Here is a 221245-nt window from a genome sequence, read left to right as displayed (position 1 = left end):
TAGCTCAGCATGTCCTGGCTGGGCGCGTCGCCGTTCTCGGCGCCGAGCCGGTAGCGCCAGGCCGCCTCGACGTCGTCCTGCTCCACGCCCTCGCCGCGGAAATACAGGGACGCGAGGTTGCGCTGCGCCACGGGGTCGCGCGCCTCGGCGGCGAGGCCGATCCAGCGGTGCGCGAGCGCATAGTCGCGCTCGACGCCGAGCCCTTCCGCGAAGCAGGCGCCGATGTTGTTGCGGGCGCGGGCGTGGCCCTTGCGGGCCAGCGGCTCCCAGATGGCGAGCGCGCCCCCGTAGTCGCCCGCGGAGGCCAGGGCTCCGGCGCGGTCCATGGCGGCGGCCGGGTCTTCGGCTTTGCGCCCGAGCAGGCGGTCAAGGAACGGCATGGGGATGCGGCAGGTCCTGCAGGGTGGCGATGAAACCGGCCTCGTCCTCGAGGCAGCGGAGGTCGAGCACGAGCGCGCCCTCGCTGACGCGGCCGATCACCGGGCGGGGCAGGGCGCGCAGCGCGGCGGCGAGCCGGCCGAGCGCGTCGCCGCCCGCCCGCACGAATAGGCCGGCGCTCGGGATGGTGTCGACCGGCAGCGCGCCCGAGCCGATCTGCGAGCGGCAGTCGCCGACGCTCACGTCGAAGCCGGGCAGGGCGGCGGCGGCGGCGGGCCGCACGCGCTCGGCGAGGGCGCGGATCTCGGCGGCCGGGCGGGCGAGCAGGCGCAGCGTCGGCAGCGTCCGGTCGAGCCGGTCGGGGTCGCGGTAAAGCTTCAGCGTGGCTTCGAGGGCGGCGAGGCGCATCTTGTCGACCCGCAGCGCGCGCTTCATCGGGTTGCGGTTGACGCGGGCCACCGCCTCGGCACGGCCGACCACGAATCCCACCTGCGGGCCGCCGAGCAGCTTGTCGCCCGAGAAGGTGACGAGGTCGGCGCCGTCCGCGACGGCCTCGCGCACGGTGGGCTCCTTTTTCAGCCCCCAGCGCGACAGGTCGACCAGCGTGCCGGAGCCGAGGTCGTTGCAGAAGGCCACGCCGGCGGCGCGAGCGAGGCCGGCGAGTTCCGGCGCCTCCACCTCCTTGGTGTAGCCCTCGATGCGGTAGTTCGAGGTGTGGACCTTCATCACGAGGCCCGTGTCGGGGCCGAAGCCGGCGACGTAGTCCTTGGGATGCGTGCGGTTGGTGGTGCCGACCTCGCGTAAGGTGGCTCCGGCCTGCGTCATCAGCTCGGGGATGCGGAACGAGCCGCCGATCTCGACGAGCTCGCCGCGCGACACCACGGCCTCGCGGCCCGCCGCGAAGGTGTTGATGACGAGCAGCACCGCGGCGGCGTTGTTGTTCACCACCGTGCCGTCTTCGGCCCCCGTCACCTCGCGCAGGAGGGCGCGGACGTGATCGTCGCGCTCGCCGCGGCGGCCGGTATCGAGGTCGTATTCCAGCGCCACGGCATGGCCCGCGGCCTCGGCGGCGGCCGTGAGCGCGGTCTCGGCCAGGAGCGCGCGGCCGAGGTTGGTGTGCAGCACCGTGCCGGTGAGGTTGAACAGCGGGCGCAGGCTCGAGCGGTCCCGCGCCGCGAGCCGGCGTCCGGCCTCGGCCGCGACGGCCTCGCGGGAGATCTCGGCGTCGGCGCCGGAGCGCAGCGCCGTCCGCGCCTCCGCCACCGCGGCCCGGATCGCCTCGGCGGCCTCGGCGCGGCCGAAGCGCGTGACCAGCGCCGCGCCGCCCGCGTGGCGCATCACGTCGTCGACCCCCGGCAGATCGCGCAGGCGGGACGCGGGGCTGGCCGACATGCCGTCAGTAGCCCAGCAGGAACGGGTCGTAGGCGCCGCGCTTGTAGCGCGTGCCCTGCATCAGCATGTCGAGGGCGAGGCTGCCGACGTCGTCCGCGACGGCCTCGACCAGCGTGTCCTTCTGGCCCTGCAGGATCTTCACGTAGCGGCCGCAGCTGTCGCAGGTTTCGGCCTTCACGGTGTCGGTGCCGCCTTCCACGCCCATGTAGGTGATGCCCTCGGTGGAGTCGCACAGCGTGCACTTCACCCGCACGACGTTCCACATGGTGGCGCAGAGCGCGCAGGTGCAGTAGCGCGCGCCCTCGGCGTTCTGCCAGCCCACGATCGTGGAGGACACGGGCGGGCCGCCGCAGCACGGGCAGGCGCCGGTGCCGACCGGCACGAGCGACTTCGGATCGAGCGTCGCCGCCAGCCGCGCGAGGTGGACCTGCAGGGCCGCCGCCGCGTAGGCGTGTTCGGCGAGGCCGGCCTCGGGCCGCTCGCCGGCCAGCACGGTGCGGGCGCAGGTGTCGCGCAGCGCCCGGTCGGCCGTGATGCGCCCCAGGGCGGCGCGGGCCTCGTCGGGCTGCTCGATCCGGCCGGCGGCGTCGAACAGCGCTTCGAAGGTCGCGTCGAAGGCGGCATCGGGGGCGAGCGCCGCGCGGTCGAGCGGCGGCATGGCGTGGTCTCGCGCGCGGGCCAGCGCCTCGGCGTCCGGCGGCTCCACGGGCGGCAGCGCGGCGACGATGGAGGCCTGTGCGTCGGCGATGCCGGCCAGGAACAGCAGGAAGGGCTTGAGGTCGCTGTGGTCCGCGTAGGCGCGCAGGCGCAGGCTGCGCTTCAGGAACACGGCCTCGGGCTCCGGCAGGCGCGCGAAGGGCGGGACGACGACGCCGCCGATGGCGGTGGGATCGGCCTCGATGGTTCTCGGGTCGGACATGGCCGTGATCTATGTCACCCACCCCGGACTGCAAAGCGCCGCCGCGCCGTCCGGCGGCAAAAAGCCGGCCCCGCGCCGGACCCTCGCGGGGCCGTGCCCGCCAGCGTCACACGCAGAGCCGCCGCCGATCCGGTCGAAACTTCGGCAGGCCACAACCGTTGGAAGTGGGCAACGGGACGGGAGGGCACGAGATGAGCACGGGTGACGGGTCGATGACGTTCGACTGGATCTTCTTCGCCATCGTGGCGCTGCCGATGGCCTTCGCGGCCTGGGAACTCTACAAGACGCCCAAGGGGCTCTGAAGACGAACGCAGTGATCGGGCGGCCTGGGTCCGCCCGTCGATCGGCTTTCCGACGACCTCCGATGCCGAAACGGAAAGGGGCCGCACGCTCACGCGTGCGGCCCTTTCCGTTTCGCCGAGGCGAAGCCTCAGAGCCCGAGGTGCTTCGCCGCCTTCGTGCTCTCCACGGCGTTGGCCCGGGCCGGGCCCTTGCGGCGCAGGCCGGTGAGCTGCTTCAGCCACTTGCGATGGTGGCGGTAGGCCCAGCCGGCGGTCACGTTGCCCCGCGTCATCGCCCGCATCGTGCCCTGGATCCAGATCGACGCGTAGACGTGCGTGATCCAGATCAGGATGATGACGATGGCCGCCGCGGCGTGGAGCAGCGCCGCCCAGCGCTGCGTCTCGATCGCGGTGTAGACGGAGAAATACTCCTGCCAGATCACGATGCCGGTGGCGATCAGCACCAGGATCAGCGCCGACATGCCCCAGAACACGATCTTCTGGCCGGCGTTGTACTTGCCCATCTCGGGCAGGCGCTCCTCGTTGCCCGCCACCACGTCCTTGAAGCGCACCAGCCAGGTCACGTCGTCCCTGTTGGGCAGGTTGGCGCGCCACAGCTGGGCGAAGAAGACGTAGAAGGACACGAACAGCAGCACGCCGATCCACGGGTGGATCCAGCGCGTCGTCTGCCCGCCGCCGAAGATGTTGGTCAGGAAGAACAGGTAGGGGCTGTAGAGGGCGAGCCCCGACAGCGCCAGCGCGATCAGGCTGAAGGCCACGACCCAGTGGTTCAAGCGCGCCAGCGGGCCGTAGCGCTTGACCGTGGTGGGCGTGCCCTCGAGGCCGGGGGTGATCTCATCCCCCGGCTGCACCATGGTGCGGTGCTCGACCCCCCGGTCGGGGTCGAGCTTGTGCGTGTCGCGGAGGGCTTCGCTCATGCATCCTCCTTGGTGAGGGCCTCGCCCTCCTCCTCGTCGTGCTTCGTGACCTTGTTCTGGCCGGCGAAGACGGCGTGGGCCACGCTGGCGACGGCGGCGAAGCCGATCGCCGCGAGGCCGGCGAACTTGCCCGCGCCCTTCCAGGCCTGCACCAGGCTGGAGATCTTGGGGTCCTTGGGCAGGTTGCTGTAGGCGGTCGGGTCGTTGGCGTGCTGGAGCACGTACATGACGTGCGTGCCCCCGACGCCCGGCGGGTCGTAGAGCCCGGCGTTCTTGTAGCCGCGCGCGTTGAGGTCCTTCACGCGGTCAGCGGCCTCGGCCTTCATCTCGTCCTTGGTGCCGAACGAGATGGCGTGGGTCGGGCAGGCCTTGGCGCAGGCCGGGCCCTGGCCCACCGCCACGCGGTCGGAGCACAGCGTGCACTTGTACGCCTTGTGGTCCGTCTGCGAGATGCGCGGGATGTTGAAGGGGCAGCCCTTCACGCAGTAGCCGCAGCCGATGCAGTTGTCGTGGACGAAGTCCACGATGCCGTTCGAATACTGCACGATGGCGCCGGGGGCCGGGCACGCCTTGAGGCAGCCCGGGTCGGAGCAGTGCATGCAGCCGTCCTTGCGGATCAGCCACTCGAGCTTGTCCGTCTCCGGGTTGGTCCATTCGTTGAACCGCATCAGAGTGAACATGTTCGGCGTGAGATCGTGGGGGTTCATGTAGGTCCCCTGGAACGTCTCCATCTCGGGATGGGTGTCGTTCCACTCGATGCACGCCGACTGGCAGGCCTTGCAGCCGATGCACTTCGAGATGTCGATCAGCTTGGCGACTTCGGTCAGCCTCCGCGCCGGCTCCGGCACGGAGGAGGCCGACCTCTTGATGAGGTCGGCGTCGGAGAAGCCCGGGACGGGCTGCCCGATGGGAGCGTTAGGCATGAACATGGTCTAGCTCCCCTTACGCGATGGCCGGAGGCGTGGTCGGCTCGATGTTGACCAGGAAGGCCTTGAACTCGGGCGTGTCCGAGTTCGCGTCGCCGACCACGGGCGTGAGGGAGTTCGGCCCCCAACCCTTGATGGCCGCGCCCATGAAGCCCCAGTGCAGCGGGATGCCGACCACGTGGACCGTCTTGCCGTCGCACACGAGCGGCTGGATGCGCTTCGTGACGTAGGCCTTGGCCTTCACCTCGCCGCGCTTGGACCACACGCGGACCCAGCCGGCGTCCTGGATGCCCTTCTCGGCCGCGAGCTCGTGGCCGATCTCCACGAAGAACTCGGGCTGGAGCACCGAGTTCACCCGGTTGTGCTTGGTCCAGTAGTGGAAGTGCTCCGTCAGCCGGTACGAGGTCGCCGCGTAGGGGAACTCGTCCGAGTTGCCGAAGGAGGCCACGTCCGCCTGGAACACGCGCGACACGGGGTTGCCGCGGATCGCCGGGTTGATGACGTTTTTGACCGGCGACTCGAAGGGCTCGTAGTGGATCGGGAACGGCCCGTCGCGGAGCAGCGCGCGGGTGAAGATGCGCGCCGTCCCTTCCTGGTTCAGGATGAACGGCTGCACCGTGCCGGGCTTGGCGTCCGGCGCGATGTCCGGCACGTCCACGCCGGCCCACTTGGTCCCGTTCCACTCGATCAGCTTGCGGCTCGGATCCCACGGCTTGCCCTGCATGTCGCAGGAGGCCGCGTTGTAGAGCACGCGGCGGTTGACCGGCCACGCGAACGTCCAGTTGAGGAACGTCCCCATGTTGCCCGGGTCCGCGTTGTCGCGGCGGGCCATGTTGTTGCCGTTCTCGTTCCACTGGCCGGAATAGATCCAGCAGCCCGAGGAGGTCGTGCCGTCGTTCTTGAGCTGGCTGAAGTTCAGCAGCAGCTTGCCCTTGCCGACCGTGAGCTTGGTCGGGTCCTTGGGGTCGAACTGGTCCGCGAGCGCGTAGCCGTTGACCTCCTTGGCGAGCTCCGCGGGCGAAGGCTCCTCGGGGTCCGCGTAGTCCCAGGTCAGGTTGAGGATCGGGTCCGGGAAGGCCCCGCCCTCGGCCTGGTAGAGCTTCTTCACGCGCAGGAAGATCTGCGCCATGATCCAGGTGTCGTGCTTGCACTCGCCGGGCGCCGTGCCGCCGGCCCAGTGCCACTGCAGCCAGCGCCCCGAGTTGGCGAGCGAGCCCTCCTCCTCGGCGAACAGCGTCGTCGGGAGCTGGAACACCTCGGTCTTGATCTCGGCCGACTTGACGTCGTTGTAGACGCCGAAGTTCTTCCAGAAGTTGGACGTCTCGGTGTCGAGCGGGTCCATCGTCACGAGGAACTTCAGCTTCGACAGGCAGGCCGTCGTCTTCGCCCGGTTCGGGATCGACAGGATCGGGTTGAAGCCCTGGCAGAAGTAGCCGTTGACCTTGCTCTCCTGCATCAGCTCGAACATGCGCAGGATGTCGTAGGCCGGCACGTCGAGCTTGGGCAGGTAGTCGAACGCCCAGTCGTTGTCCTTCGTGGCGTGGTCGCCCCACATGCTCTTCTGGAACGACACGAAGAACTTGTCGTAGTTCTTCCAGTAGCTGGTCTGGTCCTGGCGCAGCGGCTTGTACTGGCGCGTGGCCATGTAGTCGCCGATCGTCTTCTCCTTCTCGGTCGGGATCGAGAGGTATCCCGGGATCAGGTTGGACATCAGGCCGAGGTCGGTCAGACCCTGGATGTTGGAATGGCCGCGCAGGGCGTTCATGCCGCCGCCCGCGATGCCGATGTTGCCCAGCAGCAGCTGCAGCATCGCCATGGTGCGGATGTTCTGCGCGCCCTTGGAGTGCTGCGTCCAGCCGAGCGCGTACATCGACGTCATCGCCTTGTCGGGCGCGGACGTGGCCGCGATCATCTCGCAGATGTGGAGGAACTTGTCCTTCGGCGTGCCGCAGATGCGCTCGACGAGCTCGGGCGTGTATTGCTCGACGTGGCCCTTGAGGAGCTGCCACACCGTGCGCGGGTTCTCTAGCGACATGTCCTGCTGGACGAAGCCGTCCGGCCCGAGCTGGTAGTCCCAGGTGGAGCGGTCGTAGTCCCGCCGCATCTCGTCGTAGCCGGTGAACAGGCCGTCCTTGTAGGCGAAGCCGTCCTTAATCAGGTACGAGATGTTGGTGTAGTTCTTGGCGTATTCCCACTGGATCTTGTCGTTGGCGATGCAGTAGCGGATCACGCCGAGCAGGAAGGCGATGTCGGTGCCCTGGCGGATCGGGGCGTAATAGTCCGAGACCGCGGCCGTGCGCGTGTAGCGCGGGTCGACGACGATCAGCTTGGCGCCGCGGTGGGCCTTGGCCTCGACCAGCCACTTGAAGCCGCACGGATGCGCTTCGGCCGCGTTGCCGCCCATCACGATCGCGAGATCGGTGTTCTTGATATCAGTCCACGGCTGCGTCATCGCGCCACGGCCAAACGTCGGGCCCAAACTGGACACCGTCGGGCCGTGTCAGACACGCGCCTGGTTGTCGAACCCCAGGATGCCCATCGAGCGGACGGCCTTGTAGGTCAGGAAGGCCGTCTCGTTCGTGGTGGCGGAAGCGCCGAGGAATCCCACCGTGGTCCAGCGGTTGACCGCCGTGCCGTCCTTGTTCTTCGCGATGAAGTTGGCGTCGCGGTCGTCCTTCATCAGGCGCGCGATGCGGTCGAGGGCGTAGTCCCAGCTGACCTCGGTCCACGCGTCCGAGCCGGGCTTGCGCACGCGGGGGACGGTGATGCGGGTCTTCGAGGTGACGAAGTCGTGGAGCGCCGCACCCTTCGGGCACAGCGTGCCGCGGTTCGTCGGGTGGTCGATGTCACCCTCGATGTGGGTGATCTCGGCGCGCTCCCCCTTCTTCAGGTCGCCCTTGGAATACATGATGATCCCGCAGGCCACCGAGCAGTAGGGGCAGGTGTTGCGGGTTTCCGTGGTGTTGGCGAGCTTGTAGGGCCTGATGGCCGCGGCCTGCGCCGCTTCGACGCCGGCGAACCCGAAGGCCCCCAGCGAAGTCCCCGCCGCACCCACGCCCGCCATCTTCAGAAAGTGGCGCCGTGAGAGCTCCATGTTCATGAATGCCCTCCCTTCATCCTTCGTCGCGTCATGCACGCTCGGGTGAGATGGATCTCGCTTAGAACGATTACGATTGTCACAACCATGCGACATCGGCGCGCGCAAGCCTGAAATGATAGGATCGGCGTGGGGCGCCGCGCGTTCGACGTCAAGCGACGCGCGGCGATGCAATCAACCTTCTGATTTGTCCGACAGATATTCTGCGACGAGTTGCCGGAACCGGGTGCGCCCGAAGCTCGGGAAGTGCCCGCCGTGCACGATGCGCGGGTCGAGGTCCGCGGCGAGCCGCTCCAGGGTCCGGCGGTAGGTCGCGACGTCGGAATCCGGGCAGGTGTCGACCAGCGGCCCGTCGTAGACCGCGTCCTGCGCGAAGAGCGTGCCGGTGCGCTCCTCCCACAGCGCGAGGTGACCGCGCGAATGGCCGGGCGTGTGCAGCACCACGAGGACGCGGTCGCCGAGATCGATGCGATCGCCTTCGCCGACGAGCCGCGTCGCCGGGGCCGGGCGGATGCGGTGGCGCCCGGCATCCCAGCCCGCGGGCCTGCGCGTGAAGGCTTCGGCGTCGCGGCTGCCGTCGGCGTACTTGCCGAAGAGCGTGTGCTCCGGGTCCGGGTCGGCCAGCACGGCGGCCTCGGCCGGGTGGGCCAGTCGCTCGTCCTCCGGGCCGTCGAACTCGTGCGCCGCGCCGATGTGGTCCCAGTGGGTGTGGCTGACGAGCAGCGTCACCGGCCGGCCCCGCAGGGCCGTCACGCGGGCCCGCAGCGGCACGTGGCCGAGGCCGGCGTCGATCAGGAGGTCGCGGTCGCGCCCGCGCACGAGCCACATGTGGCCGCGGAAGAAGGGCGGCATCCAGGGCTCGTGGATCAGGGTGACGCCGTCGGCGAAGGGCAGGAGCTCGTACCAGTCGGCCGCCGCGACCTCATGCGCGTCCCGCATGGCACACTCCGGAGATTGTGAAGGGATCGTATACAGCGCCATGCAGATTCGTTCGAGCTGCACTGCACCCTGTCATGTTGCGGTGCACCATGGGCCGCTCTAGGTTCCGGTCATCGGCATCAAGACCGATCCGGGAGGTTTGATCCATCAACCCGTTTGAGGGAAATCGAACCATGTTCAACAAACTCTTCGCCCTGGCGCAGGATCGCCTCGACAAGAACCGCCGCTACCGCCAGCTCATCGCCGAGATCAACGGCCTGACCAACGCCGAGCTCGTCGAGATGGGGGCTTTCCAGTCCGACCTCTACGCCGCCGCTCACAAGCAGGTCTACGGCGCCTGACATCGAGCCCGCCCGGCACCGTGCCGGGGCGGGCCTGACGGGGTCGCCGCGCGCGCGACCCGAACAGCGAAGGGCCGCGGCACCGCAGGGTGTCGCGGCCCTTCTCGGTTTCCGGCCTTGAGCCGCGCGGGCGCGGCCCCACCTTCGCACGCGGCGGGGGGAGACGGCATGGCGGGACGGGGCTGGAGGATCGAGGACGCGCCGCGGCTCGACGGGCGGCGCGCCGTGGTCACCGGCGCTTCGGGCGGCCTCGGCTTCGAGACCGCGCTGGGCCTGGCCCGCCGCGGCGCCGCCGTGGTGCTGGCCGCCCGCGACCCCGGCAGGGCCGAGGCGGCCCGCCGCCGCATCGCCGGCGCTGTGCCGGGCGCCGACGTCGGCTTCGCCCGGCTCGACCTCGCCGACCTCGCCTCGGTGGCCGCCTTCGCGGCGGGCGTCGTCGCCTCCGGCCCGCTCGACGTCCTGGTCTGCAACGCCGGCGTGATGGCTTTCCCGACCCGCCGCACCACGCGCGACGGCTTCGAGGAGCAGTTCGGCACCAACTACCTCGGCCATTTCGCCCTCGCGGCGCGCCTGATGCCGGCGCTGACCGGGGCGGGAGGAGCCGCGCGCGTCGTCAGCGTCGCCAGCCTCGCCCACGTCCAGGGGCGCATCGACCTCGACGACCTGCAGGGCGCGACGCGCTACGACCCCTGGACGGCCTACCGGCAGAGCAAGCTCGCCATGCTGATCTTCGCGCGCGAGCTGCAGCGGCGGGCCGACGCGGCCGACTGGCCGCTCCGCGCTGTGGCGGCGCATCCCGGCTGGGCCGTCACTGACATCATCTCCAACGGGCCGGGGCAGGGGCGCGGCGGCCTCAAGCCCGCGATGATGAACCTCGCCTTCCGCCTGCTCGGCCAATCCGCGGCGGACGGCGCCCTCCCGATCCTGTATGCAGCGACCGCGCCCGAGGCGGAGCCCGGCGGCTATTACGGCCCGACGGGGCGGGGCGAGCGGACGGGCCCGGTCGGTCCCTCGCGCGTCATGCCGCAGGCGCGGGACGCGGGCGTCGCGCGGGCGCTGTGGGACGCGTCCGAGCGGCTCACGGGCGTGAGGTTCGAGACGGAGGTGGGAGCATGACGCGGATCGCGGTCCTGGCAGCGGGCGCCATGGGGGCCGGCATGGGCCTCCGCCTGAGGGAGCACGGCGCGACCGTGCTCACCAACCTCGACGGCCGCGGCGCCGCGAGCCGCGCCCGCGCCGCCGAGGCCGGCATGGCGGACGTTCCGCTCGACGAGATCGCCGGCGCCGATCTCGTCCTGTCGATCGTGCCGCCCGGCTCGGCGGTGGAACTCGCCGAGCGCCTCGCGCCGGCGCTGCGGGCCGGCGCGGCCAAGCCCGTCTTCGTCGACCTCAACGCCGTCGCGCCCGCCACCGTCGAGCGGGTGCGCGCCGCGCTGGACGGCACGGGCTGCGCCGTGGTCGACGGCTGCATCATCGGGGCTCCGCCGAAGGCCCGCATGACGGGGCAGAGCAAGAGCCCGGCCGTCTACGTCAGCGGCGACCCCGACGGGCTCACGGCGCCTCTGGCCCGCCACGGCATCGACCTCTGGCCGATGGAGGCGGGGTTCGGCGCGGCCTCGGCGCTGAAGCTCGTCTACGCCATGTGCACCAAGGGCGTCACCGCGCTCGCGGCCGGCATGTTCCTCGCCGCCGAGCGCGAGGGCGCCGGCGACGCGCTGCGGGCCGAGCTCGCGCGCAGCCAGCCGGAGCTGGTGGAGCGCTTCGGCAAGGCCATGCCGGACATGCTGCCCAAGGCCTACCGCTGGGTGGCCGAGATGCGCGAGATCGCGATCCTCCTCGGCCCCGACGACCCGACCGCGGCCATGCTGGAGGGCGCCGCGCGGGTCTACGAGCGGCTCGCCGCCGACGGGCAGGGGTCGGGCGAGCTCGGCCGCGCGCTGCTCGGCGCGTCCGCGCCGCGCTGAGGCCGGCTCCGGCTCCGCCCGCCTAGCGCGGCCGGGCGACGCCCTCGGCGTCGTCGCCCTCCACGGTCCGGCCGTAGCCGCGCCGCCGCATGCGGGCGATGACGCGCTCGATCTCCTCGTCGGCCAGCACGGGAGGCTCGCCGAGCGCCAGCGCGCCGAGGTAGAGCCGCGCCAGCGCCTCGACCTCGACGGCCAGCGCCAGGGCGGCGGCCGGCGTGGGCCCGAGCGCGATCATGCCGTGCTGGCCGAGCAGGCAGGCGCGGCGCCCCTCCAGCGCCGCCACGGCGTGGTCCGACAGCGCCTGGCTGCCGAAGGTGGCGTAGGGCGCGCAGCGGATCGTGGGGCCGCCCGCCAGCGCCACCATGTAGTGGAAGGCCGGGATCGGGCGGTGGTGGCAGGCCAGCGTGGTGGCGTGGGGCGAGTGGCAGTGCAGCACGCTGTCGACGTCCGGCCGGGTGGCGAGGATGTCGGCGTGGAAGCGCCATTCCGAGGAGGGCCGCCGCGGCCCCTCGTAGGTGCCGTCGAACCCCATCGGCACGATGTCGCCGGGCTCCATGGCGTCGTAGGGCAGGGAGGTCGGGGTCACGAGGAAGCCCGCTCCGGTTCGCGCCGACAGGTTGCCCGAGGTGCCCTGGTTGAGGCCGGTCGCGTTCATGCGGCGGCACGCGTCCACCATGTCGCGCCGCAGGTCCCCGTCGTCCATCTCGCGCTCCCCGCCGTCCCGCCCTCGGGCGTGTCCGCACCGTGGCACGGGCGGGGAGGAGGCGTCGAGCGAGGCGCGCGCGCCGGGCCGCCTCAGGCGCGGGCGCCCGTCAGCCGGTCCCAGTTGCCGTGGGCGTAGGCTTCGCGGCCGGCGTGGTCCAGCGGAGAAGCGTGGAGGAAGCGGCGGACCCCGCCGGGGCGGTACTGGTAGGGGAAGTCGGTCGAGAACAGCAGGCGCTCGGGGCCGACGATGTCGAGGCAGCGCTGCAGGTAGGCGTCGTTCCACAGGCCGCTGCCGGTGACGTAGAGGTTGTGGCGGGCGTAGTCGGCGAGGGGGCGCCGCAGCGCGAGCGCGCGGGCGAACACGGCCGCGGTCCGCTCGAGGTAGAACAGCACCACCTCGCCCCAGTGGCCCAGGATGACCTGCAGGTCGGGCAGCTCGTCGAACACCCCCGCGGCCGCCAGGCGGACCCATTCCAGCCCGGCCTCGTAGTGCCAGCCGAGCCCGAAGGCGGCGAGCGCGAGGTCGGCCGTCCCGCCGATCCCCGCATACAGGGACTCGCGCACGGCGGGCGAGGGCGTCTGCGGGTGGATGAGGATGGGCACCTTCAGCTCCGCCGCGGCCGCGAGCAGCGGGCGAAGCTCGGGGTGGTCGAGGTGCCGCTCCCGCGTCCGGCCGCACAGCAGCGCGCCCCTCAGGCCGAGGTCGCGGACGGCGCGCTCCAGCTCGCGCGGCGCGGCGCGCGGGTCCGGCGTGGGGAGGGCGGCGAAGCCCTGGAAGCGGTCGGGGCGGCGCGCGCAGGCCTCCGCCACGCGGTCGTTGACACGGCGCGCCATCGCGACGGCGGGGCCGGGCTCCAGGTTGTGCAGGCCGGGCGTGGTGAGGGACAGCACCTGGACGTCCACGCCCTGCTCGTCCATCAGCGCGAGGCGGCCCTCGCCGAGGTCCGCCAGCCGGGCGCCGTTCTCCCCGCCGTCCGCGATGGCGGAGACGGGGTCGTGCGGGGGCGGAGCGGCGGCCCAGGCGTCCCGCACCTCGGCGGGCAGGAAGTGCTCTTCGACGGCGATCAGGCGCATCGGCCGGCTCCGGTGGAGAGGCGTCCCTCCGGCACCGCCCCCGGGGCGGCCCCGTCGGGCGGCGGCGCCCCGGGTCGGACAGCCCCGGCCTGCGCCAGGTCCCCCACGGCCTCCGCCATGGCGGGGTCGATCCATCGCTCCGACCAGTCGGGCGAGGCCGCGATCGGCCCGCAGCGGCAGTGGCGGTCGTCCGTCCAGCCCGGATAGTCCATCGCGGGATACACGCAGCAGCCCGCCACCGGCACGCCACCCTCGCGCGCCGCCGCCAGCTCCACCCCCACGCCGCGCAGCCAGTCCGGCCCCTCGTCGGCCTCGGCCCCCGTCTCGGTGACCACGATCGGCCGCCCGTAGCGGGCGTGGACCTCGTGGAGGATGCGGCGCAGCGGCCGGTGGCCCGCCATGCCGGGGCGCAGGCGCGGGCCGCCGTGGACCCACTGGTTGTCGGGATAGAAGTTGACCCCCACAACGTCGAGCAGGTCCGGCGCGCCGCCGAGGTCGGGCTCGCGCCGGCCCGCGATCATGTCCCAACCCTCGAACATCGACAGACGGTGCCGCTCCGCGATCTCGCGGTCGGCCTCGCCCCCCGCCGCGATGTGGATCACGGGGTCGGCGTGGACCAGGCGCGCGCGGGGATCGACCTCGCGCAGCGCGCGGGACGCCGCGACGCACAGGCGCACCAGCCGGCGCTTCCAGTCCGCCCCCCGTCCCCGCGCGCAGGGCGCGAAGTGGCCGCGCTCGCCGCCCGCATAGGCCCAATAGCTGATCTCGTTGACGGGGCACCAGAGCGGCACCCCGTCGCCTTCCTCGCGCAGGAGCCGCGCGGCCGCGCGGGCGAAGGCGGCGAAGCGGCCGGGCAGGGCGGGCGACCAGGGGTCGGCCCCGTCGGGCAGGCCGAAGTGGCACAGGTCCCAGATCACCTCGACGCCCGCCTCCGCGGCGGCCCGCACCTGCGGCAGCACGCTGGACCAGTCGTAGCGCCCGGGCTCGCGTTCGATCAGGTGCCAGCGGAAGCCGTCGCGCGCCGTGCGGACGCCGGTCGCGGCGAGCAGGCGGTAGTCGAGAACTGCGGCCGCGTCGTGCCGGCTGCCCGCCACGGCGTCGACCCGCCGCCCCGTGTCGAGCACCATGGTGGCGCCCTCGAAGCCGCCCATGGCGAAGGAGCGCAGGGCCAAGGCCGCGCGCGATGTCCCGGTCTCCGCGCCGTCCCGCTCCATGCCGGCCTTCCCGTCCCCGTCGCGCCGATGGCCGGACCCCGGCGCTCCGGCGGCGACGCCGCGACGCGGTGCGACCGGGTCCGACGCCGCCCCGCCGCATGTAACGCCCGGCCGCGGCCGCGGTTCGCTCCCGGCGCCGCTCGCCCGTGCGGGGCGCCGGCCATCCCCCGTGCCGCGGCGCGCGGTCGCTTCAGCCGTCCTTAACGTTTGCCGTGCAGCGTCGCGGACCTCAACCCGGAGCCTGCCGGGTTGCCACCGGGGGGACCCCGGTGCAGGCCCGTCATCAGGCGCGCCCCTTCGCGCCGGCCCGCGCCGACCTGAAAGGCTCCGGCATGTCCGACGCTCGCCCGATCCCGCCGACCGCCGACGCGCTGACCGAGCGCGCGCGCCGCTTCGCCGTGGACCTGATGGAGCACCTGGTGGTGCCGACCTTCGTGCTCGACACGCAGCACCGCGTGATGATCTGGAACCGGGCCTGCGAGCGCCTCACCGGCCTCGCGGCGGCCGAGGTGGTGGGCACGAGCGACCATTGGATGGCGTTCTACGCCGAGAAGCGGCCCTGCCTCGCCGACCTCGTCGCGGCGAGCCGCTTCGACCAGATCGGCGACTTCTACCACGACGTCAGCAAGGTGGGGATGAGCGACCACGGCGTGGCGGTGGAAACCTGGGTCGACCTGCGCGGCGCCGGCCGGCGCGCCTACCTGGCGATCGACGCCGGCCCGATCTACGACGACGCCGGCACCCTCGTCGCGGTGGTGGAAACGCTGCGCGACATCACCATGCAGCGGCAGGCTCAGGACGCGCTGGCCGCCCTGGCGGCCCGCGACGGGCTGACCGGCCTCGCCAACCGCCGCAGCTTCGACCAGTCGCTCGACATCGAGGCGAAGCGCAGCGCCCGCGCCGGCACGCCGCTGGCGCTGCTGATGGTGGACGTGGACGGCTTCAAGCTGTTCAACGACACCTACGGCCACGGCGGGGGCGACGACTGCCTGCGGCGGGTGGCGCTGGCCATCGCCGGCACGGTGCGCCGCGCCGGGGACGTGGCCGCGCGCTACGGCGGGGAAGAGTTCGCCGTGATCCTGCCGGGCACCGGGGCCGAGGGCGGCGCCGCCATCGCGGAGCGCATCAGGGCGGCCGTGGCGGGTCTGCAGATCCCGCATCGCGCGGCGCCGGTCGGGACCAGCGTCACCGTCAGCGTGGGCGGCGCCGCGGGCGCGGGCTGCCCGGGCCCGGACCTGCTCGCCGCCGCCGACGCGGCGCTGTACCGCGCCAAGCGCGGCGGGCGCGACCGCGCCGTGATGGGCGAGGTGCCGGGCTTCGTCGGCCCGGCCCGGCGCCCCTCCGCGCTGCGCGACTGCGCTTAGGTCCATGCCGGCGAACGCCGTCCCCATGGTGGCGCTCGACGCCAACACGCTCGACCCCGACGGCTCGCCGCGCGACGCGCTGGTCGAGCGCCTCTTCGCCCTGGCGGCGGCGGGCCGGCTGCGGCTCTTCGTGCCGGCCGGCGTGCTGGCCGAGATGCGCGACCCCGGCGCGCCGCGGGCCGTGCGGGCCGCGGCCCTCGCTCTGCCGGCGCCCCCGCGCCCCGCGGCGCCCACGGCGCGGCAGCACATCGACCGCATCCGCGTGCGGGCGATCATGCGGGGCGACGGCCGGCCCGGCAAGCACGACGCCGACGCCTCGCACCTGTCGGAGGCCGCGGAGGCGGGCTGCGACGCCTTCCTGACGCGCGACGGCAAGGTGCTGCGCCGGCGCGACGTGCTGCGACAGGCCCTGCCGCCCGGCCTGCGCATCGCCACGCTGGAGGAGTTCATGGCCGGGACGGCGCGCGCGGAGGGCTGAGCGGGGCTTCCCGGCCCGGCGCGGGCGCCCTATGCTGTTTCCGTTTCGTTCCGCAGATCCCGTCGCGCCATGACGATCCCGTCCCGCCCGTCCGATTCGGCCTCCGCCTTTCCGGACGCGGCGGGCGAGCCCGCGCCCCGCAAGATCATCCACGTCGACATGGACGCCTTCTACGCGTCCGTGGAGCAGCGCGACGACCCGGGCCTCCGCGGGCGGCCCGTGGCGGTGGGGGGCTCGCGCCAGCGCGGCGTGGTGGCCGCGGCGAGCTACGAGGCGCGGCGCTTCGGCGTCCGCTCGGCCATGTCGTCGATGGCGGCCGTGCGGCGGTGCCCCGACCTCGTCTTCGTGCCGCCCCGCTTCGAGGTCTACAAGGCGGTGTCGCGCCAGATCCGGGCCGCCTTCGCCGAGCATACGGCGCTGATCGAGCCCCTGTCGCTCGACGAGGCCTACCTCGACGTCACGGAGGCGGCGGCGTCGGGCTCGGCGACGCTCATCGCGCGCGCCATCCGGGCCCGCATCCTGCGCGACACCGGGCTCACCGCCTCGGCGGGGGTGAGCTACAACAAGTTCCTGGCCAAGCTCGCCTCCGACCACCGCAAGCCCGACGGGCTGACCGTGATCCCGCCGGGGCAGGGGGCGGCCTTCGTGGCGGGCCTCGACATCGGCCGCTTCCACGGCATCGGGCCGGTGACGGCGGCGCGCATGAAGGGGCTCGGCATCCTCACCGGGGCCGACCTCAGGGCGCGCCCGGCCGAGGAACTCGACGCGCTGTTCGGCAAGAGCGGCCGCTACTATTACTGGGCGGCGCGCGGCGTCGACCACCGCCCGGTGCGGCCCGACCGGGTGCGCAAGTCGAGCGGCTCGGAGCACACCTTCTCCGAGGACCTGACCACCGAGGCGGACCTGGTGGCGGGGCTCGCGCCCGCCGTCGACGCCGTGTGGCGCCACTGCGAGAGCACGGGCGTGCTGGGCCGCACCGTGACGCTGAAGGTGAAATACGCCGACTTCCGCCAGATCACCCGCAGCCGCACGGGCGCGGCGCCGGTGGCGAGCCGCGACGCGCTCGACGCCGTCGGGCGCGACCTGCTGCGCGGGGTGATGCCGCTGCGCGCCGGCGTGCGGCTGCTCGGCCTGGCGCTGTCGGGCTTCGACGGCGCGACCGGCGGCGCCGACGAGCGGCAGATGGCGCTGCCGCTGTGACGGCGGGGCCATGGCCTTTCTCGACCGTGCCGGCGGTGCGCTGGCAGAAGGCGGCGTCGCCGGTCACCACCGCGCCGGCGAGCGGCAGATTTTCGAGCGGGGCCTGGGCCGCGGCGATCTCGCCCCCGTCCGGCGGCACCCGCGGCCGGCCCACCACGCCTCCGCCGCGGCTTTCACGGACGGCGGGTTCACGGGCCACCTGTCCTCGCGGACATGCCGGCCGCAACTCGCGCAGAAGCGTGCCCGAAGGTCCGCCCCCCTCCGAAGAACCTTCCATTTCCAATCGATGCCTGCTCCGACGAGGGTCAGCCCTCTGGCGCGCCGACCACGGCGGCGAGCAGGCCGGGGAAGGCCGCGTCGACGGAGGCGCGGCACAGGGCGTTGAGGTGCGTGGTCCCCTGCGCGCGGGTTTCCACCAGACCGGCCTCGCGCAGCACGCGGAAGTGGTGCGACATGGTGGACTTTGGGCGCCCGCCGTCGAGCGCCGCGCAGGAGCATTCCCCGTCGCGGGCGAGCCTGCGGACGACCTCGAGCCGCACGGGGTCGCCGAGCGCGTGGAGCACGCGGTCGAGCCGCAGCCTGGCGCCCGAAGGCGGCGTCACCCGTCCCGTCACCGCCGCCTCCCCTTGTCTTCGTTCGAAGAATGTCGAACTAAGCGCCGTGTTCCCCGCGACGAGGTTCCCGATGCCGCGCCTGTTCGATCCCTATAAGCTGAAGTCCGCCACGCTGCGCAACCGCATCGCGGTCTCGCCCATGTGCCAGTACATGGCGGAGGACGGCGTCCCCGGCGACTGGCACCGCGCCCACTATGCCTCGCTGGCGCGCGGCGGCGCGGGCCTCGTCGTGATCGAGGCCACGGCGGTGGCGCCGGAAGGGCGCATCACCTGGGGCGACCTCGGCCTGTGGAACGACGCCCAGGCGGCGGCGCTGCGGCCGATCGTGGACTCCATCCACGCGGCCGGCGCCGTGTCGGGCATCCAGATCGCCCACGCGGGCCGCAAGGCTTCGGCCAACCGCCCCTGGGAGGGCGACGACCACATCGCCGAGGGCGAGGAGAACGCCTGGGCCACCATCGCGCCCTCGCCGGTGGCCTTCGGCGGCGGGCTCGGCCGCGTGCCGCGCGAGATGACGCAGGGCGACATCGCCCGCGTGCGCGCCGACACGGTGGCGGCCGTGGAGCGCGCCCGCGACCTCGGCATCGGCTGGCTGGAGCTCCACATGGCGCACGGCTACCTCGCGCAGAACTTCTTCTCGCCGCACTCCAACAAGCGCACCGACGGGTACGGCGGCTCGGCCGAGAACCGCGCCCGCTACCTGTTCGAGCTGCTGGTCGCGGTGCGAAAGGTGTGGCCGGAGGACCGCCCGCTGACGGTGCGCCTCGGCGTGACCGACTTCGACGGCAACGACGCCATGCTGGAGGAATCGATCGCCCTCCTCAGGCGCATGAAGGCCGAGGGGCTCGACTTCGTGGATGTGTCGATCGGCTTCAACACGCCGGACGCCCAGATCCCCTGGGGGCCGAACTTCATGGCCGACACGGCGGCCCGCGTGCTGCGCGAGACCGGCCTGCCCGGCACCACGAGCTGGTTCATCTCCAAGCCCGAGGAAGCCGACGCCCTGGTGCAGGCCGGCAAGGTCGACCTCGTGATGCTGGCGCGCCCGCTGCTCGCCGACCCGCACTGGCCCTACGCGGCCGCGAAGAGCCTCGGCGTCGAGAACGCCGCCTGGGCGACGCTGCCGGCGCCCTACGCGCACTGGCTCGCGCGGTATCGCTGACGCCGCCGCGGGGCGCGGCTCACCGGCCGCGCCCCGCCTTGCCACGGCGCCGCGGGGGCGCCATGCTCTCCCCATGACCCCGATGATCGACGCCTCCACGGCCGGCGTGCTCGCGGCGCTGAACGAGCGCTCGCGCGAGATCTTTCGGCGCATCGTCGACGGCTACCTGCGCACGGGCGAGCCCGTGGGGTCGCGCCAGCTGTCGCGCCTCCTGCCGATGACGCTGTCGCCGGCCTCGGTCCGCAACGTCATGCAGGACCTGGAGGAGCTGGGCCTCGTCTACGCGCCCCACACCAGCGCCGGGCGCCTGCCGACCCAGATGGGGCTGCGCTTCTTCGTCGACGCGCTCCTGGAGATCGGCGACGTCGCCGAGGCCGAGCGCCGCCGCATCGAGGCGGACCTGCGCGCCGCCTCGAAGGACCGCACGCTGGAGAACGCGCTCGTCGAGGCGACGAGCCTCCTGTCGGGGCTGACGCGCGGCGCCGGCGTCGTCGTCACCAGCAAGGACAACGCGCGCCTCAAGCACATCGAGTTCGTGCGGCTGGAGCCCGAGCGGGCGCTGGCGATCCTCGTGGCGGAGGACGGCTCGGTCGAGAACCGCGTGGTGCTGACGCCGCCGGGGCTGCCGCCCTCGGCCCTGGTCGAGGCCGGCAACTACCTCAACGCCCGCATCCGCGGCCGCACGCTGGGCGAGGCCCGCGCCGAGATCGAGGCCGAGCGCTCGGCCGCGCAGGGCGAGCTCGACCAGCTCACGGCGCGGCTCGTCGACGCCGGGCTCGCGGGCTGGGCGGGCCTCGGAGGCGAGCGCCAGCTCATCGTGCGCGGCCAGGCGAACCTGCTCGACGACCTCACCGCGCTGGGCGACCTCGAGCGCATCCGCCTGCTCTTCGCCGACCTCGAAACCAAGACCGACGTGATCGACCTCCTCAACCGGGCCGAGACGGGCGAGGGCGTCCGCATCTTCATCGGCGCGGAGAACAAGCTGTTCTCGCTGTCGGGCTCCTCCATGGTGGCGGCGCCGTTCCGCGACGGGCAGCAGCGCATCGTCGGCGTGCTCGGCATCATCGGCCCGACCCGGCTCAACTACGCCCGCGTGGTGCCCATGGTGGACTATACGGCCCAGGTCATCTCTGGGTTGGTAAGAGGGCCCTACGGCTGACGGGCGCCTCGCGGAACAGCAGGGCGACGAGCAGCGCCAGCGCGGCGAGCGCCACGGCCGCGGGGGCGGGCTGGACGCGCCGCACCGGCTCCAGCACGGCGCCGGGCGCGCTGACGACCCAGATCAGCAGGGTCAGCGCCGCGTTGGCGCCGAACACCCACCACGCGCCCCGTCGCCAGACGCGATGCAGCAGCACCGCCGCGATCACGAAGAGCCCCGCCACGATGCTGTAGCTGCCGTGCACCGTCACGGTGCCGTGGCCGAACTCCAGGGTCGCGAAACACAGGCAGGACAGCGCCGTCAGCGCCGTCAGGGCCACGAAGCCGCGGTCGAGCACGGTCCTCGCGACGCGGGGGACGGCGAGCAGGAGCAGCAGCGGCCAGGCGAGATCGAACAGGCCGAGGGCGCGGAACACGTGCACGGTCTGGTCCACCCTGAGCGCGGTGCCGAGGGACACGAGGTCGTAGCGCAGCTTGCTCGGCGTGATGGCCCAGGTGTCGTCGCCGTCGACCAGCGGCACGCGCAGCCGCTCGTCGCGCAGGCCGGCGGCGAGGCGCCCCACCAGCGCGTCGAGGTCGCGATCGCCCCACAGCAGCTCCAGGTTCTCGATCCGGCCCTCGATCCAGGCGGCCGGGGTCAGTTTGGAATAGGATTCCCGGAAGGCGTCGAGGAGCGGCCCCTTGGCGGCGTAGTCCGCGCCCGTGAGGTGCATGCGGATCAGGCGCCCGTCGTTGGGGTCGACGAAGCGGCCGTAGGCCGACCAGGGCGCGAGGAGGCACAGCACGGCGCCCGCGGCCAGCAGCGCGCCGCGCAGGTCCAGCAGGCGCGAGGCCGCCACCAGGAAGGCGAGCGGGATCACCGCGAAGGCGACCGCGCCGTGCGACAGCAGCGCGAGCCCGGTGCCGAGGCCGAGGAGCAGCGCTTCGCCGCGCCCGGCGCGGCGGCGCGCCAGCAGGGCGGGCCCGAGCGCCGCGCAGCCGACGAACAGGAAGGCCGCGGCCAGCAGCTTCGGCCAGGCGTAGACGGATTCGTAGTAGCTGAAGCCCGACAGCGCGAAGGCCAGGGTGGCGAAGCGCGCCTCGCCCCGGCCGAAGCCGAGCGCGCGGCACAGGAGCCAGGTGCTTCCGACCGCGAGGGCCTGCAGCGCCGTGCCGAGCGCCCGGTAGGCCAGCTCCGGGTCGACCGCCCGCCACAGCGGCGAGAACAGCAGCACGAAGCCGGCCTGGAGCGGCGGCCGGTCGGAGAAGTACCAGCCGAACGCGTCCGGCCCGGTGCGCGACGGCAGGCGGTGGAACACGGTCTCGGCGAAGAGCAGCGGGATGCGGTCGTCGTAGGGCATGGTCCGTTCGAAGGCGAGGCTCGCCTGGAGGTCGCCCGAAAAACCCTTCACGCCGAGGTGCGCCACGGCGAGGTAGAGCAGCCCCGCGCTCAGCGACAGCGCGGGCGCGAGGAGGTCGCCGGCGCGGAGGTGGCGCCGGTGGAGGGCGAGGCTCGACGCCGCCAGGGCGGCGACGAGCCCGCAGGCGGCGTAGCCGGGCCGCCAGCCCGGCAGGAAGGCGTAGAAGGTGGCGTAGCCGGCGAGCGCGGCGGCGCAGAAGCCCCAGAGCGCCGGCGCCGGGCCGTCGGCGCCGATGCGCCGCGCCGCGGCCGCGCCGGCGGCGAAGAGGGCGAGGAGGCCGGCGCCCTGCACCGCATAGGCGAGCAGCACGGCGGCGAAGTCGGGCGTCACGGTCGCGGGCGTCCAGCGCGGTCAGGCCGCCAAGGCTTCGGCGACGGCGGCCACGCGGTCGCGGACCTCGCGCGGCAGCGGCAGCACCGGCCGGGGCGGCTCGGCGCGGCAGATCCCCAGCGCCTCCGCGGCCGCGTAGGCGGTGCGCAGGCTGGTGTGCGCCCGGAACAGGTCCCACAGCGGGCGCATGGCGGCGTCGAGGCGGCGCGCCTCCGCGGCGTCGCCGGCCCGCGCGGCGCGCGCTATGGCGAGGCAGCGCGCCGGGAACAGGCCGGCCGCGACGCCGTGCCAGGCGTCAGCCCCCGCCAGCAGGCCCTCCGTGGCGTGCCAGTCGACGCTGTAGCCGACCGAGAAGCCGTCCGGCACGGCGGCGCGCAGCGCGGCGAGGTTCGCCGCCACGCCGTCCGGGGCCGGCGCGCCGGTCTTCACCGCCACGACGCCGTCGATCCGGGCGACGCGGCCGACGAGGCCCGGCGTGAAGGCGAAGTGGGTGGTCGCCGGGTTGTCGTAGACCGCGAGCGGTAGGCCTGAGCGCGCCACGGCGCGGAAGTGCTCGAACACCTCGTCGTCCGTGAGCGGCGTGTAGGACACGGGCGCGAGCAGCCCGGCCGCGGCGCCGGCCGCCCGCGCGTCCTCGGCGAGGCGGGTCGCCTCGTCGGTGCGCAGGGCTCCGACGCCGACCAGCACCGGCACGCGGGCGCCGGCCTCCGCCAGCGCGGCGTCGAGCGCGCGGCGGCGCTCGTCGCGCGACAGGTAGGGATAGGAGCCGGTCGAGCCGAGCAGGCCGACGGCGTCGACCCCCGCCGCGGCGAGCGGCGCGACGAGGCGGCGCAGGGCCGCGAGGTCGACTCGGCCGTCCGGCCCGCTCGGCGTGATGGGATAGGCGATCAGACCTTGGATCGGCGGCATCTCGGGGTCCCGGCGCACGAGGGCCGGGACGGGTTAGCAGATCGCCGCCGCCCCGTCAGGCCGGCGTGGCGCGCGGCCGGCCGCGGCCGAGCCTGCCGTGGCTCGGCCGCAGCATGATTGTGCCGGGGCCGGTTTCTAGCGTCTCGGCGTGGTGGCGCGCCTTCTCCTCGGCCTCCCGCGTGCGGCCGACGCGGCTCAGCGCCACGAACGGGTAGGCGACCGTCAGCGCGAAATCGAGGTTCTCGAAGTTGGCCGTGGTGACGGAGGGCAGGAACCAGCGCAGCCCGTCGCTGCCGAGCAGCAGGGTGACGTGGTAGCAGGTCCACAGCCCGGCGAGGAAGCGCATGTCGCGCCGCAGCTTCTTGAAGTGCACATTGTCGGCCTCGGCCTGCTCCCGGAAGATCCGCCCGACGCCCAGCGCGAGCACGATCGAGAAGCCGAAGAAGACGACGTAGAGCAGCGTCTTGATGACCGGGTCCCACGCGAAGGCGTAGAGCGCGGCCGACACCGTCATGCCCGTGCAGGGACCGACCAGCTTGAGCCACTCGCGGTCCCGCTCGGCGCTGTCGGTCAGCGCGATGGACAGAACGGCGAAGAGCGTGATCGGCACCACGACGATCCAGTCGAGGTAGCGGACGAGGTAGAAGTCGCGCAGCAGCGTCGGGTCGTCCGCGACGGGCAGATAGACCCAGCCGTGGCCCGAAGCGAGCAGGCAGTAGGCCGCGCCGCAGATCACGGGGCCGGCGGCGACCACCCGCGCGGTCCGGGTCGGCACGGCGGGGCGCCGCAGCCAGACGACGAAGAGCAGCATGAGAACGCCGAGCCACTGGTCGGCCGTGGATCGGGTGAGCCAGAACATCATGGGCATGGGGGAGCCTCGCGCGGAAGCCGTCGGGGCGCGCCGGCCCGGCGCGTGCCGATGGATCCCACCCGCGGCTTCTGTCGAAGTTCCGTCGCGATCCCGTGATCGGGGTGTATCGGGGCGCGATCGCGACGCGGCGTCGAGAGAACGAGGGGTTGCGCCGCCCCGCGATGCGGCGATGTGTCCCCCGACCGGATGGCCCGGCACCGCCCGCCTCGCCTTCGCCGCCGAGCCGTGCCATGAGCGCGCGGCGCTCCCGGAGAGTCCTTGCATGCCGATGCCGTCCCGCCGCACGCTCCTGCCGCTGCTCGGCGCGGCGCTGGGCATCCTGGTGATCCTCGGCGCGCTGGTGGTGCAGCACGCCGGCGCGCCGGGGCCGGCCGCGAGCGGCATCGGCGGCCCCTTCGCGCTGGTCGACGGCGACGGCCGGCCGGTGACGGAGGCGAGCTTCGCCGGCGAGCCCACGCTGGTGTTCTTCGGCTACACGCACTGCCCGGACGTGTGCCCGACCACGCTCGACGCCATCTCGCAGACGCTCACGGCGCTCGGGCCCGACAAGCGCGTGCGGGCCCTCTTCGTCACGCTCGACCCCGAGCGCGACACGCCCGCGGTGATGAAGGACTACCTGTCGAGCTTCGATCCGCGCATCGTCGGGCTGACGGGCAGCCAGGCAGCGGTGGACAAGATCGCGCACGAGTACCGCGTCTACGCCAAGAAGGTGCCGACGGGCGACGGCGGCTACAGCGTCGACCACACGGGCGTGGTCTACCTGATGGACGGGCGCGGCAACTTCGTCGAGTCGTTCAATCCCGACCTCGAGGACCCCAAGAAGGCCGCGGAGGCGCTGAGCAAGGTGAGCTGAGGGCGGGGATCGCGGCCACGCGCTGCGCCGTCATCCCGGGCGGAGCGCAGCGACGACCCGGGAACCAGTCGGTCCGACCGGGTCCGACCTGGCGAGGTCGAGCGCGGCCGCACCGCTGGATCCCGGATCAAGTCCGGGATGACAGATTTGAGAGCGCGAAGGCGGCGCCGGGACCGGACCATCAATACGGGCTGACCGGGAAATACTTCAGCCACAGGTCGCCGTAGGTGCCGTTCTGCGCGAGGCGCCACAGGGCGTAGTCGAGGGCGACGCGCAGGGGCTCGCGCCCGCGCTTCACCGCGATGCCGGCGCCCTCGCCGAAGAAGCGCGTCTCCGTGAACGGGCCGCCCGCGAAGGCGCAGCAGGCCGAGCCGGCCGGCCCGTTGAGCCAGCCCGCGAAGGCGATGCCGTCCCCGAAGGCGAGGTCGACCTTGCCCCCCGCCACTGCGGCGCGCAGCTCGGCCGCCGAGCCGAAGGGCACGAGCGTCGCGGCGGGGAAGAAGGCCTTGAGATAGGCCTCGTGGGCCGTGCCGGCCTGCACGCCGATCCGCTTGCCCGCCACCGTCTCGGGCAGCACGTCGCCGGCATGGGCCGCGAGCGGCGCCACGAAGCGGGCCGGGGTGCGGTAGTAGGGCGAGGTGAAGTCGACGGCGGCGAGGCTCGCCGGCGCGATGGCGATGGAAGCCACGGCGGCGTCGCCGGCCCCCGCGGCGATGGCGGGCAGGATCGTGTCCCACCGCCGCGCCTGGACCGTGCAGGCGACCTTGAGCTCGTCGCAGAGCGCGCGCGCGAGGTCGACGTCGAAGCCGGCCGGCGTGCCGTCGGGCAGGGTGAAGGCGAAGGGCGGGTCGTCCTGGCCCGTCACGATGAGGAGGGGCTTCAGCGCCGCGGGGTCGGGCTTCGGGGGCGGCGAGGCCGGGTCCCACAGGCTCGGCACGAACACCTCCGGCCCCGGCGCGGCCCGCGCGGGGAGCGCCAGGAACAGGGCCGAGAGGAGGAGGGCCGGGAAGCGGCGAGATGCGTGCAAGGCGGGGAACCCGGAGCGGGGGGAGGGCGGTTCCCCGCGCCTTACACGCGGAATGCGGCGGCGTCAGGCCGCGGCGGGCAGCGGCGCGGGGTCGAGCGCCGCGATCAGCTCGGCCTTTACCACCTCCGCCCGGTCGTTCGGCACCTGGCAGGTGCCGGCCGCGCGGTGGCCGCCGCCGCCGTAGCCGAGGCAGACCGCGCCGACGTCGACGGGCGAGCCGCGGTCGAGGATCGACTTGCCCACCGCGAAGACGGTGTTCTGCTTCTTCAAGCCCCACATGACGTGGGCCGAGATGTCGCACTGCGGGAACAGCGCGTAGACCGTGAAGCGGTTGCCGGCGTAGATCGTGTCCTCGCCGCGCAGGTCGATCAGGGCGAGCTTGCCGTGCACGGCCGTGCAGCGGCGCAGCTGTTCGACGAAGAGGTCGCGGTGCGCCTCGTACAGGTCGACGCGCTCCTTCACGTCCGGCAGGGCCAGCACCTCGTCGACCGACAGGTCGCGGCAGCTCTCGATAAGCCGCATCATCAGCTCGTAGTTGGAGATGCGGAAGTCGCGGAAGCGCCCGAGGCCGGTGCGCGAGTCCATGAGGTAGTTCATCAGCACCCAGCCGGTCGGGTGCAGGATCTCGTCGCGGCTGAACTGCGCCGAATCCGCCTTGTCGACGGCGGCCATCAGCTCGGCGGAGATGCGCGGGAAGGCGGCCGCGCCGCCGTAGTAATCGTAGACCACGCGGGCCGCCGAGGGGGCGGCGGGGTCGATGACGTGGTTGGGATAGTCGCGCCCGCCGCGCCGCGTCACCTCGCTCGAATGGTGGTCGAAGGCGAGGTGGCAGCCCGGCACGTATGGCAGGTTGGTGACGATGTCGCGGTCCGTGATCGGCACGGCGCCGTCCTGCATGTCCTTCGGGTGGACGAACTTGACCTCGTCGATGAGATCGAGCTCGCGCAGCAGCATGCCGCAGACGAGGCCGTCGAAGTCGCTGCGGGTGACGAGGCGGTATTTCGGGCTGGCCATGAGGGGCGGCTCACACGTCCTGTTGCGTGCGGCCACCATGGCATCGGCAGGGTTGATCGAAGGTTGGCCCGCGGCGGCCGGCTCGAAGCGTGGTGAAGGCGGCGTTGTCGCCCCGGCGCCCTCAGCGTCCCGGGCGCCGCATCCCCCGGCCGAGCACGGCCGCACCCAGCGCCGCCGTGACGATCCCGATGAGCAGCCACCGCCTCTGGCCCGTCATGAAGCTGCCGCCCACCAGGCCGGCGCCCTGCAGGATCCACAGCAGCCCGACGAGCAGCAGCGCGATCCCGAGCCCCCTCACGGCGTGCGGCGCCGTCCCGCGCGGATCTCCGCCCCCTTGCGCTTGACCTCCTCCTGGGCGAGGCGCGCCGCCCGCAGGCGCTCGGTGCGCTCGCGCAGCTCCCGCTCGGCGCGCGCCGCCTCGGTCTCGGCCATGTCGGCCGGCTTCTTGAAGCGTGCCTCGGCCCTGGCCCGCGCGGCTTCGATGTCCTGCGCCATGATGATCTCGGTTTCCTCGGAGGCGCCCGTCAGCGGGCGAGTTGCAGCAACGGCAGGGCCGTGATCAGCAGCAGCGTGGCCGCCACGGCGAACATCAGCCGCTTCTCTTCCCGGTAGGCGTCGATGGCCCAGAGAAGCGGGATTATGCAGGACGCCGCCTCGCCGAACAGGAGCGGGATCCGGTGGGCGTAGGCGAGCAGGCAGACGACGAGGCTGACGCCCAGCACCGCCAACCGCACCCTGCGATAGGTTTGCCGCTCCAACCGTCTCTCCAGCTCCGGGCCGTCCGCCTTCGTGCGGTCCACGGCCCCGCCGCGGGGCATCGGCAGGGCCGTGGTGCCGCCCGTGCGCCCCGTCCGGGCGGCGTTTCCGCACCCCATCACGGCTGAGGCTTCCCGGCAAGGCCACCGCTCACCGGGGCCCCTCGATCGTCAGCCGCCGCCGCACGAGGCTGCGCCGCCCGGTGACGGTGCAGCCCTCGGTCTCAAGCACGTCGTAATACAGGTCCGGCGCCCGCCCCGTGCGGTCGAAGTTGCGCGACGGCGAGGCGGGGTCGAGGACCACCGGGTAGCTCACCAGCGGGCCGCCGGCCCGGCAGGCGTCGTCGTAGAGCGTCGGGCCCGCGAGCAGGAGCCGCGGCGCGCTCCAGTGCAGGAGGTCCGGCGAGGTGGCGTAATAAAAGCCGGACAGCGGGAAGGCGCCCGCGTCCGCCTTGGCCTGGAACGCGGCCAGCCAGAGCCCGCCGGGCTCGACCCGCACGATCGAGCCGACCGGCGCCGGGAAGGGCGCGACGACCGCGCAGGGCGCGGGATGCGGCGCTCCGCGGTAGGGGTCGGCGTAGGCGACCGTGAAGCCGCGCCCGTCCCAGGCGCGCCAGGAGCGCGGGTCGGCCGGCGTGGCCGAGCGGAACAGGCACACGCCCGCCTGCTGATCGGCTCCCGTTCCGGGAGCGAGCCCGCGCTCCGGCGCCAGCCCGGCGACGCCCGCATTCCCGCTCCAGCCGGTGGTCGAGGCCATGAAATATTCGTAGCGCCCGTCCGCCACGATGTTGGACGGGTTGAAGAAGCCGCGGTGGCGGCCCTGGTCGTGGTCCTGCCGGAACGGCGCCGAGGCCACCACGGCGGGGGGGCGCGCGAAGTCGGCGCCGCCGTCGGTCGAGCGCGCCTCCAGCACGGTGTTGAACCAGCACTGCATATAGGCCGGAAACCGGCAGCGGCCGGGGTGCTCGTTGGCCTGATACTCGTGGTGGATCAGGGCCGACACGGTCCGCCCGTCCGCCGTCCAGGTCGCGGCGATCCAGCTCCGGTCGTCGTAGGCCGCCGGGTCGGCGTCGCCGTGCGACGCGTAGACGACGTGGCAGTCGATCTTGAGGTGCGCGAAGTCGGGGCCCTTGAGGGCCCGGTTGTCGTAGTGGAGGCCGAACAGCGTCACGCCGCCCCCGGCGTCGCGGAAAGCGCGCACGGGCGCGTCCGGCACGTCGTCGGGCGTGCAGCCGTCGGCCGGCGCGGCATAGACGGTCTCGGGCGCGCCGGGGGCGAGCGCCACGCGCAGCCGCGGCGCCTCCTGGGCGAGGGCCGGCACGGCCGCCAGAAGCGCGAGGAGCAGGGCGATGAGGCGGCGCACCGGGTCCCCCTCAGCGCGCGCGGGGGTGGGCGGCGCGGTAGGCCTCGACCAGCCGGGCCGAATCGACCGCGGTGTAGACCTGCGTGGTCGACAGCGAGGCGTGGCCGAGCAGCTCCTGGATGGTGCGCAGGTCGCCGCCGGCCCCGAGCAGGTGCGTCGCGAAGGAGTGGCGCAGCGCGTGCGGCGTCGCCGAGGCGGGCAGGCCGAGGCCGCCGCGCAGCCGCTCGACCGCGAGCTGGATGATGCGGGGCGACAGCGGGCCGCCGCGCACGCCGAGGAACAGCGGCCCGGCGCCGGGCAGGGGATGCGGGCAGAGCGCGATGTAGCGCTCGACCGCGCGGCGCACCGGCTCGATCACCGGCACCATGCGGGTCTTGCGGCCCTTGCCGGTGACCGTCAGGGCGTCCTGACCGCCGGTCGGCGCCTCGGCGCGGGTGAGGCCGAGCGCTTCGCCGATGCGCAGGCCCGCGCCGTAGAGCAGCGCCAGCACCGCGGCGTCGCGCGCCAGCACCCAGGGGGCGCGCTCCTCGTCGGCCCGCGTGGCGGGGTCGGCCATGTCGATCGCGGCCGGCGCCGGCACGGGCTTCGGCAGGCGCCGCGCCACCTTGGGGGAGCGCACCGCGTCGAACACCGCGGCGCGGCCGAGCCCTTCGCGCTCGACGTGGCGCGCGAAGGAGCGCAGCCCCGCGAGGTTGCGCGCGAGCGACCGGCTCTCGACGCCGTCCGCGCGCCGCCGCGCCATGAAGGCGCGCAGGTCCGAGGGCGTCAGCGCCGCGAGCGCCGCGAGGTCGGCGGGCTCGCCTTGGTGGTGGGCCAGGAACAGCAGGAACTGGCGCAGGTCGCGCCCGTAGGCCTCGACCGTCTCCTCCGACAGGCGCCGCTCGCCGCGCAGCCGCCCGAGCCAGGCCACGGCCTGCGCGGCGAGGTCGGCGCCCGCGGGGGCCGCGAAGACGGCCGGGGCTTCGGGGGCGGGGGCGACGAGGTCGAACATGGGCGCATCCTGGGCTGTCCCGCTTAAGGCCGGGTTGCGGGCGGCCGTGCCCCGGACCGGCGGCCCGAAGCTCGCCCGGCCGATCCGGCCGGCGCGGCCCTCCGCCCCCGCCCCCCCGGAGAGGGGCGAGATCCCCGGCATCGGCGTCGCCCGCCTCCGCCCGGTTTCCCGTTCGGAGGTCCTCTCGCGCGTTCAGGCCGGCGAGCCGGGCGCGGGGAGGCGGACCTCGTAGTCCCGCATGCCGGGCCCCGCACCCTGCACGCCGAGGGTGCCCGCCTTCCCGAGGGCGAGGATGCGGGCGAACAGGACGTCGTCGCCGATGCCGCGTCCCGGCTCGTCGGCGTCGGAGGCGAGGTGGTCGAGGGTCCGGGCGACCAGCGCGATGACCGGCTCCCAGCCCGGGGTGGCCTGGCCGGTCAGGGCGGGGTCGAAGTGCGTCAGCGGCGCCGAGACCAGGCGGCCGCCGCGCATGACGCGAAGCGGCGCGTTCTCCCGCCGCAACCGCGACCACGCCGCCGAGGCCGCCTCGCTCTCCTCGCGCGAGAACGGGCGACGCCTCGCGTGAAGGCCAGACGCGACGATCTCATCGGGGCGGAGCTGTCCGAGGGACCGGACCGACGATGAGCCGGAGGCGGAGACGCCCGTCCCTGTCACATCGACGACGTCGAAGGGCCGGCCGGACATGCGGGAGGCGAACGCGAGGAAGCTGGCATGCTCGGCGGCGTCGGAAAGGCAAACCCAGTAGACCGGGTGGACGCCGGGCGATGTGGCCTGGACCCAAGGCGCCTCGGGCTCGTGCCAGCCGCGATCCGGGTCGTCGTCACGTAGGTTCGCCTCGGCCCAGGCCCGGCGGGCGGGCGGCTCCGGCGGATCGATGGGGCCGACGTTCAGGACGTGGCACAAGGCGACGACTGCCGCCTTTTCCCCCTGCGACCGCAGGGCCTCGCGCAGGCTCTCCGATCTGCTCACCCCCCAAACAACGTGGACGACCTCCGGGCTTCCGCTCATGCCATTCCCCGCTCGACGGAGCTGAGCGCCCACTTCTCGGCGCGCCGCAGATCGAGACCCACGATGGTGCCGAGACGATGGCGGCCACGCCGCACGGTCCGCTCGCGGCGTGCCCAGCCCGGACCGGCGGGAGAGACGTCGGACCGGAACGGCGGCGAGCGGACATCCGCTTAAGTTTAACTAAATCTTATCGCGATCACCGCCATGGATGTCCGTGAGCGGACGAGCCGGGCCCGCTCCTCCGGGGGCAACAGTCGACATGGTCGCTTCGCAGGCCGACACCGAGGTCCAGCCGTCGTACCCTCGGCGCCTCATCCGGGATCTGACGATCACGCGGATCGACCGGAGCGGCGGGCGCCTCAAGATCATCGCCCTCGCCTTCGTGTGCGTCTTCGGCCTGATCGACGGCAAGCTCGCCAAGTTCGGCCTGTCCAAGGAGGCGCCGGCCAGCCTCAAGGCCGCGGCCGCGGACGCGGTTTCGGGCGCGCGGCCGGAGCTGCTCGACCGCAACGGCGGCGTGCTGGCCCAGGACATCAGGACCATGTCGGTCTTCGCCGAGCCGAAGCGCCTGATCGACAAGGACGAGGCGGTCGAGCTGCTGTCCGCCGTGCTGCCCGACATCGACGCGACGGACCTCAGGAAGCGCCTCGGCTCGAAGAAGGGCTTCGTGTGGGTCAAGCGCGGGGTCACCGACAAGCAGCAGGCTGAGGTGTTCCGCCTGGGGCTCCCCGGCGTCGGCTTCATCCCCGAGAACAAGCGCATCTACCCGAACGGGCCCGTCGGCGCCCACGTGCTCGGCTTCACCAACACCGACAACCAGGGCATCGCCGGCATCGAGAAGTGGGTCGACAACCAGGGGCTCGGCGACCTCAAGGGCGCCGGCTTCGACGTCACCCCGCAGGACCTGAAGCCGATCGCGCTGTCGCTCGACGCCAAGGCCACCTACGCGGTGCGCGACGAGCTCCTGAAGGGGATGGAGCGTTTCCACCCGCAGGCGGCGTCGGGCGCCATCATGGACGTCAACACGGGCGAGATGATCGCCTACGTGTCGCTGCCCGACTATGACCCCAACAACCCGGTCGACGCGCTGAAGCCCGACCACATCAACCGGCTCAACGTCGGCACCTACGAGATGGGCTCGACCTTCAAGGCCATCTCGATCGCCATGGCGCTCCAGCTGAACAAGGTGACGCTGAAGAGCACGATCGACACGAGCGGCAACCTCCGCTACGGGCGCGCCACGATCCACGACTACGAGAAGATCAACCGGCCGCAGACGGTGCCGGAGGTGTTCATCCACTCGTCCAACATCGGCACCGCCAAGATGGTGATGATGGTGGGCGTGGAAGGGCACCAGGCCTTCCTGCGCAAGATGGGCGAGCTGACGCGCCTGCAGACCGAGCTGCCCGAGACCGCCATGCCGCAGCTGCCGCCGCACTGGGGCATGCTGAACTCCATGACGATCGCCTTCGGCCAGGGCCTCAACGTCACGCCGTTGCAGGCCATGATGGCCGTGGGGGCGCTCGCCAACGGCGGCTACCTCATCACCCCGACCTTCCTCAAGCGCGACGGCGACGCCCGCGACGAGGCGCACCGCGTGGTCCGCCCGGACGTGTCGGAGGACCTGCGATACCTGATGAGGCTCAACGCGACGCTCGGCTCGGCCAAGAAGGCCAACATCCCCGGCTATTTCGCGGGCGGCAAGACCGGCACGGCCGACAAGCTGATCAACGGCCACTACGCCAAAGACCGGGTCAACACGACCTTCATGTCGGTGGTGCCGGCCGACAAACCCAAGTACCTGTTCTTCGTCATGATGGAGGACCCGAAGGCCGCCGAGGGCACCTACGGGTTCCACACCGCCGCCTGGAACTCGGGCGACGTGTGCGGCAAGATCATGGAGCGCGTGGCGCCGCTGCTGAACCTGCCGCCGAGCCTCGACCTGCCCACCGACCCGTTCCCGGCCGTGGCCAGGCTCGGCATCGGCATGGACACCGTGCTGCGATGAACCATCGCACGGCCGATGAGGCGGCCGAGGCCGGGCCGTAGACCCGGGGGCCGTCGCCTGCCCGGCCGCCCACGGCCGCCGGGCCGGCTGCCTTGACGGTGCCGGCCCGGCTGCCCAGAACCCCCACGGGTTCGGGAGTGCTGCGATGGGCGACACGGTGGACGTGCTGGTGGCGGGCGGCGGCATCGCGGGGTTGGCCTTCGCGGCCGCGCTGCGCCGCGCGGCGCCGATGGCCCGCGTCGCGGTGGCGGATCCGTCCTTCGCCGCCCCGGCCGAAGGGCGCCGCACCCTGCGGGCCGTCGCGGTGGCGGCGGGATCGTGCCGCTTCCTCGACGCGCTCGGCGCCTGGGAGGCCGTGGCGGGCGCCGCCCAGCCGATGGTCGAGATGGTGATCACGGATTCGCGCGACAGCGACGCGCCGCGCCCCGTGTTCCTCGACTTCGACGGCGAGGCCGAGCCGGACGAGCCCTTCGCCCACATGGTGTTCCAGGACGACCTGCGCGCGTCCCTGCTCGCGGCGGCCCGGGACGCCGGCGTGGAGCTGCGGCCCGGACGGGTCACCGGGTTCGCTCGCGAGGGCGCGGCCGCGCTGTCGGCCGACGTCGGGGGCGCGACGGCGCGCGCGCGCCTGCTGGTGGCGGCCGACGGGGGCCGCTCGCGGCTGCGCGAGGCGGCCGGCATCGGCACCGTGGGCTGGGACTATCCCCAGTCCGGCATCGTGGCGACGCTCGCCCACGAGATCCCGCACGACGGCCGCGCCACCCAGCACTTCCTGCCCGGCGGGCCGCTGGCGATCCTGCCGATGCGCGCCGCCGACGGCTCGGAGCGGCGCTTCTCGCTGGTGTGGTCGGCGCCGCACGCCGAGGCCGCGCGGCTCGTGGCGCTGCCGCCCGAGGCCTTCGTCGCGGAGCTGGAGGAGCGGATCGGCTACGGCTACGGCGCGCTGACGCTGGAAGACCGGCCGGCCGCCTATCCGCTGCGGCTCACCCTGCCGCGCGGGCTCGTGGCGGAGCGCTTCGCGCTGCTCGGCGACGCGGCGCGCACCATCCACCCGCTGGCCGGGCAGGGGCTGAACCTCGGGCTGCGCGACGCCGCCGCGCTGGCGGAGCGCGTCGCCGAGCCGCTCGGCCTCGGCCTCGACCCGGCCGACCCCGAAGCCCTCGCGGGCTACGAGCGCGCCCGGCGCTTCGACGCCGTGCTGATGGCGGGGGCGACGGACGGGCTGAACCGGCTGTTCTCCAACGACAGCGTGCCGGCGCGCGCCCTGCGCGACTTCGGCATGGGCCTCGTCGACCGGGTGCCGGCGCTGAAGCGGTTCTTCATCCGCGACGCGTCCGGCCTGTCGGGGGCGACGCCGGAGCGGTTTCGGCGGTGACGGAGATGCTCGAACTCCTCCACGGCGGACCGCTCATCTCCCCCGGCGCGACCCGGAGACGGCCGCTCATCGGGGGTGACCTCTCACGCCCCTCATCCTGAGCCGGGCGCGGAGCGCCCGTGTCGAAGGACGCAGGAGCGATCCGTCGCTGCGCGGAGGGCGCCTGCGTCCTTCGACACGGCCCTGCGGGCCGGCTCAGGACGAGGTCGGGAGGATAGAGTTCGCCGCTTTCCCTCAGCCCAACCCCAAAACCTTGCCGACATCGGCGCGGGTGGGGGGCTGGGCGCCCTGGCGGGTGCAGGTGATGGCCGAGCAGGCGACGGCGAAGAGCAGCCAGCGCGCCACCTCGGCCTCGGAGGGCTCGCGGCCGCTCCCGCCGAGCGCGCCGTCGCCCGCCATGGCGGCCAGCAGCCCCGCCATGAAGCTGTCGCCGGCCCCCACCGTGTCCACCACGTCGATCGTGGGGGCGGGCTGCACGAGGCGCTCGCCGCGGAAATGCGCCTCCGCGCCCGAGCCCCCGCGCGTCATGACGACGAGCTTCGGGCCCAGGCCGGCCCAGCGCGCGGCGGCCTCGGAGGGCGGCGTGCCGGGATACAGCCAGTCGAAGTCCTCCTCGCTGGCCTTGACGACCGTCGACAGCGCCACGCGCGCCTCGACCATCGGCAGCGTTTCGGCGCGGGGCGGCACCACGAAGGGGCGGATGTTGGGGTCGTAGCTGGTCGTGGCCCGCCCGGCGGCGCGCCGCAGCGCGTCGAGCGCCGCCTCGCCCAGCGCGCCGTCGGTCGCCATGAAGGAGCCGATGTGGAGGTGGATCGCGCGATCCGTCCAGTCGTCGGCGAGCGGCGAGGGGCCGTCATAGGCGGTCGCGCCGAGGTAGAAGGAGTAGCGCGAGCCCGTGGCCGCGGTGCCGCGCGTTACGAAGGCCAGGGGCGAGGGGCGCGGGTCCACCAGCGAGAAGCCGGCGTCCACGTTGGAGGCGCCGAGCTCCGCCAGCAGCGCTTCGCCCATGGCGTCGCTCGACAGCCGGCTCGCGTAGCCGGTCGGCACGCCGAGCCGGCCGAGCCCGATGGCGGTGTTGAAGCCCGAGCCGCCCAGCACCGCCTCGTAGGTGGTGTCCTCCTTCGGGATCAGGTCGACGAGGGCTTCCCCCGACACGAGAACGAGTCCGTCGCTGCCCATCGATCCTCCCCCAGGCTCTTGTCAGGCTGAACACATCTCACAACACGCCGCGGCCCGCCAAGTGCCGCATGCGGGCTCTTTCCGTCAGGCCGGGGACGGGGGGACCTGCCGCGCGTCAGGCCGCTTCGCCGTCCAGGGCGGCGGGGGCGGCGGGCGGCGCTCCCGCGGTCCTCGCCGGCGCGAACCACCGGCCGAGCGCGGCTGCCAGCCCCTCCGTGCCGCCCGCCTCGCCGGCCCAGGCCGCGCAGCCGTCGGGCCGCACCAGCACCGACGGCCCGGCGTCGACCCGCACGCATCGGAGCCGCGGAACCCCGGCGGCGAGCGCCGAGGCCTCGCCCCCGCGCGAGGCGTCGAGCAGCACGCCCGCGCCGTCCTGCATGAGGCCGTAGAGCGTGTCCCCGTCCGGGCCGAGCGGCCGGTCCCCGACGAGGCGCCCGACCAGATCGTGCGAGGAGCCGAGGTCGTAGCGGTTCGACAGGCCGCGCATCATCTCGCCGAAGCGGCGGTTGACCTCGTCCATCTCCAGGAGCCCCGCCAGCACGTCCCGCAGCGCGCCCGACTGCGGGTCCGGCCGCAGCAGCGCCGCCTGGGCGAGGGTGTTGGCCAGCACCGCCTCGGCCACGGGCCGCCGCTCGGCCGTGTAGCTGTCGAGCAGCGCGCCCGGCCCGTCGCCGCGCAGCACGGCGGCGAGCTTCCAACCGAGGTTGGCGGCGTCGCCGAGGCCGAGGCTCAGGCCCTGGCCGCCGAAGGGCGAGTGGACGTGGGCGGCGTCGCCGGCGAGGAGCACCTGGCCGCGCCGGTAGGTGTCGGCGAGCCGCGTGTTGTCGGCCCAGCGGTTGGCCTGGTCCATCGCGGTCACGCGGACGTCGGCGCCGCTGACGCGCCGCAGCACGGACTCGAGCTCCTCGCGCGTGACCGGCGCGTCCCGGTCCGCGGGCGGGCCGCCGAAGTCCAGCATGAAGAACCGGCGCGGGAACGGGCCGCGGCCGAAGACGCCGTGCGGGGTGCGGTGCCAGCCGCGGGGCAGGGCGCCCACGGGGTCGTCGATGTCGGCCACGGCCTGGAACATCGTCATCGTCGGCGGCGTGCCCGGGAAGGCGAAGCCGCCCATCTTGCGCACGGCGCTGCGCCCGCCGTCGCAGCCGACGAGGTACGAGCAGCGGACCGCGCCGGCGCCCCCGGGCGAGGTCCATTCAACGTCGACGCCGTCCGCGCGCTCGGCGAAGCCGGTGACCTCGCAGCCGCGGCGCAGGTCGATCCCGAGCGCCCGGGCGCGGTCCCCCAGCATGGATTCGAGGCCCTGCTGGGGGATGGCGCGCATGCGCCGCTCGGGCTCGCTCGACGGGTCCTCGCGGATGAACAGGAACGCGAAGTGGCCCACGAACTTCGGCGCGCGCGGCCCGGCCCCGGCGCCCCGCCAGGACAGGTCCATGGTGGCGAGGCTGCGCGCCTCCTCGGCCGCCATGGCGTCGGCGAGGCCGCGCCGCCCCAGCGCCTCGGCGCCGAGCGGCCCGACCCCGAGGGCCTTGATGCGCGGGCTCGGCGCGTCGAGGCGCTCCAGCACCAGCACCTCGGCGCCGCCGAGCGCCAGTTCGACGGCGAGCAGGAGCCCGACCGGCCCTGCACCCACCACGACGACATCCACCTTCTTCATGGATCGGATCCAAAAATATACTCAGTATGATTGAAGGTGTGCTAACACGTCCGGCATGTCAACGCCGCCCGACCGCCGGTCCCGCAAGCGCCTCGCCACGCGGCAGGGCATCTCCGACACGGCGACGCGCCTGTTCTTCGAGCGCGGCTTCGACGCCGTCACGGTGGACGAGATCGCGGCCGCGGCCGACGTCGGGCGGATGACGGTGTTCAACCATTTCCCCCGGAAGGAGGACCTGTTCTTCGACCGCGACGAGGAGGGCCGCGCGGTGCTGCGGGACGTCCTGCGGCGGCGCGACCCCGGCGTGTCGCCGCTCGAAACGCTGCGCCGGCTCGCGCACCGGCTCGTGGCCGAGGACAGGCCCTACGTCAGCTTCTCGGCCGGGAGCCTGAGATACGTCGAGGCCGTCGGGGACAGCGAGGCCCTCAAGGCCCGCGCGCGGGCGATCCGCGACGAGCTCGCGGGCGAGGTGGCGGCGGGTCTGGCCGCCTGCGCCGGGCGCGCGGCCGACGACCCGGACGCCCGCCTCGCCGCGGCCCTGCTGCTCGCGGCCTGGACGGCCGCCTTCGTCGAGGCCCACCGGGTCTACCGGCAGGGGCGGGACGCGGGAGCCGCGAGGGCCGCCCTCCTCGCCGTGATCGACAGGGGGGCCCGCGGCCTCGAAGCCGCGATGGCCGGCACACCCTATGCATGATCCCGCGGCCCGGGAGCGGGGCCGGCGTCCGCGTCCCGGAGGGGGCGGGCGGAGGCCGTCCCGCGCCGGTCGAAGGCGGGCTTCACGCCCGGAACGGGGGCGCTTCCCATGCATCGCGCAAGTCGAGGGCGGGACGGACCTGTAACGCCGCCGTTACAACTCTGGTCCTGGCTGCGCTGCATTGACAGCCGCGGCGAGACACCTGCATGTTGTGCGGTGCGTTGCAGCATGGCGCCTGCCGCCGCCTCGGAGATCCGCCGGTGACATCTGTTTTCGGAGCACCGACGGGTTCGGCTCGGCCGCGCCGGACCGCGCCCGCGAGCCGGGGCTGAGGTGACGGCGGCACGGGCCGAGGCGGGCCCGCTCACCCTCGTCGGCATCCCGGTGATCCGGTGGATGTTCGGTCTGCGGGTCTGGACCGCCATGATGCTGGCCCTCTACGTGGCGTTCTGGCTGGAGCTCGACGGCGCCTCGTCGGCGGGGACCTGCGTCGGGATCCTGGCCCTGCCGACCCGCGGTCAGGCGTCCGAGAAGGCCTTCTATCGCTCGATCGCCACCGTGGTCGGCGTCACGGCGTCGATCGCGATCACGGGCCTGTTCTCCCAGGCGCGCGACCTGTTCGTCGTCGCCTTCGCGGGGTGGCTCGGCCTGTGCGTCTACGGGGCCGCCTTCCTCGACGGCAACAAGGCCTATTGCTGCGTCCTGTCGGGCTACACGGTGGCGATCGTGTCCGTGTTTCAGCTCGACTCGCCGCAGGACGTCTGGTCGAGCGGCATCAACCGCGGCGCCGCGATCGCGGTCGGCATCGCCGCCATCACGCTGATCAACGACATCTTCGCGGCGCCGGACGTGCTCCCGAAGGTCCTGAACGGCGTCGGCGCCGCGCGCCGCAAGGCGCTCGACCTCGGCCGCGCCGCGCTGTCGGGCCGCGCCGTGGACGACGCGGACGCCCTTGACGTGTTCAAGGCCGTCTCGGCGCTGCATCCGCAGGTGTCGGCGATGGAAACCGAGTCGTCCTTCGGCCGCTACCGCGCCGCCGCGGCCCGGAGCACCATCGTGGCGGCGGTCGAGGAGGCGGTGGCGGCCCGCGCGCTCGCCCGCCACCTGGAGGATGCCTCGCCGATCGACGGGGCGGCGGACGACCTCGGGGCCGCCTCCGCCGCGGAAGCCCTGCGCCGGCGCTGCGACGCGGCCGGCCTGCGGTCGTCCCCCGCCCGCGCCGCGCTGCCGTTCCTGATCGCCGGCGCGCTCGCCGAGGCGGACCGGCTCGCCTGCGCGGGCCTCGCCGACCTCGCCTCCGACCGCCGGCCGGAGCGCGAACCTCGCCTTCCCCTGTTCCGATCGCGCCGGCTCGCGGCGCGCAAGGGCGTCCGCGTCGCGGTCGCGGTCGCGCTGTCGGCCGTGCCGCTCGTCTACAGCTCCTGGCCGCAGACCTACGTCGTCTTCGCGTTCCTCGGCATATTGGGGGCGCTCGGCTCCACCACGCCGAACATCCAGAGCTTCGCGTCCGGCGCCATGGTGGCCCTGCCCATCGGCATGGCGCTCGCGGGCTTGACGGAATTCGTCGTGCTCGACGGCGCCGACGCCTTTCCGCAACTCGCCATCGCCATGGCGCCGCCGATCATCGGCGCCGGCCTGCTCGTGTCGAGCCCCAACCCCAAGCTCGCCGGCATGGGCTCCCTCCTGCTGATCTTCACGCCGGTGTTCCTGTCCCCGGCCAACCCGCAGAAGTACGATCCGCTGTCGTTCCTGGTGCAGTGCCTGCTCGTGATGACGGCCGTCGCCATGCTCAAGATCTGGCTGGCGATCATCCCGCCCGCGGGCGATGCGCTGCGCCGCCGGTGGCTGATCCGCTCGGCCGGCGACGACCTCCGCGCCGCGGCGGCGGGCCGCGGCCGGCGGCTCACCCCCGGCGAGGCCGCCTACCGCGCGGCGGACCGCATCGGGCAGGTGGCGGCGCTCGGGTCCGCGGGCGACCCCGCGCGCGGCGCCGCGCTCGCCGACGCCTTCGCGCTGGCCGAGACGGAAGGCGCCCTGCGCCGCGCCCGCGCCCGCCTCGCCGACCTCCGCGCCCGGCCGGACGGGAGCGCGCCGGCCCGCGCCGGCCTGGCGGCCCTGTCGGCGCTCGACAGGGAAGCCCTGCGGCGGGCGGCGCCGGAGCTCGAAGCGCAGCCGGCCGGCCTGCGCGCCGCCGCCGCCATGCTCCACCTCGTCGATCTCCTCGACGCCCACCGCGCCGCCCTCGACCGGCTCGTGCCGGGGCTGGTGCGGACATGACGGGCTACGGCGAGTTCGTCGTCGGCGGCGTGCTGATGGCGCCCTTCGTCGCCTATGCGGCGGGGGCGCTCGCGATCGTCCTGACGCTCCGCCCCGTGCTGCGCCGCGTCGCCTTCGACCGCGCCTTCGCGAACCCGCCCCTGGCGAACCTGTGCCTCTACGTGCTGGTGCTGGCCGCCCTCATCGTGCTGTTCTGACCGGAGCCCGGCATGGACGACCGCCCCTCCACGCTTCAGACATCGGCCGGAACGCCGGCGCCGCGCGCCGTGCTGGACGTCTCGTCGCCGAAGGGCAGGTCCCGTCCCGGCGGCGGGGACGCGGCCGGGCGGGAAGGCTCGACGGAGGCCGAGGCCCGCGCGCCCGCCCCGACGCGCGAAGCCGATCCGTCGCCACCCGCCCCGCGCGAGGCGGCTCCGCGGCGGCCCCATCTCCTCCTGCGGATGTCGGCGCGGGCGCTCAAGCTCCTCGCCACCGCCCTGATCCTCGCTGCGGCGGCCGTCGCGGCCCTGCTGATCTGGAACTACTACGTCACCTCGCCGTGGACGCGGGACGGGCGCGTGCGCGTGCAGGTGGCCAACGTGGCGCCGCAGGTGTCGGGTCAGATCACCGAGATCCGCATCATCGACAACCAGTTCGTCCACAAGGGCGACGTGCTCTACGTGATCGACCCGTTCGACTTCAAGGTTTCGCTGCAGACCGCCCGGGCGACCGTGAAGCAGCGGGCGGCCGACCTCCAGGTCAAGCGCGTGCAGGCCGAGCGCCGCCAGCACCTCAGCAACCTCGCCACGACGCCCGAGGAGCAGCAGCAGTATGTCGGCAACGCCACCCAGGCGGAGGGCGCCTTCGAGGCCGCCCAGGCCGAGGAGGCCCAGGCCGAGATCAACCTCAAGCGCACGGAGGTGACGAGCCCGGTCAACGGCTTCGTCACCAACCTCCAGATGCGCGTCGGCGACTTCGCCCACGAGGGCACCAGCGACCTGTCGGTGATCGACGCGGACAGCTTCTGGGTCGACGGCTATTTCGAGGAGACCAAGATGGCCCGCGTGTGCGTGGGCGACGCCGCGCAGGCCGCGCTCATGGGCTACGCCCAGCCGCTGCTCGGCCACGTGCAGAGCGTGACGCGCGGCATCAGCGTGTCGGACGCGGCGTCGAGCACGCAGGGGTTGCCCAACGTCGACGCCGTCTACACCTGGGTGAGGCTCGCGCAGCGCGTGCCGGTGCGCATGAAGATCGACCACGTGCCGCCGGGCGTGCCGCTGGTGTCGGGCATGACCGCCACCGTGTCGGTGCGCGCCGCCGCGGCGCCCCCGCCGGGCCCGTGGTGGCGGGCCAAGCTCGACGGCGCGGCGGCGAGCCTGCGCGACCTCGTCGACCGGCCGGCCCCCCGGACCGACTGCGTGCCGGCCGTCGGCGATCTCGACGGGCGCACCGTGACGCTGCCGACCCCCGAGCCGAGCCCGCCCCGCCGCGCCGACCAGATCAACCCCGGCCTGACGCCCGGCATGACGGACCCGCCCCGGCCGCGGTGAGGGGCGGTCAACCCCTCACCTCTGCGAGGGCCTGCCCGACGCTGGGACCGCAGCCCGGCCGTCTCCGCCCGCAGCGGTCGTCGAGCCTCGATCGACGAGCGCGTCGAGCCACGCAACCGACGGTCCCGGATGTGTTGACGGCTGAGAAGACGCGTCCCATCCTCGGACACTCACGCGCGGGAGCCGGCACCATGGCGACGAACAGGAACGCCTCGACTGCATCGAGGCTGTCGAAGATCCCTGCGAGCGGCAAGGGCCGGGCTACGGAGAGGTCGTGCAAGTCTTCCGACCTCGCCCAGAGCAAGACTGCCAAGGTCGGAAGGGCGCTGTCGTCGGCCAGCAAGGCCGTCGGGGCTTTCGGAAACAAGAATGCCGGGGAGTGACCGCGAGGTCTTCGATCTCTTCCGGTCGAACGGCACTGCCGCTCTTGAGGTCAGATACCTGGCCTATGCGCTTTTCACCTTCGAGAAGAGCGAGTGGGCCGACCACTTCGCAAAAAGAAACGGCAGACCTCCGGCTCAGGCCGACGTCGACGACTGGATCGCGAACCTCAGCGACCATCGCTTCGAGGATCTGCGTCGCCAAGCCGTCGACCTCTTCGACATCGCTGCGCGCAACTATCTCCGGGAAGAGATGGAGGCGGCCGACGAGCGGGCGCTCGGTTCCGCGATCGTGGCGCAGGTGAGGAACGCGGGATCGTTCTGGAAGCAACTCGGCTTGGCGCTCGCCACGGCCATCGTCGCTCCGATCCTGCTCGGCGGCGTCATCCTCGGCGCCAAATATTACAGCTCGCTCCCGACGCCGGCCGACATCGCCGCGAAGGGGGAGCCGGCGGCTTCGCCCGCCGAACGGAAGCCAAGCGGGCACCCGCCGTCAGCCCCGCCTTGACAGGCGCCCCCCGCCCCGGTCCTCATCGCTCCGGGGAGCCGAAAAGCCTGACATAAGCTCAGCGGCCCCGAAACGATCCACGACGGGGGGACGCGACGTGACCATGGCGCTGGGCAGGCCGGATCAGGCCGCGATGGACGATGCCGTGCGGCACCTCGTCAGCCACTACAACCCCAAGGGCAACCGGGTCGGATGGCTGATGCTGTCCTCGATCCTGGTCGAAGCCTGGGACCTCTACTCCATCGCCTTCGTGCTGGTCTTCATCAAGGACCAGTACCACCCGGACCCGTTCCTGCTCGGCCTCGCCGCCGCGGCCACGCAGGGCGGCGCGCTGGTGGGGGCGCTCGCCGGCGGCTGGCTCGCCGACAAGGTCGGGCGGCGCATCATGTTCCTCGCCACCATGATCCTGTTCATCGTGCTCGCGGTGGCCCAGGCCTTCGTCACCAGCGTCGAGTGGCTCGTGGTGGTGCGGCTGCTGCTCGGCGTGCCGCTCGGCTCCGACATCTCCAACGGCTACACCTACATCATGGAGTCCATGCCCAAGGGCGTGCGCGAGGTGATGGGCAACCGCTGGCAGTTCATGTTCGCGGTCGGCGAGGTGCTGACGCTCGCGGTGATCGCCGTGTTCCTGCTGGCCGGGCTCGACCACGAACTGCTGTGGCGGGTGACGCTGGGCCTCGGCGCGGTGCCGGCGCTGGTGATCCTGCTGATGCGCCACGACCTGCCCGAGACGGCCGTCTGGCTGATCCGCCACGGCCGCTTCCGCGAAGCCAAGCGGACCACCCGCGCCATGTACGCCGACGACCTGCCCATGCTGCCCGACCGCGACGTCGACGTGCCGAAGCCGCGCCCGACCGCCTTCCTGGCCGACCTGCGCCGCGACCCCATCCGCTGGCGCGCCACGCTCTTCGGCTGGATCGCCTGCTTCGCGCAGGGGTCGGAATTCGCGACCTTCGGATTCTACCTGCCGGTGCTGTTCACCATGGTTGGCGTGTCCGGCGTGCTGGGCAACAACCTCGTGCTGATGGCGCTCTATAGCCTCGCCGCCGTGTCGGGCTGGGTCGGGCCGCTGCTCACCCCCAAGATCGGCCATCGCGGCATCTCGATCTGGGGCTTCTCGATCGTGCTCGTGTCGCTGGTCGTGGCCGCCTGGGCCATCTGGGCGGGCCACAGCGCCGTGCTGCCCTTCGCCGCCGCCGCCATGCTGTGGGGCCACTACTGGGACGCGTCGAACTGCATGACGATCCCGACCATGGTGGCGCGGCCCGAATACCGCGGCACGGCCAGCGGCTTCGCCTACATGTTCGTGAAGCTGCCCTCGTTCCTGTCGATCTTCCTGTTCCCGCCGCTGTTCACCGCCGTGGGGCAGGCCGCCGCGACGCTGTTCGTCTGCATCTTCCCGCTCTGCGGACTGCTGGCGGCGATCTTCGTGCTGCCGGAGGTCTACGGCTACGACGGGGACTGACCGGCATCTCGCGCGGCCGGCCCGGGCCGGACCGGCTGCGCGGCAGACCTGGACGGATGGCGATCATGACGGAGCCATGGTCCGCACGGCCTCGATGAGTTCCTCGGCGGCCCGCACCGCCCACGTCGCCTCGGACAGGGAGGGCGGGTCGAGCATGTAGTCCGCCGAACTCCGTAGCCGGCCCGTCCTGTTGATCGCGCGCCCGTACTCGCCGGCGAGGCGCTCCGTGCCGACCATCTTCTGCCCGAAGAAGGACAGGAGACCGGAATGCGTCTTGATCGCCGCCGTCTGTTCACCGAAACCCGCACCGTAGAGCGCGGCATGCGCGGCGTTGAACATCGCATAATAGGCACGGTTGCATGCCCCTTCGGCGTCTCCGATCGCCAGCATGTTGCGGGCGCTCGCGAGGGTGCGCGCCGCCTTCGCGAGATAGGCCGCAGCGTAGTCGGGGTCGCTCACAGGCGGATGCCGTCGCGGCGAATGTCGCGGACGAGATACCGCGTCAGCCCGCTCTCGGCGTCGTCGAACTCCCCCTCCCAGAGCGGCGTCGCCTCGACCAGGACGTCGAGGTCCATCATCACGTCGAAGGCGACGTCCGCCATGTCGAGGACGGCCGCGCCGCGGTCATCCGTCTCGCCGCGGAGCACCACGGCGACATCGGCATCGCTGTCCGGACGATGGGTGCCGCGGGCGCGGCTGCCGAACAGGTAGGCCTCGCGCACGGGATAGCGCTCGCCGACCAACGCGAGGAAGCGTCGCGCCGCCCGCAGCGTCATGTCATCGACGGGCGGCGCGGAGGCGATCGGGGCAGGCTGCGCCGTCATCGGTGTCGTTCCCTCGTCGACGAGGCGGAGACTATCACCGACGGGCGCCGGGGCCCATCACATGTTGGGGTAGTTGGGTCCGCCGCCGCCCTCGGGCGGGATCCAGGTGATGTTCTGCGACGGGTCCTTGATGTCGCAGGTCTTGCAGTGCACGCAGTTCCCGGCGTTGATCTGAAACCGCGGCTCGCTCTTCTTCGCCTCGTCGCCGTACACCACCTCGTAGACGCCCGCCGGGCAGTAGAGCCGCGCCGGCTCGCCGTAGAGCGGCAGGTTGCGCGCGATCGGGAGCGACGGGTCCGCCAGCACGAGGTGGGCCGGCTGGTTCTCCTCGTGGTTCGTGCCCGACAGGTAGACCGAGGACAGCTTGTCGAAGGAGAGCACCCCGTCCGGCTTCGGGTAGGCGATCGGCTTCACCTCGTCGAGCCGCTTCAGCGTGGCGTGGTCCGGCTTGCCGTGGGAGAGCGTGCCGAAGGGCGAGCCGCCGAACAGCTGCTGGCACCACATGTCGAGGCCGCCGAGCGCCACGCCCGGCATGGTCCCGAAGCGCGACCACAGCGGCTTCACGTTGCGCACCCGGCGCAGGTCCGTGCCGATCGCCGAGGACCGCCACGCCGCCTCGTAGGAGCCGAGCTCGTCGTTGGCCCGGCCGGCGTCGAGCGCCTCAACGGCGTGCTCGGCCGCCATCATGCCGCTCAGGATCGCGTTGTGCGAGCCCTTGATGCGCGGCACGTTGACGAAGCCCGCCGCGCAGCCCACCAGCGCGCCGCCCGGGAAGCTGAGCTTCGGCACCGACTGCCAGCCCCCTTCCGTGATGGCGCGCGCCCCGTAGGCGATGCGCCGCCCGCCCTTCAGCGTGTCGGCCATCATCGGATGCGTCTTGAAGCGCTGGAACTCGTCGAAGGGCGACAGCGTCGGGTTCTCGTAGTTGAGGTGGACCACGAAGCCCACGCTCACGAGGTTGTCCTCCATCCCGTACATGAAGGAGCCGCCGCCCGTGCGGTTGCCGAGCGGCCAGCCGAAGGAATGCTGCACGAGCCCGGCCCTGTGCGTCTCGGCCGGCACCTCCCACAGCTCCTTGAGGCCGATGCCGTATTTCTGGGGATCGCGCCCCGCGTCGAGCGCGAAGCGGCGGATCAGCGTCTTGGCGAGCGAGCCGCGGGCGCCCTCGGCCACCAGCACGTATTTGGCGCGCAGCTCCATGCCGCGCGTGTAGCCGTCCGTCACGGCGCCGTCCCGGCCGACGCCCATGTCGCCCGACGCGACGCCCACCACCTCGCCTCGGCTGCCGTAGAGCACCTCGACGGCCGCGAAGCCGGGGTAGATGTCGACGCCGAGCGCCTCGGCCCGGCGGCCGAGGTAGCGGGCCACGTTGGCGAGCGAGCCCACGAAGTTGCCGTGGTTGCTCATCAGCTTGGGCATCAGGGCGTTGGGCAGCCGCAGGCCGCCCGCCGGCCCGAGGACGTAGAAGCGGTCGTCGCTGACCTCGACCGTGAGCGGGCGGTCGTCGTGGGTCCGCCAGTCGGGGAGGAGCGCGTCGAGGCCGGCGGGGTCGACCACGACGCCGGACAGCACGTGGCTGCCGACCTCGGCGCCTTTCTCCAGCACCACGACGGCGAGGTCGGGCCGGAGCTGCTTCAGGCGGATGGCGCTGGCGAGGCCCGCGGGCCCGGCGCCCACCACCACCATGTCGAACTCCATCGCCTCGCGCGCCGGCGCCTCGAAGCCGCCCGCCGCGCCGTCGCCCTGCGCCATGATCGTCACGTCCCCTGCTCGCCCGCTGACAGGGGTTCATCTAGTGACGGGCGACCGGGCGTGCAAATGCGGCACCTGCGACCGGCGGGTCGCGACGGGGCCCCGACGTCACGGCGTCCCGGCGGCCTTCCGCAGCGCGGCGAGCACGAAGGCGTCCCGCGTCTGCTTGTGCTGCTCCGCCGCTTCCGTGATCCGGGAATACAGGTCGGTCGGCACCGGGACGTCCACGATGATGTCCTCCACCGTGCCGTGCGCCGGCGCGTAGACGACCTGGACGAGGTGGGACGCGAAGCGCTGGACGAGGCCGTCCTTGTCGGCGTCGGTGAGCTTCGGCACGGCGGCGACGACCGGGCAATAGGCGGCGACGACGTGGTCGACCACTTCGCCGTTCGGCATGCCCTCCGCCTTCATGGCGGCGATGTCGGCCTTGAGGGCGGGGTCGGCGCGGGGATCGTCGTAGGGCTTGAGGCTCTGCCCGAGGTCGCCCGGCAGCGGCTTCGTCGCGGCCGGGGCCGCGACGGGGCATTCGAAGGCCGCGTGGGCGAGGCCGGGCGCCATCACGGCGCCCGGCAGGACCGCGCAGGCCAGGGCGAGCGCGGCTCGGCGAGGGGAAAGGCCCATGCGTCTCGGTCTCCGTCGGCGGTTCGACGCATCAAACGTCGAGGCGGCCGCCTTGTTTCGCCGCGCCCGCCGCGTCGGCCGCGGCCTTCAACGCCGTACCAAACCGTCCTAAGAGGGAGGATGACCCTCGACGCCGCCGCCCGCGACGAACTCGAAGCGCTGCTGCGCTGGTACGTCGACATGGGCGTCGATATCGCGGTGGACGCCGAGCCGCACGACCGTTTCGCCGAGGCCGCGGCGGCGGCCGCCGCCCCGAAGCCGGAAGCCTCGGCCGAGGCGCCGCGCCGCGCGCCGGCCGGCCTCGCCGCGCCGGGGCTGCCGGGGCTGGCCGCGCCGCCGCTCGTCGGGGGCGCCGCGGCGCTGTCGGCGGAGCTCGCGGCGCGCTCGGCCCGCGAGGCGGCCGCCGAAGCGCGCGACCTCGACGAGCTGAAGGCCGTGCTCGAAGCCTTCGAGGGCTGCAGCCTCAAGGGCACGGCCACGCGCCTCGCCTTCTCGGACGGCGAGCCGTCGGGCCGCGTCATGGCCGTGGGGGAAGCGCCGGGCGCCGAGGAGGATCGCCAGGGCCGGCCCTTCTCGGGCCGGTCGGGCCAGCTGCTCGACCGCATGCTGAAGGCCATCGGGCTCGACCGGTCGGCCGTCTACGTCGCCAACGTCGTGCCCTGGCGCCCGCCGGGCAACCGCACGCCGACCCCGCAGGAGGTGGCGATCTGCCGGCCCTTCATCGCGCGGCAGATCGAGCTGGCGGACCCGGATTTCCTGCTCTGCCTCGGCGGGCCGGCGGCGCAGAGCCTGCTCGGCGCCAAGGAGGGCATCATGCGGCTGCGCGGCCGCTGGCACGACTACGACACCGGGCGCCGCACCGTGCGCGCCCTGCCGATGCTCCACCCGGCCTACCTGCTGCGCACCCCGGCCCACAAGAAGCTCGCCTGGGCGGACCTGCGCACCCTGCGCAAGGCGCTCGACGCTTCCGCTTGATCGGCCGCGCCCGATCCCGTCAAACAGGGGAGGCGGGTCAGGGGGCGGCATGGCGGGGCAGGCGATACCGGAGGGCACGCGCGAAACGTTGCTGTTTCTCGGCACGGCGGGCATCGCGGTGCCGCTGTTCCACCGCCTGCGCGTGTCGCCCGTGCTGGGCTTCCTCATCGCCGGCGTGGCGCTCGGGCCCTACGGCCTCGGGTGGCTGGCCCGGATCGTGCCGGCGCTGTCGGCCCTGTCGATCGGCGAGGACAGCCCCCTCGACGGCATCGCCGAGTTCGGCGTCGTGTTCCTCCTGTTCATGGTGGGGCTGGAGCTCAGCTTCGAGCGCCTGTCGCGGCTCCGGCGCCTGGTGTTCGGCCTCGGCGCGCTGCAGCTCCTGCTTTCGGCCGCCGTCGTCGTCGCCCCCGCGGTGATGCTCGGCCTGTCGGCCCCCGCCGCGGTCGTGCTGGGGCTGGCGCTGGCGCTGTCCTCCACCGCCGTGACCGTGCCGGTGCTGGCCGAGCGCAAGCACCTGAACTCCTCCGCGGGCCGCACCGTCTTCTCCGTGCTGCTGTTCCAGGACCTCGCGGTGGCGCCGCTGCTGTTCACCGTGACGGCGCTGTCGGCGCCGCGCGAGGGCGGCCTCGGCGTGGCGCTGCTGTTCACGCTCGGCCCCGCCGTCCTGGCGCTGGCGCTGATCGTGTTCCTCGGCCGGCTGGTGCTGCGCCCGCTGTTCCACGTCGTGGCGGCGACGAAGTCGACCGAGCTGTTCATGGCGGCCTGCCTGCTCGTCGTCATCGGCACCGGCGCCGTCGCTGTGGCCGGGGGCCTGTCCATGTCGCTCGGCGCCTTCCTGGCCGGGCTGCTGCTCGCGGAGACCGAGTTCCGCCGCGAGATCGAGGTGACGATCGAGCCCTTCAAGGGCCTGCTGCTCGGGCTGTTCTTCGTGTCGATCGGCGTGCGGCTCGACCTCGGCGCCATCGCGGCGCGGCCGGATGTCATCGCGGCGCTCGTGCTCGGCGTGGTGGCCCTCAAGGCGCTCGTCGTCTACGGGCTCGCGCGGGCCTTCCGGCTGCCGCGCGGCGTGGCGGGCGAGGTGGCGCTGCTCCTGGGGCCCGCGGGCGAGTTCGCCTTCGTGCTGGTGGCGCAGGCCGCCGCGGCCGGCCTGCTGCCGGGCGAGGTCGCCCACGTCACCGTGGTCGCCGTGACCCTCACCATGATGCTGATCCCGGCCCTCGCCCGCCTCGGCCAGCGGCTCGGGCGGCGGCCCGCGGCCGTGCCGGTCCCCTCCGAGCCGCCGCCCGACGACGGGGAAGCGCGCGTCATCATCGTGGGCTACGGCCGCGTGGGGCGGCTCGTCGGCGAGATGGTGGCGCTGCACGGCCTGCCGTTCATCGCGGTGGACGGCGACCCGCGGCTCGTGCGGCGCGAGCGCGACGCCGGGGTCCCGGTCTATTACGGCGACGCCACGCGCCACGACTTCCTGGAGAAGTGCGGGCTCGGCGCGGCCCGCGGGCTCGTGGTGACGCTCAACGACCCCCGCGTCGCCGAGGAGGTGGTGGAGGCCGCGCGGGCGGGGCGGGCCGACCTCACCATCGTGGCCCGCGCGCGGGACGCCGAGCAGGCCCGCCGCCTCTACGACCTCGGCGCCACCGACGCCGTGCCCGAGACCATCGAGGCGAGCCTGCAGCTCAGCGAGGCGGCGCTCGTCGACATGGGGGTGGCGGCCGGCTACGTGATCGCCTCCGTGCACGAGAAGCGCGACGAGTTCCGCAAGCTGCTGAACGAGCCGCGCCCCGACGGCCGCGAGCGGCGCGCGATCCGGCGCCCGCTCAAACGCTCGTGATCCGGGATCGGAGGGCCCCCGGCCCTCCGCGGGGCACGGGGCGGATCCCCGGACCTTCGGATATCAGTTTGCCGGGGCGCCGCAGGCCGCGCGCCTCCGGACACCCGCGTCGAGGCCCCATCGTCCATGATCACGCTCTACGACCCCGCGGCCTCGGCCCGCGAGATCCCGCCCGCCGCGACGCCGCTCGCGCTGGGCGACGACACGCTGTGGATCGACCTGATCGACCCCTCGGACGCCGAGGACGACCGCGTCGAGCGGGCCACGGGCTTCATCCTGCCGCGCCCGCACCAGCTCGCCGAGATCGAGCCGTCGAGCCGCCTCGTCGCGGAGGATGGCGTGCTGATGATGTCGACGCCCGTGCTCTACCGCGAGGAGGGCCTGCTGCACACGACGCCCGTGGGCTTCGTGCTCGGCCCCGACCGCCTCGTGACGGTGCGGGCCCACACGCTGAAGAGCTTCTCGGACTACGTGGCGGGCCGGCAGGGCGCGGCCCCGCTCGACGGGCCGGTGGACGCGCTGCTCGGCCTGCTCGACGGGATCATCGCCCGCATGGCGGACGGCATGGAGGCGGTGGGGGCCGACCTCGACGCGGTGTCGAAGCGGATCTTCAACATCGCCCAGCGCGACGGGCGGCAGAAGCCGATCCGCATCGAGCGCCGCCTGCGGGAAACCCTGCAGGTGATCGGGCGCAGCGGCGACACCACCTCGCACGCCCGCGACAGCCTGCTCGGCCTGTCGCGCCTCCTCGTCTTCCTGGCCAACAAGGGCGGCGACCGCATCGGCCAGGACCACCGCGAGCGGATCGAGATCCTGCGCCAGGACGTGGCGGCGCTCGGCGACTACGAGACGCGCCTGACCGACAAGGTGCAGTTCCTGCTCGACTCCACGCTGGGCTTCATCAACATCGAGCAGAACCGCACCTTCAAGCTGCTGACGATCATCTCCGTGGTCGGCATCCCGCCGACCTTCGTGGTGGGGCTCTACGGCATGAACTTCAAGAACATGCCGGAATACGACTGGGCCTACGGCTACCAGTGGGGGCTGTTCCTCGTGGTGCTCAGCATCGTGGTGCCGATGGTGTGGCTCCGGGTGAAGGGCTGGTTCTGATCAGGGCCGCGCGAGGCCGCGCAGCAGCGGCGTGCCCCGGTAGACATCGGCGACCGTGCAGCGCCGTCCGAGCCGGATCGAAGGCGTCGAGAGCATCGCACAGGAGGCGCTCGACGTTGCCGGCGATGCGGGCATGGTTGACGGATGTCGGCGTCATCATCACCGGCACCCCGTCGATCAGTTCCCAGCCTTCCCCGTCCGGCCGCGTCGTCTGGAAGGCGCGGAAGTCCTCGACCGGCATCCAGGACCGGCCGGGTTCGGCTCCCTTCGCGAGCGACATGGCGATGCTCCGCACTGGCAGGTGTGGCGAGCCTGTCGGTTCCCCGACGCCCGTCAAAGCGCTCCCGAGAACGCCGCCTATCCCAGCCGCGCCAGCGTTTCGGGATCGGGGATGCCGCTGAAGCAGCGGTCGAGCGCCGCCCGATACAGGGCGTCGTCCGGCGCGGCGCGCCCGAACAGCGTCATCGACGAGCGGAACTTGACGTCGTCGGGCGAGCCCAGGATCGCCGTGATGCCGCGCCCCTCGACGGCCAGCACGAGGCCGGTGCAGCGCCGCAGCCGCTCGCCGAGCACCGGATGCGCCAGATAGGCCCGCGCCTCGTCGAGCGAGCGGATCGCGTAGCGCTGCGCCATGGCGCTGAAGCCGAGGCCCGCGACCTGCGGGAACACGAACCACATCCAGTGGCTGCGCTTGCGCCCCGCCTCCAGCTCCGCCAGCACGGCGTCGAAGACCGGGGCCTGCGCGGCGATGAAACGCTGCAGGTCGTGGGGGTCGTCCATGGCGCGCCTCGCTCCTCGGCTGCGCCTCCAATGCCCGGCCCGGCGCCCGCGTTGCGCCGGGCCATCCCGATGCGCGCCGCACCGGCCCGAAGGTTCCACCGGGTCGGCATCCGCTTCGAGCCGCTCATGGCCGCGACGCTGACCCCGCAGCTTGTGTGTGACAAGCTGCGGGGGGTTGCTTAGACGGGACACCCCGCCGCCGCACCGCCCGGACCCCGATGACTCCGCCCCTCCCCACGCTCGACCGCTTCCGCCGCATCGTCGTCAAGGTGGGCTCGTCGCTCGTGGTGGACGCCGCCGCCGGCACGCCCAAGCGCGCCTGGCTGGAGGCGCTCGGCGACGACATCGCGGGGCTGCACCGCGCCGGGGCGGACGTGGCGGTCGTGTCGTCGGGCGCGGTGGCGCTCGGGCAGCGCGTGCTGAAGCTGCCCCCGGGTGCGCTGAAGCTCGACGACAGCCAGGCCGCCGCCGCGGTCGGCCAGATCGCGCTGGCGCGCATCTGGGCCGAGGTGCTGGGCGCGCGCGGCATCACGGCCGGGCAGGTGCTGGTGACGCCGGGCGACACGGAGGAGCGCCGCCGCTACCTCAACGCCCGCGCCACGATGGAGCGGCTGTTCGGGCTCCGCGCCGTGCCGGTCATCAACGAGAACGACACGGTGGCGACGAGCGAGATCCGCTACGGCGACAACGACCGCCTGGCGGCCCGCGTCGCCACCATGGCGTCGGCCGACCTCCTGGTCCTGCTCAGCGATATCGACGGCCTCTACACGGCGCCCCCGGCGCAGGACCCGTCCGCGACGCTGATCCCCGTGGTCGAGCGGATTGACGCGTCCATCGAGGCCATGGCGGGCGGCGCGGCCTCGATCTATTCGCGCGGCGGCATGCGCACCAAGGTCGAGGCCGCCAAGATCGCCACGGCCGGGGGCACCCACATGGTGATCGCGGACGGCCGCGTGTTCCAGCCGCTCGCCCGCATCCGCGAGGGCGGGCGCTGCACCTGGTTCACCACGGCGTCGAATCCCCGCGCCGCCCGCAAGGTGTGGATCGGCGGCACGCTGGAGCCGCGCGGCGCGCTCATCATCGACGAGGGTGCCGCGCGGGCGCTCGGGCAGGGGGCGAGCCTGCTGCCCGCGGGCGTGGTCGCGGTGACGGGCGAGTTCGCGCGCGGCGACTGCCTGCGCATCCTCGATCCCCACGGCAGCGAGCTCGGCCGCGGGCTGTCGGCCTTCGACAGCGCCAACGCCCTGCTGCTCGTCGGCCGCAACAGCCGCGACATCGAGGGGCTGACCGGCGCCACCGGCCGCGCCGCGATGATCCACCGGGACGACATGGCGCTCCGGGGGGAGTAGGATCCGCGGCAGATTCGAACCGTCACTGAGCCGAACCTATCAATTCGGAGGTGTTCTATGCATCCTCAAAGCTCTGCCAGTCGGCTCGTGAAACGAAAGCGTAGACCAGCCGAATCGAACTCTATGCTGTCGATCGACCACAATGCGATGTATCCCAGGCGCCTGAAGCCGAGTGGTCCGCCATCTTGCTCAGTTACCGCGTCATCGGTTAAGACGGCCGCTTTCCTCTGACGAAGGAATGCGACAAGTTCTTCGCTCTTTCTGTCGCCGGGTCGGAGTTCGGGATCGTCATAACGGCCACCTCGGAACCAGTGCTTATGAACGCAGGGGTATATTTCGCCATCGACTTCGGCGAGCCATGACCCCCGCCGCCCAGTTGCCCTCGCGCGTCGCACCATGGCGCATCTCTCCCGTGTATCCGCTTCTCGCCGCTGAATGCCTGCACGGATCGGCGCGTGCTATCCCTCCAGCACGCGCACCGGCGCGCCTCGCCGCCACGCCGCGATGCACTCCACCATCTGCGGGAAGGCGGCCTCGTAGGTGGCGCGGCTGACGTAGCCGATGTGGGGCGTCGCCAGCACGGTCGGCATGGTGCGCAGCGGGTGGTGCTCGGGCAGCGGCTCGGTGTCGAACACGTCGAGCCCCGCGCCGGCGAGGCGCCCGGCCCGCAGCGCCTCGACCAGCGCCGCCTCGTCGACGATCGGCCCGCGCGACGTGTTGACGAGGTAGGCGGTGGGCTTCATCAGCCCGAGCTCGCGCGCGCCGACGAGCCCGCGCGTGCGCTCGCCGAGCTTGAGGTGCACGGTCAGAACGTCGGCCTCGCGGAACAGCGCGTCCTTCTCGACGCGCTCGACGCCGACCGCCGCGGCGTCCTCGGCCCTGAGGTTCTGGCTCCAGGCGACGCACCGCATGCCGAAGACGCGGCCGAACTCGGCGACGCGCCGGCCGATCTTGCCGAGGCCGAGGATGCCCAGCGTCCTGCCCTTCACGTCGGTGCCGAGCCCGACCTGCCAGCCGCCGGCCGCGACCGAGGCGGCCTGCCGGGCGATGCCGCGCGTCACCCCGAGCACGAGGCCCCAGGCGAGGGCCGGCGTGGCGTCCGGCTCGCCGCCCGCCGTGCCGCAGACCGGCACGCCGCGCGCCGCGCAGGCCGCGACGTCGATCGCCGCGTTCCAGAGCCCCATCGTGACGACGAGCTTCAGGCGGGGCAGGGCGGCCAGGAGCTCCGCGCCGAGCGGCGTGCGCTCGCGCGTCAGCACGAGGATGTCGAAGGGCGCGAGGCGCGCCGCGAGCCCCGCCGGGTCGGACTCGTGGTCGTGGAAGAACGTTGTCTCAGTGCCGGCGAGGCTGTCCCAGTCGGCGAAGCCGCGGGCCACGCCCTGGTAGTCGTCGAGGACGGCGATGCGGAGCGGGGCGGATCCATCTGTCATGCGTCACCGGAAGGTCGCGGGAGCGCGGCGTCGGAATGCGCCGGCCGGCGGGTCAACGCCGACGGGCCACGCGGGGATCGAAGGCCGGGAAACGCCGAACCCGGGAGCGCGGATTTCGCGAAGCCTTTCCGAAGCTTGAGCGGCCCGCGCCGTGGCGAAAAAGCGCCGAAAAAAGGCTTGTGCGCCGCGGCGCTTTTCCTTATCTCTCCCCTTGCCCAAATCGCACGTGCCTGTGGTCGTGTGTCGGTTGGCGGGGTTCGGACAAGAGGCCGATAAACCGTCAGTTCCAACCGGCAGCCGGAGGCGAACCGGCGAACCCCGTCTCAAACGGGGGACGCGACTTAAAGCAACGACGGACCGGGCTTTTTCGTCTCTGTCGGCCCTCCAAAGGCCGGCGTACCGAAGAGGCTTGTCTTTCTTGCCGGGCGTGCGGAGGGAACCCTTCCTTCCAATCGATGGCTCTTCACGAAGCGGCAGACGCCGCGGCGCGCGGAGCTGACGGCGCAGCATCAGATCGGCGCGTCGCCGGCCCGCATCCGCGGGCCGACGGCCGGGCCGGTCGCGGTCGGCCACGTCCTCTCGACGCCTCGCGTTCTCCACCGCGCGAGCGATCGACGACCTGTCCCCGCACCCTTTCCAGTCAGTTCCGGCGCCCCGCGGCGCCAAAAGGGATGCCGCCATGACCGACCGTATCGTCGACTTCCTCCGCCGCCGCACCGAAGACGGGCCCTGCATGGTGCTCGACCTCGACGTCGTGCGCGACAACTACAATTCCTTCGCCAAGGCCCTGCCGGACACGCGCGTCTTCTACGCCGTGAAGGCCAACCCGGCCCCCGAGGTGCTGTCCCTCCTGGCCGGGCTCGGCTCCTGCTTCGACACCGCCTCCGTGGTCGAGATCGAGCAGGTGCTGGCCGCGGGCGCCGCGCCCGAGCGCATCTCCTTCGGCAACACCATCAAGAAGGAGCGCGACATCGCCCGCGCCCACGCCCATGGCGTGTCGCTCTTCGCGGTGGACTGCGAGGCCGAGGTCGAGAAGGTCGCCCGCGCGGCGCCGGGCGCCAAGGTGTTCTGCCGCATCCTGTGCGACGGCTCGGGCGCCGAGTGGCCCCTGTCGCGCAAGTTCGGCTGCGCGCCCGACATGGCCGGCCGCGTGCTGGAGCACGCCCACCGCCTCGGCCTCGTCGCCTACGGCCTGTCGTTCCACGTCGGCTCGCAGCAGCGCAACCCGCGCATGTGGGACGGCGCGCTGGCGGCCTCGGCGGCCATCTTCAAGGACCTCGCCGAGCGCGGCATCGCCCTGCAGATGGTCAACCTCGGCGGCGGCTTCCCGACCAAGTACCTGAAGAGCGTCCCCGCCGTGCGCCAGTACGGCAAGGCCATCTTCGAGGCGCTGCGCAAGCACTTCGGCAACCGCATCCCCGAGACCATCATCGAGCCCGGCCGCGGCATGGTGGGCAACGCCGGGATGATCGAGGCCGAGGTGGTGCTCGTCTCGAAGAAGTCCGACGAGGACCGCATGCGCTGGGTCTACCTCGACATCGGCAAGTTCAACGGCCTCGCCGAGACCATGGACGAGATGATCCGCTACCCCATCCGCACCGAGTTCGACGGCGACGCCACCGAGCCCTGCATCATCGCCGGGCCGACCTGCGACTCCGTGGACGTGCTCTACGAGCGCGAGCCCTACGAGCTGCCGGTGTCGCTGGCGATCGGCTCCAAGGTGCTGATCGAGGGCACCGGCGCCTACACCACGACCTATTCGGCCGTGGGCTTCAACGGCTTCCCCCCGCTGAAGTCATACGTGATCTGACGTCCCGCCCGGCGGAGCGCCGGGCCGGAACCGATCGCCCCGTCCGCCGTTCCGTCGGCGGCCGGCCCCGAGCCTGTCGCAGGCTCGGATTCCTGAGTCGGCACATGTCAGCAGCAGCATGACATGCGCTGGTCCGCGTCGATCGAGGGCTCGCCCCATGATGTCTCGCACCCTTCCCGCCCTGGCCGCCGCCGGGCTCGCTGCCCTGCGCCCCGCCGCCTTTCGCCTGCGCGACGAGCGCGCCGGCGACGTCGCGGCGCGCGAAGCCCTCCTCGACGCGAGCTTCGGCCCGGCCCGCTTCGCCAAGACCTGCGAGCGACTGCGCGAGGGGCGCCGCCCGGCCGAGGGACTGAGCCTCGTCGCCGTCGACGGCGGCACGGTCGTCGCCACGCTGCGCTTCTGGCACGTCGAATGCGGCAGCCGCCCCGCGCTCATGCTGGGGCCGCTGGCGGTCGCGGCGAGCCACCGCTCGGCCGGCATCGGCGGCGCGCTGATCGCCCACGGGCTGCGGCGGGCCGGAAGGCTCGGCCACGGCGGCGTGATGCTGGTCGGCGACGCGCCCTATTACGCGCGCTTCGGCTTCAGCCGCGCGCCGGTCGAGCGGCTCGTGCTGCCGGGCCCGGTCGACCTCGCCCGCTTCCTCGGCCTGGAACTGCGGCCCGGCGGGCTCGCCGGCGCGCGGGGCCGGGTGGTCGCCACGGGCCTGATCGTCGGCGAGCGCCGAAGCGGGGAGCCCCTCCGCCGGGCGGCGTAGCGCGGTCCGTCCTCCCTGCTGCCCGGAAGCGGCGTCCTTGCGGGCCCGTCGCGCCGGGCGTAGCCTCCTTCAACCGTGAGTCCCGTTTCGGCGAGCGCCGTCGAGGGACGCGGGGAGGCCCGCCATGCTGACACGATCCGCCCTCGTCCTCGGCCTCCTGCTGGCCGGCTCGTCCGGTGCCGCCCGCGCCGACGACGCGTCGCGCCTGAAGCTCGCGCGCGAGATCGTGGTCGTCACCCACACGGTCGACAACACGCGCAAGCTGATGCCGACCTTCATGGGCCAGATGCGCGACATGCTGGTGAAGATGGACCCGACCCACACGAAGGACATCGACACCATCCTCCAGCGCTCGGGCCAGAAGCTCGACGATCAGTTGTCGAGCTTCGCCGACCTCGCCGCGGAGGTCTACGCCCGCGAGTTCTCCGAGGAGGACCTCCAGGCCGTGCTGGCCTTCGACCGGTCGCCCGCGGGGCAGCACCTGATCGACAAGCAGCCGGAGATCACCCAGGCGATGGCGAAGGTCGGCCAGCAGTGGGGCCAGATGGTCGCCCAGCAGGTCATCGCCGACTACCAGAAGGAGAAGGCCGCGGAGGTCCCCACGCCCAAGCTCTGAGGGCGCGCCATGTGACGGTCCGCACGGCTTGACCGTGACGGCCCCCTTCGGTCTATGGCGGCGGCGATACCGCAGCGCACCCGAGGAGTTTCCATGGCCGATCACCCGGTCCACGCCCGTTTCGACGGGCCCATCGTGATGATCGGCTTCGGCTCGATCGGCCGGGGCACGTTGCCCCTGCTGGAGCGCCATATCGCCCACGACCGCGCCAAGTTCACCGTCATCGCCCCCGACGACGCCGACCGGCGCCTCCTCGACGAGCGCGGGATCCGCTTCGAGCACCTCGCCATCACCCGCGACAACTACCGCGACGTGCTGACCCCGCTGCTGACCGCGAACGGCGAGCGCGGCCTCGTCGTCAACCTGTCGGTCGACACTTCCTCGGTCGACCTGATCGACCTCTGCAAGGACATCGGCGCGCTCTACGTCGACACGGTGGTCGAGCCCTGGCCGGGCTTCTACACGGACACGAGCCTGTCCGTGTCGCAGCGCTCCAACTACGCGCTGCGCGAAACGCTGATGGACCTGCGCCGCCGCCGCCCGGGCGGCCCCACCGCGGTCTCGACCTGCGGCGCCAATCCCGGCATGGTGTCGTGGTTCGTCAAGCAGGCCCTGCTGAACGTCGCGAAGGACACCGGGCACGACGCGCCCGAGCCCACCACCCGCGAGGGCTGGGGCCGGCTCGCGCAGAGCCTCGGCGTCAAGGGCATCCACATCGCCGAGCGCGACACCCAGCGCGCCAAGACGCCCAAGGCCATGGGCACCTTCGTCAACACCTGGTCGGTCGAGGGCTTCGTGTCGGAAGGGCTGCAGCCGGCCGAGCTCGGCTGGGGCACGCACGAGAAGAAGCTGCCCGAGGAGGGCCGCCACCACGACTTCGGGCCCGGCTGCGCCATCTACCTCATGCGACCCGGCGCCGGCACCCGCGTGCGCTCCTGGACGCCCACCGCCGGCCCGCAGCACGCCTTCCTGGTGACCCACAACGAGTCGATCTCGATCGCCGACTATTTGACCGTGACGGAAGGCGGGAAGGCCGTCTACCGCCCGACCTGCCACTACGCCTACCACCCGGCCGACGACGCCGTGCTGTCGCTGCACGAGATGGCCGGCGACGCGTGGCAGCGCCAGGAGCACATCCACATCCTGAACGAGGACGAGATCGTCGACGGCATCGACGAACTCGGCGTGCTGCTCTACGGCCACGGCAAGAACGCCTACTGGTACGGCTCGCAGCTCTCAATCGAGGAAACGCGCCGCATCGCCCCCTACCAGAACGCCACGGGCCTGCAGGTCACCTCCGCGGTGCTGGCCGGCGTCGTCTGGGCGATCGAGAACCCCGAGGCCGGCATCGTCGAGGCCGACGAGATGGACTTCCGCCGCTGCCTCGAGGTGCAGACGCCCTATCTCGGCCCCGTGGTCGGCGCCTACACGGACTGGACGCCGGCGGACGGGCGCGGCGTGCTGTTCCCCGAGGAGGTGGACCGCGACGACCCGTGGCAGTTCACCAACGTCATCGTGCGCTGACGACCATTTGAAGGGCCGCCCCATGAGCCGCGTCACCCTCTACCACGCGCCGCAGACCCGCTCCTCCGGCGCCCTGGTGCTGGTGGAGGAACTCGCGGCGGACGTCGACGTTGTGGTGCTCGACCTGAAGGCCGGCGAGAACCGCGCGCCGGACTTCCTGGCCGTGAACCCGCTCGGCAAGGTCCCGGCGCTGCTCGACGGCGACGCGCTCGTCACCGAGCAGGTCGCGGTGTTCCTGTTCCTCGCCGACCGCTTCCCGGAGCGGGGCTTGGCGCCCGCGGTCGGCGATCCGCTGCGCGGCCCCTACCTGCGCTGGATGAGCTTCTACGGCTCCTCCTTCGAGCCGGCCTGCGTCGACCGCTTCATGAAGCGGGAGCCGGGCCCGGCCGCCATGTCGCCCTACGGCGACTACGGCACGGTGGTGAAGGCGGTGACGGACCAGCTCGCCCGCGGCCCCTGGATGCTGGGCGAGCGCTTCACGGTGCTCGACGTGCTGTGGGGCGGCGCGCTCGGCTGGATGACGATGTTCGGCATCGTCGAGGCGACCCCCGTCGTCGCCGCCTACGTCGAGCGCGTGGCGTCCCGCCCGGCGAGCCGCAAGGTGCGGGAGGGGGATGCCGCGCTCGCCGCCGCGCAGGCGGCGAAGCGGGGCGGGGCGTCCCCGGCCTGAGGCGTCGCCCCTCCGTCCGTGCTAGAAGGGCGCGCGGTCGGCGGGGATCGCGCGGGACGGCGCCATGGCGATGACGATGACGGGCGAGGTCGCTCTGCCGGTGGACCGGCCTACGGTCTGGGCCAAGCTGAACGATCCGGTCACCTTGAAGAACTGCGTCGGCCTGATCGAGTCGATGGAGCAGACGGGCGACGACAGCTTCGCCTTCCTGGTGCGGGCGAAGATCGGCCCGCTGGCGATCGCGTTCCGCGGCCGGATCGTGCTGACCGACGTCGTGCCGCTGCTGTCCTACCGCATCAACGCGCAGGGCGAGGGCGGCTTCGCCGGCCACGCCGGGGGCCACGCTGACGTGGTGCTGACCGACCTGCCGGGCGGCACGCTGCTCGCCTACGCGGTGGAGCTCGACCTCGGCGGCCGGCTCGCCCGCATGGGCGCCCGCGTCATGGACGGCGTCGCCCAGCGGGCGGCCGACCGATTCTTCGCCGGCTTCACGCGCGAATGCCTCCGGTAGCCGGTGGAATGGAGGCGCGGGCGTCCGTCCGTGATCGGCTCGTCGGCGAGCCGAGTGGGGAAGCGGCCCCGGCCACGCCAAGCTCGAACAGCATCCGGGCCGACCTCCCGCCGCGGCCGGATCAGCGCAGTCCGACAGGCTGCGCCTCGCATGAGCCTCTTCGGCGTGGTCGTCCCGCACCGCGGGGCGGAGCCGGCGCCGATTCATCCGCCCTCCTCACCGGAGATGGCGGGCGCGATATCGCAACGGCAGCATGTCTGAAGCGGCTTCGAAGAAGATCTGGTCGCAGATTCCCAATGGATCAGCGATCGAACTGGCAGAATGACGGACGTATTGTCTGATGTAAACGTTCGTGCGGGGGCAGTCTTCATCCCACGCCGGATCGATTGCCCTCTGTGGGCCGCATGACGGCGAATTAATCTGACGCGACCGCGACATTCCGCCGGTCCCGCCCTACAAGGTTGGAACCATTCCAGGTTCCACCCGCCCCCATCATGACGTTTCGATGACGATCGACCCCTCACTCCCGGACCTTCTGCTCCGCCTCGCCCTCTCGCTGGCCGCCGCGGCCCTGATCGGCCGCGAGCGCGGCGCCAACGGCCATTCCGCCGGCCTGCGCACCACCATGCTGGTGGCCCTGGCGGCGTCGCTCGCCACCGCCCTGTCCGGCGTGCTCCTGTCGACGCACGGCAAGGTCGAGGGCGACTTCTCCACCATGGACGTCATGCGCCTGCCGCTCGGCATCCTCACGGGCGTGGGCTTCCTCGGCGCCGGGGCGATCCTCAAGCGCGGCAAGCTCGTCAAGGGACTCACCACGGCGGCGACGCTCTGGGCCGTGACGGTGATCGGCATCGTGTTCGGCACCGGCGAATACGCGCTCGGGCTGACGGCGACCGCCCTGTGCTTCGGCTCGCTCTACGGCCTCAAGTTCGTCGAGGTCCGCCTGACGCAGCAGCACGACGGCACGCTCACGCTCGTCACGGCCGGCCGCGACCTGCCCGGCGCCTGGCGCGACGTCCTCGGCGGGACGCGGTGCAGAGCCCAGCTGCTCCGGCAGGGCTTCGACGCCGAGACCTCCAGACTGACCTCGGCCTACAAGCTGAGCTGGGAGGGTGCCGCGGACGCGGAGCCGCCGACCGAGCTGCTGCGCGGCGCGACCGCTCTCGAGGGCATCCTGTCGGTCGATCTCCAGATGGAGGAGGCCAGCAGCTGAGGCCACCCGAGCGGGGGGCGAGTCCTCGCCGGACCGCGTCCGGCCACGACCGGACCGTCGTGGCGGGTCCGCATCCCCGGGGCGTTTCCGGAGCGACGGGCGACACCGTCCCGACGTCGCGCTTCAGGCGCCGGCCTCGGGTGGATCGTGCCAGCGGCGCAGGCGTCGACGCCGCTGGCACGATCCACCCCGAGGCCGGGGATCGCGGACGGGGGTGGCGCGACGCCCCGCTTCCTCTATGAGGGGTGGCGCGGGGCTGAAACCCGCTCGCATCCCGGCCGCGATCCATGTTCACGCCCCAGACGTCACCGGATTTCCAGCCCCGTCCCGCCGCCCCGCTCGCCCCCGCGGCGCCCGGCCTCGTGCCGGGCCGCTCCTGCGAGACCTGCACGGTCTGCTGCAAGGCCTTCGCGATCCCCGAGGTCGACAAGGGGCCGGGCCAGTGGTGCCGCCACGTCGTGCAGGCGCGCGGCTGCGGCATCCACGCGGAGCGGCCGCAGACCTGCCGCCTGTTCTTCTGCCACTGGATGCGCAACGGCGCGCTCGGGCCCGAATGGCGGCCGGACCGCGCCAAGTTCGTCATGTACACCGAGATGGAGGGGCGCCGCCTCGTCGTGGCGCCCGACGTCGGCGCGCCTGGCTCCTGGCGGCGCGCGCCCTATTACGCGCAGATGAAGCGCTGGGCGGCGCTCGGCGCCCCGCGCAACAACCAGCTCATCGTGTTCAACGGCGACCGCGCCACCGCGGTGCTGCCCGACCGCGACCACGAGATCGGCCTCGTCAACGTCGGCGACAGCATCGTCTACCGGGTCGCGGGCAGCCGCATCGAGGTCGAGCACCGCCGCCGTTCCTGAGGGAGAGCGCGGCCCTCGTTGACGATGCCCGCGCCGGCTCCGATCTGAGGACGGCAAGCGTCCCCTCCGAAAGGCACTTCCATGCTGGCCACCGACGACGACATCCTGGCGAGCGCCGAGTCCTGGCGGCGCGCGGGCCGCGGCGTGGCGCTCGCCACCGTGGTCGAGACCTGGGGCTCGGCGCCCCGCCCCGTCGGCAGCCACCTCGTCGTGGACCGGGACGGCAACTTCCTCGGCTCCGTGTCGGGCGGCTGCGTCGAGGGCGAGGTCGTGACGGAGGCCCTGGACGTCATCGCGGACGGCGCCCCGCGCACGCTGGAGTTCGGCGTCGCCGACGAGACGGCGTGGCGCGTCGGCCTGTCGTGCGGCGGCAGGATCCGGGTCTACGTCGAGCGGGTCGACTGATGCGTCTCGATCTCCTCTCGGACCTCAATGCCGAGCGCGCGGCGCGCCGCGCCGCCGTGGTGGTGACCGACCTCGCCACGGGCGCGCAGCGCCTCGTGCGCGCCGGCGACATCGCCTCCGACCCCCTGGCCGAGCCGATCGCGGACGCGCTGCGCTCCGGCCGGAGCGGAACCGTCGCGGCGGAGGCCGGCCCGGCCTTCCTGTCCGTGGCTGTGCCGCCCGTGCGGCTCGTGGTGATCGGCGCCGTGCACGTCAGCCAGGCATTGGCCCCCATGGCGAAGCTCGCCGGCCTCGACGTGACGATCGTCGACCCCCGCACCGCCTTCGCCACGCCCGAGCGCTTCCCCGACGTCGCCCTGCTGGCCGAATGGCCAGACGCCGCGCTCACGCGCCTCGGGCTCGACCGCTTCACCGCGGTCGCGGCCCTGACCCACGACCCCAAGATCGACGACCCCGGGCTCGACGCGGCGCTGCGGGCGGGATGCTTCTACGTCGGCGCGCTGGGCTCGCGGAAGACCCATGCCGCGCGGGTGGCCCGGCTCCTCGCGGCCGGCCACGATGAAGAGACCGTCGCCCGCATCCGCGCGCCGATCGGCCTCGACATCGGGGCGGTGTCGCCGGCCGAGATCGCCGTCTCGGTCCTGGGCGAGGTCGTGGGCGCGCTGCGCCGCAAGCCCACCCGCGCCGAGAAGGCCGGCGCCGCGGCACCGGCCGCGGCCCCGTGAGGTTCGGCCCCGTCCCGGTCGCCGAGGCCGCGGGCGCGGTCGCGGCCCACGGCGTCCAGGCGCAGGCCGAGGGCGGCGAGGCCGTCGTGGTCAGGAAGGGCGACACCGTGTCGGCCGCGCAGGCCGCCGCCCTGGCGCGGGCCGGCGTGCGCGCGGTCGTGGTGGCGCGGCTCGAACCCGGCGACGTGGGCGAGAACGCCGCCGCGCGCCGCCTCGCCGAGGCCGTGGCCGGGCCGGGCCTGTGGATCGAGCGCGCCTTCACGGGCCGCGCCAACCTGTTCGCCGCCGCGGCCGGCATGCTGCTGGTGGACGCCGAGGCGGTCGAGCGCGTCAACGCCGTGGACGAGCGGCTGACGCTGGCGACCCTGCCGCCGTTCCGCGCCGTCGCCGAGAACGAGATGGTCGGCACCGTCAAGGTCATCCCCTTCGCGGTCGAGGGCGACGTGCTCGGCCGCGCGGTCGACGCGGTCGGGGCGCCGGCGCTGCGGGTGGCCCCCTACCGGGCCCGGCGCGTCGGCGTGGTTTCGACGCTGCTGCCGGGGCTGAAGCCCTCCGTGGTCGCCAAGACGCTGCGCGTGCTGGAGGACCGGCTCCAGCCCACGGGCTCCTCGGTCGCCGCGGAGGAGCGCGTGCCGCACGAGGCCGCGGCGGTGGCCGGCGCGCTCCAGCGCATGGCGCCGGACCACGACCTCCTGATCGTCTACGGCGCCTCCGCCATCGCGGACCGGCGCGACGTGATCCCGGCCGGGGTGGAGCGCGCGGGCGGCATCGTCGACCACCTCGGCATGCCGGTCGACCCCGGCAACCTCCTGATGATGGGCCGCATCGGCGACGTGCCGGTGCTGGGCGCGCCGGGCTGCGCCCGCAGCCCCAAGGAGAACGGCTTCGACTGGGTGCTGCAGCGCCTGCTCGCCGACGTGCCGGTGACGGGGGCGGACATCCGCCGCCTCGGCGCCGGCGGCCTGTTGATGGAGATCGTGTCGCGCCCGCAGCCGCGCGACGGCGCGCCGAGGGGCGGGCCGGCGGAGGACGGGCCGTGAAGGCCGCGGCCGTGATCCTCGCCGCCGGCACGGCCAGCCGCTACCGCGCCGCCGACCCGACGGTGGCGACAAAGCTGGTCGCACGGCACGGCGGCGTGCCGCTGGTGCGCCGCGTCGCCGAGGCGGCGCTCGCCAGCCGGGCTCGTCCCGTCGTGGTCGTCACGGGCCACGCCGCGGCCGAGGTCCGCGCGGCGCTCGACGGCTGCGCCGTGGGCTTCGTCCACAACGCCGACTATGGGACCGGCCTCGCCTCCTCGCTGCGCGCCGGCCTCGCGGCGCTGCCGGCCGACGCCGCGGGCGCGCTGGTGCTGCTCGGCGACATGCCGGACGTGACGGCGCCGCTGCTCGACCGGCTGATCGGGAGTTTCGAGGCCGGCCGCGACGCCGAGGCCGCCGTGCCGGTGCACGGGGGCCGCCGCGGCAACCCGGCGCTGCTCGGCCGCGCGCTCTTCGCCCCCGCCCTGGCGCTCACCGGCGACGAGGGCGCCCGGCGGCTGCTCGGCCGCGCGCGGGTGGTCGAGGTGGGAATCGACGACGACGGCGTGCTGCTCGACGTCGACGACCCGGCGTCGCTGCTGGCCATCGCGGGGCGCGGGACGTGACCGACGACCGCCCGCGCTGCGCCTGGCCCGGCCACGACCCGCTCTACCGCGCCTACCACGACGCGGAATGGGGCGTGCCGGAGCTCGACGGCCGCGCGCTGTGGGAGAAGCTGATGCTCGACGGCTTCCAGGCCGGCCTCAGCTGGATCACCATCCTGCGCAAGCGCGAGGCTTTCCGCCGCGCCTTCCGGGACTTCGACCCGGAGCGCGTCGCGCGCTTCGGGGAGGGCGACGTGGCGGCGCTGCTCGGCGATCCCGGCATCGTCCGCTCGCGCGCCAAGATCGAGGCCACGGTCGGCAACGCCCGCGCCTACCTCGCCATGCGCGACCGCGGCGAGGACTTCTCGCGCTTCTGCTGGGAGGCGGTGGGCGGCGCCGTGCGGCAGAACGCGTGGCGGGCCGGCGAGGTGCCGACCGAGACGGCGGAGTCGCGTGCCCTGTCGAAGGCCCTGAAGGCGCGGGGCTTCAAGTTCGTCGGGCCGGTGATCGTCTACGCCTGGATGGAGGCCGTGGGCCTCGTCAACGACCACCTCGTCACCTGCTTCCGCCACGGCGAGCTGGGCGGCGAACCGCCGCCCTGAGGCGCCGCGGGCCCTTTCCGCCCGAGCCCGTTCCGTGGTTTGGTGTTCGCCGGCGGCGCGGGGAAAGCGGTCCCCGCGCGAAGGAGCGGGCATGTCGAACACGAATTTCCCCGACAGCGCGGTCGTCTACATCCTCGACGACATGCCGGGCGAGGGCGAGTTCCAGGGCACGGGCGTCATCATCGGCCCGCACACCATCCTGACGGCCGCCCATCTCGTCTACGACGCCGACACGGGCGCCACCGCCGACGCCATCAGCCTCTACCCGGGCTTCACGCCGGACACGACGACCTACAACCCCGTCGGCGCCCTCGGCGGCCTCCAATCCATCCACACGATCAAGGTGCAGGACGGCGGGGGGGAACTGTCCCGCGAAGCGTCGCAGTCCGATTTCGCGATCATCGACACCTCGGCCGACCTGTCCGCCTACGGGTCCTTCGCGCTCGATCCGGGCTTCACCTCCGGCGACGTCGTGGTGAAGGGCTACCCGGCGTCCAACGACGGGCACTTGAGCGGGGCCGGCGGCGTCGTGGGCCAGGACGGCTCGCTGTCCCTCATCGGCACAGCGGCGCTCCCGCTGTCGCCCGGCTACAGCGGCGGCCCGCTCTACGACACGGTGGAGCGGAACGGAGCCGTGCTGAACGCCGTGGTCGGCACCGTGTCGACGGGCGACGACGCGATGAAGCTCAACAGGGCCAAGGTCGCCCTGATCCGCCACTGGATCGCCTCCGACCAGTCCCTCTACGCCGGTGGCCAGGACGCGCCGAAGGGGCTGGTGCCGCAGATCGACGGCACGGTGGGCGACACCGTCGACGCGGCGGCCGTGATGGCGCCGTCGGCCTCGTCCGTCCTGGCCGCCGCGCTCGCGCCGACCTCCGCCGGCCTCGCCGCGGCCCACCTCCCGGCCGGGCACCACACCGGCCACCCCGCCGTGCCGGGCGGCTTCCTCGACCTCGTGAACGCCCTGCAGATGCCCGCCGGCGGCGAGGCGTTCCCGGCGGGGCCGACGGCGGGCGGCGGCCTGGCCGGGCTCGCGAGGCCGCATCACGGGCACCACGGCCACGGCAGGATCACGGGCGACGCCTGACCGCCGCGCCCGGCCCCGCCTACCGCTCGTCCCCGAGCCCGATCCCGAGCCCGCTCCGCGCCTTGACGGCGCGGTAGTAGCTCCACAGCAGCCGCGCCGCGACGGCGCGGTAGGGCCGCCACCGGTCCGCGATGCGGGCCAGCGCGGCGGCGTCCGGCCGCGCGTCGAGCCCCATCGCCAGCCGCGCCGCCTCCTCGAGCGCGATGTCGCCCGGCGGCCAGGCGTCGGCGTGGCCGAGGCAGGACAGGAGGTAGAGCTGCGCCGTCCAGGGCCCGACGCCGCGCAGCGCGGTGAGCCGCGCGGCAGCGGCCTCGGCGGGCAGCGCCGACAGGCCGTCGAGATGGAGGCGCCCGTCCAGCACCGCCGCGGCCGCGGCGCGCAGCGTCAGCACCTTGCCGGCCGACAGGCCTGCGGCCCGCAGCGTGCCGTCGTCGGCCGCCGCCAGCGCGGAAGCGTCGAGCGGGGCGAGCGCCGCGCGCAGCCGCCCGAAGATCGCCGCCGCGCTGGCGGTGGACACCTGCTGCGACACCACCAGGGCGCAGAGCCCCTCGAAGCCCGGCGCCCGGCGGCGCAGCGGCGGCCGCCCCCCGACGGCGATGAGCCGCGCGACCAGCGCCGGGTCCCGCTCGCCGAGGGCCGCGATGGCGCGGTCGAGGTCCGCCTCGGTGTCGATCGGCGAAACCCCGGCGCCGTCCGGCGTGTTTCCCCCGCGACCGGGGACCCGCGCTGCGGCGGGCCGGCACGGCGACGGAAGGGTGGCGGGCGTGACGGATCCTGACGGCGGGCGCGAGATGCCCCGCGTGTTCCGCTTCGCGCCCTCGCCCAACGGCCTGCTCCACCTCGGCCACGCCTTGTCGGCGCTCATCAACCGCGACGCCGCGGCCGCGGCCGGCGGCACGGTCCTGCTGCGGCTGGAGGATATCGACCGCGAGCGCTGCCGGGAAGCCTATGCGGCCGCCATCGTGGACGACCTCGGCTGGCTCGGCGTGGTCTGGCCCGAGCCGCCGCGGCGCCAGTCCGACCATTTCCCGCTCTACCGCGCGGCGCTCGACCGGCTCGCAGCGCGCGGCCTCGTCTACCCCTGCTTCTGCACGCGCGGCGCCGTGCTGGCGGCCAGCGCCGCCAAGGCTGCGGCCGAAGGGGCGCCCCGGCCCGTCGACCCCGACGGCGCGCCGGTCTACCCCGGCACCTGCCGCCACCTGCCGGCGGCCGAGCGGGCGCGGCGCCTCGCCGAGGGGTGGCCGGCGGCGCTGCGCCTCGACGTGGCGCGGGCGCTCGCCGAGGACCCGGCGCCGCTCCGCTGGCGCGAATGCGGGGCGGGGGGAGGGGAGGACCAGCCTTCGCGCGACGTCTCCGCCGACCCGGCCGCGTGGGGCGACGCCCTCCTGGCCCGGCGCGAGACGCCGACGAGCTACCACCTGTCCGTCGTGGTCGACGACGCCGCGCAGGGCGTCACCGACGTGGTGCGCGGGCTTGACCTGTTCCACGCGACGTCGCTGCACAGGCTGCTGCAGCGCCTGCTCGGCCTTCCCGCGCCGCGCTACCACCACCACCGCCTGGTCCTCGACGCCGGGGGCGACAAGCTGTCGAAGAGCCGGGGCGCGCCCTCGCTGCGCGACCTCAGGGCGGAGGGTCTGTCCCCCGCCGACGTCCGGCGGCGCGTGGGCCTGCCGGTGTGATCCGCTCCGCCCCCCACCGCGAGCCGGGGCTCCCGGACGACCTGCGTGTGGTGAGGGTCGACCTCGACTTCGACGCCCCGCCGTCCGACCCGCTGTTCGACGTCCTGTCCGACGACGAGCGGGACGCCGCGGCGCGCTTCCACCGCCGCGCCGACGCCGTGCGCTCCGGGGCGACGCGCTCGGTGCTGCGGCGGGAACTCGGCGCCGAGCTCGGCGTGGCGCCGGCGGTGCTCCGCTTCGTCCGGACCGAGCGGGGCCGCCCCGCGCTCGACGTCGCGGGGACGCCGCCGCTCGACTTCAACGTCGCGCACGGCGGCGACCACGCCCTCGTGGCCTGGTCGCGGCTCCGGCGCGTCGGCGTCGACGTCGAGCCCATCAGGCCGGAGTGGGACTGGCGGCCGCTGGCCCGCACCGTGCTGGGCGCGGAGGACGCCCGCCGCATCGGGAGCGCGCCGGAGCCGGAGCGGGCCGCGCTGTTCCTCGCCGTCTGGACCGCCAAGGAGGCGCTGCTCAAGGCCGACGGGCGCGGCATCGCGGCGGGCCTCGATGGATTTTCGGTGCTGTCGGACGAGGGCAGGCCTCCGCGCGTCGGCGGCGTCACGGTTCTGGCGGGGGAGCTACGGCGCTTCGAGGCCCGATGGCTGCGCGGCATCCCGGGCCATGCCGCCTGCGTGGCGTGGTCGGCGAGCGCGGGACTCGACTGACGTCGAGGCACATTCCGATGACTTTTGCGACATCCGCTCGGTCGCACCCGGTCGGCCTCCTCCACCGCGCTTCGCGCGGTCCCCCTCCTCCGCAGGCGGAGGAGGGGAACCAGCCGAAGGCTGGTGGAGGCGGCGGCGGGGCGCTACCGCGCAGATCTGTTCCGAGCCGATCACCCCAGATGATCGAGGAGAAGGGTCACCCCCGCCACGCCATCCCGCTCATCGCGCCCGCGAAGGGCTTCGGTATCGGCGCCGCCAGGTCGCCGCGCTTGCTCGTGGACAGGCCGAGGCCCACCAGCGCCTCGACGAAGCGCACCGCGATGCCGACGCCGTCGATCACCGGCACGCCGAGCTCGCGCTGCAGGTCGGCGGCGAGATCCGCCATGCCGGCGCAGCCGAGCACGATGGCGCCCGAGCCGTCCTCGTCGAGCGCGCGGCGGCACTCGTCGAGGATGCGGCCCCGCGCGTCCGACGCCGGGTCGTCGAGCTCCAGCACGGCGAGTTCCGTGGCCCGCACGCGCCGGCAGTGGCCGTCCATGCCGTAGGCGCGCAGGAGGTGCTCGGCGATGATCCGGGTGCGGCCGAGCGTGGTGACGATGCTGAAGCCCGTGGACAGGAAGCTCGCCGCGTGCATGGCGGCTTCGGCGATGCCGAGCACGGGGCCGCGCGCGGCCTCGCGGGCGGCGAGGAGACCGGGGTCGCCGAAGCAGGCCACCACGTAGCCGTCGCAGCCTTGGAGCTCGCCCGCGCGGATCTCCTCCAGGAGGCCGATCACGCTCACCGCCTCGTCGTAGTGGCCCTCGATCGAGGCCGGGCCGGAGGGCGATGTGGCGGCCACGATCACCGTGCCCGGCGAGGCCGCCGCCCGCGCCGCCGCGGCGATCCCCGCCGTCATGGTTTCCGTGCTGTTGGGGTTGATGACCTTGATGCGCATGGCGATGGACCCCGATCGGCGGCAGGGCGTTTGTGGCCCGGGTGTGGCACGTGTGGCTCAGCCCGCACGTCGCCGCAAGCGGTGGGCTGGACGGGTTCAGAGCCGGTTCAGGGCGCCGAGGGCTCCATGCGGCCGCACGTCGTCCTCCGGTGGTCGGGGGACGGGCGGCCGGAACGACACGATTGTCGACGAGAGGGAAACGACCATGAGGAAGATGATCGCCGGCTGTATCCTGCTGGCCCTGGGCACCACGGGCGCCGTGGCTCAGACGGCGGCTCCCGCTGCTCCGGCCCCCGCGGCTCCGGCCGCCGCGCCCTCGCCCACCGGCCCGGCCGCGACCGCCCCGTCGCCGACCGGCCCCGCCGCCACGATGCAAAAGCCCATGGCTCCGAAGCCGATGATGGCCAAGCCGATGGCGAAGAAGCCCATGATGCGCCGCAGCGCCATGATGCATAAGCCGATGATGCACCATCGCACCATGGCCCGGCACCACGGGATGATGATGCGCCGCCACGCCGCGATGATGAAGCGGTCCCGCATGATGGGCCACCGCGGCATGATGATGAAGCACCGTTCGATGATGATGCATCACCGCGGCATGATGATGAAGCATCGCGCGATGATGTACCGCCCGATGATGCATCGCTCGCGCATGATGAACAAGCACAGCTATGCCTATCGCCGCGCGCACTTCACCAACGGCATGATGCAGCGCAGCCTTATGCGCCACCACACCATGCACCGTGGCATGATGCATCACACGATGATGCACCACACGATGCACCACCGCGCCATGCATCGGGCGATGTGATCCGCCCTCGGCCGGGTGTCCTCGGAAGCCGGGCTCGCGCCCGGCTTTCTCACGTCGGCAGGGTGAGCAGCCCCGCCGCGCCGTTGCGGGTGCCGAAGAGGAGCCTGGTGCCCGCGGCGTTCCAGCTGAGGGCCGAGACGGCGCCGCCGCCCTCGTCCTCGCGGCGGATCAGGATCTCGGAATTGTCCTTCATCCGCACCATCAGCACGAAGCCGTCGTCGTAGCCGAGCGCCAGCACGCCCGCGCGCGGGTGGAACGCCACCTGCGACACCCGCACCGGGCGCACCCCGCATTCGCGCGGGGGCTTGCCCATGGGCCCGTCCTTGCCCTCGAAGGGCCACACCACGCAGGCCTCCGCGCCCGAGGTGGCGAGCCAGTTCCCGTCCGACGACCACGACAGCGAGCGGGGCTTGGCCGGATAGCCCGACATGCGCATGTGCTTGGAATCGGAGACGCGCCAGCCGTGCATGGCGTTCTCCTGCATGGTCGTGACCACGAAGCGCCCGTCCGGCGACCACACCACGTCGAGGTGCGAGCCCTTCCATTCCAGGGTCTGCGGGGCCTCGGCCGTGTTGGGGAACCAGAGGGACGCGCCGTTGTAGTGGCTGAAGGCGAGGCGGTAGCCCTTCGGCGCGAAGGCGAGGCCGCGCACCGAGGACGTGGCCTCGACGCCCTTGACCTCGCCCTTGGCCGAGCGGGCCCGCACCGCGCGGCCCGCCGCCCAGGCCACGGCGCCGGCCGGATGCAGGGCCACCGCGTCGACCCAGCCCTTGCCGGCGGCGAGCTCCTCCGCGGTCCCGTCGGCGCGGGTCGACACGACGCGCCCGTCGTCGCCCCCCGTCACGATGCGGTCGCGGTCGGCGGCGGCGCAGAGCACGGCGCCATCCGGGTGGGCGGCGACGCGCCTGTCCCCCTCCGCGCCGAGCAGCACCGTGCCGTCGCCCAGCGCCAGCGCCGGCACGTCGCCGAGGAAGCAGGCGGCGGTGACGTGGGCGCCGGCGGGAAGCGGGGCGACGTTGGCGGACAGGCTGTCGGTGGGGGCGGGCGGCATCGAAGGTTCCGGAACGGGCGTCAGAGCGAGAAGCCGCCGTCGACGAGGTGGATGGTGCCCGTCGTGTAGCGCGACTCGTCCGACGCGAGATAGACGGCCAGCATGGCGACTTCATGCGCCGTGCCGAGCCGGCCCATCGGCTGGCGGTCGACGAAGGCCTGGTGGACTGCCTCGCGCGTCTGCCCCGTCGAGGCCGCCAGCGCGTCGATGCGGTCGTCGAGCGACGGGCTCTCGATCGTGCCGGGGCAGATGGCGTTGCAGCGGATGCCGCGCTTGATAAAGTCGGCCGCCACCGCCTTCGACAGGCCCACCACCGCCGCCTTCGTGGCCCCGTAGACGTAGCGGTTGGGGATGCCGCGCACGGAGGACGCGCCCGACGCCACGTTGACGATCGAGCCGAGCCCACGCTCCAGCATGCCGGGCAGGAAGGCCCGCACCGTGCGGTGCATGGACTTCACGTTGAGGTCGAAGGAGAAGTCCCAGTCGGCCTCGGAACAGTCGAGCACGCTGCCGTGGTGGACGAAGCCCGCGGCGTTGAACAGGACGTCGATCGGCCCGAGGTCGCGCGCCAGCGCCTTCACGGCCTCGGTGCGGCGGACGTCGAGGTCGCGGCGGTCGGCGCCGTCGAGCCCGGCGAGCTTGGCGGGGTCGAGGTCGGTCGCGACCACGCGGGCGCCCTCGGCCAGGAAGGCCTCCGCCGTGGCGCGCCCGATGCCCTGGCCGGCGGCCGTCACCACGGCGATCTTGCCCGCCAAACGTCCCGCCATCGCGGCCTCCCCCGAGCCAGTTGTGCGGACGGGCGTAGGAGGGGGTGGCGCGGTTGTCAAACGGCGGGCGCCCTTCTCCCGCGAGGGGAGAAGGGTGCCGATTCCTCCCACCCTTGCGCCCGCCCGCGATCCCTGCCACATAGGCGCCGGGAGGTTGGCGAAGGGCGTTTCACCCGCCAACCGGGTCAGATCCGGAAGGAAGCAGCCCTAACGGGACCGAGCGGGTTTTCGTCCAATCTCCTACCTCGCCGACCTTGAGGCTTCGCTTCGGCCGGCCCCGTCCCCATATCGGAAATCAGGTCGTTCGCTCCTGCGAAGGGGATCCGCTTGTCGCTCGACAACAACTACCGCGTCCTCGCCCGCAAGTACCGCCCGACCCATTTCGACGACCTGATCGGCCAGGAAGCGCTGGTCCGCACCCTGTCGAACGCCTTCGACCTCAGCCGCATCCACCAGGCCTACCTCTTGTCCGGCGTGCGAGGCGTCGGCAAGACCACGACGGCGCGCATCATGGCCCGGGCGCTGAACTACCACCGCGCCGCCGGCGACGGCGCCCCCCTCATCGACGCGCCGACGATCCGCATGCCCGGCCTCGGCACACACTGCCAGGCCATCATCGAGTCGCGCCACGTCGACGTGGTGGAGATGGACGCCGCGTCGCACACCGGCATCGACGACGTGCGCGAGCTGATCGAGGGCTCGCGCTACCGCCCCGTGATGGCGCGGACCAAGGTCTACATCATCGACGAGGTCCACATGCTGTCCAAGGCGGCCTTCAACGGCCTCCTGAAGACGCTCGAAGAGCCGCCGGACCACGTCAAGTTCCTGTTCGCCACCACCGAGGTCGACAAGGTTCCGGTGACGGTGCGCTCGCGCTGCCAGCGCTTCGACCTACGCCGCGTCGAGGCCGACGTGATGATGGCGCACCTCAGGTCCATCTGCACCCGCGAGGGCGTCGAGATCGACGACGAGGCGCTGGTGGTCATCGCCCGCGCGGCCGAGGGCTCGGTGCGCGACGCGCTGTCGCTGCTCGACCAGGCCATCGCGCACGGCGCCGCCCACGCCACGACGGGCCGTCCCCACGTCGGGGCCGACGGCGTGCGGGCCATGCTGGGCCTCGCCGACCGGGCGCGCATCATCGACCTGTTCGAGGCCGTGATGGGCGGGCGCCTGCCCGAGGCCATGACGGGCCTGAAGCACCTCCACGACAGCGGCGCCGACCCCGGCCACGTCGTGTCCGACCTCGCCGACTTCGTGCACCTCGTGACGCGCCTCAAGCTCGTGCCGGACGCCGCCAAGGACCCGGCCCTGACCGAGCAGGAGCGGGTGCGCGGCGGCGCCTTCGCGCAAGCGCTGTCGCTGCCGGTGCTCACCCGCACGTGGCAGCTCCTCGTCAAGGGCCTCGCCGACGTCAAGGACGCGCCGCGGCCCATCCAGGCCGCCGACATGGTGCTGGTGCGCCTCGCCTGCGCGGCCGACCTGCCGACCCCCGACGAGGTGATCAAACGGCTGGTGTCCATGCCGGCCGGCGACGGCGCGCCGCTCCTGCCGCCCCCCGGCGGCGGGGGAGGGGCGCGCCTGCCGGCCCTGGGCGGCGGCGGCTCGGCCGCGGCCATTGCGGTGGGCTCGCCCCTGCGCCACGCGCCGGCCGTGCAGGGCGCGCCGATGGCCTCGGCCCGGACCGCGGCCGCGCCGCAATCCTCCTTGCGGCTCGATGCCTTCACGGACGTCGTGGCCCTGGCCCAGGCGCGGCGCGACATCCAGCTCAAGCTCGCGCTGGAGCGCGACGTGCGCCTCGTGCGCTTCGAGGACGGCCACATCGAGTTCGAGCTCGCGCCCGAAGGCTCGCGCGACACCGCCGCCAACCTGTCCCGCCGCCTCGCCGAATGGACCGGCGTGCGCTGGATGGTGTCGGTGGTGTCGGGCGGCGGCGCCCCCACGATCCGGGAGGAGGCCGACGCCAAGGCGCGCAGCGAGAAGGACGACGTCGCCGCCGACCCCACCGTGCGGCTGCTGCTCGACACCTTTCCGGGCGCCGAGATCGTGGCCGTGCGCTCGCTGATCGAGCCGCCGGCGCCCGCGCCGGTCGCGGTCGCGGCGCTGGATGAGCCCGACGCCGATATCGGCTATGCCGAAGACGAGTACACCGACGACGACCTTTGAGGAGGGACGACAGATGGCCGACATCATGGGCCTGATGAAGAAGGCGCAGGAGATGCAGGGACGCATCGCCGACATCCAGAAGGAGCTGGAGGCGATGGAGGTGGAGGGCGCCGCGGGCGGCGGCCTCGTGCGGGTGACGCTCACCGGCAAGGGCGCGCTGAAGGGCGTGGCGATCGACGACTCTCTCCTCAAGGCGGACGAGAAGGAGATACTCGAGGACCTCCTCGTCGCGGCCCACGCCGACGCGCGCACCAAGGCGGACCGCGCCGCCGAGGAGAAGATGAAGGGCGCCACCGCCGGCCTGCCGCTGCCGCCCGGCTTCAAGCTGCCGTTCTAGGCCCCTACGAGAAGCCCGCATGCCCGACCGCGTCGTCGGCCCCGAGATCGAGCGGCTGATCCAGCTCCTGGCGCGCCTGCCGGGCTACGGCCCGCGCTCGGCCCGGCGCGCGGCGCTGCACCTGATGCGGCGGCGCGAGGAGCTGCTGAGCCCGCTCGCCGACGCCATGCGGGTCGCCAAGGAGCGCATCGTCACCTGCGAGAGCTGCGGCTCGGTCGACACGCGCTCGCCCTGCTCGATCTGCGGCGACAATCGGCGCGACGCGGCGCAGCTCGTCATCGTCGAGACGGTGGGCGACCTGTGGGCGCTGGAGCGCGCCGGCGTGGTGAAGGGGCGCTACCACGTGCTCGGCGGCACCCTGTCGCCGCTCGACGGCGTCGGCCCCGCCGACCTCAACCTTCAGGGCCTCGTGTCGCGCGTCGCGGGAGGCGGCGTGCGCGAGGTCATCATCGCGGTCAACGCCACGGTGGACGGGCAGACCACGGCCCACTACGTCACCGACATGCTGTCCCACCTCGGCGTCAAGGTGACGCGCCTCGCCCACGGCGTGCCGGTGGGTGGCGAGCTCGACTACCTCGACGAGGGGACGCTCGCGGCGGCGGTGCGGTCGCGCACGGCGTTCTGACACCGAGCGCGCGGCGCGCCATGCGGGCTGCGACGCTCCCGACGACCCCTGCACCGTCATCGCGAGCGCAGCGATCCAGAGCCGACGGGAGTTGCCGCGCGATGGCGCCTCGCCGGGAGCGCCTCGTCTGGGCGGCGGGGGCTGGATCGCGTCGCTGCGCCCGCGATGACGGTGGACGACCGGCCGTTCAGGGCGCCGGGCCCGCCCCGGGCGCGAAGCCGAAGACGCTGAAGATCAGCACGTTCAGGCCGATGAAGGCCAGCACGAGCCCGTCGATCCAGGCGGCCGGGAACATCGTGCGCCCCCGCGCGCCGTTGGCGTGGCCGGCCCCGAAGGCGATCAGGAAGACGCCGAAGGTGAGCCCGACGATGAAGCTGGTTGTCACGCGCGTCCCTGCCGAAGTGTCGCGAGGCCGCGGGGGCGCGAACTCCCCTTCGTCATGCCGAGTTGGCGGCCGCAACGCTAGCCCTTGGCCAGCCCGGCGACGGAGGACCTCTTGACCCCCACCAACATCAAGCACGCCGTCTTCGAGACGAGCCGCCACGGCGACGGCGGCGCCAAGGTGCAGATCGTCGGGCCCTTCGGCACGTTCGGGATCGTCGTGCCGGCGGCGGGCCATTCCGAGCACATGAGCGAGCACCAGAGGATCGAGGCCCTGCGCAACGCCCTCGCGGCCATGGGCGAGGCCGCCGAGCGGCTGAAGGAGCACCTCGGCCGGATCGACCCGGACGGCGAGGCCCCGCACAAGCCCGAGAAGCCCCTCCCGCTGAACGCCCGCTTCGCCTGACGGGTCACGGGTCGCGGACCGGCCCGGGCGTGCCGATCGAACGGCCACCCGCCACCGGGATGCCGACGTCGGAGCAGGACCGAAGCGCCGCCGGCCCGCGCCCGCTCAGGCGGTCGCCTCCCGCGTCAGGCCCAGGCGCCGCTCCATCGCCTCGCGCATCAGGAACTTCTGCATCTTGCCCGTGACCGTCATCGGAAAGCTGTCGACGATCTCGACGTAGCGCGGCACCTTCTGGTGGGCGATGCGCCCGGCGCAGAAGTCCCGAACCGCCTCGGCCGTGAGCATGGCGCCGGGGCGCGGCCGCACCCAGGCGCAGACCTCCTCGCCGTAGCGCGGGTCCGCCACCCCGAACACCGCGACGTCGCCGACGTCAGGGTGGCGATAGAGGTAGTCCTCGACCTCGCGCGGCGACACGTTCTCGCCGCCGCGGATGATGAGGTCCTTCAGGCGCCCGACGATGTTGCCGAAGCCCTCCGGGTCGATCGTGGCGAGGTCGCCCGTGTGCATCCAGCCCTCGGCGTCGAGCACGGCGGCGGTGCGCCCGGGCTCGCCCCAGTAGCCGCGCATCACCGAATAGCCGCGCGTGCAGAGCTCCCCCGCGGTGCCGCGCGGCACGACCCGCCCTTCGCCGTCGACGACCTTGCATTCGACGTGCGGGTGGACGCGCCCCACCGTCGACACGCGCCGCTCCAGAGGATCGTCCACCGCGCTCTGGAACGACACGGGGCTCGTCTCCGTCATGCCGTAGCAGATGGTGAGGCCGCCGAGGTTCATCCGCTCGGTGACGCGCCGCATCACCGCGATGGGGCAGGGCGAGCCCGCCATGATGCCGGTGCGCAAGGCGGACAGGTCGAAGCGGTCGAACTCCGGGTGGTCGAGCTCGGCCAGGAACATGGTCGGCACGCCGTAGATCGCGGTGCAGCGCTCGTCCGCGGCGGCCCGCAGCGTCGCCAGCGGGTCGAAGCCGCGGCCGGTGAAGACCAGGGCCGTGCCGTGCGTCACCGCGGCCAGCACGCCCATCACCATGCCGAAGCAGTGGTAGAGCGGCACCGGCACGCAGATCCGGTCCTCCGGCGTGAGCCGCATGGCGGCGCCGACGAAGAAGCCGTTGTTGAGGATGCTGCGGTGGCTCAGCGTCACGCCCTTGGGCGAGCCCGTCGTGCCGCTGGTGAACTGGATGTTGGCGTCGTCCCCGGCCCGGATGGCGCCGGCCAGCGCCGCCACCCGGCCTCGCGCCTCCGGCGTGGCGCGGTCCGGCACGGCTTCGAAGGGGATCGTGCCCGGCGCGTCGAGGCCGAAGGCGATCACGAGGCGGAGGTCGGGCAGCCGCTCGGGGGCGACCTCGCGCAGCAGGGCGAGGTAGTCCGACCCCTTGAAGGGCGGCCCCAGCACCAGCGCGGCGCAGCCGACCTGACGCAGCGCGTATTCGAGCTCGAAGGCCCGGTAGGCGGGGTTGACGGTGACCAGGATCAGCCCGGCCTTGGCGGCGGCGAACTGGGTCAGCACCCATTCGGCGGTGTTGAGCGACCACACGCCGATGCGATTTCCCGGCTCCAGCCCGAGCGCCAGCAGCCCGGCCGCGACGGCCTCGGCGCGGCGGTCGAGCTCGGCCCAGCTCCAGCGGACGGCGGCCTCGTCGGCGCCGAGCGGCGCCACCAGGGCGTCGCGGCCCGGCCAGCGGCGGGCGGCGTCGGCCAGCGCCCGGCCGATCGGGAGCTCCAGGAGCGGCACGTCGCGCGCGCCCGAAACGAAGCTCGGCTCCAAGCCCGCATCCATGCGTGTCGCCTCCCGTGCTCCGGCGCCCGTCCGGCGCTCCCGTCCGCCATCATGGGGCGAAACCGCGGGGTCCGCACGCGCGATCTGTGATGGGGTCTTGCGATCGATCTCACGCGTGGCGCCCGGTGCGGCACGACGCCGGTCGCTCTCGTGGAGGGCGGAGGAGCGCGCCTCACCGGCGCGCGGCCGCAACGCGATGGTGCCGGGGCGGCGAAATGGGGTAGAAGCCGGCCATGGCTTCCGCCCCGGGTTCCGATTGATCGCGCCGCTCCCTCCCCGTTTCATCGTCGCCGAGGATCCCGACGGGCCGCCCGCGGGCCTCGAAGGCGCCGTGGTGGCGATCGGCAACTTCGACGGCGTGCACCGCGGCCATCAGGCCGTGATCGGCCGGGCGCGGGCGCTGGCGGCCGAACTCGGGCGGCCCACCGCCGTGCTGACCTTCGAGCCGCACCCGGGCGACTATTTCGCGGGCGCCCCGACGATCTTCCGCATCACGCCGCCGGCCGCCAAGGCCCTGGCGCTGAGCCGGCTCGGCACGGTGGACGGCATGGTGGTGCGCAGCTTCGACGCCGGCTTCGCCTCGCTGTCGGCCGAAGACTTCGTGGCCGACGTGCTGGTGCGCCGCCTCGGCATCGCGGCCGCCGTGGTGGGCTACGACTTCCACTTCGGCGCCAGGCGGGCGGGCACGCCGGCCTACCTCGCCGACGCCGGGGTGCGGCACGGCTTCGCCGTGGCGGTGATCGACAAGATCGTGTCGGACGCGATGGGCGACCTCGCCGCCGTGTCGTCGACCGCGATCCGCCGCGCGCTGGAGGCGGGCGACGTGGCGCGCGCCGCGACGCTGCTCGGGCGCCCCTATTTCGTGCTGGGCGAGGTGGTGCACGGCGAGAAGCTCGGCCGCACGCTGGGCTTCCCCACCGCCAACCTCCGGCTCGACCCCACGGCCCGGCTCGCCCACGGCATCTACGCCGTGCGGGTCCGCACGGAGGCGGGCGAATACGGCGGGGTCGCCTCCTACGGGCGCCGGCCGACCTTCGACAACGGCGCGCCGCTGCTCGAATCCTTCCTGTTCGACTTCTCCGGCGACCTCTACGGGCAGCACATCGAGGTCGACTTCGTCGGCTGGATCCGCGGCGAGGAACGGTTCGACTCCGCCGAGGCGCTGGTGATGCGGATGAAGGTCGACGCCGCGGAAGCGCGGGCGATGCTGGCCGGATAGGCATCCCGGAAGCCCGCTTCGTCGCTGGAAAACCACGGCATTCGCGACCATCTCAGGGAAAACGGAGCGCCGTCGCGCTCGCCCCCGACCATGGACCCACGATGCTCACCAGCGCGGAACGCCCCGTCTCCGACCTCGGCCACGACGACCTCGTCCTCCCCTTCGCGGTGACGCCGCTCGACATCCGCGGCCGCGTGGTGCGGCTCGGGCCGGCGGTCGACCGCATGCTGAAGCAGCACGACTATCCCGAGCCCGTGTCGCGGCTCGTCGGCGAGGCCGCGGCCCTCACCGCGCTGCTCGGCTCGTCGCTGAAGATCGAGGGCCGTTTCCAGCTCCAGACCAAGACGGACGGCGCCGTCGACATGCTGGTGGTGGACTTCGACGCGCCCGATCGCCTGCGCGCCTTCGCGCGCTTCGACGCCGAGCGCCTCGCCGCGGCGGGGGCCCACCCCGGCTCGGCCGAGCTGCTCGGCCAGGGCCACCTGGCGCTCACCATCGACCAGGGCGCCGACATGTCCCGCTACCAGGGCGTGGTGCCGCTGGAGGGCCAGGGGCTGGAGGCCGCGGCGCACCAGTATTTCGCCCAGTCCGAGCAGATCCCGACGCTGGTGCGCCTCGCCGTCGGCCAGAACGTCACCGGCGAGGGCAGCGAATGGCGGGCCGGCGGGCTGCTGGCGCAGTTCCTGCCCGAATCCGAGGACCGGCGCCGCCAGTTCGACCTCGACCCCGGCGACGCGCCCGAGGGCTTCGTGCGCAATGCGCCCGAGGACGACAGCTGGTCGGAGGCCAAGGCGCTGGCCGGCACGGTGGAGGACCACGAACTCGTGGACCCGACGCTGTCGAGCGAGCGCCTGCTGTTCCGCCTGTTCCACGAGCGCGGCGTGACGGTGTTCGAGGGCCAGGCGATGCACGACGCCTGCCGCTGCTCGCGCGAGCGCATCGGCGGCATGCTGCGCTCCTTCACGGTGGCGGAGCGGCGCGACATGGTCGGGCCGGACGGCCGCATCGGCGTCACCTGCGAGTTCTGCGGCGTGCACCGCGACTTCGACCCGGCCGACTTCGACGCCCCGCAGTGAGGCGGCGCGTCGGGGCGCTCCTCCGCCTTGTGGCGGCGCGGGCGCCCCGGCTTCAAAGGTCCTTGCGCATCCACACCTGCCGGTGGCCGGGCGGATAATCGTCCAGCACGCCGAAGACCGCGTAGCCGTGGCGCTCGTAGAAGCCCTGCGCCTGGAACGAGTAGGTGAACAGGCGCGCCCGGCCGCAGCCGCGCGCCCGGGCTTCGGCTTCGGCGGCGAGCACGCGCCCGCCCCAGCCGGCCCGCCGCTCCGCCTCGGGCAGCCAGAAGCAGTCGAGGTACAGCCAGCCCCAGTTGGTGGTGCCCGTGGCGCCGCCGACGGCGCGGCCCGCACGGTCGCGCAGGAAGACGCAGAGCGGGCGGCGGTCGTAGGGGAGCGCCCGCTCGACGTTGAAGGCCGTGAGCTCGCGCTCGACCAGCGCCACGTCGCCCGGATCGGGCGCGTCCGTCAGGGCGAGGGCGAGGTCGGCCAAGGGGCTCAGCTCTTGAGCAGCGGCTCCAGGATCTTGTCGAGCTCCTGCACGCTGAGCTCGCCGGGGTGCTTCACGCCGTTGATGAAGAAGGTCGGCGTCGCGTCGACGTGGAAGTCCTTGCCGGCGGCGTCGCGCTCGGCGTTGACCTTGTTGTAGAGCGCCTGATCCTTGAGGCAGCTCTCGAAGGCGTCGTGGGTGATGCCGGCCTGCTTGACGGTGTTCTCCAGCGCCTCGACGGGCTTGTCGACGAAGGCCCAGTTCTTCTGCTGGTCGAACAGGAGGTCGGTGATGGCGTTGCGCTTGTCCGGCCCGGCGCAGCGGCCGAGCATGAAGCCCGCCGTGGCGAGCGGATCGAGCGGGAACTCGCGCAGCACGAAGCGCACCTTGCCGGTGTCGATGTACTTCGCCTTCAGCGTCGGCCAAGTTTCGGCGTGGAAGGCCGCGCAATGCGTGCAGGTCATCGACGCATATTCGATCATGGTGACGGGCGCGTCCTTGGAGCCCTGCCACAGGTCGGGGAGCGGCGGCTCGGCCATGAGCTGGCCGAGCGGGACGGTCTGGTCGGCGGCCGAGGCCGCGGGGGCGGCGCCCGCGAGGGCCGCGACGGCCGCCAGCGCCAGCAGGGCGCGGCGGCGGGGGAGGACGGGACCGCTCATGAGGGGACCTTTCAGGGCTGGCGACGGCACCGTCGCGGAAGCTGAGCCGTGTTTAATGCAGATCGGCGCGCGAGGGAAACGCGCGTCGCCGCGGCCTCAGCGGACCTTCAGCGTTCGGGCGCCGAGCCGCACCAGCGCGGCGCGCAGGGCCTCGTCGTCGATGCCGCCCGTGAGGTCCTGCGCCGCCGCCACCGCGGCCGGCTTCGGCGGTGGGGCCGCCGCCCGGCGCGGCGGCCGGCCCGCCAGCGGCGCCTGGCGCAGCGCCAGCTTGCCGATGCAGCGCCAGCCGAGGTGGGCGTTGATGCGCTCGATCAGCAGCGGGGCCAAGTGCTGGAGCTCCAGCGCGAAGGCGCCCTCCACCCGCACCACCAGCGTCGCGGGCGGGCGCCCGCCGCCGGGCTCGGACGGTGCATCGCCCCCCTTGGGCGTCTTGAACGCGGCGCCGCGGCGCGGCCACTTGATCTCGACCGGCTCGGCGAAGGCGGCGACCCGCGGCCCGGCGATGTCGGCCCAGCCCGACACGATGTCGACCTCGCCGAAGCCGTAGCGGGCCAGCGCCGGCGCGATGCAGCCGTCCACCCAGTCGGCCAGCGGCCGCCCGCCGTATCTCGTCCGCCCGGTCACAGCCATCCCGGCGCTTTCCCCCGCTGCCCCGGCCTGCTAGCGCTCGGGCCCACACCGCCGAAGCTTACCACCGCCCCATGCTCGCGTCCCCCGCCGTCACGACCGCGCTGCTCAGCTGGTACGACCGCCACCGCCGCACCCTGCCGTGGCGCGCGACGGGCGCGGCGAAGCCGGACCCCTACGCGGTGTGGCTGTCCGAGGTGATGCTGCAGCAGACCACGGTGGCGGCCGTGAAGGGCTTCTACGCGCGCTTCCTCGCCCTGTGGCCGGACGTCGCCGCGCTGGCGGCGGCGCCGCGCGAGGCGGTGCTGAAGGAATGGGCCGGCCTTGGCTATTACGCCCGCGCCCGCAACCTCCACGACTGCGCGGCGGCGGTGGTCGAGCGCCACGGCGGCCGCTTCCCGCGCACCGAGGCGGAGCTGCGCGCCCTGCCGGGCATCGGCGACTACACGGCGGCGGCGGTGGCCGCCATCGCGTTCGGCGAGGCCGCCACGGTGGTCGACGGCAACGTCGAGCGGGTGATGACGCGGCTCCACGCGGTCGAGACGCCGGTGCCGGCGGCGCGGCCGGAGATCCGCCGGCTGACGGCGGCGCTGGTGCCCGCCGCGCGGCCGGGCGACTTCGCGCAGGCCACCATGGACCTCGGCGCCACGGTCTGCACGCCGAAGTCGCCGGCCTGCGCGATCTGCCCGCTGACGGGCTTCTGCGCCGCGCGCGCCGCCGGCACGCAGGCGCTCTACCCGCGCAAGCTGCCCAAGAAGGCGACCCCGCGCCGGTACGGCGCCATGGCCGTGGTGGAGCGGGCGGACGGCGCCGTGCTGGTGCGCACGCGGCCGTCGAAGGGCCTGCTCGGCGGCATGACGGAGTTCTTCGGCTCGGACTGGGGGGCGGCCGCGCCCGACGCGGAGGCCATGATGCGCTCCAGCGGCGCCCCGCTGGAGCGGGTCGGGAGCGTCGAGCACGTGTTCACGCATTTCGCGCTGACGCTCGACGTCTACCGCGGGCGCTCGCCCACGGGCGCGGCGCCGGAGGGCTGCCGATGGGTCACCCCGGCGCAGCTCGCGCGCGAGCCCATCCCCAACGCCTTCGCCAAGGTGTGGGAGGCCGCGAGGGCGTCAGCCGTCGTCCCGGTCGCGGCGGACGGCCTGCGTCTCGTAGGCCTCGAATGAGCCGATCAGCAGCGTCGCCGACAGGGCGAAGACCGCGAGGCACACGCCCGACAGCGAGCCGCTCATCGGCGTGACGTGGCCGAAGCCCAACGCCCCGGAGCCGACGCAGAGCGCCGCCAGGGCCATCATCCAACTCAGCATGGGAAGAACTCCGCGGGCCTCGCCCGTTGCGGTCCGACTTACCCATAATGCGCCGCGTGAAACAGAGTTCCGGACCGGGAGCGGTTCAGAGTGGTTAATGATTTCTTTAAACGGCACCGTCATTTGATCGTCACGGGGCGTCGATAATAGAGGCATTCTGCCCAACTGTTGACCGCCGCGGACATCCCGTCGACGAACCTGCCGCGCCGGGCGTCAGACGTGGTGGAACAGGAACATCTGCGCCAGCGTGAGCAGGATCTCGGTGACGATCAGCGCCACCACGGCGACCTCCAGCCCCGTGGTGCGGTCGGCCTCGATCACGTCCGTGAGGGCGCGGGCGGTCTCCACGATGACGTCGAGCTTGCGCTTCAGCGCCATGGTGCGCTCCTTCAGCTCGTATTCGTCCTCGACGCGGGCGTAGAGCCGCTCGAGGTCGGGCCGGTCCCACAGGACGTCGGGCTTCTCCTCGACGGCGACGCGGCCGGACAGCCGGTGCTGCACCAGCAGCGCTTGCCCGATCAGCCGCAGCATGGCGCGCCGCGTGCCGGGCGGCCGGCCGGTGCGCGACAGGCCCAGCGCGAAGGGCTCGATGACGTCCAGAACGGCGTTGACCTCGCGCTCGTCGCGCGCCAGCGACACGGTCTTGGCGAGGGCGTCGGCCAGCACGAGCAGGCGCGCGGCCGACAGGTCGCGCACCTGGATGGGGCCGCCGGGCGAGATCTGGTCGGCGCCCTCGGGCGCCACCTCCAGCACGGCGGTCTCGTCGTCGACGCGCTCGCGCTCGCCCGACACGCGCGGGCGGATCTGCCGGAGGAAGTCGTCCTCCTCGACGGGCGACAGGCCGACCAGCACGGCGACGCCGAAGCGGTACAGCGCCACGAAGCCCGCGTGGCCGACCGAGAAGGCGAGCGGGTTGACCGATATCGTGTCCGGCCGCTCCAGCCCCGCGGCGTCGAGCCGGGCGCCGAGCGCCAAGGCGCGCAGCGTGACGCGGTGGAGGGCCGGCTTGGGTGCCGTGAGAGCGAGGTCGGACATGGGGCCGTTCTAGCCGAACGGGCGGCGCGGGGCACGCCCCGCCGGATGGGGCCGGATCCGGGGGCTCCTCGCGAGCCCGATCGCATATCGAGTGCGGAAGACGGACTCTTCGCCCCTCATCCTTGTAAGTTCGCGTCACCTAGTTTGAGAATGAAACCGGGTCTGGAGGCGGACGGGAACCCGTCTCATCCGAGGGACGCCAAGCCCGCTGCTCAGCCTGGGATCCCGTCTGCCGCTTCATCGAACCCGAACAGTCGCTTGGGCCTCGAGAGCCCGATTGTGCAAGGACGGGACACGATGGTTGCCCAGCATGTCGGGATCGACGTCTCCAAGGACAAGCTCGACGTTTACGTGCACCCTGCGGGCCGCAGCCTGACGGTGGCCCGCACGGAAGCGGGCCTGGCCGAGCTCGCCGGAACGTTGCAGGACGTTTCGGTCGCGACGGTCGCGGTGGAAGCCACGGGGGGCTACGAGACGCTCGTGGTTTACGGGTTGGCGCAGGCCGGTCTTCCGGTCGTGATCGTCAACCCGGCCCAGGTGCGCCAGTACGCGCGGGCCTGGGGCAAACGGGCCAAGACGGATGCGCTCGACGCCCAAGTGATCGCGCGCTTCGCGGAAACCATGCGGCCCGAGGTGCGTCCGCTGCCGGACGAGGCCACGCGGCACCTGTGCGGGCTGCTGGATCGGCGCCGGCAGATCGTGAGCATGATCGCGGCCGACAAGCAACGCGAGCATGTGACGACGGACATCAAGCTGAAGAAGAGCATCACGCGCTTTCGGCGGGCGCTGGAGAAGGAGTTGTCGCGCGTCGACGCGGACATCGACGGGCAGATCGGCCTGTTTCCGGAGTGGAAGGCGCAGGAAGATCTGCTGACGTCGGTGCCGGGCGTCGGCACCGTGACGGCCCGCACGCTGTTGGGCGAGTTGCCGGAGCTGGGGCGGCTGGATCGACGCCAGATCGGCGCCCTGGCGGGCTTGGCCCCGTGGACGCGGGAGTCGGGCCGCTGGGCAGGACAGAGCCGCATCGGCGGCGGGCGCGCCCGCGTGCGGACGGCCCTGTACATGGCCGCGCTGTCGGGCGTCCGCTACAACCCCGTGCTGAAGCGCTTCTACGGTGACCTCGTGGCGCGCGGCAAGCCCAAGCTCGTGGCGCTGACGGCCGCTGCCCGCAAGCTGCTGACCATGCTCAACGCCATATTGCGGAGCGGGCAGCCGTGGAAGGAGCGCGACGCCCATGTCCCAGCTTGAAGCCGACGCCAAACCACGGGCCGCGACCGGCAAGCGGGTCAAGGCCGTAAGCCGCGCTAGCGGGAGCGCGAAGGCGCTCGCCTTGACGCGCGAGACGGGCGCGGCCACCGTCAAAAAAGGCAGACGAAATCCATCGACATCCAACACAGTCGCTGAGCCGGCCTGCAGGGCCGTGTCGAAGGACGCAGGCGCGGCCCGCTGCTGCGCTGAGGGCGCCTGCGTCCCCTCGATGAACTCGGGGCAGGCTCTTCGACACGGGCGCTCCGCGCCCGGCTCAGGATGAGGACGTTTGGAGATTTCAGGCTGCCGCTCTCAGGCCAGGGCCCCCAGGCACCAGGCCAGGATTCCCTTCTGGGCGTGGAGCCGGTTCTCCGCCTCGTCGAACACCACCGACTGCGGCCCGTCGATCACCTCGTCGGTGACCTCCTCGCCGCGGTGTGCGGGGAGGCAGTGCATGAACACCGCCTTCGGGTCCGCCTCCGCCATCAGCCGCGCGTTCACCTGATAGGGCGCGAGCATGTTGTGGCGGCTGCCCTCGTCGTCGCCCATCGACACCCAACAGTCCGACACCACGACGTCGGCGCCGCGCGCCGCCTCGAACGGGTCGTGGGTGACGGTGATGTCGGCGCCGTTGCTTCTCGCCCAGTCGAGCAGGGCGGGCTTGGGGCCGAGCTCGAGCGGGCTCGCGATCCGCATGGCGAAGCCGAAGCGCTGCGCCGCGTGGGCCCAGCTCACCAGCACGTTGTTGCTGTCGCCGCTCCAGGCCACGGTGCGGCCCTCGATCGGCCCGCGGTGCTCCTCGTAGGTCATCACGTCGGCCATCACCTGGCACGGGTGCGACGCCTTGGTGAGCCCGTTGATGACCGGCACGGTGGCGTGGTGCGCCAGCTCCTCGACCAGCGCGGCTTCCAGCGTGCGGATCACGATGGCGTCGACGTAGCGCGACAGGACGCGGGCCGTGTCCGCGATGGTTTCGCCGCGGCCGAGCTGCATCTCGGCGCCGGTCAGCATCAGCGTCTCGCCGCCGAGCTCGCGCATGCCGACGTCGAAGGACACGCGCGTGCGGGTCGAGGGCTGGTCGAAGATCATCGCCAGCGTGCGGCCGGCGAGGGGCCGCGGCTGCGCGGCCTTGCCCTCCGCGGCGCGGCGCCGCTTCATCGCGATAGCGCCGTCGACGATGCCGCGCAGCTCGGCGGCCGGCACGGCGTGGAGGTCGAGGAAGTGCCGCGGCGGCGCATGCCGCGCGGAAGTGCCGTTCAGCGTCATGCGGCACCCTTGAGCACGGCGGAGGTCTTCTGGTGGGCGTCGGCGCCGGCGACGTCCGGCTCGGGCGTGCGCTGCGCCTCGATGTCGGCGCAGGCGGCGTCGAGCCGGCGCACGGCCTCGGCCACCTCGGCCTCGGTGATGACGAGCGGGGGCAGCAGGCGCACCACGTTGTCGCCGGCCGCGATCACGAGCGCGTGGCGGGCGCGGGCCGCCGCCACAAGGTCGCCGTTCGGCACGGCGCAGCGCAGGCCCAGCATCAGCCCGTCGCCGCGGATCTCCGCGATCACCGACGGGTGGCGGTCCTGTAGCTCGGCCAGGCGCTGCCGGAAGGCGAGCCCGACCTTGCGCACGTGATCGAGGAAGCCGTCCTCCAGCACCACGTCGAGCACGGCGTTGCCCACCGCCATGGCGAGCGGGTTGCCGCCGAAGGTCGTGCCGTGGGTGCCCACCGTCATGCCCTTGGCGGCCTCGCGCGTGGCGAGGCAGGCCCCCATGGGGAAGCCGCCGCCGATGCCCTTGGCGATCGACATGATGTCGGGCGTGACGCCGGCCTTCTCGCCGGCGAACAGGGCGCCGGTGCGCCCGACGCCCGTCTGGACCTCGTCGAAGATCAGCAGCAGGCCCCGCGCGTCGCAGAAGGAGCGCAGCGCCCGCAGCCGCTCGGACGGCACGGAGCGCACGCCGCCCTCGCCCTGGATCGGCTCCACCATCACGGCGCCCGTCTCGGGTCCGACCGCGGCCTCGAAGGCCGCCCAGTCGTCGAAGGGCACCTGGTCGAAACCGTCCACCTTGGGCCCGAAGCCGTCGATGTACTTCTGCTGGCCGCCCGCCGCGATGGTGGCGAGCGTGCGCCCGTGGAACGCCCCCTCGAAGGTGACGATGCGGAACTTCTCGGGGTGCCCGCAGGCCGACTGGTACTTGCGCGCCATCTTGATGGCGGCCTCGTTGGCCTCGGCGCCCGAGTTGGTGAAGAACACCACCTCGGCGAAGGTGCTCTCGCAGAGCCGGTCGGCCAGGCGCTCCCCGCCGGGGATCCGGTACAGGTTCGACGTGTGCCACAGCTTGGCGCCCTGCTCCTGCAGGGCCGCCGTGAGGTGCGGGTGCGAGTAGCCGAGCGACGCCACCGCGATGCCGCCGCCGAGATCGAGGTAGCGCTCCCCCTCCGTCGTGGTCAGCCAGACGCCGTCGCCGCGCTCGAACTCGAGCGGGGCGCGGGCGTAGGTGGGCAGGATGTGGGACGGGGCGGGGCGCGTCATGGCGTGCTAAGGATCCCTCGTCGCCGCGACCCGCGCGGTCGCCGAAGGGGAACGGGCGACGGGGGCCGCGGGTCCGTCCCCTCCGGATCGGTCGCGCGACCGCGGTCGGACATCGTTCGAAAGCCGCCGCGCGGGGCGTCGGAAATCTCGACGAATCCCTAAGGCCATGTCCGGGTCAGGTCAAATCCGCGCGCCTGGGCGCGATCGCGGCGGAATCATGCTTTTCACGCAACAGTTGCCTGGGGAAAAGCTCGGAGCGGCCGTCCGAGCCCTTGCGCCCGATTCGACCGCTCGTGTAGCCTCCGCTCGATCGCGAAGGCAGATCTAGGGCGGCGTCGACAAGGTTTCGGGCGAGTCCCACAAGCATTTCGTCGCCGGACTCCGCCTCGCGGCTTCGGTCTGATCTGTCGATCGATCCGCTTCGAGGGGGAGTGAGCATGTCCTGGACTGACGAGCGCGTCGAGCGCCTGAGCGCCCTCTGGCTAGAAGGGCGCAGCGCCAGCCAGATCGCGATCGAGCTCGGCGGCGGCGTGTCGCGCAACGCCGTGATCGGCAAGGTCCACCGCCTCGGGCTGTCCGGCCGCGCCGTGCCGCAGCCCGAAGAGCCCGCCCCGCCCCGCATCCGCGATGTCCTGCCGGTCGAGGTTCAGTCCGAGCCGCCGGTCGCGGTCGAAGCCGCCCCGGTCCCGGCCGAGGCTTCCGCCGCGCGGTCAGAGCCGCCGGCCGCGGCCGCCCACACGGTCGACGACGTCGCCTCCATCCTGGACGCCGCGCCCGAGCCCATCACGGTGAGCCTGCCGGTCCTGCGCGCTGCCCGCGAGGTGGGGGTCCCGCTCAGCGACCGCGTCACCATCCTGGAGCTCAGCGGCTCCATGTGCCGCTGGCCCATCGGCGACCCGACCAGCGCCGAGTTCCGCTTCTGCGGCTGCCGCGCGGTCGGCACCCTGCCCTATTGCCAGGAGCACGCCCGCGTCGCCTTCCAGCCGGTCGCCGACCGCCGGCGCACCGAGCGCCTGATCCGCATCGCCTGACGGGCCCGGCCGGGACCCCCGCGCCTCCCGGGGCGGGCGGGGGGCCGGCCCGCGGTGCCGAGGGTCAGAACTCCCGACCCCTGGCGAGCGCGGATGCGCGCCGCTCGTGCGGCGCGCGCCGTCAGACAGGTGTCGGCGTGTCCGACGGCTGATGTCAGAAGGTGAAGTGCCGGCTGTAGCGCCCCTGCGGGCAGGCCGTGCCGGGCGTCGCGTCGGTCAGCGTCCACACCAGGGCCTCGGTCTCCGACGCGTCCGGCCGGTCGGCGGGCCGCTCGGCCGCGATCCTGTAGGAGCAGCGGAAGCTCGCCCCCTCGAACAGCAGGCGCGTGCGGTCGCCGCCGTCGAGCCGCGCCGAGCCGATCAGGCCGCCCTTGTCCGCCCACACGGCGCCGGACCGGGCGACGATGAGGTGCGTCCCCCCGTCGGACACCCAGTTGCCCACGTAGGGCCCGAGGTCGCGCAGCGTGAAGGCGTCGGCCGGGGCGGTGGCGGGGGCGCGGGCCTCGGCCTGCACCGGATGGCCGACCAGCAGCGCGTCGAGGCCGAACAGCGCCAGCGCGCAGGCGGCCGTGCCGGCCAGCACGATCGACATCACGTCGCGCGCGCGCAGGCGCCCGTCCGCGAAGCGCCGGCGGAACGAGGTCTGGCGATGGGCGAGGTTGGACGACATGTTCGGACCCGTCGGCGGCCCGCGGATCGCCCGCGGCCGGACCCGACGCTAGGGCCGGGCTCCGGAAACGGTCAAGCTTGCGCGGGGGTGGTGCGGCCGCCGCGCGTCCGATGGTGGACGGACGTGGCGGAAATGCGACGAGGGATCGGGTCCCCGGCTGCCCGGTCCGCCGCACCCCCCGCAAGTCCGCGCCAGCCCCGGGCAAGTCGCTTCCGCGAGGCTGCCCGCAGAAGGCCGGCGCCCCGCGTTCGGCCGCCCCTCGCACCAACCCCAGAGGGCCGGGATGGTACAGTCCACGACCTCCGCCTACCTGGCGGTCGCCACCAACATCGCGGCGCAGCAGAACGCCACCGCGGGCCAGGCGGACGTCAAGAGCGCCACGGCCTACTACCTCGCCAACATCGGCAAGGTGACGACGGTCAGCCAGTTCGTCAACAACTACCAGTTGTTCTCCTACGCCATGAAGGCCTACGGCCTGGAGGACATGACCTACGCCAAAGGCCTGATGATCAAGGTGCTGAACGGCGGCGTGACGGACTCCAAGGCGCTCGCCAACACGCTGAGCGACCCGCGCTACAAGGCCTTCGCCACCGCCTTCGACTTCGCCGGCCAGGGCGCCAAGGCCACGCAGGCGACCTCCGCCACCTCCGGCGCCTCGGCGAAGTACATCGAGCAGACGCTGGAGGACAACCAGGCCAAGACCAACCAGGGCGTCGCCAACGCGCTCTACTTCAAGCGCAACGCGTCCTCGATCACCTCGATCTACGGGCTGCTCGCCGATTCCACCATGCTGAGCGTGGTCGAGACCGCCTACGGCATCTCCTCGACGCTGGGCGAGAGCGACATCGACACCCAGGCGGCCGTGCTGAGCAAGGTCGTGAACCTGCCGGACTTCAAGGATCCGACCAAGGTCGAGAAGCTCGTCGAGCGCTACACGGCCGCCTACGACGCGAACGGCTCGTCGAACACCACCAACGTGCTGCTCGCCGACACGTCGAACACCGTCGGCTCGATCCTCAACGCCGCCAACGGCGTCAGCACCAGCTACGCGCCGAATTCGGTGCTGAACCTGTTCAACTCCACCTCCTCGTCGCAGAACGGCGTCAGCTCGAGCCTGCTGCTGTCCCTCGCCAAACTGTCGAAGGGAGGCTGAGCGGGCCCATGCAGTCGAGCTTCTACGTCGGCCTGTCGGGGCAGATGACGGTCGAGCGGCGCCTCACCACCATCGCGCAGAACGTCGCCAACATGAACACGGCCGGCTACAAGGCCGAGGGCGTGACCTTCGACACGGTGCTGTCGCGGACGGGCGAGACCCCCGTGGCGTTCAGCGCCAACGGGGCCGACTACATCGACCGCGCCGGCGGCGACCGCACCAAGACCGACAACCCGCTCGACGTGGCCGTGCAGGGCGACGCCTGGTTCGGCGTGAAGACCGCGGCCGGCACGGTCTACACCCACGACGGGCGCATGCAGATGTCGCCGACGGGCCAACTCCTGACCGTCAACGGCGACGCGGTGCTGGACGCCGGCGGCTCGGGCCTGATCCTCGACCCTTCGGCGGGTCCCCCCACCATCGCGGCCGACGGCATGATCACCCAGAACGGCGCCCAGGTGGGCGCCATCGGCCTGTTCGCCATCGACCCCGCGGCCAAGCTCACGCGCGCCCAGGGCTCCGCCGTGATCCCCGACCGCGCCGCGACGCCGGTGCTCGACTTCACCTCGACCGGGGTGATCCAGGGCTTCGTCGAGGGCTCCAACGTCAACCCCGTGCTGGAGATCACCAAGCTCATCGCCGTGCAGCACAACCTCGACGGCGTCACCCAGGCGAACACCACCGCCGACAGCACGCTGCAGGAGGCCATCAAGGCGCTGGGGACCGGCTCGTGAGCGATGCCCCCGGCGGGCCCGGTCTCGGCGCGCTCGGGCGCCTCGGCGCGGCCGTGCGCGGGGCGCTCGCCGCCGAACCCCTGGTCCGCTGCTCGGGCGTGGTCGCGGAGGTGTCGCCGGCCGCCCACCGGGTGGCCGGCCTGTCGCCCTTCGTGCGGCTCGGCGACGGCGTGGCCTTCGACGGCCCCGGCGGCGAGGAGCGCGGCGAGGTCGTGCGCGTGGAGCGCGCCGGCGCCACGATCAAGCCCTTCGGCTCCGGCGCGGAAGCGCGGCTCGGCACGCGCGTGCGCCGCGCCGGGCCGCTGCGCTTCTCGCCCGACGCCTCCTGGCGGGGCCGCGTGATCGACGCCCTGTGCCGCCCCGTCGACGGATCGGGGCCGCTCGTCCCCGGCCGCACCCCCGTGTCGGCCGACGCCGAGCCGCCGCCGGCGCTGAAGCGCGCGCGCGTGGCCGGCAAGCTCAGGACCGGCGTCAAGGCGATCGACATCTTCTGCCCGCTGTGCCCCGGCCAGCGCATCGGCATCTTCGCCGGCTCGGGCGTCGGCAAGTCGACGCTGCTGGCCATGCTGGCGGCGGCCCCCGGCTTCGACACGGTGGTGATCGCGCTGGTGGGCGAGCGCGGCCGCGAGGTGCGCGAGTTCATCGAGGAGGCGCTGGGCGCCAACCGGTCGCGCGCCGTGACCGTGGTGGCGACCGGCGACGAGAGCCCGATGATGCGCCGCCTCGCGCCCCGCACCGCCATGGCGGTCGCCGAATGGTTCCGCGACCGGGGCGACGGCGTGCTGCTCATCGTCGACAGCGTGACCCGCTACGCCCACGCGGCGCGCGACGTGGCCCTGGCGGCGGGCGAGCCCGCGGTGGCGCGGGGCTACGCGCCGAGCGTCTTCTCCGACCTGCCGAAGCTGCTCGAGCGCGCCGGCCCCGGCCGCGAGGGCTCGGGCTCGATCACCGGCGTCTTCTCCGTGCTGGTCGACGGCGACGACCACAACGACCCCGTGGCGGACGCGATCCGCGGCACGCTCGACGGCCACATCGTGCTCGACCGCCGCATCGCCGCGCAGGGCCGCTATCCCGCGGTCGACCTCGGCGCGTCGCTGTCGCGCCTGGCCCACCAGGTGTGGACGCCCGAGCAGCGGGTTCTGGTGGGCAAGATGCGCGAGCTGATCGCGCGCTTCGAGGACACGCGCGACCTGCGCGCCATGGGGGCCTACCGCGCGGGGAGCGACGGCGACCTCGACCAGGCGGTGCTGATGGTGCCGCGCATCTACGACGCGCTGGTGCAGTCGCCCGGCGCCAAGCCCAGCGAGGACGCGTTCCGCGACCTCGCCAACGCCCTCCAGAAGCCGAAGTGAGCCGACCGATGCCGCCCGCGAAGCCCAACCGCGCCGACCACCTGCGCCTCGTGCCGCCGGCCGCGGCGACGCGCTCGGTCGGCGACTGGCTGTGGCACGGCCTCGGGGCGGGGGTCGCGACGGCGTCCGCCGGCTTCGCCACCTACGCGCTGGTGTTCTCGACCGGCGAGGTCGTGCCGTCCGGCAACTTCAACCTGTTCTCGCGCTCCCCGGCCTCCCAGCAGGCCGCCGCCGCCCAGCACGCCGCGCCCGTGGGGGACGACGCGCTGGCGGGGCGGGGCGAGACGGCGGACCGGGGCGGGGTCGACTTCGCGCCGACGGGCTCGCTCGCCGGGCCGGCCGCGGCGGTGCAGGGGCGCCCCGGCGGCGGGATGGCCGGGCGGCGCCGCGGCCCCGACGGCCCGACCCTGCCGAACTTCACCCTGCGCGACGTGTTCGACGGCAAGGCACTGGTGGAGTCCCGGTCCAGCCTGTCGGTGGTCAAGCCCGGCTCGATGCTCGACGGCGCCGGCGAGGTGCTGTCGATCGAAAAGTATGGGGAGCGCTGGATCGTGCTGACGCGCAACGGCGTCATCGCCGGCCAGAGCCGGTAGAGGCGCGGCCCGCGCGGGTGGAAGGGCCGCGCGCAGTGCTCGTGACGTGATGGGACTCCTCGGGCGCCTCGGCGCTGAACCGCGTGCGGCTCACCGCACTCGCGGCACGAGGCGTCCGACATGGATCCGACGGGAGGGACCGCCCTCACCCTCCTGGGCGCCTGCGCGATCGAACCAGGCTTCCCCGCCCGTGCCGCGCCCCGGCCCTCCCTGATGGCGCATCGCCGCGACGGGATGGAGATGCCGGTCAGCGAAGAGAAGCCGCTCTCTCTCGTCTGCCCATTTCGACCGGCACGTCGTTCCTGCTCGCCGACGCCGTCCCTCTGCCGGATCGGGCCGCCATGAAGCCGACCGCGGGCAGGTGCCGTCTCGGCTCCCTCGGTGAAGCTGACATGTGGGGGCGCCCACGGAGGCCGTTCGGGGCGCCGTCACCATGTCGGGTCGAACCGCTCTCCCCCGCGCTACTCCACCGTCACCGATTTCGCGAGGTTGCGCGGCTGGTCGGCGTCCTTCCCCATGAAGACGGCCGTGTGATAGGCGAGCAGTTGCACCGGCACGGCGTAGACGATGGACGCGAAGGTCGGCGCCATGGCGGGCATGACGATCGAGGCCTGGAGCTTCAGCGCCGCGGCCTCCGCCCCGCCCTCGCCGCCGATCAGCACGATGCGGCCGCCGCGCGCCGCCACCTCCTGCATGTTGGACACGGTCTTCTCGAAGACGCCGTCGGGCGGCGCGATGACGATCACGGGCAGGTCCTCGTCGACCAGCGCGATGGGCCCGTGCTTGAGCTCGCCCGCCGCGTAGCCCTCGGCGTGGATGTAGGACAGCTCCTTCAGCTTCAGCGCGCCTTCGAGCGCCAGCGGGAAGGACGTGCCGCGGCCGAGGTAGAGCACGTCCCGCGCGCGGGCGAGGTCGTGGGCGACGTGTTCGATGGCGCGCTCGTGCTTCATGGCCTCCGCCATCAGGCCGGGGATCGCCAGGAACTCGCCGACGTGGCGCGCCTCCTCCTCCGCGGTGAGGGTGTCGCGCGCCCGCGCGAAGGCCAGCGCCAGGCAGGCCAGCACGGCGAGCTGGCACGTGAAGGCCTTGGTGGAGGCGACGCCGATCTCGGGGCCCGCCAGCGTCAGCGCCTTCACGTCCGACTCGCGCGCCATGGTGGATGTGCCGACGTTGACCACGCCGACGATGTGCTGGCCCTGCGCCTTGGCGTAGCGCAGCGAGGCCAGCGTGTCGGCGGTCTCGCCCGACTGCGAGATCACGATCGTGGCCCCGCCGCGCGCCATCGGCGGCTCGCGGTAGCGGAACTCGCTCGCGACGTCGATGTCCACCGCCACGCGGGCGATGCGCTCGAACCAGTATTTCGCGGTCAGCCCGGCGATGTAGGCCGTGCCGCAGGCCACGATCGTGATCCGGTCGAGCGCCGCGGGGTCGAAGGGCAGGTCGAAGGGCAGGGCGATGCGCCCGGCCGACAGGTCGGTGTAATGCGCGAAGGTGCGGCCCACCACCTCGGGCTGCTCGTGGATCTCCTTGGCCATGAAGTGGCGGTAGTTGCCCTTGTCGACCAGGAAGGCCGAGGCGAGGCTCTTCTGCTTCGCCCGCGACACGCGGCGGTTCGCCTCGTCGTAGAACTCGACGGAACGGCGCGTCAGCGCCACCCAGTCGCCCTCCTCGAGGTAGGACACCTCGTCGGTGAAGGGCGCCAGCGCGAGGCCGTCCGAGCCGAGGTACATCTCGCCGTCCCCGTAGCCCATGGCGAGGGGCGCGCCGCGGCGGGCGCCGATGAGGAGGTCCTCCTCGCCGGCGAACAGGAAGGCCAGCGCGAAGGCGCCGTGCAGCCGCGGCAGCGCCGCCGCCACCGCCTCGCGCGGCGGGCGGCCGGCTTGGAGCTCGGCCGTGACGAGGTGGGCCACGACCTCGGAATCGGTCTCGGTCGCGAAGCTGTGCCCCCGCGCGACCAGCTCGTCGCGCAGCTCGCGGAAGTTCTCGATGATGCCGTTGTGCACGATGGCGACGCGCTCGCTCGCGTGCGGGTGGGCGTTGGTCTCGTTGGGCTTGCCGTGCGTGGCCCAGCGGGTGTGGCCGATGCCGATGGCGCCGCGCAGCGGCGCGTTCGACAGGCGCAGCTCCAGGTTCTTCAGCTTGCCGGGCGCGCGGCGGCGGTCGAGCTCGCCGTTCTCCAGCGTGGCGATGCCGGCGGAATCGTAGCCGCGGTATTCGAGCCGCTTCAGCGCTTCCACGATCTGATCCGCCACCGGGCCGGCGCCGAGAATGCCAACGATGCCGCACATGGGCCGAATGTCCTCGCGTTCAGGTTCCCCCCATTTTAGCCCGGGATGCCGCCGTCCTGCAAAGCCGGCGGGATCGCGCCGAACGCCGCCCCGCCGCCGCGGGGCGATGAGGGGCGGCCTCGCCGGCGCGCGGCGCCGCTCCGCCATCCCGCGCTCCTTGAAGCTGTTACAAGAGAAGCTGCAGCCTGGAATCTCTCGATATTGTGGGGCTGGAAGTTTAGATTTCGAAAGCCTCCAATGGCGGCCGGCCTATATTGACGCTTCCAGGCTCCCGTCGGAAGAGCGCGGCATCGGCGGCGCCCTGTTGTCCCGCGCCGCGCTCCCCGCCGGAGATGCCGCCATGATCCACGCCCGTCCGCAGGCCCCCGCGAGCGCGCTCGAAGCCCTGGCCCTGTCGGAGCGCTTCGTGCTCTGGAACCTCCGCGCCTGGGCGTGCTGCTGCCGCGGGCGCCGCCTGCCGGCCGAGCCCGTCGTCGCGGCCTTCGCCAACATCGGCGCGCCCGCGGCCGCCGAGGCGCTCGACGCCGCGATGACCCGCCTCGTGCTGGCGACCGGCCGCCCCCTCGCGGTCCATTGCCCGCCCCATCCCGGCCTGTCCGACGACGAGCTCACCCTGCTGGCCGCCGCCGCGGCGGCCCAGCGCCACGACCGCGACGCCCTGACGGGCCTCTTCGCCGACCTCCTGTCGCCGCCCGCCTCCGCGCTGGTCGGGCGCTCGCTCATGGAGTTCGGCGCCGCCATCGCGCTCGTCGGCGTGCTCCTGCCCCAGCCGGGCCCGCAGCCCGCGGCCGAGGGGGCAGCGGCGGGCTGGCCCGCCGCCACCCTGCACTGAGGGGCGCCACGTGAGCGCTTCCCCGCGCGGCTGCCCGGCCGCATCGCCCGGCCCGGGGCCGTCCTGCCCCGAGCGTCCGGGCTGCCCGGCCGCCCCCGGCGCGGCCCTCCTGCCGCGCGACGGCGCGGAGCGCGCCGTGATGCTGGCGCTGCGCTACGTCGCGGCCGCGGCCGAGACCGGCGACGCCGCCTGCTTCGACGCCGCCTTCGACGGCGCGGAGGCGGCCTTCGGCCCGCGCGACGGCGCGCTGCTCGTCGCCCGCGCCGCCGCCCTGGTGCGGGCGCTCCGGCGCGAGGCGGCGGCGGAGGGCTGCGGCCTCCACTTTCTCCCCCCGCCCTGCCGCCACCTGTCGGCCGGGGAGGCGCATCTCCTCCTCGCGCTGCGCTCGCGCCTGTCGGGGGAGCGGGGGGCCGGCCCGGCCGCGCTGTCGGGCGCGACCCGCGCCGCCCTGGCCGACCTCGCCGTGCCGGTCCGCGCCGTGAGCCTCGGCCTGCCGGTGCTGCCGGCCGAAGCGGGCACCGCGGCCCATCCGTGAGTTTAGCCTCATTCCAAACACTGGATCGACATGGCAGAGATCTGTAACTGTTCCAGTTTCAACCGCTTCTAAGTTGTGAGCGCCCCGGAGGATTGCGCTTGATCGGCCTCGGGTGCGGCTCTACTCAGCCGTCACTCATCTTGATCGCGGGAGAGGCCGTCGTGCTCGTCGCCTATCTCATCATGCTGCGCGAGGGGATCGAGGCGGCGCTGATCGTCGGCATCGTCGCGGCCTACCTGAAACAGACCGGCCGGTCCCGCTTCATGCCGGCCGTGTGGACCGGGGTGGCCGTGGCCGCGGCGCTGTGCCTCGCGCTCGGCATCGCCATGAACGCCGCCGAGGCCGAGTTCCCGCAGAAGAGCCAGGAGTTCTTCGAGGGCGCGGTGGCGCTGGTCGCCGTCGGCGTGCTCACCTCCATGGTCTTCTGGATGAAGAAGGCCGCGAAGAGCATCAAGGCCGAGCTGCACGACTCCGTCGAAGCCGCGCTGGCGCGCTCGTCGGGCGGCGGCATGGGGGGTGGAATGGGCCTCGTGCTGATGGCATTCTTCGCGGTGGGGCGCGAGGGGCTGGAATCCGTGTTCTTCCTGCTCGCCACCTTCCAGCAGGACCTCGGCTGGGGCCCGCCCGCCGGCGCGCTGCTCGGCGTGCTCACCGCGGTGGGCTTCGGCGCCGCCATCACATATGGCGGCTACAGGCTCGACCTGCGCCGCTTCTTCACCTGGACCAGCGCGCTGATCGTCTTCGTGGCGGCGGGCCTGCTGTCGACGGCGCTGCGCTCCTTCCACGAGGCCGGCCTGTGGAACGGCCTGCAGGGGCAGGCCTTCGACCTGTCGAACGTGCTGCCCGCGGACGGCACGCTCGGCACGCTGCTTTCCGGCATCTTCGGCTACCAGGACGCGCCGACGGTCGGCGAGGTGCTGGTCTATTTCGCCTTCCTGATCCCCGCCCTGTGGCTGCTCCTCGCGCCGAGCCGTTCCGCCGCGCCGGCGCCGCGGCCGGCCTGACCGACACGAGAACCGAAGGAAACACGCTCCATGAAGACCGCCGTCCGCCTTTCCGTCAGCCTCGCCGCGCTCTGCGCGGCGGGCGCCCTGTCGGCGGCCCGCGCCGCCGACGGCGCGCCGGTCGGCGTGAGCATCACCGACAAGGGGTGCGAGCCGGCGAGCGTCACGGTCGCGCCCGGCAAGTCGGTCTTCAAGATCAAGAACGACTCCAAGCGCGCCGTGGAATGGGAGATCCTCCGCGGCGTCGACGTCGTCGAGGAGCGCGAGAACATCATCCCCGGCTTCACCCAGACGCTGACCGCCACGCTCGACGCGGGCGACTACCAGATGACCTGCGGCCTGCTGTCGAACCCCAAGGGCAGCCTGAAGGTCGCGGCCGCCGACGCGCCCGCCGCTGCCGCTCCGGCCGTTCCCGTGGCCGCGGCGGCCGACGCCAAGCCGGCGGACGAGAAGGCCGCCAAGGCCGAGGCGCCCAAGGGCCCGCCGCCGTCGCCGATGGACCTCGTCGGCCCGCTGGCCGAGTACAAGGTCTACGTGTCTCGCCAGGTCGACGCCATGGTGACGGCCACCAAGGCCTTCACGGACGCGGTCAAGGCCGGCAAGCTGGAGCAGGCCCAGGCGCTCTACGCCCCGGCCCACGAGCACTACGAGCGCATCGAGCCCATCGCCGAGCTGTTCAACGACCTCGACGGCTCGATGGACAGCCGCGAGGACGACTACGAGAAGAAGGCCGAGGACCCCGGCTTCCTGGGCTTCCACCGCATCGAGAAGGGCCTGTTCGCCGACAAGTCGACCGCGGGCCTCGCCCCGGTCGCCGACAAGCTGATGGCGGACTGCGAGGACCTCCGCAAGCGCATCGCCGACCTGACTATCACGCCGAAGAGCATGGTGGGCGGCGCCGCCGACCTCATCGAGGAGGTCGCGTCCAAGAAGATCTCCGGCGAGGAGGACCGCTACAGCCGCACCGACCTCGTCGACTTCCAGGCCAACGTCGACGGCGCGCAGAAGATCGTGGCGCTGCTCGACCCCCTCGTGCAGAAGCGCGACCCTTCCCTCGTCACCCGCGTGAAGGGCAACTTCGCCAAGGTCGACGCGGTGCTGGCCAAGTACAGGACCGCCCACGGCTTCGAGTCCTACGACAAGCTGACCCCCGAGGACCGCAACAAGCTGAAAGGGCCGGTGACGGCGCTGGCCGAGGATCTGTCGACGCTGCGCGGCACGCTCGGCATCGACTGAGGCCGACGCGACGTTCCGGTTGGCGCGACGTTGGCCGCTCCCCTCTCCCTTGTGGAGAGGGGTCGGGGGTGAGGGGCCGGGGGAGCGCCGCGGAACGGGCAGGCCCGTGCTCCACCCTGGAAACGCGCCGCTTTACCCTCACCCCCGACCCCTCTTCACAAGGGAGAGGGGAGGCGCATCGCGCGGCACCTGAGCGTTCCGACCGAACGGACCAGAATGGAAGGGCGGAGAGAAGGACCGATGACGGACAGGAACGATCTCGGGCGATGCCCCTTCGGCGCGGCGCCGGCCCCGGCCGACGCCCCGTCCTGCCCCGGGCGCCGCAGCCTGCTCGGCCTGCTCGGCCTGGCGGGCGCGGCCGGCCTGGCGCCGACCGCGGCCCTGGCCGCGACCGCGCAGGAGGAGCGCCGCGCGCAGCCCGACAGCGACGGCACGCTCGACCGTCAGAGCTTCTACGGCCCGCACCAGGCCGGCATCGTCACCCCGCAGCCCGCGGCGGCGCTGCTCGCCTCCTTCGACGTGCTGGCGGATTCGCGCGAGGACCTCGCGGCGCTGATGCGGCGGCTCACCGCCCGCACCGCCGCCCTGATGGGGGGCGAGTTCCCGCAGCCCACCGACGACAAGATGCCCCCGCCCGACAACGGCCTCCTCGGCCCGGCGGGCATGACCGACAACCTGTCGATGACGGTGGCCTTCGGCGCCTCCCTGTTCGACGCGCGCTTCGGCCTCGCCCCGCAGCGGCCGAAGCGGCTCGTCGCGATGACGGCCTTCCCCAACGACGCGCTCGACGGGGACTGCTGCCACGGCGACCTCCTGATTCAGTTCAACAGCAACACGGCCGAGACCAACATTCACGCGCTCCGCGCGGTGCTGAAGGAGTTCCCCGCCGACCTCGCGCTGCGCTGGAAGCAGGACGGCTTTCTGCCGCCGCACACGATCAAGACGCAGGGGCGCGACACGGCCCGCAACCTCCTCGGCTTCAAGGACGGCACCGCCAACCTCGACGCCAAGGATGCCGCCCTGATGGATCGCATCGTGTGGGTGGGCGAGGGGTCGGGCGAGCCCGCCTGGGCGCGCGGCGGCACCTACCAGGCGGTGCGGATCATCCGGACGCTCGTCGAGCGGTGGGACCGCACGCCGCTGCAGGAGCAGCAGACCATCATCGGCCGCGACAAGGCCGAGGGCGCGCCGCTCGGCATGGCGCGCGAGCACGACCTGCCCGACTATCTCGCCGACCCGGAAGGCCATCGCGTGCCGCTCGACGCCCACATCCGGCGCGCCAACCCGCGCGACGCCGCCTCGGCCGACAGCCTCATCCTGCGCCGCGCCTACAACTATTCCAACGGGCTGACCAAGGCCGGGCAGCTCGACATGGGCCTGCTGTTCGCGGCCTTCCAGTCGGACCTCGACCGGGGCTTCGTCGCCGTGCAGACGCGCTTGAACGGCGAACCGCTGGAGGAGTACGTCAAGCCCGTCGGCGGCGGCTACTTCTTCGCGCTGCCGGGCGTCGAGAGCCCGCGCGACTACCTCGCCAAGGCGTTGCTCGAAACCAGCGTGTGATCCGGCCATGACCGACCTCCTCCCGGGCTTCGATGAGCGCACCATCGAGACCGGGGCAGGGGTGCAGATCCACGTCCGCACGGCGGGGCGGGGGCGGCCCGTGCTGCTGCTGCACGGCCACCCGCAGACGCTGTCCACGTGGCACGCGGTGGCGCCGGCGCTGGCCGAGGCGCACAGTGTCGTGCTGATGGATCTGCGCGGCTACGGCGCGAGCGCGAGGCCGTCCTCGCCCCCCGACCATTCCGCCTATTCCAAGCGCGCCATGGCGCGCGACGCCGCGGCCGTGATGCGGAGCCTCGGCCACGAGGACTACGCCGTGGTGGGCCACGACCGCGGCGGCCGCGTGGCGCACCGCCTGGCGCTCGACCACGCCGACCGCGTCAGCCGGGTCGCCGTGCTCGACATCGCGCCGACGCTGCACATGTACGAGCGCACCGACATGGCCTTCGCCAGGGCCTACTTCTGGTGGTTCTTCCTGATCCAGCCCGAGCCGCTGCCCGAGCGCCTGATCGGCGCCGACCCGGAGTTCTTTCTCCGCAGCCACCTCGCGCACCAGAGCCGGACGGCGGGCGTGCCGCGCGAGGAGGTGGTCGCGGAATACCTGCGCCACTACGACCCCGCCGCGGTCCACGCCATCTGCGAGGACTACCGCGCGGCCGCGACGATCGACCTCGTCCACGACCGCGCCTCGCGCGAGAACGGGCAGGCCGTGCGGGCGCCGCTGCTCGCGCTCTGGGGCGCCGAGGGCACGGTCGGCAAGCTCTACGACGTGCTGGAAACATGGCGCGAGGTGGCCGACGACGTGCGGGGCCGGGGCCTCGCCTGCGGCCACCTGCTGCAGGAGGAGCGGCCCGAGGAGGTCGTGGCGGAGCTGCGGGCCTTCCTGGCGGGATAGGTCGGGCGCGGCCGCAGGGCAGTGCGCGGCGGCCCCGCCGAGCCTTCAGCCTCCCGTCTCCGCTCCATGCATGGCGCGGTGCAGCGCCCGGCTGATCTGCTCGGCCGAGTAGGGCTTGTGCACGAGGTCGAAGCCGTGCGGCCCTTCCTCGGCCAGCACGTGGCTGTAGCCCGAGGTCAGCACCACGGGCAGGCGGGGGTAGAGGCGGCGCACCTCGTGAGCGAGGTCGATGCCGCTCATCCCCGGCATCACCACGTCGGAGAACACCACATGGAAGCGCGCGGCCTCGGCGGCGAGCCGCGCCAGGGCCTCGTCGGCGTTGGGCACCCACAGGGTGCGGTATCCGAGGTCGTCGAGCAGGTGCTTGGCGAAGCGGCCGATCTCGACGTTGTCCTCGACGATGAGGACTTCCCGGCTGTCCCCGGCGGGGACGATCCCGCCCTCGTCCGGGGACGCCTCCTCCGCGGCGGCGCCGGGGGCCGGCACGCGGGGGAGGTACAGCGTGAAGGTGGTGCCCTCGCCGACCGTGCTCGCGACGTCGATGTCGCCGCCCGACTGCTTGGCGAAGCCGAACACCTGGCTGAGGCCCAGCCCCGTCCCCTTGCCGACCTCCTTGGTGGTGAAGAAGGGCTCGAAGATGCGGGCGACCCGCTCGGACGGGATGCCCTCGCCCGTGTCGGACAGCGCCACGGCCGCGAAGGGGGCCACGCTGCCGCCGTGGCCCCGGATCGGCGGCAGGCCGCCGGAGCCGCGCAGGCTGAGGGTGAGGCGGCCCTCGCCGTCCATCGCGTCGCGGGCGTTCACCGCCATGTTGACCAGCGCGGTCTCGAACTGGCTGAGGTCCGCGCACACGAAGCAGGGCTCGTCCGGCAGCTCCACGGCCACCTTGATGCGGGCGCCCGTCACCGTGTCGAGCAGGTCGGCCACCGCGGCGAGCCGCGCGCCGACGTCGAACACCTCGGGCAGCAGCGCGGAGCGGCGCGCGAAGGCGAGCAGCTGGCCGGTCAGCTTGGCGGCGCGGTCCACCGTCTCCGACACGGCGTCGAGGTAGCGGCGGCGGCGGTCCTCGGCCAGCGCGGGCCGCCGCAGGAGGTCGACGGAGGAGCGGATGATGGTGAGGAGGTTGTTGAAGTCGTGCGCGATGCCGCCGGTGAGCTGGCCCACCGCCTCCATCTTCTGCGACTGGCGCAGCGCTTCCTCCTGCAGGAGCAGCTTGGCGGTGCGCTCGCGCACCTGCTCCTCCAGGGCTTCCCGGCTCGCCGCCAGCTCGGCCAGGCGGTCGCGCATGTCGAACTGGCGCTGGCGCGAGCGGAGCGCCGCCGCGACGGCGCTGATCAGCGAGGCGGCGCTCAGCGGCCGCTCCAGCACGATCGCGTTGCGCGCGGAGGCGGGCAGCGCCATCCGCCCCGCGTCCGCGCCGCGGCGCAGGCCCTCCTGGCGCTGGACCAGCAGGATCACCGGCACCTCGGACCAGTTCGGCTGGGAGGCCAGCGCGGCGTCCAGCGACGCCACGCCGGACCGCAGGGCTTCCTCGGTCAGCAGCAGGGCGCCGGTCTCGTCGTCGAACCCGGCCGCGAGCGCGGCCGGCCCCTCGCAGGCGCGGGCGTCGTAGCCGGCCTCGGCGAGCAGCATCACCACGTTCTGCGCGTCGCGGCCGAACGGGGCGGCGACGAGCACGCGGAATCCCTCCTCGGCGCTCCTATGAGGCACGGTCGGGCGCCTCCATCAGGGCGGGCGATACTCCGACGTATTCCGGGGTGCCGGTCAGCACGCCCCGGAAGGCCGACAGCGGTTCGCTGACCTGCACGCCCTCGGCGCTGCTGATGCGGAGCTCGCGGATCGTGTCCTCGTGCGCGCCGGAGCGATTCTTGAGGATCGAGATCGCCTTGCGGATGCGCCCCTCCGCCTCGAAGTAGCGGAGCAGCATCACGGTGTCGGCGACGTAGCTGACGTCGATCGACCCGGACATGGTGCCGACCATCCCGTGCTGCGGGTTGATCAGCAGCGTCATCACGCCCTTCTGATTCAGGTAGGACAGGAGCTCGTGCAGTTGCAGGATGAGCTGCTGTTCCTGCGGCATGGCGGCGAGATAGCCGTTCAGGCTGTCGATGACGAGCAGCCGCACCCCGCCGCGGTCGACCGCGCGCTGCACGCGAGCCGAGAACTCGCCCGGCGACAGCTCGGCCGGGTCGACCTGGTGCACGCGGAGGTGCCCGCGGGCGACGTGGCCGCCGAGGTCGATGCCGAGCGCCCTGGCGCGCGTGAACATGGTGCCGATGCGCTCGTCGAACTCGAAGATGGCGCAGGGCTCGCCCCGGCGGCAGGCCGCGTCGAGGTACTGCAGCGCGATCGTGGTCTTGCCGGTGCCGGCGGGCCCGGTGATCAGCATGGTGGTGCCGCGCAGGGGGCCGCCGGCCACGAGGCGGTCGAGTTCGTCGTTGCCGCTCGGCACGGGGTCCCCGACGAAGTCGGCATGCTGGTCGAGCGCCACGAGGCGCGGGAACACGTCGAGCCCGCCCCGCCGGATGTTGAAGTCGTGGTAGCCCGCGACATAGTCGACGCCGCGCAGCTTCTGCACCTGCAGGCGCCGCCGCGCCGCGCCGAAGTCGAGCGTCAGGCGCTCCAGCGTGATCACGCCGTGGCAGATGCTGTGCAGGTGGCCGTCGCCCGCGGGGATCAGGCCGGCAAGGTCGTCGACCAGCAGCACGGTGGTGCCGCGCGGATCGAAGAACTGCTTGAGGGCCAGCACCTGCCGCCGGAAGCGCAGCGAGTCCTGGGCGAGCAGGCGCAGCTCGGACAGGCTGTCGAAGACGACGCGGGCCGGGCGGATCCTTTCCACCTCGGACCGGATCAGGGCGACGGTCTGGCCGAGCTCGGCCTCCCACGGGTGCAGGATCGACTGCTCCGCGCCATGGCCGATCGCCTCGTCGGCGGACGCCAGCTCGAAGACCGACACGCCGTCGAGCGACAGGCCGTGCGACGCCGCGACGACCATGAGCTCCTCGCGGCTCTCCGACAGCGTGATGTAGAGCACCGGCTCGCCGCGGCGCACGCCCTCCAGCAGGAACTCCAGCCCGAGGGTCGTCTTGCCCGATCCCGGCGAGCCCTCGACGAGGTACATGCGACCCGCAGGCAGCCCCCCTCGCAGAATGTCATCCAGCCCGGCGTTGCCGGTCTTCAGCTTGTTCTGCTCGGCCATGCCCTTCGCCTTCGACGCGTCAGATCCTTAAAGCGATCGGCGCGGCGCGGCAACGCGCGATGGTGGGCGCCGGGCCGCGGGCTCGCGCCGGCCGCCGGTCTTCGCGATGACACGCGGCCGCGCCAGGATGGGCGGGTCATCACCCGAAGGAGCGCCCCGCCATGCCCATCGCCGTTCCCCGCCGCGCGGTCCTGCGCGGCACCGCCGCCCTGGCGGGCGCCGTCGCGCTGCACCCCTTCGCGGCCCGGGCCGCGGCCGACCAGGTCCACCTGCGGGTGCTGGCCACCACCGACCTCCACGTCAACGTCTTCCCCTACGACTATTACGCTGACAAGCCGAACGACACCTTCGGGCTGACCCGCACGGCGAGCCTGATCGACGCGGCGCGGGCCGAGGCCGCCAACACGCTGCTGCTCGACGACGGCGACATCATCCAGGGCAGCCCCATGGGCGACTACGTGGCCTTCGCGCACGGCCTGCCGGACGGCTACGTCCACCCCGTGATCCGCGCCATGAACGCCATGGGCTACGGCTGCTCGACGCTGGGCAACCACGAGTTCAACTACGGGCTCGAATTCCTCGACCGGGCGCTCGCGGGCGCGGACTTCCCCTTCGTCTGCGCCAACCTCGCGCGAGGCGCGCTGGCGGCGGATCCGCTGAAGGACCGGCTCTACATCCGCCCCTACGCGATCCTCGACCGCACCCTCAAGGACGGCGCCGGGCGCGACCTGCCGATCCGCATCGGCGTGATCGGCTTCGTGCCGCCGCAGATCACCACCTGGGACGCCGCCAAGCTCGACGGCCGGGTCGCGACGCGCGACATCGTGGAGGCCGCGCGGGCCTGGGTGCCGCGCCTGCGCGAGGACGGCGCCGACCTCGTGGTCGCGCTGAGCCATTCCGGCATCGCGGCCGGCCGGACGGACCGGATGGAGAACGCCTCGCTGTACCTCGCCGGCGTGCCGGGCATCGACGCGATCCTGGCCGGCCACCAGCACCTCGTCTTCCCGGGGCCGAAGGATTTCGGGGGCATCGCCGGGGTCGACACGGCGCGGGGCACGCTGCAGGGCGTGCCGGCCGTGATGGCGGGATTCTGGGGCTCGCACATGGGGCTGATCGACCTCGCGCTGGAGCACGGCGGCGGGCGCTGGCGCGTGGCCGACTTCGCGGTCGAGGCCCGGCCGATCTTTCGCCGCGACGGCAAGGCCGCGGTGCCGCTCGTGCCCGACGAGGCCGGCGTCGCCGCGGCGGCGAAGCCCGACCACGAGTCGACGCTGGCCTACGTCCGCACGCCGGTCGGCCGCACCTCCGCGCCGCTCTTCTCCCATTTCGCGCTCGTCGCCGACGACCCGTCGGTCCAGATCGTGTCCGACGCGCAGCGCTGGTACGCGGCGCCGCTGCTCGAGGGCTCTCGGTGGGAGGGGCTTCCGCTGCTGTCCGCCGCCGCGCCCTTCAAGGTCGGGGGCCGAAACGGCGCCGACTACTACACCGACGTGCCGGCGGGGCCGATCGCCATCCGCAACGTCGCGGACCTCTACCTGTATCCCAACACCGTGACGCTGGTGGCGGTGAGCGGCGCGACGGTGCGGGAATGGCTGGAGCGCTCGGCCGGCATCTTCCGGCGGATCCAGCCGGGCGCGCCCGACCAGCCGCTGATCGACGCGGGCTTCCCGTCCTACAACTTCGACGTGATCGACGGCGTCACCTACGCGATCGACCCGACGCAGCCGTCCCGCTACGACGCCGACGGTCGGCTGGTCGCGCCCGGAGCGCGCCGCGTCGTCGACCTGAGGTACGGCGGCGCGCCGATCGACGAAGCCGCCACCTTCGTGGTCGTGAGCAACAACTACCGGGCGGGCGGAGGCGGCAACTTCCCGGGCGTCGACGCGAAGGCGGCGATCCTCGCCGCGCCCGACACCAACCGCGACGTCGTCGTGCGCTACATTCACGACCGCGGCACGGTGGACCCCAGGGCCGACGGCAACTGGAGGCTCGCGGCCGTGCCGAACACCACCGTCACCTTCGAGGCCGGCCCCGGCGCCCGCGCCCACCTCGGCGAGGTGCGGGGCGTGAGGATCGAGGAGGTCGGGCCGGCCGAGAACGGGTTCGCGCGCTTCCGCATGGCGCTGTAGGCCGGGGCTGCCTTCAGCCGAAGGCCTTCTTGCGCCCGCGCGGCTTCGGCGTCGGCTTGGCGTGGGCCTGGAGTTCCGGGAGCAGCCCTTCGAGCAGCGGGGCCGCGGGCGCGTCGGGCGCCTTCGACCTGTCGGCTCCCACGGCCGACATCGGCTTCTTGCGCCCGCGCGGCTTCGGCTCGGGCTTGGCGTGGGGCAGGGTCGGCACGGAGGCCTCCCCGTCCGGGGCCGGGGCGGCCTCGGCGGACGGCGCGTCCTCGGGCGCCGCCTCCGGTGCCGCTTCGGGCGCGCGGGCACGCCGGGCCGGGCCGGGCTTGGCCTCGCCGGGCTTCTCGGACCCCACGTCCACGAACCTGATCGCCATCGCGCCGCCTCCCCGCCGTCCCTCGCCCCTCAGGTGGCGCGCGAGGGCCGTCCTCGCCAGGGCGTGCCGCGCCGTCGCCGGCACGCCCCGGATCGCCGGCCGCTCAGCTGTCGGCCTTCTTCCCGCTGGTGGCGAGCTTCAGGTACTCGCGCGTGATGGATTCGATCATGCCGTCGATCACGTCGGCGGACTTCTTGTCCTCCTCCATGCTGGTGCGGAACTCGGACGCGTGGTCCTTGTAGCCGGCCTCCTCGGCGATCACGGCCAGCGACTTGTAGGCCGCGACCTTGTCGAACTGGTAGGCGTAGCCGGCGTAGAGGTTCTTCAGCGTCTCGTCCGACGCCGTGGCGTGGACCGCCGCGCCGATCTTGCCGGCGACGCTCATCACGCTCTCCTTGAAGCCGGAGGTCGAGCCGCCCACCGCCTGCAGGGCCTTGTCGAGCCGCTCCATGTGCTTCGCGTCGATCTGCTTCTGGGTTTCGAGCGCGGACTTGTACTGCGGATATTGGCCGAGGCCGGACAGCTGATGCTCGATCTGCTGCAGGCCCTGCTGCTCCAGCGCGTGGGTGTTCTGCAGCGCGGTCGTGTAGATCGCCTTGATGTCGGTCTCGGCCATGGTGTGCCCCTGATCTCGATTGGAATCGGTCCGCGCGGCGCGGCGCGTCCCTAACCGCGACGACCGGAAGGAGTTCAGGCGCAAGGCGCCGCAGGGGCGGGCTGCCGCAGGCGCGCCCTCGTCTTGACCGCATCGCCTCGCGGAGCCCATGATCGCCCGAGCGGCACGGGTTCGCGCAGAACGGACGGGGGCGGGGATGGACGGGGCGGCGGCCGGGACGGAGGCTGCGCCCGCGGCCGCGACGCACTCGGAAGCCGCGCTCGCGGCCGTCACCCGCAAGGTGACGTGGCGCATCCTGCCCTTCCTCATGCTGTGCTACTTCATCGCCTTCGTGGACCGGGTGAACGCCGGCTTCGCGGCATTGCAGATGAACCACGACGTGGGCATCTCGGCCTCGGCCTTCGGGCTCGGCGGCGGGCTCTTCTACGTCAGCTACGTTCTCTGCGAGGTGCCGAGCAACCTCGCCATGGAGCGGGTCGGGGCGCGGCTCTGGATCGCCCGCATCATGATCTCCTGGGGGCTCGTGTCGGGCCTGATGGCGGCCGTGGTCGGGCCCTACTCGTTCTACGCCGTGCGGCTCCTGCTCGGCGCCGCCGAGGCCGGCTTCTTCCCCGGCGTGATCCTGTACCTCACCTACTGGTTCCCGGCCGAGGCGCGCGGGCGCATCGTGGCCATCTTCATGGTGGCGATCCCCGTCTCGTCCTTCCTCGGCTCGCCGATCTCGGCGGCGCTGCTCGGCACGGACGGCTGGCTCGGCCTGCACGGCTGGCAGTGGCTGTTCGTGCTCGAAGCCGTGCCGGCCGTGGCGCTCGGCATCGCCTCGCTCGCTGTCCTGCCGGACGGCCCGCGCGACGCCGCTTGGCTGTCGCCGGCCGAGCGCGAGCTGCTGCGGGAGCGCCTCGCCCGCGACGGCGCCAGGCCGAAGCCGGCGGGGGGCCACCTGTCGCTGTGGCGCGTCCTGTCGAACCCCTACGTGCTGGCGGCCTCGCTGATCTACGCGGGCGCGTCCGGCGCCAGCCAGTGCCTGTCGCTGTGGCAGCCGCAGATCATCAAGTCCTTCGCGCTCAGCACCAGCGCCACGGGCTGGCTCAACGCGCTGCCCTTCGGCATCGCTTCCGTGCTGATGGTGCTCTGGGGCCGCAACTCGGACCGCACGCGCGAGCGCGTGTGGCACACGGCGCTGCCGCTGGCCCTGCTGGCGGGCAGCCTGTGCGCCGCGCTGCTCACGGACGCGCTGCCGCCCACCATGGTGCTGCTGTGCCTCGCCGTGACGGCCACCTACGTGTTCAAGGGGCCGTTCTGGGCGCTGTCGACCGAGTGGCTGGCGGCGGGAGCCGCCGCGGCCGGCATCGCCCAGATCAACGCCATGGGCAACATCGGCGGCTTCGTCGGCACCTCGCTGCTCGGCGTGATCAAGGACGCGACCGGCTCCTACGCGCTGGGCCTCATGCCCATCGCGGCGCTGTCGGCGGCGGGCCTCGTCGCCGTGCTGGCGCTCGGCCGCGGCCCGCGCGCGGCAGCCGCGGCCGAGGTGGGATCGCCGGCCCGGCCCCGCGCGTAGGGGAGGGATGACCACCTTCTTCACCAGCGACACGCATTTCGGCGACATGCGGGTGCTGCGGTTCGACCACCGGCCCTTCGCGGACCTCGCCGAGCACGACGAAGCCCTGGTGGCGCGCTGGAACGAGCGGGTGGGGCCGGGCGACACGGTGTGGCACCTCGGCGACTTCGCGCTCGGCCCCGGCCCCGAGCGCTGCGCCGCCCTCCTCGACGCGCTGCACGGCGAGAAGCACCTCGTCGCCGGCAACAACGACGACGCCGCGACCCTGTCGCTGCCGGGCTGGGCCTCGGTGCGCCACTATGCCGAGCTCGTGGTCGAGGACCGCATGCTGGTGCTCTGCCACTACGCCTTCCGCACCTGGAACGGCATCGGCCGGGGCGCCGTGAACCTGCACGGCCATTCCCACAACAAGCTCACGCCCATGCCGAAGCAGTACGACGTCGGCGTCGACGCCCAGGGCTTCCGGCCCGTCACCCTCCCTGAGGTCCTGGCGAGCCGGAGACGCGGCGCCCGCAAGGCGCCCGCGCCGGCCTGACCTCGCTCGATTTCGAGGCGAATTGGTTCCGATCCCGCGAGGGCAAATTCACACCGTTCCGGCGGCGTCAACTTCATTTTGGCCGGGCCGCGAACTTTTCCCGTGGCGTGTCGTTAAGGCTCCGTCAACGGATGGAGACGGGCATGGACAAGTCGATGTGGATCGCGGCGGGCGCTTTCACGGCCTGGTTGATGATCGGTGCGGCCGCGATGATGTGAGGCGGACGTGGTGTCCGCCGTGGGGCAGGTCGGATCGACCGCAGACCCCGGCACAGCGAAGCGAGAGCCGGCCTGAAGGGCGCATCGTTCGATCGATGCGCCCTTCGCATTTGTGCGCCCCCGATTTCAGCGAGCGTGGCGACGGGAGCGACCGGGCTCCGATACGAGACAGGCCCGACCTCCGCCGTGGCCCTCCATTCCGACCGTTCCGCGCCATCGCGAGCGCAGCGAAGCGATCCAGCCCGCGCTTCCTGAAAAAGTCGCTTCGCTCGAGGCCCTGCGCCGCCTTGCGGCTCCTGCTCCCCCCTGGATCGCTACGCTGTGCTCGCCCGGGCGCTCACGCCGCCCGGCGCGGGTTCTGCGCCACGCGGAAATCCACCGACACCCCCGCCGCCGACACCACGCAGGCCACGACGCCGTCGACCCGCGTGCCCGCCGCGCCGTCGCGGAACGTGAAGCTGGCGCCGAAGCTGCGCTCGCGCGCCCAGGGCGAGCCCAGCGTGGGGTCGGGACCGAACTCGACGTCGTCGGGCTGGAAGCCCCGCTCCGCCAGCCGCCGCACCAGCGGCGGGCGGCAGGCGTCCGCGAGGTCGCCGCCCCCCATGGCGGCGCGGATGACCCGGCCGCCGTCGAACCGGATGTCGGCCAGCAGGGCGACGCCGCCGAGCGTCGCGGCCAGCAGCATCCCGGCGACCACCAGCGCCAGGCCCCGCAGCAGCGACCTCGCCCGCCCGGGCGTCGCACTCTCCGCCATGTGATCCCCGATCGCGATGGAACGCGCGGCTTCCGGCCGCCGCCGCGGTGTCCTATAGCTGCGCCGCCTCGACGACATGGGACAACACGGAGCGAACCTCATGGCCTTCATCTCCGACACGCTGGCGCGCGTCAAACCCTCCGCCACCATCGCGGTGACGCAGAAGGCGCGCGACCTGAAGGCCAAGGGGCGCGACGTGATCTCGCTGTCGGTCGGCGAGCCCGACTTCGACACGCCCGACAACGTCAAGGAGGCCGCCATCGCGGCCATCCGCCGGGGCGAGACGAAATACACGCCCGTGCCCGGCATCGTGCCGCTGCGCGAAGCCATCGCCAAGAAGTTCAAGCGCGAGAACGGCCTCGACTACAAGCCGGCGCAGACCATCGTCGGCACTGGCGGCAAGCAGATCCTGTTCAACGCCTTCCTGGCGACCTGCAACCCCGGCGACGAGGTGGTGATCCCGGCGCCCTACTGGGTGTCCTACCCCGACATGGTGCTGATCGCGGGCGGCAAGCCCGTCTTCGTGCCCACCACGCTGGAGAACGCCTTCAAGCTCCAGGCCGAGGACCTGGAGCGCGCCATCACGCCCCGCACCAAGTGGGTGCTGCTGAACTCGCCCTCGAACCCCTCCGGCGCCGCCTATTCGCGCGCCGAGATGAAGGCGCTGACGGACGTCATCCTGCGCCACCCCGACGTGTGGGTGCTGACCGACGACATCTACGAGCACCTCGTCTACGGCGACTTCGAGTTCTGCACGCCCGCGCAGGTGGAGCCCGGCCTGATGGACCGCACGCTGACCATGAACGGCGTGTCCAAGAGCTACGCCATGACGGGCTGGCGCATCGGCTACGCGGCCGGGCCGGACCGGCTGATCAAGGCCATGGACATGCTGCAGGGCCAGCAGACCTCGGGCGCCTGCTCGATCGCGCAGTGGGCCTCGGTCGAGGCGCTCGAAGGCCCCCAGGACTTCATCCCGAAGAGCCGCGCCGTGTTCGAGGGCCGGCGCGACCTCGTCGTGTCCATGCTGAACCAGGCGACCGGCCTCAAATGCCCGGTGCCGGAGGGCGCCTTCTACGTCTACCCGTCCTGCGCCGCCCTGATCGGCAAGCGCACGCCGGGCGGCAAGACCATCGAGACCGACGAGGACTTCGTCACCGAGCTGCTCGAGGCCGAGGGCGTCGCCGCCGTGCACGGCTCCGCCTTCGGCACGGGCCCGAACTTCCGCATCTCCTACGCGACGTCGAACGAACTGCTGGAGCGGGCCTGCGCCAAGATCCAGAGCTTCACGGCCTCGCTGCGCTGAGGCTCCCCGGCCTGTGGCCGAAAGGCCACGGGCCGGCGCCGACACGAAGGCGACGCGGCCGGGCGCGGCGACGGCCACAATCGGCCTGTCTGTGGCGGCCTCGCGGCGCGCGCCGCGCGCCCTCGGAGTCCGCACCATGGTCCAGACCAAGATCCTCCTCGCCGCCGCGGCGGCCCTGGCCGGCACCGCGCTGCTGCCGGCCGCGGCGAGCGCCGGCCCCGTGGGGCAGCTCTCCTGCAACGTGTCGGGCGGCATCGGCTTCGTCATCACCTCGCGCCGCGCGCTGAACTGCGACTACGCGCCGTCGAACGGCGGCCCGCACCAGCATTACCTCGGCACGATCAGCCGCTACGGTCTCGACCTCGGCCCGCAGGGACCCGGCAGGCTGACCTGGGACGTGGTGTCGCTCGGCGGCGCTGTCGGGCCCGGCGCGCTGTCGGGCAGCTATGCCGGCGCCTCGGCCTCCGCCACGGTGGGCGTCGGCGTCGGCGCCAACGCCCTGGTGGGCGGCGCGAACGGCGGCGTGCAGCTCCAGCCCCTGTCCGTGGAATCCCAGTCGGGCCTCAACGTCGCGGCCGGCATCGGCGCGATGTCGCTCGAATACACGCCCTGAGCCCCCTCAGCCGAAGAAGTCCGCGATCGGCCGGTCCAGCGCCGCGGCGAGCTGCGTCAGCACCTCGACCGGCATGTGCCGCCGCCCCGCCTCGTAGAGCGCGAGCACGGCGGGCTGCAGGCCGGTCCTGGTGGCGAGCGCGTCGACGGTCAAGGCCGCGTCCATCCGCATCGCCCGCAGGTTGCGGCCGATCCGGGCATCGATGTCGTCCGCCATGATCTCCGATCGGATGCCGCTTCGGGGTGCCTGCCGCCTCGCCGCAGCGGCCATCCCGACAACGGTTTGTCCGACGAAAAGATCGCGGCTTTGCATGCAGGACGAGGCCGACGCCGGCTCCGCCGCGCGGGTCAGCCCGCGTGGTGCGTCTCCGCCAGCCCGTAGACCGGCGTGGGGATTCCCTCCATCCGGGCCTTGAGCTGCAGCGCGAGGTAGAGCGAGTAGTGCCGCGACTGGTGGAGGTTCCCGCCGTGGAACCACAGCGCCTCCTGCCGGGTCGGCTTCCACATGTTGCGCAGCTCGCCCTCCCAGGGGCCGGGGTCCTTCGTCGTGTCGGAGCCGAGGCCCCAGCACTTGCCGACCCGGTCGGCGACCTCCTGGCTGATGAGCTTGGCGGCCCAGCCGTTCATGGAGCCGTATCCGGTCGCGTAGACGATGACGTCGGCGGGCAGGCGCGTGCCGTCCTCCAGCACCACGGCGTCCTCGGCGATCTCCTTCACGCGGCCGTGGGCGAGCTTGATCTTGCCGTCCGCAATCAGCTCGGAGGCGCCGACGTCGATGTAGTAGCCCGAGCCGCGGCGCAGGTACTTCATGAACAGGCCCGAGCCGTCGTCGCCGAAGTCGAGCAGGAACCCCGCCTTCTCCAGCCGGTCGTAGAAGTCCCTGTCGCGCTCCCTCATCGCCTCGTAGATGGGGATCTGGAACTCGTGCATGATCCGGTACGGGATCGAGGCGAAGGTCATATCCGCCTTGTCGGTGCTGATGTTCTTGGCGAGGGCGTCCTCCGAATACAGCCCGGCGAGGCCCAGCTCCATCAGCGATTCCGAACGGGCGACGTGGGTCGAGGTCCGCTGCACCATGGTGACGTCGGCGCCGCTCTCGTGGAAGTCGGCGCAGATGTCGTGGGCCGAGTTGTTGGAGCCGATCACCACGGCCCGCTTGCCCCGGTAGGCTTCCCCGCCCGGATGCCGGCTGGAATGGTGGCTGTCGCCCTTGAACGCGTCCATGCCCGGATAGTCCGGCATGTTGGCGACGCCCGACATGCCGGTGGCGAGCACGAACTGCTTCGGATGCAGCGTCAGCGCCTCGCCGTCGCGCAGGAGCTCCACGGTCCATTCGCCGGCCGCCTCGTCGTAGCGGGCGGAGCGGCACTCGGTCCGGGGCCAGTAGTTCAGCTCCATGACCTTGGTGTACATCTCCAGCCAGTCGCCGATCTGGTCCTTGGGCGCGAAGACCGGCCAGTGGTCGGGGAAGGGCAGGTAGGGCAGGTGGTCGTACCAGACCGGGTCGTGCAGGTGCAGCGACTTGTAGCGCTTGCGCCACTGGTCGCCCGGCCGGTCGTGCTTGTCGACGATCAGGGCCGGCACGCCGAGCCGCTTCAGCCGGGCGCCGAGCGCGATGCCGCCCTGGCCGCCGCCGATCACCAGCGCGTAGGGCTGGACGCTGCGGCCGAGCTCGGCCTCCTCGGCGGCGCGGCGCTCCGCCCAGGTGCGGCGCCCCTCCTCGACGCCGTGGTGCACGCCCTTGATGCGCCGCGGGCCCGCCTTCTCCTCGAAGCCCTTCAGCTCGCGCGACGCCGTGAGCAGCGTCCAGGCGCCGTCGCCCTTCAGCCTGAGGTGGCCGCGCCCCCGCGCGTGCTCGGTTTCGAAGGCGATCCACGCCTCGGTGACGCCGTCCGCCTCCGCGGCGGGCTCCTCCAGCGTCCAATGCCGGGGGCGGATCGCGTCGAGCTGCGCGTCCAGCATGGCGCGGACCGCGTCGCGACCTTCCAGCGTCGTGATGTTCCATGTGAAGGCGACGAGGTCCCGCCAGAAGCAGGTCGGGGCGAAGCAGGCCGCAGCGGCGCCCGCGTCCCGCGCCGCCAGCGCGCCTTCGAAGCGATCGAGCCAGGCGAGCACGCGCTCGTCCGTGGGCGAGATTTGGGCCGGTGACAGTTGGTCAGGCGACCGTGCCAGTGCCGTCATGACGGATCCTCCGCCCGGCGCTCTCCGTCGCCGGGATGGCGTGGAGCGTCCTCCCAATCGCGGGCCCTGTCCAGCCCCGACCGGCGGCCTGGACGAGGCGCGGCGATGCGCTATTTTTCGTCCATGCGCGTCCCGGTCGCCCTCGCTCTCCTCGGCCTCGCCGGCGCCCTCGACGAGGCCTCCGCGGCCACCCATCGCTACACGCGCGCGGAGCGCTACGCCGGCTGCATGTTCGGCGAGACCATCCCGCTGATGCGGCGCGGCACCGAGCGCGAGCGCGCCCTGGCGATCGCGTCCGACCGCTGCATCGCCTTCTCCGAGGGCCTGTCGGCGGGCGACATCCGCGAGGTCGACGTCGAACTCCACCGCGCCATCGAGCGCTCGGAGAAGAGCGGGCTCTAGGGGCCTCCCGGTCCGCCCCGCGTCACGCCGGCGTCAAGCCGGTCACCTTGGCGGCCCACAGCACCTCGGCGTCGAGCACCGGCTCGCCGAACTGGCCGTGGAGGTCGAAGCGGCCCTCGGCCCGCCCGCGCAGCACCTTCTTGACCAGCACGCGGCCGTCCGCCAGCCCGGCGATGCAGAGCCGCCCGATCAGGTCGTCCGTCACGGCCTCGCGGCGGTCGTCGTAGAAGACGCGCCAGCCCGCGAAGATCGGCCCGAGGCTGTCGCCGCGGATCTCCGCCGCCACGGTCAGCGGCGTGGCGTCCTCGGGCGCCGGCACCTCGTCGAGCGGACCCTGTCCCTCCGCATAGAAGTGCATCGCGGTGCCGGCGCCGACGTAGCCCACCACCGGGACGGTGCCGGCGCGTTCCGTCACCACCTCGCCGGGGTCGACCCCGTAGGCGTCGCTGGCGAGCTTGATCCACTTGTCGGACAGGCGGCGACTGCCGCCCTCCAGCTTCGCGTACTGGTTGCGGGTGGTGCCGAGCGCGGCCGCCGCCTCGCCCTGCGTCCAGCCGCGGCCGTCCCTCAGCATCCGCAGATTGTTGGCCACGGCAGATCTCCACTTATCCACCCATGATGGGCACACGCCTTGACACCTGTGCCCGTTACGGGCACATTACGCTTACGGCCGGCGAGTCGTCCAGCCTCGCAGCCGGAAATCCCCCCTCACGACATCGGATGTTCGACGTGGTGTCACCGCCGGTCCTGGCCGGGGAACGCGCCTTCGCGCCCTTCCCCCATTTCCCGCCCGCCGCCGCCGCCGTGGCGGCGCTCGGGCCGCGCGGATGCCGCTGGCCGCTGGGCGAGCCGGCCGACGCGGGCTTCGCCTTCTGCGGCGCGGCGCGGCGGCTCCGCGGAAGCTACTGCGCCGTCCACGCCCGCCTCGCCCGCGCGGGCGCGTCCCGCCGCGGAGGCCGGGCGTGACGGCGCCGCGCGTCGAGAGGGCGCCGCGCCGCCGGGGCAGCTTCGGCCTCGACGAGCGGCGGTTCCCCGACCCCGCGCGGGTGGAGGCGGAACTGCGCAGCTTCCTGGCCGGCCGGCTCCCGGAGGTGTGGCCCGTCCCCACCCCGCCCGGCGTATCGGACCCGGCGCGGGCCGACGCCGCCGGCGGCCGCACGCTGGCGCTGCTGCTGCCCCGCGGCCAAGTGGCCGTGCTGCGGATCGACCGCGACCCCGACCGGCCGGACCCCGAGTCGATCGCGCTGGCCGACCGCTGCCGGGCCATGCGCATCCCCCACGCCACCGTGTCGAGCCTGGCGGAAGGGCGGTCGGCCCTGCGGCGCCTCGGCGTCGAACCCCGGCCCGAGGCGCCGCCCGCCGGGCCGACGCCCGACGCCGCCTTCCGGAGGAGCTGATGATGCCGAGACGCAGACGGGATGCGGTGACGCTCGCGGGGGGGCAGGTGCCGCGGGGCCACGAGGACGCGACGCCGCAGCGCCTCGCCCGGGCGCGCGAGGGCGGGGAGGCGCGGGTCGACGCTTCCGGCGTGCGGCGCATCGGCGACCCCTTCGACGCCCTGCGCAGCCGCAACCTGCTCGACCGGCTCGACATCGCCGCCAACGAGACGCTGTGGCACGCCGAGGACCGGCTGCGCCGGCACTGGCACGGGGGGCGCCTCGACGGCCTGTCGGCGGTGGACCTTGCCCGCCCCAGCGTCGACGGCGGCGGGGGCGGGCCCGCCCCCGCGGGCGAGGCCGTGCAGCGCCATCGCGACGAACTCCGCCGCGCCGCGGAAGCGGTCGGCCCGCGGTTGATGCCCTACGTCGAGGGCGTGGTGGTGGCCGGGCGGCCGGTCGCGAGCCTGCGCGGCCTCGTCGGCGACACCGGCCACGCCCGCACCGCCGACGCGCTGGCGCTGGAGCGCCTGCGCGAAGGGCTGCACCGGCTGTGCGACCTGTGGCGCATGCGCCCCGACGCCCGGCCGCTGCCCATCGCGGCCTGGCGCTCGGCCGGGGACGAGCCGGTTCCCGGCGCGGACGCGAGGGGATAGAACCGCAGCGGTCGAGCAGAGGGGCGGGTTTGTCGGAGAAGATCCTGTTCGTGGCGCCGCGCATGATCGGCGACGCCGTGATGGCCTCGGGCGCGCTCGACCGCCTCGTCGCGGCCCGCCCCGGCGCCCGCGTCACCGTGGCGGCCTCCCCCGAGGCCGCCGCCCTGTTCACCCACATGCCGGGCCTCCACCGCCTGATCGCGGTGCGCAAGCGGCAGGACCACGCCCACTGGCTCAAGCTCTGGGCCGAGGTGGTGCGGACGCGCTGGGACCTCGCGGTCGACCTCAAGGGCTCGGGCCTGCCCTACGCCGTGCTGGCGCGGCAGCGCTTCATGCGCCGGCCGATGCCGGGGCTGCGCCTGTTCGAGCAGCACGCGGCCCTGCTCGGGCTCGACCCCGCGCCGCTGCCGGTGGTCTGGACGGGCGCCGCCGAGCGGGCGCGGGCCGCGGCGCTGCTCGGGGACGGCGCGCCGGTCGTGGCGCTCTGCCCCACGGCGAGCTGGACGCCGAAGATGTGGCCCGCCGAGCGCTTCGCGGCGCTGTTCCGGCGCCTGGCGTCCGGCGCGCTGCCCGGCGCGCGCGCGGCGGTGTTCGGCGGGCCGGGCGCGCGCGAGCGCGAGGGCGCGGCGCCGCTGCTCCGGGCGCTGCCGGACGCCGTCGACCTCGTCGGCGCGCTGTCGCTTCCGGAGGTGTCGGCCTGCCTCGCGCGCTGCGCGCTGGCGGTCAGCAACGATTCCGGGCTCATGCATATTGCGGCGGCGGCCGGCATCCCGACGCTGGGGCTCCGGGCGCACTTCCCCGATCAGGCGGCCCGCGTCGAGCCCGCCGGGCGCGCGGCCGGCTGGGTGCTGCGCGCGGGCGACGACATGGCGGCCATCGCGGTCGAAGACGCGGAGGAGGGGTCCCGGCGGGTGCTGGAGCTGGCGGCTTCGGGCCTTCAGTAGGCGCCGTAGCTGTCGTCGTAGCCGTCGTCCGGCGGCGGCGCGGCGCTTCGGAGGCGGGCCGGGCGGTGGCGGCGCGATGCGTCGACCCAGTTGCCGTCGTCGGCGTAGTAGCCGCCGGCTCCGTCGTCCACCCGGTCATAGCGGGCGCGACCGTAGCGCGGCGCCGCCATCGCGGTCTCGGCCGGCTCCGCCACGGACCCGTCGTCGCCCTCGACCACCACGCGCGTGTGGCCCATCCCCTCGGCCTTGACCAGCGCGAACAGCTCCGCCGAATGGGCGCGCGACAGCCGCACGCAGCCGTGCGAGGCGGGACGGCCGAGCGCCGCCACGTGGCCCGTGCCGTGGATCGCGTGGCCCATCTCGGTGAAGAAGATCGAGTTGGGCATGGGCGCGTCGTCCCATTCCTTCGAGAAGTGGTCGCGGTCCATCCGGAACGGCGTGTAGGAGCCGCTCGGCGTGTCATGGCCGGGGACGCCGGTGGACACCGGCCAGGAATAGCGGTCCTGCCCGTCGACCGCGACGTTCATGCGCTGCGTCGCCTTGTCGATCGTGACCAGGACGTCGGCCGAGGCGGTGCCCGGCAGGACGGCCGCCGACGCGAGGGCGAACAGGATCAGGGTCGAAAGGCGGCGCATCGTCGTCTCGGGTTCGCGCGGAAGTCGAGGGGGAGACGCGTGGACGCGAAGGTGAGTTCCTCGCCGGCCGCGGGGCCGGCCGGAACAGCCCGCCGCGGCCCGACGTTGCCCGGAGCATCGAGAGGGGAGGAACCGACATGGCATCGTCCGACGAACCGAAGGTCCCGGTGGAGAAGCCCGACCCGGAGGCGGCTGAGCGCCCGTCCGAAGGCTCCGAGGAGCGGCCCGGATTCAGCCTCGGCGGCGCCGAGGGCGACCGCGACGGCGGCGACCTGCCCGAAGGCGGCCCGGTCAGGGATCCCGCGCTCGGTGCCAGCCGCGCCACCGGCGGCTCCGAACTCACCAACGCGAAGGGCGTGAAGGGCTGAGGCGGTCGAAGCCCCGCGTTCCGGTCGCCGGAACCGGCCGGTGCCGCGGCGCCGGCCGGCCGGCCCAAGCGTCTTGACCCCGTAGAGCACGGGGCGCACTCACGACGGGTGACCGGCGCGGCGTCGCCGGGCCGCGAGGGCGCCATGGATTTCCGATCGATCTACACGCACGGCTTCCTGCGCGTCGCGGCCTGCACGGCCCTGACCGCCATCGCGGAGCCGGCCAGCAACGCCGCCTCGATCCTCGCCATCGCCCGCGACTGCGACCGGGACGGCGTCGGCCTCGCGGTCTTCCCCGAACTCTCCGTGTCGGGCTACGCGCTGGAGGACCTGTTCCTGCAGGACGCGCTGCACGAGGCCGTCGGGGCGGCGCTCGACGCGATCGTGGCGGGCTCGCGCGACCTCCTGCCCGTGCTGGTGGTCGGTGCGCCGCTGCGCCACCGCCACCGGCTCTACAACTCGGCCGTGGTGATCCACCGCGGCGCGGTGCTGGGCGTGGTGCCGAAGAGCTTCCTGCCGAACTACCGCGAGTTCTACGAGAAGCGCCACTTCGCCGCCGGCGCCGGCCTCCGCGGCGAAACGATCCGCGCAGGCGGCGCGGAGGCGCCCTTCGGCACCGACCTCCTGTTCGCGGCCGGGGACGTGCCGGGCTTCGTGCTCGGCGTCGAGGTGTGCGAGGACCTGTGGGTGCCGGCGCCGCCCTCGGGCGCGCTGGCGCTCGGCGGCGCCACCGTGATCGCCAACCTCAGCGGCAGCCCCATCACGGTCGGCCGCGCGCGGAGCCGCAACCTCCTGTGCCAAGCCACCTCGGCGCGCTGCCTCTGCGCCTACGTCTACGCGGCGGCCGGGGCGGGCGAGTCCACGACCGACCTCAGCTGGGACGGCCAGACCGTGGTCTACGAGAGCGGCGTGCTGCTCGCGGAAGGCGAGCGCTTCGCCGCCGCCGGGCAGGCGACAATGGCCGACGTCGACCTCGACCTGCTGCGCCAGGAGCGGATCTCGACCGGCTCCTTCGACGACAACGCGCGGGCCGGCGCGGGCACATTCCGCACCGTGCCGTTCCGCCTCGGGGCCCCGGATGCGGACGTCGGATTCCGGCGCCGGGTGGAGCGCTTCCCCTTCGTGCCGTCCGACCGGGCGCTGCTGGAGCAGGACTGCTACGAGGCCTACAACATCCAGGTCGCCGGGCTGAAGCAGCGGCTTAAGGCCATCGGCGTGGAGCACATCACGGTCGGCGTGTCGGGCGGGCTCGACTCGACCCACGCGCTGATCGTCGCCGCCAAGGCCTTCGACCTGCTCGGCCTGCCGCGCACCAACATCCTGGCCTACACGATGCCGGGCTTCGCCACGGGCGACGACACGAGGAGCAACGCGCATCGCCTGATGGCGGCGCTCGGCGTCACCGCGCACGAGCTCGACATCCGCCCGGCGGCGGAGCAGATGCTGCGCGACCTCGGCCACCCCTACGCCGAGGGGCGGGCGCAATACGACGTCACCTTCGAGAACGTGCAGGCGGGGTTGCGCACCGACTACCTGTTCCGCCTCGCCAACCACCAGAACGCCATCGTGCTCGGCACCGGCGACCTGTCCGAGCTCGCGCTCGGCTGGTGCACCTACGGGGTCGGCGACCAGATGAGCCACTACAACGTCAACGCCGGCGTGCCGAAGACGCTGATCCAGCACCTGATCCGCTGGGTCGTGTCGAGCCGCCAGCTCAGCGGCGACGCGGACGCGACGCTGCTGTCGATCCTCGACACGGAGATCTCGCCCGAGCTGGTGCCGGTCGAGGCGGGGTCGAAGCCGCAGAGCACGGAGGAGCGCGTCGGCCCCTACGAGCTGCAGGACTTCAACCTGTTCTACACGCTGCGCTACGGCTTCAAGCCGTCCAAGATCGCCTTCCTGAGCCTGATGGCCTGGGGGGACGTCGCGGACGGCCATTGGCCGGAGGGCTTTCCGGCGGACCGGCGGCGGGCGCACGACCTCGCCCACATCCGCAAGTGGCTGCGGGTGTTCGTGCAGCGCTTCTTCGGCTTCAGCCAGTTCAAGCGCTCGGCGCTGCCGAACGGGCCGAAGGTGTCGGCGGGCGGCGCCCTGTCGCCGCGCGGCGACTGGCGGGCGCCCTCCGACGGCAACGCGCGGATGTGGCTGGAGGAGCTGGAGCGGAACGTACCTGAGGGGTGAGAGGCTTCGATCCGAGATCTTGGCGACAGCGCTGCAATCGGTATGATGTCTCGATGCAGGCCGTCGTTCCTCCCGTCTTCGAGGCTTTCGCGCGCGAGCAGGTCGCCGCTGGTGCCTTCGCGTCCGAGCAGGAGGTCGTCACCCGAGCCCTGGAAGCCTATCTCGAGCGTGTGGCCTCCCTGCGGTCTGCCGTCACGGAGGGGTTCGCCTCGCTCGACCGGGGCGAAGGCGTGGACGGCCCTGCGTTCATGCGCGCCCTCATCGCGAAGACGGCGGAACGGCATGAGGCAGACCTAGCTACTGTTGCTGTTTTCTAATCCTTAATGTTTTTTATTGCTTTTATCAACTTTTCCCATGGTATTGTTTTGGCTTTGAATTTGATCAGGTGTGACTTATCTGGAATATCGTGATCTGTGAATATTTGATTGTGCTTTGGGTGCATTCTGAGAAGTCTAGAGCTATTTCCGATCAGGTTGGGTCGTAGGCATCGTAGCCAGCCGCGGCGAGGTAGTTGCGGCACTCGTCAGGAGTGAAGCGGGTGAAGGCTTCCCGGATGGCGACGCGCAGATCCGTGACGGTGCGGGCCGCCGCCGTGCGAAGCAAGGCCTTCAGCTTGGCGAAGGCGTTCTCGATAGGATTGAAGTCAGGGCTGTATGCCGGAAGGTAGAGCAAGCGAGCCCCCGCTGTTTCGATGGCCTCCCGCACGCCTTTCACCTTGTGAGCACTCAGGTTGTCCATCACGACCGTGTCGCCGGGCTCGAGGGCCGGGATGAGGACGTCGGTGACGTTGGCCAGAAACCGAGCCCCGTTTGTGGCGCCGTCCATCAGTTCGATCGCAAAGGGACCGCTTCCCCGCAGGGCCGCCGTGACCGTGGTGGTCTTGTAGTGCCCGTGCGGCACCGCGATGCGGCAGCGCTCGCCACGCCTGGCCCGGCCATGGCGGCGGGTCATGTTGGTGGCCGCCGCTGTCTCATCGAGAAAGACGACCCGCTCGGGGTCCACGTCGAGTTGACCCTCGAACCAGTCCTCGCGCGCCTTCATCACGTCGGGACGGCTTTGCTCGGCGGCGTGCAGATCCCTTTTTTACGGCTGATCTTGTGGCGCGCGAAGAAGCGGTGCAGCCCGCTCGTGCTGGTGCTGACACCCTTCTCGCGCAAGCTTTCACGCAGCTCGCGCAGGTACGCCTGCGGCTCCGCCTCGCACGCCTGCAGGATCATCTCCGCGTGGGCCTCGATGTTGCGGGAGCGCTGGTCTCCGCCCATCGGCTTGGCCGCGACCACGCCCTCGGCCCGGAAGCGGGCTTGCCAGCGGATCGCCGTCGCGATCCCGACACCGAAACGCTCGGCCGCCTGGCGGCAGGAGGAGCCCGCCTCGACAGCGGCCAGAACACGCTCGCGTAGGTCCACAGACAGGGCTCTCGGCATCAGGGGCATCCCGCAAAGGTTGCCCTCACCGAATCACAACCCGGCCGAACCCGCTACACCGCACGACTCAAACCGGACGGAAACAGCTCTAGTGACGAATTATCATTTTTGGGTCCATTACAGATGATAGTCTCACTCACAGAGTATATGTCGCGTGGGCGATCATGGCTGCGGCTTGTTTGATTCAGGAGAAAGAATACTCCGTCATTGACGTCTTGCCGGAGACGGAATGTTTGATGCTTGGCGCCAAGGCGCGGCCTTACACTCCCATCTCCGCCACTTCGCCCACGATCAGCGGCGCGCCCGTCGCGGCCCGCACCTCGTCCACCGTCACGCCCGGCGCCGTCTCGCGCAGAGCCAGCCCGTCCGGCGTCGGCTCGATCACGGCCATGTCGGTGACGATCAGCGTCACGGGCCGGGCCGCGGTCGGCGGCAGGGTCAGCTCGGCCACGATCTTGGGCTCGCCCTTCTGGGTGTGGTTCATCGCCACGATGACCCGGCGGGCGCCCGCCACGAGGTCCATGGCGCCGCCCATGCCGGGCACGAGCTTGCCGGGCACCATCCAGTTGGCGAGCCGGCCGCGCCGGTCGATCTGGAGGCCGCCCAGCACCGTCATGTCGAGGTGGCCGCCGCGGATCAGCGCGAAGGACATCGCGGAATCGAAGGAGACGGCGCCCGGCAGCGCGGAGACGAAGGCGCCGCCCGCGTCGGTGAGGTGCACGTCCTCCATGCCCTCGGGCGGGCGCGCCCCGAAGCCGATGATGCCGTTCTCGGACTGGAAATAAACGCGCAGGCCGTCCGGCACGAAGCGCGCCACCTCGGTCGGCAGGCCGATGCCGAGGTTCACCAGCGTGTTGTCGCGCAGCTCGCGCGCCACGCGGCGGGCGATGAGCTCCCTCGCATCCATGGCTGTCATCCCTCAGACGAGCTGCGGCCGTTCGAGCAGGTGGTCGATCACCACGCCGGGCGTGTGGATCATGTCCGGCGTCAGCACGCCGAGCGGGACGATCTCGTTCGCTTCCGCGATCACCGTGTCGGCCGCCATGGCCATCAGCGGGTTGAAGTTCCGCGCCGTGAGCGAGTAGACGAGGTTGCCGGCGTAGTCGGCGCTGCGCGCCGCCACCAGCGCGAACTCCGCCCGCAGCGCCGGCTCGATCAGGTATGGGAGCCCGTCGACCTCGACGACCTGCCGCCCCTCGGCCGCGGGCGTGCCGAGGCCGGTGGCGGTCAGCACGCCGCCCAGCCCCGAGCCGCCGGCCCGGATGCGCTCGGCGAGCGTGCCCTGCGGCACGAGGTCGACCGCGATCGTCCCCGCGATCATGCCCTTCTGCGTTTCGGGGTTGGTGCCGATGTGGGACGCGACCACGCGCGCGACGCAGCCGGCGCCGATCAAGCGGCCGATGCCGACGCCGGGGCGCGCCGTGTCGTTGGCGATGATCGTGAGCCCGCGCGCGCCGCGCTCCACCAGCGCCGCGATCGTGCGGTGGGGCGTGCCGACCCCCATGAAGCCGCCGATCATCACGGTGGCGCCGTCCGGCACCAGGGCGGCCGCGGCGGCGGGCGAGAGCGCGGTCCTCATCGGCGCGGCGTCGCCCCCGAACCGGGCCTTCGACGGCGCACGGCCACACGGCCGACGGAGGGGTCTCGAAACGTCCGCGCTGGCATCTTGACAGCTCCGCCCCTCATGCTCCCTGACATGAGGGAGATAGTGCGACGGAGGGTGGACGGGAAGCGAGGCGCTGCCCGATGTTCGAGCAGGAGTGGCGGAAGAGAGTGGGGGTCGAACCCACCAAGAACCGGCTCGCAGCCCTTCCCGGATTTGAAGTCCGGACGCCCCACCGGGGAACGTTTCTCCTCCGGGATCGATCTTAGCGCGCCGGGGTGGGACGTCCAGCCCTCATCGGCATGGAAAGGCGGTCGCAAGCCGTCTCGACCTCCGCCCGCCGCTCATCCCCGCGCACGAAGATGAGCGGGGGAGGGAGCCTCGGCTCGAAGCCTCACTCCGCCGCGTCGCGCTTTCCCGCGCCGTAGCGGTTGACGATGTAGTCGTCGACGAGCTGCTTGAACTCGGCCGCGATGTTGGCGCCGCGCAGCGTCATGGCCTTCTGCCCGTCGATGAACACGGGGGCGGCCGGGGTTTCGCCGGTGCCGGGCAGCGAGATGCCGATGTCGGCGTGCTTGGACTCGCCCGGACCGTTGACGATGCAGCCCATCACGGCGACGTTGAGGTTCTCGACGCCGGGGAACTTGGTCTTCCACTCCGGCATCGAGTGGACGATGTAGCCCTGGATGTCGCGGGCCAGCTCCTGGAAGGTGGTCGACGTCGTGCGGCCGCAGCCCGGGCAGGCGGCCACGAGCGGCACGAAGGTGCGGAACCCCATGGTCTGCAGGATCTCCTGCGCGACCTTGACCTCCAGCGTGCGGTCGCCGCCCGGCTCCGGGGTCAGCGACACGCGGATCGTGTCGCCGATGCCGTCCTGGAGCAGGATGCCGAGCGCCGCCGAGGAGGCGACGATGCCCTTCGAGCCCATGCCGGCCTCGGTCAGGCCGAGGTGAATGGCGTAGTCGGAACGCGACGCCAACGTCTGGTAGACGGCGATGAGGTCCTGCACGGCCGACACCTTGGCGGACAGGATGATGCGGTCCTTGGCGAGGCCGATCTCCTCGGCGCGCTCGGCCGAGTAGAGCGCGGAGCGCACCATGGCCTCGCGCGTCACGGCTCGCGCCTCGACCGGGTTCGGCGAGCGGGCGTTCTGGTCCATCAGGCTGGTCAGCAGCTCGCCGTCGAGCGAGCCCCAGTTGGCGCCGATGCGGACCGCCTTGCCGTAGCGGATGGCGGTCTCGACGATGGCCGAGAACTGCCTGTCCTTCTTGTCCTTGAAGCCGACGTTGCCGGGGTTGATGCGGTACTTTGCCAGCGCCTCGGCGCAGGCGGGGTGGTCCGCCAGCAGCTTGTGGCCGATGTAGTGGAAGTCGCCGACGAGGGGCACGTCGCAGCCGATGCGGTCGAGCCGCTCGCGGATCTTCGGCACCGCCGCGGCGGCCTCGTCCCGGTCCACCGTGATGCGGACGATCTCGGAGCCGGCGCGGGCCAGGGCCGCGACCTGCCGCACGGTGCCGTCGATGTCGGCCGTGTCGGTGTTGGTCATGGACTGGACCACCACCGGCGCGCCGCCGCCCACCGTCACGTGGCCGACCTTCACCGCCACCGTCCGCCGCCGCGGCGCCGGGCCGGCGCGGCCGTCGGGGATGGTCGAGGAAGCCTCGGACATGGGAGGCAGGTCTCCGCTGATCGTCATGCCGCACTCAATGGTGGGGAAAGGCGACGAGGTCAAGACGACGGAGTGCAGTCCCCGAACGGGCGCGGCGGCCGGGCCTGAAAGGGTGGTCGAAGCTTGAAATATGCCGCTTCTGCCGAAGAACGGGGCGCCCGACCGCCGCGATCCCGAGGCTAGACCCGGACCGCGGCGGCCCGCCTCACCCATTTGGGTGAGATCCCGAAAATATCTCCGCGCGTCGCGGGTTTCCATCCCGGATGGTGATATGACGGCCCGGCCGATGAACGACGATCCGGAAGCGCGCGCCATGCACCCGACCGATCCGAAGCCGCTCGACGACTGTTTCCAGGAGGGGATGGACGCGCGCCTCGACGGCCGTTCGGTCCACGACAACCCCTACGCGGCGGGCTCGGCCAGGCGCCGCGAATGGAACGCCGGCTTCTGCGCCACCGTGGAGGCCGAGGACGAGGACGACCTCAAGCTCGACCCCAACGACGGCCCGAAGCGCCGCACGGCGGATTGAGCGCCGGGCCGTCCATGGCCGCGCACACGTCAGGGGGCCGCGCCCGCCGCCGCACGACGCTTCACGGGTTCAGTGCATCGCGTTGACGGTGTCGAACATCGTCGCCAGGCGGCCTTCCTCGGCGGCGAAGCGCAGCGGGCGGCAGCGCTCCACGATGACCTCCTCGGCGTCCGGGCGCTCGGTCAGGATCGTCATCACTTCGGAGATGAAAGCGTCGAGCGGCATGGCGCGCGGGTCCGCGGCCTGTTGGGCGCCCATGAGTTCGGTCTGCACGTAGGGTGGGGCGATCTCGATCACCTCCGTGGTGGTGCCCTTCAACTGGCGGCGCAGCGCCATCGACCAGGAATGGATCGCCGCCTTGGTGGCGCTGTAGGCCGGCGTCGCGGCCAGGGGCACGAAGGCGAGGCCCGACGACATCGTCAGGATGGCCGAGCGCGGGCGCGAGCGCAGATGGGGCAGCAGCGCCGCCGTGAGCCGGATGGGCCCGAGCAGGTTTGTGGCCACCGTGGCCTCGGCGACGCCCGCGCCCCAGTCGTCAGCCGTCGCGTCCTCCGGCTTCATGATGCCGGCGTTATGGATCACCGCGTCGAGCTCGGGGTGGCGCCGCACGAGTTCGGCCGCGAAGCGCGCGACGTCGGCCGGGTCGGCGACGTCGAGTTCCAGCGCCGCCATGCCGGGGTTGGCGGCCGTGACCTCCTCCAGCGCGGCGAGCCGCCGGCCCGACACGATCACCTGGTTGCCGAGCCGATGGAAGCTTTCGGCCAGGGCGCGGCCGATGCCGGAGCCGCCGCCGGTGATCAGGATGGTGTTGCCCGTCATGCGCATGCTGCGCTCCTGTCGCTGTCGAGGCCCGCAGGATAGGGTCGTCACTCTCCGGTGGTAAGAAGGCACTTCGGAGATCCATACGCACCGAATGGAGAGTGACCCATGCCCCGGACCGAGCCCGATTCCGCGACCGCTGTGCGCCCCTGCGACCCGATCCCGGACGACGTCGACCCCGCCGTGGAAGCGCTGGTGCACGACATCATCGGCAAGGTGGCCGACCGGTGGACCATGCTGATCCTGGATGTGCTGGAGGAGCAGGGAACGCTGCGCTTCACGGAACTCGGACGGCACGTCGGCGGCATCAGCCAGAAGATGCTCACCAAGACGGTGCGGCAGATGGAATGCGACGGCCTCGTGCGCCGCACCGTGCATCCGGTGATCCCGCCCCGCGTCGACTACGCGCTGACCGACCTCGGGCGCAGCCTCGGAGCGGCCTTCTGCGGCGTGTGGATCTGGGCGGAACAGAACCGGGACGCGGTCGAGCGGGCGCGGGCGGCTTTCATCGCCCGCTGACACGGGCGGGCCGTCGACGCGGGGCTGAAACGCCGCCGACACGGGCGCGTCACACCGGCGCGCCAGGGATGCGGGCTCCGGGCCGCCGCGGCCCACGAGGAGAAGTCCTATGGCGACCCGACGCATCGCGATCGTGCTGGCCGTCGCGTCGCTCGGCCTGATCCCGCGTCCCGCCTTCGCTCAGGCCGCGGACGCGCCGACGCCGCGGGCCGCCCCCGCGCCGACGGCCAGGACCGCGGCGAAGCCCCGGAAGGCGCATGCCAAGAAGGCCGCCAAGCCTTCGGCCGAGAGCGCCGCGGCATCGGCGGCCGGCTCCGCGCCGATCGGGGGCGGCGAGACCGAGGCCTCGTCGCTCGAGCGGCGGCGCAGGGCCTTCTTCACGGCGAAGCCCGACGAGGCGGCGCCCGACGCCGATGCGACCTCCGCCGGGGTCACCCTCGGCGGCAGCGGCGGGCTGACGCCGGGGATGGGCTTCAAGTTCTGACCGGGATCCGCGCCCTCAGGGCGCGTAGTCCAGCGTCATGTCGGTGACGCCGGCGGCGACGTTCACGCCGGTCTCGGTCTGCACCGACAGGGGCTGCAGGGTGAGGCCGCCGTTCAGCCCGCCGAACAGCGCGTTGGTGCCGATGCCCGCGCCGACGCTGGCCGAGGCCGAGGCGCCCTTGAACGAGCCCGCGAGCGCGCCCGGGCCCACGGCGCCGCCGACCGACGCCACGTCCCAGGTGAGCTGGCCGGGGCCCTGCGTGCCGAGGTGCAGCCCGAAGCTGTTGATGGTGCCGACGTAATGCTGCCGGGGTCCGCCGTTGGCCGGCGAATATTCGCAGTTCAGCCCCTTGCTGGAGGTGATCACGAAGCCGGTGCCGCCCGACACGTTGCAGAACAGCTGGCCCACCGGGCCGGCGAGCGCGGCGGAGGGCGCCAGGGCCGCGCCGGCGAGCAGGGCCGCGGCGGCGAGGGTCGGGAAGCGAAGGGTCATGGTCGGAAGGCTCCGGTGGATGGCGCGCCGGCCCCGCCCGGGCCGCGCTGCGCGCCCGCGGTCAACCGGCGCGGCGCGGTCCGGATCCATCGGCGCAAGCGCTTTCGTGTCTCCGTGGCGCGGTCGCCACGGCCGGGCCGCCGACGCGGCGTCGCGGCCCGCGGGGCCGAACCTTATCGCCGGTCGGCCGTTGAGGGTTCCACACTCGGATATCGCGATGACCGACGATCTCAGATCCCTCCCGGGCGTGGCCGGCGCCGAAGCGCAGGCGCTCCTCACCAAGGCGCTGCGCTGCCGCCGCCTCGCGGCCCAGTCGCTGGACCAGCGCGCCGCCGAGGCGCTGAAGGCCCTCGCGGAGGAATGCGAGACCCGGGCCGCCGAGCTCGCCGGGCCGTCGCGGGTCCGCGCCGCCTGACGGTGGGCATCGACCGCCGATCGGCGGCGCTGCTGGCCCTGCTGGCCCCGTTCGGCGCGGCCGCGGCAGCCCGCGCGCAGGCGCCCGCCGCCGAGGCGGCTCCCACGGCGAGCGGGACGCGCGACGTCGCGATGCTGGTCTACCCCGGCCTGACGGCGCTCGACCTCGTCGGGCCGCAATACATGTTCGCGGCGCTCGACGGATGCCGGGTCCACCTCGTCGGCAGGACGCTGGCGCCGGTGACGAGCGACACGGGTCTGGTGCTCACGCCGACGCTCGACTTCGCGTCCTGCCCGTCCGACCTCGCGATCCTGTTCGCGCCCGGCGGCACGGACGGCACGCTCGCGGCCATGCGGGACGCCGACACCCTCGCCTTCCTGGCCGACCGCGGGGCCCGCGCGGGGCTCGTCGCCTCCGTGTGCACGGGCTCCCTGCTGCTGGCCGCCGCGGGGCTGCTGCGCGGCTACCGGGCGACTTCGCACTGGGCGGCCCGCGGCGCTCTGGCCGGCTTCGGCGCCGTGCCGACCGAGGCCCGCGTGGTGCGCGACCGCAACAGGATCACGGGCGCCGGCGTCACCGCGGGGCTCGACCTCGGGCTGGAGATCCTGGCCGACCTCCGCGGCGCCGACTATGCCGAACTGGTCCAGCTCGGCTGCGAATACGACCCTCACCCGCCCTTCGCGGCGGGCTCGCCCCGCACGGCGCCGCCCGCCGTCACGGCCGAGATGACGCGGCTCCTGTCCGGCTTCGTCGCCGGGGCTGAGCGGATCGCGGCCGAGCGCCCGGCCGGCGGCTCCCCGACGTGACCCGCCCGGCTTGACCGCGGGCGCGCGATGGTGCGAGACGCGGCGGCCCTCCCCATCGCCGCGCGAGCCCGCATGACCGCTAGAGCCCTCGACCTCCTCTGCCTGGGGAACGCCATCGTCGACGTCCTCGCCACCGTCGACGACGCCTTCCTGACGGAGCGCGGGATCGCCAAGGGCGGCATGAACCTCATCGACGAGGCGCGCGCCGAGGCGCTCTACGGCGCCATGGGCCGGACCGCCATCGTGTCGGGCGGCTCGGCGGCCAACACGGCGGTGGGCGCGGCGCGGCTCGGCGCGGCGGCGGCCTTCGTCGGCAAGGTGCGGGACGACGAGGTGGGCGGCTACTTCACCCGCGACCTGCGCGCGACCGGCGTCGGCTTCGCGACCGCCCCGGCCGCCGACGGCCCCGCCACGGCCCGCTCCTACATCCTGGTGACGCCCGACGGGCAGCGCACCATGAACACCTACCTCGGCGCCTGCCAGAACCTGACCCCCGACGACGTCGACCCGGCGCTGGTGGCCTCCGCGGGCGTCATCTACCTCGAAGGCTACCTGTGGGACCCGCCCCACGCCAAGGACGCCTTTCGCAAGGCGTCCGAGCTCGCCCACGCGGCCGGCCGTCGCGTGGCGCTGTCGCTGTCCGACAGCTTGTGCGTCGGCCGCTACCGCGACGAGTTCCTCGACCTCATCCGCTCGAAGAAGGTCGACATCGTCTTCGCGAACGAGGCCGAGCTGCTGGCCCTCTACGAGACGGCGGACTTCGACGCCGCCGTGACGGCGCTCGGCGCCGACTGCGCGCTCGCCGCCGTGACGCGCGGCGCCGAGGGCGCCGTGGCGGTCGAGGGCGGGCGCGTGCGCGCCGTGCCGGCCTCGCCGGTCGAGGCCGTCGTGGACTCGACGGGCGCGGGCGACCTCTTCGCGGCCGGCTTCCTGGCCGGGCTGGCGCGCGGGCGCGACGCGGCCGACTGCGCCCGGCTCGGCGCCATCGCGGCGGCCGAGATCATCGCCCACGTCGGCGCCCGCCCGGTCGCGGACCTGGCCGCGCTGGCGCGAGGCGAGGGTTTCGCGATCTGAGCGCATGAAGCTGAGAGGCCGCACCCGGTCCGCCCCCTCCACCGCGCTTCCCGGTCGCCGCCTGATCCTCCTCCGCTCGCGGAGCAGGGGGACCGCCCGAAGGGTGGTGGAGGAGGCGGACCGGGTGCGACATGTCCCGATCCCCTGACGGAGCCGCCCGTGTCGCCCTTCCCGAGCCTGCGCGCCGCGCTGCTGTCCAACGACGAGGCGGCGCGCGTGATCGTCTTCGAGGACATCGAGCTCGCGATCCGCATCGGCGCCTACGAGGCCGAGCGCCACGCGCCGCAGCGGGTGCGGATCTCGGCGGAGCTGCTGGTGGTGCCGGCGGCGCCGCTCGGCGCGGACGACCTCGCCGAGGTGGTGGACTACGACGCGATCCACCGCGGCATCGCCGCCCTGGCGGGGGAGCCGCACGTCGCGCTGCAGGAAACGCTGGCCGAGCGGGTCGCCGCCCTGTGCCTCGCGCCGCGCGACGTGGCGGCCGTGGAGGTCTACGTCCGCAAGGTGGACGTGTATCCGGACTGCCGCAGCGTCGGCATCCGCGTGCTCAGGACGCGCCGGGGCGCCTGAGCGCCCCGGGTGAGGCGGGCCGGGGCCCGCCTCCGCGGACCTCAGCCCTTCTTCTTGGCGTTGTGGTGGCCGACCGCGCAGCCGGCGGCGGCGCCCATCTTGCCGTGGCCGGCCATGTGGCCCGCGACGGCGCCGACCGCGGCGCCGGTGAGGCAGCCCGCCGAGGCGGCGTCGACGGTGCCGAGGAAGGCCAGGGCCGCGACGGCGAGGACGATGGAACGCATGAGGAACTCCCTTCGATGACGGGGTTGCAACGCTCGAAACCCGTGCGGTGTTCGCCCACCGGCGCGCGGTCCGTCACCGCCGTGCCTGTCCGTGCGGGCCGTCCGTCGATCGCCGCGACGGCTCCGCGCCGCCTGATCGGGCAGCCCGTCCACGCCGACGGGCTCGACCGGCTGCGCGGCGCCGGCATCGAGCCGGTGGTCTGCCCCGAGGCCTCGACCGAGGCCCGCCTGTTTCGCGGCGGCGGACGGGCTCGCGGTGCTGGCCGTGCTCGGCGCCGTCGACAAGGCGGCGGCGACCCGCGCCGGTCGGGCGCTATCCGGTTCCCGCGCAGGCCGGCCGATCGAGGCCCGGGCCCGCCCTCGAACAATATTCGACGGTCCGGATGGAGGTGCGATCCCTGTTGTTCGACGGATCGATCGGGCGTTCCGGCAATTCTGCTGCGCCAGGGCGTCGCAACTCCATGAAAGGTGAATGAGCTTCGTCGGGAAACTCTTAAAAGGAGAGCGTGCTCGGACTGGTGGCCTCCATGCCTCGATACTTCTTCCACGTTCACGACGGCGTCGAACAGATCGACGAGGAGGGGACGGTGTTTCACGACATCGTGATCGCCCGTGCCGAGGCGCTGAAGCTCGCCGGGGACATCATCAAGGACGCCGGCATCCGGTCCGACCTCGGCGAAGACTGGTGCATCACCGTGACGGACGACGTCGGCCTGATCCTGTTTCGCATGGATTTCGTCGTGGCGGAGACGGCCGCCACGGGGCGCCGTCCGCCCGTCGCGGCGAGGCCGATCCAGGGGGAGGGCGGGCCTCCGACGCGCTCGTTCCGGTGAGGCACCGGCGGTCCGCACCGGCCGGCCGGGTCCCGGCTCAGTCCGGCCACGAGAAGCGGATGTTGCCGTCCCGGAGGCCCGCTTCCACGATCGACAGCCCGCCCGAGCGCACCATCCAGTCGAGCCGGTGGTCGCGGTATTCGCGGCGCCGGCCGCCGGTGGTGTAGAGTTCGGAGGCCGCCGCCATGCGCTCCGCGGCGGCGTCGAACTCGCGGAACGTTTCCGCCACGGACGGCCGTGTCCGGAGCCGCGCGTGCCACAGGGCGAGCGGGGAGCCCGGCTCCGGGCCGAGCCCGTAGTGGACCGAGCGGTTGACCATCGGCGCCGCCGCGGCGTCGGCCCAGCCGAAGGCGTCGCCGCCGAGCCAGGGCGCGCCGCCGAGCCGCTCCGCGAGCCAGCCCTGCATCACCCGCGTCTGGCGCGCCGCGGTGGCGCGCATCTCCTCGGCGAGGGCGCCGGTCGCCCGGCGGAACCACAGGATCTCGCCGAAGCCCCAGTTGATCGCCTCGTATTGCGCGTCGCAGACCTCCTCGACCATGCGCGCCCGCGCCCGCGCGGCGGGATCGCGCGGGAGCAGCGGCGGCTCCGGCCAGCGGTCCTCGACATATTCGAGGATCACCGTGGAATCGAAGATCGCGAGCCCGCCGTCGAGCAGCGCCGGCACCTCGCCGCGCGGCGAGGCTTCCGCGAAGGCGCCGTCGCGGCGGCCGGTGCCGAAGCCCTCCGGCAGCTCGGCTCGGAACGCCACGCCCTTCTCGCGCAGCGCGATCTTGACCTTCTGGCTGTAGGAGGAGAGCGGGTGGTCGTAGAGCAGGGGCGCCATGGCGATGGTCCTTTCACGTGCCGCCGGTCAGCCGGCCGCCTCGCCGTTCAGCGGGTTCTCCGGGTCCCAGGCGTAGCGCAGCGTTTCGAAGCGCATCGAGCGCGCGTCGACGAGCAGCAGCCGCCCGACCAGCCCCTCGCCGAAGGGCACGATGCAGCGGATCGCCTCCAGGGCCATCAGCGAGCCGACGAGCCCGGTCAAAGCCCCGAGCACGCCGGCCTCGGCGCAGGTCGGCACGGAGCCGTCCGGGGGCGGAGACGGAAACAGGCAGCGGTAGGTGGGGTTCGGGCGCCCGTCCGGCCCCGCCTCGTGGGGCTTCAGCACCGTCACGGCGCCGTCGAAGGTGCCGACTGAGCCCGTCACCAGCGGCCGCCGCGCCCGGAAGCAGGCGTCCGACACGGCGTAGCGCGTCGCCCAGTTGTCGGAGCCGTCCACCACGACGTCGTAGCGGGACGCGAGCGCTTCCGCGTTGTCGTCCCCGATGCGGTGGGGGTGGAGCTCCAGCGCGACGTGGGGGTTGAGGCGGCTCAGGGCCTCGGCGGCGGCCTCGACCTTGGGCCGGCCGACGTCGCCGGTGGCGAAGACCACCTGCCGCTGCAGGTTCGACAGCGACACGTGGTCGTGGTCCACCGCGCCGAGCGTGCCGACGCCGGCCGCGGCGAGATACTGCAGCACGGGCGCGCCGAGCCCGCCCGCGCCGACCACCAGCACGCGCGCTCCCTTCAGCCGCGCCTGGCCGGGGCCGCCGATCTCGCGCAGCACGATGTGGCGGGCGTAGCGCTCGATCTCTTCGCTCGACAGGTTCATGCGCCGGCGCCCCTCGCGTATAGGTCCCGCGCCGGCTTAAGCGCGGGCCGGGCGGGACGCAAACGGGGACGACATGGGGATCGAGGGCGGGGATGCGCGGCTCCCCTTCATGGTGTCGAACCGCGGCGTCGCGCTGGCGCTGGCGCTGGCCGTCGCCGTGGTCGCCGTCTTCGCGCTCGTCCCCGGGCTCGACCTCGCGGCGGCGGGCTTCTTCTACGCGGGGGAGGGGCGCTTCGCCGCCGTGACGCCCGCCGGCGAGACGCTGCGGCGGCTGTTCTCCCTCGCGCCCTTCGCGCTGCTGCTCGGCGCGGGCCTGCTCTACACCCTGCGGCGGAGCGGCCCGCGCGTGCCGGCGCCCACCGGCCGGGCGCTGCTGGCGCTGGCGCTGAGCCTCGCGCTGGGGCCGGGCCTGCTGGTCAACGTGGCGCTGAAGGACCACTGGCACCGGCCGCGCCCCGTGCAGGTGGCGGAGTTCGGCGGCACCGAGCGCTTCCGTCCCGTGGGGCTGCCCGGCGGGGATTGCGCGCGCAACTGCTCCTTCGTGTCGGGGGAGGGGGCCTCGTCCTTCTGGAGCGTGGCCCCGGCCCTGATGGTGGCGCCGCCGTTCCGCAGGCCCGCGCTCGCGGCGGCCCTCCTCTACGCCGCCGCCACCGGGCTGCTGCGCATGGGGTTCGGCGGGCATTTCCTGTCCGACACGCTGCTGGCGGCGCTGCTCACTTGGCTCGTGGTCGCGGCCGTGTGGCGGGCCGTTCTGGGATTTCGGAGCCCGCGGGCGGGCGGGTAAACGGCTTGTTAACCATGGATGCGGAGAGTGAAGGTCAGTTAACGAGCTGTTCGGACACCCGCGAGGCCCCCATGTCGCCCCATCACCCGTTCCTCCGCACCCAGGATTCGTCGGACGGCGCCGCCCGGGGCGAGCGCAGCGTCGGACAGGACCTCGACAACATCTTTCGGCTGACGGCGGCGCAGCCCGCCCCCCAGCCGCAGCCGGCCCCCGAGCGCGTGCGCGCGCCGGGCGCCGAGCCCCGCCGCGTCACCCCGCCGGACCTCGACGCCGCGCTCGACATGCTGAACCGCGCCTCGAAGGCGATGGACCTCATGCAGTCGCGCTACCAGCAGGTCGAGGACTACGCCAAGGGCGTCGCCGACCGCGCCGAGAAGGACATCGCGGTCGCCTACGCCCAGGCGCGCGAGTGGGAGGTGCGGGCCGCGGGCAGCGAGAACAAGCTCGAAGAGCTGCGCCAGCGCGCCGAGGCGGCCGAGCGCCGCGCCGAGGCGGCCGAGCGCAACGCCAAGGAGGCGCGCGACTGGCTCGAATGCTTCTACGACAAGATCGTCACGTCCTTCGACACCCGCAACTTCCTGAAGTCGCAGGCCGCCTGAACCCGTCCCCCGAGGGGCTTCGCCCTTCGGCGGAGTGCGGGGCGCCGCCCCGCATCACCGGCCTCCGGGGCGCGGCTCCGGATCCCGCGAAAGGCTTGGGCCTCTCGAAAACGGCTCGACCCCGACCCTTCCGGCCGCCGGCGCCCCGCCGCGCGGCACGCATCGCGTGGGCGACCGCGGGGCGAATGTCGGGGCGAATCGGTCCTCCGCTTTCGCGCCGTCCCGGTAACCTTTCGTCAACCACCCCCGGTCAGACTCCGTGACCGTGGCCCCCAGGGGACGCCGGGCGGCGCGCCGCCGCCCGGATCAAGCAGGAACGGGATGGCCCGCGCGCCGCCCCCAGTGATGACGGAGAGTCCCGATGAGTGAAGCCTCGCTCCTTCGCGCCCTGGCCGACCGGCTGGACGAGCTCGAGTCCCTCAAGCTGTTTCCCGCCGACGTGACCGACCCCGGCACTGTGACGGTGGAATGGACCGCCGGCAGCGACCATCCGGGCTACGCCGTCCTCAGCCAGGCCATCTCCACCATGGTGGAGCAGCACTGGAACGCCCTGCGCTCGCAGGTCGTGAAGAAGAAGGAATCCGAGGTGTCGGCCGTCCGCAAGGAGTGGAGCGATCTCGGCGCCGCCCCGGCCGCCACCGAGGCTCCCGCGGCCGACGGCCTCGCCGCCGCCATGGGCCCGTCCCGCGTGCAGCTGGTGCAGCGCCAAGCCTGACACCCGCCCGCGACGCGGACGCCGGAACGACGAAAGCCGCCCTCACGGGCGGCTTTTTCGCGTCCGATGCGCCGTCCGGGCGGTCCGCATGCGCCCGTCGGGTTCGTCCGCGCGTCCGGGCATCACTGCCTGTAGTGCTGGATCCGGGTGGTGCGCAGGCCGGCCAGGCCGTGCTGGTCGATCGACATCTGCCAGGACAGGAACTCGTCCACGGTGAGCGTGTAGCGCGAGCAGGCCTCCTCCAGCGACAGCAGGCCGCCGCGCACCGCCGCGACCACCTCGGCCTTGCGCCGGATCACCCAGCGCTTCGTGGAGGGCGGGGGGAGGTCGGCGATCGTGAGGGGGCTGCCGTCCGGCCCGATCACGTATTTCGCCCGGGGGCGATGCATGTCTACCATTGTGTCACTCGCGAACTCGACTCTTGCGAACGATCAGACGCTAGGTGCGGCGGCTTAAGAGTTGGTCACTCCAACGCCTTGCATTCCAATAGGTTTTTGGTTTCGAAGCGGTGAAGAGCCGCTTTGGCCCGGTGTGCCAGACCTGCCGGACGGCCGGCTTGCGCGAGGCTTGCCCCTGGTGGATGCCGGATTTTCGCCCCGTTTCGGCCGGCTCCCGTTCAGGTCCGGCGGGGCTGGATAAAGGGTCCGGGAGGGGCTAGATGCCCGGATGCACCCCGAGGGTTCCGCGCCGCTGTTGCCGATGGATCACACACTTATCCCCAACTCGCTCGACATCGCGAAGCCGCCCGCCGAAACGCGGGTCGTGGTGGCCATGTCGGGCGGCGTGGATTCGTCGGTGGTGGCGGCGCTGCTGCACGAGCAGGGCTACGACGTCGTCGGCATCACGCTGCAGCTCTACGGCGGGGGCGAGGCCTCCGGCACGCGCGCCAAGAGCTGCTGCGCGGGGCGGGACATCCACGACGCCCGCGCCGTGGCGGCGCGGCTCGGCATCCCGCATTACGTGCTCGACTACGAGAGCCGCTTCCGCGAGCGGGTGATCGCGCCCTTCGCGGACAGCTACCTCGCGGGCGAGACGCCGATCCCCTGCGTGAGCTGCAACCAGCACGTCAAGTTCGCCGACCTGCTCGACACGGCGTTGGACCTCGGCGCCGACGCCATGGCGACGGGCCACTACGTGCAGTCCCGCGCGGCGGCGGGCGGCCACCGGGCGCTCCACCGGGCGCGCGAGCGCGAGCGGGACCAGAGCTACTTCCTCTACGCCACGACGCAGGCGCAGCTCGACTGTCTGCGCTTCCCGCTCGGCGGGATGACCAAGGCCGAGACGCGCGAGCTCGCGCGGCGCTTCGGCCTCGCGGTGGCCGACAAGGCCGACAGCCAGGACATCTGCTTCGTGCCGACGGGCCGCTACACCGACCTCATCGCCAGGCTCCGGCCCGAGGCGGGGCAGGGGGGCGACATCGTCGACCTCGGCGGGCGCGTGCTCGGGCGGCACGGCGGCATTATGAACTACACGGTGGGCCAGCGCCGCGGGCTCGGCCTCGCCGAATCCACCGCCGGCGGCGGCGAGCCGCTGTTCGTGCTGCGGCTCGACGCGGAGCGGGGGCGCGTCGTCGTCGGGCCGCGCGCGGCGCTCGGCACCGCCGCGGTGAGCCTGCGCGACGTCAACTGGATCGGCGACGGCGCCTTCGCCGAGGGCGCCCGCGTGGCGGTGCGGCTGCGCTCGACCCGCCCGCCCGTACCGGCCGTGCTGCGCGGCAGCCCGGACGGGGCGCGCGTCGAGCTCCTGGAGCCCGAGGGCGGCGTGTCGCCGGGGCAGGCCTGCGTGTTCTACGACGGCACGGCCGACGACGCGCGCGTGCTCGGCGGCGGCGTGGTGCGGGCCACCGTGTCGGCCGCCGATGCCGAGATCGAGAGGATTCCCGCGTGAGCGTGGCCGAGCGGACCAAGGACAAGGCGGCCATCACGGAGGCCGGGCAGGTCGTCGAGGCCTACGGGCGCTGGGCGCCGGTCTACGACCTCGCCTTCGCGGCGGTGATGCGCGCGGGGCGGCTCGCGGCCGCCGAGGCGGCGAGCCGGGCCGCGGGGCCGGGCGGGCGCGTGGTCGACGTCGGGGTGGGGACGGGGCTGGAGCTGCCCATGTTCGAGCGCCGCACGCGGATCACCGGCATCGACCTGTCGGAGCCGATGCTGCGCGGCGCGCAGCGGCGGGTGAAGCGCGAGCACCTCGCCAACGTGGACGGCCTCCTGGTGATGGACGCGACGCGGCTCGCCTTCCCGGACGGGGCCTTCGACGCCGCGGTGGTGCCCTACGTGCTGACCGTGGTGCCGGAGCCGCACCGCATGATGGACGAGGTGCGCCGCGTGGTGCGGCCGGGCGGCGAGATCGTGCTGGTCAACCACTTCGGCGCCGACCGGGGGCCGGTGGCGGCCGTCGAGGGCTGGCTGGGCAAGCGCTCGGCCTCGCTCGGCTGGCACCCGCAGTTCCCCTTCGCGGTGCTGGGCGACTGGGTGCGGGACACGCCGGGGATGCGGCTCGTCGAGCGGCGGCGCATCCGCCCCTTCGGCCTGTTCAACCTCGTGCGGCTGCGGCGCGAGGGCTGACGCGCTGATGGACCGCTCGCACCCTCCTTCATCCTGAGCCGGCCCGGAGGGCCGTGTCGAAGGACGCAGGCGCTCCCCGCGCGGGACCGGGCCGCTGCTGCGTCCTTCGACACGGGGCCTCCGGCCCCGGCTCAGGATGAGGGAGGGTGAGGACAACATCGGGGGGAGGGACGGGGCATGCTGATCCACGACGACGCGCGCGCCGCCCTCATCGCGGCCCGCCGCCCGCCCGCGGCCGCGCTCGACGCGGTGCTGGCGGCGCTGGCGGCGCGCTTCGGGGACCGCTTCTCGCGCAACCGCTCGGTGCTCGACCAGCACGGCCACACCCGCACGCAGATCCGGTTGGAGGCGCCGGACGGCGTGGTCTTCCCGAACACCACCGCCGAGGTGGCCGAGATCGTGAGGCTCTGCGCCGGGCACCGCGTGCCGGTGATCCCCTACGGCACCGGCACCTCGCTGGAGGGCCACGTCAACGCGCCCTTCGGCGGCATCTCGATCGACACCGCCCGCATGGACCGCGTGCTCGCCGTCCACGCCGAGGACCTCGACTGCGTGGTGGAGCCGGGCGTCACCCGCAAGGCGCTGAACGCCCACCTGCGCCACCACGGCCTGTTCTTCCCCGTCGACCCCGGCGCGGACGCCTCGCTCGGCGGCATGGTGGCGACGCGCGCCTCCGGCACGGGCGCGGTGCGCTACGGCACCATGAAGGACAACGTGCTGGCCCTGGAGATCGTCACCCCGCAGGGCGAGGTGATGCAGACGGCGCGGCGCGCCAAGAAGTCCTCGGCCGGCTACGACCTCACGCGGCTGATGGTGGGCTCGGAGGGCACGCTCGGCGTCATCACCGGCATCACGCTGAAGCTCAGCGGCCTGCCCGAGGCGACGGCGGCGGGCGTGTGCCCCTTCCCGAGCGTGAAGGCGGCCTGCGACGCCACGATCCTCACCATCCAGTCCGGCATCCCGGTGGCGCGGATCGAGCTGCTCGACGAGGCGCAGGTGCGCGCCTCCAACACCTATTCGCGCCTGGGCCTGCCCGAGGTGCCGACCCTGTTCGTGGAGTTCACCGGCTCGCCGGCCTCCGTGGCCGAGCAGGTGGAAAGCTTCGGCGCCATCGCCGGGGAGCTCGGCGGCGGCCCCTTCGACTGGGCGACGCAGCCCGAGGACCGCTCGCGCCTGTGGCAGGCGCGGCACGACGCCTACTGGGCCAGCCTGACGCTTCGGCCGGGCGCGCAGATCATCTCGACCGACCTGTGCGTGCCGATCTCGCGCCTCGCCGACTGCGTGACCGAGACGCAGGCCGACATCGCGGACTCCGGCCTCGTGGCGCCCATCGTCGGCCACGTGGGCGACGGCAACTTCCACCTCGGCGTCCTGTTCGACGACACCGACGCCGGCGAGACGGCCCGCGTCGAGGCCTTCCTCGACCGGCTGGTGCGCCGCGCGCTCCGCATGGAGGGGACCTGCACGGGCGAGCACGGGGTGGGCCAGGGCAAGGCCGGCTACCTCAAGGACGAGCACCCGCCCGCCGCGCTGGCGATGATGGCCGCCGTGAAGCGGGCGATCGACCCGCTCGACATCATGAACCCGGGGAAGATCCTGCCCATGGGGTGAGGGGAGGGAAAGCCGGTTTGCGCCGGGTCCCGACGTTCAGGGGTCGTCATCTTGCGGACGTTCAGAGGGACGTGCAGAGCCGTCCCGGGTGATTTCCACTTGGGCAGAGGTGAAGGTCGAGGACGACGAACTCCCGTTCTGAGCCGCATTGCCGCGATTGCTGGGCGCCCCCATCCGAATGCGCTTTTTTTCCGCAGACCCCTTGTACCTTTCATCTCACCTCCCATGTAAGCCCAGCCCTGGCGATCTGCGTCAGGGGATGGTGTTGACGGTGTCAAGCGACCAGTTCGCGACGGCTTCGACGCATGCGCGGATGACGCACATGCCGAGCCGAGCGACGATGTTGCTGAGCACTTTCACGATGACCTCCTCCGCGAGGTCAGCATAACACCGCACGTTGGCTGTTGCGTCGCGGCCTGTTGGGGCCGTGAGTATGTGTGGCAAGGATCGATAGGCGGTTTCGCGACACGCTGTTTTGAGCTGAGCCGTTGGCGTTCTTCGGAGCGTCAAAGACACCGGGGAGGCCCTCGTCCGCAAGGAGGGGTATACGCACACCCCTGCTTCCCCGGGTTTGCCAATGCTGATCTCAACGAGAAAGCGCCATATCATTCGACGCTCCGACTGGTACAGCGCCAAGGGGCGTGTCCATGTCGATCGCCGCCTTCCGAAGGCGGACGCTCTTCGCTTGGTGTCAAATCCCGCGACGATCGCCCAGCATGATTTCTTGCCGCTTATCTCGTTCACGAAACGCGAGCGGCGTTACCGTCGGGATTTTGGCAAGAAGAAGCCGGTCGCGAGCACCAAGGAGCGAGGTCTGGCCTATCCGTCAAACCGCGACGGATATATTTTCGCATATTACGCTGAGCGTCTGGGCTCACTATATGAGGTCGAGTTGGCGCTCCGGGGTCTTGGCGATTCCATCATCGGTTATCGAAAAGGCTCGTCGAATATCGACCGCGCGCTGGAGGCTTTTCGCGAGATCCAAGCGCGGGGCGATTGCGCGGCGGTCTGCCTCGACATCAAGGGCTTTTTCGATAATATCAGCCATGAGGTCTTGAAGGCTTGCTGGTCGTCCCTGCTCGGCGGGGGGCAACTGCCCAGTGACCACTACAAAGTCTTTCGCGCGCTGACCAGATACGCGACGATGGATCGCGCTGATCTGCTTGAGCGGCTTGGCCTCTCGCCGAAGAAGAGGGACGCCGACCTGCCGCGCCCCCTATGCTCGATCGACGAATACCGCCGCCACCGAAGCGATAGCGCGGCTCCTTCCAAGCTGTTGTCCACCCATAGGGCGAACCACGGCATTCCTCAAGGCACGCCACTTTCGGCGACGGCGGCAAACATTTCGATGCTCGAATTCGATACGGCCGTGAAGGCAGCAGTCGATGCATGCGGAGGCAGTTACAGACGCTATTCTGACGACATCCTCATCCTCTGCGCGCCCGAGCACATCGCCGCTCTCGAAGGCGAGGTGAATCGGGCGCTGAAGCTGCACGGGAGGACCCTGTGGCTGAACGAACAAAAGCGGGAGGAGGCGCTGTTCTCGAAACCGGGTCCGGCGCTTTTGCCTTGCCCCGTGACAGGTCGGGTCAAACCGCTCCAGTATCTCGGTTTCACCTTCGATGGCCGCCGGGCGCTGATCCGGAGCGGAACGCTGGCTCGGTATTACCGGCGCATGCGGAATGGCGTCAGGGTGGCCAAGCAGAGGTTGAAGCTGGCCAAGCACGGGGAGATCAAGGGGCGGAAGGTACTACACCAGCGTGAGGTTCTGGCGCGTCACTCCCATCTCGGCCCGCGCAGTTTCATTAGCGGGTATGCGAGGCTGGCGAGGAAGAAAATGGGAGGCGTTGGCGAGACGTCTATCCGAGGGCAACTGTCGAGACATTCGGAGGTACTGAGAGAACGTTTGAAGAGTTGATGCTGCGAAGTGCAGGCATTTGCACCCTTTCCACGAAATTACATAATCGTTTTCAATAATGCCTATCGCAGGATGTCGTCGTTTGGTGCAAGAGTCCCATTGTGCAAATGGACTGCCAGGAAGCTGACACTCCTGAAGTCCGCCATGCGCTAGGGCCTGTTAGGGCTTGATCCATTGCACGACGGCGGCGAGGCAGAGCACACCCATGAAGGATGCGGCAGTCTTTTCGTAGCGGGCCGCGACGGCCCGCCATTCCTTGAGGCGCGCCCAGGCGTTCTCGATCTGGTGACGGTTGTTGTAGATCCAGGCCGGACAGCGGACGGGCGCCTCGTTGCTCTTGGTCGGGACGGCGGGTCTGGAGCCCATGTCCCAGATCGCGTCGCGGAAGCTGTGGGCCGCATAGCCTTTGTCGGCCACCACCCATTGCGGCGCCCGCGGCAGACCCGCCAGCAAGGGGCCGGCCTGCGGCAACTCGTGCGCCTGCCCGGGCACGAGGCGGAACGCCACGGGCCGGCCGCGGCCGTCGCAGATCATGCAGGCCTTGGTGCCGTAGCCGCCACGAGAGCGGCCCAGCGCTTCACGCTCGTCTCGCTCCGGCCCCGAGACCCCCTTTTATGGATGGCCCGCCCCTCCCTCTGCAGCAGCTGATAGCATGCTGCTGCAACCCGGGTGAGGACGGAGCAAATCCATGCAACTCTCCATCATCGGCATCGATCTCGGCAAGACATCGTGCAGCCTCGTCGGCGTGGATACGGCCGGTAAGGTCCTGGTGCGCCGGCGCATGCGCCGCGACACCGTCGTCGCGTTCTGCTCCAGGTACCCGGGCAGCATCGTCGCCATGGAGGCCTGCTGCGGGGCGCACCACATCGGCCGTGCACTGGCCGCCAAGGGACACGAGATCAGGCTCATGTCGCCCGAATACGTCCGGCCTTATGTCAAGGCACAGAAGAACGATGACCGGGATGCCGAAGCCATCGCCGAAGCGGCAGGTCGGCCCACCATGCGCTTCGTGACGATGAAGTCGGAGGAGCAACTCGACATGCAGACGCTCCACCGCGTGCGCGACAGGCTGGTCGGTGATCGGACGTCGCTGATGAACCAGATCCGCAGCCTGCTGCTGGAGCGCGGCCACATCGTAGCGCAAGGGCGCGCCAGGCTGACCGTCGCCCTGGCCGAGCTACTCGACGGGAAGGAACGTGTCCTGGCCGCTCGGATCCACGAGCTGATCGTCGACATGCGCCGCCAGTGGGTTGCCCTCGACGAGCGCATCAAGGCCTTCGACGCGGAGTTCACCGCCGCCGCCAAGGCGCAGGACGGCGCGAAGCGGCTGCTGTCCATCCCCGGCATCGGCGCGCTGAACGCCACTGCCCTCGTGGCAGCCGTCGGCGACGCCAGCACCTTCGCACGAGGACGGGACCTCGCGGCCTGGCTGGGCCTCGTGCCGCGGCAGGTGACGACGGGCGGTCGACCGAAGCTGCTCGGCATCACCAAGCGGGGGAGCAAGTACCTGCGCAAGATGCTGATCCAAGGCGCGCGATCCGCCCTGCCGACGCTGAAGGCGGGGGACACGCCGGTAGGTGCGTGGCTGCGCGGGCTGCTCAGCCGGGCACATCTGAACGCGGCCGTGGTAGCCCTAGCGGCCAAGATGGCCCGCACCGTGTGGGCGCTGCTGCGCCACGGCGACGTCTACAAGGCCGCGCCCGTGGCGGCCTGAACCGGATCGGCTGACGCGGAACGAGCGTCGGCCCTCGATGTCTGTGGGTGGCGACGAGGAGATGGCCTGACTGTCAACCGGCGTCCTGGAAACCTTCGCGGAAAATGGCACTCGATGCCGTCCCTTTTATCGGGACCAGGACGCGCGGCTCTCCATCTTGGCCAACGGCTCGCCGGAAGGCCGGATACGTTTGTGCAGACAGATCAAGCTGGACCCGAGAAACCGCTTGCCGACGGGGCGGGCCATACGTTTTCCGCGCCCGCCGCCTTGTGGTGAGCCCGGATCACGGTGCCGTCCAGAAACACGAGGCCCAGCGACAGGTTGCCCTCCTGGCACAGTTCCAGAAGGCGCTGCCACACGCCGAGCTTGGACCAGCGGATCGACAGTTGCGCAGCCCGCCACCACGGGCCCAGGTGAGGCGGCACGCTCCGCCACTTGGCGCCGTTGTCGTGGCGCCACACGATGGCCGACAGGGTGCGCCGCAGGTCCTGGGGCAGAGTCTTGCCCTTGGGCCGGACTGCTTCAATCAGCGGCGCCCACAGCGCCCACACCTCGTCGTTGGAAAAGTCGATCGCTTCAGACTGGGTCATACACCCCAGATAGGGACTGCAGCCAAGCCCTAACAGACCCTAGGACCGGTCCACCAGCTCCGTACACCAGCCCACGCCGAGCCTGCCCACACCCACTGATGCACGACTCCGGAAGCTCTCCGATCGACGGTTTGACACCTCGTCGGGGCGGAGCCACTTCGTTCGCCTGGGCATCGAACGAAGCGGAACCGGCCCGATCGGCGACGGCGCGTTCACGCCGGAGGAGACGATCGACGGCCGGCACTGCCACGCGATCGGCGACGTGAACCGCTCCGGGTTTCCTGGAGGCTCCTGATCTTGCGAGACTGGAGCCATGACGAAGCGCACACCCCCATTTTCCCCCGAGGTCCGCGAGCGTGCGGTCCGGATGGTGCAGGAGCACCAGGGCGAGCATAGCTCGCGGCACGCGGCCATCCGTTCGATCGCGTCCAAGATCGGCTGTTCGGGGGAAACCCTGCGCAACTGGATCAAGGAGGCAGAAAGCAGTAAGAGTCCGCGGACGGGCACGACGACGGACGAGCGCGAGCGCATCAAGGCGCTGGAGCGCGAAGTCCGCGAGCTGCGTCAGGCGAACGAGATCTTGCGCAAAGCGAGCGCGTATTTTGCCATGGCGGAGCTCGACCGCCGCTCACGGACATGAAAGCCTTCATCGACGAGCACCGGGATGCTCACGGGGTCGAGCCGATCTGCAAGGTGCTGCCGATCGCCCCATCGACGTACTACGCTCATGCAGCTCGGCAGACCGACCCTACCAAGCAGTCAGCACGCGCCCGGAGCGACGCGGCGCTGATGATCGAGATCCGCCGCGTGTTCGAGGAGAATTTCGGCGTCTACGGGGTACGGAAGATCTGGCGGCAGCTCGGCCGCGAGGGCATCCGCGTCGCCCGCTGCACGGTGGCGCGCCTGATGCGTGTCTTGGGGCTGCAAGGGGTCGTGCGGGGAAGAAAGGCTCGCACTACAGTGCCGGATCCCTCGGCGGCTTGCCCTCTCGACCGAGTGAACCGGCAGTTCAAGGCCCCTCGTCCCAACGCGCTGTGGGTGTCGGATTTCACCTATGTCGCGACCTGGTCCGGGTTCGTCTATGTGGCTTTCGTCATCGACGTGTTTGCTCGCCGCATTGTTGGCTGGCGAGCTTCCCGCTCCGCTCAGACCAGCTTCGTGCTGGACGCCCTGGAGCAGGCTCTCTACCAGCGCCGACCTGCCGGCGATCTCATTCACCACTCTGACCGTGGAGTGCAATACGTCAGCATAAAGTACAGTGAGCGACTTGCCGAAGCCGGCATCGAACCCTCAGTCGGCAGCATAGGAGACAGTTACGATAACGCCCTCGCTGAAACCATCAACGGCCTGTTCAAGGCCGAGGTGATCCACCGGCGGGGGCCATGGCGGTCGTTCGAGGCCGTCGAATACGCCACGCTTGAATGGGTCGACTGGTACAATCACCGCCGGCTGCTCGAGCCCATCGGCAACGTCCCGCCGGCCGAAGCCGAAGCGGCCTTCTACGCCGCGCTTGAGGCCATTCCGATGACGGCGTAAATTCCAAGCCAATCAGCCTCCGAGAAACCCGGAGCGGTTCAACGTGATGATCGACTCGGACTTGCCCATGGTCTGCCTGGAGGACGCCGCGGCGCCCGTCTACCTCCGCCATACCGGCGACCGGGTCGCGGACACGGCTGTGGACCTACTGGAGGCGGTCGTCGCCGGCCGCCTCGCGGTCTGACCGCGGAAGCCCGCCTCCGCGCCCCCTGTCATCATGCCTCGCTTGCCGCCCCCTCGGCCCCCTCCCATCTCCTCCGGACGACGCCGCCCGGAGTTCCGCATGTCCCTCGCCCTCGATCCCGCGCCGGCCCGAGTCCCGCCGGCGCCCCCGCGCCGCGCCCCGGCGGCCGCGGGTCGCCGTCCGCGGCCGCCGGCGCCAGTGCCGCTCGCGGAGGTGCCGGGCACGCTGGCGCTCCTGAAGGGCTTGCGCGACAACCCCGTCGCCACCTGGACGCGCTGGCACTTCGAGCAGCCGATCGTCCACGGCCGCAACGTGCTGGGCTCCGCCGCCGTGGTGAGCGACCCGGCCATCATCCGCCACGTGCTGGTCGGCAACGCCGCCAACTACGACAAGGGCGAGCTGCAGCGCCGCACGCTGGGCGGCGGCCTCGGCACCGGCCTGCTTCTGGCCGAGGGCGAGCAGTGGCGCGCGCAGCGCCGCGCGCTGGCGCCGCTGTTCTCGCCCCGCCACGTCGAGGGCTTCAAGCGCTCCATGGTCGAGGTGGCGGACGAGATGGTGGGGCGCTGGTCGAGCTTGCGGGACGGCCGCCGCATCGACGTCGCCAACGAGATGGCGCGCGCCACCCTGCGGGTGCTCGGCCGCACGGTCTTCTCCGAGGCCATGAGCGGCCCGGAGGACCGGTTCGCGCACGCGGTCTCGGCCTTCCTGGAGGCCGCCGGCCAGCTCGACCCTCTCGACGTGCTCGGCATGCCGTCCTGGGTGCCGCGCCTCGCCGCCAACCGCACGCGCCCGCTGCTGCGCTACTTCGAGGAGGAGGTTTCCGCCATCCTGGAGAAGCGCCGCGCGCTGCTCGCCTCCGGCGCGCCGGCCCCGCAGGACATCCTGTCCCTGCTGCTCGCCGCCCGCGACCCCGAGACCGGCGTCGGCCTGTCGGACGACGACGTGCGCGCCAACGTCGTCACCTTCCTGATCGCCGGCCACGAGACGACCTCGAACACGCTCACCTGGGCGCTCTACCTCCTGTCGCAGCACCCGGAGGAGCGCGAGGCCGTCGAGCGCGAGGTCGACGCGCTGATGCCGGACGGGCGCGTCGACCCGACCCGCGTCGACGACTTCGTCCGCACCCGCGCGGCGCTCGAGGAAGCGATGCGCCTCTACCCGCCGGCCGCCTCCATCACCCGCGAGGCGCTGGGGCCCGACATGCTCGGCACGCTGCGCATCAAGGCCCGCACGCTGGTGGTCGTGTCGCCCTACGTGCTCCACCGCCACAGGACGCTGTGGGACGCGCCGGACCACTTCCACCCCGAGCGCTTCCTGCCCGAGAACCGCGGCCGCATCGACCGCTTCGCCTTTCTGCCCTTCGGCGCGGGGCCGCGCGTGTGCATCGCGGCCTCCTTCGCGCTGCAGGAGGCGGTGATCCTGCTCGCCACGGCGCTGCGCCACGTCCGCTTCGACCACGCCCCCGGCCACGCGGTGATGCCCGTGCAGCGCATCACCCTGCGCTCGCGCGGCGGCATGCCGATGATGCTGCGGCATCGGTGAGGGGGGCCTCGGCCCGCGGCGGCGGTCGGATCGTCCCGGCCGAAGCCGCGTTCCCCTGACGCCGTTCGGCGGTACACTCGCCGCATGCTCGACCGCTCCGACACCCTCCCCGCCTGGCCGCGCGCCGCCGCGCTGCGCCTCCTGCCGACGCGGGGCGGCCGCCTCGCCCTGCTGGCGCTGCTCGCCCTGCCGGTGGTGCTGGTCGACGGGCTGCGCGTCATGGACGCCGACCTGCCGGGCTTCATCGTCGGCCTCGCGCGCGGCGCCCCCGTGCCGCCCGCGCGCGGCTTCCTGCTCGAAGGGCTGCTGTTCGACGGCATCGGCTCCGCCCTCGCGGCGGCCGGCGTGCCGGAGGGCGCGCTCGCGCTCACCTGGTGGGGGCTCGGCCTCCTGCTGTTCGCCGGCGTGGCGGCCGTGGGGCTGCGGCGCGGCGAGTTCGCCTTCCGCGACCTCCTGCTCCTCGTCGCCTTCTCGCACCTCGTCGACACGCTGGCGCTGTGGATCGGCAAGTTCGACCCGTGGCTGATGGCGTTCCTGCTGCTGTCCGCCTGGCGCCGCCCCGCGCCGGCGCTCGCGGGCTCGGTGCTGGCCGCCTTCTGCAACCCGATCCTCGCCGTGCTGTCGACGGCGGGCGTCGCGGCGGTCGACCTCGCGCTGGCGCGGCGGCTGCGCTGGGCGCAGTCCGGCGCCGTGCTTCTGGCGGGGGTGGCCGATCTCGCCCTCGCGCACCGCGTCCTGCCGGGCCTCGTCGACCGCGCCGGCTACGCGCGGGGGCTCGTCGCGGGCCTCCTGCACGACGCGGCGCTGCTCGGGCCGCCCTCGCTGGTCTCGGCCGCGCTGGTGCCCTTCTTCCTCGTGCGGTGCTTCGCGGGGCCGTTCCGCTACGGCGGGCGGGGCGGGGCGGCGCTGCTCGGGTGCTGGGCCGCGGCCATGCTGGTCGTCGGCTGCGTGGCGACGCTCGACCACACCCGCGTGCTGTGCCTGCTGACGCTCGGGCCCGCCCTGGCCTTCCTGCGCCACCAGGCGCGCGGGCCCGCGATGGAGCGCTGGGACTGGGGGCTCTTCGCCCTGCTGGTGCTGTGCCGCCTCGCGCTGTCGCAGATCGACGGCAACGGCGCCGTCGCCTCCACGCCCTACCCGCTGGCGCCCTGGCAGGAGCCCTGACCGGGTTCAGAGGCCGGCCAGCGCGCCCGGCACGGGCTCGTCGACCCGCACCGTGTGGTGGCCGCCCGACTGGCCGAGGTCGCAGCGGAACAGCTCGCGCCCCGCGCACAGGAGCCGCACGTCGCGCACGGCGTCGCGCGGCAGCGCCATCGTCTGGCCGACCTTCAGCCCCGCCAGGGCGCCGAGCGTCATCGGCTCGAGCTCCACGACGGCCGTCAGCGCCATCGGGGCGCGCGACACCTGGCCCTCCAGCCGCTCCGACCAGCGCGGGTCGGTGTTCTCCGGCTCGTCGGCGGGCAGCACGCTCAGCCGGTCGGCGAAGCCGTCGAGCGTCGCGCGGGCGACGACGAGGTCGATCTCGGCCGTGCGGCCGAGCGTCTTCAGCACGATGCGCGCCACCACGGCGGCCGCGTTGGGGCGGCCCAGCACGGCGAGGTCGGGCTTCACCTGCACCCGCTCGAACGGGAAGGACGAGGGCAGCACGTCGGCGAAGCCGGCCTTCAGCGCGTCGGACGCCTGCACGGCCACCACCTCGGCGATGCGCCGCTCGACCGCGGTGAGCGGCCCCGCCTGCACCTCCGCGTCCCCCTCGCCGTCGTCGCCGCCGAACAGGGCTTCCACCACGGTCGACACGAAGGCCCGGTCGAACTGCAGCGCGAGGGCGGCGCCCCAGCCCGGCGCGTCGAGCACCGCGAAGACGGGGTCGCGCCCGCGCCGCAGCGGCAGCGCCGCGACGCGCGCTTCCGTGAGCCCCGCGAAGGTGAAGGCGGCGGGCGTCGCGGTCAGCGCCGCGAAGCCGTCGGTCCAGGCCGCGGCGACGAGGCCCATGGCCTCGGCGAAGAGCGGGATGCGGTCGGCGAGGCTCGGGGCGCCGCGGTCGAACCAGCGCCGCGGCGCCTCCGGGGACGGGGTCGCCGTCACCTCACGCCGCCTTCTTGGCGGGCTCGGCCGCGCCGCCGCCCATCGTCTCGTTCTCGACCTCGTCGATCGAGGGCCGGCTGTAGGCCGAGATGGTCTTGCGGCCGTGTTCCAGCGCGATCAGCGGCACGGCGCCGTTCATGAAGGCGAGCAGCGACTGCTTGATGATGACGTAGAGCCGCGCGCGCTTGTCGCGCGTGACCTTGACCATGGTGGCGAGCGGGCCGACGAGCCCGTAGGACAGGAAGATGCCCGCGAAGGTGCCGACCAGCGCGGCGCCGATCAGCTCGCCCAGCACCTCGGGCGGCTGGTCGAGCGAGCCCATGGCGTGGACGATGCCGAGCACGGCCGCCACGATGCCGAGCGCCGGCAGGCCGTCCGCCGTGTTCTGCAGCGCCTGGTAGGGCTTCAGCTTGTCGCGCATGATGGTGTTGATCTCCTCGTCCATCAGCGACTCGATCTCGTGGCTGCGCGCGTTGCCGATCATGATCAGCCGGCAATAGTCGCAGATGAAGGCCGTCATGTCGGTGTCGGCCAGCACCTTCGGATATTTCTGGAAGAAGGCCGACTCCTTCGGATTGTCGATGTGGCCCTCGACCTCGTTGCGGGCGTTGCCGCGCAGCTCCTTCATCAGCGTGTACAGGATGCCGAGCAGGTCGAGGTAGTCGCGGTTCTTGGGCGTCTTGCCCATGATGGCCTGGCCGATCGCCTTGCCGGTGTCCTTGATGGTGGACAGGGGGTTGGCGACGATGAAGGTGCCGAGCGCCATGCCGCAGATGATGATCAGCTCGTAGGGCTGCCAGATCACCCCGAGGTGGCCGCCGGCGGCGACGTAGCCGCCGATCATGCAGCCCAGGGCCACGACGATGCCGATGATGAAGCTCAAGGGATGGACCTCCGGCCGCACCGCGGGGACGGGTGCGGCTCTCGCGAGGTCCATGGGACGGCAGGCCGCTTGCGCGGGGCTGGCAGGGGAGCGTCAGCCCTCGGGCGGGATGGCGCGGGGGCGGCGGTCGTCGCCGATCGCCACGAAGGTGAAGGTGGCGCCCGTGACGCGGCCCACCTCGTCGGCGTCGCGCGAGCGGCGCCACGCCTCGACGCGGATCACCATGGAGGTGCGCCCCACCCGCTCGATCGCGGCGTAGAAGCTCACCTCGTCGCCCACCAGCACGGGCTGGTGGAACGTCATCTCGTTCACCGCCACGGTGGCGCAGCGCCCCCGCGCCCGCCGCGCCGCGGCGTTGCCGGCCGCGAGGTCCATCTGCGCCATCAGCCAGCCGCCGAAGATGTCGCCTGCCGGGTTGGTGTCGGCCGGCATGGCGATGACGCGGACGTGGGGCGCGGCCTCGGGCAGGCCGGGCGGGGCGGGGATCGGGCTCATGCGGCGATGCCTCGGATGCGGGGCCGCGAGCTTAAAGCCCCCTGCCGATCGCGTCGATCCAGCCCGGCAGCTCCGCCAGCGCGGCGAGCCGGCGGTAGCGCGGGTGGTCCGGCTCCTCCGCGCGCTCGTGCGACCAGGGCACCCCGTGCGGCACGTGGGCCGCGAAGGCGCCCGCCTGGAGCGCCGGCAGCACGTCGGAGCGCAGCGAGTCGCCCGCCATCAGGGCCCGCTCCGGCGGGACGCCGTGAGTTCGGAACACGCGGGCGTAGGTGGCGGCGGTCTTGTCGGACACGATCTCGACGCCGGCGAAGCGGCTCCCGAGGCCGGAGGCGGCGAGCTTGGTCTCCTGGTGGAGCAGGTCGCCCTTGGTGACGAGCACGAGCTTCGCGCGGCCCGCCAGCGCGTCGAGCGCGGCGTCCACGCCCGGCAGCAGCTCGACCGGGTGGGCCAGGAGGTCGCGGCCGGCGCGGAGGATCGCGGTGACCGTGCCGGCCGTCAGCGCCGGGCCGAGCAGGTCCGCGGCGGCCTCGACCATCGACAGGGTGAAGCCCTTGGCGCCGTAGCCGTAGAGGGGGAGGTTGCGCGCTTCCGCGGCGTCGAGCGCCGCCCGCGACACGCCCGCCGCGGCGAAGGGCGCGAGCAGGTCGAAGAGGGCGCGCTCGGCGGCCTCGAAGTGGCGCATGTTGTGCCACAGCGTGTCGTCGGCATCGAGGCACACGAGGTCGATCGTCACGGCTGCGGCGCTCCTGCGGCGACGGTGGGGCGATTCGGCCCGCCCCGGCGGGAACGGATGCGCCTTCGCGCGGTTTGTCCAGTCCGGAAACCGCCAAACGCGACACGTCGAACAGGGGACGACATCATGGCCCGCACGCTCTGGACCGCCGCCCTCATCCTGGGCTTCGTCCTCGCCATGTCGATGACGCGCCGCCGTCCGCAGTGACGGGACGGAGGGCCTAGCCTCTCACCTCCAGCGCTTCCAGCGCGCGGAAGTGGTAGCGGTCGGCGAAGCGGGGCTCGCCGGCCAGGCGCAGCCGCGGGCGCCGCGCGAAGAGCCGCGGCAGCGCCACCTCCAGCTCCAGCCGGGCGAGGGGCGCGCCGAGGCAGAAGTGGATGCCGCCGCCGAAGGCGACATGCGCGGCCGGGGCACGGAAGGGATCGAAGCGGTCCGGCGCCGGCCAGCGGGCGGGGTCGCGGTCGGCCGCCCCGATCAGCAGGCCGACCGTCGTCCCCGGCGCGAAATCCACGCCCGCCACCCGCGCGGGCTCCAGGCAGGTGCGGGTGAAGAGGTGGAGCGGCGGCTCGAAGCGCAGCGCTTCCTCGACCGTCGCGGCCGTTCGCTCCGGCGTCGCGAACAGCGCCCGAGGGTCGAGCCCCGAGCCGAGCACCGATGCGGCGGCGAGGCCGAGGGCGTGCACGGTCGCCTCGTGGCCGGCGTTGAGCAGCAGCGCCGCGTTGGCCGCCGCCTCGTCCTCCGAGATCTCCGAGGCGGGAGCCGTCGCGAGAAGGGTCAGGAGGTCGTCGCGGGGCCGCGCGCGGCGCTCCGCGAGGTGGCCGCGCAGGTAGGCCGAGAAGCCGAGCGCCGCCACGACGGCCGCGTCCTCGTCGGCGCGGGTCCGTCCGGGGCGGTACATGGCCACCATGCGGTGCGACCAGTCGAGGAGGTGCGGCGCGTCCGCGCCCGGCACGCCGAGCAGCTCGGCGATGAGGGCCACCGGGATCGGCTCGGCGTAGAGCGGCAGGAGGTCGAAGGGGCCGGACGACGGGAAGGCGTCGAGCAACGCGTCGGCCAGGGCCTCGACGCGCGGGCGCAGGCGCTCCACGGCGCGGGACACGAAGGCCCTGTTGACGAGGCGGCGGAGCCGCGTGTGGGCCGGGGGCTCGCGCTCCAGCATCGACAGGGCGTCGAGGTCGTGGAAGGGCCGCGTGTGCTCGGGCGGGGGCGGGCGGCCCGGCGCCTCGCGGCCGAAGCGCCGGTCGCGGAACAGCGCGTCGACCGTGGCGGCGTCGGCCGCGCAGAGGTGGCCGTAGTCCTCCCAGACGAACAGCGGGCAGGCCTCGCGGATCGCGCGATAGCTCGGATAGGGGTCGGCCACGAAGGCCGGGTCGGTCGGCGACAGCCGCACGCGGGCGCGCGCGGCGTCGATGCGGAGCGTGGGCGGGAGGGCCGCGCCGGCCGTCACGCCGACTCGGCGCGGTCGTAGCCGTCGCTGAGGGCCGCGGCCGTCACCTTGCGGGGGCGGCGGTGGCCGCTGATCTCGGCGCCGGCGCTTGGCGCGAAGCGCACGTTCCAGAAGGTCGAGCAGATCGACACGGCCGTGACCACCAGGAAGGCGGCCGAGAAGTCGCCGAGCTGCGGGTGGGCGTGGCCGGTGAACACCATGGAGGCCTCCAGCGCCAGCGCCGCCGTGCAGATGCCGACCGACAGCATGAGCTGCTGGAACGTCGTGTAGAAGCTCGTCGCCGCGCTCATGCGCGAGGGCGGCACGGCGTCGTAGGCCACCGTGTTGTAGGCGGTGAACTGGAACGACATGAAGAAGCCGCACAGCATCAGGATGCCGAAGATGACCGGGAACGGCCAGTTCGGGCGGAACAGCGCGCAGGTGGCGTAGCCGAGCGACGAGATCACGCCGTTGGCGATGAGGCTCCGGCGGAAGCCGACGCGGCGCAGGATGCCGGGCGCGAAGGCCTTCATGGACATGGAGCCCAGCGCCGTCGCGACCACGATGCCGCCGCTCTGCGCGGCCGAGAGCCCGAAGTCGAGCTGCAGCATCAGCGGCAGCAGGAACGGCTGCGCGCCCTGCGTGATGCGCGTCAGCGAGCCGGCGATGACGGAGGTGCCGAAGGAGGGCAGCCGCATCAGCGACAGGTCCATGATCGGGTCGGGCGTGCGGCGGGCGTGGCGGACGTAGAGGAAGCCGACGCTGAAGCCCACCGCCAGCAGCGCGACCACGAGGCGCACGAGGTCCGGGTGGCTGGCGAGCTCGAAGCCGAAGAACAGGCAGCCGAGCGCGATCCCGGACAGCGCCATGCCGGACCAGTCGAAGGGCCCGGCGGATTCGCCGTGGGTGTTGGCGATGAAGCGGAGCACGAGCCCGAGGCCGAGGAGGCCGATGGGGACGTTGATGTAGAAGATCCAGCGCCAGTCGAGGTAGGTGACGATGAAGCCGCCCACCGGCGGGCCGAGGATCGGGCCGATCATGGCCGGCACCAGCAGCCAGGACATGGCGGAGACGAGGTTGCGGCGCTCGACCGAGCGCAGGAGGACGAGCCGGCCGACCGGCATCATCATCGCGCCGCCGAGGCCCTGAAAGGCGCGCGCCGCGACGAACAGGGGCAGGTTGGGCGCCTGGGCGCAGAGCACCGAGCCCAGCATGAAGACCGCGATGGCGGCGGCGAAGACGGTTCGCGCCCCGAACTTGTCCGCCACCTTGCCGCTGGCCGGGATGAAGATGGCGAGGCTGAGCAGGTAGGCGGTCAGCGCCACGCTCATGTTGGGCGCCAGCACGCCGAAGTCGCGCGCCATGGTGGGCAGCGCGGTCGCCAGGATGGTGGCGTCGAGCTGTTCCATGAACATGGCGCTGGCCACGATCAGGGCGATGAAGCGGAAGTTCAGCGGCTGCGGGGCCGGCCGGGCGGCCGGCGGGTTGGCATCGGTCATGGACTCGGGCGGTCGGCGACCGGGGGGCTCGTCCGCGGGCTCCTGGATCCGAGCGCGGGCAGGGTCTCTCGATCTGCGATGGACGGTGGGGGTTCGGCAGGCTCTGGCCTGACTTATAGGCTCCTCAAGGTCGGCGAGCAGTGCCCTGTCGCCATGGCGGCCATGTCCTCCGGCGGTGGCTCGGACGGAGCGGCGTTGGCCGCCCGGCCGCGCATGGAAAAGCCGGCCGCGGATCGCTCCGGGCCGGCTCTGGAGGATCGATCCCGGCGGCCCGCCGGGCGGGCCGTCACTCGAAGGGCAGCGGGATGCGCGGCTCCGCGGAGGGGTTGAAGCGCGGGTTGGTCGGGGGCAGGTCGAAGCGGCCCGGAAGCTCGGACGTGCCGAAGAAGGCGGGAGCGTAGGACGTGTAGACCGGCCTGTACCCGGAGGTGTTGTAGACGATGTTGGCCGGCGTATCGGCGCCCACGGGCACGACGTTGCCGGGGTCGAGGAACGAGCGCTTCTGGATGACCAGCGGCTTCTGGAACGTGGCGTCCGAGATCTCGGCGATCACCACGGGGTGATGGGCGCGGGCGGCCTGCTGCCTGGGGGTCGGGGCGACCTTGCGGGTGGTCTGCGCCTGGGCGGCGCCGGCGGTGAGGAGCGTGAGGGCCGCGGCGGCCGACACCAGTGTGGAAAAGCGAATCGCCATGGTGGCCTCGGCCTCAGCTGCGTCTTGACAACACAACTGTGCCATCGCGATTAAGTTTCCCTTGCCGCGCCGCGCCCGCGACTCATCGTCGACGGCTCACGGCCTCGAAGAGGCCGCGCAGCGGCGGCAGGTCGCCGTCCGGGTCGAGCCAGCCGAGCCTGCGCCCGCCCGGTCCCATCGCGGCCATCGAGGGGCCACCGAGGCAGGTGGCACCGCTCCGCTGCTCCGCCGCCACGAACACGGCGCGCAGGGCCGCGTCGTCCCCCGCCGACACGAGGTCGATGCGGTCGACCGCGCAGGCCAGCGCCGCCCGGCCCATCGGGCGGCCCGGCGCCCCGCAGGCGAAGCCCGCCACGCGCAGCGCCGCCCCGCCGCCGCGGAAGCCTAGGCAGGGGGTCGAGGCCCCGCCGTCCCAGAGCAGGAGGTCGGCGGCCTCGAAGCGGCCGAGGCGGGTGTCCATCGGCGCCGCGGGGCGGACGCGCGTGGCCGTCAGGCCTCGGGTGCCGGCCAGCCTCGCCAGGCCGTCGGCGAGCCCGTCGGCCGCGCCGTCGGCGTCGTCCGAGGGACCGGCGCCGGGGCGCAGCAGCGACACCTGCAGGAAGGGCCTCGCGTCGCCGAGGCGGCCGAAGGTCATGACGTCCTCCCGCGCGCCGTCGGGCTCGCGGCGCCGCGCCCGGTAGGAGCTGGGCAGCTTGGAGAATTCCGTGCCGGCGAGGTCGTAGAGCGCCAGGGGGCGCCGGATCTCGGCCCAGCGCGGGGCCGGGCCCGCGGCCGTCATCGCCGCGCCCGCGGCCGGCCGGCCCGGCAGCAGGCCGGAGGCGGCGCCGAGCCCGCCCGCCACCAGCAGCGCCGCGGCGAGCGCCATCAGCCCGGTCCGCGCCAGGAGGCGCAGCCCCCGCCCGCGCGCGAGGCGCCGCAGCACGCCGGCCCCCGCCTGCGCCGTGCCGAACCGCGCGAGGCCGGACCGGGGATCGAGGGAGGAGAACCGCGCGAGAGCCGACATGCCGCTACCCCGCATCCCGGACGCGGGATGATCGTGCCGGGGAGCATGGTCTCCGCAGGCTCAGCCGGCCGTTACCGCCGGTGGGCGATCCTCCCGCAGGGTCAACGCGCGGTTAGCGGGACGGCTCGGAAGCCGGGGGGAAGACGGGGGCGAACAGGCCGCGGATGCCCTCGGCGGCGAAGACCGTGATGTGCCCGGCGTCGTAGAACAGCGGGCGCCCGTCGCGCGCGACCGGGCAGGTCCCCCCCTCGCAGAGCCGCGCCGCGGGGTCGATCACGGTCGCGCCATGGCGGGCCGCGGCGGCCTCGATGAGGGCCGTCGAGGCGCTCTGGCGCCGGCGGGCCTCCTCTACCGTGAGGAGCGGCGGCGGCGCGGTCCCGTGCAGGGCCGCCAGGGCCAGGGTGCGCGGCACGGAATAGTCGGCCTGCGGGGGCGCGAGCAGGATGGACACGTGGAGCCCGGCGGCGTCGAGCGCCGCGAGCGTGCCGTCGAGGTGGGCAAGGTCGGTGGGGCTCTGGACGAACCAGTCGGAGCCGAGCACCACGCTGCGGATCGCCGGGTGGGTCGTGAGGTAGGCGACGGCGTCGCGGTCGAAGCGCGCGCAGCCGGGCAGCGACGGCGTGTCGAGGCCGGCGAGCGGCGGGCACTTCGAGAAGATCAGCGCCACGCCGGCGGTGCCGCGCGCCCGCGCGTCGGCCCCGAGCGCCGGCACCCACATGCGGGCGTAGCTGTTGCCCCACAGCGCGACGGCGGGCTCGACGCCGGCGGCGCCGAAGCGGCACGGGTAGGGCAGGGGCGCCGCGCCCGCGGCCGGCACGGGGCATTCCCCCTCCAGCCGGTCGAAGTGGCCCGCCGCCAGCGTCGCCACGGCCGGGGGCAGGCGGCCGAGCGGCAGCAGGCCGCGCCCCGCGAGGTCGAGCGCCTGCCCGAGCGCGAGCGACGCCGCCGTGGCCCCGGCGGCGGCGAGCAGCAGGCCGCGCCGCCGGGGCAGGGCGCGCTTCGCGATGAAGGGACGCTCGACGAGGGCGTAGGACAGGCCGGCCAGCGCCACCGTGGCGGCGAGCAGGAGGAGGCGCGTCGCGATCCGCAGATCCGGCCCGCCGCCGTAGCGCGCCAGCACGATCACCGGCCAGTGCCACAGGTAGAGCGAATAGGAGATGCGCCCGAGCCAGGCCAGGGGAGCGGAGCCCAGCAGCGCCGACACCCGCCCGCCGGGGCCTCCCCCGACGATCGCCAGCGCGGCGCCGAGGCAGGGCAGCAGCGCGGCCGGGCCGGGGAAGGGCGTGGCGGCGGTGTAGAGGGCCGCGGCCGCGCCGATCGCGGCGAGGCCGAGCAGCACGGCCGCGTCCGCGGCGCGTCCCCGCACGGCCCGCGCCGGCAGGAGCGTCAGCAGGCCGCCGGCGAGCAGCTCCCAGGCGCGGCCGGGCAGGAGGTAGAAGGCCGAGACCGGGCGGTGCACGGCGTCCCAACTGCCGTCTGCGAAGGACGCCGCGGCGAGGATCGCCAGCGCCGCCGCCGTGAGCCGCGGGCGCCGCGCGAGCGGCAGGAGCAGCAGCGGATAGAGCAGGTAGAACTGTCCCTCGACGGCCAGCGACCAAGTGTGCAGAAGCGGCTGGAGGACGAGGTTGTCGGCGTCGAAATAGTCGGCGGCGAGCCGCGCGAACAGGATGTTGGAGCCGAACAGGGCCGACGCCTCGGTGCTCTTGCCGAGCAGCCGCAGGTCCTCGGGCAGGAACACGAAGGGGCTCGCGAGCGCCGTGGCGAGCAGCACGAGCGCGAAGGCCGGCACGATGCGGCGCACCCGCCGCTCGTAGAAGCCCGCGAGCGAGAAGCGGCCGCGGGCGAGCTCGCCCCGCGTGATGGCCGTGATGAGGTAGCCCGAGATGACGAAGAAGACGTCCACCCCGACGAAGCCGCCGGGCAGGCCCGCCAGGCCGTAGTGGAACAGCACCACGACCGAGACCGCGACGGCCCTCAGGCCGTCGATGTCCGGCCGGTAGAACCCGCCGCGGCCCTCGCCCGGCCGATGGGGCGTCGCCGCGGCCTCTCGCGCCGTGTCGGTCATCCGCGCGATGGCATCCCTCGAAACGAAGATCCCGCCGGCGGCCCATCTGGGCCGCGGCGGGATCGGAAGCGTTTGATCCGTCGCGGGGGGCCGGATCAGGCGGCCGCGGGCGTCTCGGCGGCGGAAGCGGCGAGCTTCTTGCCGATCTCGCGCTTGAGGGCGCGGGTCTTCGCCGACAGGTCCTCGTCCTTGGCCTTGATCAGGAAGGCGTCGAGGCCGCCGCGGTGCTCAACCGAGCGCAGCGTGGCGGCGGCGACGCGCAGGCGCACGGTGCGGCCCAGCGCGTCCGAGATCAGGCTCACGGCGACGAGGTTGGGCAGGAAGCGGGTCTTGGTCTTGATGTTCGAGTGGCTGACGAGGTGGCCAACCTGAACGGCCTTGCCGGTCAGTTCGCAGCGGCGTGCCATGTTGTGTCCTTTGGAGCTGTCGCGGGTCCCGTCGAAGCGCGGCCGAACGCCATCCCCCGATCGCCTGCGGCGCGTGTGATTGAGCCGCGGTCTATAGGGAGGGCGGCGGGGAGCGTCAAGCGCGGCGGTCGCGGCCGGCTCGACGCGCGGCCCCGCTCCGGTCCATGCTGCGCCCGGCAGCACGGAGGCGCGGAGCATGGCGGGACATCGGTGGATCGGGATGGCGGCGGCCCTGGCGCTGCTCGCCGCGGGGGCGGCCTCGGCCGAGGAGGCCGCCGCACCGCAGGCGGCCCCCCAGACGCTGCTCGACCGCGTCGTCGCCACCCACCAGCTCCGCGTCGGACTCACCGGCGACTACCGCCCCTTCAGCCTCCAGGACTCCGCGACGGGCGCCTTCACGGGGCTCGACGTCGACCTCACGACGGGGCTCGCCAAGGCGCTCGGCGCCGAGCCGGTCTTCGTCAAGACGAGCTGGCCGACCCTGATGGCGGACTTTCAGGCGGGCAAGTTCGACGTGCTGGCGGGCGGCGTGTCGGTGACGCTCGACCGGCAGCGGGACGGCTTCTTCTCGGTGCCGACCGACGTCGACGGCAAGGCCGCCATCGCGCGCTGCGCGGACGCTGAGCGCTACGACGGCCTCGACGCCATCGACCGGCCGGGCGTGCGCGTGGTGGTGAACCCCGGCGGCACCAACGAGCGCTTCGACCGCGCGCACCTGCACAACGCGCAGATCCTGACCTTCCCCGACAACAAGACGATCTTCCGCGAGGTGGCGGAGGGCCGGGCCGACGTGATGATCACCGACGGCGTGGAGAAGCTGAACCCCGGCCTCTGCGCGATCCACCCCGACAGGCCCTTCGACCGCGCCGAGAAGGCGTGGCTGCTGCCGCGCGACATCGCCTTCAAGCTCTTCGTGGACCAGTACATCCACCTGAAGCAGCTCGACGGGAGCTACGCCGCGGCCGTGAAAGCGTGGCTGGACTGACCGCGGTCAGAGCCCCCCGGCCTCCCGTGCTCGGAGGCCGAGCGGGGGGCGTCCGCGGCATCGCGGACACGGGGAGATGCGATAGGGGCTGTCGGGGGTGACGAGCAGGTCCGGGCGCGCCGCGACGAGGTCCAGCACGGCCGCGCGGGCCTCGGCGAAACTCTCCGGATGTCGGCGGCGGCGATGGTCGGCCCAGGCCGCCGCCATCGCGGCCGCGTCGACCCCCGGCACAAGGGCCGAGAAGTCGCTGGCGTGCTTGGGGGCGACGGCCTCGCCGAGGGCGAGGTCGAGCAGCAGGGAGGCCAGCCGCGCGGCGAGGTCCTCCCGCGAGACCACCCGCAGGCGGCCCTCCGACAGGGACGCCTCGGCGCAGCGGGACAGCGTGTCCCCGTGGGCGCCGAAGACGTCGACCCGCAGCGCCGTCGACGGATCCCAGAGCTGGGCCAGCATGCGGCCGGGCGGCGCGTCGGGGTGCAGGTGCCGGATCTCGAAATCCGCGCCCAGCCCGTCCGGGATCGAACCGACACCTTCCACCACGAGGTCGAGGTCGTGGAGGGGGCGCCGCGTCGGCCCGGCGCCGTCGACCCCCGCCATGTGCCACGCGATCGCCATGCCGCCCGTCAGCGCGGGATCGAGGCCCGAACCGCGGAGGCGCGCCAGGGTCGCCGCCGCGCGGCCGGCCTCATCGGGCGAGAGCGTGGAGTCGATCAAGGCGCGGCCCTCCGGGACGCGAGTGTGTCCCGGCGAGGGCGAGGCGTCACGCCCCGCCGAGAGCGGCCCGCTTGTCGAGCCGGTCGACCAGGGTCGCGCTCGCCCGGTTCAGCCCCACCACCTCCACCGCGGCCCCCGCCGCCCGGAAGCGCGCCACGACCTTGTCGAGCGCCGCCACCGCCGTGACGTCCCAGAAATGCGCGCCCGACACGTCGATCGCGACGGCGAGGCCGGCCGCCGCACCCGTGTCGAAACCCTCCACGAAGGCGTCCGCGGAGGCGAAGAACACCTGGCCGGTCACGCGATAGGTGAGGCGTCCGGCCGCCTCGTCGCGCTCGGGGGCGATGTCGAGCAGGCGCGCCACCTTGAAGGCGAAGAACACGCCGCTGAGCAGCACGCCGACCCCGACGCCGAGCGCCAGGTTGGCGCTCGCCACCGTCACGGCCACGGTGGCCAGCATCACGGCGCCCGACACCTTGGGGTGGACCGCCAGCGCGCGCAGCGACGACCAGTCGAAGGTGTCGACCGACACCATCACCATCACGGCCACCAGCGCCGCCACCGGCACCTGCGACATCCAGGGCTTGAGCAGCACCGTGAGGACCAGGAGGAAGGCGCCGGCGAAGAGCGTCGAGAGGCGGCCGCGCCCGCCGTATTTCACGTTGGACACGGTTTGCCCGATCATGCCGCAGCCCGCGATGCCGCCGAACAGGCTCGACGCCGCGTTGGCGAGGCCGAGGCCCCAGCACTCGCGGTCCCTGCCGCTCGCCGTCTCGGTGAGGTCGTCGACGACGCCGGCGGTCATCAGCGATTCCAGGAGGCCCACGGCCGCGATGGCGAGGGCGGGCCCGAGCACGATGCGCAGCGTGTCGAGGTCCAGCGGCACGGCCGGCAGGGCGAAGAGCGGCAGCGCGTCCGGCAGCCGGCCGAGGTCCGCCACCGTGCGGACCGGCAGGTGGAACGCGATCGAGGCCGCGGTGAGGGCCAGGACGGCGACGAGCGGCGACGGCACGGCCCTGGTCGCGAAGGGCACGAGGTAGATCAGCGCGAGCCCGGCGCCGAGCACCGCCCAGGTGGGCCAGGCGGCGCCGAGCACCTGGGGCAACTGGGCGGAGAAGATCAGGATCGCCAGCGCGTTGACGAAGCCGGTGCGCACCGAGGTCGACACGAAGCGCATCAGCACGCCGAGCCGCAGCAGCCCGAAGGCCACCTGGACGGCGCCGGCCAGAAGCCCCGCGGCGAACAGGTAGCGGAGGCCGTGGGCGTGCACCAGCGGCGCCGCGACCAGCGCGACGGAGCCGGCCGCGGCCGAGATCATGGCGGGCCGCCCGCCCGCGAAGGCGATGACGACCCCGATCACGAAGGAGGCGAAGAGGCCGACCTGCGGGTCGACCCCGGCGGCGGCCGAGAAGGCGATCACTTCCGGGATCAGCGCCACCGTGGCGACGGCGCCGGCCAGCATCTCGCGCACGGGGCGGCGGAGCCACTCCCGGCGCAGGGTGGAGAGGGACATGGATGAGAGTCTCGCGGGGACGGCCGGCGCGCTGCGCGGCGGAACCCCCTGCGTGGTCCGGCGGATCGGCGGCCGGAGGAGCCACCCGGGGTCTCACCGGGTCCAGTCGATTGGTCCGACGATAGCGCCGATCCATGCCGCGGCGCAACAGCGGGCCCTCCGGCGCCTGCCCGCCGCCGCGGCCGTCAGGCGCCGGAGGGCCGCCCGGCGACGTGGCGGACGAGGTCCGCGACCTCCACCGGCTTGTCGCAGAGCGGGACGTCCCGGTAGGCCGGGGGCAGGGCCGCCCTGTCGTAGCCCGTCATGAACACGATGGGCGTGCCGCGCTGGCGCAGCAGGTCCGCCACCGGGTAGACCATGTTGCCCCGGAGGTTGATGTCGAGCAGGGCCGCATCGAGGATCCTGCCCCCCTCGACGGCCTTCAAGGCGTCCTCGACCGCCGGGAAGGGGCCCACCACCGCGACGCCCGCCTTCTGCAGCTTCCGGCTGATCTCGGTCGCGAGGAAATATTCGTCCTCGACGACCAGGATGGTCAGCCCCCGGAGCGCGGCCAGCGCGCCGTCTGCTCGACTTTCATCCATGGCGTCCCCCGGATGTGTTCGATTTTTGAACCGGCCGGGATTATCATTGTTCCGTCCGGGCCAGGGGGAACATCGGCTGTGGCGGGGGACTGTCACCCCGAACAGGCCGGAGGGATCGATCGATGGGCAACCGCGACCTCATCGTCATCGGGGGCTCGGCCGGCGCCACGGCCCCCCTCAAGCAGATCCTCGGCAGCCTGCCGGCGGGCCTTCCGGCGGCCGTGCTGATCGTCCTGCACATCCCGGCCCGCGGCCTCGGCATGCTGTCCACCGTGGCGGCCGCCGCCGGTCCCCTGCCGGTGCGGCAGGCCGAGGACGGGATGAGGATCGAGCGGGGCCACGTCTACATCGGCGCGCCGGACCACCACATGCTGGTCGACGACGGCCGCATCCGGCTCGGCCGCGGCCCGCGCGAGAACATGGTGCGGCCCGCCATCGACCCGCTGTTCCGCTCCGCCGCCATCGCGCACGGCCCGCGGGTGATCGGCGTCGTGCTGAGCGGCCTCCTGTCCGACGGCGCCTCCGGCCTCAGCGCCATCAAGCGCTGCGGCGGCCTGGCGCTGGTGCAGGACCCGAGCGACGCGGCCGCCGACGAGATGCCGCGCCGCGCCCTCGAAGCCGCCACCGTGGACCTGTGCGTGCCGGGCGCCCGCCTCGGCGACGTGCTGTCCGACTTGGCACAGGAGGCCGCCGGGACGGCGCTGCCGATCCCGCCCGAGCTGCGGCTGGAGGTCGCGATCGCGGCCGGGGAGCGCATCGGCTCCGATCGGCTGGCCGCCATCGCCGACCCCGTGGCCCTGACCTGCCCGAGTTGCGGCGGCGTGCTGTCGAAGGTGCGGACGCACGGCCCGCTGCGGTTCCGCTGCCAGGTCGGCCACGGTTATGCGGCCGACGCGCTGGCCCAGGAGCAGGAGGGCCGGGTCGACGAGGCGCTGCGGGTCGCCCTGCGCATCATCGAGGAGCGGGCCGAACTCGTCCACCGCATGGCCGAGGAGGGGCGCCACAGCGGGCGGCGCGCCGTCGCCGAGATGTACGAGGCGCGCGCCGCGGAATATCGGTCCAATGCCGAGACGATCCGGCAGGCGGTGTTGCGGTCCATGCGCGACGCCCCGGACGAGGACCCCTCCGACGGATGATCCCGGTGCGACCGATGGGTGACGCGGTGATGGATGCTCGGTCTGAACTCGCCCGCGAGCGTGAGGTCCTGGCCAGGGCCGACCGCGATGTCCTCCAGGGACGGCTGCGCGTCCAGGCGCAGGACCGGCTCGTGTCCGACCTCCGGTCCAGGGGAGCGGACGTGAGGGAAGCGGAACGCCTGCTGCGGCTCATGCGCGAAACGCTGCACCAGTGGCAGCAGCACCGCGTCCTGATCCTGCAGCGCGTCGGCTACCTGGAAGCCAAGTCGTCGACCCTCGCGCCGCCGCCGGACGTGCCGAGCGGTGTGACTCCTGGGTAGGCGCCGCCCGGCGGCGCGCCCTGCCGACCGCCGAAATCTCGCCGGCCGGCGGAGGGCCGGACCGGCCCCGCCCGATCGCGCCTTTTCCCGACCTTCCACCTGTCGTAAGTCGAAGACGCGACAGCGCTCCCGCGCTCCCCAGCCCATGCGACGAGGCCGCGATGGCGGACACCGACGGCTCCCCGCCTTCCACACCGGCGCGTTTCCGCGAGGTGCCGATCATCGTCGGCGTCGGCGCCTCGGCGGCGGCCCCGGACAACATCGAGCGCTTCTTCTCCGGCTATCGGCCGGACGCCGCCTTGGCGGTCGTGCTCGTCGTCCAGCACCGCGAGGCGCTGAACGAGGCGGCGATGCGCGAAACCCTGGACCGCGTCGACCACATCGAGGTCATGCCGGTCGAGCAGGGCCTGCCGGTCGCCGGCGGGACCGTCTACCTGTGCGAGCCCGACCGGATCACCACGGTCCAGGACGGACATTTCTCGGTGCGCAAGGCCGAGCAGATACCGGGCCTGCGCGGCACGATCGACAGCTTCCTGGTGTCCCTGGCCGAGGACCGGGGCGAGGAAGCCGTCGGGGTGATGCTGGCCGGCACGGGCGGCGACGGCACGCTCGGCATGGCGGCCCTGAAGGACCAGGGCGGCCTCACGATCGCGGTCCGGCCGGACCCCGAGCACGAGCACCTCGAGAACAGCAACTCGCCGGCCGCGCTGGCGGACTTCCTGCTGCCGCCCGAGGACATCACCGAGCACGTCCGCGTCTACGTGCGCCACCTGCGCCGGGCGGGGGAGCGCCGGGACTTCGACGCCACGCTGGCCGCCGCCACGGAGGCCCTCGGCCGCATCGCCGACGTCCTGCGCAACAGGACCGGCAACGACTTCCACGGCTACAAGCAGAACACCTTCCTGCGCCGCGTCCAGCGCCGGATGAAGGTGGTGCAGATCGACGAGATCGACGCCTACGTCGAGCACCTGTCCGCGGACAAGCACGAGGTGCAGTACCTCTTCAACGACCTCCTGATCGGCGTCACGCAGTTCTTCCGGGACAAGCAGGAATTCGACATCCTGGGAAGCCAGATCATCCCCCGGCTGTTCGCGGGGAAGGGCTCGGGCCAGCAGGTGCGCGTGTGGGTGCTCGGCTGCGCCACCGGCGAGGAGGCCTATTCGATCGGCATCCTGCTGCGCGAACACATGGCGACCCTCGAATCGGTGCCGCAGGTGCAGATCTTCGCGACCGACATCGACGGGCGCGCCTTGGCCTCCGCACGGGTCGGCCGCTACCGCACCGCCATCGAGGAGGACGTCACGCCCGAGCGGCTGGCGCGCTGGTTCGTGCGCGAGGGCGACACCTATTGCGTGGTGAAGGACCTGCGGGAGATGTGCATCTTCTCGCAGCACAACGTCATCAAGGACGCGCCCTTCTCCAAGCTCGACATCGTGTCGTGCCGCAACCTGCTCATCTACCTGAACGCCGATCTGCAGAACCGGGTGATCCCGCTGTTCCACTTCGCGCTGCTGCCCGACCGCTACCTGTTCCTCGGCAACTCCGAGAACGTCACCCGCCACCCGAAGCTGTTCGTGCCGGTGGACCGCCGCGCCCGCATCTTCAAGCGGCTGGACACCGGCACCCGCCTGCCGCCCGAGTTCCCCATCGGCATGGGCGTCGCGCGCCTGGGCGCGGAGCTGCGCGCCCTGCCGGCCCGCACCAACCCTCCCGACCAGGGGCTGGAGCGGCGGGCGCAGCGCATCGCCGAGCGCTACGCGCCGGCCTACCTCATCGTCAACGAGCACTTCGAGGTGGTGAACTTCTCCGGGCGCACGGGGCGCTACCTGGAGCCGGCCACCGGGGCCGCCAGCCTTGATCTGCTGAACCTCGTCCATCGCGACCTGCGCCTGGAGCTCAGGGCCGTGCTCGGCCGCGCGGTCGAGACGGGCCGCACGGCCCTGGCCGAGCGCGTGCAGCTCGGCCGCAACGGCAGCTCGATCCTGGTCGACATCACGGTCGAGCCGATCGAGGAGCGGGCGGAGGGGCCGCACCACCTGATGGTGCTGTTCAAGGACGGCCCGGCGCAGCCGAGCGACAGGGCCGAGCGGGACGGCGGCGCGCTGGTGCGCAGCGAGCACGTCGAGCGCCTCGAAACCGAGCTGCGCGACTCGCGCGACCGCCTCCAGGCGACCATCGAGGAACTCGAAAGCACAAACGAGGAGCTGAAGTCCTCCAACGAAGAGTTCCAGTCGCTGAACGAGGAGCTTCAATCCGCCAACGAGGAGCTGGAAACCTCGCGCGAGGAGCTGCAGTCGGTCAACGAGGAGCTGACCACCGTCAACGGCGAGCTGGCGCACCGCGTCCAGGACCTCACCCGCGCCACCAGCGACCTCAAGAACTTCCTCGAATCCACCCAGATCGCGACGGTGTTCCTCGACAACGACCTGCAGGTGATGAACTACACGCCGGCGGTGACGCAGGTGTTCCACCTCGTCGAGACCGACATCGGCCGGCCGGTCTCCCACATCAAGGCGCGGGTGCCGATCGAGGACCTGTTCGAGGACGTGCGCCGCGTGCTGCGCACGCTGTCCACGGTCGAGCGGGAGATGGTCGCGCCCGACACCAACACCCGCTACATCGTCCGCATCCTGCCCTACCGCAGCGTCGACAACTTCATCGCCGGCGCGGTGATGACCTTCGTCGACGTCACCGCCATGAGCCGGGCCGAGGAGCGGGGCAAGCTGCTGCTGGCCGAGCTCCAGCACCGCGTGCGCAACACGCTGAGCGTGGTGCGGACCATCGCGCGCCGCACGGCCGAGTCGAGCGGCACGGTGGACGACTTCGCCGAGAACCTCGACGGGCGCCTCGCCGCCTTCGCCCGCACCCAGGCGCTCGTGACGCGCGACCCCGAGGCGGGCGTCGACCTCGAACAGCTCGTGCGGGACGAGCTCGCCGCCTACCGCAACGCCGGAGCGGCGCATTGGCGCATCTCCGGCCCGGTCGTGCGCCTGAAGTCGAAGGCGGCCGAAACGCTGGGGCTCGCAATCCACGAACTCGCCATCAACGCCGTGAAGCACGGGGCGCTGTCGGCCGAAGGCCACGTGGACGTGATCTGGCGCATCGGACGCCCCGACGGCGGGAACGGCGCGTCGCGGCTGACCTTCACGTGGCAGGAGGTCGGGGGCCCCCCGGTCGACGTGTCCGGCGGCCGCCGGGGGTTCGGGATGGAACTCCTGGAGCACACGCTCGCCTACGACCTCAGGGCCGAATGCGCGCTCGACTTCGACGCCGCCGGGCTCCGCTGCACGGTCCGGATGCCGCTGACCGACGAGGTCGCGCTGCTGAACCTCGTGTGATACGGTATCCGGCCGAACAGGCCGGGGTGCCGTATCACCAGCCCGCGCGGCGCATGAGCGAAGCCGAAATCCGCATCCCGAAGGGATCGAACGGATTTCATATGACGGCGGCGGTCAGCCCTCGTGCCGCGGGGGCGCGCGGGACGCCGCCGCCGCGAGGTCCTCGACGAGCCGCTCCAGGTCGCGCCGCTCGCGCGCGGCGGCCTCCTCGCGGGCCAGCGCCTCCACGGCCCTGCCGAACAGCTTCTGGCGCGCGGTCGCCTCGCGCATCGCCTCCGCCCCGGCCGCGACCGCGGCGGCGGCGGCGGCGGCGCGCGCGTCGAGCCGCCGGGCCTGCGCGGCCGCGGCGGCCGCGAGCGCCCCCGTCGGCAGCTCGGCGTCGCGGAAGCGCGCGAGGTCGCCCCGCGCGGCCTCGACGTCGGCGGCGGCCCGCTCGGCCTCGGCCAGGCGCCAGTCGGCCGAGCGCTTGAGCCCGTCCTGCACCGCGAGGACGCGCCTCATGGCGCGGAGGCGGTCGGTCACGGGTGCGACCTCGCCGCGGCGGTGTCCCTCATCCCGTCACCAGGAAGCGCCCGAAGGCGTCGATGAAGATCAGCAGCATGGGCTTGATGACGATCGACAGCAGGATCAGCCCGCCGATCAGCAGGAACGGCGTCGACAGGAAGAAGCTCTGGATGCCGGGCACGAGGCGCCCGACCAGCCCCATGGCGACGTTGACGACCAGCGAGAAGATCAGGAACGGGCTGCCGATCCGCAGCGCCAGCATGAAGGCCGCGGCCGCCTTGGACACGAGCTGGTCGAGCGCGAAGCGCGGGCTGAAGCCGTCGGCGACCGGCAGGCTGCCGTAGGAGGCCTGGAGGGCGCGGAACACTTCGAGGTGCAGGTCGGTCAGGAACATCAGCGCGGTGGCGGCCAGCGTCAGCAGCGTGGTCAGCGCCGGCAGCGTGTCGTCGGCCTCGACCGGCGCGCCGAGGTTGGCGCTCAGCCCCACCGACATCGCCACCGCGACGCCGATGAACTCCAGGGCGGCGAAGAACACGCGCCCGAACAGCCCGATGGCGGCGCCGATGAACAGCTCGGAGGCCATCACGCGCAGCAGGTGGACCGGCTGCCCGTCGGCCACGATCGGCCGGATGGCGTCGATCTGCAGCGGCGTCAGCGCCAGCGACACCGCCACCGCGATGAACAGGCGGACCTGCACGGGGATGCGCGGCGACGAGAAGCCCGGCATGACGAGCAGGCAGGCGCCGACGCGGCTGAACACCACGAAGGCCGCCAGCACCGAGACGGAGGCGGCGTCGTTCATCGCTTCCGACGGCCTCGCCCGCTCGGCTCACCGTCGTCGCGAGCGCAGCGCAGCGATCCAGGAGCGTCGGGAGCCGCGACGGGTCGCGGCGCCGCGCTCGCGCTCCGCCCTGGGCCGTCCGGCTGCATCGCTTCGCTGCGCTCACGACGACGGAGGGGGCTCACGACACCGTGCCCAGCGGCTTGATCTCCAGGCCGCGGGCGACTTCGAGGTGGCTGAGCACCGGCAGGGTGGCGAACATGCGCTCCACGATCATGCGGACGTAGGTCCGCACCTCGGGCGCCGCGATCAGGACGAAACTGTGACCCGCGTCCATGCGCTCGCGGATGGCGGCGGAGGCCTCCTGGCCGAACTGCTCGACGAGCCGCGGGTCGAGCTCGAACTCGGTCACCTCGCCCTTGGCGTCGCGCTTGACGCTCTGGTGGAAGGCGAGGTCCCAGCGGTTGCCGAGGCGCAGCACCTTGAGCACGCCGTCGTCGGCGAGGTCGCCGCAGATCTGCTGGCTCATCCGCACCCGCACGTGCTCGGCCACCTGCTCGGAGCGCCGCGAATGGGGCACGATCTCGGCGATGGCTTCCAGGATCAGGTGGAGGTTGCGGATCGACACGCGCTCGCCGAGCAGGAGCTTCAGCACCGCCTGCAGCCCCGAATACGAGATCTGGCCGGGGCACATGTCGTCGATCAGCTTCTTGTACTCCGGCTCCAGCCGGTCGAGCAGCGCGCGCATGTCCTTGTAGGACAGGAGCTGGGACAGGTTGTTGCGGATCACCTCGCTGAGGTGGGTGAGCAGGATCGACAGCGTGTCGACGGTCTGGAAGTTCTGCCGCTTGGCTTCGGCCGCGTAGGCGTCCGATACCCACAGGGCCTTCATGCCGAAGGCGGGCTCGCGCGTCTCCGTGCCGGGCAGGTCGGGCTTGCGGCCGTCGCCGGTGATGATCAGCGACTCGCCGAGGCGCAGCTCCTGCGACACCACCACCGTGCCGTGGATGCGGATCTGGTAGGACTTCGCCGGCACGTCGACGCTGTCCGACACCTTGATCTCGGGCACCACGAAGCCGTACTGGCGCGCGAACTTGCGCCGCATCTTGGTGACGCGGTGGGCGAGCTCGGCCTGGGACGGCAGCAGCCGGGCGGCGAGCTGCTTGCCCATGGCGATCTCGATCTCGGCCGTGCGCAGGAACTCCTTCACCGAATCCCGCGTCTCGGCCGCCGCGGCGGCGTCGGCCTTCTGCGCCGCCTCGACCGCCTCGGCGGCGCGGGCGGCGGCGAGGCGGCGCGGCAGCACGGTGCCGGCCGCCGCCATCAGGCCGCCGAGGACCGCGAAGGGCAGGAAGGGCAGGCCCGGCACCAGCGCCAGCAGGAACATCATCAGGGCCGCGACCAGCAGCGCGCGCGGGAAGTGCACGAGCTGGTTCATCACCGCCTTCTCGGCCGAGCCGCGCGTGCCGCCCTTGGACACGAGCAGCGCCGCGCCGAGCGACACGATGAGGGACGGGATCTGCGACACGAGGCCGTCGCCGACCGACAGCTTGGCGAAGACGTCGGCCGCCTGGCCGAGCGGCATGCCGTGGCGCGTGACGCCGATGACGATGCCGCCGAACACGTTGACGGCCAGGATGATGAGGCCCGCCACCGCGTCGCCGCGCACGAACTTCGAGGCGCCGTCCATGGAGCCGAAGAAGGCGCTCTCCTCTTCCAGCTCGCGGCGGCGGCGCTGCGCCTCCTTGTCGTTGATGAGGCCGGCCGACAGGTCGGCGTCGATCGCCATCTGCTTGCCGGGGATCGCGTCGAGCGTGAAGCGGGCGCCGACCTCGGCGATGCGGGTCGCGCCCTTGGTGATGACCACGAAATTGATGGTGAGCAGGATCGCGAAGACGATCAGCCCGATCACGAAGTCGCCGCCCATCACGAGGCGCGAGAAGCCCCCGATGATGAAGCCCGCCGCGTTGGCGCCCTCCTGGCCGTCGGACAGGATCAGCCGCGTCGTGGCGATGTTGAGCGACAGGCGCAGCAGCGTGGCGACCAGCAGCACGGTGGGGAAGGCCGAGAACTCCAGCGGCCGCTCGATCCACAGCGCCACCATCAGGATGAGCACCGACAGCGCGATCGAGAAGGCCAGCCCCATGTCGATCATGAAGGACGGGATCGGCAGGAAGAAGATCGACAGGATCGCCACGATGCCGATGGCGAAGCCGACGTCGCGGCCGCCGCGCCGCGGGGCGCGGGCGGAGGCGCCGGGGAGCGCGGCTTTGGTCTGCGGCGCCCTCGCCGGTGTGATGGTCGCGATGCTCATGGTGTCCCGCCGCCGCGGCCGTCCCCCGCGCGGAGGCCGGTCCGGTCCTGGCGCCAGGGTGGGCCGCCGAGCTTGCGCCGGGGTGGGCCGAGGGGACGGGCCGCCGAAACCGTCCGGGATCAGCGGCTTAGCCGAAGCTCACCCCGGCGCGAAACGGAACCAAGCCCGCCCGTGCCGGTTGTTCGGACCGATGGACCCCCGCGAGAGGACCGTCCGGCCCGCCGCGGCATCGGCGGACGGAAGGAAGCAGTCTCGGCCCTCCCCGGGCCAAGTGGTGCCCTGAAGCCTCGTGCGTCGTCGGTGCCGGTCGCGCGCCCGAGGTTCCCTCCACCGAAAGATCGGCGTGCATCCCGAACGGCCCCGGCGGGGCAGGGCGGGTCTCACAGGCGGACATCCACCATGGGCATTCTCGATTCGGTCATCGGCAACCTGCTCGGCGGCCAGAACAACCAGCAGGCCGGCGGCGGCTCGCCGCTCGGCGGCATCATCTCCAGCGTGCTCGGCGGCGGCGGGGCGCAGGGCGGCGGGTACGAGGGGCAGGCGCCCGGCGGCGCGGCCGGCGGCTTGGCGGGCGCGCTCGGCGGCGCGGGCGGCATCGGCGGGCTCCTGTCGCAGTTCCAGCAGGCGGGCCTCGGCCACATCGCCGAGTCCTGGATCGGCAACGGCGCCAACCAGCCGGTCTCGCCCGACCAACTCCAGAGCGTGTTCGGCCAGGGCCAGACGCAGGCCATGGCGGACCAGGCCGGCATGGACCACGGCGACTTCCTCCAGCAGCTCAGCCAGGCCCTGCCGCAGGCGGTCGACGGCGCCACGCAGGGCGGCGGGGCCGACGACGGCTCGGTGAACGTCTGACCCCGCGCGACGGAGCCACCGCGATGATCGTCAAGCGCACCGTTTCGGCCCTCGTGCTGGCGTCCTTCCTCGGCCTGCAGCCGGGGATCGCGCCGGCGGCCTACGCCGAGAATGCGATGAACTACCGCTTCCTGTCGGCCAAGGACGCGGACGCGCTGCCCAAGGCCGGCGGCACGCTCGGCCTCAACGTCGGGCCGGGCGAGCAGATCACCAGCGGCGGGATGACGTTCCGCCTCCTCAAGGTCAACAGCGTCAAGCCCGGCGCGGCCGGCGCCCAGGCGGGCTTCCGCAAGGGCGACGAGATCGTGTCGGTCGACGGGCGGGTGTTCCCCACCGTGCCGGCCTTCGCCGACTACGTCGGCTCGGTCGCGCCGGGCAAGCAGATCAACGTCGACTTCCTGCCCGCCGGCGGCGGCCCGCAGGAAGCGCAGCGCGTGACCGCGACGCTCGGCGGCCCGGGGGCGGGCGGCGCGGCCCCGGCGGTGGCGACGGCTCCCCCGGAGGCTCAGCCCGGCGCGGAAGCGCCGGCCCAGGGCGGCACGCTGTCGACCGGCACCAAGGTGGCGATCGGCGCCGCCGCCGTGGCGCTGTTCGGCTGCTACAAGCTCGGCTGCTTCAACCGCTTCAAGCGGCAGCCCGCCGGCGTGCGCTAGCGTTGGAACCTCTGCGGTCACGCGCGGTTCATCCGCGCGGGACCATCGTCCTTCGACATCAGAGGAGACAACCATGCACATGTCTTTGAAGGGCATCGTCGTCGGCACGCTCGCCCTCGCCGGCGCCACGCTCGCCACCGCGGAAGCGCAGGCGATGCCGGTCGCCCCCATGAGCCCGGCCGCCGCGAGCGCGTCGGTCGAGCAGGTCTATTACTACGGCTACGGCTATCGTCGGCCGCTCGTCCGCCGGTTCTATCGCCCGTTCGTGCGGCCTTACTACGGTTACGGCTATCGCCGCTTCTACGGCTACCGCCGCCCGTTCGTGTATCGTCGCCCGTTCTACGGCTACGGCTATCGCCGCTTCTACTGATCGACCTTCCCTCGTCGGGACGGGACGGGCGGCCTCCGGGCCGCCCGTTCTCGTCGGGCGCCCTTCCGGACGCCCGCCCGCCCGTCAGTCCGGGATCTGGTCCAGCGACGTCGGCTCGATGCCCTCGGCGCCGTTCTGCTTCTGCCGGTAGGCGGCGAGCGCCGGGTAGGTGGCGAGCCGCGCCCGCATCAGGGACCCGAGCGGGCGATGGGCCGCGAGGCTGTGCGCCGGGCGGAACGACAGGCGCTCCGTGACATAGGCCCGCCGGGCTTCGCCGAGCGCGTCCTGGCGCGGCAGCACCAGCCGGGCCACCGCGCGATAGGGGCTCTCGTCCTCGGGCCAGCGCACGGACGCGTCCTCGACCGGCATGGTCTCGAGGTCCGTGCAGAGCTGCACGCGGATCTCGAACTCGGCGCCCTCGTCCCCGAAATAGGCCGCGGTCGCGTCGCGGAAGGCGTCGGGGCGTCCGGACGTATCCATCGGGGCGTCGCCCAGCGCGGCCTGGCCCGGCGACACCGGCACGGCCGAGATCTTCGCGACATGGTCGCCGTAGCGCAGCGCCGCCTGGCTGTAATAGGTGTCGGTCAGCGGGTGGCGCGGCGTGTGGCCGAAGAAGTCGAGCAGCGGGCTGTGGTCGCCCTTGACCGCCGTGACCACCTTGTCGAGCTGCAGCGCGACGCTGGACACGGCCGCCTTCAGCGCATCGTCCTTGCCGGCGTGCTTCTCGATGCCCTTGATGGCGCCCAGGAACTTGGCCGCGTCCGGGTTGGGGAAGACCGGGCCGGTGGCGAGCACGAAGTCCTGCGTGTCCTCGGCGTGGCCGTCGATCTTGGGGCCCCGCGCGTCCAGCACCTTGATGGCCATGCCGCGGTGGGTGGAGACGCTGTCGGGCAGGTGCTCGCCGGGCCCCTGCGCCATGCGCACCACGACCGGGTAGGTCCTGGCTTCCGCGAACAGCCCCTGCCGCAGCTCGGGCGGCAGGCCGTCCAGCACGCGCAGCTCGCCCTTCAGGAAGGCGTTGGCCTTGGCGTGCGAGGCGCGCACGGTGTGGCCCTCGCGGTCCGCCACCTTGCGGCTCTCGCTGGTCATGGTGGCGATGATCTCGGCGATCGTGTCGTCCTCGCCCGCCGGGCGGGTCTCGACGTCGTCGCTGTAGCGGATGAAACTGGTCTTTGCCGGCATGGTGCGATGGTCCCCGTCGGTCAGCGAGCGCGTCGGCTGAGCGGGGGACAACGCCCGCGCTCCTGAGCGGGATGCCGGCCGATGGGGGCCCGGAAACGGGAAAGCCCGGCGCGGGGCCGGGCTTTCCGTTCGTCGTCGAGGTGTCGGGCGATCAGAAGTCGCGCTCCATGCGGAAGCGCACCTCGAACCCGTCCGGGTTGACCGCGACGCCCGTCGGGAGCGCGGTGGGAGCGCGGCCGGGCTCGTGGGCGAGGGTCTGGTCGATGTGGATGTAGTCGACTTCGAGGCCCAGCTCGAGGTTCTTCACGGGATCCCACAGGAACTGGTTGCCGACGCGGTATTCGCTGGCGTCGCCGATGCCGCCGCGCGTCCAGTCGGTGTTCTTCACCGCGCCGCCGTAGGAGATCTGCTCGTAGGAGCCGAACACGACGTCGTGGAAGTTCGGCGAGAAGTAGTGGTTGAAGGCGAACAGGGCGTTGAAGCCCTTGCCTTCGCTCAGGCGATAGAAGGCGGCCGGCGTGCCGAAGGGGTGGATGGCGACGGCGTCCTTGTCGATATGGATGAAGCCACCCGCGGCGAGGCCGGCGTTGATGGACTGGTTGAAGCCCGTGCCGGAGTCCTGATACAGGTACGCGCCCTGCTGGTAGGCGCCCTCCAGCCACAGGTCGTCGCCGGCCGCGAGCATCGGCAGCTTGATGCGCAGGCCGCCCTGCACGGCGAAGCCGTCGGCATCGGCCTTCGAGAAGCCCTCGCCCCCCGTGCCCGGGAAGCCGTTGCCGGTCGAGTTGCCGCCCTGGGTGGTGGTGATGTCGTGGTAGGCCGCCGACAGCTGGGCGGAGCCCCAGGTCTGGTCGTAGCGCAGCACGCCGACGATGTCCGGGATCGTTTCTCCGGCGTAGCGGGCTGTCTGCACGAGGCCCGTGCCGGCGCCCGTGATCGAGCCGATGCCGTTGGGCAGGTTGCGGCCGTTGCGGTCCTCGATCGACAGGGTCGCCGCCAGTCCGCCGCCGACCTGGTAGGTATAGGCGAAGACGTTCTGGTTCTGGTCCGAGTTGGCGAGACCCTCATAGTTGTAGTTGTCGGCGTAGAAGTCGAAGAACGACTGGACGCGGCCGGCGGTGATGCCGGCGAACTGGATGAAGCCGCGGCGCACGACGGCGTTGTTTCCGCCCTGGTTGGTGAAGGTGTTGGAGCCGCCGCTGGCGCCGCCGGCGCCGTAGACGCCCTGCAGGCGGTCGATCTGATATTGGACGTAGGCGCGCAGCGTGCCGTAGGCGGTCTGCGTGCGGGTGTCGACGCCGAGGCGCATGCGGGCCAGGAAGCCGGCCTCGTCGCGGTCGCGCCCGGGGACGACGGTGCGGGCCAAGGCGCCGGTGGTGCCGCCGACGTTGTTGCCGCCCGTGGGGTAGAAGGCGCGGGAATTGTTGATGAAGGCGGCTTCGGTGCGGACCTGGGCGCCGATCGCCAGGCAGGTGTCCGTGCCGGGGATGTAGAAGAAGCCCGCGCCGGTCCAGTCGCAGACGCGGACGTAGTCGACCGGGGCCGCCTTGGCGACCGGCAGGTCGGCGGCCAGTGCGGCGTTCGCGCCGACCAGCGCGATCGCCGAAGCCAGCAGTGTTACTTTCAAACCGGTCATTGCGGTCTTTCCCCGAGGCGGATCTGCTTCGAACATCGGCGCGCAGCCATCGGCTGCCCCGGTTCTGCCTTGAAGTCAGGGGTAATGTGGCCGACTTAGGCGAAACTTAGCAGGTTGCTTAAACATGAGTTTAAGAGCACCCCTCGTTCTCGAAGTCCGGAACTGATGTAGAAATGCAACTCTCGTCCGGTGCGCGGTTGCTACGGCCGGGTCTGGACACACGCCAGGGATGAAATACTGCGTGGAGCGCCGCCTGGATCGTCTGATCTATGTTCGGCCCGGAAAGCGTCGTCCGACGGCGGGCGACGCTCGTCCGACAATATGATCGAAAGCCAGCCAGCGTGTAGGCCCCACCGATCTAACGTTAGGTCAAGTAAGCCCGCGTCCGCTCGAATAGAGCCGGCCGACTATGGCGGGTTGACGAGTCTGTCACAATCGGGACAAAGTCGCGTCGGAGGGCTGCCGCGGTCGGGGCCTGGCGCCGCTCGCTCAACCGGACGGCGCGCCCGTCCGATGGGCCGCGGCCCGTCCGCCACACGCCTGCCAGAACCCCCGCTGGTCGTTCGGGGCCCACCTGTGCCCGCGGGCACGCCGCCGGTCCGGATCACAGCCGATGCCCCGCTCCTCGATGTTCCCCCGGTCGACGCTGCGGCGTTCCCCCCCGGCCTGCGCCATCGACGCCGGCGGGCTGACCGAGGCCGCTCGCGGGCTGGCGTCGGCCCTGCCGGACCTCGCCAGGCAGGCCGAGGCGGGCGGGCTGCAGCTCGTGGCGCAGCACCTCAACAAGGCGCTCCAACTCGCCCAGCGCGTGGCGGCCTCGGGCGCCGTGCCGCCGGCGCCGCGGAACTGAAGCGCGCCGTGCCGCCGGCGCCGCGGAACTGAAGCGCGCCGTCAGGCCGGAAAGGAGGCCCGCAGGGCGTCGGCGCCGCGCGACAGGATCCCGCCGTCCGTGCCCACCGCGGTGAAGACGGTGCCGAGCGCCATGCAGCGCGCCGCGAAGGCGGCGTCGAGCGTCAGGATGCCGGCCGGCTTGCCGGCGGCGCGGATGCGCCCGATCGCGCCCTCGACGGCGGCGATCACCTCCGGGTGCATCGGGTCGCCCGCGTGGCCCATGCTGGCGGCGAGGTCGGCGGGGCCGATGAACAGCCCGTCGACGCCGTCCACGGCCGCGATGGCGTCGATCCGCTCCAGCGCCTCGGCGGTCTCCACCTGGACCAGGAGGCAGATCTCGTCGGCGGCCCGCCGCGCGTAGTCGGGCACGCGGCCGTAGCGCGTCGCGCGCGTCCAGCCCGACACGCCGCGCAGGCCCGCGGGGGCGTAGCGGACCGCCGCGGCGGCGGCGCGGGCCTCCTCGGCGTCCTGCACGTAGGGGATCAGCAGCGTCTGCGCGCCGACGTCGAGGTAGCGCTTGATCTCCACCGTGTCGTTGCCGGCCGGCCGCACCACGGCGGAGACGGGGTAGGGTGCGGCGGCCTGGAGCTGGCCCATCACCGAGGCCGGGTCGCCCGGCGTGTGCTCGGTGTCGAACACGATCCAGTCGTAGCCGGCGCCGGCCAGCACCTCGGCCACCGTGCCGCCGGGGATCGTGCACCACAGCCCGATCTGCTGGCGTCCCTCGCGGATGGCGCGCTTGAAGCGGTTGACCGGCAGGTTCATGGCCGTCTCCTCCGTGTTATCGGTCTGCAAAGGCCGTGAGCCTTTCGAAACCGATAACACGCTCGACCGCGGGTCGACGGAGGAAAGCGAAACGATGAGCCGCCTCGTCACCGTCCTCAACGGGCCGAACCTCAACCTCCTCGGCAAGCGCCAGCCCCACATCTACGGCTCCGAGACGCTCGCCGACGTCGAGGCCGCGTGCCGGGCGCTCGCGGCCGAGCTCGGCCTGGAGCTGCGCTTCCTGCAGAGCAACCACGAGGGGCAGATCGTCGACTGGATCCACGAGGCCCGCGAGACGGCGGCCGGCATCGCCATCAACCCCGCCGCCTACACCCACACCTCCGTGGCGATCCTCGACGCGCTGAACGCCTTCGACGGCCCCGTGATCGAGGTGCACATCTCCAACGTCCACAAGCGCGAAGGCTTCCGCCACCATTCCTACGTGTCGCTGCGGGCCGACGGCGTGATCGCGGGCTGCGGCACGCAGGGCTACGGCCTGGCGCTGCGCCGCCTCGCCGCGCTGATCGACGCGAAGGGCTGAGCCTCACGCCTTGCGCCGCCGCGAGCGGGCGCGCAGCCCGAGCGCGGACAGCTCGGCCTCGTGCTCGCGCGCCCAGCCGTAGAGCAACTCGATCGGCTCGATCATCGTGCGGCCGAGCGGCGTGAGCCGGTAATCCACCCGCGGCGGCACGACGTGGTGGACCTCGCGCGCGACGAGCCCGTCGCGCTCCAGCTCGCGCAGCGTCTGCGTCAGCATCTTCTTGGACAGGCCGGGCAGCGCCCGCTGCAGGGCGCCGGGCCGGCAGGTGCCGCCGTAGAGCGCGTGCATGGCGTGCAGCACGTGGCTGGTCCACTTGGCCGAGAACAGCTCCAGCACCCGGCGCGGCGCGCAGTCCTCGGCGAAGGCGTCGCTCCTCGAGTCGGCGTCGCGCGCGTCCATGGGCACCTCCGGGTGGCTATGACCCCTTCTGGTGCCGTCTCGCGGCGGCGTCCAGCCTCGCCCATCTCGGGGAGGACACAGGAGGCAGCACCATGGCCCGCACGGCCCTCATCGCCGGCAGCACCGGCATCGTCGGCGACAACCTCGCCCGGCACCTCGTCGGGGAGGGCTGGGCCGTCCACGGCCTCGCCCGCCGCCCCGGCGACACGCCGGGCGTCGCCCCGGTCGCGGCCGACCTCACCGACGCCGCCTCGGTCGGGGCGGCGCTGGCCGGGCTGCGCCCGAGCCACCTCTTCGTCACGACCTGGATGCGCCGGCCGACCGAAGCCGAGAACTGCGCCGTCAACGGCGCTATGGTGCGCAACCTGCTCGGCGCCCTCGGGTCGGCGCCGCTGGAGCACGTGGCGCTGGTGACGGGCTTGAAGCACTATCTCGGGCCCTTCGAGGCCTACGGCCGCGGCGCCCTGCCGGCGACGCCGTTCCGCGAAAGCCAGGGCCGGCTCCCGGTCGAGAACTTCTACTACGTCCAGGAGGACGCGGTGTTCGACGCGGCGCGCGAGCGCGGCTTCGGCTGGAGCGTGCACCGCCCGCACACGATCATCGGCTTCGCGCTCGGCAACGCCATGAACATGGGCGTCACGCTGGCCGCCTACGCGAGCCTGTGCCGGGCGCAGGGCCGGCCCTTCCTGTTCCCCGGCTCGCCGCAGCAGTGGCACGGCCTGACCGACATGACCGACGCGCGGCTGCTCGCCCGCCACCTCGCCTGGGCCTCGACCGCCGCGGCCGGCCGCGACCAGGCCTTCAACGTGGTCGACGGCGACGTCTTCCGCTGGAGCTGGATGTGGGAGCGCATCGCGGGATGGTTCGGCCTCGACCCCGCGCCCTATCCCGGCCACCCGACGCTGCTGGAGGCGCAGATGGCGGACGACGGCGCGGCCTGGGCGGCGCTGGCGGAGCGGCACGGCCTCGTCGAGCCCGACCTCGCCCGCCTGGCCTCGCCCTGGCACACCGACGCCGACCTCGGCCGGCCCATCGAGGTGGTCACCGACATGGGGAAGAGCCGCAAGGCGGGGTTCCTCGACTACCAGGCGACCGACGAGGCCTTCTTCGACCTGTTCGCGCGCCTGCGGCGGGAGAATGTCATCCCTTGAAGCCGAAAGGGCGACCCGCGATGCTGAAGCGCGCGGGGGCAGGGGCGAATCGCCGTCTCGCATGCATCGCCGCCGCGCCGGACGCGCCGGCCGCACGGGGACGCCGGGATGATGTTCTTCTTCGACACCCACGACGGGGAGCGCAGGATCGTCGACGGCTCCGGCACCGACCTGGCCGGCGAGGCCGAGGCCGTCGAGCAGGCGGTCGCGCTGCTGCGCGACCTGTCCCACGCGGAGGTCGCCCTCGGTTCGCCGCGGCTCTTCTCCGTGACGGTGCGGGACGCCGCGGGCCGGGGCCTCTACGCGGCGTCGCTGGAGCTCAGGGTCGACAGCCTCGCCTGAGCGTCACTTGAAGCGGCCGGGCTGGTTCACCGTGGGGGTGACGTCGAGGCCGGTGACGATCATGGTGCAGACCTCGTCGCCCACCGTGCCGGACTTGTGGCCCTTGCGCCCGTCCCGCTCCTTCGTGTTCTGGTCCTCGCCCATCATCAGCTCGCCCGGGCCCATCTCGACGCGGTGGCCGTCCATGGTCTCGACGAACCAGCGGCCGGACAGGATGGCGATCCACTGCGGCTTCGGGTTCTCGTGCCAGTCGCCGACCCAGCCGACCGGCAGCACCGTGAACGTCACCCCGGCCTTCGACGGGTCCATCTTGTCGTTCCACTGCGGCGTGACCTCGGGGTTGACGCCCTTCAGCTCGAACTCCGTGAGCTCGAACTTCTCCTGCCGGCTCACGCCGTCGGCGTCCGTGTAGACGTGCCAGTAGGGCATCCTGGGCTTGTCGGGCTGGCTCATGGGCTGTCTCCTCGCGGGGGAACGCGCGCGGCGTCGCCCGGAGAAGGCGCGGAGCCAGCGATAGTTCCTCGGCCCCTGTGGTCGGCCCCCTCGTGCTCCGGCCCGCCGCGGGCGGCCGCTGTCCACCGGGAGTCGGCGTCCCGCGGCTTGGCAGCGGCGCGGGACGGCGTGTAGTCTCGGCACGACGGCGCACCGCCGGAGCCTGGGCGGGGACATGGCGTGACGGCGATCTTCACCTGGCTCGCGGGGGCCGTCGCCTACATGATCCTGGCCGGCCAGTTCTCGGCCGACGAGGTGGCCGCGGCCGTCGTGCTCGGCGGCCTCGGCGCCGGCTGGCACTTCGCCGTGATGAACGACGGCGCCCGCAGCTTCGCCTTCGAGCGCCCGGCGCTGCGCTCCGCCGCCGCGGCGCTGCTCGGGTTTCCCGGCTCCACGCTGCGCGTCGGCGCCCGGCTCGCCTCCGCGCTCCTGCGGCCGGTCGAGGGGCAGCGCATCGAGCACCCGTTCCACCGCGGCACCTCGGACGACCCGCGCGACCGCGGACGCCGCGCCGCCGTGGTGCTGTCCACCTCGCTGGCGCCGGACAGCTACGTGCTGCGGCTGCCGCTGTCCGAGCAGGCCATCACCTACCACAGCCTGACGGGCGCCGCCCCGAGCCGCGACCCGCGGTGGCCGTCGTGACGGCGGCCCTCGCCGCCGCCCTGCCGCCGGGCGGATCCGTCGCCTGGACGCTGGCGCTGCTGCTCCTGATGCCTCCGCTCGTCGCCGCGCTGGCCCTCAGCTGGCGCGGGCCGGTCGGCAGCCGCTTCGCCGGCGTGCAGCTCGCCGGCTCGGTCGGCACGGTGGTCATGGCGGTCATGACCTTCGCGTTCGGCCAGCCCTCGTCGATCGACCTCGCCGTCACCTTCGGCATCCTGGCCGTGACCGCCTCGCTGCTCTACGCCGTCTTCGTGGAGCGCTGGGTGTGAGCCTCGCCGTCGACCTCTGCCTCGCGCTGGCCGTGGCCTGCGTCTGGCTCGGCTGCTTCGGCGCGCTGCGCCTGCGCCGGCCGCTCGACCGCCTGCACGCGGTCGCCTTCGTGAACGCCTCCGCCGGCATCCTCGTCGCGGTCGCGGCCTTCCTGGCCGACGGCGTGTCGACGCGCTCGGTGAAGCTCGCCTGCCTGGTCGCCTTCGTGCTGGTGACGGGGGCCGGCGTCAGCCACGCCGCCGGCCGCGCCCTGGCGCTGCGCGACGGGCCGCGGGCGTGACGGCGCTCCTCGCCGCGCTGCTGCTGCTCGCCGCGGCCTCCGGCCTCGCGGTCGTGCTGGCCCGCGACCCGCGCCGGCAGGTCTTCGCGCTCGCCGGCAACGGCCTCGTGCTGACGCTCGTGTTCCTGGTCCTCCAGGCGCCCGACGTCGCCCTGTCGGAGCTGGCCGTCGGCTCGGCCGCGACGCCGCTGCTCTTCCTCGCGGCCCTGGCGGCGGTGCGGATCAACGGCAAGAGGAAGCCGCCCGCGTGAGGGGAAGCCCATGAGCCCGCGACTGCGCCTCGCCCTGCTGATCCTCGCGGGGCTGGCGATCCTGCCGGGGGCGGCGCACGTCATCGGAGCCCTGCCGCCCTTCGGGCACCCCGTCGCGGTCTACGGCCAGTCCGTCAACGCGCTGCTGCCGGAGCTGCGCCACGTGTCCAACATGGTGACGGCCATCAACTTCGACGTGCGGGGGTTCGACACCGTCGGCGAGGAGTTCATGCTGCTGGCCGCCGTCGCGGGCACCGTGCTGCTGCTGCGCGGGGGGCGCGGCGAGGACAGGGTCGACGTCGGCGGCCGCATCGGCGGCCGGCCGGTGTCGCCGCGCTCGGACGCCGTGGTGCTGCTGTGCCGGATCTGCGGCCCCTTCACCTTCATCTTCGGGGTCTACGTGGCGCTGCACGCGACGGTGACGCCCGGGGGCGGCTTCCAGGGCGGCGTCGTCATCGCGTCGGCCCTGCTGCTCATCTACATCGGCGAGGGCTACGGCCGCTGGCGCCAGCTCGTCCGCGTGCCGGTCCTCGACGCGGTCGAGGGCGCCGGCGCGCTCCTGTTCGTGGCGGCCGGCCTCCTCCCGGTCGCGATGGGGCTCGCCTTTCTGACGAACGTTCTCCCCCTCGGCACGCTCGGCGACATGATGTCGGGCGGCCTCATGCTGGTCGAGAACGCCGGCGTGACCCTGGCGGTCGCGGGCGGCTTCGCCACCGTGCTCATCGAGTTCATGGAGGAGACGCGCGCCACGGATTCGGAGACGGGACCGGAGGACGGGGAATGAGCGTCCTGCCCTGGGTGGTCGCGGCCTGGCTGTTCGGCGCCGGGGTGTACGGCATCGTCACGAGCCGCAACTACGTGCACCTCATCGGCTGCCTCACGGTGTGCCAGTCCGCCGTCTACGTCCTGCTGCTCGGCCTCGGATACGTGCAGGGGAGCGGCCCGCCCATCTTCTACGACCATCCGCCCGGCACCGCGGCGGTGGACCCCGTCGTGCAGGCGCTCGTGCTCACCGACATCGTGGTCGGCGCGGTCGTCTCGGCCCTGCTGCTCGCCCTGGCCGTGCAGGTCCACAAGCGCCAGGGCACGCTCGATCCCCAGGAGATCAAACCCTTGCAGGGCCAGTGACGGTGACGCTCCTCGAAACCCTGGTCCCCTTCCCGGTGGTGCTGCCGCTGGCCGTCGCGGCCGTGGTCCTGGCCGCGGGGGAACGGCTCCCGCGGCACGTGCCCGAGGCGCTCGGCATCGCGGCCGCCCTGGCCGTGGCGGCCCTGTCGGCCGTGCTGGCCCACGGCGCCCTGGGCTCCACCCCGGTCTACTGGTTCGGCGGATGGGTGCCGCGCCCCGGCGTCACCCTCGGCATCGCCTTCGCGCCGGACCCCGCCAGCGCCGGGATCGCGGCCTTCACCGGGCTGCTGTTCGCCGCGGCGCTGGTCTTCGCCTGGGGTTTCTTCGACGAGGTGCGCTCCGTCTTCAACGTCCTCATGCTGCTGTTCCTGGCCGCCATGCAGGGCTTCTGCCTGACGCGGGACATGTTCAACCTGTTCGTCTGGTTCGAGGTCATGTCGGTCGTCGCCTACGCGCTGACGGGCTTCTCGCTCCGGACGGCGTCTCTCGCGGGGGCGCTCAACTTCACGGTCATCAACAGCCTCGGCTCCACGCTGATGCTGGCCGGCATCGGCCTCGTCTACGCCCGCACGGGCGCGCTCGACTTCGAGGCCGTGCGGACCGCCGTCGACCGGATGGGCGACGATCCCGTGGTGATTGCCGGCTTCTGCCTGGTGTCGGCGGCCCTGCTGACCAAGGGCGCGATCCTGCCGTTCCAGTTCTGGCTGGCGGACGCCCACGCCGTGGCGCCCAGCCCCGTCTCGGTGATCTTCTCCGGCATCATGGTGCCGATCGGGCTGTTCGGCTACGCCAAGATCCGGCTCCAGATCTTCCCCGGCTCGCCCGACGCCATGGACATCCTGTACCGGCTGGTGCTGGGGATCGGCTGCGCCACGGCGGTCTTCGGCGGCCTGCTGGCCTGGTCGCAGCGCCACCTCAAGCGGCTGCTGGCCTTCTCGACGATCAGCCACGTCGGCATCATGCTGACCGGCGTGGCCGCGGTCGCCCCCGTGGGGCTCGCGGGGTTCCTCGCCTACGTGGTCGGCCACGGGCTGGTGAAGGGCACGCTGTTCATGCTGGTGGGCATCCTGCTGGCCGAGAAGGCGAGCGTGGACGAGCTCGACCTGCGCGGCCTCGGGCGCGACATCTGGCCCGCGGGCGTGGCCACGGCCGTCGCGGCCCTGCTGCTCGGCGGCGCGCCCGTCGGCATCCTGCACGGGGGCGCGCATCTGATCGACGCCGCCGCGCCGCCCGGCCCGGCCGGATGGGTGGTGCGCCTCGCGGCCCTGCTCGGCACCGTGCTGACCGGCGGCGCGGTCCTGCGCTTCGCGGGCCGGATCTACCTCGGCCTCGGGGCGGACCCTGGCGACGAGGCCCACGCGCCCACCGACCAGGAGCGGGAGAAGGCCGGCCGGCCTCTGTGGCTCATGCTCGCGCCCTGCGTCGTCCTGCTCGCCATCGACCTCCTGACGCCGGCCGGCGTCGTGGAGGGCCTCGCGGCGCGGGTCGTGCCCCAGTTCGGCGTGGTGGGGCCCGCCGTGGACCTGCCGCAGCCGGCCGCGTGGGGCCTGCTCATGCCCTGGCTCGCGCTCGGCGGCGTGCTGCTGGTCGCGACCCTGGCGCTGTCGGGCGACCGCCTGCCGCGCCAGCTCCCCCGCGTCCAGGCGAGCGTGCTCACGCCCTTCTTCGCCGGGCTGAACCGGCTCCACACGGGCGTCGTCAACGACTACGTCGTGTGGTTCGCGGTCGGCATCGCGCTGTTCGCCGGCTGGGCGGCCCTGTGACGCGCGGGCCGGCCCGAGGAGGCGCTCCGCTTTCCGCAACGTCGATGCGGCGATCGGCAGCTTGCGACAAAGACGCACCGCGCCGCGGCAGCAAAACAGAGCGCTATCATAAATTAATTTGAGGTTCTGCTCAGTCCGGAAACGGCTCGTCGGCAGTCGATTGTGCGGCGGCGTTCGAACCTTTCTCTGGAACGTCCGACTTCTTCCGCCCGAGCGCAGGGTGCTGCGGCACAGCCCTCGCGAGAAATCCAGGGAGAGGCACGATGTATTACTTCGACAAGCGCCTGCAGTGGCCCGTCAAGGTCGAGAAGCCCGACCCGCTGTTCGCGCGCCAGCTCCAGCAGGCCATCGGCGGCGTCGAGGGCGAGATCCGCGTCTGCATGCAGTACTTCTTCCAGGCCTGGGGGGCCCGCGGCCCCACCACCAAGTACCGGGACATGCTGCTCCACACCGCGACCGAGGAGATCGGCCACATCGAGATGCTGGCGACCGCCGTGGCGCTGAACCTCGACAAGGCGCCCGTGACCGAGCAGGAGGCTGGCGCGGCGGACGGGATCGTCGGCTCCATCATGGGCGGCGGCGACACCAAGGGCGTCATTGAGGGGATGCTGCACCGCCACATCCTGTCGACGGGCCTCGCGGCCTATCCGGCGGACGCCGACGGCGTGCCCTTCAACATGTCGCACATCTACGCCAGCGGGAACCTCGCGGCCGACATGTACTGCAACGTCGCCGCGGAATCGACCGGCCGCGTGCTGGCCTGCCGGCTCTACGAGGCGACCAACGACGCCGGCATGCGCGAGATGCTGGCCTTCAACGTCGCGCGCGACACGATGCACCAGCAGCAGTGGCTGGCCGTGATCGAGGAGCTGGGCGAGAAGGCGCACCTGCCGATGCCCAACAGCTGGGACCAGTCCAAGGAGACGCAGAAGTACTCCTACGCCTTCTTCGGCTCGGCCGCGGACGGCACCCCGCCCATGGCGGGCCGCTGGACGCAGGGCCCGAGCCTCGACGGCAAGGGCGAGTTCTCCGTGATGCAGAACGCCCCCATGGGCGAGGAGCCCGTGCTCGGCCCGGCCCGCAAGGACAGCTTCGCCCAGAAGGAGCAGATGTGAGGGTTAAGCCCTTGTAAGCGCACAAACCCTTGATGAAGCGCGGTGGGACCGGTACACAACACCGGTCCCATTGCCATGCGCTTCGTCATGCCGAACCTGTCCACCCGCGACGATTCCAGCCTGCTTCAGTTCCGGATGCGCGTCCCGTCCGACGTGCTCTTGAAGGCACGCGGGCGGCTCATGTTCATCGATCTCCCCGCCATCGGCACCGATGATGCCGTGACGGTGGCGGCCAAGGTCGGGGACGTTGTCAAATTCAGCCTGCGGACCCGCGATCCGGTGGCGGCGAAGGCCCGTCACGGGGCGGCTTTGTCGTGCGTGAACAAGCTGTTCGCCGGTATCCGCAACGGCCCGAAGCCCCTTTCCCTTCGCCAGATCGTGGCCCTGTCGGGCGACGTGTTCCGGCTGTTCATGGATGAGGTCGGGGACGATCCCGGCACCGCGGACAACTGGATAGCGGTCAAGGCTTTCAACCGCGCCGTGAAGGAAGGGCGCATCGTGGCGCCGCCCACGTTGCAGCCGGACCCGAAGCGCGCCAACGAGCGCGACATCGCGCGACAGGTGTTCGGGATCGATCTGACAGAAGGGGTCGACGGACACCCGGCCGGTACACCGGAAGTCGCGGCCCTTGAGGCGCGCTTCGGCCTGCTCGCCAATTGGACTTTGCTGCGGCAGGGCGTCGAGATCGGCCCCGACGATCGCGTGAGGCTGCTCTACGCCATAGAGAAGGCCGTGACCGATGCGGCCGTGGTGCTGAAGCGGCACGCGCGGATGGATTTCACGCCCTCGCCCGAGGTCGAAGCGCGGTTTCCGGCGTTCGAAGCGCCGAAGCCTTCTGTCCCATCGATCACCATGACGGAGCTGTTGGATCGCTGGCGCGCCGAGGCCCAACCCAGCCCGCGGACGCTTCAGAATTGGCAAGCGGTGGTGCGGCGTTTGCGCGCGCATGTCGGCCACGATGATGCAGGCCGGATCACCCCGGAGACGATCGTGGCGTTCAAGGATGCGCTGATTGCCGATGGGACGGCGGCGCGGACGTTCGCCCGCATCTATCTCGTGTGCCTGAACCGTCTGTTCGGCTTCGCGGTCGAGAACCGCCTCATCCGTGACAACCCTGCGCGGGGCGTGAAGGTGTCCGCGAAGGTGAAGCCGGGCGAGGCGAAGCTCGGGTACAGCGCCGATGAAGCGCTTCGGCTGCTCCGGGCGGCGGCGAGCGAGACGAAACCGGAACGCCGCTTCGGTGTGTCATTGCTCGCGTTGACGGGCGCGCGGGCGGGCGAGGTGTTCCAACTCCACGCCGAACAGATCGTCGAGCGCGATGGCGTGCCGTGCATCGAGATCCGCGGCGCAGCGGATGGCGGCCGGGTGAAAACGGCGGGATCGGAGCGTGTCGTTCCCTTGCATCCATATTTGGTGCATATCGGCTTCGTCGCTTGGGCGCGGGGGAAGGGGACCGGTCCGCTGTTCTACAGCCCGCGAAAGGTCGAGCCGGACGCGCTGCATCCTTCGGTGGGCGTCGGGCGGAAGGTGGGCGAGTGGGTTCGCTGGAAAGGGTTCGGATCGGAGCGGGTCGCGGCGCTCCACGGCCTGCGCCACTTCGTTAAGTGTCCGTCCGATAAGGGCACGTGGGGTTGAGTGGCCGGGGCTGAGATGATTCCAGGAGGGTGCTGAAACCTGATCTGGAACCGCCATGTGGACCCCGGCCACCCGCGAGCAGCATAGCCGCTCCGAACTCCGCTACTCAACCGATCTGACCGACGCCGAATGGGCCGTCATCGAACCGCTGTTGCCGCCCGGCAACCCGCTCGGACGGCCCCGGCTGTGGTCGTTGCGGGAGATTGTGAACGGCATTTTCTATGTGCTGCGGGGCGGCGTTCCCTGGCGCCTGTTGCCGAAGGACCTGCCCCCGAAGAGCACGGTGTACGGCTACTTCAGCGCGTGGCGCGATGAGGGCCTGTTCGCCGGCATCAACCACCATCTCGTCATGCTGGATCGCGAGCGGGCCGGGCGAGAGGCTTCGCCCACCGCGGCCGTGCTCGACAGCCAGAGCGTGAAGACCACGGAGAGCGGCGGTCCGCGGGGCTACGACGCGGGCAAGAAGGTGAAGGGTCGCAAGCGCCAAGCCCTGGTCGACACGGACGGCCGCGCCCTGGTGCTCGACCCGCAGCCGGCCGACGTGCAGGACCGCGACGGGGCCGTGCCGGTGCTCAAGCAGTCACGCCGTTCATATCCTTTCATCGCCAAGGCCTTCGCCGACGCGGGCTACGCCGGCGACAAGCCGGACAGCGCCACGCTCATCGCCGTCGAGATCGTCCGCAAACCACCCGGGCAGGTCGGCTTCGTGGTTCACCCCCGGCGATGGGTGGTTGAGCGCTTCTTCGCCTGGATCAGCCGCAATCGACGCCTCTGGAAGGATCCGGAGGCCACAATCGCATCCGCAAAGGCCTTCCTCTACGCTGCGTCCGTCATGATGCTGCTACGTCGCATAGGTTGCGCAGCCTGACTTCCCGGACGGACTCTAAGACGGCGCTGCATCGAGCCGGTGTCGCAGACAGCACCGCAGATGCCTTGATGGGGCACGCCGGGAAAGGCGAAGCGTCGACATACCGTCACATCGATGTGGCGACGTTGGCCGAGGCCGTGGCGCGCCTCCCATTCCCGAACGTCGAATGAATGGCTCAGCTCAAGCCATGCGATGGGCGCACAGCTCACTTGCACACTTCGCTTGCACAAGGCTGAACCATGTGCAAAAGATGACGAACGAACAAAAAAGGCCGCCTCCCCTACGGAAAGCGGCCCAAGTCTAGGGAGGAAACGCCCAAGAAGGGCATACGCCCGAAGGCGCATCTTCTTTGTAGGGCATCCGACACGCTGCGGCAACCTCGATGTTGCGATGCAGCGCGATCGGCGTTGGCCGTGGTGAATCTGCCGTCACCGAACGCGGTCCGGTCCGATTTGCAGGATTGCAAGCCTCCACCCGATCGCGGATCGTGCGGCAGGGCGTCTAGCAGCCCCGTAGGCGGCGATTTCGTTTCGACCTTCGCCATCGAAGCGGACCCCGAAACGGAACGGGCGCTGATGGCCCTCCTACACGCCCTACGCTTCGGCCATTTCCCGCCGCATGAGCATGTCGTTCGGCACGCCCTCGGGGATGGATCTGGATTCGAGGACCTTCAGCCGGCGCTTCACTCGCTCTTTCTCCCTCATGGCCTTCACGATCTCCGCCACCATGAGCGACCCCATTTCGTCGAGTTCGTCGTCGGACCACCGCGGCGCCGACAGGAGCTTGGTGTTCTCCTTGCGGACAGCACGGGCGATGCGGGCGCGTCGCTCACGGAAGGTCAGATCGAAGCTGGCACCGGCCTTCGCGTTGCAGTCGGCGCACGAGGCCACGCTGTAGAAGCGCCAATCCTCGATGAGGTGTAGGTTGTAATGGAGCCATGAGGCGGGAGTGGCGTGATCGACCTGCTCCGCGGGCTCGTCACAGTAGCAGCACGAGAAGCGAGGGCCGACGTGTGAATAATAGCGATCGGCCGCGCGCTTGGCACGTTGAGGCATCAATGGTCCTGAAATGAAAAAGGCCGCCCCGAAGGACAGCCGTTGAGTGATCGAAAGGGGACAATCCAAATCTGGAGGACTGTTATTCCGAGGCGCTGTCCTCGCCGCCCGCGCCGTCTTCGGATTCGAAGTCGATCGCCGAAGTCAGGCCGGCATCCTTCACCAACGTGTGGGTGGCGCTCGACACGAGATATTCGCCATCGATCCCGCTCCGGGTCCCGGTGATGGTGATGTGCTGCGCGCCGCGAATGGACGGGTCGCCTTTTGCCAGGGTCAAAGATCCTGTCGCGCCCTTCCGATTGAGCATAGCTTGCTGCGCGTCGGCGGCGGCTTGTGCTTCCGCCTGCGTATTGTAGGCCCTCTTGATCGTGAACGGCACAGACGATGCAGGATCACCAGCGACACCGGCCTGAACCCACACCAGTTTATGTTGATCCTTGTCCCAATAACTGGCCTTCGTCGAGCCGAACGAACCGATGTTCGTCAACTTCATTTTGAGATCGGATATGTCGGCGGCGTCGAGCGTCACCGATCCGATGCTCAGGCCCGATACGTTGTTACCCGACCCGCGTTGGGTGAAGCTCAACATGCCGTCGCTGAACTTGGCGAGGGCGTTGAACCTCCGCTCAAGCTGTGTGAGAAGATGTCCAGAGCCGCTGTGCTGGTGGAGCCATTCGAGTTGGATGGCACCGATGGTCGGATCGACCTGTGGCGTTACACCAGCGCTGAACGCGAGCTTGCCGACGATGTCGTTCAATGTTTGATTGGCGTAACTCGTTATTAGCGGCGATTTGAGATTGCTGTTCATCCCGGCGCTGTTGCCGTGGAGCAGCATGGTTTTTGGCGGAAAGGATAGATCAACCTCGTCGATCTCGAAGCTACCCATCGGATAGAGCTGGGTTTCGGCATAGCCTAGACTGATATCTAGGGTCGCTGAACCTTCGCCGATATTTGGGAGAGCGAGTTGCCAGCCGCGATCGTCGAGGACGATGTCGCAACTGTCGGCCGTGCCGCCGCCTTGGACGGAATTGACGCGAATCGAAAGAACGCGATCCTTAAACTGCGGTGTGAGGTCGTCGTCGCCCTTAGAAATACGAAATATCGGCGTGTAGCCGAGCGCAGTTGTGTAACCCAAAGATTAATCCAGACATAAAAAAAGCCCCGGCCGAAGCCGAGGCTGATATCAAATCGAGTGTAGGTAGAGTTTTAGACTGACTCGTGCTGATCGTGGTAAGCGTTGTTCCGCCTGTCCAACATCGCCTCCACGGTCCGTGCGACGTGGCGAGCATCGTGGGCACCATGAATGTGGAAATTGTAGGTGTGACCGCTCGATGAGTTGTCGGCCTGGATGTTACTCGCCGGCCGGGTGTCGTCAGACTTCGACCGGGTGTTCCCGAGGACGCGACGGGCAGTTTCAGCGGCCTCGGGTGATACTGTGCGGGGCGTCGACTTCGGGTCCGGTTTGACCACCATCGGATTCGACGCTGTTCCGACTGGAGCCGACGATGGGTCTTTCGTCTTCCACGACGACGGCAGGTGTCCCGTTTCGATGATCGAAGCTTCTTCAAGCCGACGCTGACGGTTGACGCCGCCGTTGTGGCCTTGAAGGTTTCGAACCGCTTGGGCGATGGTGTGCTTGTCGCCCGTTCCGATGGCGGCCCTCAAGCTGGCGAGCTTCTTGAACGAGCCATAGTTATAACCAACGGAGGTTAGAGCACCTTGCGTGGCGGGATCGAGTTTATCCCACGCGGCTGCGCCGACTTCCTTGCGGAGTCCAGCTTGAAACTGCGGCATGCGGCGCCTGAGATCACGCTCTGCATCTTCTTTACTGACCCTGTCACCACGTTGGACCGATCGAACGTTTCCGTTCGCGTCCGTGATGGTGTCGGAGCCGTACCCGAGCCGGTAGTGATTCACATCCCATGCGGCGTGACCGATGAATCCTTCCTTCTTCCGAAGGATGGCGGCCGTCCAACCGATGGAAGAACCATCGCTCGGCGCTCCACTGCTCCCGTCGTCGGCATCGGTGTGACCACTCGGGGCGCGGTTTCCAGGCGTCCGCCGGTAGCTTCCGCCCCCACCGTGGCCGTAGCGCATATTCGGAAGCGAGGCATCGAAGGTCGCGCCGCGGTGGCCGTGTCGGATGCTTGCACCGCCGGAACGCGAGCTGAATCCTCCAGCGTCACCATCGCCACCTACGCCGGCCAGCGGATTCGACGAAGCCCGATGTAGGAGGTCGGCCACGCGGTCGATTCCTTGCCGGATATGGTCCGTTGAGCGTGCCGTGTCGACGATGGCGCTGCGCGTCGTCTCGCTGGCATCGGCCGGGCTCCAACTCGCTGGCGTCATCAAGTCCCGCCACGACTGCCCGTCGCCTTCATATGACGATGGGTGGAACCCGCGCTTGCGCCGCCAGTAGTCGGCGGGTGTTTCCGTTGTAGGATTCGGAGCCCCTTGGGGGACAACGGGGGCAGGGGAGGCCGCTGGCGCATTGCCCGTGAGGCGGTCGACCCACGCAGGGCGGGCGCTCTTGCCGTCCGGCGTCCGGCCCCAAAGCCATTCGTCGAGGGCTGGCGCCGAGGTGCCCTTCGGCAACAGCGTCACCTTGTTGAGGATGCCCAAGTCGAGTAATGCCTGAACCGCAACCCCGATGGTCGTCAGAGCGCCCGCGAGGCCGATCAAGCCCGTGGTCATGGCGGCGGTTTCCACGCCGAGCAGAGCCTTCAGCCCGGTCGACAGGTTGAAGAACTTGGACGCGATTGACACGCCCGAAACAGCGGCCTTGATCGCCATGAAGCCGGAGGCGATGCCAGACAAGAGCGTGATGACCGGCGACGCGATCCTGAGCGCGACGCTCATGCCCAACAGTTCGGCCGCGAGCTTCCCAAGCTGCCGCGCCGAGCCGTCACCAGCAAAGCCGAGGACATGCGCGATGCTGGCGAAGCTGTCCGTGACGGTTCGGAGACCTTGGCCGACACCGAGCAGGAATCCGGAAAGGTCGAAGGTTCCGACGCTGGCACGCAGACTGTTTAGAGCTGCCGTCAGATCGTCGAAGCCCAAGCCTTGAACAAAGCTCTGAATCGCACGATGCAAATCCTGCTTCATCCCGCCGTCAAGCAACGCATTCGAGATGCTGACCCACCAGCCGGTGAACGGCTCCAAAACATCATCTTTGATCACGTCGCCAAGTTCGGCCTGCACCGCCGACGTGCTAGCCTTGAGCTGGTCAAGCATGAACTCGATGGACTTCGACCACGTCTTGCTGTTCTGACTCAGAACATCGTTCGAGGCGTCTTGACCGCTCAGTTCGTTCTCGCGTTTCAAAGCGTGATGGTAACGCTCGCCGTGGTTCGCACCCATTTCGGCCGACACAGCGTTGAACTGCGGCCCGAGGCCATATCCCTTCTCGATTTGAGCGCGCGTCTTCTCATCGAGACCTTGTAGACGGCTCAGAAAGCTCACGACACCTTCGGGAGTTCGGAATGCCTGTTGCATCTCGAATGGGCCGCTGTAGCCCAACTTACGAGGACCGGACAGAACAGCGCGGCGTTCTTCGGAGTTTTCATGCGAGCGAGCCGCCCGACGATACTTGTCGACGATGCCAGCTTGGATTTCCGGCAGTTGCGCCATCAAACGAGCTGAGCCGAAACCTGTTCTTTCACCGGAGCCGTTCAAAGCAGCGCCGAACGCCATCGTCTGTTGCTTGGACCAGCCGAGTTCTTTTCCTCGACCGATGCCACCTGATGCCAGGAACTGTTGCATCTTTTCAGGCGAGTTGCCGTTGAAGGTCGACAGGCCAGCAATCTCATTCATCATGGACCGCGCATCGGCGGCATTCTTCACCCATCCGACCGTTGAACCCTCACGAATGGCTTTCGCAAGTTCATCGCCGTCTTTGTCGAGACTTCCACCCATCGTCTGAATCGCGGCCTGGATACTGGACGGCAGGATCTTCGCGACGTCAGGCTGAAGACCATCCTTTAACCCCTGCAATCGAAGCTTCGCGACTTCAGCGGGATCGACGCCGAGACGGATGCCCTCGCGCAGTGATTCCTCACGGACCTTTGCCGCATCGGAAGCAGAAACGCCGGGCTGCATCTTATAGCGCGTCGTCACCGTGTCGAGTTGCTTGGCAGCTTCGATGAGATGCTTTCCGGCTTCGACTCCGAACGCTGCGCCAGCACTCAGCCAAAACCCCGCGGATTCGAAGGCCGGGTGGTTTAAACTTCTGATAGCATGTCGGCCGTGATGATAGACCTCACCGACTCGCTTGTTCATCTCGCGGCGCATAGCGGTGCGCTCGCGGCGGACGGCGCTCAGGTGCCGCAACTCGGCGCATTCGCTGTTCTGACGGAGACGCCATTGACGAGCAACACCGTCGAGCACAGCCTTCTGGCGGACGGCTTCGGCCTTCGCGCTGGCCTGGATCTCGGCCACCTCGGCACGGGCGGAGCGCTCGCGCAGAGTCCATCGGCGCCTGATCTCGCGGAGGTCGGGCAGGCCACGGGGAGGTGCAGGCGGTCGACTGCCACCACCACCACCGCGACCACCACGGCTTGCACCACGGGATAGATCGCGCTGGGCAGCGGCAGCGGCGCGGACGGAAACCGTGAAGGCGTCCATGGCGGCGGTGTCGGCCCGGATCGACGTCGCGACCCGGTTCAGCGACGCCGTCGTATCAGCCCCGAGCTTCGTGGCCGCGCTGGTGGCGGCGTTCATGGCCTGGACGAACTCGGTGTTCAGAGACCGCTTGATCGTCCGTCCGATCGCCAGGGCGGACTTCCGCAACTCATCGAGCGACGCGCGGACGGCGTTAATTGCAGGGCTGGCCTCGTCACGCGCGACAAGGTCCATCCCAAGCGAGAGTGTTTCGTCGCTCATCCGCCGCGAGCCTCACGCAGCACTCGCATCGTCACCGGCATGTGCGAAACGGACTCCTCGACGGGCACGGTGGAGGCGGCTTCGGCCACCTTCGCCTTGAACATTGACGGGTAGGCAGTGCGGGCGAGATCCAAAGCGGCGAGGCGGTCCCCATCAGGCGCGGCGTCGAGGATCATCTTCGCCAGGAGCGGTGCAGTTTCAGGAAGAGCGTCGGCACGCTCAATCAGGGCGGCAGCGAGTTGATCGACGGTGCTGGTCATGGCTTCTTCCTCACGGCGACGGGCTTCGGGGGAGGTTCGGCCATGAGCCGCTGATAGACTTCCTCCGCGGCGGCGCGGGCGGCGGCTTCGCGCTCGACGTTGGCCCTGCGCTTCTCCGCGGCGGCGGCACGATCGGCGGCACGAGCGGCAGTGGAAGCGTCGAAGCGTTTGAGAGCTTCACGGGCGTCCGCAACGGCGGACAGGGCGGCATCGAGAGCGGCGGGGACTTGACTGAGCTTCCGGTCGTACACCGCAGCTTCGGCCAGGGCGGCGCCAGCCTCTCCAATATCCACAAGGTTCCGCGCGGAGGCGCGTGCCTCGTCACGGTCCTTTGTCAGCTCATCACGTAAGTTCTCCACACGCTTGACACCGGCGAGAGCATCATTGATGGCACCTTGACGACGCTGGCGGTCGGCCTGTTCTAGCTTAACCTCTCGCGCATCCATCGCATCCGGCGAAAAGCGCTTGGCAGCGGATTCGGCATCGGCGGCACGGCGGGCGGCGAGGGCTGCGGCGCGACGTTTATTGTCCCCTGCCTGAAAGTGCAGGTTTCCATTCGCGTCCGGCGTGATGACGCGGTCGTGCGGACCGGGTTTAATATCGTTCATGGTCAGTTCAATTCGTTCTTCGGAATGATTACGGCCGCTTCAGCTTCGGCCTCGATGTCTTCAATGGTGGTCAGAAGCAAGATCGCGTCGCGGTGGCGGCGTGCCTTGGCCTCCTCCGGCGTCTCGCGTTGCTGTTCGGGCTCATCCGTGAGAGGGGGAAGTCCCTGCAACATCCGCCGTTCGTTTTCACGCTGGCGTTGAGAATATTCTCGGTATTCAGAACTACCATGCTTTGCCAAAGCGGCACGGTGCTGGAACGCGGCGCGACGGGCGCGCCAACCTCGGCTGAAGGACATCGTTAGTCCTCGAATCCGTGGATGTATTCAGCAGTGGTGCCGGTCCGAAGGAGGGTATTCAGCCGGTCCTCGATCTCGCGCATTCCCGCATAGATCTTTGCGAGGTCGGAAAGCGCTTCGTCTCGTTGTTCGGTCTTGCGTCGCAACGCGCGCAGCAGTTCGTCAAATTCGATTTCGTCGGAGGTCAATTTCAGTCTCAATGGAATGTGCGGTATCGTTCTAGGTCAACGCGGAATTGTTCGATTTCGCGCTCGGCGTGCTGGATTAGGATCGGAATGCGTGATTGACGGTGGACCACCGCCGACCACAATTTATCTTGCCAAAGGTTGCGATGGAGGCGGTTCAGGTTAGACTTACGCGAATCCAGCGCGACGTCTTCGGCCTTCAGTGCGGCGATGGATGCTTCGAGGGCGGTGATGCGCCCCTGCAAAAACTCGATGCGACGGTCAGACATTATTGCTCGCGCTGGCCTTCTTCGCAAATTCGAGGCGGTTCTCGGCATCCACCACGGCTCGGATCGCCCTTTCGAAGCAGAACTCGGCCTCAACCTTGAAGATCTGCGCGGTTTCCAGAGCGAGAAGCGCATCAAACACAGTTGTCGATCGCGGAGCGGGTTCGCCGGGGAAGTCCTTCTCCATAAGTGCGGCGAGATGGTGCAGGGGCGTGTTGAAGTTCTCGACAATCGTCATCACATGCCCTTCACGTCGGCGGCCGGCCGGCACCAGAAACCCTTACTTTCCAGGCCAAAGATCACCATTTTCCGGATGACCGCTGCGCGATCGAGCATTTCGATCTTCGCATGACGATCGACTACGGCGAGAACGTCTTCGGGGAGGCTTGTGTAAATTTGCCCCACCATCGTCTTCTTCTTGCGAGGCGGCGGGAGCTTGCGCTTTGTTTCCATGATAATGTGATTTTCTGTTTTGTGTGAAAACGACGTGGACAGGTCGAACCCAAGGCCACGTGAGACCGCTTTTCCGAGGGAAAACATCCCATTCGGTGACGCTGAACGCCTCGATCGTCGGGCATTTCCCGCGATTGATTTCAATCAATTGTGTGAAGCTATGCTTATAACGGCTTTCCGGCGAATAGCATATCAGAACACTACCACCCGAAAAGCTTCGCGTCAAGTCCAGAATAGCATTACGCGGCAAGATGATTGCCGATCATATATGCGATTAAGGTCTATTCTCTCACCCTATAGCGATTGACCATCACATAAATGGGCGGCCCGGCATTACCTTAAGGTCGAAACCATTCTCGACGTTGCCGCACCGAACGCCGTTTCAGCCGCATCGAGTTCGACCACCGCCGCACGATGCCGCTCGACGAGGAGGTCGGAGGGTTCTCGGCCGGTAGCTCGATCGCGATCAAGGAGACCAAGGAGAGTTGCTACGCGGCGACGTGCTTGAACAAGGTCGGCGCCAGCGAAGGTCGCGGCAATCAAATTCAGCTCCCTCGGCGGGATGCGTGGATTCCTGGATTTCGGACGGCGCATGGTCAGTTCACCCCTTTGTCATCGTCGACCACCTCGGCGTGCCGCTTTATCCTCACGGTGCTCTGTGCAACGCCGAGGGCAGCTTCAGCATCGGCGAGGGCGGCCCGAGCTGTTCGGATTCGATCCCCAAGCAGGAGTGACATCGGCCGACCGGCAGCACGATCGCGCTCGGCGATGGCCTGGAACACACCCAAAGCTTTGCGCGCTTCAGCGGCCCGGATCGCTGCCATGACGGCATCGCCGTGGAGATCGGCAAGGGTTTCGGAGGGGAGCAAGCGCCGTTGATGTCTGCGAAACAGGTCATGCGCGGCGCCCGACCGGATCGATGGGTTGGACAGTTTCACGCGGCGGCCTCCGCCTTCTCCATTCGAAGCATGATCCGTTTCACGATTTCGGACTGTTTCAGTGTGAGGCGGCCCCGCTTCTTTTCGAATTCCGGCAGGACGCTTGTGATGAATCCACGCTCCCATTCACTGGTGCTGGCATCGGCGAGGGCACGGCGCAGCGCTTCGGTGGCGCGTTCGCCGAGGCTGGCGCTCCATCCGACATAAGGGTTGTCGACGGGCCGCTGCGGTGGTGGGGGCGGTGGCGGCGGCTCCACAGGGCGGTCCCGGTATACGACCTTGATCGGCTTCGGCTCCTCGATGGCCGAAGCAAGATCGTGCAAGTCGACCTTCGCTCCCTTCAGCGTCTTGCGAAGTGCCCGGCAGGCCGCAAGGGTTTCGTGGTCCTGATCTGAGTCGAGCAGCCGCAGCAACTGCCCGACGCGGGGCAGGATCTTTTCCGGTAAGGGAGAATAGGCGGTCATAATAAACTCGGGATGAAAAGGTCCCGGCCGATCGCGTCGGCTCGGGTTCGTATCTACCCACGGGGTGGTGTGAGGCGACCGGTGCCGGGTGGGGCGGGTCGAAGTGCAACGAGGGCTTGCGCGGCGTGATGAAGGCTGATTCCCTGATGGCATGAGCCGCGGTGATCTCGAGCGCCTGAGCAAGGAGGAACTGATCGAACTGGTGCTGAAGCTGCAGCGCCCGGCCAAGACGTCGCGCACCTCGTCCAAGCCGCCCTCCACCGACCGCAAGGAGCGGCGCGAACAGTCCCGCCCCGGTGGTGCGAAGCCCGGCCACGAGGGCCATAACCGCCTCGTCGCCGAAGATCCCGACACGGTCGTCGATCACCGTCCGACCGAGTGCCCCGACTGCGGGCTGGCGCTGTCGGCCGAGCTGCCGGTCGAGACGGTCAGCGTGCACGAGCACATCGAACTGCCGGAGGTGAAGCCCGTCGTCGAGCAGCACCGGCGGCTCGCCGTGGTGTGCCCGGGATGCCGGGCCCGCGTGGCGGCGCCGAGACCGGCGGAGGCTGCGGCTTCGCCGTTCGGGCTGCGCCTGCACGCCACGGCCGTGTACCTGAAGACCTTCCAGGCCCTGTCCTACGAGCGGCTGCAAAAGGCCCTGTTCGACCTGTTCGGCCTGCGCATCAGCCAGGGCGGGCTCACCAACATGCTGCGCCGGGCCGAGACGCGCTTCGCGGCCGGGCGCGACGCGGCCCTGTCGGTGTTGCGACGCGCCACCGTTGTGGCGTCCGACGAGACGGGCGTGCGCATCGAGGGCACGAACTCGTACCATTGGGTCTTCCGCTGCGAGGAAGCGGTGGTGCACCACGCCGCCCCGACGCGGGGCGCCTGCGTGGTGCACGAGATCATGGACGGGCACCGGCCCGCCGTGTGGCTGTCGGATCGCTACTCCGCCCAACAGGGCCATGCCGACCGGCAACAGACCTGCCTGGCCCACCTCGCCCGCGACGTCGCCTATGCGCTCGAAGCCGGGAACGACATCCTCGCCCTGCGGCTCAAGCTGTGGCTCGACAAAGCCTTCGCGCTGGCGCGCACCGTCACCACAGCGGCGCCCTCGACGGTGGCCACCAAGCGCCGCAAGTTGGAGCGCTCCCTCGACGACATCCTCGCCGCCCCGGCCACCTGCGACCTGGCGCGCGACATCCAGAACCGCATGCGTCGCGCCCGCGACCAGCTCCTGACCTTCGCGGCCTTCCCCGGACGGGTCGAGGCCACGAACAACGCCTGCGAGCGCGACCTCCGCCCAGCGGTGATCCAGCGCAAGAACACCAACGGCTACCGCGCCATGTGGTCCGCCAAGGGCGAGGCCGCCGTGCGAACCGTGGTGGCCACCGCGCGCCTGACCTCCGGCGCCGGCACGTTCAGCACCGTGCTGGGCACCATCGGCGCCTGACGGCGCTCAGCCAAGCTGCGCACCCCGTGGGTAGTTACTCGGGTTCTATTTACCATGACGAGGGGAGAACACAAACACCCCTCGCCACATCTTTCTTCCTCACGGATCAGAACGGGATGGATGCCGAATCCAAGTCAACGAACGAGTCCAGCCCCATCGGCACATCCTCGTGTTCGTGGTGTTCCGGCTTCATGTGGGGATCGGCGTCGGCCCACATCTCTCGGCCGAGGAAGGCCGCTACGTTGTGGAAGACCTGGCCCTCGCACATCGTCGACCGGACGTGTTCGATCCCTTCTAGGAGCTGGTCAAGGCTCCAGCCATCCGAGCGCACCCGCATGAACAGGGGGCGCCACTGGTCATCGACATACGCCGGGTAGGCATCCTTGAAGGTCAACCAATCCCGATCGAAACCCGTCCGCACCCGAACCGGGGTTGCGTCAGCAGCCTCGTTTTCCACGTTTTCCTTTTCACTGGATTTCATCACAGCCCGGTCACTGAGTACGGGTGCCAGTTCTGACAGGGGACCCCTGTCAGTTTTGGCAGGAGTACCCCTGTCAGTTTTGGCAGGGGTGGGGGGGATATCCGCACCCTCTCCGACGTCGTCGCGCTTGGCCGAACCCCTGTCAGTTTTGGCAGGGGTGTCACCTTCGACCTTGCCCCGACCCGACTCCCGCGAGGCCGTCTTCTGGTCCCCGTTCAGCTTCGCGCCTTCGAACTTGGAGCGGCGGATCGCGATGTGATGGGCCTCGCCCTCGATGCGGTCGACGGCGATATATCCCGCGTCCTCTAGTTCGTTGATCGCCCTTTGAACCGATCGCCAGCCCATGGCCGCTTCCTTGCCGAGCCGGTTCATGGATATGAAGCTGTGCCCGACCTCGGCGTTGATCCGGTCGAACAATGGGATGGCGACACGCACCGCGCTTTTGCTCAGCGTCTCATCGGCAGCGACCACGCGCAGGAACACCACCTTCCTGTCGGCCCTGATGCCGGGGCTCGTGGTCAGAGTGGACGGGTCGGATCGCTTCCGCGCGGGGTTCCGCTTCGACGTAGCAGCAACACCACGTTCAGCGGCGGGCGCCGCAATAGGCTGCTCGGCCGGCTTCGGAGTCTCCATCATCTCAATCTCGGGGGCGTGGTCCTCGTCGGCGACGATCGGCTCAGGCTGCACCGTCACCAGCACCTCGGGCACGATGTTGAGCGGGCCGTCCCACTCACCCGACCAATCCGGCTCTTCCACCGCAACGGCGGGCGCGGCTTCGGGCTCGATGTCGACGACGGCAGGCTCGGGGGTGGTCTTCGGAGGCTTGGTGCCAATGCGGTGCGCCGACATGGCCGACATGATGGCCGTGCTGGCGATCGATCCCCACTCGCGCGGGGTTCGCAGCTCACCCGCTTCCTTGGTCCGGAGCCGCACCATCACGTCGTCGATCTCTTCCTGCGTCATGCCGGCGGCGAGCGCGACGCGACGGAGCGCGACGGAAAACGACAACCCGGCCGGCATAGGGACGGACCCCGGTGACGGGTCGCGCTTCAACGGCGGGCGGGGCGGAGTCGGGGCAGGGCGGTAGCTCGGCCTTGCCGTGTTGGGCGTGGTCGGCTGAATCCGCGTCGCCGCGGGGTTAGCTCGGGAGAAATGGTCGGCGAGTGGGTCGGCGTAGTCGTGGAAACCGGACATCGGGCAATCGTTCAAATCTAACGAGGCCGCGCGTTCCCGAGCCCGCAACAGGTGTTGCAGGAGAGGGATGATTCCGATATCAAGGGGGTCTGACGTTCCTTGAATACCGACTTCACCGCGCGAACCTCGCCCCCGGCAAGGGGTGAGGGTTTCGTGGCGGGACAATGTTCCCGATAAGTTCCTTATCACCGACCCGAAGAACCTGCAACGGCGGCTCAAAATCCGTGTCGATACTGATGTTACCGATCAGTAACGTCCAGATTTGATCCATTTGCACGATTGCAAGAGTTAGAGCTACAAGGGATTAAAGCCCTTTTGTTGCTGCGCGCCCGAGGTTGATGCCGTCGGAGAGGGTCGACGGCCTCCGAAAACCACTTTTGTCTTGCTCGCACTATTTCAGATAGCGTTAACTCTGGAAATTATCATTCAAAAGTGGAATCCAGGTACAAGGCTCGCGGGAGAGTCTGACTTGAAAAGGGGCTCGACGTCACCCGCCACCCTTCCGCCACAAAAAAACGACCCCCCCCTCGGAACTTTCCGCGCCTTCGTGCGTTTCGCGCGCCCGCGTTCATCTAGCACTGCCCAACGCCGGCCTTCCCTTTCACGGCCACCACGCCGTGCTGCTCGACGCGGACTGAGGCGCACGCCGCCATCAATTCTGGATGATGTCCTAGAACGCGATGATCACCGCGACGGCGATGCCGATCGCCACCATGAGCGACAACACGAAGGTCAGCACGAGCAGGGTGGCGGTGGTGGCGCTGGTGTTCCTGGGTCGCGGCTTGGTGCCGATGATCATGCAGGCGATGTAGTGCGCGCGTAGATCGTGTCGACGTGCTCCACCTCATCTCATTGTGTAGCTATGGCTACGGAGTGACGCTGGTGGCACAACCCATGCCGCCGATTGAAACGACCACCTAGACCACACAACCCGCGACCGGTATGTCGATACTGACAACCAGGGGATGGGAACAGGACGATGAATCGGCGCATCACGGTTGCGGAGGCACGGGCGTGGGCGCATTCGGCGCTGCCCGAGATCGAAAAGGCGAGAGCGAGCGGAGCGACGACGTTACAGGAAATTGCGGACGCGCTGAACGCACGTGGCGTGCCAGCCTTGCGCGGCGGTCGGTGGGCCTCAATGCAGGTTTGGCGCCTGCTTCTCCGTCACGGCCCACCCGGCGCCATCGCTTCCCGTCGCTGAGCCGGTCAATTCCTAAGCCATGCGTTCGGCGCAGACTCTTATCGGTATACCTGAGCGAGACGATCCGATGAGACAGATTTCGCGTCTCATATGGGCCGGTTTGGGACTTCCGAGACACCGGACGGTGCGGGTCTAAATCCATACGAGACAAACGCACGCCGAGACGGTCACGAACCCAGCCCAGCGCCGACCCATGCGTTTTTGCGCGTCCGCTAAGGTATGCTCTAACGGTCAGTATCCGATGGCCCGAAAAGCATGTCCGTAAGGGTCGGAATCAATCAACGGACACACTGATCAGCGGACATAATCCTAGCGGACGATAACCAGGCTCCAACGGATAGAGGTCGATCCTACGTCAACGGACAGGAAGGTGCGGACGACGGGCGGTGGCGTGTGATCACGGCCACGGGGTCGCATTAACCATCATCGAATCGAAGTCTACAAAAGCGATCACGGAAACAAGAGTATCGTACCGAGAGTTGCAACCGCGGCGAGAGTGAAGCGGGGCGGTGCCGAGATGACACAAATGACCTCAGTTCGGAACCGTGGCCGTCTACCGAGATCGCTCAAGACCTCTGGGTTTATCCTCGGCGTGACCCTGATCGTATCACTGACGATCGGCTGGTCCGTATTTCTACTTTGGCTCATAACTAAGGGCGTGATCGCCATTGTTCATTGGCTATAGCGTCAGCCATTGTCAGGCTTGATCCGATCATGCCAAACGAGCGCGGCCATGAAGGCGATATCAATACAGAGCAAGTAGAAACCGAACTCTCTCGCGCATAGGTGGATATGGTCGCATCCGATTACAGTGCGAGCAGCGACGAAGCACCACGCAAGTGATGCCCAAAGCGCGGCGGAAGCAACTGCGGCGGGACCGAGCGCACGCATTATTCATCCTCCCGTTCGGTCGACGCTCATGAAGCTTCTTCGAACCGCTAGTGACAATGATGAACAGCCATTAACATAAGGTCAATCTGATTTTGTCGATCCCGCTTGTCGGACGATCACGATCGGTCACGCCCACCTCCCACGACCCGCAACGCTGGCGCTGGTGGGACCGCTGGTGGCGGCTCGGGTTCCGGCAAGCCCGCGACGTCGGGGAGGTGCGCGCCGCAGCGGGGATGCTCTCCCTTGTGTCGTTTGATCGAGCGGTTCGGGCAGTCGGCGGAGAGCTTCATCACCAACTCGGCGATCTCGATCTCCGCGCCAAATTTCTCGGCCAGCCTCGCCAATTTGTAAGAGCCGGCGCGCGGGCAGTTCCGGCACCTGATGCGGACCACAACGTAGGGATAAGCCGACAAGCGCATCGGCGCATGTTCCGGTTTTGTTCCTCATGGGTCAAGGGCGGCCCGTATGGACAATCCTCATGTGTCCACCTTGTGGACTGATCCGGCGTTCGCCATCTGTCCCATATGTGGACAGGAGAGGGCGATGGGCGATCTGATCTTCGACGGCGATGACCTGCGTGGATTATTCGGCACCATGTTGGAGGCGTTGGCGGAAACGCGGAGGACGGGCCAGCGTCCCGCGATCGTGGTGAACGGCAAGCGCATCGCGCCGCACGACCTCGTCAAGGTGGGGCGGATGATGCCCGACGTCCCATTGACCGCTGAAGATCAGGCACGCTCGCCGTTCCAGAAACGTCAGAAGTCATACTTCTGGGCTGGGTACAACATCGCGCACAGGATTAACGGCATCCTCGCCGACGAACGCGCGCAGCATACTGCCGCCGCCACGCTCGCCAGAATGACAGAGGAGAAAGCATCTGTTCAGACTGTGGACAGATCGAAGCCGGCCGATGGAGTCTCGCTTGCGCCGAACGACATAGCTGGCGGCCGTGCTTCATCGAAGCCCGTCGTGCTCAAGCGCAAAACCGTTGAACAGCGGATACAAGAGCTGTTGAATCACGCGAGCGCGATCAACGATCGTGGAAAGCTACGCGGTTCGGATCGCGACAACATGAGCCGTTTGATCGACGGTCTGCGTTCGCTGAGCCGCGAATGGCACTCCCGCCCTATCGATGGCTCTGAGTCGACGCTCGACGACGTCTTGAAAGCCGACCCGTCTCGTGCTGACCGGGACATCGCGAGACAGATGAAGTGCAGCCCGACAACCGTTGGCCGGGCCAGGGCGCGTCTCAGATTGGTGGCGGAGGTGCGATCTGTCCAACGCGGGGGACAGATGATCAGCATGAAGCGCCGTGGGGCCGTGGTGGAGTGACCATGAAGAAGGCCCCCGACCCGGAGCAACGCTCGACAGTATCGGGGGCAAGGTGCCGGCGGAATGTTCAACGCCGGAGTCGCTGGAGCGGCGACAGAGAAAGTATAGACTGAAACGGGATGAAGTTCAAACGAGCTGCCGCGCTGGTGTCACCCGCTGCACGAGCTTCAGCTTTCCATCGGGGAAGCGGATCACCACATCCTCGATACGGGCGTGAGCACGGTAGACCACGGGATCGACGTCAAAGCGCTCGCCATCCGCGGTGACGCCGTCGTGGTCGACGTTGAGGAACAAGACGCGGGTTCCGTCCAAGGGAGGACATGTCTGCATAGTGGTCGGCATGGCTTGTAGACCTATATGTTAAATGGAGTCCTGGGGGTGGTTCAATGTCGGAAATTTTCGAGGCTCTTGGCAAGATATCACGAAATGAACCGGACCAAATAGTTAGCCACTACAGCGACAATTTCAAGGCGTTTCATGCGGTACAGAACGATATCTCTAAATTGAAATCTGTTATTCGTCTGGGTTCAGACGCTGAGTACCTTGATAAAATTAAGGCGAGCATTTTGCTGCATGATCTTTCCATGATGGAAGGGCCGGCATCCCCTAACATGTCTCTGATATGGCCCAAGAAGGTTGGCTTTCTTAGGGATGATGGTGAGGAAAAAATTGACATAACCATTCCTGCGAATGCTCCGAAACACTTTATGGAGGCATGTGAACAAGGCCTAATTCGACCGGCGTTTGCTTTGCACTCGGGAAGTGTTGTGGACGACCTCATGAAAGAGGTGTCGCCATTTATTCATGAGGGGTGGTTGCTACCTATACATCTACGACGCGACGACCCGAGAATCCTTTGGGTCTCGGATGCGGAAGTTATCGGTGATTCGGGATGAGAAGCGACTGAAGTGCTTCGGGACCGTTTCCTTGAGGAATGTCAGGATCGCCTCCGCGAAGTCCTTGAATGTGGCATAGTACCGGTTGTGGGTGACGTTCTGGTGCATCACGCCCCAGAGCCGCTCGATCGGGTTGAGGTGAGGGCAGTAACTCGGGATGAAGTGAAGCACGATGCGCCGTCCCGGTTGCCTCATCCAATCCTGAACAGCACGGGCATGATGATAGCGGGCGTTGTCCAGATAGACATGGATCCGACGCATCGTCGTGTAGGCGTTCTCGATGGAGGTCAGAAGCTCGATCGTGCTTTGCGCATCGACCGAAAGCACTTCCTTCATCCGCGTCGCGCCGGTCTCCAGGTCGATCACACCATGGATGTTCATGCGATCACGGCCCGACGCCGCAGGAACCGCGACGTCGGCGCCACGCGGCATCCACACGCCCGCCGGTCGCGTCTGATGGGTCGGGTGAACGGCATCGCCGTAGACGATCGCTTCGTCGGCCCCAAGGCCGTTGCGGAGCCGCTCATGCTGCTCGATGAACGCTTCCTGCGCCGCAAGGTCGAGATGCGAGGGCACAAGGTCAGGCTTGCGCCAGACAAAATCCAGCGCCGCCATCAGCTTGATCAAACCGGATCGCGTGTACGACATGCCATACGTCGTCCGGATGTGATGACCGATCGCGCGTGTCGACGCCGGAAGCGCCTCCGTGGCCCAGGCTTTCAGGGCCGTGAGCTGCTCCACCGTCAAGGCGCGGTGCCCGCCCGCCAAGTCGAAGCGCGCCAGAGCCGGTACGCCGCCCTCGCGATAAACCTTGAACCAGCTCCGGATCGTGTCGTCGTCCAGGAGGAGAGCCTCCGAAACCTGCTCGCAACTCCAGCCCTTGTCCAACAAAAGGATCGCGTTGGCGCGCCGGGCGACCCGATGCTCCTCAAGCCCATCCCGCGCGATGCCCGTCAGCCGCGCACGATCGTCCTTGCTCAGGAAATGGCGCTTGATCATCGACACAAAACCGAATCGAAAGCGACCCCGCCGTCAACCCCGCATCCTCACGGAATCGGGCTATAAACCGTTTCGTTTCCTGATGTATTTGGACTCTGATCCGGGCAAAACGCCAAAGAATTGGGGGATGCTCGACGTCCCGCATCACGCACCGCGTGAGGTATGGGAAATCACCACGTTTGGACAGCGTGAACCCTCAGAAAAGGCACTCATCATAGATTCGTCCCTTGATGACGAATTTCGACAAACATTATTTGATGTAGCTGTTCCTGTTTTGAAGAACGTCACAATCGAAGATATCACACGTATCATTATCGATGAAAAAGATATAATCGATGAGTTTCGAGTGAACTTTAAATTAGCCATTCGTGATGCGCATAGGCAAGGCTCTAAGGCGACTGAGATATATCATGATGTGGTACGTCCAAAGATTTCTCGAATCGAGAGAAAGTTCAATGCGGCAGCAAATCTGGGTCGATTAAAAGCTGGAATGGCAACAGTCACAAGCGTGATGGCGACGCTCGGGGCTGGTTACTATTCCGGAACTGCTGCAGCTATAACTGCGGTAGCTGGCGCGGCTGGCGTGACTGCTATTATCAATCCGATGGCTTCAGCAATACAGGAGAAAGAGAATATCAAAGATGATTATGCTTATCTACTATGGAAACTTAGAAAGCAGGCGCTCTAAATTCCATATCGACTTTGGTTTTCGATCATAAATAGAATTATCTCGGAACAAGCTGTGCGGCAGGCCGTCGCATGGCGCTGGTGCCGATGACCGGTACACAAATGCGCGCCGGACATCGAATTTCACCAAGGAAAACAGTGCGTTCCGCCCTTCGCCCAGAAGGAGCAGATGTAGGCGTCACACGCCCTTCTCCCGCTAGAGCGGGAGAAGGTGGCCCGACGAAGTCGGGTCGGATGAGGGGAACCGCGACGGTCGAGCGTCCCCTCATCCGTCGTCGCTCCGCGCCGACACCTTCTCCCGTTCCACGGGAGAAGGATGGGTTTCTCACGCCCCCGACAGGCAGCGGCTCTCGGGGATGGCGTAGACCCTGTCGCGCCCCAGCGCGTGGGCGATGCGCCGCCCGTCCTTGAGCAGGCCCGCGAAGGCCGGGTGGCGGAAGTTGAGCCCGCCCGCATAGGCCCCGAAGGCCGGCATGATGCAGCGCGTGCCGTCCGACACGAAGCAGCGCCGCCGCACGGCGCTGCCCGCCCCGGCCACTATGGCGACGGGGTGGAGGTGGCCCGCGATCTCGCCTGCCGCGCCAGCGCGGTTGTCCGCGCCCGGCGTCGGCTCGTGGCGCAGCGTCAGCGGCCCGAGGTGCCACTGATCCGCGGTGTCGCCCGTGAGCCCGTCCGGCGGGGCGGGGTCGTGGTTGCCGGCGAGCCACAGCCAGTCGCGCCCGGCCTGGAGCGCGCCCAGCGCCGCCCTGTCGGCCTCGCCCATCCGGGACGCGCCGCCGCGGTCGTGGAACGAATCGCCGAGCGCCACGACGAGGCGGGGCTTCGTGCGCGCCACGACGGCGGCGAGCTTGGCCAGCGTCGCGGCCGTGTCGTAGGGCGGCAGCATCATGCCGCGCCGGGCGAAGGAGGAGCCCTTTTCCAGGTGGAGGTCGGCGACCAGCAGCACGCGGTCGCCCTCGTGGAACAGCGCCCCGCAGAAGTCAGCGAGGAGGTCGACCCCCGCGATCGTCACGTGGCTATGCATGCGTCCGATGTCGCCGGACTTGATCTCGCCGGACCTGGCCTCGGCCGGCGCCTTCCTCTTCAGTGCTGTCATCGTCCCCGGTGGCTTCCTCGATCAGCACGTCCGCGGCGTCGGCCAAGACCGCATCCTCGGCCTCGCCCCAGACGGGCTCGCGGCCGATCTCCAGCATGATCGGCACGGCGAGCGGTGAGACCCTCCGGAGCGGCTTGTGCAGGATCCGCCCGCGGATGCGCCCCAATAGCTCGCCGAGGCGCTTGAGGTCGAGGAGCCCGGTCGCCGCATCGTCGCGCGCGGCCTTGAGCAGGATATGGTCGGGCTCGTGGCGGCGCAGCACGTCGTAGAGGAGGTTGGTCGACACCGTCATCTGCCGCCCGGTCTTCTCGCGCCCGGGATGGCGGCGCTGGATCAGCCCCGAGATGGTCGCGCAGTTCTTGAAGGTGCGCTTCATCATGGTCGACTCGTCGAGCCAGGACTCGAGGTCGTCGCCCAGCATGTCCTCGTCGAACAGCTCTTCGAGGGAGACGAGGCCCTTGCTGATCCGCGAGCCGACGTCGTTCCGCGACCAGACCGCGATGGCGTAGTCGTTGGCGACGAAGCCCATCGGGCGGAGCTTCGCCCGCTCCATGCGGCGGGACAGCAGCATGCCGAGCGTCTGGTGCGCGAGCCGGCCCTCGAACGCGTAGGCGATGAGGTAGTGCCGCCCGCCCCGCGGAAAGGTCTCGACCAGCATGGCGTCGGGGGAGGGCAGGGCGGAGCGGCGCCGCTGGATGGCGAGCCAGTCCTCGACCTGGGCCGGCAGGTCGAAGTCCTCGGGGTGGGACGTCATGGCCCGCACCTGCTCGGCCAGATAGGTGGTGAGCGGGAACTTCGAGCCCGCGTAGGAGGGGATCTTGGGCTCCGTGCCGCCCGCGCGCGAGCACAGCGCCTCGTCCTCGACGATGGCCTCCAGCGCCAGGATCTCGCCGCCGAACAGGAAGGTGTCGCCGGCCACCAGCGTTTCCAGGAAGCCGTCCTCGACCTGGCCGAGCACGCGCCCGCCGCGGCCGATGCGCCCCGCCGCGGCGGTGCGGCCGTCCGACGTGGCGGAACGCCCGGACGCGGTCGTCCGCCCCCGGACAAGGCGCACCTTCAGCATCGAGGCCTGCACGATGGTGCCGACGTTCATGCGGTACTGCTGCGCGACCTGCCCGTTGGACACGCGCCAGCGCCCGTCCTTGTCCTGCCGGATCTTGGCGAAGCGGTCGTAGGCCTGCAGCGCGTAGCCGCCGTGGGCGACGAACTGCACCGCGCGGTCGAAGTCGTCCCGCGGAAGGTCGCGGTAGGGCGCGGCGTCGGTCACCTCGGCGAAGAAGTCGTCCGCGTCGAAGGGCTCGGCGCAGGCCATGCCGAGCACGTGCTGGGCGAGGACGTCGAGCGCGCCCGAGCGCGGCACGGCGGTGTCCTGCACGCCGGCCGCGGCGGCGTCGATCGCGGCGCGGCATTCCAGCACCTCGAAGCGGTTGGCCGGCACGAGGATCGCGCGCGACGCCTCGTCGAGCCGGTGGTTGGCGCGGCCGATGCGCTGGATCAGCCGGCTCGCGCCCTTCGGCGCCCCGACGTTGACCACGAGGTCGACGTCGCCCCAGTCGATGCCGAGGTCGAGCGTGGCGGTGGCGACCACGGCCTTGAGCCGCCCCTCCGCCATCGCATCTTCCACCTTGCGCCGCTGGCCGACGTCGAGCGAGCCGTGGTGGAGCGCGATGGGCAGGTTGTCGCCGTTGATGCGCCACAGGTCGTGGAACAGCTGCTCGGCCTGGAAGCGCGTGTTGACGAAGAGCAGGGCCAGCTTGGCGCGGCGCACCTCGTCATAGATCTCGCCGAGCGCGTGGCGCGCCGAATGGCCCGACCAGGGCAGCCGCTCCTTGGTGTCCAGCATGGTGACGTGGGCGGCGGCGCCTTCCGGCGCCGTGACGACCGCCGGCGCCGGATCGTCCCGGCCCGACAGATAGGCGGCGAGCTCCAGCGGCTCGCGCACCGTGGCGGACAGGCCCACCGTCTGCACGCCGGGGGCGAGGCGGCGCAGGCGCGCGAGATCGAGCGCCAGCAGGTCGCCGCGCTTCGAGGTGACGAGCGCGTGGAGTTCGTCGAGCACGATGCGGCGCAGCCCGCCGAACATCTCGCGCGCCTTGGGGTTCGCCAGCAGCAGGGCGATCTGCTCGGGCGTCGTCAGCAGCACGTCGGGCGGGTCGCGGCGCTGGCGCTGGCGCTTCGCCGCCGATGTGTCGCCGGTGCGGGTCTCGATGCGGACCGGCAGGCCCATCTCGGCGACGGGCGTCTCGAGGTTGCGGGCGACGTCGACCGACAGGGCCTTCAGCGGCGACACGTAGAGCGTGTGGAGGCCCGGCTTGCGCCCGGGGTCGGCCGACAGCTCGACGAGGCTCGGCAGAAAGCCCGCCAGCGTCTTGCCGGCGCCGGTCGGCGCGATCAGCAGCGCGGAGCGGCCCGCCTCGGCGTGGGCGAGCAACGCCAACTGGTGCGGGCGCGGCGCCCAGCCCCGGCCCGCGAACCAGGCCAGGAAGGCGGGCGGCAGCGCCGCGGCGGGGGGAGGGGCCTCGGGCGAGGCGGGGGAGCGGTCGAGCACCCTTCCCAACTAGGGAGCGGGGGACGGCGTGGCGAGGTCCAGCGTCCGGAGCAGGCCGTCATGGGCATGGTTTTCGAGATGACGTATCCACCTCTCGGTCATTCCGGGCTCTCGCTCCGCTCGCCCCGGAATGACCGAGGGATCGACTCATCTCCAGACGTGGCTCTCACGCCCGCCGCGTGGCGTCGAACGCCGCAGCGTAAGCCGCGCCCGGCCGCGCGCTGCAGCGGTCCACCCAGGCGTCGATGGCCGGCACGCCCGGCTTGCCGAAGAAGGCGAAGGGCGAGTGGAGCAGCAGGTCGGCCGCGGTGAACGCTTCCCCGAGCAGGTAGGGCCGGCCGTCCAGCGCCTCCGCCAGCCGAGCCCGCATCTCCGCGCCGCCCCGGAAGGTCGCGGCGAGGGCGGGATGCGCCACGCCGGCCGCCTCCAGCATCATCACCGGCTCCATCACGCCGGCATACCAAGCGAACCAGCTGAGGTAGGCGCCGCGCCGCGGGTCCCCGACCGGCACGGACAGGCCCGCCGCCGGGAACAGGTCGGCGAGGTGGAGCATGATGGCGCTCGACTCCCACACCGCCACGCCGTCGTGCACGAGGTAGGGCACCTTGCGGTCCGGGTGGGGGTTGCGGGCGTCCGGCGCGCCCGAGCCGTCGCGGCGCGCCACCGTCACGGTTTCGATGCGGACGGCGTCGAGCGCGTCGAGCTCGTGGAGCAGGGCGACCACGCGGGTCGAGCGGCTGTTCGGCGAATGGAAGAGCGTCAGCATGGCGGGAACTCCGGGCCGCGGCGGCGGCGGGCGTGTTATGTCCCAGCCGTCCTGCCAGTTTCCGTCAGCAGCGCCCCGCTCCCGCCATGGCCCGCACCGACCGCCTGTTCCGCCTCCTCCGGGCCCTGCGCAGCCTGCCGCCGCCCGTCACGGCGGCGCGGCTGGCGGAGGAGACGGGCGTGTCGGTCCGCTCGCTCTACCGCGACATCGACAGCCTGCGCGCGGCCGGCGCGCTGATCGACGGCGAGCGCGGCTACGGCTACCGCCTCGTCGAGGACGGCGCGCTGCCGCCGCAGATGTTCGACCGCATGGAGATCGAGGCCTTGGTGCTGGGCCTCGCCGAGGTGCGCCAGATGGGCGACGCGGCGCTGGCCGGGGCGGCCTCGTCCGTCCTCGCCAAGGTCGCGGCGACGCTGCCCGACGCCGTGCAGGGGCACCTGCTCCACGCCGTGTCGCAGGTGTACCGCTTCGAGAAGTCGTCCCCCGTGCCGCTCGCGCTCGACGCGATCCGCCGGGGCTGCTGGCGCGAGGAGGCGGTGATCCTGCGCTACACCGACAGGGCGGGGCAGGGCACGGAGCGGGCGGTCTTCCCTCTGGCGATCGTGTACCACGAGCGCAGCCTGACGGTGCTGGCCTGGTGCTGCCTGCGCGGCGACTTCCGCATGTTCCGCGCGGACCGGATCGCCGACGCCCGCCCCTCGGAGGTGAGCTTCCGGCCGCGGCGCGCGGCGCTGCTGCGCGACTACCTCGCCCTCATCCGCGAGCGGGGCGCCGCCGCGAAGGCCGCGGCGGGGGTGGACGAAACGTCCACCCGGGTTGGACCGCCGCCCGGCGATGTCCATCTCCGTCCCGAGTCCGCGTGACCCGTCCGGAGGCCCCATGATCCCGCGCCGCGTCCTGCTCCTGGTGGGCGGCATCGCCGCCGCCGCGATGGTCGGCCTCGCGGCGCTGGTGTTGACGCAGACGGGGTCGGCCGGCCCGTCGCGCCGGATCGGCGGCGCCTTCGCCACGACCGAGATGACGGGGCGGCCCGTGACCGAGGCCGACCTCGTCGGCCGGCCGACCGCGCTGTTCTTCGGCTTCACGCGCTGCCCGGCCACCTGCCCGGTGACGCTGCAGGTGCTCACCACCGTGCTCGGGCGCATGGGGCCGGACGCGGACCGGCTCAACGCCGTCTTCGTCACGCTCGATCCCGCGCGGGACACGCCGGAGGCGATGCGCGACTACCTCGGCTCCTTCGACCCCCGCATCCGGGGCTTCGTCGGCACGGACGCGCAGACGGCCGCCATGGCCAAGGCCTTCAAGGTGCAGGTCCGCCGCGTGCCGCTCGAGGGCGGCGACTACACGATGGACCACACGGCCGCGGTGATCCTGCTCGACGCGCGCGGTCGCTTCGCCGGCACGGTCTCGGCCGACGACGACGAGAAGGCGATCCTGGCCCGGCTCGAAGGGCTCGTCGGGGCCGCGCCGGGCACTGCCGGGGGCTCGACCGCCGCGGGCGGCTGACCGCCCGGGGCGCGCGCCTTGACAAGGGCACGCGCGCCGCGCCCGATTCCCGCATGACGCTCCCAGCGAATCGCGGGCTGCGGCGCGGCCTCGCCGCGGTGCTGATGCTCGCCCTGACCCTCGGGGGCCTGGGCCGGGCCGTCGCGACGGCGGCCCCGTCCGCGGCCGCCCGCGCGGTGATCGCCGGCGTCGCCGCGCCGATCTGCCATTCCGGCGCGGGCGAGGCGCCGGCGCGCGACGCCTCGCACGACTGCTGCGACGATGGCGCGCTGCTGGCCGCGGCCGTGCTCCCGGCGCCTCCGCGCCTGGTCCGGCCCGCCCCCGCCGCGCGCTCCGCCGCGCGGGCCGCGGCGGCGTTCCGGGCGCCCGTCGTCGCCCGCTTGCGCGACCACCGCCTGCCGCGAGGGCCCCCGGCGGCCTGACCCGAGCCGATCCGAAACCCTCCTCCCAGCCAGCCCCGGCCGGCCCGCATCCCGTGGGCCCGCACGGCCGCGGGCGGACCTCACAGGACCCGTCATGACCTTTCTCACCACGGCCGGCCGCGCGGCCGCGCTCGCCCTGCTGCTCGCGCCGGCCCTCGCGTCCACGCCCGCGGTGGCGGGCGACGTCACGCTCGGCGACATCGTCATCCACCAGCCCTGGGCCCGCGCCACGCCCGGGGGCGCCCAGGTGGGCGGCGGCTACCTCGCGATCGAGAACAAGGGGACGGCGCCGGACCGCCTGACCGGCGGCACCTTCGCGGCGTCGAGCGGCTTCGAGCTGCATTCCATGACGATGGACGGCGGCGTGATGCGGATGCGGCCGGCGGGCCCGCTAGAGATCCCGCCCGGCAGGACCGTCACGCTCGACCCCTCCAACCTCCACATCATGTTCACCGGCCTGAAGCGCGGGCTGAAGAAGGGCGAGACGGTGCCCGGCACGCTGACATTCGAGCATGCCGGGACCGCCAAGGTCGACTTCGCCGTCGAGGGCATCGGCGCGAAGGGGCCGGGCGGCGGCGCGGCTCCGGCCGGACATCCCATGCCGGGCATGGACATGCAGTAGCATCGCGGGGACAGGCGCGGAGCGCACGCCACGGTTGGTCGTACCAACTGGCGATGGATTCACCTCGTTTGTTCCGACCTCGGAAACCCGGGCGCCTGTCAAATGAGGCATGTCGAATCAAGCGCTTCTGCCCTGGATCGTCGCGGCCGCCTCGCTCGGCGCCCTTCTCGTCGCCCTGTGGCGCGAGCGGCGCACGAGCCGGCTCTTCCGCGAGGTCGCCGGCGCGATCCCGGGCGGCCTCGTCATGTGGGACGCTCAGGACCGCCTGATGCTGTGGAACCAGGCCTTCCGCGACATCTATCCCCTGTGCGGGCCCGCCCTGAAGCGCGGCATCACCTTCGAGGCGCTGATCCGCTTCGGCGCCGCCAGGGGGCAATATCCGCAAGCCGTCGGCCGCGAGGAGGAGTTCGTGCGGGACCTCGTCGAGGCGCACCGGCGCGGCAGCCAGACGGCGGAGCGGCAGCTCGCCAACGGCCGCTGGATCCTGATCCACGAGGAGCGCACGGCCTCCGGCAACATCGTGGCCATCCGCTCCGACATCACCGCCATGAAGGCGGCCCTGGCCAAGGCCGCGGAGGCCCACGACGTCGCCCACCACATGGCGCACCACGACGCCCTGACCGGCCTGCCGAACCGCGTGCTGTTCCACGAGCGCGTCGAGGCGGCGCTGCGCGCGCTCCGGGAAGGCGGCCCGGCCTTCTCGGTGCTCTGCCTCGACCTCGACCGCTTCAAGGCGGTGAACGACGAACTCGGCCACGCCGGCGGCGACGAGCTGCTCGGGGCCGTCGCGGCCCGCCTCGGCGGCGCGGTCGGGGGCGGCGCCACGGTGGCGCGGCTCGGCGGCGACGAGTTCGCCGTCCTGGTCCCCGGCCCCGCTGCGGCCGCCGAGGAGGCCGCGAGCCGCATGATCGGGCGCGTCGGCGCGCCCTACCGGCTGATGACGGGGCGCGCCTCGATCGGCGTGAGCGTCGGCGTCGCGGCCGCCGACGCGGCCTCGACGCGGGACGACCTCATGCGCCGGGCCGACGGGGCGCTCTACGACGCCAAGGACGCGGGGCGCGGGACGTACCGGACGGCCGCGGTGGGGGCCGACCTCGGCCGCTTCCGGGGGCCGACGGGCGACGCCGCGCCGGTCCCGGACCGCTCGCGCGAGGACCGGGTGGACGCGGCCCTGTCGGCCTATCCGGCCTGACGGGGCGCGCCGGCCAGTCCGCGGCCCGGCTCCGCCGCGCGATCGGCCCGAGGCTCCCGCGGTTCACCTCGTCGCGCGTGGCCGTGCGGGATCGGCAGCGGCCCGTCGCAGCCGCCGGGGGAGGGTGAGCCCCGACAGCCGGAGGGAGGCGCCGGCCGAGTTCGTGTCGCCCGCCATCGCGAGCCCGGGCGGCGCTTCGCCCCGAACCTGATCGGCCCGGCGTCCGCGCCTACATGATCGGGGGTCGCCGGCCGGGCGACGATGCCGAGAGGACGATGCGATGGAGATCAAGCGCGCGGGCAGCCAGCCGTCCCGCCGGGGGCCGGAGGAGTGGTTCACCGGAACGGTGCGGATCGACCCGCTCGTCGACGCGCCGGAGCCGGCGCGGGTGGCCGCGGCGCTGGTCACCTTCGAGCCGGGCGCCCGCACGGCCTGGCACACCCACCCGTTGGGCCAGACGCTGGTCGTGACCGCCGGATGCGGGCGCGCGCAGCGCGAGGGCGGGCCGGTCGAGGAGATCCGGCCCGGCGACGCCGTGTGGTTCGCGCCGGGCGAGAAGCACTGGCACGGCGCCGCGCCCGCGACCGCGATGAGCCACGTCGCGATCCAGGAGAAGCACGACGGCTCCCCCGTGGACTGGATGGAGAAGGTGTCCGACGCGCAATACGATGGGTCGGGCGCGGGCTGAAGCCCGCCGGAGGGCGCCGCGCTCCGGCGGGGAAGCCTCAGCGGCCGGCGACCGCCGCCGCGGCCCGCTTCGCCGCGGCGCGGAGGTTCAGGCGGGAATAGACCCCAAAGGCGGAGCCGTCGTCGAGGAAGCCGCCGCCGGGGCCCTCCGTCTCAGTCAGGATCGCGTTCGCCTGATCCAGCGTCAGCGTCGGGAAGGCGACGGTCAGGAGGTTGCCGGCCTCGGGGGCGAGCTTGCCGACGTCCTCGATCGTGCCGGCCGTCTCGGGGTGCACCACCGGCAGGCCGTAGGTCTGCGTGGCGGCCACGAAGCTGTCGAGCGCGGCGGGGTCGGAGAAGCGGCCGATGTCGGCCTTGGCGCAGGCCGCGACCGGGCCGCCGCAGCCCGCCTGCAGGGCGCTCGCCATCTCGGCCTGCGCGGCCTTCACGGCGGCGCGGTAGTCGGCGATCGGCGGGATCTCGCGCTTGCCGCCGCCCGGCAGCATCGGCGAGGCGCCGTCCTTGAAGCTCTGGTTCATGTAGGCGGGGTCGTTCGCCAGGAGGTGGGCGAGGTCGTGGGTCGCGAGGGTCCGCCCGCCGAGCACGTCCATCGCGTAATGGGCACCCATCAGGATGCGGTCGTTGCCGTATTCGGCCGCGCGGGCGACCATCTGCGGGTAGCGGTCGGGCACCAGCACGCCGAGCAGGATCGAGCCCATATAGCCGTAGGTCGTGTGGCCGCTCGGGTAGGACGGGCTGTCCTGCAGGTTGGAGATGGGGCCGCGGTTGTAGACGTCGCTGCTCGCGGGCGCGCCGAAATAGTCGAGGCCGTAGATCGTCACGACGCTCGGCTCGGTCTGGAACGGGCGCGAGTCGCCGAAGGCGTCGGCGCCCGGGCTGCCCGCGGGGCGGCCGTAGGCGGTGCCGAACGGGTCCGGGGCGCCGTTCGCGGCCTTGAAGATCGCGCCGGCCTCGTCGGACACAGCGGCCTTGCCGTCCTTCGTGCCGTTGGCGAAGAAGTATTTGCCGCTGTTCGAGTCCGAGCCCGTGGTGGCGTTGGTGTAGGCGATGAGATCGGCGATCGCCGGCGACAGATTGGTGAAGTGGTCGCGGTCGAGATAGTGGGCGCGCGCCACGTAGGCGGCCCCGAGCGTGGTGCCGAGTCCGTCGGCGAGCTCGGCGACGTTGCCGTCCGTGATGAAGGCGTCGCGCAGCGCCTGGCCCTGCTGCTCCGCGAAGGGCAGGGGCGTCGGCAGCCGCAGCGCGCCGGTCTGGATGCCGCCCGTCACGGCGTAGTTGGAGCCCAGCGCGGCCCGGCCGGCCGGCGTCTTCGCCAGGGCCGAGACGGGCGCGAGGCCGCGCAGGACCGCCAGATTCGCGGCCGACTGCGCTTCGGCGCCCGTCGCCGCCGCGAGGCCGGCCAGGGCCACGCCGAAACCGATGCTGCGGATCATCTCGACTCCTCTTCGAACTTCGCCGCGGTGGGCCGGCGCCGCGGCCAGTGTGGCGCGGCGCGGACCACGCCGCCACTCCCGTTACCCCGGCCGGTTGACGGTTCGGCGACGCTCCGCCACCGCGACGAGCCCCGGCACGGGGGCGCCCCGCTCGCGCCGCGTCGAGGCGGCTTCGAGGAGCAGCCGCGCGAACCCCGCTTCGCGCAGCGTCGCCTCGACGTAGGCGGGCGCGTGGCCGAAGCGCATGTCGGGGCCAAGCGCGTAGCCCTCGCCCCCCGCCAGGCTCTGCACCGTGAAGGCCACGAGGCCGCCCGGCTGCAGGGCGCGCGCGGCGGCGGCGAGGACGGGCGCGAGGTCGCCGAGGTAGACCAGCACGTCGGCCGCCGTGATGAGGTCGAGCGCGCCGGCCGGCACCGCCGCGAGCGCGTCCTCGAGCGGGCTCGCCGCGACCTCCGCGTAGGCGCCGGTTTCGCGCGCCCGCTTCGCCATGGCGGGCGACAGGTCGACGCCGTCGATCCGCTCGGCCAGGCCGCGCAGCGCGAGCCCCATCAGCCCCGTGCCGCAGCCGAGGTCGAGCGCGCGGGCGAAGCCTCGGCCGGGCGCCGCGCGCCCGATCGCGTCGCGCAGCACCGCCGGGCCGCGGTAGTCCAGCGCTTCCACGAGGTGGCGGTCGAAGCGCGGCGCGTAATCGTCGAACAGCGCCCGCACGTAGGCGCCGGGCAGGGCGCCCGGCGTGCGCCCGTCGAGCCGCGCGAGGTGGGCCCCGGCGCCGAGCGCGCCCGCGGGGTCGAGGTCCGCCGCGCGGGCCCAGGCGTCGCGCGCGCCGGCGGGGTCGCCGGACCGCTCGCGCGCTTCGCCGAGCGCCGCCCAGCCCGGCGCCCAGCCGGGCACGCGCTCGGCGACCTGCGCGAGGAGGTCGGCCGCGGCGGCGTGGTCGCCCTCTTCCGCATAAGCCTTCGCCCAGGCGAAGCGGCGGTCGGCGATGAGGTCGGACGAGGAGGACACGGGACGGACTCGGGGGGGAAACGGATCGGCACCGGCTTAACACGGCCGTAGGCGGGCGCGTCCATCCTGCGGGCCATCTCCGACTCCGGCCCCCTGGACAGACCCATGACCCATCCGACTCCGCCGTGCTGGCCGACGTTGTCCCTGCTGCCGATCGCCGTCGCGGCCGCCTGGGCCGGCGCGGCCGCGCCGGCGCGCGCCGCCGACCTGCCCTTCTTCCCGGCGCCTCCGCCGATCTACGGCGCGCAGAGCTTCAACGAGCCGGCCTTCGGCGGCGGGGGCTTCCGCGTCGCGCGCGTGCCCGTGCGGCCCGCGCCGATGCGCTACGACATCTACGGCTACCCGCTGCTGCCCGGCGTGCCGAGCCCGCTCGCGGTCGGCAACGGCTGCCCGGTCGCGGTGCAGCCCGACTACGACGCCGACGGCAACTTTGCCGGCTACGCGCCCATCCCCATGTGCCGCTGAAGGCGGTCGCCGGAGCGGCGCCGCTGCCCCAGCCGTCAAGGAGATTTTAAGCGCGTCACCGGGAGCCGCTGCGCCTGCCGGCGGTCCCGTGTCAGTCTTCCCGTCGCGGGTTCCCCGCCGCGGCAAGACGGCCCGGCCGCGTTGCGCGGCGGAATCACGAACATATTTACGGATCATGAAAAAGCGGCGACGGACGCCGCGACGCTGCAACCAAGCTCAAACGGCGCGGTTGTCAAGCCGAGAACGGGATGGACAGCACGATGAACTCTCTTCCGACACAGGCGGTCCTCGGCGCCGGCACCGCAGTCCTCGCGGCCGTGACGGTGGCGCTCGGTTCCGCTCCGCTGGCCGTCGCCCTGATCTCGGCGCTCGTCGTGGCCCGTGTCGCCTTTGTGGCACAGTCCGGGCGTTTTCGTGACGAGGAGCGCCTCGTTTACCGCCCGGTCTACGCGCGCCGCCAGAGTGTTCAGCGTCGGGTCAGGTCGGACGACTGAGGATCCGAGCGGCGTGACGCCCCGGCCTCGGTCGGCGGGGCGGATCTTTCGAAGGTTGGCACCATGGCTTCGACGACCCCCACCACACACATGCGCCGCCTGGGCCTCGTCGTGATGGCCTGCTTCGTCGGTGCCCCGCTCCTCGCGATCCCGATGGCGGCCCAGGGGCAGGCGCTGGTGCGGCCCCTCACGGTCAACCGCGGCATCCACGTCGTGCAGGCCTTCGGGCCGGACGACGAGGACTGCGTGTTCGAACTCCGCCGCGTGCCCCGTCCGGGCGGCCAGCTCCACACCGCGAAGAAGCTCGTCTGCAACGACTGACATCGGTTGTCGTCGGGCATCGCGAAGAAACCATGTCGGCCAAGGACATCCTGACCCAGACGCCGCTCGGCCTTTATTGTCCGGGCGGCGATTTTC

Annotated in this window: 231 protein-coding genes, 1 tRNA gene, 1 other RNA gene, 3 pseudogenes and 2 other annotated features (2 of these 238 cut by a window edge); of the genes and pseudogenes, 125 read left to right on the top strand and 111 right to left on the bottom strand. The window is 71.8% G+C overall.

The features are described from left to right. From L7N97_RS09250 to L7N97_RS09220, 7 genes are all read right to left on the bottom strand, one after another. Positions 1-380: the start of a tetratricopeptide repeat protein gene (locus L7N97_RS09250; RefSeq protein ID WP_237478019.1), read on the bottom strand. It extends 406 nt beyond the left edge of the window; only the first 380 of its 786 coding nucleotides appear in the window; it begins with the start codon at positions 378-380; its stop codon lies off the left edge, out of view. Then, on the bottom strand, positions 367-1770 hold the full coding sequence (gene selA, locus L7N97_RS09245) for an L-seryl-tRNA(Sec) selenium transferase (RefSeq protein ID WP_237478018.1): 1404 nt from the start codon (positions 1768-1770) through the stop codon (positions 367-369). The genes L7N97_RS09250 and selA overlap by 14 nt, the downstream gene beginning before the upstream one ends. A 4-nt stretch (positions 1771-1774) precedes the next feature. After that, positions 1775-2689, bottom strand: a complete 915-nt coding sequence (fdhE, locus tag L7N97_RS09240) for a formate dehydrogenase accessory protein FdhE (RefSeq protein WP_237478017.1) — start codon at positions 2687-2689, stop codon at positions 1775-1777. Positions 2690-3119: 430 nt separating this feature from the next. Beyond that, positions 3120-3845, bottom strand: a complete 726-nt coding sequence (locus L7N97_RS09235; RefSeq protein ID WP_237482128.1) for a formate dehydrogenase subunit gamma — start codon at positions 3843-3845, stop codon at positions 3120-3122. Between the two features lie 59 nt (positions 3846-3904). Then, a complete protein-coding gene (gene fdxH / locus L7N97_RS09230; RefSeq protein WP_237478016.1) occupies positions 3905-4837 on the bottom strand; it encodes a formate dehydrogenase subunit beta in 933 nt (310 codons plus the stop codon). A gap of 13 nt (positions 4838-4850) precedes the next feature. Beyond that, the gene (gene fdnG, locus L7N97_RS09225; RefSeq protein ID WP_237478015.1) at positions 4851-7934 is read right to left on the bottom strand and encodes a formate dehydrogenase-N subunit alpha; all 3084 of its coding nucleotides are present in this window, start codon (positions 7932-7934) and stop codon (positions 4851-4853) included. A gap of 171 nt (positions 7935-8105) precedes the next feature. Next, positions 8106-8870: an MBL fold metallo-hydrolase gene (locus L7N97_RS09220; protein WP_237478014.1), complete on the bottom strand. Its 765-nt coding sequence runs from the start codon at positions 8868-8870 to the stop codon at positions 8106-8108. A gap of 173 nt (positions 8871-9043) precedes the next feature. Between L7N97_RS09220 and L7N97_RS09215 the strand changes: the two genes are divergently transcribed. The 3 genes from L7N97_RS09215 to L7N97_RS09205 all read left to right on the top strand — a co-directional run bounded on the left by L7N97_RS09215 (position 9044) and on the right by L7N97_RS09205 (position 11175). Next, positions 9044-9211 (top strand): hypothetical protein, encoded by a 168-nt coding sequence (locus L7N97_RS09215; protein WP_237478013.1) that lies wholly within the window; start codon positions 9044-9046, stop codon positions 9209-9211. Between the two features lie 168 nt (positions 9212-9379). Beyond that, positions 9380-10327: an SDR family oxidoreductase gene (locus L7N97_RS09210; RefSeq protein WP_237478012.1), complete on the top strand. Its 948-nt coding sequence runs from the start codon at positions 9380-9382 to the stop codon at positions 10325-10327. After that, positions 10324-11175 (top strand): NAD(P)-dependent oxidoreductase, encoded by an 852-nt coding sequence (locus L7N97_RS09205; protein WP_237478011.1) that lies wholly within the window; start codon positions 10324-10326, stop codon positions 11173-11175. Before L7N97_RS09210 ends, L7N97_RS09205 begins: the two co-directional genes overlap by 4 nt. Before the next feature lie 22 nt (positions 11176-11197). Here L7N97_RS09205 and L7N97_RS09200 read toward each other — a convergent pair whose 3' ends face one another. The 3 genes from L7N97_RS09200 to L7N97_RS09190 form a co-directional block, all read right to left on the bottom strand. Continuing rightward, positions 11198-11878: a class II aldolase/adducin family protein gene (locus L7N97_RS09200; protein ID WP_237478010.1), complete on the bottom strand. Its 681-nt coding sequence runs from the start codon at positions 11876-11878 to the stop codon at positions 11198-11200. A gap of 92 nt (positions 11879-11970) precedes the next feature. Beyond that, positions 11971-12954 (bottom strand): amidohydrolase family protein, encoded by a 984-nt coding sequence (locus tag L7N97_RS09195; RefSeq protein ID WP_237478009.1) that lies wholly within the window; start codon positions 12952-12954, stop codon positions 11971-11973. Next, positions 12945-14168 (bottom strand): glycoside hydrolase family 1 protein, encoded by a 1224-nt coding sequence (locus tag L7N97_RS09190; protein WP_237478008.1) that lies wholly within the window; start codon positions 14166-14168, stop codon positions 12945-12947. The genes L7N97_RS09195 and L7N97_RS09190 overlap by 10 nt, the downstream gene beginning before the upstream one ends. A gap of 332 nt (positions 14169-14500) precedes the next feature. On the opposite strand from L7N97_RS09190, the gene L7N97_RS09185 reads away from it, so the two are divergent. From L7N97_RS09185 to dinB, 3 genes are all read left to right on the top strand, one after another. Beyond that, positions 14501-15532, top strand: coding sequence for a GGDEF domain-containing protein (locus tag L7N97_RS09185; protein WP_237478007.1), 1032 nt, complete (start codon positions 14501-14503; stop codon positions 15530-15532). A 4-nt stretch (positions 15533-15536) separates the two neighbouring features. Next, a complete protein-coding gene (locus tag L7N97_RS09180; protein WP_237478006.1) occupies positions 15537-16010 on the top strand; it encodes a hypothetical protein in 474 nt (157 codons plus the stop codon). 69 nt (positions 16011-16079) lie between these two features. Continuing rightward, complete coding sequence (dinB, locus tag L7N97_RS09175) at positions 16080-17210, top strand: DNA polymerase IV (protein WP_428980971.1); 1131 nt, start codon at positions 16080-16082, stop codon at positions 17208-17210. Positions 17211-17515: 305 nt separating this feature from the next. Here the strand turns inward: dinB and L7N97_RS09165 are convergent, their stop codons facing one another. Next, positions 17516-17824, bottom strand: a complete 309-nt coding sequence (locus L7N97_RS09165; RefSeq protein WP_237478005.1) for an ArsR/SmtB family transcription factor — start codon at positions 17822-17824, stop codon at positions 17516-17518. 70 nt (positions 17825-17894) lie between these two features. Between L7N97_RS09165 and L7N97_RS09160 the strand changes: the two genes are divergently transcribed. Beyond that, positions 17895-18986: an NADH:flavin oxidoreductase/NADH oxidase gene (locus L7N97_RS09160; protein ID WP_237478004.1), complete on the top strand. Its 1092-nt coding sequence runs from the start codon at positions 17895-17897 to the stop codon at positions 18984-18986. A 73-nt stretch (positions 18987-19059) separates the two neighbouring features. Then, positions 19060-20145, top strand: coding sequence for a heat-inducible transcriptional repressor HrcA (hrcA, locus tag L7N97_RS09155; protein WP_237478003.1), 1086 nt, complete (start codon positions 19060-19062; stop codon positions 20143-20145). Here hrcA and L7N97_RS09150 read toward each other — a convergent pair. The 3 genes from L7N97_RS09150 to L7N97_RS09140 are packed head-to-tail and all read right to left on the bottom strand — an operon-like array spanning position 20111 to position 23651. Next, on the bottom strand, positions 20111-21874 hold the full coding sequence (locus L7N97_RS09150; RefSeq protein WP_237478002.1) for a hypothetical protein: 1764 nt from the start codon (positions 21872-21874) through the stop codon (positions 20111-20113). The two genes, hrcA and L7N97_RS09150, sit on opposite strands and share 35 nt — an antisense overlap. 21 nt (positions 21875-21895) lie before the next feature. Further along, positions 21896-22783, bottom strand: a complete 888-nt coding sequence (locus L7N97_RS09145) for a dihydrodipicolinate synthase family protein (RefSeq protein WP_237478001.1) — start codon at positions 22781-22783, stop codon at positions 21896-21898. A 55-nt stretch (positions 22784-22838) separates the two neighbouring features. Next, positions 22839-23651 carry a bacteriorhodopsin gene (locus tag L7N97_RS09140; RefSeq protein ID WP_237478000.1) on the bottom strand — a complete coding sequence of 271 codons (813 nt, stop codon included), beginning with the start codon at positions 23649-23651 and terminating at the stop codon, positions 22839-22841. A 265-nt stretch (positions 23652-23916) separates the two neighbouring features. Between L7N97_RS09140 and L7N97_RS09135 the strand changes: the two genes are divergently transcribed. Beyond that, a complete protein-coding gene (locus L7N97_RS09135) occupies positions 23917-24507 on the top strand; it encodes an SCO family protein (protein ID WP_237477999.1) in 591 nt (196 codons plus the stop codon). Between the two features lie 181 nt (positions 24508-24688). Here the strand turns inward: L7N97_RS09135 and L7N97_RS09130 are convergent, their stop codons facing one another. The 8 genes from L7N97_RS09130 to L7N97_RS09095 all read right to left on the bottom strand — a co-directional run bounded on the left by L7N97_RS09130 (position 24689) and on the right by L7N97_RS09095 (position 30626). Continuing rightward, positions 24689-25534, bottom strand: a complete 846-nt coding sequence (locus tag L7N97_RS09130; RefSeq protein ID WP_237477998.1) for a transporter substrate-binding domain-containing protein — start codon at positions 25532-25534, stop codon at positions 24689-24691. 63 nt (positions 25535-25597) lie between these two features. Continuing rightward, positions 25598-26548: a DHH family phosphoesterase gene (locus L7N97_RS09125; RefSeq protein ID WP_237477997.1), complete on the bottom strand. Its 951-nt coding sequence runs from the start codon at positions 26546-26548 to the stop codon at positions 25598-25600. A 121-nt stretch (positions 26549-26669) separates the two neighbouring features. Continuing rightward, a complete protein-coding gene (locus tag L7N97_RS09120; RefSeq protein ID WP_237477996.1) occupies positions 26670-26846 on the bottom strand; it encodes a hypothetical protein in 177 nt (58 codons plus the stop codon). Next, positions 26843-27043 (bottom strand): hypothetical protein, encoded by a 201-nt coding sequence (locus tag L7N97_RS09115; protein WP_237477995.1) that lies wholly within the window; start codon positions 27041-27043, stop codon positions 26843-26845. Before L7N97_RS09115 ends, L7N97_RS09120 begins: the two co-directional genes overlap by 4 nt. Positions 27044-27072: 29 nt before the next feature. Beyond that, on the bottom strand, positions 27073-27426 hold the full coding sequence (locus L7N97_RS09110; protein ID WP_237477994.1) for a hypothetical protein: 354 nt from the start codon (positions 27424-27426) through the stop codon (positions 27073-27075). 28 nt (positions 27427-27454) lie between these two features. Continuing rightward, positions 27455-28666 (bottom strand): hypothetical protein, encoded by a 1212-nt coding sequence (locus tag L7N97_RS09105; protein ID WP_237477993.1) that lies wholly within the window; start codon positions 28664-28666, stop codon positions 27455-27457. Positions 28667-28676: 10 nt separating this feature from the next. Next, on the bottom strand, positions 28677-29657 hold the full coding sequence (locus tag L7N97_RS09100; RefSeq protein WP_237477992.1) for a tyrosine recombinase XerC: 981 nt from the start codon (positions 29655-29657) through the stop codon (positions 28677-28679). 192 nt (positions 29658-29849) lie between these two features. Beyond that, the gene (locus L7N97_RS09095; RefSeq protein ID WP_237477991.1) at positions 29850-30626 is read right to left on the bottom strand and encodes a DUF3658 domain-containing protein; all 777 of its coding nucleotides are present in this window, start codon (positions 30624-30626) and stop codon (positions 29850-29852) included. A gap of 298 nt (positions 30627-30924) precedes the next feature. Between L7N97_RS09095 and L7N97_RS09090 the strand changes: the two genes are divergently transcribed. Next, positions 30925-32673 (top strand): peptidoglycan D,D-transpeptidase FtsI family protein, encoded by a 1749-nt coding sequence (locus L7N97_RS09090; protein WP_237477990.1) that lies wholly within the window; start codon positions 30925-30927, stop codon positions 32671-32673. A gap of 145 nt (positions 32674-32818) precedes the next feature. After that, positions 32819-34048: an FAD-dependent monooxygenase gene (locus L7N97_RS09085; RefSeq protein ID WP_237477989.1), complete on the top strand. Its 1230-nt coding sequence runs from the start codon at positions 32819-32821 to the stop codon at positions 34046-34048. 234 nt (positions 34049-34282) lie between these two features. Here the strand turns inward: L7N97_RS09085 and L7N97_RS09080 are convergent, their stop codons facing one another. Both L7N97_RS09080 and L7N97_RS09075 read right to left on the bottom strand, forming a co-directional pair. Next, positions 34283-35227, bottom strand: coding sequence for a carbohydrate kinase family protein (locus L7N97_RS09080; protein ID WP_237477988.1), 945 nt, complete (start codon positions 35225-35227; stop codon positions 34283-34285). 115 nt (positions 35228-35342) lie between these two features. Then, a complete protein-coding gene (locus tag L7N97_RS09075) occupies positions 35343-36881 on the bottom strand; it encodes an FAD-dependent monooxygenase (RefSeq protein ID WP_237477987.1) in 1539 nt (512 codons plus the stop codon). Positions 36882-36936: 55 nt separating this feature from the next. Here L7N97_RS09075 and L7N97_RS09070 point away from each other — a divergent pair, with 55 nt between their 5' ends. From L7N97_RS09070 to L7N97_RS09045, 6 genes are all read left to right on the top strand, one after another. Continuing rightward, entirely contained in the window at positions 36937-37575 is a 639-nt protein-coding gene (locus L7N97_RS09070; protein ID WP_237477986.1) for a TetR/AcrR family transcriptional regulator, read from the top strand. Between the two features lie 333 nt (positions 37576-37908). Beyond that, positions 37909-39852, top strand: a complete 1944-nt coding sequence (locus tag L7N97_RS09065) for an FUSC family protein (RefSeq protein ID WP_237477985.1) — start codon at positions 37909-37911, stop codon at positions 39850-39852. Beyond that, positions 39849-40049, top strand: a complete 201-nt coding sequence (locus L7N97_RS09060) for a DUF1656 domain-containing protein (RefSeq protein WP_237477984.1) — start codon at positions 39849-39851, stop codon at positions 40047-40049. The genes L7N97_RS09065 and L7N97_RS09060 overlap by 4 nt, the downstream gene beginning before the upstream one ends. Before the next feature lie 12 nt (positions 40050-40061). Further along, the gene (locus tag L7N97_RS09055; RefSeq protein WP_428980970.1) at positions 40062-41381 is read left to right on the top strand and encodes an HlyD family secretion protein; all 1320 of its coding nucleotides are present in this window, start codon (positions 40062-40064) and stop codon (positions 41379-41381) included. Positions 41382-41750: 369 nt separating this feature from the next. Beyond that, positions 41751-42269 (top strand): hypothetical protein, encoded by a 519-nt coding sequence (locus L7N97_RS09050; RefSeq protein ID WP_237477983.1) that lies wholly within the window; start codon positions 41751-41753, stop codon positions 42267-42269. A gap of 103 nt (positions 42270-42372) precedes the next feature. Then, positions 42373-43734, top strand: a complete 1362-nt coding sequence (locus L7N97_RS09045) for an MFS transporter (protein WP_237477982.1) — start codon at positions 42373-42375, stop codon at positions 43732-43734. A 63-nt stretch (positions 43735-43797) separates the two neighbouring features. On the opposite strand, the gene L7N97_RS09040 is transcribed toward L7N97_RS09045, so the two are convergent. From L7N97_RS09040 to L7N97_RS09025, 4 genes are all read right to left on the bottom strand, one after another. Continuing rightward, positions 43798-44193: a HEPN domain-containing protein gene (locus L7N97_RS09040; RefSeq protein WP_237477981.1), complete on the bottom strand. Its 396-nt coding sequence runs from the start codon at positions 44191-44193 to the stop codon at positions 43798-43800. Continuing rightward, the gene (locus tag L7N97_RS09035) at positions 44190-44558 is read right to left on the bottom strand and encodes a nucleotidyltransferase domain-containing protein (protein ID WP_237477980.1); all 369 of its coding nucleotides are present in this window, start codon (positions 44556-44558) and stop codon (positions 44190-44192) included. The genes L7N97_RS09040 and L7N97_RS09035 overlap by 4 nt, the downstream gene beginning before the upstream one ends. 57 nt (positions 44559-44615) lie before the next feature. Continuing rightward, on the bottom strand, positions 44616-46310 hold the full coding sequence (locus L7N97_RS09030) for an electron transfer flavoprotein-ubiquinone oxidoreductase (RefSeq protein WP_237482122.1): 1695 nt from the start codon (positions 46308-46310) through the stop codon (positions 44616-44618). 108 nt (positions 46311-46418) lie between these two features. After that, a complete protein-coding gene (locus L7N97_RS09025; RefSeq protein WP_237477979.1) occupies positions 46419-46931 on the bottom strand; it encodes a hypothetical protein in 513 nt (170 codons plus the stop codon). A gap of 120 nt (positions 46932-47051) precedes the next feature. On the opposite strand from L7N97_RS09025, the gene L7N97_RS09020 reads away from it, so the two are divergent. The 3 genes from L7N97_RS09020 to L7N97_RS09010 all read left to right on the top strand — a co-directional run bounded on the left by L7N97_RS09020 (position 47052) and on the right by L7N97_RS09010 (position 50844). Further along, entirely contained in the window at positions 47052-47906 is an 855-nt protein-coding gene (locus L7N97_RS09020; RefSeq protein WP_237477978.1) for a uracil-DNA glycosylase, read from the top strand. A 49-nt stretch (positions 47907-47955) separates the two neighbouring features. Further along, the gene (locus tag L7N97_RS09015; protein WP_237477977.1) at positions 47956-49734 is read left to right on the top strand and encodes a cation:proton antiporter domain-containing protein; all 1779 of its coding nucleotides are present in this window, start codon (positions 47956-47958) and stop codon (positions 49732-49734) included. 126 nt (positions 49735-49860) lie between these two features. Beyond that, positions 49861-50844, top strand: coding sequence for a magnesium transporter CorA family protein (locus L7N97_RS09010; protein WP_237477976.1), 984 nt, complete (start codon positions 49861-49863; stop codon positions 50842-50844). Here L7N97_RS09010 and L7N97_RS09005 read toward each other — a convergent pair. Together L7N97_RS09005 and L7N97_RS09000 are read right to left on the bottom strand one after the other, a co-directional pair. Next, entirely contained in the window at positions 50795-51124 is a 330-nt protein-coding gene (locus L7N97_RS09005) for a PDDEXK family nuclease (protein WP_237477975.1), read from the bottom strand. The two genes, L7N97_RS09010 and L7N97_RS09005, sit on opposite strands and share 50 nt — an antisense overlap. A 77-nt stretch (positions 51125-51201) precedes the next feature. Then, positions 51202-51624 (bottom strand): DUF1810 domain-containing protein, encoded by a 423-nt coding sequence (locus tag L7N97_RS09000; RefSeq protein ID WP_237477974.1) that lies wholly within the window; start codon positions 51622-51624, stop codon positions 51202-51204. 218 nt (positions 51625-51842) lie between these two features. Here L7N97_RS09000 and proB point away from each other — a divergent pair, with 218 nt between their 5' ends. Beyond that, positions 51843-52973, top strand: coding sequence for a glutamate 5-kinase (gene proB, locus L7N97_RS08995; RefSeq protein WP_237477973.1), 1131 nt, complete (start codon positions 51843-51845; stop codon positions 52971-52973). A 458-nt stretch (positions 52974-53431) separates the two neighbouring features. Here proB and L7N97_RS08990 read toward each other — a convergent pair whose 3' ends face one another. After that, positions 53432-54403, bottom strand: coding sequence for a D-2-hydroxyacid dehydrogenase family protein (locus tag L7N97_RS08990; RefSeq protein ID WP_237477972.1), 972 nt, complete (start codon positions 54401-54403; stop codon positions 53432-53434). Between the two features lie 679 nt (positions 54404-55082). Between L7N97_RS08990 and L7N97_RS08985 the strand changes: the two genes are divergently transcribed. From L7N97_RS08985 to L7N97_RS08920, 14 genes are all read left to right on the top strand, one after another. Next, on the top strand, positions 55083-56213 hold the full coding sequence (locus tag L7N97_RS08985; RefSeq protein ID WP_237477971.1) for a type III PLP-dependent enzyme: 1131 nt from the start codon (positions 55083-55085) through the stop codon (positions 56211-56213). 157 nt (positions 56214-56370) lie between these two features. After that, positions 56371-56967 carry a GNAT family N-acetyltransferase gene (locus L7N97_RS08980; RefSeq protein ID WP_428980969.1) on the top strand — a complete coding sequence of 199 codons (597 nt, stop codon included), beginning with the start codon at positions 56371-56373 and terminating at the stop codon, positions 56965-56967. Positions 56968-57091: 124 nt separating this feature from the next. Next, the gene (locus L7N97_RS08975; RefSeq protein WP_237477970.1) at positions 57092-57583 is read left to right on the top strand and encodes a DUF2059 domain-containing protein; all 492 of its coding nucleotides are present in this window, start codon (positions 57092-57094) and stop codon (positions 57581-57583) included. Between the two features lie 93 nt (positions 57584-57676). Continuing rightward, positions 57677-59107, top strand: a complete 1431-nt coding sequence (locus tag L7N97_RS08970) for a homospermidine synthase (RefSeq protein ID WP_237477969.1) — start codon at positions 57677-57679, stop codon at positions 59105-59107. A gap of 22 nt (positions 59108-59129) precedes the next feature. Beyond that, entirely contained in the window at positions 59130-59777 is a 648-nt protein-coding gene (locus L7N97_RS08965; protein ID WP_237477968.1) for a glutathione S-transferase family protein, read from the top strand. A 64-nt stretch (positions 59778-59841) separates the two neighbouring features. Next, positions 59842-60288: an SRPBCC family protein gene (locus L7N97_RS08960; RefSeq protein ID WP_237477967.1), complete on the top strand. Its 447-nt coding sequence runs from the start codon at positions 59842-59844 to the stop codon at positions 60286-60288. A gap of 505 nt (positions 60289-60793) precedes the next feature. Next, a complete protein-coding gene (locus L7N97_RS08955; RefSeq protein WP_237477966.1) occupies positions 60794-61501 on the top strand; it encodes an MgtC/SapB family protein in 708 nt (235 codons plus the stop codon). 287 nt (positions 61502-61788) lie between these two features. Then, positions 61789-62355: a hypothetical protein gene (locus L7N97_RS08950; protein ID WP_237477965.1), complete on the top strand. Its 567-nt coding sequence runs from the start codon at positions 61789-61791 to the stop codon at positions 62353-62355. 81 nt (positions 62356-62436) lie between these two features. Then, positions 62437-62760, top strand: a complete 324-nt coding sequence (locus L7N97_RS08945; protein WP_237477964.1) for an XdhC family protein — start codon at positions 62437-62439, stop codon at positions 62758-62760. After that, the gene (locus L7N97_RS08940) at positions 62760-63485 is read left to right on the top strand and encodes an XdhC family protein (protein ID WP_237477963.1); all 726 of its coding nucleotides are present in this window, start codon (positions 62760-62762) and stop codon (positions 63483-63485) included. Before L7N97_RS08945 ends, L7N97_RS08940 begins: the two co-directional genes overlap by 1 nt. Beyond that, on the top strand, positions 63482-64525 hold the full coding sequence (locus L7N97_RS08935) for a molybdopterin-binding protein (RefSeq protein WP_237477962.1): 1044 nt from the start codon (positions 63482-63484) through the stop codon (positions 64523-64525). Before L7N97_RS08940 ends, L7N97_RS08935 begins: the two co-directional genes overlap by 4 nt. Next, the gene (locus L7N97_RS08930; RefSeq protein ID WP_237477961.1) at positions 64522-65127 is read left to right on the top strand and encodes a nucleotidyltransferase family protein; all 606 of its coding nucleotides are present in this window, start codon (positions 64522-64524) and stop codon (positions 65125-65127) included. The genes L7N97_RS08935 and L7N97_RS08930 overlap by 4 nt, the downstream gene beginning before the upstream one ends. Further along, on the top strand, positions 65124-65708 hold the full coding sequence (locus L7N97_RS08925; protein ID WP_237477960.1) for a DNA-3-methyladenine glycosylase I: 585 nt from the start codon (positions 65124-65126) through the stop codon (positions 65706-65708). The genes L7N97_RS08930 and L7N97_RS08925 overlap by 4 nt, the downstream gene beginning before the upstream one ends. Positions 65709-65799: 91 nt before the next feature. After that, positions 65800-66795 (top strand): trypsin-like serine peptidase, encoded by a 996-nt coding sequence (locus L7N97_RS08920; protein WP_237477959.1) that lies wholly within the window; start codon positions 65800-65802, stop codon positions 66793-66795. A 19-nt stretch (positions 66796-66814) separates the two neighbouring features. Here L7N97_RS08920 and L7N97_RS08915 read toward each other — a convergent pair whose 3' ends face one another. Beyond that, positions 66815-67621 carry a DNA-3-methyladenine glycosylase family protein gene (locus L7N97_RS08915; RefSeq protein ID WP_237477958.1) on the bottom strand — a complete coding sequence of 269 codons (807 nt, stop codon included), beginning with the start codon at positions 67619-67621 and terminating at the stop codon, positions 66815-66817. On the opposite strand from L7N97_RS08915, the gene gluQRS reads away from it, so the two are divergent. After that, positions 67587-68474, top strand: coding sequence for a tRNA glutamyl-Q(34) synthetase GluQRS (gene gluQRS, locus L7N97_RS08910; protein WP_237477957.1), 888 nt, complete (start codon positions 67587-67589; stop codon positions 68472-68474). The two genes, L7N97_RS08915 and gluQRS, sit on opposite strands and share 35 nt — an antisense overlap. Further along, positions 68471-69178: a 4'-phosphopantetheinyl transferase family protein gene (locus L7N97_RS08905; protein ID WP_237477956.1), complete on the top strand. Its 708-nt coding sequence runs from the start codon at positions 68471-68473 to the stop codon at positions 69176-69178. Before gluQRS ends, L7N97_RS08905 begins: the two co-directional genes overlap by 4 nt. 196 nt (positions 69179-69374) lie before the next feature. On the opposite strand, the gene L7N97_RS08900 is transcribed toward L7N97_RS08905, so the two are convergent. Together L7N97_RS08900 and L7N97_RS08895 are read right to left on the bottom strand one after the other, a co-directional pair. Next, entirely contained in the window at positions 69375-70112 is a 738-nt protein-coding gene (locus L7N97_RS08900) for an aspartate/glutamate racemase family protein (RefSeq protein ID WP_237477955.1), read from the bottom strand. 264 nt (positions 70113-70376) lie between these two features. Then, positions 70377-70652, bottom strand: coding sequence for a hypothetical protein (locus tag L7N97_RS08895; protein ID WP_237477954.1), 276 nt, complete (start codon positions 70650-70652; stop codon positions 70377-70379). On the opposite strand from L7N97_RS08895, the gene L7N97_RS08890 reads away from it, so the two are divergent. Then, the gene (locus L7N97_RS08890) at positions 70651-70923 is read left to right on the top strand and encodes a hypothetical protein (RefSeq protein WP_237477953.1); all 273 of its coding nucleotides are present in this window, start codon (positions 70651-70653) and stop codon (positions 70921-70923) included. The two genes, L7N97_RS08895 and L7N97_RS08890, sit on opposite strands and share 2 nt — an antisense overlap. A 49-nt stretch (positions 70924-70972) precedes the next feature. Here the strand turns inward: L7N97_RS08890 and L7N97_RS08885 are convergent, their stop codons facing one another. Together L7N97_RS08885 and L7N97_RS08880 are read right to left on the bottom strand one after the other, a co-directional pair. After that, positions 70973-71974 (bottom strand): WD40 repeat domain-containing protein, encoded by a 1002-nt coding sequence (locus L7N97_RS08885; RefSeq protein ID WP_237477952.1) that lies wholly within the window; start codon positions 71972-71974, stop codon positions 70973-70975. A 20-nt stretch (positions 71975-71994) separates the two neighbouring features. Beyond that, a complete protein-coding gene (locus L7N97_RS08880; protein WP_237477951.1) occupies positions 71995-72741 on the bottom strand; it encodes an SDR family oxidoreductase in 747 nt (248 codons plus the stop codon). Positions 72742-72889: 148 nt separating this feature from the next. On the opposite strand from L7N97_RS08880, the gene ffs reads away from it, so the two are divergent. The 4 genes from ffs (at position 72890) to recR (ending at position 75866) form a co-directional block, all read left to right on the top strand. Next, an RNA gene (ffs, locus tag L7N97_RS08875) (signal recognition particle sRNA small type) lies at positions 72890-72987 on the top strand. 75 nt (positions 72988-73062) lie between these two features. Then, a complete protein-coding gene (locus L7N97_RS08870; RefSeq protein WP_428981053.1) occupies positions 73063-74904 on the top strand; it encodes a DNA polymerase III subunit gamma/tau in 1842 nt (613 codons plus the stop codon). Between the two features lie 13 nt (positions 74905-74917). Beyond that, a complete protein-coding gene (locus L7N97_RS08865) occupies positions 74918-75241 on the top strand; it encodes a YbaB/EbfC family nucleoid-associated protein (RefSeq protein WP_237477949.1) in 324 nt (107 codons plus the stop codon). 19 nt (positions 75242-75260) lie between these two features. Next, a complete protein-coding gene (recR, locus tag L7N97_RS08860; RefSeq protein ID WP_237477948.1) occupies positions 75261-75866 on the top strand; it encodes a recombination mediator RecR in 606 nt (201 codons plus the stop codon). Positions 75867-76053: 187 nt separating this feature from the next. Here recR and L7N97_RS08855 read toward each other — a convergent pair whose 3' ends face one another. Beyond that, entirely contained in the window at positions 76054-76251 is a 198-nt protein-coding gene (locus L7N97_RS08855) for a hypothetical protein (RefSeq protein ID WP_237477947.1), read from the bottom strand. Between the two features lie 111 nt (positions 76252-76362). Here L7N97_RS08855 and L7N97_RS08850 point away from each other — a divergent pair, with 111 nt between their 5' ends. Further along, the gene (locus L7N97_RS08850) at positions 76363-76653 is read left to right on the top strand and encodes a hypothetical protein (protein ID WP_237477946.1); all 291 of its coding nucleotides are present in this window, start codon (positions 76363-76365) and stop codon (positions 76651-76653) included. A gap of 105 nt (positions 76654-76758) precedes the next feature. Here the strand turns inward: L7N97_RS08850 and L7N97_RS08845 are convergent, their stop codons facing one another. Continuing rightward, on the bottom strand, positions 76759-78429 hold the full coding sequence (locus L7N97_RS08845) for an AMP-binding protein (protein WP_237477945.1): 1671 nt from the start codon (positions 78427-78429) through the stop codon (positions 76759-76761). Positions 78430-78685: 256 nt separating this feature from the next. Here L7N97_RS08845 and L7N97_RS08840 point away from each other — a divergent pair, with 256 nt between their 5' ends. Then, a complete protein-coding gene (locus L7N97_RS08840; protein ID WP_237477944.1) occupies positions 78686-79648 on the top strand; it encodes a bifunctional riboflavin kinase/FAD synthetase in 963 nt (320 codons plus the stop codon). Positions 79649-79749: 101 nt separating this feature from the next. Then, entirely contained in the window at positions 79750-80724 is a 975-nt protein-coding gene (locus L7N97_RS08835; protein WP_237477943.1) for an Hsp33 family molecular chaperone, read from the top strand. A 52-nt stretch (positions 80725-80776) separates the two neighbouring features. Here L7N97_RS08835 and L7N97_RS08830 read toward each other — a convergent pair whose 3' ends face one another. The 3 genes from L7N97_RS08830 to L7N97_RS08820 form a co-directional block, all read right to left on the bottom strand. Next, positions 80777-81196 (bottom strand): GNAT family N-acetyltransferase, encoded by a 420-nt coding sequence (locus L7N97_RS08830; RefSeq protein ID WP_237477942.1) that lies wholly within the window; start codon positions 81194-81196, stop codon positions 80777-80779. Positions 81197-81201: 5 nt separating this feature from the next. Next, entirely contained in the window at positions 81202-81852 is a 651-nt protein-coding gene (locus L7N97_RS08825; protein ID WP_237477941.1) for a DsbA family protein, read from the bottom strand. A gap of 96 nt (positions 81853-81948) precedes the next feature. After that, complete coding sequence (locus L7N97_RS08820; RefSeq protein WP_237477940.1) at positions 81949-82482, bottom strand: DUF721 domain-containing protein; 534 nt, start codon at positions 82480-82482, stop codon at positions 81949-81951. Positions 82483-82553: 71 nt separating this feature from the next. Here L7N97_RS08820 and mutY point away from each other — a divergent pair, with 71 nt between their 5' ends. Continuing rightward, positions 82554-83645 carry an A/G-specific adenine glycosylase gene (mutY, locus tag L7N97_RS08815; RefSeq protein ID WP_237477939.1) on the top strand — a complete coding sequence of 364 codons (1092 nt, stop codon included), beginning with the start codon at positions 82554-82556 and terminating at the stop codon, positions 83643-83645. Here the strand turns inward: mutY and L7N97_RS08810 are convergent. Then, positions 83592-83786, bottom strand: a complete 195-nt coding sequence (locus tag L7N97_RS08810) for a hypothetical protein (RefSeq protein ID WP_237477938.1) — start codon at positions 83784-83786, stop codon at positions 83592-83594. The genes mutY and L7N97_RS08810 overlap by 54 nt on opposite strands. Before the next feature lie 213 nt (positions 83787-83999). Further along, on the bottom strand, positions 84000-84821 hold the full coding sequence (locus L7N97_RS08805; protein ID WP_237477937.1) for an RMD1 family protein: 822 nt from the start codon (positions 84819-84821) through the stop codon (positions 84000-84002). Positions 84822-85118: 297 nt separating this feature from the next. Here L7N97_RS08805 and L7N97_RS08800 point away from each other — a divergent pair, with 297 nt between their 5' ends. Next, positions 85119-86069, top strand: coding sequence for an IS110 family RNA-guided transposase (locus L7N97_RS08800; RefSeq protein ID WP_237482119.1), 951 nt, complete (start codon positions 85119-85121; stop codon positions 86067-86069). Positions 86070-86381: 312 nt separating this feature from the next. On the opposite strand, the gene argF is transcribed toward L7N97_RS08800, so the two are convergent. Together argF and L7N97_RS08790 are read right to left on the bottom strand one after the other, a co-directional pair. Next, on the bottom strand, positions 86382-87335 hold the full coding sequence (gene argF, locus L7N97_RS08795) for an ornithine carbamoyltransferase (protein ID WP_237477936.1): 954 nt from the start codon (positions 87333-87335) through the stop codon (positions 86382-86384). Next, positions 87332-88591 carry an aspartate aminotransferase family protein gene (locus tag L7N97_RS08790; RefSeq protein ID WP_237477935.1) on the bottom strand — a complete coding sequence of 420 codons (1260 nt, stop codon included), beginning with the start codon at positions 88589-88591 and terminating at the stop codon, positions 87332-87334. Before L7N97_RS08790 ends, argF begins: the two co-directional genes overlap by 4 nt. A gap of 437 nt (positions 88592-89028) precedes the next feature. Between L7N97_RS08790 and L7N97_RS08785 the strand changes: the two genes are divergently transcribed. Next, positions 89029-89622 (top strand): GcrA family cell cycle regulator, encoded by a 594-nt coding sequence (locus L7N97_RS08785; RefSeq protein ID WP_237477934.1) that lies wholly within the window; start codon positions 89029-89031, stop codon positions 89620-89622. 154 nt (positions 89623-89776) lie between these two features. Here the strand turns inward: L7N97_RS08785 and L7N97_RS08780 are convergent, their stop codons facing one another. Next, complete coding sequence (locus L7N97_RS08780; protein WP_237477933.1) at positions 89777-90292, bottom strand: hypothetical protein; 516 nt, start codon at positions 90290-90292, stop codon at positions 89777-89779. A 283-nt stretch (positions 90293-90575) separates the two neighbouring features. On the opposite strand from L7N97_RS08780, the gene L7N97_RS08775 reads away from it, so the two are divergent. From L7N97_RS08775 to L7N97_RS08760, 4 genes are read left to right on the top strand one after another with little or no spacing between them, the layout of a single operon-like run. Continuing rightward, positions 90576-91445, top strand: a complete 870-nt coding sequence (locus tag L7N97_RS08775; RefSeq protein ID WP_237477932.1) for a DUF1217 domain-containing protein — start codon at positions 90576-90578, stop codon at positions 91443-91445. A gap of 8 nt (positions 91446-91453) precedes the next feature. Then, positions 91454-92179: a flagellar basal-body rod protein FlgF gene (flgF, locus tag L7N97_RS08770; RefSeq protein WP_237477931.1), complete on the top strand. Its 726-nt coding sequence runs from the start codon at positions 91454-91456 to the stop codon at positions 92177-92179. After that, positions 92176-93531: a flagellar protein export ATPase FliI gene (gene fliI / locus L7N97_RS08765; RefSeq protein ID WP_428980968.1), complete on the top strand. Its 1356-nt coding sequence runs from the start codon at positions 92176-92178 to the stop codon at positions 93529-93531. The genes flgF and fliI overlap by 4 nt, the downstream gene beginning before the upstream one ends. Positions 93532-93539: 8 nt before the next feature. Continuing rightward, positions 93540-94124 carry a hypothetical protein gene (locus tag L7N97_RS08760; protein ID WP_237477930.1) on the top strand — a complete coding sequence of 195 codons (585 nt, stop codon included), beginning with the start codon at positions 93540-93542 and terminating at the stop codon, positions 94122-94124. Positions 94125-94585: 461 nt separating this feature from the next. Here L7N97_RS08760 and glmS read toward each other — a convergent pair whose 3' ends face one another. Beyond that, complete coding sequence (glmS, locus tag L7N97_RS08755) at positions 94586-96412, bottom strand: glutamine--fructose-6-phosphate transaminase (isomerizing) (protein WP_237477929.1); 1827 nt, start codon at positions 96410-96412, stop codon at positions 94586-94588. Positions 96413-96752: 340 nt separating this feature from the next. Between glmS and L7N97_RS08750 the strand changes: the two genes are divergently transcribed. The 6 genes from L7N97_RS08750 (at position 96753) to L7N97_RS08725 (ending at position 102474) form a co-directional block, all read left to right on the top strand. Further along, entirely contained in the window at positions 96753-97244 is a 492-nt protein-coding gene (locus tag L7N97_RS08750; protein WP_237477928.1) for a hypothetical protein, read from the top strand. A gap of 10 nt (positions 97245-97254) precedes the next feature. Next, positions 97255-97779 carry a hypothetical protein gene (locus L7N97_RS08745; RefSeq protein ID WP_237477927.1) on the top strand — a complete coding sequence of 175 codons (525 nt, stop codon included), beginning with the start codon at positions 97255-97257 and terminating at the stop codon, positions 97777-97779. Between the two features lie 161 nt (positions 97780-97940). Continuing rightward, positions 97941-98783: an iron uptake transporter permease EfeU gene (gene efeU / locus L7N97_RS08740; RefSeq protein ID WP_237477926.1), complete on the top strand. Its 843-nt coding sequence runs from the start codon at positions 97941-97943 to the stop codon at positions 98781-98783. A gap of 30 nt (positions 98784-98813) precedes the next feature. Next, entirely contained in the window at positions 98814-100019 is a 1206-nt protein-coding gene (efeO, locus tag L7N97_RS08735; RefSeq protein ID WP_237477925.1) for an iron uptake system protein EfeO, read from the top strand. Between the two features lie 240 nt (positions 100020-100259). Continuing rightward, positions 100260-101579 (top strand): iron uptake transporter deferrochelatase/peroxidase subunit, encoded by a 1320-nt coding sequence (gene efeB, locus L7N97_RS08730; protein WP_237477924.1) that lies wholly within the window; start codon positions 100260-100262, stop codon positions 101577-101579. A gap of 7 nt (positions 101580-101586) precedes the next feature. Further along, positions 101587-102474 (top strand): alpha/beta fold hydrolase, encoded by an 888-nt coding sequence (locus tag L7N97_RS08725; protein WP_237477923.1) that lies wholly within the window; start codon positions 101587-101589, stop codon positions 102472-102474. Positions 102475-102519: 45 nt separating this feature from the next. Here the strand turns inward: L7N97_RS08725 and L7N97_RS08720 are convergent. Continuing rightward, positions 102520-103764: pseudogene (locus L7N97_RS08720) on the bottom strand (ATP-binding protein); the annotation flags it as partial. A gap of 409 nt (positions 103765-104173) precedes the next feature. Beyond that, positions 104174-105673 (bottom strand): ATPase domain-containing protein, encoded by a 1500-nt coding sequence (locus L7N97_RS08715; RefSeq protein ID WP_237477922.1) that lies wholly within the window; start codon positions 105671-105673, stop codon positions 104174-104176. 161 nt (positions 105674-105834) lie between these two features. Here L7N97_RS08715 and L7N97_RS08710 point away from each other — a divergent pair, with 161 nt between their 5' ends. Then, positions 105835-107802 (top strand): bifunctional 2',3'-cyclic-nucleotide 2'-phosphodiesterase/3'-nucleotidase, encoded by a 1968-nt coding sequence (locus L7N97_RS08710; RefSeq protein ID WP_237477921.1) that lies wholly within the window; start codon positions 105835-105837, stop codon positions 107800-107802. Positions 107803-107815: 13 nt separating this feature from the next. On the opposite strand, the gene L7N97_RS08705 is transcribed toward L7N97_RS08710, so the two are convergent. Beyond that, positions 107816-108166 (bottom strand): hypothetical protein, encoded by a 351-nt coding sequence (locus L7N97_RS08705; protein ID WP_237477920.1) that lies wholly within the window; start codon positions 108164-108166, stop codon positions 107816-107818. Positions 108167-108269: 103 nt separating this feature from the next. Further along, positions 108270-108782 carry a DUF892 family protein gene (locus L7N97_RS08700; RefSeq protein WP_237477919.1) on the bottom strand — a complete coding sequence of 171 codons (513 nt, stop codon included), beginning with the start codon at positions 108780-108782 and terminating at the stop codon, positions 108270-108272. 196 nt (positions 108783-108978) lie between these two features. Here L7N97_RS08700 and L7N97_RS08695 point away from each other — a divergent pair, with 196 nt between their 5' ends. Both L7N97_RS08695 and L7N97_RS08690 read left to right on the top strand, forming a co-directional pair. Next, positions 108979-110343 carry an MFS transporter gene (locus tag L7N97_RS08695; RefSeq protein ID WP_237477918.1) on the top strand — a complete coding sequence of 455 codons (1365 nt, stop codon included), beginning with the start codon at positions 108979-108981 and terminating at the stop codon, positions 110341-110343. Positions 110344-110350: 7 nt separating this feature from the next. Then, positions 110351-110878, top strand: a complete 528-nt coding sequence (locus tag L7N97_RS08690; protein ID WP_237477917.1) for a metallophosphoesterase family protein — start codon at positions 110351-110353, stop codon at positions 110876-110878. A 555-nt stretch (positions 110879-111433) separates the two neighbouring features. Here the strand turns inward: L7N97_RS08690 and L7N97_RS08685 are convergent. Beyond that, the gene (locus L7N97_RS08685) at positions 111434-111850 is read right to left on the bottom strand and encodes a hypothetical protein (protein ID WP_237477916.1); all 417 of its coding nucleotides are present in this window, start codon (positions 111848-111850) and stop codon (positions 111434-111436) included. Between the two features lie 100 nt (positions 111851-111950). Here L7N97_RS08685 and L7N97_RS08680 point away from each other — a divergent pair, with 100 nt between their 5' ends. Together L7N97_RS08680 and L7N97_RS08675 are read left to right on the top strand one after the other, a co-directional pair. After that, on the top strand, positions 111951-113153 hold the full coding sequence (locus tag L7N97_RS08680) for a pyridoxal phosphate-dependent aminotransferase (protein ID WP_237477915.1): 1203 nt from the start codon (positions 111951-111953) through the stop codon (positions 113151-113153). Positions 113154-113289: 136 nt separating this feature from the next. Next, a complete protein-coding gene (locus L7N97_RS08675; RefSeq protein WP_237477914.1) occupies positions 113290-113766 on the top strand; it encodes a DUF992 domain-containing protein in 477 nt (158 codons plus the stop codon). Positions 113767-113772: 6 nt separating this feature from the next. Here L7N97_RS08675 and L7N97_RS08670 read toward each other — a convergent pair whose 3' ends face one another. Together L7N97_RS08670 and L7N97_RS08665 are read right to left on the bottom strand one after the other, a co-directional pair. Further along, complete coding sequence (locus tag L7N97_RS08670) at positions 113773-113982, bottom strand: helix-turn-helix domain-containing protein (protein WP_237477913.1); 210 nt, start codon at positions 113980-113982, stop codon at positions 113773-113775. A gap of 131 nt (positions 113983-114113) precedes the next feature. Further along, positions 114114-115946, bottom strand: coding sequence for an NAD(P)/FAD-dependent oxidoreductase (locus tag L7N97_RS08665; protein WP_237477912.1), 1833 nt, complete (start codon positions 115944-115946; stop codon positions 114114-114116). A 105-nt stretch (positions 115947-116051) separates the two neighbouring features. On the opposite strand from L7N97_RS08665, the gene L7N97_RS08660 reads away from it, so the two are divergent. Next, positions 116052-116348, top strand: a complete 297-nt coding sequence (locus L7N97_RS08660) for a hypothetical protein (RefSeq protein ID WP_237477911.1) — start codon at positions 116052-116054, stop codon at positions 116346-116348. A 22-nt stretch (positions 116349-116370) separates the two neighbouring features. Here the strand turns inward: L7N97_RS08660 and L7N97_RS08655 are convergent, their stop codons facing one another. After that, entirely contained in the window at positions 116371-116940 is a 570-nt protein-coding gene (locus L7N97_RS08655; RefSeq protein ID WP_237477910.1) for a helix-turn-helix domain-containing protein, read from the bottom strand. Positions 116941-117077: 137 nt separating this feature from the next. On the opposite strand from L7N97_RS08655, the gene L7N97_RS08650 reads away from it, so the two are divergent. Genes L7N97_RS08650 through L7N97_RS08635 form a run of 4 tightly spaced genes read left to right on the top strand, consistent with a single transcriptional unit; the run spans position 117078 to position 119324 of the window. Beyond that, on the top strand, positions 117078-117314 hold the full coding sequence (locus L7N97_RS08650; RefSeq protein WP_237477909.1) for a GcrA family cell cycle regulator: 237 nt from the start codon (positions 117078-117080) through the stop codon (positions 117312-117314). Further along, positions 117311-117745 carry a hypothetical protein gene (locus tag L7N97_RS08645; protein WP_237477908.1) on the top strand — a complete coding sequence of 145 codons (435 nt, stop codon included), beginning with the start codon at positions 117311-117313 and terminating at the stop codon, positions 117743-117745. The genes L7N97_RS08650 and L7N97_RS08645 overlap by 4 nt, the downstream gene beginning before the upstream one ends. Before the next feature lie 2 nt (positions 117746-117747). Beyond that, entirely contained in the window at positions 117748-118380 is a 633-nt protein-coding gene (locus L7N97_RS08640) for a hypothetical protein (RefSeq protein WP_237477907.1), read from the top strand. 29 nt (positions 118381-118409) lie between these two features. After that, positions 118410-119324 (top strand): glycosyltransferase family 9 protein, encoded by a 915-nt coding sequence (locus L7N97_RS08635; RefSeq protein ID WP_237477906.1) that lies wholly within the window; start codon positions 118410-118412, stop codon positions 119322-119324. Here L7N97_RS08635 and L7N97_RS08630 read toward each other — a convergent pair. After that, positions 119318-119959: a L,D-transpeptidase gene (locus tag L7N97_RS08630; protein ID WP_237477905.1), complete on the bottom strand. Its 642-nt coding sequence runs from the start codon at positions 119957-119959 to the stop codon at positions 119318-119320. The genes L7N97_RS08635 and L7N97_RS08630 overlap by 7 nt on opposite strands. Positions 119960-120096: 137 nt before the next feature. On the opposite strand from L7N97_RS08630, the gene L7N97_RS08625 reads away from it, so the two are divergent. The 3 genes from L7N97_RS08625 to L7N97_RS08615 all read left to right on the top strand — a co-directional run bounded on the left by L7N97_RS08625 (position 120097) and on the right by L7N97_RS08615 (position 122825). Next, the gene (locus tag L7N97_RS08625; RefSeq protein WP_237477904.1) at positions 120097-120327 is read left to right on the top strand and encodes a hypothetical protein; all 231 of its coding nucleotides are present in this window, start codon (positions 120097-120099) and stop codon (positions 120325-120327) included. Positions 120328-120471: 144 nt separating this feature from the next. Then, positions 120472-122508 carry an NAD(+) synthase gene (locus L7N97_RS08620; protein ID WP_237477903.1) on the top strand — a complete coding sequence of 679 codons (2037 nt, stop codon included), beginning with the start codon at positions 120472-120474 and terminating at the stop codon, positions 122506-122508. Positions 122509-122561: 53 nt separating this feature from the next. Continuing rightward, positions 122562-122825: a ribbon-helix-helix domain-containing protein gene (locus L7N97_RS08615; protein ID WP_237477902.1), complete on the top strand. Its 264-nt coding sequence runs from the start codon at positions 122562-122564 to the stop codon at positions 122823-122825. A gap of 151 nt (positions 122826-122976) precedes the next feature. On the opposite strand, the gene L7N97_RS08610 is transcribed toward L7N97_RS08615, so the two are convergent. From L7N97_RS08610 to ispG, 5 genes are all read right to left on the bottom strand, one after another. Next, a protein-coding gene (locus L7N97_RS08610; RefSeq protein ID WP_237477901.1) for an IS630 family transposase occupies positions 122977-123932 on the bottom strand; the annotation gives its coding sequence in 2 pieces (ribosomal slippage) (positions 122977-123593 and positions 123593-123932; 957 coding nt in all). A 259-nt stretch (positions 123933-124191) separates the two neighbouring features. Further along, positions 124192-124839, bottom strand: coding sequence for a 3-oxoacid CoA-transferase subunit B (locus tag L7N97_RS08605; RefSeq protein ID WP_237477900.1), 648 nt, complete (start codon positions 124837-124839; stop codon positions 124192-124194). A 12-nt stretch (positions 124840-124851) separates the two neighbouring features. Beyond that, the gene (locus L7N97_RS08600) at positions 124852-125511 is read right to left on the bottom strand and encodes a CoA transferase subunit A (RefSeq protein WP_237477899.1); all 660 of its coding nucleotides are present in this window, start codon (positions 125509-125511) and stop codon (positions 124852-124854) included. A gap of 182 nt (positions 125512-125693) precedes the next feature. Then, positions 125694-125790 (bottom strand) — tRNA-Sec (locus tag L7N97_RS08595). A gap of 139 nt (positions 125791-125929) precedes the next feature. Then, entirely contained in the window at positions 125930-127204 is a 1275-nt protein-coding gene (gene ispG, locus L7N97_RS08590; protein WP_237477898.1) for a flavodoxin-dependent (E)-4-hydroxy-3-methylbut-2-enyl-diphosphate synthase, read from the bottom strand. Positions 127205-127475: 271 nt separating this feature from the next. Here ispG and L7N97_RS08585 point away from each other — a divergent pair, with 271 nt between their 5' ends. Next, positions 127476-127733 (top strand): hypothetical protein, encoded by a 258-nt coding sequence (locus tag L7N97_RS08585; protein WP_237477897.1) that lies wholly within the window; start codon positions 127476-127478, stop codon positions 127731-127733. Positions 127734-127802: 69 nt separating this feature from the next. On the opposite strand, the gene L7N97_RS08580 is transcribed toward L7N97_RS08585, so the two are convergent. Then, the gene (locus L7N97_RS08580) at positions 127803-128558 is read right to left on the bottom strand and encodes an SDR family oxidoreductase (RefSeq protein ID WP_237477896.1); all 756 of its coding nucleotides are present in this window, start codon (positions 128556-128558) and stop codon (positions 127803-127805) included. Between the two features lie 102 nt (positions 128559-128660). Between L7N97_RS08580 and L7N97_RS08575 the strand changes: the two genes are divergently transcribed. Together L7N97_RS08575 and L7N97_RS30050 are read left to right on the top strand one after the other, a co-directional pair. Continuing rightward, on the top strand, positions 128661-129071 hold the full coding sequence (locus L7N97_RS08575) for a winged helix-turn-helix transcriptional regulator (RefSeq protein ID WP_237477895.1): 411 nt from the start codon (positions 128661-128663) through the stop codon (positions 129069-129071). Between the two features lie 109 nt (positions 129072-129180). Then, complete coding sequence (locus tag L7N97_RS30050; RefSeq protein WP_305069253.1) at positions 129181-129555, top strand: hypothetical protein; 375 nt, start codon at positions 129181-129183, stop codon at positions 129553-129555. 15 nt (positions 129556-129570) lie between these two features. Here the strand turns inward: L7N97_RS30050 and L7N97_RS08565 are convergent, their stop codons facing one another. Further along, a complete protein-coding gene (locus L7N97_RS08565) occupies positions 129571-130047 on the bottom strand; it encodes a DUF992 domain-containing protein (RefSeq protein ID WP_237477894.1) in 477 nt (158 codons plus the stop codon). A 217-nt stretch (positions 130048-130264) separates the two neighbouring features. Between L7N97_RS08565 and L7N97_RS08560 the strand changes: the two genes are divergently transcribed. The 4 genes from L7N97_RS08560 (at position 130265) to L7N97_RS08545 (ending at position 132912) form a co-directional block, all read left to right on the top strand. Next, positions 130265-130462 carry a hypothetical protein gene (locus tag L7N97_RS08560; protein ID WP_237477893.1) on the top strand — a complete coding sequence of 66 codons (198 nt, stop codon included), beginning with the start codon at positions 130265-130267 and terminating at the stop codon, positions 130460-130462. A gap of 2 nt (positions 130463-130464) precedes the next feature. Next, a complete protein-coding gene (locus L7N97_RS08555; RefSeq protein ID WP_237477892.1) occupies positions 130465-131268 on the top strand; it encodes a DJ-1/PfpI family protein in 804 nt (267 codons plus the stop codon). Positions 131269-131340: 72 nt separating this feature from the next. Beyond that, on the top strand, positions 131341-132342 hold the full coding sequence (locus L7N97_RS08550) for an adenosine kinase (RefSeq protein ID WP_237477891.1): 1002 nt from the start codon (positions 131341-131343) through the stop codon (positions 132340-132342). Between the two features lie 159 nt (positions 132343-132501). After that, on the top strand, positions 132502-132912 hold the full coding sequence (locus tag L7N97_RS08545; protein ID WP_237477890.1) for a dihydroneopterin aldolase: 411 nt from the start codon (positions 132502-132504) through the stop codon (positions 132910-132912). Between the two features lie 41 nt (positions 132913-132953). Here the strand turns inward: L7N97_RS08545 and L7N97_RS08540 are convergent, their stop codons facing one another. Continuing rightward, positions 132954-133136, bottom strand: coding sequence for a hypothetical protein (locus L7N97_RS08540; protein ID WP_237477889.1), 183 nt, complete (start codon positions 133134-133136; stop codon positions 132954-132956). A 506-nt stretch (positions 133137-133642) separates the two neighbouring features. Between L7N97_RS08540 and L7N97_RS08535 the strand changes: the two genes are divergently transcribed. Then, positions 133643-133969: a DUF6894 family protein gene (locus L7N97_RS08535; protein WP_237477888.1), complete on the top strand. Its 327-nt coding sequence runs from the start codon at positions 133643-133645 to the stop codon at positions 133967-133969. Positions 133970-134006: 37 nt separating this feature from the next. Here the strand turns inward: L7N97_RS08535 and L7N97_RS08530 are convergent, their stop codons facing one another. Next, positions 134007-134792, bottom strand: a complete 786-nt coding sequence (locus L7N97_RS08530; RefSeq protein WP_237477887.1) for a glutathione S-transferase family protein — start codon at positions 134790-134792, stop codon at positions 134007-134009. Positions 134793-134819: 27 nt separating this feature from the next. Then, on the bottom strand, positions 134820-135599 hold the full coding sequence (locus tag L7N97_RS08525) for a HesA/MoeB/ThiF family protein (RefSeq protein WP_237477886.1): 780 nt from the start codon (positions 135597-135599) through the stop codon (positions 134820-134822). Between the two features lie 73 nt (positions 135600-135672). On the opposite strand from L7N97_RS08525, the gene L7N97_RS08520 reads away from it, so the two are divergent. The 3 genes from L7N97_RS08520 to L7N97_RS08510 all read left to right on the top strand — a co-directional run bounded on the left by L7N97_RS08520 (position 135673) and on the right by L7N97_RS08510 (position 137697). Further along, entirely contained in the window at positions 135673-136383 is a 711-nt protein-coding gene (locus L7N97_RS08520; protein ID WP_237477885.1) for a phosphatase PAP2 family protein, read from the top strand. Positions 136384-136454: 71 nt separating this feature from the next. Next, positions 136455-136982, top strand: a complete 528-nt coding sequence (locus L7N97_RS08515) for a hypothetical protein (RefSeq protein WP_237477884.1) — start codon at positions 136455-136457, stop codon at positions 136980-136982. Positions 136983-137343: 361 nt separating this feature from the next. Next, positions 137344-137697, top strand: coding sequence for a hypothetical protein (locus tag L7N97_RS08510; protein WP_237477883.1), 354 nt, complete (start codon positions 137344-137346; stop codon positions 137695-137697). Between the two features lie 122 nt (positions 137698-137819). On the opposite strand, the gene sciP is transcribed toward L7N97_RS08510, so the two are convergent. Next, entirely contained in the window at positions 137820-138095 is a 276-nt protein-coding gene (sciP, locus tag L7N97_RS08505; RefSeq protein ID WP_129222012.1) for a CtrA inhibitor SciP, read from the bottom strand. Between the two features lie 316 nt (positions 138096-138411). Here sciP and mnmA point away from each other — a divergent pair, with 316 nt between their 5' ends. The 4 genes from mnmA to drt2 all read left to right on the top strand — a co-directional run bounded on the left by mnmA (position 138412) and on the right by drt2 (position 143787). Continuing rightward, positions 138412-139584 (top strand): tRNA 2-thiouridine(34) synthase MnmA, encoded by a 1173-nt coding sequence (gene mnmA, locus L7N97_RS08500; protein ID WP_237482115.1) that lies wholly within the window; start codon positions 138412-138414, stop codon positions 139582-139584. Continuing rightward, positions 139581-140258 carry a class I SAM-dependent methyltransferase gene (locus L7N97_RS08495; protein ID WP_309242771.1) on the top strand — a complete coding sequence of 226 codons (678 nt, stop codon included), beginning with the start codon at positions 139581-139583 and terminating at the stop codon, positions 140256-140258. The genes mnmA and L7N97_RS08495 overlap by 4 nt, the downstream gene beginning before the upstream one ends. A 177-nt stretch (positions 140259-140435) precedes the next feature. Beyond that, positions 140436-141869 carry an FAD-binding oxidoreductase gene (locus L7N97_RS08490; RefSeq protein WP_237477882.1) on the top strand — a complete coding sequence of 478 codons (1434 nt, stop codon included), beginning with the start codon at positions 140436-140438 and terminating at the stop codon, positions 141867-141869. 577 nt (positions 141870-142446) lie between these two features. Then, the gene (gene drt2 / locus L7N97_RS08485; RefSeq protein ID WP_237477881.1) at positions 142447-143787 is read left to right on the top strand and encodes an antiviral reverse transcriptase Drt2; all 1341 of its coding nucleotides are present in this window, start codon (positions 142447-142449) and stop codon (positions 143785-143787) included. A gap of 159 nt (positions 143788-143946) precedes the next feature. Here the strand turns inward: drt2 and L7N97_RS08480 are convergent. Continuing rightward, positions 143947-144399, bottom strand: a pseudogene (locus tag L7N97_RS08480) (IS5 family transposase); the annotation flags it as partial. A gap of 76 nt (positions 144400-144475) precedes the next feature. Here L7N97_RS08480 and L7N97_RS08475 point away from each other — a divergent pair. Continuing rightward, positions 144476-145501 carry an IS110 family RNA-guided transposase gene (locus L7N97_RS08475; protein WP_237477880.1) on the top strand — a complete coding sequence of 342 codons (1026 nt, stop codon included), beginning with the start codon at positions 144476-144478 and terminating at the stop codon, positions 145499-145501. Positions 145502-145755: 254 nt separating this feature from the next. Here L7N97_RS08475 and L7N97_RS08470 read toward each other — a convergent pair. Next, a pseudogene (locus L7N97_RS08470) lies at positions 145756-146091 on the bottom strand (transposase); the annotation flags it as partial. Between the two features lie 313 nt (positions 146092-146404). On the opposite strand from L7N97_RS08470, the gene L7N97_RS08465 reads away from it, so the two are divergent. The 4 genes from L7N97_RS08465 (at position 146405) to L7N97_RS08450 (ending at position 150517) form a co-directional block, all read left to right on the top strand. Then, a protein-coding gene (locus tag L7N97_RS08465) for an IS3 family transposase (protein WP_237477879.1) occupies positions 146405-147627 on the top strand; the annotation gives its coding sequence in 2 pieces (ribosomal slippage) (positions 146405-146693 and positions 146693-147627; 1224 coding nt in all). Then, positions 146686-146802, top strand: a sequence feature (AL1L pseudoknot). (Overlaps the previous gene by 117 nt.) 43 nt (positions 147628-147670) lie before the next feature. Next, positions 147671-147811, top strand: a complete 141-nt coding sequence (locus tag L7N97_RS08460; RefSeq protein WP_237477878.1) for a hypothetical protein — start codon at positions 147671-147673, stop codon at positions 147809-147811. A gap of 99 nt (positions 147812-147910) precedes the next feature. Then, positions 147911-149353 carry a cytochrome P450 gene (locus tag L7N97_RS08455; protein WP_237477877.1) on the top strand — a complete coding sequence of 481 codons (1443 nt, stop codon included), beginning with the start codon at positions 147911-147913 and terminating at the stop codon, positions 149351-149353. An 84-nt stretch (positions 149354-149437) separates the two neighbouring features. Next, complete coding sequence (locus tag L7N97_RS08450) at positions 149438-150517, top strand: hypothetical protein (RefSeq protein ID WP_237477876.1); 1080 nt, start codon at positions 149438-149440, stop codon at positions 150515-150517. Positions 150518-150523: 6 nt separating this feature from the next. On the opposite strand, the gene L7N97_RS08445 is transcribed toward L7N97_RS08450, so the two are convergent. The 10 genes from L7N97_RS08445 to rpmB all read right to left on the bottom strand — a co-directional run bounded on the left by L7N97_RS08445 (position 150524) and on the right by rpmB (position 160640). After that, the gene (locus L7N97_RS08445) at positions 150524-151438 is read right to left on the bottom strand and encodes a FliM/FliN family flagellar motor switch protein (protein WP_237477875.1); all 915 of its coding nucleotides are present in this window, start codon (positions 151436-151438) and stop codon (positions 150524-150526) included. Position 151439: 1 nt separating this feature from the next. After that, positions 151440-152321 (bottom strand): flagellar motor stator protein MotA, encoded by an 882-nt coding sequence (gene motA / locus L7N97_RS08440; protein ID WP_237477874.1) that lies wholly within the window; start codon positions 152319-152321, stop codon positions 151440-151442. 93 nt (positions 152322-152414) lie between these two features. Next, positions 152415-152816, bottom strand: coding sequence for an acyl-CoA thioesterase (locus tag L7N97_RS08435; RefSeq protein ID WP_237477873.1), 402 nt, complete (start codon positions 152814-152816; stop codon positions 152415-152417). 31 nt (positions 152817-152847) lie between these two features. Beyond that, positions 152848-153549 carry an HAD family hydrolase gene (locus L7N97_RS08430; RefSeq protein WP_237477872.1) on the bottom strand — a complete coding sequence of 234 codons (702 nt, stop codon included), beginning with the start codon at positions 153547-153549 and terminating at the stop codon, positions 152848-152850. A gap of 220 nt (positions 153550-153769) precedes the next feature. Beyond that, positions 153770-154996: a cytochrome P450 gene (locus tag L7N97_RS08425; protein WP_237477871.1), complete on the bottom strand. Its 1227-nt coding sequence runs from the start codon at positions 154994-154996 to the stop codon at positions 153770-153772. Further along, on the bottom strand, positions 154993-156474 hold the full coding sequence (locus tag L7N97_RS08420; protein WP_237477870.1) for an MFS transporter: 1482 nt from the start codon (positions 156472-156474) through the stop codon (positions 154993-154995). The genes L7N97_RS08425 and L7N97_RS08420 overlap by 4 nt, the downstream gene beginning before the upstream one ends. A 286-nt stretch (positions 156475-156760) precedes the next feature. Continuing rightward, the gene (locus tag L7N97_RS08415) at positions 156761-157165 is read right to left on the bottom strand and encodes a hypothetical protein (protein WP_237477869.1); all 405 of its coding nucleotides are present in this window, start codon (positions 157163-157165) and stop codon (positions 156761-156763) included. A gap of 82 nt (positions 157166-157247) precedes the next feature. Continuing rightward, positions 157248-158168 (bottom strand): hypothetical protein, encoded by a 921-nt coding sequence (locus tag L7N97_RS08410; RefSeq protein WP_237477868.1) that lies wholly within the window; start codon positions 158166-158168, stop codon positions 157248-157250. A 112-nt stretch (positions 158169-158280) separates the two neighbouring features. Continuing rightward, positions 158281-160233, bottom strand: a complete 1953-nt coding sequence (locus L7N97_RS08405; protein WP_237477867.1) for an acyltransferase family protein — start codon at positions 160231-160233, stop codon at positions 158281-158283. Positions 160234-160328: 95 nt separating this feature from the next. Further along, complete coding sequence (gene rpmB, locus L7N97_RS08400; RefSeq protein ID WP_237477866.1) at positions 160329-160640, bottom strand: 50S ribosomal protein L28; 312 nt, start codon at positions 160638-160640, stop codon at positions 160329-160331. A gap of 196 nt (positions 160641-160836) precedes the next feature. On the opposite strand from rpmB, the gene L7N97_RS08395 reads away from it, so the two are divergent. Next, positions 160837-161625, top strand: coding sequence for a transporter substrate-binding domain-containing protein (locus tag L7N97_RS08395; protein WP_237477865.1), 789 nt, complete (start codon positions 160837-160839; stop codon positions 161623-161625). Between the two features lie 6 nt (positions 161626-161631). On the opposite strand, the gene L7N97_RS08390 is transcribed toward L7N97_RS08395, so the two are convergent. From L7N97_RS08390 to L7N97_RS08380, 3 genes are all read right to left on the bottom strand, one after another. After that, the gene (locus L7N97_RS08390) at positions 161632-162336 is read right to left on the bottom strand and encodes a hypothetical protein (RefSeq protein WP_237477864.1); all 705 of its coding nucleotides are present in this window, start codon (positions 162334-162336) and stop codon (positions 161632-161634) included. Between the two features lie 46 nt (positions 162337-162382). Then, positions 162383-163849 (bottom strand): SulP family inorganic anion transporter, encoded by a 1467-nt coding sequence (locus L7N97_RS08385; RefSeq protein WP_237477863.1) that lies wholly within the window; start codon positions 163847-163849, stop codon positions 162383-162385. Positions 163850-163900: 51 nt separating this feature from the next. Continuing rightward, positions 163901-163956 (bottom strand) — a sequence feature (sul1 is cis-regulatory element that is thought to sense ions involved in sulfur or methionine metabolism; They are found in Alphaproteobacteria). Between the two features lie 78 nt (positions 163957-164034). Beyond that, positions 164035-164430, bottom strand: coding sequence for a response regulator (locus L7N97_RS08380; protein ID WP_237477862.1), 396 nt, complete (start codon positions 164428-164430; stop codon positions 164035-164037). Between the two features lie 122 nt (positions 164431-164552). Between L7N97_RS08380 and L7N97_RS08375 the strand changes: the two genes are divergently transcribed. The 3 genes from L7N97_RS08375 to L7N97_RS08365 all read left to right on the top strand — a co-directional run bounded on the left by L7N97_RS08375 (position 164553) and on the right by L7N97_RS08365 (position 169224). Continuing rightward, entirely contained in the window at positions 164553-165566 is a 1014-nt protein-coding gene (locus L7N97_RS08375) for a chemotaxis protein CheB (protein WP_237477861.1), read from the top strand. Positions 165567-165595: 29 nt separating this feature from the next. Then, complete coding sequence (locus L7N97_RS08370) at positions 165596-165886, top strand: hypothetical protein (protein ID WP_237477860.1); 291 nt, start codon at positions 165596-165598, stop codon at positions 165884-165886. Between the two features lie 161 nt (positions 165887-166047). Beyond that, entirely contained in the window at positions 166048-169224 is a 3177-nt protein-coding gene (locus L7N97_RS08365; RefSeq protein ID WP_237477859.1) for a CheR family methyltransferase, read from the top strand. A gap of 114 nt (positions 169225-169338) precedes the next feature. Here the strand turns inward: L7N97_RS08365 and L7N97_RS08360 are convergent, their stop codons facing one another. The 3 genes from L7N97_RS08360 to flhA all read right to left on the bottom strand — a co-directional run bounded on the left by L7N97_RS08360 (position 169339) and on the right by flhA (position 172823). Beyond that, a complete protein-coding gene (locus tag L7N97_RS08360) occupies positions 169339-169746 on the bottom strand; it encodes a hypothetical protein (protein WP_237477858.1) in 408 nt (135 codons plus the stop codon). A 28-nt stretch (positions 169747-169774) separates the two neighbouring features. After that, positions 169775-170530, bottom strand: coding sequence for a flagellar biosynthetic protein FliR (locus L7N97_RS08355; protein WP_237477857.1), 756 nt, complete (start codon positions 170528-170530; stop codon positions 169775-169777). Positions 170531-170690: 160 nt separating this feature from the next. Beyond that, complete coding sequence (flhA, locus tag L7N97_RS08350) at positions 170691-172823, bottom strand: flagellar biosynthesis protein FlhA (protein ID WP_237477856.1); 2133 nt, start codon at positions 172821-172823, stop codon at positions 170691-170693. A gap of 399 nt (positions 172824-173222) precedes the next feature. Between flhA and L7N97_RS30045 the strand changes: the two genes are divergently transcribed. From L7N97_RS30045 to L7N97_RS08335, 3 genes are all read left to right on the top strand, one after another. Further along, complete coding sequence (locus tag L7N97_RS30045; protein WP_237477855.1) at positions 173223-173675, top strand: YidB family protein; 453 nt, start codon at positions 173223-173225, stop codon at positions 173673-173675. Positions 173676-173698: 23 nt separating this feature from the next. Next, positions 173699-174328, top strand: coding sequence for a PDZ domain-containing protein (locus L7N97_RS08340; protein WP_237477854.1), 630 nt, complete (start codon positions 173699-173701; stop codon positions 174326-174328). A gap of 73 nt (positions 174329-174401) precedes the next feature. Beyond that, the gene (locus L7N97_RS08335; RefSeq protein ID WP_237477853.1) at positions 174402-174698 is read left to right on the top strand and encodes a hypothetical protein; all 297 of its coding nucleotides are present in this window, start codon (positions 174402-174404) and stop codon (positions 174696-174698) included. 84 nt (positions 174699-174782) lie between these two features. On the opposite strand, the gene L7N97_RS08330 is transcribed toward L7N97_RS08335, so the two are convergent. After that, a complete protein-coding gene (locus tag L7N97_RS08330) occupies positions 174783-175880 on the bottom strand; it encodes a catalase family protein (RefSeq protein ID WP_237477852.1) in 1098 nt (365 codons plus the stop codon). 151 nt (positions 175881-176031) lie between these two features. Continuing rightward, a complete protein-coding gene (locus tag L7N97_RS08325; RefSeq protein WP_237477851.1) occupies positions 176032-177516 on the bottom strand; it encodes a porin in 1485 nt (494 codons plus the stop codon). A gap of 613 nt (positions 177517-178129) precedes the next feature. On the opposite strand from L7N97_RS08325, the gene L7N97_RS08320 reads away from it, so the two are divergent. Further along, a complete protein-coding gene (locus L7N97_RS08320) occupies positions 178130-178366 on the top strand; it encodes a hypothetical protein (RefSeq protein ID WP_237477850.1) in 237 nt (78 codons plus the stop codon). A gap of 41 nt (positions 178367-178407) precedes the next feature. On the opposite strand, the gene L7N97_RS08315 is transcribed toward L7N97_RS08320, so the two are convergent. Continuing rightward, complete coding sequence (locus tag L7N97_RS08315) at positions 178408-179172, bottom strand: aldolase/citrate lyase family protein (protein WP_237477849.1); 765 nt, start codon at positions 179170-179172, stop codon at positions 178408-178410. Between the two features lie 94 nt (positions 179173-179266). Here L7N97_RS08315 and aroQ point away from each other — a divergent pair, with 94 nt between their 5' ends. Then, a complete protein-coding gene (aroQ, locus tag L7N97_RS08310; RefSeq protein WP_237477848.1) occupies positions 179267-179713 on the top strand; it encodes a type II 3-dehydroquinate dehydratase in 447 nt (148 codons plus the stop codon). A 3-nt stretch (positions 179714-179716) separates the two neighbouring features. On the opposite strand, the gene L7N97_RS08305 is transcribed toward aroQ, so the two are convergent. Further along, the gene (locus L7N97_RS08305) at positions 179717-180112 is read right to left on the bottom strand and encodes a winged helix-turn-helix transcriptional regulator (RefSeq protein WP_237477847.1); all 396 of its coding nucleotides are present in this window, start codon (positions 180110-180112) and stop codon (positions 179717-179719) included. A 92-nt stretch (positions 180113-180204) separates the two neighbouring features. On the opposite strand from L7N97_RS08305, the gene L7N97_RS08300 reads away from it, so the two are divergent. Together L7N97_RS08300 and L7N97_RS08295 are read left to right on the top strand one after the other, a co-directional pair. Then, positions 180205-181263: an SDR family oxidoreductase gene (locus tag L7N97_RS08300; protein ID WP_237477846.1), complete on the top strand. Its 1059-nt coding sequence runs from the start codon at positions 180205-180207 to the stop codon at positions 181261-181263. Positions 181264-181371: 108 nt separating this feature from the next. Further along, on the top strand, positions 181372-181605 hold the full coding sequence (locus L7N97_RS08295; protein ID WP_237477845.1) for a DUF6894 family protein: 234 nt from the start codon (positions 181372-181374) through the stop codon (positions 181603-181605). A 3-nt stretch (positions 181606-181608) separates the two neighbouring features. On the opposite strand, the gene L7N97_RS08290 is transcribed toward L7N97_RS08295, so the two are convergent. Beyond that, positions 181609-182058, bottom strand: coding sequence for a cupin domain-containing protein (locus L7N97_RS08290; protein ID WP_237477844.1), 450 nt, complete (start codon positions 182056-182058; stop codon positions 181609-181611). Positions 182059-182277: 219 nt separating this feature from the next. Here L7N97_RS08290 and L7N97_RS08285 point away from each other — a divergent pair, with 219 nt between their 5' ends. From L7N97_RS08285 to L7N97_RS08240, 10 genes are all read left to right on the top strand, one after another. Beyond that, positions 182278-182739 carry a hypothetical protein gene (locus L7N97_RS08285; RefSeq protein ID WP_237477843.1) on the top strand — a complete coding sequence of 154 codons (462 nt, stop codon included), beginning with the start codon at positions 182278-182280 and terminating at the stop codon, positions 182737-182739. After that, positions 182736-183026 carry a hypothetical protein gene (locus tag L7N97_RS08280; protein ID WP_237477842.1) on the top strand — a complete coding sequence of 97 codons (291 nt, stop codon included), beginning with the start codon at positions 182736-182738 and terminating at the stop codon, positions 183024-183026. Before L7N97_RS08285 ends, L7N97_RS08280 begins: the two co-directional genes overlap by 4 nt. Then, positions 183023-183307 (top strand): monovalent cation/H(+) antiporter subunit G, encoded by a 285-nt coding sequence (locus L7N97_RS08275; protein WP_237477841.1) that lies wholly within the window; start codon positions 183023-183025, stop codon positions 183305-183307. Before L7N97_RS08280 ends, L7N97_RS08275 begins: the two co-directional genes overlap by 4 nt. Further along, on the top strand, positions 183304-183558 hold the full coding sequence (locus L7N97_RS08270; protein ID WP_237477840.1) for a hydrogenase subunit MbhD domain-containing protein: 255 nt from the start codon (positions 183304-183306) through the stop codon (positions 183556-183558). The genes L7N97_RS08275 and L7N97_RS08270 overlap by 4 nt, the downstream gene beginning before the upstream one ends. A gap of 10 nt (positions 183559-183568) precedes the next feature. Then, positions 183569-184342, top strand: a complete 774-nt coding sequence (locus L7N97_RS08265) for an MnhB domain-containing protein (RefSeq protein WP_237477839.1) — start codon at positions 183569-183571, stop codon at positions 184340-184342. Beyond that, complete coding sequence (locus tag L7N97_RS08260; protein ID WP_237477838.1) at positions 184339-184686, top strand: sodium:proton antiporter; 348 nt, start codon at positions 184339-184341, stop codon at positions 184684-184686. Before L7N97_RS08265 ends, L7N97_RS08260 begins: the two co-directional genes overlap by 4 nt. Before the next feature lie 2 nt (positions 184687-184688). Continuing rightward, positions 184689-186449, top strand: a complete 1761-nt coding sequence (locus tag L7N97_RS08255) for a complex I subunit 5 family protein (RefSeq protein ID WP_237477837.1) — start codon at positions 184689-184691, stop codon at positions 186447-186449. A 263-nt stretch (positions 186450-186712) separates the two neighbouring features. Continuing rightward, positions 186713-187564, top strand: a complete 852-nt coding sequence (locus L7N97_RS08250) for a manganese catalase family protein (protein ID WP_237477836.1) — start codon at positions 186713-186715, stop codon at positions 187562-187564. Positions 187565-187639: 75 nt separating this feature from the next. After that, positions 187640-189199, top strand: a complete 1560-nt coding sequence (locus tag L7N97_RS08245; protein ID WP_237477835.1) for a tyrosine-type recombinase/integrase — start codon at positions 187640-187642, stop codon at positions 189197-189199. 55 nt (positions 189200-189254) lie between these two features. Beyond that, positions 189255-190067, top strand: coding sequence for an IS5 family transposase (locus L7N97_RS08240; protein ID WP_237477649.1), 813 nt, complete (start codon positions 189255-189257; stop codon positions 190065-190067). A 593-nt stretch (positions 190068-190660) separates the two neighbouring features. Here L7N97_RS08240 and L7N97_RS08235 read toward each other — a convergent pair. The 12 genes from L7N97_RS08235 to L7N97_RS08180 form a co-directional block, all read right to left on the bottom strand. Then, complete coding sequence (locus L7N97_RS08235) at positions 190661-191122, bottom strand: hypothetical protein (protein ID WP_237477834.1); 462 nt, start codon at positions 191120-191122, stop codon at positions 190661-190663. 82 nt (positions 191123-191204) lie between these two features. Continuing rightward, the gene (locus L7N97_RS08230; protein WP_237477833.1) at positions 191205-192257 is read right to left on the bottom strand and encodes a phage late control D family protein; all 1053 of its coding nucleotides are present in this window, start codon (positions 192255-192257) and stop codon (positions 191205-191207) included. A gap of 71 nt (positions 192258-192328) precedes the next feature. Continuing rightward, positions 192329-196003: a glycoside hydrolase family protein gene (locus tag L7N97_RS08225; protein ID WP_237477832.1), complete on the bottom strand. Its 3675-nt coding sequence runs from the start codon at positions 196001-196003 to the stop codon at positions 192329-192331. After that, entirely contained in the window at positions 196000-196263 is a 264-nt protein-coding gene (locus L7N97_RS08220; protein WP_237477831.1) for a hypothetical protein, read from the bottom strand. The genes L7N97_RS08225 and L7N97_RS08220 overlap by 4 nt, the downstream gene beginning before the upstream one ends. Then, positions 196260-196871, bottom strand: coding sequence for a hypothetical protein (locus L7N97_RS08215; protein ID WP_237477830.1), 612 nt, complete (start codon positions 196869-196871; stop codon positions 196260-196262). Before L7N97_RS08215 ends, L7N97_RS08220 begins: the two co-directional genes overlap by 4 nt. 2 nt (positions 196872-196873) lie before the next feature. Continuing rightward, positions 196874-197167, bottom strand: coding sequence for a hypothetical protein (locus L7N97_RS08210; protein WP_237477829.1), 294 nt, complete (start codon positions 197165-197167; stop codon positions 196874-196876). Between the two features lie 2 nt (positions 197168-197169). Next, on the bottom strand, positions 197170-197355 hold the full coding sequence (locus tag L7N97_RS08205) for a hypothetical protein (RefSeq protein WP_237477828.1): 186 nt from the start codon (positions 197353-197355) through the stop codon (positions 197170-197172). Positions 197356-197363: 8 nt separating this feature from the next. Next, entirely contained in the window at positions 197364-197621 is a 258-nt protein-coding gene (locus L7N97_RS08200) for a hypothetical protein (protein ID WP_237477827.1), read from the bottom strand. Continuing rightward, positions 197614-197856: a hypothetical protein gene (locus tag L7N97_RS08195; protein ID WP_237477826.1), complete on the bottom strand. Its 243-nt coding sequence runs from the start codon at positions 197854-197856 to the stop codon at positions 197614-197616. Before L7N97_RS08195 ends, L7N97_RS08200 begins: the two co-directional genes overlap by 8 nt. After that, positions 197856-198158 carry a hypothetical protein gene (locus L7N97_RS08190; protein ID WP_237477825.1) on the bottom strand — a complete coding sequence of 101 codons (303 nt, stop codon included), beginning with the start codon at positions 198156-198158 and terminating at the stop codon, positions 197856-197858. Before L7N97_RS08190 ends, L7N97_RS08195 begins: the two co-directional genes overlap by 1 nt. A 509-nt stretch (positions 198159-198667) precedes the next feature. Beyond that, positions 198668-199009, bottom strand: a complete 342-nt coding sequence (locus L7N97_RS08185; RefSeq protein ID WP_237477824.1) for a hypothetical protein — start codon at positions 199007-199009, stop codon at positions 198668-198670. After that, positions 199006-199473, bottom strand: coding sequence for a hypothetical protein (locus L7N97_RS08180; RefSeq protein ID WP_237477823.1), 468 nt, complete (start codon positions 199471-199473; stop codon positions 199006-199008). Before L7N97_RS08180 ends, L7N97_RS08185 begins: the two co-directional genes overlap by 4 nt. 151 nt (positions 199474-199624) lie before the next feature. Here L7N97_RS08180 and tnpC point away from each other — a divergent pair, with 151 nt between their 5' ends. Beyond that, on the top strand, positions 199625-200908 hold the full coding sequence (tnpC, locus tag L7N97_RS08175; protein ID WP_237477822.1) for an IS66 family transposase: 1284 nt from the start codon (positions 199625-199627) through the stop codon (positions 200906-200908). A gap of 106 nt (positions 200909-201014) precedes the next feature. On the opposite strand, the gene L7N97_RS08170 is transcribed toward tnpC, so the two are convergent. Both L7N97_RS08170 and L7N97_RS29690 read right to left on the bottom strand, forming a co-directional pair. After that, positions 201015-202583, bottom strand: a complete 1569-nt coding sequence (locus L7N97_RS08170; protein ID WP_237477821.1) for a hypothetical protein — start codon at positions 202581-202583, stop codon at positions 201015-201017. Positions 202584-203253: 670 nt separating this feature from the next. Continuing rightward, positions 203254-203382, bottom strand: coding sequence for a hypothetical protein (locus tag L7N97_RS29690; RefSeq protein WP_255721631.1), 129 nt, complete (start codon positions 203380-203382; stop codon positions 203254-203256). A 1839-nt stretch (positions 203383-205221) separates the two neighbouring features. On the opposite strand from L7N97_RS29690, the gene L7N97_RS08165 reads away from it, so the two are divergent. Beyond that, positions 205222-206010, top strand: a complete 789-nt coding sequence (locus L7N97_RS08165) for a hypothetical protein (RefSeq protein ID WP_237477820.1) — start codon at positions 205222-205224, stop codon at positions 206008-206010. 126 nt (positions 206011-206136) lie between these two features. Here L7N97_RS08165 and L7N97_RS08160 read toward each other — a convergent pair whose 3' ends face one another. Both L7N97_RS08160 and L7N97_RS08155 read right to left on the bottom strand, forming a co-directional pair. Continuing rightward, positions 206137-206304, bottom strand: coding sequence for a hypothetical protein (locus L7N97_RS08160; protein WP_237477819.1), 168 nt, complete (start codon positions 206302-206304; stop codon positions 206137-206139). Between the two features lie 536 nt (positions 206305-206840). Further along, the gene (locus L7N97_RS08155; RefSeq protein ID WP_237482112.1) at positions 206841-207905 is read right to left on the bottom strand and encodes an IS630 family transposase; all 1065 of its coding nucleotides are present in this window, start codon (positions 207903-207905) and stop codon (positions 206841-206843) included. Here L7N97_RS08155 and L7N97_RS08150 point away from each other — a divergent pair. Beyond that, positions 207898-208593: a hypothetical protein gene (locus L7N97_RS08150; RefSeq protein WP_237477818.1), complete on the top strand. Its 696-nt coding sequence runs from the start codon at positions 207898-207900 to the stop codon at positions 208591-208593. The two genes, L7N97_RS08155 and L7N97_RS08150, sit on opposite strands and share 8 nt — an antisense overlap. 324 nt (positions 208594-208917) lie before the next feature. Here the strand turns inward: L7N97_RS08150 and pdeM are convergent, their stop codons facing one another. The 3 genes from pdeM to L7N97_RS08135 all read right to left on the bottom strand — a co-directional run bounded on the left by pdeM (position 208918) and on the right by L7N97_RS08135 (position 213002). Beyond that, positions 208918-209616 (bottom strand): ligase-associated DNA damage response endonuclease PdeM, encoded by a 699-nt coding sequence (gene pdeM, locus L7N97_RS08145; RefSeq protein ID WP_237482111.1) that lies wholly within the window; start codon positions 209614-209616, stop codon positions 208918-208920. Continuing rightward, positions 209609-212236 carry a ligase-associated DNA damage response DEXH box helicase gene (locus L7N97_RS08140; RefSeq protein WP_237477817.1) on the bottom strand — a complete coding sequence of 876 codons (2628 nt, stop codon included), beginning with the start codon at positions 212234-212236 and terminating at the stop codon, positions 209609-209611. The genes pdeM and L7N97_RS08140 overlap by 8 nt, the downstream gene beginning before the upstream one ends. A gap of 166 nt (positions 212237-212402) precedes the next feature. Further along, on the bottom strand, positions 212403-213002 hold the full coding sequence (locus L7N97_RS08135; protein WP_237477816.1) for a glutathione S-transferase family protein: 600 nt from the start codon (positions 213000-213002) through the stop codon (positions 212403-212405). A gap of 86 nt (positions 213003-213088) precedes the next feature. On the opposite strand from L7N97_RS08135, the gene L7N97_RS08130 reads away from it, so the two are divergent. The 6 genes from L7N97_RS08130 to L7N97_RS08105 all read left to right on the top strand — a co-directional run bounded on the left by L7N97_RS08130 (position 213089) and on the right by L7N97_RS08105 (position 217432). After that, on the top strand, positions 213089-213865 hold the full coding sequence (locus L7N97_RS08130; RefSeq protein ID WP_237477815.1) for a helix-turn-helix transcriptional regulator: 777 nt from the start codon (positions 213089-213091) through the stop codon (positions 213863-213865). 16 nt (positions 213866-213881) lie between these two features. Beyond that, the gene (locus L7N97_RS08125) at positions 213882-214508 is read left to right on the top strand and encodes an SCO family protein (protein ID WP_237477814.1); all 627 of its coding nucleotides are present in this window, start codon (positions 213882-213884) and stop codon (positions 214506-214508) included. 53 nt (positions 214509-214561) lie between these two features. After that, positions 214562-214930: a hypothetical protein gene (locus tag L7N97_RS08120; protein WP_237477813.1), complete on the top strand. Its 369-nt coding sequence runs from the start codon at positions 214562-214564 to the stop codon at positions 214928-214930. A gap of 94 nt (positions 214931-215024) precedes the next feature. Next, positions 215025-215552, top strand: coding sequence for a copper chaperone PCu(A)C (locus L7N97_RS08115; RefSeq protein WP_237477812.1), 528 nt, complete (start codon positions 215025-215027; stop codon positions 215550-215552). Positions 215553-215661: 109 nt separating this feature from the next. Continuing rightward, on the top strand, positions 215662-216744 hold the full coding sequence (locus L7N97_RS08110) for a sensor domain-containing diguanylate cyclase (RefSeq protein ID WP_237477811.1): 1083 nt from the start codon (positions 215662-215664) through the stop codon (positions 216742-216744). Between the two features lie 280 nt (positions 216745-217024). Further along, the gene (locus tag L7N97_RS08105; protein WP_237477810.1) at positions 217025-217432 is read left to right on the top strand and encodes a (R)-mandelonitrile lyase; all 408 of its coding nucleotides are present in this window, start codon (positions 217025-217027) and stop codon (positions 217430-217432) included. A gap of 37 nt (positions 217433-217469) precedes the next feature. Here the strand turns inward: L7N97_RS08105 and L7N97_RS08100 are convergent, their stop codons facing one another. After that, positions 217470-218864, bottom strand: a complete 1395-nt coding sequence (locus L7N97_RS08100; RefSeq protein WP_237477809.1) for a phosphatase PAP2 family protein — start codon at positions 218862-218864, stop codon at positions 217470-217472. Positions 218865-218945: 81 nt separating this feature from the next. Then, entirely contained in the window at positions 218946-219869 is a 924-nt protein-coding gene (locus L7N97_RS08095) for a class I SAM-dependent DNA methyltransferase (protein WP_237477808.1), read from the bottom strand. Positions 219870-219974: 105 nt separating this feature from the next. Between L7N97_RS08095 and L7N97_RS08090 the strand changes: the two genes are divergently transcribed. From L7N97_RS08090 to L7N97_RS08075, 4 genes are all read left to right on the top strand, one after another. Beyond that, positions 219975-220334, top strand: a complete 360-nt coding sequence (locus tag L7N97_RS08090) for a hypothetical protein (RefSeq protein ID WP_237477807.1) — start codon at positions 219975-219977, stop codon at positions 220332-220334. A 248-nt stretch (positions 220335-220582) separates the two neighbouring features. Beyond that, a complete protein-coding gene (locus L7N97_RS08085; protein ID WP_237477806.1) occupies positions 220583-220828 on the top strand; it encodes a hypothetical protein in 246 nt (81 codons plus the stop codon). 63 nt (positions 220829-220891) lie between these two features. Then, on the top strand, positions 220892-221149 hold the full coding sequence (locus tag L7N97_RS08080) for a hypothetical protein (protein WP_237477805.1): 258 nt from the start codon (positions 220892-220894) through the stop codon (positions 221147-221149). Positions 221150-221181: 32 nt separating this feature from the next. Beyond that, positions 221182-221245, top strand: partial view of a ligase-associated DNA damage response exonuclease gene (locus L7N97_RS08075; protein ID WP_237477804.1) — the start only. It continues 962 nt past the right edge of the window; only the first 64 of its 1026 coding nucleotides appear in the window; its start codon is at positions 221182-221184; the stop codon falls past the right edge of the window.

The sequence above is a fragment of the Lichenibacterium dinghuense genome (assembly GCF_021730615.1).
GTDB classification, from domain to species: domain Bacteria; phylum Pseudomonadota; class Alphaproteobacteria; order Rhizobiales; family Beijerinckiaceae; genus Lichenihabitans; species Lichenihabitans dinghuensis.
This window is presented reverse-complemented; position numbering and strand designations above follow the sequence as displayed.

Bases quoted from the DNA above. Each gene is read 5' to 3' on its own strand.
- L7N97_RS08820 (WP_237477940.1), bottom strand. From the start codon at position 82,482: ATGGCTGTGACCGGGCGGACGAGATACGGCGGGCGGCCGCTGGCCGAC.
- L7N97_RS09235 (WP_237482128.1), bottom strand. From the start codon at position 3,845: ATGGTGCAGCCGGGGGATGAGATCACCCCCGGCCTCGAGGGCACGCCC.
- L7N97_RS08240 (WP_237477649.1), top strand. From the start codon at position 189,255: ATGTGGACCCCGGCCACCCGCGAGCAGCATAGCCGCTCCGAACTCCGC.
- L7N97_RS08245 (WP_237477835.1), top strand. From the start codon at position 187,640: ATGCGCTTCGTCATGCCGAACCTGTCCACCCGCGACGATTCCAGCCTG.
- L7N97_RS08455 (WP_237477877.1), top strand. From the start codon at position 147,911: ATGTCCCTCGCCCTCGATCCCGCGCCGGCCCGAGTCCCGCCGGCGCCC.
- L7N97_RS08845 (WP_237477945.1), bottom strand. From the start codon at position 78,429: ATGGATGCGGGCTTGGAGCCGAGCTTCGTTTCGGGCGCGCGCGACGTG.
- L7N97_RS08675 (WP_237477914.1), top strand. From the start codon at position 113,290: ATGGTCCAGACCAAGATCCTCCTCGCCGCCGCGGCGGCCCTGGCCGGC.
- L7N97_RS08950 (WP_237477965.1), top strand. From the start codon at position 61,789: ATGTTCACGCCCCAGACGTCACCGGATTTCCAGCCCCGTCCCGCCGCC.
- L7N97_RS08865 (WP_237477949.1), top strand. From the start codon at position 74,918: ATGGCCGACATCATGGGCCTGATGAAGAAGGCGCAGGAGATGCAGGGA.
- L7N97_RS30050 (WP_305069253.1), top strand. From the start codon at position 129,181: ATGGCGACCCGACGCATCGCGATCGTGCTGGCCGTCGCGTCGCTCGGC.
- L7N97_RS08375 (WP_237477861.1), top strand. From the start codon at position 164,553: ATGGGCAACCGCGACCTCATCGTCATCGGGGGCTCGGCCGGCGCCACG.
- dinB (WP_428980971.1), top strand. From the start codon at position 16,080: ATGACGATCCCGTCCCGCCCGTCCGATTCGGCCTCCGCCTTTCCGGAC.
- L7N97_RS08225 (WP_237477832.1), bottom strand. From the start codon at position 196,003: ATGAGCGACGAAACACTCTCGCTTGGGATGGACCTTGTCGCGCGTGAC.
- L7N97_RS08450 (WP_237477876.1), top strand. From the start codon at position 149,438: ATGCTCGACCGCTCCGACACCCTCCCCGCCTGGCCGCGCGCCGCCGCG.
- L7N97_RS08195 (WP_237477826.1), bottom strand. From the start codon at position 197,856: ATGACGATTGTCGAGAACTTCAACACGCCCCTGCACCATCTCGCCGCA.
- L7N97_RS09180 (WP_237478006.1), top strand. From the start codon at position 15,537: ATGCCGGCGAACGCCGTCCCCATGGTGGCGCTCGACGCCAACACGCTC.
- L7N97_RS08965 (WP_237477968.1), top strand. From the start codon at position 59,130: ATGAGCCGCGTCACCCTCTACCACGCGCCGCAGACCCGCTCCTCCGGC.
- L7N97_RS08340 (WP_237477854.1), top strand. From the start codon at position 173,699: ATGATCGTCAAGCGCACCGTTTCGGCCCTCGTGCTGGCGTCCTTCCTC.
- L7N97_RS09025 (WP_237477979.1), bottom strand. From the start codon at position 46,931: ATGGGCCTTTCCCCTCGCCGAGCCGCGCTCGCCCTGGCCTGCGCGGTC.
- L7N97_RS08080 (WP_237477805.1), top strand. From the start codon at position 220,892: ATGGCTTCGACGACCCCCACCACACACATGCGCCGCCTGGGCCTCGTC.
- L7N97_RS08825 (WP_237477941.1), bottom strand. From the start codon at position 81,852: ATGAGCGGTCCCGTCCTCCCCCGCCGCCGCGCCCTGCTGGCGCTGGCG.
- L7N97_RS09030 (WP_237482122.1), bottom strand. From the start codon at position 46,310: ATGGCGCAGGGCGACGGCGCGGCGGGCGGCTTCGAGGCGCCGGCGCGC.
- L7N97_RS09090 (WP_237477990.1), top strand. From the start codon at position 30,925: ATGGTCGCTTCGCAGGCCGACACCGAGGTCCAGCCGTCGTACCCTCGG.
- L7N97_RS09080 (WP_237477988.1), bottom strand. From the start codon at position 35,227: ATGGGCAGCGACGGACTCGTTCTCGTGTCGGGGGAAGCCCTCGTCGAC.
- L7N97_RS08580 (WP_237477896.1), bottom strand. From the start codon at position 128,558: ATGCGCATGACGGGCAACACCATCCTGATCACCGGCGGCGGCTCCGGC.
- L7N97_RS08980 (WP_428980969.1), top strand. From the start codon at position 56,371: ATGATGTCTCGCACCCTTCCCGCCCTGGCCGCCGCCGGGCTCGCTGCC.
- L7N97_RS09035 (WP_237477980.1), bottom strand. From the start codon at position 44,558: ATGACGGCGCAGCCTGCCCCGATCGCCTCCGCGCCGCCCGTCGATGAC.
- L7N97_RS08790 (WP_237477935.1), bottom strand. From the start codon at position 88,591: ATGACGCGCCCCGCCCCGTCCCACATCCTGCCCACCTACGCCCGCGCC.
- L7N97_RS08250 (WP_237477836.1), top strand. From the start codon at position 186,713: ATGTATTACTTCGACAAGCGCCTGCAGTGGCCCGTCAAGGTCGAGAAG.
- L7N97_RS08665 (WP_237477912.1), bottom strand. From the start codon at position 115,946: ATGACGGCACTGGCACGGTCGCCTGACCAACTGTCACCGGCCCAAATC.
- L7N97_RS08810 (WP_237477938.1), bottom strand. From the start codon at position 83,786: ATGCTGAGTTGGATGATGGCCCTGGCGGCGCTCTGCGTCGGCTCCGGG.
- L7N97_RS09050 (WP_237477983.1), top strand. From the start codon at position 41,751: ATGCCGGGGAGTGACCGCGAGGTCTTCGATCTCTTCCGGTCGAACGGC.
- L7N97_RS08600 (WP_237477899.1), bottom strand. From the start codon at position 125,511: ATGAGGACCGCGCTCTCGCCCGCCGCCGCGGCCGCCCTGGTGCCGGAC.
- L7N97_RS08295 (WP_237477845.1), top strand. From the start codon at position 181,372: ATGATGTTCTTCTTCGACACCCACGACGGGGAGCGCAGGATCGTCGAC.
- L7N97_RS08085 (WP_237477806.1), top strand. From the start codon at position 220,583: ATGGACAGCACGATGAACTCTCTTCCGACACAGGCGGTCCTCGGCGCC.
- L7N97_RS09205 (WP_237478011.1), top strand. From the start codon at position 10,324: ATGACGCGGATCGCGGTCCTGGCAGCGGGCGCCATGGGGGCCGGCATG.
- L7N97_RS08960 (WP_237477967.1), top strand. From the start codon at position 59,842: ATGGCGATGACGATGACGGGCGAGGTCGCTCTGCCGGTGGACCGGCCT.
- L7N97_RS08880 (WP_237477951.1), bottom strand. From the start codon at position 72,741: ATGGCGGGACGTTTGGCGGGCAAGATCGCCGTGGTGACGGCCGCCGGC.
- L7N97_RS08990 (WP_237477972.1), bottom strand. From the start codon at position 54,403: ATGACAGATGGATCCGCCCCGCTCCGCATCGCCGTCCTCGACGACTAC.
- L7N97_RS08725 (WP_237477923.1), top strand. From the start codon at position 101,587: ATGACCGACCTCCTCCCGGGCTTCGATGAGCGCACCATCGAGACCGGG.
- L7N97_RS08120 (WP_237477813.1), top strand. From the start codon at position 214,562: ATGACGCTCCCAGCGAATCGCGGGCTGCGGCGCGGCCTCGCCGCGGTG.
- L7N97_RS08410 (WP_237477868.1), bottom strand. From the start codon at position 158,168: ATGTCGGCTCTCGCGCGGTTCTCCTCCCTCGATCCCCGGTCCGGCCTC.
- L7N97_RS09140 (WP_237478000.1), bottom strand. From the start codon at position 23,651: ATGCCCATGATGTTCTGGCTCACCCGATCCACGGCCGACCAGTGGCTC.
- drt2 (WP_237477881.1), top strand. From the start codon at position 142,447: ATGCTGATCTCAACGAGAAAGCGCCATATCATTCGACGCTCCGACTGG.
- L7N97_RS08760 (WP_237477930.1), top strand. From the start codon at position 93,540: ATGCCGCCCGCGAAGCCCAACCGCGCCGACCACCTGCGCCTCGTGCCG.
- gluQRS (WP_237477957.1), top strand. From the start codon at position 67,587: ATGCCCCGCGTGTTCCGCTTCGCGCCCTCGCCCAACGGCCTGCTCCAC.
- L7N97_RS08380 (WP_237477862.1), bottom strand. From the start codon at position 164,430: ATGGATGAAAGTCGAGCAGACGGCGCGCTGGCCGCGCTCCGGGGGCTG.
- L7N97_RS08100 (WP_237477809.1), bottom strand. From the start codon at position 218,864: ATGATCCGCAGCATCGGTTTCGGCGTGGCCCTGGCCGGCCTCGCGGCG.
- L7N97_RS08565 (WP_237477894.1), bottom strand. From the start codon at position 130,047: ATGACCCTTCGCTTCCCGACCCTCGCCGCCGCGGCCCTGCTCGCCGGC.
- L7N97_RS08260 (WP_237477838.1), top strand. From the start codon at position 184,339: ATGAGCGTCCTGCCCTGGGTGGTCGCGGCCTGGCTGTTCGGCGCCGGG.
- L7N97_RS08355 (WP_237477857.1), bottom strand. From the start codon at position 170,530: ATGAACGACGCCGCCTCCGTCTCGGTGCTGGCGGCCTTCGTGGTGTTC.
- L7N97_RS08520 (WP_237477885.1), top strand. From the start codon at position 135,673: ATGGGGATCGAGGGCGGGGATGCGCGGCTCCCCTTCATGGTGTCGAAC.
- L7N97_RS08800 (WP_237482119.1), top strand. From the start codon at position 85,119: ATGGTTGCCCAGCATGTCGGGATCGACGTCTCCAAGGACAAGCTCGAC.
- L7N97_RS08265 (WP_237477839.1), top strand. From the start codon at position 183,569: ATGAGCCCGCGACTGCGCCTCGCCCTGCTGATCCTCGCGGGGCTGGCG.
- L7N97_RS08670 (WP_237477913.1), bottom strand. From the start codon at position 113,982: ATGGCGGACGACATCGATGCCCGGATCGGCCGCAACCTGCGGGCGATG.
- L7N97_RS08385 (WP_237477863.1), bottom strand. From the start codon at position 163,849: ATGTCCCTCTCCACCCTGCGCCGGGAGTGGCTCCGCCGCCCCGTGCGC.
- L7N97_RS08165 (WP_237477820.1), top strand. From the start codon at position 205,222: ATGGGCGATCTGATCTTCGACGGCGATGACCTGCGTGGATTATTCGGC.
- mutY (WP_237477939.1), top strand. From the start codon at position 82,554: ATGCTCGCGTCCCCCGCCGTCACGACCGCGCTGCTCAGCTGGTACGAC.
- sciP (WP_129222012.1), bottom strand. From the start codon at position 138,095: ATGGTAGACATGCATCGCCCCCGGGCGAAATACGTGATCGGGCCGGAC.
- L7N97_RS09215 (WP_237478013.1), top strand. From the start codon at position 9,044: ATGTTCAACAAACTCTTCGCCCTGGCGCAGGATCGCCTCGACAAGAAC.
- proB (WP_237477973.1), top strand. From the start codon at position 51,843: ATGACTCCGCCCCTCCCCACGCTCGACCGCTTCCGCCGCATCGTCGTC.
- L7N97_RS08540 (WP_237477889.1), bottom strand. From the start codon at position 133,136: ATGCGTTCCATCGTCCTCGCCGTCGCGGCCCTGGCCTTCCTCGGCACC.
- L7N97_RS08320 (WP_237477850.1), top strand. From the start codon at position 178,130: ATGCCCCGCTCCTCGATGTTCCCCCGGTCGACGCTGCGGCGTTCCCCC.
- L7N97_RS08615 (WP_237477902.1), top strand. From the start codon at position 122,562: ATGCAGGCCGTCGTTCCTCCCGTCTTCGAGGCTTTCGCGCGCGAGCAG.
- L7N97_RS08690 (WP_237477917.1), top strand. From the start codon at position 110,351: ATGACCACCTTCTTCACCAGCGACACGCATTTCGGCGACATGCGGGTG.
- L7N97_RS08155 (WP_237482112.1), bottom strand. From the start codon at position 207,905: ATGATCAAGCGCCATTTCCTGAGCAAGGACGATCGTGCGCGGCTGACG.
- L7N97_RS08700 (WP_237477919.1), bottom strand. From the start codon at position 108,782: ATGGCCGAGACCGACATCAAGGCGATCTACACGACCGCGCTGCAGAAC.
- L7N97_RS08200 (WP_237477827.1), bottom strand. From the start codon at position 197,621: ATGTCTGACCGTCGCATCGAGTTTTTGCAGGGGCGCATCACCGCCCTC.
- L7N97_RS08620 (WP_237477903.1), top strand. From the start codon at position 120,472: ATGGATTTCCGATCGATCTACACGCACGGCTTCCTGCGCGTCGCGGCC.
- L7N97_RS08290 (WP_237477844.1), bottom strand. From the start codon at position 182,058: ATGAGCCAGCCCGACAAGCCCAGGATGCCCTACTGGCACGTCTACACG.
- hrcA (WP_237478003.1), top strand. From the start codon at position 19,060: ATGACCCCGATGATCGACGCCTCCACGGCCGGCGTGCTCGCGGCGCTG.
- L7N97_RS09195 (WP_237478009.1), bottom strand. From the start codon at position 12,954: ATGCGCCTGATCGCCGTCGAAGAGCACTTCCTGCCCGCCGAGGTGCGG.
- L7N97_RS08330 (WP_237477852.1), bottom strand. From the start codon at position 175,880: ATGCCGGCAAAGACCAGTTTCATCCGCTACAGCGACGACGTCGAGACC.
- L7N97_RS08125 (WP_237477814.1), top strand. From the start codon at position 213,882: ATGATCCCGCGCCGCGTCCTGCTCCTGGTGGGCGGCATCGCCGCCGCC.
- L7N97_RS08220 (WP_237477831.1), bottom strand. From the start codon at position 196,263: ATGACCAGCACCGTCGATCAACTCGCTGCCGCCCTGATTGAGCGTGCC.
- L7N97_RS08210 (WP_237477829.1), bottom strand. From the start codon at position 197,167: ATGTCCTTCAGCCGAGGTTGGCGCGCCCGTCGCGCCGCGTTCCAGCAC.
- L7N97_RS08660 (WP_237477911.1), top strand. From the start codon at position 116,052: ATGCGCTATTTTTCGTCCATGCGCGTCCCGGTCGCCCTCGCTCTCCTC.
- L7N97_RS08805 (WP_237477937.1), bottom strand. From the start codon at position 84,821: ATGTCCGACCTCGCTCTCACGGCACCCAAGCCGGCCCTCCACCGCGTC.
- L7N97_RS09210 (WP_237478012.1), top strand. From the start codon at position 9,380: ATGGCGGGACGGGGCTGGAGGATCGAGGACGCGCCGCGGCTCGACGGG.
- L7N97_RS09060 (WP_237477984.1), top strand. From the start codon at position 39,849: ATGACGGGCTACGGCGAGTTCGTCGTCGGCGGCGTGCTGATGGCGCCC.
- L7N97_RS09020 (WP_237477978.1), top strand. From the start codon at position 47,052: ATGACCCTCGACGCCGCCGCCCGCGACGAACTCGAAGCGCTGCTGCGC.
- L7N97_RS08315 (WP_237477849.1), bottom strand. From the start codon at position 179,172: ATGAACCTGCCGGTCAACCGCTTCAAGCGCGCCATCCGCGAGGGACGC.
- L7N97_RS08585 (WP_237477897.1), top strand. From the start codon at position 127,476: ATGACGGCCCGGCCGATGAACGACGATCCGGAAGCGCGCGCCATGCAC.
- selA (WP_237478018.1), bottom strand. From the start codon at position 1,770: ATGTCGGCCAGCCCCGCGTCCCGCCTGCGCGATCTGCCGGGGGTCGAC.
- L7N97_RS08695 (WP_237477918.1), top strand. From the start codon at position 108,979: ATGGACGGGGCGGCGGCCGGGACGGAGGCTGCGCCCGCGGCCGCGACG.
- L7N97_RS08940 (WP_237477963.1), top strand. From the start codon at position 62,760: ATGCGTCTCGATCTCCTCTCGGACCTCAATGCCGAGCGCGCGGCGCGC.
- L7N97_RS08975 (WP_237477970.1), top strand. From the start codon at position 57,092: ATGCTGACACGATCCGCCCTCGTCCTCGGCCTCCTGCTGGCCGGCTCG.
- L7N97_RS09015 (WP_237477977.1), top strand. From the start codon at position 47,956: ATGGCGGGGCAGGCGATACCGGAGGGCACGCGCGAAACGTTGCTGTTT.
- L7N97_RS08785 (WP_237477934.1), top strand. From the start codon at position 89,029: ATGTCCTGGACTGACGAGCGCGTCGAGCGCCTGAGCGCCCTCTGGCTA.
- L7N97_RS08680 (WP_237477915.1), top strand. From the start codon at position 111,951: ATGGCCTTCATCTCCGACACGCTGGCGCGCGTCAAACCCTCCGCCACC.
- L7N97_RS08715 (WP_237477922.1), bottom strand. From the start codon at position 105,673: ATGGCCGAGCAGAACAAGCTGAAGACCGGCAACGCCGGGCTGGATGAC.
- L7N97_RS08625 (WP_237477904.1), top strand. From the start codon at position 120,097: ATGGCATCGTCCGACGAACCGAAGGTCCCGGTGGAGAAGCCCGACCCG.
- L7N97_RS08710 (WP_237477921.1), top strand. From the start codon at position 105,835: ATGCCCATCGCCGTTCCCCGCCGCGCGGTCCTGCGCGGCACCGCCGCC.
- L7N97_RS08415 (WP_237477869.1), bottom strand. From the start codon at position 157,165: ATGGCGATTCGCTTTTCCACACTGGTGTCGGCCGCCGCGGCCCTCACG.
- L7N97_RS08890 (WP_237477953.1), top strand. From the start codon at position 70,651: ATGATGGGCCACCGCGGCATGATGATGAAGCACCGTTCGATGATGATG.
- L7N97_RS08525 (WP_237477886.1), bottom strand. From the start codon at position 135,599: ATGAACCTGTCGAGCGAAGAGATCGAGCGCTACGCCCGCCACATCGTG.
- L7N97_RS08705 (WP_237477920.1), bottom strand. From the start codon at position 108,166: ATGGCGATCAGGTTCGTGGACGTGGGGTCCGAGAAGCCCGGCGAGGCC.
- recR (WP_237477948.1), top strand. From the start codon at position 75,261: ATGCCCGACCGCGTCGTCGGCCCCGAGATCGAGCGGCTGATCCAGCTC.
- flgF (WP_237477931.1), top strand. From the start codon at position 91,454: ATGCAGTCGAGCTTCTACGTCGGCCTGTCGGGGCAGATGACGGTCGAG.
- L7N97_RS08325 (WP_237477851.1), bottom strand. From the start codon at position 177,516: ATGACCGGTTTGAAAGTAACACTGCTGGCTTCGGCGATCGCGCTGGTC.
- L7N97_RS08235 (WP_237477834.1), bottom strand. From the start codon at position 191,122: ATGCCTCAACGTGCCAAGCGCGCGGCCGATCGCTATTATTCACACGTC.
- L7N97_RS09160 (WP_237478004.1), top strand. From the start codon at position 17,895: ATGCCGCGCCTGTTCGATCCCTATAAGCTGAAGTCCGCCACGCTGCGC.
- L7N97_RS08215 (WP_237477830.1), bottom strand. From the start codon at position 196,871: ATGAACGATATTAAACCCGGTCCGCACGACCGCGTCATCACGCCGGAC.
- L7N97_RS08835 (WP_237477943.1), top strand. From the start codon at position 79,750: ATGCTCACCAGCGCGGAACGCCCCGTCTCCGACCTCGGCCACGACGAC.
- efeB (WP_237477924.1), top strand. From the start codon at position 100,260: ATGACGGACAGGAACGATCTCGGGCGATGCCCCTTCGGCGCGGCGCCG.
- L7N97_RS08475 (WP_237477880.1), top strand. From the start codon at position 144,476: ATGCAACTCTCCATCATCGGCATCGATCTCGGCAAGACATCGTGCAGC.
- L7N97_RS09055 (WP_428980970.1), top strand. From the start codon at position 40,062: ATGGACGACCGCCCCTCCACGCTTCAGACATCGGCCGGAACGCCGGCG.
- L7N97_RS08515 (WP_237477884.1), top strand. From the start codon at position 136,455: ATGTCGCCCCATCACCCGTTCCTCCGCACCCAGGATTCGTCGGACGGC.
- efeO (WP_237477925.1), top strand. From the start codon at position 98,814: ATGAAGACCGCCGTCCGCCTTTCCGTCAGCCTCGCCGCGCTCTGCGCG.
- L7N97_RS08750 (WP_237477928.1), top strand. From the start codon at position 96,753: ATGATCCACGCCCGTCCGCAGGCCCCCGCGAGCGCGCTCGAAGCCCTG.
- L7N97_RS09010 (WP_237477976.1), top strand. From the start codon at position 49,861: ATGATCACGCTCTACGACCCCGCGGCCTCGGCCCGCGAGATCCCGCCC.
- ispG (WP_237477898.1), bottom strand. From the start codon at position 127,204: ATGTCCGAGGCTTCCTCGACCATCCCCGACGGCCGCGCCGGCCCGGCG.
- L7N97_RS09085 (WP_237477989.1), top strand. From the start codon at position 32,819: ATGGGCGACACGGTGGACGTGCTGGTGGCGGGCGGCGGCATCGCGGGG.
- L7N97_RS08300 (WP_237477846.1), top strand. From the start codon at position 180,205: ATGGCCCGCACGGCCCTCATCGCCGGCAGCACCGGCATCGTCGGCGAC.
- L7N97_RS08560 (WP_237477893.1), top strand. From the start codon at position 130,265: ATGACCGACGATCTCAGATCCCTCCCGGGCGTGGCCGGCGCCGAAGCG.
- L7N97_RS08405 (WP_237477867.1), bottom strand. From the start codon at position 160,233: ATGACCGACACGGCGCGAGAGGCCGCGGCGACGCCCCATCGGCCGGGC.
- flhA (WP_237477856.1), bottom strand. From the start codon at position 172,823: ATGAGCATCGCGACCATCACACCGGCGAGGGCGCCGCAGACCAAAGCC.
- L7N97_RS08955 (WP_237477966.1), top strand. From the start codon at position 60,794: ATGACGATCGACCCCTCACTCCCGGACCTTCTGCTCCGCCTCGCCCTC.
- L7N97_RS08985 (WP_237477971.1), top strand. From the start codon at position 55,083: ATGACCGACCGTATCGTCGACTTCCTCCGCCGCCGCACCGAAGACGGG.
- L7N97_RS08110 (WP_237477811.1), top strand. From the start codon at position 215,662: ATGTCGAATCAAGCGCTTCTGCCCTGGATCGTCGCGGCCGCCTCGCTC.
- L7N97_RS09005 (WP_237477975.1), bottom strand. From the start codon at position 51,124: ATGTCGCTCGCGAAGGGAGCCGAACCCGGCCGGTCCTGGATGCCGGTC.
- L7N97_RS08435 (WP_237477873.1), bottom strand. From the start codon at position 152,816: ATGAGCCCGATCCCCGCCCCGCCCGGCCTGCCCGAGGCCGCGCCCCAC.
- L7N97_RS08305 (WP_237477847.1), bottom strand. From the start codon at position 180,112: ATGGACGCGCGCGACGCCGACTCGAGGAGCGACGCCTTCGCCGAGGAC.
- L7N97_RS08575 (WP_237477895.1), top strand. From the start codon at position 128,661: ATGCCCCGGACCGAGCCCGATTCCGCGACCGCTGTGCGCCCCTGCGAC.
- L7N97_RS09115 (WP_237477995.1), bottom strand. From the start codon at position 27,043: ATGGCGCAGGACATCGAAGCCGCGCGGGCCAGGGCCGAGGCACGCTTC.
- L7N97_RS09100 (WP_237477992.1), bottom strand. From the start codon at position 29,657: ATGTTCGACCTCGTCGCCCCCGCCCCCGAAGCCCCGGCCGTCTTCGCG.
- L7N97_RS09185 (WP_237478007.1), top strand. From the start codon at position 14,501: ATGTCCGACGCTCGCCCGATCCCGCCGACCGCCGACGCGCTGACCGAG.
- L7N97_RS08630 (WP_237477905.1), bottom strand. From the start codon at position 119,959: ATGCGCCGCCTTTCGACCCTGATCCTGTTCGCCCTCGCGTCGGCGGCC.
- fdxH (WP_237478016.1), bottom strand. From the start codon at position 4,837: ATGTTCATGCCTAACGCTCCCATCGGGCAGCCCGTCCCGGGCTTCTCC.
- L7N97_RS08105 (WP_237477810.1), top strand. From the start codon at position 217,025: ATGGAGATCAAGCGCGCGGGCAGCCAGCCGTCCCGCCGGGGGCCGGAG.
- L7N97_RS08090 (WP_237477807.1), top strand. From the start codon at position 219,975: ATGACCCATCCGACTCCGCCGTGCTGGCCGACGTTGTCCCTGCTGCCG.
- rpmB (WP_237477866.1), bottom strand. From the start codon at position 160,640: ATGGCACGCCGCTGCGAACTGACCGGCAAGGCCGTTCAGGTTGGCCAC.
- pdeM (WP_237482111.1), bottom strand. From the start codon at position 209,616: ATGCATAGCCACGTGACGATCGCGGGGGTCGACCTCCTCGCTGACTTC.
- L7N97_RS08395 (WP_237477865.1), top strand. From the start codon at position 160,837: ATGGCGGGACATCGGTGGATCGGGATGGCGGCGGCCCTGGCGCTGCTC.
- L7N97_RS08605 (WP_237477900.1), bottom strand. From the start codon at position 124,839: ATGGATGCGAGGGAGCTCATCGCCCGCCGCGTGGCGCGCGAGCTGCGC.
- L7N97_RS09045 (WP_237477982.1), top strand. From the start codon at position 42,373: ATGGCGCTGGGCAGGCCGGATCAGGCCGCGATGGACGATGCCGTGCGG.
- L7N97_RS08490 (WP_237477882.1), top strand. From the start codon at position 140,436: ATGCTGATCCACGACGACGCGCGCGCCGCCCTCATCGCGGCCCGCCGC.
- L7N97_RS08970 (WP_237477969.1), top strand. From the start codon at position 57,677: ATGGCCGATCACCCGGTCCACGCCCGTTTCGACGGGCCCATCGTGATG.
- L7N97_RS08365 (WP_237477859.1), top strand. From the start codon at position 166,048: ATGGCGGACACCGACGGCTCCCCGCCTTCCACACCGGCGCGTTTCCGC.
- L7N97_RS08775 (WP_237477932.1), top strand. From the start codon at position 90,576: ATGGTACAGTCCACGACCTCCGCCTACCTGGCGGTCGCCACCAACATC.
- aroQ (WP_237477848.1), top strand. From the start codon at position 179,267: ATGAGCCGCCTCGTCACCGTCCTCAACGGGCCGAACCTCAACCTCCTC.
- L7N97_RS08640 (WP_237477907.1), top strand. From the start codon at position 117,748: ATGCCGAGACGCAGACGGGATGCGGTGACGCTCGCGGGGGGGCAGGTG.
- L7N97_RS08885 (WP_237477952.1), bottom strand. From the start codon at position 71,974: ATGCCGCCCGCCCCCACCGACAGCCTGTCCGCCAACGTCGCCCCGCTT.
- L7N97_RS08900 (WP_237477955.1), bottom strand. From the start codon at position 70,112: ATGCGCATCAAGGTCATCAACCCCAACAGCACGGAAACCATGACGGCG.
- tnpC (WP_237477822.1), top strand. From the start codon at position 199,625: ATGAGCCGCGGTGATCTCGAGCGCCTGAGCAAGGAGGAACTGATCGAA.
- L7N97_RS09200 (WP_237478010.1), bottom strand. From the start codon at position 11,878: ATGGACGACGGGGACCTGCGGCGCGACATGGTGGACGCGTGCCGCCGC.
- L7N97_RS08170 (WP_237477821.1), bottom strand. From the start codon at position 202,583: ATGTCCGGTTTCCACGACTACGCCGACCCACTCGCCGACCATTTCTCC.
- L7N97_RS08190 (WP_237477825.1), bottom strand. From the start codon at position 198,158: ATGTTTTCCCTCGGAAAAGCGGTCTCACGTGGCCTTGGGTTCGACCTG.
- L7N97_RS09125 (WP_237477997.1), bottom strand. From the start codon at position 26,548: ATGGCCAGCCCGAAATACCGCCTCGTCACCCGCAGCGACTTCGACGGC.
- L7N97_RS08180 (WP_237477823.1), bottom strand. From the start codon at position 199,473: ATGACCGCCTATTCTCCCTTACCGGAAAAGATCCTGCCCCGCGTCGGG.
- L7N97_RS09145 (WP_237478001.1), bottom strand. From the start codon at position 22,783: ATGCCGCCGATCCAAGGTCTGATCGCCTATCCCATCACGCCGAGCGGG.
- L7N97_RS09075 (WP_237477987.1), bottom strand. From the start codon at position 36,881: ATGAAGAAGGTGGATGTCGTCGTGGTGGGTGCAGGGCCGGTCGGGCTC.
- L7N97_RS09000 (WP_237477974.1), bottom strand. From the start codon at position 51,624: ATGGACGACCCCCACGACCTGCAGCGTTTCATCGCCGCGCAGGCCCCG.
- L7N97_RS09135 (WP_237477999.1), top strand. From the start codon at position 23,917: ATGCCGATGCCGTCCCGCCGCACGCTCCTGCCGCTGCTCGGCGCGGCG.
- L7N97_RS08370 (WP_237477860.1), top strand. From the start codon at position 165,596: ATGGATGCTCGGTCTGAACTCGCCCGCGAGCGTGAGGTCCTGGCCAGG.
- L7N97_RS08130 (WP_237477815.1), top strand. From the start codon at position 213,089: ATGGCCCGCACCGACCGCCTGTTCCGCCTCCTCCGGGCCCTGCGCAGC.
- L7N97_RS08945 (WP_237477964.1), top strand. From the start codon at position 62,437: ATGCTGGCCACCGACGACGACATCCTGGCGAGCGCCGAGTCCTGGCGG.
- L7N97_RS08510 (WP_237477883.1), top strand. From the start codon at position 137,344: ATGAGTGAAGCCTCGCTCCTTCGCGCCCTGGCCGACCGGCTGGACGAG.
- L7N97_RS08135 (WP_237477816.1), bottom strand. From the start codon at position 213,002: ATGCTGACGCTCTTCCATTCGCCGAACAGCCGCTCGACCCGCGTGGTC.
- L7N97_RS08335 (WP_237477853.1), top strand. From the start codon at position 174,402: ATGCACATGTCTTTGAAGGGCATCGTCGTCGGCACGCTCGCCCTCGCC.
- L7N97_RS08420 (WP_237477870.1), bottom strand. From the start codon at position 156,474: ATGACCGATGCCAACCCGCCGGCCGCCCGGCCGGCCCCGCAGCCGCTG.
- L7N97_RS30045 (WP_237477855.1), top strand. From the start codon at position 173,223: ATGGGCATTCTCGATTCGGTCATCGGCAACCTGCTCGGCGGCCAGAAC.
- L7N97_RS29690 (WP_255721631.1), bottom strand. From the start codon at position 203,382: ATGATCATCGGCACCAAGCCGCGACCCAGGAACACCAGCGCCACCACC.
- L7N97_RS09220 (WP_237478014.1), bottom strand. From the start codon at position 8,870: ATGCGGGACGCGCATGAGGTCGCGGCGGCCGACTGGTACGAGCTCCTG.
- L7N97_RS08530 (WP_237477887.1), bottom strand. From the start codon at position 134,792: ATGGCGCCCCTGCTCTACGACCACCCGCTCTCCTCCTACAGCCAGAAG.
- L7N97_RS08895 (WP_237477954.1), bottom strand. From the start codon at position 70,652: ATGCGGGACCGCTTCATCATCGCGGCGTGGCGGCGCATCATCATCCCG.
- L7N97_RS08685 (WP_237477916.1), bottom strand. From the start codon at position 111,850: ATGGCGGAGAGTGCGACGCCCGGGCGGGCGAGGTCGCTGCTGCGGGGC.
- L7N97_RS08115 (WP_237477812.1), top strand. From the start codon at position 215,025: ATGACCTTTCTCACCACGGCCGGCCGCGCGGCCGCGCTCGCCCTGCTG.
- L7N97_RS08920 (WP_237477959.1), top strand. From the start codon at position 65,800: ATGTCGAACACGAATTTCCCCGACAGCGCGGTCGTCTACATCCTCGAC.
- L7N97_RS08780 (WP_237477933.1), bottom strand. From the start codon at position 90,292: ATGTCGTCCAACCTCGCCCATCGCCAGACCTCGTTCCGCCGGCGCTTC.
- glmS (WP_237477929.1), bottom strand. From the start codon at position 96,412: ATGTGCGGCATCGTTGGCATTCTCGGCGCCGGCCCGGTGGCGGATCAG.
- L7N97_RS09190 (WP_237478008.1), bottom strand. From the start codon at position 14,168: ATGGAGCGGGACGGCGCGGAGACCGGGACATCGCGCGCGGCCTTGGCC.
- L7N97_RS08550 (WP_237477891.1), top strand. From the start codon at position 131,341: ATGACCGCTAGAGCCCTCGACCTCCTCTGCCTGGGGAACGCCATCGTC.
- argF (WP_237477936.1), bottom strand. From the start codon at position 87,335: ATGACGCTGAACGGCACTTCCGCGCGGCATGCGCCGCCGCGGCACTTC.
- L7N97_RS09070 (WP_237477986.1), top strand. From the start codon at position 36,937: ATGTCAACGCCGCCCGACCGCCGGTCCCGCAAGCGCCTCGCCACGCGG.
- fdhE (WP_237478017.1), bottom strand. From the start codon at position 2,689: ATGTCCGACCCGAGAACCATCGAGGCCGATCCCACCGCCATCGGCGGC.